This is a genomic window from Campylobacter devanensis (assembly GCF_002139915.1).
GTDB lineage: Bacteria > Campylobacterota > Campylobacteria > Campylobacterales > Campylobacteraceae > Campylobacter > Campylobacter devanensis.
Genome location: NZ_CP018788.1, coordinates 519,044 through 749,729 on the forward strand (window position 1 = coordinate 519,044; position 230,686 = coordinate 749,729).

Sequence of the window (230,686 nt, forward strand, 5' to 3'; positions counted from 1 at the left end):
AACAACTTCATAGATACCACCAAGTTTTAGACCAAATATTGCGCCTGTGCCAGTTGTCGAATCATTATCCATAACATATGTAAGACCATCTGTAGTGTATTCTGCTTGGCCTGAGAATTCACCCTTAACAATTGAGAGACCGGTATAAGCACCTAGAGCTAATTTAAAGCTATCTGTTAATGATGGAGTATAATCAGCTCCTACTAAAATATTGTGAGTTTGCCAGTTAAATTCACCATTTATAAAATCTGCGCCATCTTTCATATTATAATCTTCGCTGCCTTTAGTTCTATATGAGTAGCCACCCCAAACTCTAAAAGCATCAAAGTCATAACCACCTTTTAATCCAAGCTCAATCGAAGTATCTTTTGGGTCATCAAGTACTGATGGGTATATATCATCTAGTTTGACTTGACTTTGCAATAATGCACCTTCAACCCCTACAAATACGCCTTGTGCTGCTGCGCTGCTACTTAAAATAGCTGTAGCTGCTACAACTACAGCACCAAATTTAACTATGTTTGTCATAGAAAAGTCCTTGTATAATGAATTTGGATTACAAAAATCCATACAGCATTGTACCCCCCCTATAAAAGTAAGCTGAAATTCGCTAAAAACCAGATAAAAATTTAAATATATTACCCATAGCAATACTATGGAGTAATCATCTGGCTTGGACTACCATTTACACTATGATAGATTGTGGTTTTGTATTTATATGCTTTTAGTTTTAGTATTTTGGATTGTAAATTTGGCTGAGTAGATGGACTAAACCACGCATTATTGCTAATAGCTATCATAAATTTAGGATTATCCTTAAATAGCTCATCTTTGGTAGCTTCATAGCAGATAGCATTTCGTATCTTGATTCCATCAATCTCATAATCACTTACGCTATTAGCATGACTATAATCTACGGCTGAATCAAAGAATATCTCATTTATTAAATTTTTAATAAAATTTGGAAGTGGTATCTCTTCACCAAATGGCACTAATATTAGCTTGTCAAGTCTTTTTATTTCCCCTTTATCAAAAAGATAGGTTGAATTATATATCTTATTATTATTAGCTCCTAGAGCTCCAGCTACGATGGCGATTTGATATGATTTTTGTTTTAAAACACTAAGTAAAATTTCACTATGATCTAAAAATAGTGGAAATGAACTCTCAGGTAAAACTACAATTCTAGAGCCATCGCTTATAGCTTGATCAATCATATCAAGATTGCTTTTTACAATTTTATCTTTTGTAGAGCGTTCCCAGATTTTATCTTGACTAATATTTGTGCTAATAAGTGAGATATCAAAAGGAAGGCTTTTAGACTCAGTTTTATAGTTGTAATTAATCGCTAAAGAGCAAATAAGCAATGAGATACCAAAATATATATTAAATTTAATAGCTATAATTATAGATATAAGCACCAAAGCAAGAGTATAAATAGTAGGCTTAAAAAGCGTATCGACAAATATCAATTCAAAATTCAACCAATCAAAGCCAAAAGGTGCCACATAGCTAGCAAATAGCAAGAAAATAGCCTTGATATAGATACTCTCTAGCCAACTAACAGCTAAAAATATAAAACCATATATTAAACAAATTCCCAAAATTTCAATAGGTATAAGATAGCCAAAATTATAATAAACCAAACTAAAACTAATCCAATAAAACCAAAATAATCCGATAAAAAACCCACTCCAAAACCAAATTTTTCTATCGCTTTTTAAAAGGATATATAAACCTATAATCGCACTTAAAAGCCCTAAATTTGCTATGTATTTTAAATTTAGTAGATCCAAAAATATAAAAAGGGATAGCAAAATGGAGATCATAAAGCCTTTTATTATAAATTTTAATGTAAAATAGGCAACTAATTTTTTCTTAAAGGATTTACATGGCAGAAAATTCAATGCTAACTTCATTATTACCTCTTGTTGTATTGTTCGCAATATTCTATTTTTTGGTTATTAGACCACAGCAAAAGCAGCAGCGTGAGCATAAAAATATGCTAGCAAATCTCCAAAAAGGTGATAAAATCATCACAAATGGAGGCTTAGTATGCGAAGTGGTAAAACCAGACGATGATTTTATCAAAGTTAAGCTTAATGATGATGTAATTGTCCGCATTGATAGAAATTTTGTCGCCAAAAAATTGGACAAAATAGAGTCAAGTGATGAGAAGTAGGGTAACTTATAGGCTTATAGTTTTTATCCTTGCTTTAGTGTTTGGTATATTTTTTTCTATACCAAGCTTTACTGATAGTCAAAATGGTAAAAAGGTAAGCCTAGGGCTTGATTTACAAGGTGGTTTATATATGCTATTAAGCGTCCAAACAGACGCAGCCTTAATATCTAAAATCAAATCAATAGCTTCAGCTATCAAATATGATACTGATAAAAATGATATCTTAGTAGATAGATTAAAAGTCGATGAGAGCGGGATTAGTATAGCTCTTTTAGATAGTGATGATATCAAGAAATTAGATGGAATTTTATCTAAAATCAGTGGTATTGAAATTCAAAAAGATGAGCTAAATTACAGAATTTTACTCACCCCGCAAGAGAAGATCGACACAGCCAAATACGCAGTAGATCAAGCAGTAGAGACTATCAGAAATCGCTTAGATCAGTTTGGCTTGGCTGAGCCTACGGTGATTAAGCAAGGTGAGGATAAAATTTTAGTTGAACTTCCTGGTATTAAAAATGCAGCCGATGAGCAAAGAGCTATGGATTTGATAGCCAAATCAGCGCATTTACAGCTCATGGCAGTGGATGAAAAACGCCAAGATATGGCTCAAACTATGAACGAAGATGAGGCTGCAGCTTATGGAGATCTATTATTAAGCGATGCTAGAAATCCAAGATATAAGTATTTAGTTAATGAAATTCCCATCTTAGATGGTAGTATGCTAGTAGATGCTAAGGTGGCATTTGATAATCAAACAAATATGCCAATTATAAATTTTACTCTAAATGCTCAAGGTGCTAAGATATTTGGGGATTTTACTGGGGCAAATGTAGGTAAAAGACTTGCTATAGTATTAGATAATAGAGTATATTCAGCTCCATCTATTAATGAGAGAATCGGCGGTGGAAGCGGTCAGATAAGTGGTGGATTTAGTGTAGAAGAGGCTAGAGATGTGGCTATAGCTTTAAGAAGCGGGGCATTAATAGCTCCTGTGAATTTAGAAGAGAAAAGAAGCATAGGCCCAAGCCTAGGCCAGCAAAGTATCGATCAAAGTATGGTGGCTCTATCTGTGGGTGCTATTTTGGTTTTGATATTTATGGTTATGGTGTATGGTCTAGCTGGAGTTTTGGCTAATATCGCTTTGGTTGTTAATATAGTGCTACTTATAGCGGTTATGGCTCTATTTGGTGCGACGCTTACACTTCCTGGTATGGCTGGTATTTTGCTTACTATCGGTATGGCCGTGGATGCCAATGTGATTATAAATGAGCGTATTAGAGAGCTTTTAAAAGAGGGTCACAATATCCACACTTGTATCCAAAAGGGCTATCAAAACGCTATGAGCGCTATCGTGGATTCGAATTTAACCACGCTTATAACTTCAGCTGCTCTGTATGCTTATGGCACTGGGCCTGTAAAGGGCTTTGCTGTAACTATGAGTATAGGTATTGTAGCCTCTATGCTTACGGCGATTTTAGGTACCCATGGGATGTTTGAGTTTTTAAGTCGCAAGATAGAAAAGGGTAGTAGCGTGCTGTGGTTTGGTTATAGAATTAAAAGGGGCTAAAATGCAGATATTTGATAAGGGTAAAATATATAATTTTATGAGCATTAGATGGGTGATGTTTGCTCTTAGTGGTGTGCTGTTTTTTGGCTCTATTGCGCTTTTATTTACCAAGGGGTTAAATTATGGGATTGACTTTGCTGGTGGGACGCTAATTCAGGTTAAATATCATGATAAGGATGCGCCAATAGATTTGATTAGGCAGAAATTTGCTAGTAATGAAATTTTGAAAAATGCTACTATCACAGAGTTTGGTTCAGCTAGCGAAATCACCATTAGATATACCACAACTAGTGATAGTTTGGGCAATAATCCTGGGGATTTTGTGGCTGATATGCTTAAAGGTAGTGGGGAATTTGAGATTCGCCGAGTTGATGTAGTAGGGCCAAAAATCGGTAGTGAATTAAGGCAAAAAGGTATAATGGCTATTGCGGTTTCGCTTATTTTGATACTTGTTTATATTGGTATTAGGTTTGAGTGGAGATTTGCACTAGCAGCCATATTTAGCGAAATTCACGATGTAGTTATCGTGCTTGGGGCTATTAGTTTGCTTAGTATTGATGTGAATTTAGATACCTTAGCGGCGGTTTTAACTGTTTTAGGATATTCGCTAAATGATACTATTATTATATTTGATAGGATTAGAGAGAGGGTTAGAGAGAGTAAATTTATAGAGTTATTTGGGGTGATTAATGAGTCTGTATCGCTTACTCTTTCTAGGACTTTGATGACCTCTGTGACTACGCTTTTAGCCGTGATTACGCTATTTTTCTATGGTGGAGATATGATACATGGATTTTCTACTATTATGATAATTGGAATTTTAATCGGCACTCTAAGCTCGGTTTTTATAGCAGCACCTATGCTAAGTTGGTTTAGATTTAGTGTTGAGGGTTATAGAGCGTTGATTGCTGCTAAGGAGCTAAGAAAAAAAGAGAAAGAGAAAATTCGCGCTATGTATGAAAAAGGTAGATTATAAGGAGTTTATATGGATTGGGGTAAGGTTATATTTACATTTTTTGCGCTTATGAGCTTGACTACTACGGCTGGGTTTTTATTTGAAGATAGTGCTGTGGCTCTGTTTATCGCTGCTAGTATAAATTTGATCTCAACTCTATTAAAAGTAGGAGTGAGAAATTTGCTCGCAGCGGAGCTTTTTGCTAGTTCATTGGTGGCTGATTTACACCTAATTCCTGCTTTTGTATTGCTAATAACTGGCTATAGCCAAAGTATGGTATATACGCTAGTTATAGGTGCGATTTTGGCAAATATATTTTCTATTATTTTGATATTGATAGAAGCGTATAAAACTAGAGATGAATTTTAAGGATAGATAATGCAATATGTAGCTAAAGATATAGAGTATAAATGGCAAACTGCTTGGAGAGATAGCGGTTATAGCGAGCCAAAAGATGATTATAACTTACCTAAAAAATATATTTTATCTATGTTTCCATATCCGAGTGGTAGACTTCACATGGGGCATGTGCGAAACTACGCTATAGGTGATGCCTTGTCTAGGTATTATAGAAATATGGGGTTTAATGTCCTTCAACCAATGGGTTTTGATAGCTTTGGTATGCCAGCAGAAAATGCCGCTATAAAGCATAAAATTCATCCTAAAAAATGGACATATGAAAATATAGAATATATGATAAAAGAGCTTGATACATTAGGGTTAAGCTTTTCTAAAAATCGCTTATTAGCTACTAGTGATCCACTCTATACAAGATGGGAGCAAGAGTTTTTCATAAAAATGTATGAAAAAGGCTTAGTATATCGCAAATCCGCTGTGGTAAATTGGTGTGAAAATGACCAAACAGTTTTGGCAAATGAGCAAGTAGAAGATGGCAAATGTTGGAGATGCGGCCACGATGTAATCCAAAAAGAGATGCCAGGATATTATCTCAAAATTACAGATTATGCTAATGAGCTTTTGGAGTGTTTAAAAGATTTAGATGGCAAATGGCCAAATCAAGTTATCACTATGCAAGAGAATTGGATAGGTAAAAGTAGTGGGCTTGAGTTTGAATTTAAGCTTGATGATCGTAGCAAAGAGATTGCTAGTGAAAATGGATTTATGGTCTTTACTACTAGGGCTGATACTATTTATGGGGTTAGCTATTGTGCTTTAGCGCCAGAGCATAGCCTTACAAAAAAGATTTTAAATAGTGATAATACCCCAAAAGAGATAAAAGATAAGATCAAATTTATGCTAAATCAAAGTCCAAAAGAGCGCCAAATAGCCGATAAAGATGGGGTCTATCTAGGCATTAATGCTATCCATCCGATAACCAAAGAGCTAGTGCCGATATGGTGTGCGAATTTCGTCTTAGCTGAGTATGGTCATGGGGCTTTGATGGCTGTGCCTGCTCATGATGAGAGGGATTATGAGTTTGCTATTAAATTTAATCTACCTATTAAAAAGATAATAGAGTGCGATGAGTTGCCATATACTCAAAAGAGCGGCAAGCATATAAATTCAGATATGATAAATAATATGGATTATGATGAGGCTAGTAAAACTATCATAAAATACTTCGAAAATAGCAGTAGCGGTAAAGAGGTTACAAACTACAAATTAAGAGATTGGGGCATCTCTAGACAGAGATATTGGGGTGCGCCGATCCCTATAGTGCATTGTGATAAATGTGGAGTTGTGTGCGAGAGTATTGAGAATTTGCCTGTTTTATTGCCTGAAGATGTGAGTATCACAGGTGAGGGAAATCCGCTAGACAAGCATCCAAATTTCAAAAAATGTAAATGCCCTAAATGCGGTGGTGAAGCTAAAAGAGAAACCGATACTATGGATACATTTTTTGAAAGTAGCTGGTATTTTGCTAGATATGCAAGTGATGAGAAAACTTGGGAAAAAGTAGCCTTTGATAAAAAAAGTGTTGATTATTGGATGAGTGTGGATCAATATATCGGTGGGATAGAACACGCTATACTTCATCTTTTATACGCTAGATTTTTTCAAAAAGTTTTAAGAGATCTTGGCTATTTGCGTGATAGTGAGCCTTTTGCTAGTTTATTAACTCAAGGTATGGTCTTAAAAGATGGCGCTAAGATGAGTAAAAGCAAGGGAAATACGGTTGATCCAGATGAGATTATAAATAGATATGGTGCTGATACCGCAAGGCTATTTATACTTTTTGCAGCACCACCACAAAAGGAGCTTGAATGGAATGATAGCGCTGTTGAGGGTGCTTTTAAGTTTATAAATAGGCTTTATGATAGAAGTGTAAATGCCTATAAAACAGAGCAAATCCCATCTATAAATCACGCAAATTTAAACAAAGATGAGAAATACGCAAGGCTAAAAGTCTATGAAGCACTTAAAAAATCAAGCGAGGTTTTTGAGAGTAGCTTTACATTTAATACCTTAATCGCTGCTTGTATGGAGGCTCTAAATGCCCTAAATGCTCAACAAAACAAAGATATATGGACGGAGGGGTATTATATAATTTTAAGTTTGCTTGAGCCTATTATCCCGCATGTATCTTGGGAGCTTAGTAGCGAGTTATTTGGACTTAAAAATCTTAGAAAAATCGAGCTTAAAAGTGAAGTTTTTGAGAGTGATACTATAAATTTAGCTATCACTATAAATGGCAAAAGACGAGCCGAGATAGAGATAGATAAGAGTTTAAGCGATCAAGAGATCATAAATCAAGCCAAAATCGCTGTATCTAAGTGGATTGGCTCATCTGAGATTATAAAAGAAATTTATGTGCCAAATAAGCTTGTAAATATCGTCATAAAGGGATAGAGTGAGATTAATTGCCATTTTATTGCTAGCGTTTTTTATCGCAGGTTGTGGCTACAAACCATCTAGCGTGGCAGCTAGAGATGCTATAGGCAGCAGCGTTTGGGTTGATGTGATAATTAGTAAAACTGATCCTGAGAGTACTGTGGTTATCAAAGATGGTATAAAATCAGCAATGCTTAGACGCTTAGGTGTAAATTTAGTAGATAAAAATGAGGCTGATAGCATAATAATAGCTTCTATTAAATCGCTTACATTTTCAGCTATATCATATGATCAATTTGGATATGCTACAGCATATAAAGCAAATTTAGTAATGGAATATAGATTAAAGCAAAAAGATGGCTCAATAAAGAGTATTTTAACTAGCGGAGATTATGATTTTAGAGTTACAAAGCGACTAAATGATAGAAGATTTACCGATAGTGTTATTAGCGATAATGAGAGATTTGATGCTATTACAAATGCATCTTTGCAGTGTTTTGACGAGTTTGTAAGTAAGCTAGCTATGCAAGGTCTTTTAAATGGCAAGCCTAATCTCTGAGGTTATCAAAGATGTATTTAAGGAGGCGAGTGATAAGAATATTATTCTAACTCCAGATAACTATCATGAGTTATTTTGTGCGGCTGCAGCTAGGCGAGGGCTGAGTGCAAATGAGTGCAAGAGACTTGAAGGCTATATTGCTCGCTTAGATAAGAGTTATCAAGATGAGATAAAAAAGATAAATGTAAAAAGCATTGATGAGCTTTTTGCTTTTATCTGTTTTAGATTAAATCGTGCTAATCTAAATGATATAGCTAAAATCAGTCAAGCCCAGACAATGCTTTTAAAACGAGTGTTGCATGCTATAAATTTAATGCACAATAATAAGGCTAAAGAACTAGCTAATTCAAGCTATTCTATGCTAAATGGAACAATTAATGTTGAGAATTTAAATTTAATCAGAGACCGATGGTTTGAGTTTGTTAGCCATTTTGATACTAATTACATCAAGCGACTTGAAAAATATGGAATCAAACAAAGTGATGATATAGAAACCATAATTTCTAAAATTGAGAAATTTAAATATAAAACTAAAGAGAAAAATTTAGAATATCTATCTTACTGCGAGTTATTAATTGCTGCTCTTGTACCATCTATTGCGCCTGGTGCAGATGATGATATAGCTAGAGTAAGTGAGCATTTAAGATCTAATCCTGCTTTATTAACTAGTCAAGCTATGGAAGAAGATATTAAAAAATGTATTTTAAAGCGTGTAAGATTAGACCAAAATGAGATAAAACAAAAAATTAGCGCCTTAGATGAGATTTTAAACAATTTAAATAAACAAATTCAAGATTTTGCTAATACTCTTTTAGATAATGGCAGCAGTCTTGATGGTGCGATTTTTGAGATAAATAGCATAACTAGCTATGATGAATATAATGCTATTAGACAAAAACTACAAAATACATCAAATTCACTTCGTAGTGAAATTTCGGCTATGGGGTTAAAGCTTAGCGATGATAGCAAGATAATTAATGGATTAAAAGAGCGTATAAAAGAGCTTGAAGAGATGATGGAACAAAGTAAGACCGATGAGCTAACAGGAGTTAATAATAAAAATAGCTTTGAGATAGAACTTGCTAATATCGAAGAGGCTAGAGTAAAGTATGGTGTTGATTATAGCATTGTAGCTATTGGGATAAATTTACTAGATGAAATCAAGGCAAAATATGGAGCAAATGCCAAAGATGCAATTTTATCTACAATGGCTAAAATCGTACAAAATCGTTGTGTAAATGGAGAGTTTATAGCTAGAACAAATATGGATGAGTTTGTGATTTTGGTAGGTAATTTAGATAAAAATGCTACTAATAGCTTAGCTGAAATTATGATAAATGATATTAGTGGGTGTAAATTTAGATATAAAGATGAGCACATAATAGTAAGTGCAAGTTGTGGAATTGCTACACGCTCAGAGTGCAATAGTCAAAATGAGATGCTACAAAGGGTAAATTTAGGGTTGCAAACAGCTAAAAATGAGGGGATAAATTGTATACGAGCACTTTGATGGATTATGAGGTATTTTTAAATAAAAAGCCATTATATTATGATGAGATTGATTATACTAGATTTCCTAGGATATTTAATTTAGTTAAATTACACTTAAATTTACCACCTATAATCCATATAGTAGGCACAAATGGCAAGGGAAGTACAGGTAGATTTTTAGCTCAAATTTTAGCTGGAGCTGGTAAAAAAGTTGGACATTATACTAGTCCGCATATTTTTGATTTTAGTGAAAGATTTTATAGTAGTTTTGAAGAAATTGATAAATTTAGATTAAATTTAGCTCATAATAGACTTTTAGAGATTTTTAGTTTACTCAATAATACTAGTGAAATAGTAGAGAGTTTAAGCTACTTTGAGTGGGCAACATTGATGGCTGGGGTAATTTTTGAGGGGTATGATTTTTTAATTTTAGAGGCTGGAATGGGCGGAGAATATGATGCGACAAATGCCTTTGATAAGTCTCTTAGTATATTTACCCCTATTGGTCTAGATCACATTGATATGCTTGGTAGTACGATAGAAGAAATTGCTAAAACTAAACTTAATTCAATGCAAAATCAAGCATTAATTAGTAGCGAGTTTGCCTGTATGGAGTTAGCAAATCAAATCGCTAAGCAAAAAAGTGTAAGATTAATAAAGCAAAGTGAAATTTATGCTAAAGAGATTCAAAATTATGCTATTAAATTTAATTTACCAGAATTTTTAAGAGCAAATTTAAGTTTAGCAGTAAATGCAGCCAATATTTTAAATATAGAGAATTTAGCCCAAATCATATCCAATTTAGGCGCCTTAACTTTGCGTGGCAGATGTGAAAAAATAAAGCCAAATCTTATAATTGATGTTGGACATAACGCTCACGCTGCTAAGGCTATAGCCCAAAATTTGCAAAATATAGGTTGGAGAGAGGTAAATTTAATATATAATGCCTTTGATGATAAGGATATCTTTGGTGTTTTATTAAGCTTAAAGCCTTTTATTGGTAAAATCCATATCTATAATTATAAAAGCTATAGTAGAAAATTAGCTACACATAAGATAACTCAAATTGCCAAAGATCTTGGTATTACATGTTGCGAGTTTACAAATTTAGATGAAAATGAGAAATATTTAGTCTTTGGTTCATTTATGTTAGTAGAAAACTTCATTAAGGAAGAGATTGAAAGATAAGATTGTTGTTACTATAACTGATGTCAATGGCTCTAGAAATTATTTATTAAGCCAGGTTTTAAAGAGAATTTTTATATATGTTGTTGCGGTTTTATTGCTTATTTTTGTTCTTGGTGGGCTATATATGGGATATTTGCAAGATGAGACAAATGTTCTAAGAGAGACTAAAGAGGAGCTAATAAGTAGTAGTAAAAATTTAAATATAGAGTATGAAAATATAAAACAAAAGCTTTCAACCAAAGAAGAGGAGTTGATGGCTATAGAAGATAAAATTTCATTTTTAGAAGAGCAAATTGGGCTAAATGATGACTCAAATATTACTACAATTGATGATAGATTAGAGCAGATTAAGCTTACTGTTGAGCAACAAAATATAATATTTTCAATGATTCCAAATGGCAAGGTAATAGAAGATGGCGGTATTACAGCAGCATTTGGTTGGCGAACTCATCCAGTGTTAGGGCATAAGCATCTTCACCAAGGAATTGACCTTAGAGCACCAATTGGAACTCCAGTGTATGCTCCAGCAGATGGAGTGGTACAAGTGGCGGGATTTAATGTAGTTGGCGGATATGGATATTTAGTAGTTTTAGAGCATAATTTTGGCTTTAAGACTAGATTTGCCCATCTATCTAGAAAAGATGTGGTAAAAGAGGGACAGTTTGTTAAAAAGGGCGAGCTAATAGGCTATAGTGGAAATACTGGTATAAGTACAGGTCCGCATCTGCACTATGAGATAAGATTTGTACAGCGGCCACTTGACCCGATAAATTTTATCAATTGGAGTCGAAAAAACTATGAAGAAATATTTGAAAAGGAGAAGCGAGTAACATGGCAGTCTTTGGTAAAGGCAGTAGCAAATTTAACTCTGAAACAACCATAATATCAGAAGGCGCATATATAAAAGGCGAGTTAGCCTGCGGTTCAGTTTTATATATTGAAGGTCATGTAGATGGTATGATAAAATCAAATAACACAGTAGTAATTGGTAAAAATGGTAAGGTTACAGGAATAATATCAGCTAATAAAATTGTAGTAAATGGTATTTTTGAAGGCAATGTAGATGCGGATTCAGTGGAGATTTTAAGTGGTGGATTTGTGTTAGGTGATATTTGTTCAGGTAGCTTTAGCATAGAAAATGGTGGTAAATTTGATGGTAAAAGCTCTCTTAAAAAGTCAAATTCAATGCAATCGCTAGAGAATTTTGAGATAATTGACACAGAGGAAAGTGGTGCAAGCAAAGATATATGAGTTTTTTAAAGCTCATAGGGATAAATTTAAAATATTAATAGTAAGCGACGATAAGAGCGCTTCTAAGGCTTACGCAGCAGCGACTTATGCTGGGCGTGAGTGTTTTGTTTTGCCTGATTTTAGAGCTAAAAGAGGCGATGATTTACGGGCGTTTAATAGTGAGCTTTTAGATATTAGTAAAGCTTTAAGCAGCTTTTGGCAAAGTTCTAATTCAAATAAACTTTTAATAACTCCATTTCGAACAATCCTACATAAATTACCAAGTGCTAATCAATTAAGAGTAAAAAATATAAATTTTGCCGATACAATTGATTTAAATAGTTTTAAAAACGAAATGCTAGCTTATGGATATACTTTTGTTGATATTGTCGAAAGTAGGGGAGAGATTAGGATTAGCGGAGATATTATTGATATTTATAGCGTAGCTGATGAGTGGCCGTGTAGAATTTTGCTTGATATTAATCTAGTTGAGAGTATTCGTAGGTTTGACCCAGCTACGCAAAAAAGTATAAAAGATGAACAAAGCATAACTATTACTCCATATGTGGCTGCGCTTGATCAGACTGAATTTAAGAATGCATTAAATAGTGCTGAGCATATAGAGTCAAATTCTCTTACGCATGATCTAAATTCGTTTGGATTTTGGGTAATTGATGGATTTATAAATTATTTAGAACAGTTTGAGGCTGTACGTGATGGAGATATAGATTTTGATGAGTGCGAGATGGATATAAGTGCTCTTGAGGCGGTAACAATCTTGCCTTTAGCAAAATCATATAGGCCATTTGAAGGCAAGATAAATAATGAACTAATTAATTTTCACAAAGATAAAAAAATAGATATTTTAAGCTCTAATGAGAGTGCTTTTAGAGCATTGGGGCTTGATATTAATTTAAATTTAAATTTTATTCAAAGTGACTTAATACTAAATCTAATAAGCAAAGATGAGCTTATAATTAGCCTAAATCAGCCTATTTCACGTCAAAAAAGACGTAAGGCTAGTATTGTTTTAGATGAGTTAAAGATTGGAGATTTTGTCGTTCATAGCGAGTATGGAATTGGTAAATTTGCTGGTCTGGAGTTAATAAGAGTGCTTGGTAGTAGCAAAGAATTTGTTGTTTTAACTTATCAAAATGATGATAGATTGCTTTTACCAACAGAACATCTTGATATGATAGATAGATACATCGCTGGAAGTGGAGCAGTAGTTAACCTAGATAAGCTTGGCAAGGCTAGTTTTGCAAAGCTTAAGCAAAAAGTCAAAGAAAAACTCTTTATCATTGCTAACAAAATTATTGCTTTAGCAGCAAAGCGTGAGTTAATTGAAGGTGTTAAAATAGAAGCCAATACAGCTGAATTTGCTAAATTTCAAATGGAAGCAGGCTTTTGCTACACTAGTGACCAAGATAGAGCTATAAATAGCATTTTAAGCCATTTAAAAAGCGGTAAGGTTATGGATATGCTCTTAAGCGGCGATGTTGGTTTTGGTAAAACTGAAGTAGCGATGAATGCGATATTTGCCTGTGTTAAGAGTGGATTTCAAGCGCTATTTTTTGTGCCTACTACCTTACTTTGTGCTCAGCACTACAAAAGTTTACAAGAGAGACTAAGTAAATTTGATATTGATGTAAGACGACTAGATAGATTTAGTAGCACAAAAGATAAATCACGCTTGCAAGCTGATTTGCAAGATGGCAAACCACTTGTAGCAATTGGAACACATGCTTTGCTTAGTGTACAAAGTGCAAATTTAGGACTGATAATAATCGATGAAGAGCATAAATTTGGCGTAAAGCAAAAAGAGAAACTAAAGGAATTTAGTGAGCATTCTCACATATTATCTATGTCAGCAACCCCAATTCCAAGAAGCTTAAATATGGCACTTAGCTCTATTAAAAGCTATGCTACTCTTACCACGCCACCACTTGATAGGCTAGATGTTAGAACCTTTGTTAAAGAGTGGGATAGAGGATTAATTAAAGAGGCTATAATGCGTGAAATTCGCCGTGCTGGGCAAATTTTTTATCTTCATAATAAAATTGCTGATATGCCTAGTATTGAACGTGAGCTAAAGCAGATTGTGCCGACTTTAAAAATTTTAACTCTTCATAGTAAAATTGATGCTAAAACTAGCGAAGATGAGATGATTAAATTTGCTAATGGTGAGTATGACTTGCTTCTTTGTACTAGCATCGTAGAGAGCGGAATTCACTTGCCAAATGCAAATACTATAATAATAGATGAAGCTAATAAATTTGGTATTGCGGATTTGCATCAGCTACGTGGTAGAGTTGGTAGGGGTGCTAAGCAGGGATTTTGTTACTTTTTGGTTGAAGATAGGCAGAGTTTAAGCGATGAAGCGATTAAACGACTTGTAGCACTAGAATCAAATTCATTCTTAGGTAGTGGCGCCTTATTAGCTTATCATGATTTAGAAATTAGAGGCGGAGGAAATCTAATTGGTGAGGCGCAAAGTGGCCATATAGAAGCTATTGGTTACTCTTTATATCTTAAAATGCTTGAAGATGAGATAAATATACTTTTAAATAAAGATAATAAAAACGATACTCAAGTCGATATAAAACTAAGCGTAAATGCATTTTTAAATAGTGAATTAATTGCTGAAGATAGGCTACGACTTGAACTTTATAGACGGCTTAGTAAATGTACTGAGGTAAGCGAAGTTTATGAGATTGGTGGTGAGATTGAGGATAGATTTGGTAAGCTTGATGTTTATACTAAGCAATTTTTAGATATTATTGCTATTAAAATTATGGCCGCTAAACAAGAATTTAAACATATTAGTAACTATGAACAAAATATAACATTAACCAAAATTGCTGGAACAAAAGTTGCTTTGAAATCGCCAAGCAAAGATGATGACGATGTCTTGGCTGAAATTTTGAGCTATTTAAGGAAAAATAGATGATGGTTTCAAGTGTTTCATACTACCAGCCAAATTATATGGTAGATAATCAACAAGCTGATGCAAAAACAGGTGATCAAGAGAGCCATAAGCACAACAATCAAACTCAAGCAGAGTTAAAAAAAAGATATAAACATGAGCTAAGTCAAGAGCAAAAACTTCAAGTAATAGAACTTCAAAAGCGAGATATAGAGGTTCGCAATCATGAAGCTGCTCACATGTCAGCAGGAGCTGGACTAACTACTGGGGCTAGTTATAGCTACCAAAGAGGCCCAGATAATAAGATGTATGCTATAGGTGGCGAGGTTGGCATAGATACATCACCAGGCAAAACTCCAGAAGAGACATTAAAAAAGGCCGCCCAAATCAAAAGAGCAGCCCTAGCACCAGCCCAGCCAAGCTCAGCTGATCTTCAAGTAGCAGCAACAGCTACAAATATGGAGATTGATGCTAAGATTGAAATTCAAAATGAATTACTAAAAGAGCAAAAGCAAGATAAGCAAAATGATGATAAAACTCAAAGTAATAAGAATCAATCTGAGCAAAACGAGTCAAATTTAATTCAACATATTTATCAAAATAAAAATAATCCATATGCGCAATATGATTATAGCTCTAGAGTAATAGGATTATTTTAATGAAAATAAAATGGAGAAATACCTATGCAGCACTCGTGCGAGATGGCAAATTAAGACCGGTTAGAGATGTTGCTAAAATTGAACTTGATAGTTTTGTAAATTTGCAAAGTCAAATAGAACAGCTTGAGCTTAATACAATTAAATTTATTGAGCACGGAGTGATAAATCATGCGCTTTTGTGGGGCGAGAGAGGCTGTGGAAAGTCTAGTTTAGTGCGTGGAATATTTTGTAAATTTATGGATAAAAACCTGCGTTTAATCGAGATAAGTGCTAGAGAGTTAAAAAGTTTGCATAAAATTCTTGATAAAATAAGAGATAAGAAAAAGTATAAATTTATAATTTTTTGTGATGATTTTGGATTTGAAAATGGGGATAAAGCTCTAATTGAGCTTAAAAGCCTCTTAGAAGGCTCGATTGAATCTCCGCCAAGTAATGCAATATTTTATGCTACAAGCAATTTAAAGCACTTAGTAAGAAGCCGTCCAAATAGCGACAATTATATCGTCGAAAAAGAAAATAGTAGAGAAAATTTAAGCCTAGCTGATAGATTTGGATTGCACATTAGCTTTTATGAGCTTAGCGTAGATGAGTATATGGATATTGTTTATAATCTTTTTAAAGGGTGTGATATAGATAAAAATCGCCTAAAAACTCAAGCGCTTGCTTTTGCAGCTAGTAAGGGTGTAAGAAGCGCAAGAAATGCTAAGCAATTTTGGCAAAGTATAAAGGATGATATTGAGAAGTGTTGAGCTATTTTTGGCACTTGATGGGGTTTGTGAGTTTGACTTTGAGTTAAATAGACATTGGTGGCCAGATTATGGGAGCTTTTGGGTTATAGTTGGTGCTATTTTAACGCAAAATGCTAAGTGGTCAAGCGTGGAAAAATCTTTAGCGAATTTAAGAGATTATGGGGTTAAAGAGCTATCAGATATCGCAAATTTGGATATCGAAGTTTTAAGCGAACTTATTAAGCCAAGCGGATTTTATAATACCAAAGCCAAAAGGCTTAGTATGCTTTGTAATAAAATTATAGATAAATTTGGTAATTTTGATGAGTTTGCTAGTAGCGTTAGCTTTGAGTGGCTTATAGCACAAAATGGCTTAGGGCTTGAGAGTGTTTATTCTATTTTGTGCTTTGGTTGTGGGCGTGATGTGATGGTCGTAGATAGCTATACTAATAGGATTTTAAGTGCTTTAGGGTATGAATTTGAGAGCTATGAAGAGGCTAGGGAGTGGCTAGAGGGTATCGATAGAGATGAGGTTTATAAAGCAATTGGTGATATAAGTGATAATGAGCTTTTTTGTCGTTATCATGGGGTTATTGTGGAATTTTGTAAAAGCCATTTAAAAGGGGCTAAATTTGATGATTTTGCTTTGAGTTTATTTAGTGAGATTTCTATCTAAATAGCGTTTAAATCAATTTCTATCTTTATAATTAAAATTCACAATAGCTTAACAAATATCATATATAATTACGCTGTATTAATTATTAAAAGGAATTAAGATGAAAAAACTCAGTTTAATAGCTATTTTAGCTTTAGCAATTAGCGCAAACGCAGCAGGTTTTACAGGCGGTGCTAGTCAATCAAATACTTCAGGCTTTACAGGTGGTCAAGCACCGATGTATCAAGGTGGATTCTTAGGTCCTAGATATGGGGTAAATAGCGTCAAAGCGGCCCTTAGTGCGTGGGATGATACCTGGGTTGAGATAAAAGGCAAAATCATCTCTCAAGTAGGCCACGAAAAATATAAATTTAGCGATGGTAAAGATACTATTATCATAGAGATTGATGATGATGATTGGGGTGGAGTTAGTGTTGGGCCTGATGAGCTTATCACGATATATGGCGAAGTTGATGGCAACGCTCTTAAAGCAAATGAGATTGATGTAAAAAGAATTACTAAATAAGACTTTAAGTTAGTCTAAATTTAATAAAAAAACTTCAAAAACCGCCAAAGTTTGAGTATAAATCACTCACTTTTGGGCGGTTTAAATTTAAACTTAGTAAAATTTAGTTAAAATTCACTCCTAAATTATTAAAAAAGAAAAAATAATGCAAGATATCTTAAAATCTATGAAAAATATAGCGGTTGTAGGCTTTAGCCCTAATGATACTAAAGCTAGTAATCAAGTAGGTTGCTATCTTATAGATATGGGTTTTAATGTTTTTCCTATTTATCCAAAAAGTGGTGAGATAAAAGGTCGAAAAATATATCAAAGTATAGATGAAATTTCAGAAAAAATAGATACTATTGTGATGTTTAGAAAGGCCGAATTTGCCACTGAATTGGCTAAAAAAGCTATAAATTTAGGTGTAAAAAATCTATGGCTTCAGCTAGGAATTGTAAATGATGAGGCTAAGCAAATAGCACAAGATGCAGGATTAAATTTCATACAAGATGCCTGTATAATGATAGAGCATAAAAGGTTTAAAAATGATAAGTCTAAATAAAATTATTCAAGCTAAACGAAATATTGATGGATTTGTGGCTAAAACTCCATTTGGCTTTGCTCCAAAACTAAGCAAGATAGCTGGTGCTGATATATACCTAAAAAAAGAGAATCTTCAAATCACAGGAGCATATAAAGTAAGGGGTGCTTTTAACAAGATTGCAAATTTAGATGAAAATGCCAAAAAGTGTGGTGTAGTTGCTGCAAGTGCTGGTAATCACGCTCAAGGCGTAGCAATTAGCGCTAAGCATTTTGGAGTAAAAGCTATAATTATTATGCCAGAAGCCGCACCACTATCTAAAGTTGCTGGGACTAAGGCTCTTGGGGCTGAGGTGATATTAAAAGGGGATAATTTTGATGAGGCTTATGCATATGCCTTAGAATATGCTAAAGAGAATAATATGAGTTTTATCCACCCTTTTGATGATGAGTTAGTCCAAGCAGGTCAAGGGACAATAGCGCTTGAGATGCTTGATGAGGTTAGTAATTTAGATTATATTGTCGTGCCTGTAGGTGGTGGCGGTTTGATTAGTGGTGTGGCAAGTTGTGCTAAGCAGATTAATCCTGATATTAAGATTATTGGTGTTAGTGCAAAAGGTGCGCCGGCTATGTTTGAGAGTTTTAAAGATAAGTGCCAGCATAACTCAAAAAGCGTTCGAACTATAGCTGATGGAATTGCTGTAAGGGATGCAAGCCAGATTACTCTATCTCATATTTTAGAGTGCGTTGATGATATGGTACAAGTAGATGATGAAGAGATAGCAAATGCGATTTTGTATCTTTTAGAGCAGCAAAAGATTATGGTCGAAGGTGCTGGGGCTGTATCGGTAGCGGCGATTTTGGAGAGTAAATTTGAGTTTAAAAAGGGCTCTAAAATCGGCGCTATATTAAGTGGTGGCAATATAGATGTCCAAACTCTAAGTGTAATTATCGAAAAAGGGCTTTTAAAAAGCTATAGAAAGATGATAATTAATGTCACATTGATAGATAAACCAGGTGCCCTGATGGCGCTTGGAGATGTTTTAAGAATCGCTGGGGCAAATATTGTTAAGATTGATTATGATAGATTTTCAACCAAGCTAAGTTATGGCGATGCTAAGATTACAATAACTTTAGAGACTAAAGGCAAAGAGCATCAAGATACTATAGAAAAAGCATTAAAAGATGCTGGATACGAATATACTCAAGAGTTTTGATATATTTGGGCTAAATTTGAGAGAATTTAGCCTTTAATAATCTTTGTAGCTACGATTTTATTGGTTACTTTTTTAATCTCATCAAAACTTGCATTTTTAATATTTTCAAAGTTTCCAAAATAGTTAATTAATTTAATTATAGAACCTTTTGAAATACCTAAATTGGCTAATTGACTACTTTGTATATCGTTTTTTTGCCTAATTTTTTGATGAAAGCTAATGGCAAATCTATGTGCCTCATCACGCAAACGCTGAATAAATTGAAGTTTAATATCGCTTGAGTTTAGACTAAATTTGCCTATATTTGTGCAAATTTTATCATTTGCCTTGCCTTTAGCACGATGGGCTTTAGTATCAATTTTTTCTTTAGAAATTGCGATTATATCTACATTTGCACCGCTACTTTTAATAATATCATTAGCTAAATTTAGTAGCGCATCGCCTCCATCTATTACCCATAAATCTGGAGCTGATGATTTATCAAAGCTTTTGGCTCTATGAGTTAGCATCTGTTGCATCTGGTCATAATCATTTATATTTTGTAGATGCATATGGCGGTATTTTGCCTTATTAAACTCTCCATTTTCCCATACAACCATCGCACCCACAGGGGCTGCGCCAAATAGATGAGAGTTATCAAAAATCTCAATTTTTAATGGTAGATTATTTAGCTCAAATGCCTCTTGAATATCCCTTGCTAGGGTGTAGTCATTTGTTTTTATATGTTTTTTGATTAATTCAATAGCATTTTGATAAGCTATATTTACTAGCTCTTTTTTTTCACCTATTTTTGGCTGGATGATTTGAAATTTCTTATTGTGGCGAGAGTTTAAGATATTTTCTAAAATCTTAGCATCCTTAAGCTTTATATATGTATAAATTTTAGTTGCACCAACTGGTTGGTCTATGTTAAAAGTATCTAAAATCATTGTAGAATATAGAGCCTCTAGATCTGATTCTACCATATCTTTAGCCGGTTTTATAGTATGAGTAGATGCGCACACTCTACCATCGCGCACGCTAAACCTGACCCCGCAAACAAAGCTACTACTAATATTTACACTAATTACTTCAAAATCTTCTAATTTAGCTAAATCGATTTGAATTTTAATAGTTGTATCGTTGATTGCTTTTATCTGATCTCTAATCTTAGCAGCCTCTTCAAAATTTTCATTTTGAGCTAAGTTTAGCATTGTTTTTTCTAAATTTGGTATTAAAAGCTCTGGATTTTTAATCTTTTTTATAGCTTCATCTACGATTTTAGCATACTCTTCTTTATTTATTAATCCAAGGCAAGGTGCGTGACAGCGTCCAATTTGATAAAATAAACAGCCCTTTTTTTCTCTTAAACAAGATCTTTTTTGTACTAGTTTAAACTCCAAATACAAAGCTTCTAAAATTTCATTAGCACCCCTAAAAAATGGGCCAAAATATTTGATATTAGAGCCTTTTAAAACCTTTCTAGTGATTTCAAATCTAGGAAAATCTACACTTAAATCTACACAAATATATGGATATGTTTTATCATCTCTAAGTAAAATATTATATTTTGGATGAAGTTGCTTGATAAATGAATTTTCTAATATCAATGCGTCTTGTTCGCTTGAAGTTGTAATCCACTCTATATGTATAGCTTCACTTATCATTTTGGCTATTCTAGGGCTTAGTCTTGGGCTAGGTGAGGCATCAGCGTTGAAATAACTCTTTACTCGATTTTTTAAATTTTTAGCTTTGCCAACATATAAAAGTTTTGAGTTTTTATCAAAATATTGATAAACTCCAGGGGAATTGGGTAGGGATTTTAGTTCATCGATTAGCATTTACAGACTCTCTAAGCTTTTCAAAAAGTGCATGAATTTGCTCATCTTTTGCACTGTTTTTAAATAATCCATCACTTCTTTCTATAAATATAGGCTTTTGTTGCGGTGATACTTCTTGAAAATTTTTTAGTTTTGTAATAAAGATTACTACACTATTTATTGGTTGTAATGCACTATTTGGATTGTTGCTAATATAGGTGTTTAATAGGTTTTTTATTTGAAATTTGATACTATCATGATTTAGCTCAAATTTGGCGAGTGGATGTGTAACGGCTATGAATAAAATTCCATCTTTTTGATAGCTAAATTTAATAAGCTTACTCTTAGCTACACCTAATAAATTTAGTAAATTTCTTGCCTCTTTAGCAGCTTTTAAATTTTTATATTTAGGATCGTTGATAATATGATTAATAATCTCAAAACTTCGCATTTGGCTATTATAGCTGCTTTTTGCTTAATTTTTTTAGTAGGGTGTGGATATAAGTCTGATCCATTTTATACAGATTCGCAGCAAGTAAATGTGGCTAATTGATTTATCAGCCAAATTTAGATAGACTTGCACAAATTTAATTTTAGGATGAGTTATGAAAAATGCAGATATTTTGGTACTAGATTTTGGCTCGCAATATACTCAGCTAATTGCTAGAAGACTTAGAGAACAAGGAGTTTATACTGAGCTTGTACCTTTTAATGCTAGCATAGATACTATAAAAGCAAAAAATCCAAAAGGTATAATTCTAAGTGGGGGCCCAGCTAGTGTTTATGATGAAAATGCCTATTTTTGTGATGATGGGATTTTTGCTCTTGGACTTCCTATTCTTGGGATATGCTATGGTATGCAATTAATCGCTTACAAAAATGGCGCAAATGTCGCACCAGCTAGTCACAAAGAGTATGGCAAGGCTAATATCGAGATTATAAAAGAGTGTGAATTTATGAGTGGCGTGGTAGATAATAGCATTGTTTGGATGAGCCACTCTGATAAGGTAAATGAGCTACCAAAAGGCTTTGAAGTGATAGCTAAGAGCCAAAATAGCGAATTTTGTGTTTTTGGAGATTTTGAGCGTAAAATTTATGCTATGCAGTTTCATCCAGAGGTCGCTCATAGCGAGTTTGGGAGTGTGATGCTTAAGAATTTTGCCAAGATTTGCGGGTGCGATAGCACTTGGAATATGGGAAGTTTTGCTAAGACTCAAATTCAAGCTATTAGAGAAAAAGTAGGCAATGATAAGGTGCTTTGTGCTGTAAGTGGTGGTGTGGATAGCTCTGTTGTAGCAGCGCTTTTGGCTACTGCGGTGCCAGAAAATTTGATAGTTGTATTTGTAGATAATGGACTTCTTCGCACTAATGAAGCTAAGCAAGTTGAGGAGATGTTTAAGCTAAAACTTGGAGTGAATTTGATTAGCATTGATGCGAGTGAGTTATTTTTAAGTCGTTTAAAAGGTGTAAGAGACCCAGAGAAAAAGCGCAAAATCATCGGAGAGACATTTATAGAAGTTTTTGATAACGAGGCCAAAAAGCACACCAATGTGAAGTATCTAGCACAAGGGACGCTATACACTGATATTATAGAAAGTAGCGTTGTAGGGGCTTCTAAAACTATCAAAAGTCATCACAATGTAGGGGGGCTTCCTGAGTGGATGAAATTTGAGCTTATTGAGCCTTTAAGAGAGATTTTCAAAGATGAGGTTAGGGCGCTTGGCTTGGAGCTTGGGCTTAGTCGTGATGTGGTTTTCCGCCATCCATTTCCAGGACCTGGTCTAGCGATACGCATAATGGGTGAGGTAGATGAGCTTAGTCTTGAGCTACTTAGAAAAGCTGATGTGATACTTCAGCAAGAGCTTAAAAGTAGTGGTTGGTATGATAAGACTTGGCAAGCATTTTGTGTGCTTTTAAATGTAAGCTCAGTTGGTGTAATGGGTGATAATAGAACTTATGAAAATGCTGTTTGTATCAGAGTAGTGGATGCTAGCGATGGTATGACGGCGAGTTTTTCTAGATTGCCTTATGATCTATTAGAAAATTGTAGTCGTAGAATCATAAACGAAGTTAGCGGGATCAATCGTGTAGTTTATGATATCAGCTCTAAGCCACCAGCGACAATCGAGTGGGAGTAGAGCGGATTTGCTAGATTGATATGATATATTTAATCTCAAATACACCTTTTGATGATGAGAGTGTGGAGCAAATTTCGCTTTGCGATATTAAATTTAATAAATTTAATATCGATTTGAGTGAATTTGACGCTCTTATAGTTACTAGTAAAAATGGTATTAATTCGCTTAAATTTAACTCTATAACCTTAGCTGATATTTTGGTTTTTGCTATTGGCAAGGCTACGGCACTATCTTGCAAGGAATTTGGCTTTACTCAAATTTACGAAGCGCAAAATTCGCATGGAAGTGAGTTTGGGGCTGAAATTTTAGAGAAATTATATGGTAAAAAGGTTTTGTTTATTAAGGCCAAAGAGACAATTTCAAATTTAGATATATATTTTAATCAAAATGGCATTGATATAAGCGTGATTGATGGTTATGAGAATTTAATCTTAAAAAAAGATATATCTAGCAAGCCAAAATCTAACTCAATTTTGCTATTCACAAGCCCGATTAATGTGAGGGCTTTTATCCAAAATTTGGGTTGGGATGATAGCTACAAAGCAGTTGCTATCGGCAAAGCCACAGCCCAAGCATTAAAGCCATATACAGATCCCATAATCTCTAAATCTCAAACTATTAAAGATTGCGTAGAGTTAGCCAAATCTTTAAAGTGATAGCGACAAAAAGGCTAATCCTAAAACTATACGATAAACCCCAAAACTAATATAACTAAAATGCGCCACAAAACGCAAAAATAGCTTAATCACTATTAAAGCTACGATAAACGCCACAGCAGCGCCGGTTAAAAATATCCAAATTTGGTCTAAATTTGTAGCGAAAATCTCTCTATTTTTATAGCTATCATATATTGTAGCTGCTAACATAGTAGGGATAGCGAGCAAAAAGCTAAATCTAGCAGCCACTTCACGACTAAGCCCACAAAGCAAACCTGTGATAATAGTAGAGCCACTTCTAGAGGTCCCTGGTATCATAGCTAGGCATTGGCTAAGACCAATTATAAGGGCTTGATTATAGCTGACATTGTGTAGGTGAATTGTGCTAGGAGTGTAGCTAGGGCGTTTATGAAATAGCTCAACAATGATGAAAATAATACCGCCGATTATCAGCATATAGGCTACTATATTTGGATTAAATAGCTCTTTAATATATTTGTAAGCCAAAAATCCAATAATCGCAGTCGGTATAAATCCGATAATTAGCTTAATCCATAGTGAAATATCACTTGTCAAACGCTCTTTAAAGGCCCACACAACAGCCAAAATACTACCTAATTGAATAACTACTTCAAAACATTTTAAAATTTGAGTCTGCTCAAGACCCAAAAAGTGCGAAGTAAGTATCATATGGCCAGTTGAGCTAACTGGTAAAAACTCAGTAAGCCCCTCTACAATACCTAAGATTATAGCTGAGATTATATCCATTTTATCCCTTTAATATCGTGTTTAATTTGGCTAGATTTTGCGTGATTGACCCAGATGTATATAGTGCTGAAACAATGGCTATATAATCAATTTCAAGATCTTTAACGATATTTAAATTTGAGCTATTTATCCCGCCTATTACTGCGATTTTACTAGTTAGGTTATTTTTTGCTTCTTTTATTATATCAAGTGAGCAAATAGACGCATTTGGCTTAGTAGGACTAGCAAACAAAGCTCCAAAAGCTACATAATCAGCCCCATTTTTTACTGCATCTTTAGCACGCTCTAAGTCATTATAGCAACTCACTCCTATATATGCATTATAGCCTAAAATATCTCTAGCTTTTTGTAGGCTATCATCATCTTTGCCTATATGTACTCCACTAGCATCTACCATTTTAGCTAGTCGTACATCATCGTTAATTATAAATTTAGCACCACTATTTTTACAAATTTGGCTTATATCTTTTAGTAAAGCGATATCGTGATTTTGACTTTTGTTTCTATATTGGATTATTTTGACCCCACCGGCTAAAAGCTCATTTATTTGGGCTTTTAGAGTGTTTAGTGGGGTGAAGTGTTGATCGGTTAATGCGTAAATTTGATTCATTTAAGGTCATATTTGATTAAGAGTTTATCATAAGTACCGTTTTCTTTAACCTCTTTTAATCCTACATTAAATTTAGCCAAGAATTCGCTATCTTTACCTTTATCAAATGCAAATGCAAACCCATCACTACCATCTGATTCTTCTAAAAAGCTTATGATATCGCTATTTTTCTTAAGATATCCAAATCCTACTGAACTATCAACGATAACTACATCTACCTTGCCAGCTTTTAAATTCATAATTGAACCAGCAATACCTTCAGTTGGTATAACTTTAGCTCCTTTTATAGCGTGAGCTACACCTTCTTGAACCGTACCTAGCATTACACCAATTTTTAATTTACTAAGTTGTTCTTTATTAGTTATGCTATTATTTGTGGCTAATTTAAGATATAAATTTTTAGTAAAAAAGTATGGATCGCTAAAATCTACTGATTTTTTTCGTTCTGGTGTAGCGCTCATACTAGCTGCGATAGCGTCTATTTTACCAGCTTTTAAAGCAGGGATTAGAGCATCAAAGCCAATCTTTGTAAATTTATACTCAAATCCAGCAATTTTTGAAATTTCATCTATTAAATCGATATCAAATCCAGCAATTTTACCATTTTCGTCTATATAATCAAACGGAGGATATTCAGCATCAGAGCCTACTATAATTGTTTTAGCATTTAAGCTAACTGCAGTCAGTGCAATTACAAGAAGAAATTTGAATATATTTTTCATTATTTAACCTTATTTTAGATTATATTTAACTAAAAGCTTATCATATGTGCCATCGTTTTTTAATTCATCAATAGCTGAGTTGATTTTTGCTTGAAGTTCTTTGTGTTTGCCTTTATCAAATGCAAAGCTAAAGCCTTCGCTACCATCTGGAAGATGTAAAAATTCAACTAAATCTGGATTTTGTTTTAAATATCCATAGCCTATTGAGCTATCTACGATAAGAGCATCGGCTTTTGCGTTTTTGACTGCCATAACCGCACCAAATATCTCATCAATAGCCATAACCTTAGCTGATTTAATATCTTTAGCGGCTAGCTCTTGGACTGTGCCTAATTGGACGGATATCTTTTTGCCTTCAAGTTGCTCAAATTTAGTTAGCTCTTTATTATCAGCTCTTTTGATAAATAAATTCATAGTATGATAATATGGTTTGCTAAAATCAACGGCTTTTAATCTCTCAGGCGTAGCACTCATAGCAGCTGCGATTATGTCTATTTTACCAGCTTTTAGTGCAGGGATTAAAGAGTCAAATGAGATATTTACAATCTCAATTTTAAAGCCAACTTTTTTTGCAATTTCAGCCATTAAATCCATATCAAATCCAGTAATTTGATTTTGTTCATTGACAAATTCAAATGGTGGATAAGCGGCATTTGTGCCTACTTTGATTGTTTGAGCATTTGCTGCGACTATTAGCATAGCGATGCTAATTAAAAGTTTAAATAGTAGCTTCATTTTGTTCCTTTATTAGTGATTTAGTACTTTGTTTAAAAATTCATTTAATCTTGGGTGGGTAGTATCTTCAAATATTGCTTTAGGGCAGCCATCTACTGCAATTATACCTTTATCCATAAAAAATATTCTACTAGCTACATTTCTAGCAAATCCCATCTCATGAGTTACTACAACCATAGTTAGCCCTTCATTTGCAACCTCTTTCATAATAGATAAAACCTCGCCAATCATCTCAGGGTCTAAGGCGCTTGTAGGCTCATCAAATAGTATAACTTCAGGTTTTAAAGCTAAACTTCTAGCGATTGCAATTCTTTGTTTTTGGCCACCACTTAGTTTGTGCGGATATACATCGGCTTTGGATTCTAAGCCAACTTTTTTTAAAAGTTCAATAGCTCTATCTTTTGCTTCAGATTCACTACATAATTTGGCTTGAATTGGAGCTAATGTTAAATTTTGCATTACAGTTTTATTGGCAAATAGATTAAAATGCTGAAATACCATACTTACTTTTTGTCTAATTTTATTAATATTAACTTTTTTATCTAAGATATTTTGGCCATCTATTATTATCTCTCCATCTGTAGGCTCTTCTAATCTATTTAAACAGCGTAAAAATGTACTTTTACCGCCACCACTTGGGCCAATTACAGCTACTACCTCGCCTCTATTTATCTGCGTATTTATACCATTTAAAACGCATAAATCACCATAGTTTTTTGTTAAATTTATTGTCTTAATCATGTCTATTTAGCCTATTTTCTAATAATTTTGCTATAACGGAGAATAGTTTAACATTAGCATAATATACCACACCAGCAAATAAAATTGGCTCAGGAGTAAATAGTGTAGATTGCAAGCTTTTGCTCTGCATTGTTAAATCAAATATCCCTATTAATCCTACTACAGATGTCTCTTTAAATAAGCTTATAAATTCATTAGCAAGAGCTGGTAGAATATTTTTAATTGCTTGTGGGAATATTATTAAGCGCATTGATACACTGTAGCTTAATCCCATAGCACGAGCTGCTTCCATCTGACCACGATCGACACTATTGATACCACTGCGAACTATCTCAGCGACATACGCAGAACTATTAAGTCCTAGGGCAATCACAGCTGCATAGAAGTTATCGCTAAGTGTAGCAAGAATAACAAAAGCAAATATCATTAATTGTAAAAGTACAGGCGTACCACGAATAATATCTATATATTCATCTATAAAAAATGATAAAATTTTAATATTTAAGAATTTTAAAAAAGCTAATATAAAGCCCAAAACAATACCGATGCTAATCCCACCAAAAGTAAGCATAATAGTAGTAAAATATGCATTTGTGTAGGCTGATTTTTGTGCTGATGTAAGCTCACTAGGAAATGTAAGCCACACGCCAATAACAATTATACTAACAGAAAAGATGAATTTAAAAAATTTTTCATTGAGTAATTTAGTCAAATTTATAAACCTTATTTTGATTTTCAAAGTAACTTGCAATTATACATTAAAATTAATTTTTTATAGCTTAAGATTTTTATATGATTATCTTTTTTATTGTTGATTTATGATATTTTTAATATTAAATATTATAAAACATTAAGATATAATTTAATAGATATTATCAATAAGAGCTATAGAGTATTGCCAAATAGTGGCGAAGTAATAAAGCAGAGCAAAAACTCATCTATAATAGAGTTAGCTCAGCTTAGCAAAGATACAAATGATAGAATAAATAGAGCATTGCATAGCAGTATGCCTAAGGCTAAAATAAGTATTCTAAGTAAATATGATAATAGAATGCGATATGTGCGTGGGTGAGTAGCAATTTGTAATTATAACATATAGAAACTAAGGGGGTTCTTATAATTTAAATTCAAAATTGGAACACAACTTGCTTAAGGACTAGCAAATTAACGCAGGAGCGATTATGCAAAATGGATATTATCAAGCAACTGGCGCAATGGTGACTCAGTTTAACCGCTTAGATATCATTACTAATAACTTAGCTAATGTAAATACTAGCGGATATAAAAAAGATGATGTGGTGATAGCTGATTTTGAAAGAATATTTAAAGAGACAAAGGATGCTTTGCCGCTAGAAAATCACACTAAAGATTCAGCTAAATTTCTAAACCGCACATTAAATAGAGTGCCACATATCAATGAGGTTTATACTGATTTTGGCACTGGTGGGCTAAAGCATACTAATAATCCGCTAGATATATCACTTGGCAAAAATGATCTATTTTTACTAGTAGATAGTCCATCAGGTATAAGGCTGACTAAAAATGGCTCACTAAATTTAGATAGCGAAGGGTATTTAGTTACAAAAGAGGGTTATAGAGTACTGCCTAGCAACTATGCTGCTCAACAAGGACCAAATAGAGGTATTCAAATTCCGCAAGATACTCAAATGACAGTTGACAAAGATGGTAATATTTACGCAGGAGATGAGCCTGTGGGGAGATTTTATATCGCTCAGCCTAGAGAGCTTAGAGATTTACAAAAAGAGGGCGATAATCTCTATAAACTAGATAATATAGATGGCCTAACTGATAATATTGAAAGTGGATCAATCGCTCAAGGCTATGCACAAATCTCAAATGTAAATCCAGTTAAAGAGATGGTAAGTCTAATTGAAACACAAAGAATGGTAGATATGTACCAAAAAGTTATGACAACACATATGAGCGACCTTAACCAAGATGCAATAAATAAACTAGCTTCTATGAGAGCTAATTAAAGGATAAGATAATGATAAGATCACTATATACAGCAGCTACAGGTATGATAGCACAACAAACACAAATAGATACAACATCGCACAATATCTCAAATGTCAATACTATAGGTTTTAAGAAAAATAGAGCCGAATTTGCTGATTTGATGTATCAAACTATGCAATACGCAGGCACACCGACAAGTGCTACTACAATGAGCCCAACAGGTATGGAAGTAGGTCTTGGCGTGCGTCCAACTGCTATTACAAAGATGTTTGGGCAAGGATATTTCAAAGAGACAGGAAATGCGCTTGATATGACAATTGCCGGTAATGGATTTTTCCAAGTTCAGCTTCCAGATGGTACTACAGCATATACAAGAAATGGGGCATTTAAGCTAGATGGCGATGGAAATATAGTAAATAGCGATGGTTATAGACTACTTCCTGAGATGACTATCCCAGCTGACGCTACTGAAATTTCAATAGGAACTGATGGAACTATATCAGTACTTCAACCAGGCAATGAAGAGATGACACAGATCGGTCAAATAGAGTTAGCTAACTTTATAAACCCAGCCGGACTTCACGCTATGGGGGATAATCTATTTTTAGAAACCGCAGCGAGCGGAGCACCAAATATCGGTAATGGCGGTACTGATGGCTTTGGTCAGATCAAGCAACACTTTGTAGAGATGAGTAATGTCCAATTAGTAGAAGAGATGACTGATCTCATCACAGGCCAAAGAGCTTATGAAGCCAACTCAAAAGCTATCACAACAAGTGATGAAATGCTCCAAACCGTAAATCAGCTAAAACGATAATTTAAATAATTAAATTTGGTATAGCCCTGTTTACGGGCTATATTTTACTGCTTTATCTGCTCTATCTCTACATTTTCTAAAGCTTTGATAAATGGCTTTATATCATAGGATTTGATCTTTTGCTCCATTTTATCAAAGTATGATTTTGCGTTATCAAGGGTTAAAATATGTTTTTTGTCTTTAATAGCGCTAAGCTCTAAAGAGTTCATATCTTGTGCGTAATGAACCGTATCTCCGGCGTAATTAGCGATCTCATCAGGATAATCCAAATCATCAAAAGCGTAAATTGTAGCATTATCTAAATCCTTAATCTGCTCAAGTAGATATAATATCACCTTTTTACGCTCCATAAAAGCTTCTGGAAAAACTTTAAAATGAAATCTAGAATATGGTGGGAGTATTAGGTAAAATTTGGTTTGCGGATTATCTTTAATAAAAGGTATTGTGTATTTGGCGATAAACTGCTCTTGCTTTGTCGTATCAAATAATTTTTCATCAAATATTACGGGTTTAAGATTGAAAAGATCAAATTTTTTTAGCTCATCTGGATTGTATTTTATCCAATTAGCAAATCCGCCCAATCTTTGTTGTTGTTTTTCTTCTCTATACCATTGTAAAAGAGTTTCAATATCAGGCTTACCAATGCATTTCTCATTTTTACTAAGTGTTAAAATACAGATTAGAAATCTATCATTTAAGTATGCTTCTAAATCATTTAATTTGGAGTCATCATAAAGGAGTTTGAAATCTATCTTCCCTCGCATCTCATCACTAAATGCGTCTAAAGAGTAGATTATATTTTTAGGTTTTTTGTGCTTAAATAAAAAATTTAATATAATCGCTCTTTCTGCTATGCTGCTTGCTGCTGGAGATATATTGACAAAATTTCCGCCAATTTTTTGATTTGCTTCTTTTGCGGAGGTATTTTGTAGCATAGAGGTACCAAGAATATATGAATCATAATCATAATGCTCTATAATCCCCTTAGCTCCGATACGCATCTCTCCAAAAAATCGTGGCTTATCAAAAAAGCTCTTATGAAATATTTGAAGTGGATCATAGATATATATCAAGCTTAATAAAATAGCGCCAAGAGCTATAGGGGTGATGATGGTGGCTATTATAAATTTTTTCGCATTTTTATCTGACATGTTAAAACCTTAAAAATTAAAATATATAAATTCTACATATGGAGTTATACTAAGTGTGATGAGTGCTATATATAGCAACAATCCAGCGAAAATTGCGTTTTTTAAATTTGGCTTAAATGAATTTAGCATCTCAATGCTATTTTTGCGCATTAGAGTTATGATTAGTGCGATGATAAGATATATGATAGTATCATTTCTACCGCCAATTTGCTCTAAAATCAAAGGAAATCTAAGCTTTTGTGGCAATTCTATCCAGACAATCCCAAACATTCCTTTAAGCAAATTTAAAGCCCCATCTAAGTTTTGACTTCTGAAAAATATCCAAGTGATATTTAAAAAATTAAATGTTATAAACCAGCAAAAAATTTTATAGATTTTTGAATTTGCGTATCTTAATGAGATATCAAAATATAGATAAATTCGATGAATCGCCATAGCAACGCCATGAAGCGCACCCCAAATCACAAATCCCCATCCAGCACCATGCCAAATTCCACTTAAAAACGCTACAATAAAGAGATTTCTAAGGGTTAAAATCTTGCCAAATCTATTTCCGCCAAGTGGAATATATAGATAATCTTTTAAGAATCTACCTAAGGTTATGTGCCATCTACGCCAAAATTCGGTTATGCTTAATGATTTATATGGCGAGTTGAAATTTATAGGCAAGATGATACCAAACATCAGCCCAAGCCCAATAGCCATATCACAATACCCACTAAAATCAAAATATAGCTGAAAAGTATATGAAAGCGATGTTACCCATGACTCTATGATATTCATTACCCCGCCATTTTCTACATAGCTAAATCCAGCATTAGCCCACTTCGCAAAGCTATCTGCGATAAATACCTTTTTAAATAGTCCAATACTAAAGATAAATAGCCCTTTGGCTATGGATTGATATTGAGTAGGGATAGTCTCATTAGCTTTAAATTGTGGCATCATCTCTTTGTGATGGACTATTGGTCCGGCGATTAATTGCGGAAAGAAGCTGATAAACAAGCAATAATCTATAAAATCTATTTTTTTACCATGCTCCCTTAGGTCATTGATATCTACATTTTTATAGCAATCAGTTAAAAATGCGATCTGCTGAAAAGTGAAAAATGATATAGCCAAAGGCAAAACTATATGCGGCAAGGGGATATTGAAATTTAAATTTAAAATTTGATTAAAGAGATTGAAATTTTCTAAGAAAAAATCTGTATATTTAAAAAACCCAAGTAAGCTAAGATTAAGGATAATTCCAATGATTAAAAGGCTCTTACCCCCCCCCAATTTGGCTAATTTGATAGATAAAATTCTACTAGCGATAAGGTAATTTATCAAAATCGACCCAACCAAAATAGGCAGATACAAAACATTCCAAAAAGCATAGAAAAATAGACTTCCAAGGACTAAAAATATATTAGAAGCCCTATGATAATTAAGGTATTTTAATAGATAAAATCCAACTATCATAACAGGCAAAAAGCCAAATATAAAAGCATAAGAGCTAAAAACCATAAATCTCCTTTTGTAAAAATATCCCAAAATAATAGCAAAAAATTGCTAAATTTAATCTATAGTTTATTGGATTTTAAAATTTTTTTTGTTATTCTTTTGGGATTTAATTAAAGGTATGTTGATGTCAAATTTAGGTAAGATTAGAGCCTTTGGCGAGTGGGAAGACCAAGAGCTTTTGATGCTTAGCATTCCGCATATTAATAGCGATTGGGCTGAGTATTTAGATGAAATTTTAGATAGCTATGAAGAGTTAGTAAGGGTGGTTAGTAATTACCAAAAAGTGCTATTGATCGCCCCAAATTCAAGTGATTTTGTTAGGTTTAAGAAGTATAAAAATTGCGAATTTTTACAAATTGATACCGATGATACTTGGATTAGAGATTATGGTGCGATAGATGTGAATTTAGGTGATGAGATTATCAGCTATGATTTTAAATTCAACGCTTGGGGCGGTAAATTTAGCAGTAGCAAAGATGATGCAGTAAATAAGAAATTATTTGAGCATTTTGGAACTAAATTAGAAGAGATTAATTTGATTTTAGAAGGTGGTAGTATCGATTTTAATGGTGATGGAGTAATGCTTACAACCACTGAGTGCTTATTAAATGATAATAGAAATAGACTTAGTAAAGATGAGCTTGAGATAAGGCTAAAAGATCTGTTTGGGTTAAAAAAGATAGTTTGGTTAAATCATGGATTTATAAAAGGCGATGACACCGATAGTCATATAGACACTCTAGCTAGATTTATATCCCCAAATACCATAGCTTACGCAGCTTGTGATGATGAGAGTGATGAGCATTTTGTGGAGTTAAATTTGATGAAAAAAGAGCTAGAATCTAGTGGATTTGAGCTTATAGCACTCAATTTACCTAAGCCAGTTTATTACAATGATAGACGCCTTGGAGCTACATATTGTAACTTTATCTTTATAAATGGTGCTTTGATAGTGCCTACATATGGAGATAAAATCGCAGATCAAAGGGCTATAAACTCTCTTAAAAAGGCCTTGCCAAATAGAGATATAATAGGCGTAGATAGTAGAGTCTTTATCAGACAAAATGGTAGCCTACACTGCTCAAGCCAAAATAGATTTAAAAGGATAAAATAGTGAAAGTAGCATTAATCGCACATAGATATTATGGGGACAAAGATAGCACAATTAAGCATACTACACAGATGATTCAAAAAGCTGCTAAAGATGGAGCGCAGCTAGTCGTGCTTCAAGAGCTTCATCAAGGGGCGTATTTTTGTCAAGATGAGAGCGTGGGTAAATTTGATCTAGCAAATGATTATGAAAAAGATAAAATTTATTGGTCTAATGTAGCTAAGGATAATAAGGTAGTGCTAGTAACTTCGCTATTTGAGAAGAGAGCTGAGGGCTTATATCATAATACTTCAGTTGTATTTGATAGCGATGGAAAAGAAGCAGGCAAATATAGAAAGATGCATATCCCTGATGATCCAAATTTTTATGAGAAATTCTATTTTACGCCAGGTGATTTAGGTTTTAGGCCTATTGATACGAGTTTAGGTAGGCTTGGGGTTTTAGTTTGTTGGGATCAGTGGTATCCAGAAGCGGCTAGATTGATGGCTTTAAGCGGGGCTAAAATTTTGATATATCCAACGGCAATTGGATGGTTTGATGGAGACGATGAAGCGACTAAATCGGCTCAATTAGAAGCTTGGGTAGCAGTCCAAAGAGGGCATGCTGTAGCCAATAATCTACCTGTTATCGCTGTTAATCGTGTAGGATTTGAGAGCGATGAGTGCGGTGGTGGGATTAGATTTTGGGGGAATAGCTTTGTTTTTGATGCTCAAGGCGTGGAGCTATTTAGGTCAAATTCAACCGATGAGATCGTCCAAATAGTAGATATAGATATGAAAAAATGCGAAGAAGTTAGGCGATGGTGGCCGTTTTTAAGAGATAGAAGAGTTGAGTCTTACGGCGATATCACAAAAAGATTTATAGATTGAGCCTATCTTTAAAATCAGGCATTAAACTTAGAATAAAATCATAAAATTGCTTTTGGTGGTGCGGATAGATGAGGTGAGCTAATTCATGAAGCACCACATATTCTATAAATCTCTTATCTCTTTGGATTAGCTGGGTGCTGAAATTTAAATACCTTTTTTTACTATTGCAGCTCCCCCACCTTGTGTTCATCTTTTTGATTCTTATGGCATTTATAGGTCTATTTATTTTAAGATTATATATATTTATATACTGGTTTATTAGATCTTTTAATATGCTATTTGCGTAGTTTGTAAAAGTTTGAATATCTGGTGTAAATATTTGATTATCAATAATTTTAAAATCTGGTGAAATTTGAATTTGATAGCTTTTACCTAGAAATTTTATAGAGTTTGGGTCTGTTTTTGGGATTTTTGATAGGGTTCTTTCTATCCATTTAGTATGAGATGAGATAAAGCTTTCTATCTGAAATTTGCTTGCATTGAGTGGAGCTACTAGCTTAATATCGCCAGTTTTAGTAATCTTTAAGCGTAGATATTTTACCCGTTTTTTGCTATATTCTATTTTAAAACCCTCATACTCTATCAAGCTAATTCCTTAAGATTAAATTTCAAGATTTTATCTAAATTATTGCTATATTTATTAAAAAATATTCAAAATTTAAATTTTAAATTTAAATATTTTTTAAATAAATAGTATTTGATTTAGTATTTGATTTTATTATTAAACTCTATTTTAGTAATGCTTTTGTATAATACTAGATTTAATTTTTTAAACAAGGAATAAGATGGCTAGATCATTTAGTAGATCAGACATTAGAATTTTGGGGCTTTCATCTCTTGGTGGAATGCTTGAGTTTTATGATTTTATTATCTTTGTATTTTTTGCTTCTTATATATCATTGCTATTTTTTCCGGCTGATTTAGATCCATTTTGGGCTATTTTTAATACATATGGCACCTTTGCTGCTGGATATTTAGCTAGGCCGATTGGTGGGGTGATTATGGCACATTTTGGGGATAAAAATGGCCGTAAAAATATGTTTATGCTCTCTATTTTACTTATGGTTATTCCTACATTTTTATTAGGTATTATGCCAACATTTGAAAGTATTGGATATTTAGCACCAATTATTTTAGTTATTATTAGAATTTTACAAGGTATTGCAATTGGCGGAGAGCTTCCTGGAGCGTGGGTATTTGTTAGTGAGCATGCACCTCGTGGAAAGCTATATACTAGCATAAGCATTCTAACAGCAGCAGTTGTAGCTGGTATCTTGCTTGGTAGTTTTGTTACTATGATTGTTAAAGATATTTGGAGTGATAATGAGATTAGAGATGGGATGTGGAGATTGCCATTTATTTTAGGTGGTGTCTTTGGGATTATATCTATATATCTTAGAAGATATTTAAGTGAAACTCCGGTATTTAAAGAGATGCAAGAGAGAAATGAGCTTGATAAAATTCCTTTAAAATCCATATTTAAATTTCATAAAATTGATAGTATCGCATCTATGCTTATCACTTGGGTTTTAACTGGATGTATTGTTGTTCTTATACTTTTAATGCCAAATTTTATGCCTAAGGCATTTAACGCTGATGGAGTTGAGTTAGGGCGTCTTACAACTATATATATGCAGATGGGTGCTATAGTTCTTTTATGTTTTGGTTGTTTTATTTATGGTAGATTAAGTGATAAATATGGTATTGCTAAAACTACTTTAGTATTGGCTTTATTATTTTCAATTAGTGTTTATGCCTATTTTGATGCGCTTTATAGTGGGGTGAGTTTTGAGATGGTTCTAGGGCTTTATTTGCTTAGTGGCTTACTGGCTTGTGTTGGTCCATGTGGGGCGCCATTTTTGATGATTGCAATATTTCCTAATAAACTTAGATTTAGTGGGATTTCATTTGCTTATAATATTGCTTATGCTATAGCTGGTGGTGTTACTACTCCATTTGCTACTGCTATGGTATTTAAATTTGACCCTATGTATTTGGCGTATTATATGGTAGTTCTTGGCTTTATAGCTGCTGGTTGTAGTATATGGTTTATGCTTAGACGCAAAGATCTTAACATATAGGAATTGATATGGCTCTTATTGATCTTATAGAAGTTAGTAAAAAATTTGGCGATAAAATTATTTTAAATGAGACGAATTTCAGTGTAAATGAAAAAGAAAGAATCGCCATAATAGGTAAAAATGGTGGCGGTAAGAGTACATTAATGAAGATCTTGCGTGGAGAGTGCGAGATTGATAGCGGTAGAGTGATAAGGCAAAACTCAATAAGTATTGAGATGTTAGCTCAATCACCTAAATTTAATGATAATTTAAGCGTAAAAGATGCATTAAATTATGAATTAAAAGAGATATTTGATGCTAGAGATGAGTATGAGAAAGTCCTAGCTCAAATGAGCAATGAGCATGAAAATCCTGAATTGCTCCACCTCCAAGATGAGCTTGTTAAATTTATTGAGTCTAAAGATGGTTGGAATATAGAAAATAAAATTGAGAGAATTTTAGATAGTTTTGGCCTTAGAGAGTATGAAAATAGGCTTGTAAATAGCTTAAGCGGCGGGGAAATTCGCAGGGTTGCCTTGGGTGCTTTGATCCTTAAAAAGCCAGATGTTTTGTTGCTTGATGAGCCTACAAACCATCTTGATGTTTATATGGTGAGATTTCTTGAAGAGCTATTATTAGCATCTAATCAAACAATTGTATTTATTAGTCACGATAGGTATTTTATCGATAGACTTGCTACTCGTTCAGTTGAGATTGAAGATGGAGCATTAAGAAGTTTTGATGGAGGATATGCTAATTATCTAACCAAAAAAGAGGAAATTCTAAGAAGCTTAGCTAAATCTCACGAGACACTAATAAAAAATTTAAAAAGCGAAGAAGAGTGGTTAAGACGCGGTGTAAAAGCAAGGCTAAAACGCAATGAAGGTAGAAAACAAAGAATCTTAGCTATGCGTGAAGAGGCTAAGAAAAATCCAGGATTAATTAGAAGAGTTAAACTAGAGCTAGAAAGAGCTAGTAAGAGTTTTAATGGTGGTGGATTAAATCAAAATCGCAAAAAGATGCTATTTGAGTGTAAAAATTTATCTAAAACTATAGATAATAAGGTACTTTTTAGCGATTTTAACGCTAGGGTTTTACAAGGTGAGCGCATAGGAATAGTAGGTAGAAATGGTAGCGGTAAATCTACTATGCTAAAGATATTGCTAGGAGAGCTAAGCCCAGATAGTGGTGTAATCAATCGTGGCGATATCAAAATTGGCTATTTTGATCAAAGCAGAAAGAGTATTAGCGATGATAAGTCCTTAATTGAGCTATTTTGTCCCAATGGCGGCGATCATATAATGGTTCGTGGAAGAAATTATCATGTCTATGGATATTTAAAGAATTTTCTATTTCCAAAAGAGTTTTTAGATAAGCCAGTTGGGGTATTAAGCGGTGGAGAGAAGAATCGTTTGGCCTTAGCTTTGCTATTTACCAAAGAGTATGATTGCTTGATTTTAGATGAGCCTACAAATGACCTTGATATAGCTACTATCAATATTTTAGAGGAGTATCTGCTTAGCTTTGAAGGAGCGATATTAATAGTAAGCCATGATAGGTATTTTATAGATAAGATTACTAATAAGCTTTGGGCGTATGAAAATGGCAAAATCGAGCAAATTTATATGGAGTATAGTGAATACTTAGATATAGAAGAGGAGCTAAATCAGCTAAGTGATATAGAATCAGAGCTAGGTCAAAACATAGAAACTAAAGAGAAACAAAAAACATCTAAGGTTAAACTAACCTATAAGCAAAATCAAATTCTACAAAATCACCCAGCACTAATAGAAGCTTTAGAGAGCAGAATAAGTGAATTGAATCACGCTCTTTCAACCCCAGAAATTTACCAAAAAATAGGCTTACAAACTTTATTTGAAGAGCTTGAAGAGAAAAAGGGTGAATTGAATTTGCTAGAAAATGAGTATTTTGAGGTGCTTGAGCTTTCTCAAAATTAAGGGATATCAATGGTAGAAAATAGACAAACTTGGAGTTCTAGACTTACATATATTTTAGCTGTTGCGGGTGCTACTATCGGCTTTGGCGCTACTTGGCGTTTTCCATATTTAGTAGGCCAAAATGGCGGTGGTGCTTATGTTCTTATATTTTGTATAGCGATGATTGTTATTGGCATTCCAATGATTTTAGCTGAAAATGCCATAGGTAGAAGACTACATATCAACTCAGTAGATGCATTTGGTGGTTACGCAAATGGTAAAAAAGTAAATCCATTGTGGAAAATTGTCGGATGGATGGGGATTTGTGGCGCCTTTGGTATTATGGCGTATTATATGGTAATTGGCGGTTGGGTGTTAGATTATATATATAATATTATTGTTGGTGGATTTGATATTTCACAGCCAATTAGTGCTGCTGTAACAGCTGAATTTTATGAGACAAATATTATTAATTCGCCACTTGCTATTGGTATTATGACAGCTATTTTTGTGCTTATTAATTATATTATATTAGTAAAAGGTGCAGTAGATGGAATAGAAAAGGCCGCTAAATATCTAATGCCATTACTATTTATATTGATGCTAGCTATGGTTGCTAGGAATGTCACACTTGATGGAGCTATTGAAGGTATTAAATTCTATCTTACGCCTGATTTTAGTAAAATAACTATGAAGCTATTTATCGATGTTTTAGGTCAAGTTTTCTTTGCATTATCGCTTGGATTTGGGGTTATGATTACACTTTCTAGCTTTTTAAGAAAGGATGAAGATCTTATAAAAACCTCAGTAATTACTGGGGTTGTAAATACCGTAATTGCCGTAGTAGCTGGATTTATGATATTTCCATCTTTATTTACTTTTGGAATTTCTCCTGATAGTGGACCAAGTTTGGTATTTAAGAGTTTACCAATAGTATTTTCTAGTATGTTTGCTGGTCAGATTATGGCTATTGCATTTTTTGGGCTACTTATGATTGCGGCACTTACTACTTCGTTGCCAATTTATGAGGTTATTATTACTGTTTTAGAAGAAAAATTTAAAATTAAACGCCATAATGCTATTGTGTTAGTACTTAGTGTAATTTTTGTAGTTGGCAATATCCCTTCTTTGATGGCGACAAATATCCTATCAGATATTACAATTTTTGGTAAAAATATATTTGATGCTTATGATGCTATTAGTGCTACTATATTTTTTGTGCTGACTTCTTTGTTTTGTGCGCTTTTTGTTGGTTGGGTGCTAAAAGATGAGGCTAAAGCTGAGATAATGTATGGAACGAAAAGCTCAAAAACTATTGTAAATATGTGGTTTTATTATGTTAAATTTGTAATTCCATTTATAATCTTAGTTGTATTTATTAGTAGTTTTTATAATAATTTTTTAAAGTGAGTTTTTATGCTTGAAATTTTAATTACTTTGTATGCTTTATTTACAATTTATAGAGTGGTTTTAAGTATCTTACAGATAAATTACATTAAAAGATGTAAGGAGCCAGTAGTATTGCCTGAGGCAGAATTTCATAATGCCGCAATCGTAGCAATACAAAAGCAAAAATTTGAGATAATTCATAATATTTTTCTATTTATTACTGTAGCTATATGGAGCGTATGGGGCGCTAGTGCTTTGGCTTCTAGCCTTAGTGGTATAGAGATGGTTATAGTAAGAGATGCTTTGCTTGTTGCTTTATTTTTAGTCATTGGGGCAGTAATTAACCTACCTTTTGAGATATATAGTAAATTTGTAATGGATAAGAAATTTGGCTTTTGCAATAGCACAGTTGGGCTTTTTGCTATGGATTTTATTAAAACTATAATAATGATTTTTGTATTTGGGTTTGGAGTTTCATGGATTTTATTAAATTGCTATGAGTTTTTAGGGCAGAGCTGGTGGATATGGGCTTTTGCGATTAGTTTTGGATTAATTTTGTTAGTAAATTTGATATATCCGACAATTATTGCTCCAATATTTAATAAGATTACTCCATTGCAAAATGATGAGTTAAATTTAGCTATAAATAATCTATTAAACTCATGTGGATTTAAAAGTAGTGGTATATATAGTATGGATGCTAGTAAAAGAGATAATAGATTAAATGCTTATTTTGGTGGGCTTGGAGCGACTAAGAGAGTAGTATTATTTGATACATTAATAAACAAACTTGATAAAAATGAGATTATAGCAGTTCTTGGCCATGAGCTTGGCCACTTCAAACATAAAGATATAATTAAAAATATAGCCTTAATGGGTGCGGTTTTATTTGGTTTTTTTGCAATTTTTGGAAATATTCCAGTTAATATTTATACCGCACTTGGATTAGAACAAAGTGGTGGCGGATTGTTTATCTTTTTCTTGCTATACTCTTCACTTTTTATGGTGGTTGTAGAGCCTTTAATATCGACATTTTCTAGGTCGCATGAATTTGGCGCTGATGAATTTGGCGCTAATAAAACTAATAAAGAGTATATGATATCAGCTCTTAAAAAACTTGGTAAAGAAAATAAATCTTTTCCACTTTCTCATCCATTTTATAGTTTTGTATATCATTCACATCCAACCCTATTTGAGAGGCTAAAGCGTCTTGAGAATTTGTGATGGTTTGAACTTAGCCAAGGAATTTGGCAATCGTTTTGCGTACTTATTAATGGAGTTTCATTTAAAAAAAAGTAGAGAGTGGATATTTTTACATTTAAATGATGAGTTGGCTAAAAAAGATAAATTTATAGAATTATTAGATAGATATAAAAATGGAGAGCCATTAGAGTATATTTTTGGTTCTTGTGAGTTTATGGGAAGAGATTTTGAGGTAGGGCAGGGAGTTTTAATCCCAAGATTTGAGACTGAGATTTTGATAGAAAAAGCCCTAGAGATAGCTAGTAAATTTAATGCACCAAGGATTGCTGAGATTGGTGTTGGGAGTGGAATTATTAGTATATCTTTAGCCTTAGAGCTTAAAAATGCTAAAATAATTGCTACTGATATTAGCTTAGATGCACTCAAGTATGCTAAGATAAATAAAGAGAAATTTCAAGTCGATATAGAGCTAATAGAGTCAAATTATCTTGATAAAGTTAATGGTGATTTTGATATTATTATCTCTAATCCGCCATATATTGCAGCCAATTATCCGCTGGATAAATGGGTTTTAAGTGAGCCAAAAACAGCATTAATAGGTGGTCAAATTGGTGATGAGATATTAAAAGATATTATTAATCTAGCAAAATCTAGAGCTAAATATTTAATTTGCGAAATGGGCTATGATCAAAGAGAATCTATGAAAAATTATCTTGATAAGCTTGATTTTCAAAGTGAATTTTATACCGATTTAGCTGGATTAGATCGTGGGTTTGTAGCTTATAATAAAGGAAAATAATGGTTAAATTTAGAAGTTTTTATCTGCTTTTGCTTGGTATTTGTATTGGTGCTGAGCTTGCTATTGGGATATTTATGGCGCCTGTGATATTTTATCCATCGCAATATATTGGCGAAGGAGTTTTGAGCCACTATCAAAGCGGTCAATTAATGACTCAAGTATTTTTAAAATATAATGTGATGTTGATATTTATCTCATCGCTAATTTTTCTTTTTGAGATTATTAATTTGAAAAATAGTGAGAGTTTTAATTATAAAATTAGTGCGTTTTTCTTAGCACTTATTATAACTCTTTTGGCTATGTCGTTTGTATTTTATTTCACGCCATATATTCTTCAAGCTCAAAAAATCGGCGCTGAAGCGACTGCTACGGCTGAATTTGCTAGTATGCATAAAGCTAGTGAATTTGTGATGAAAGCAATGATCTTGGCTCAAGTGGCGCTATTTTTCATTAGGGTGCGTAAGGAGAGTTAATGGGATTAAAGGTTAGAATTTATTACGAAGATACAGATAGTGGTGGGATAGTATATCATAGCAATTATATTAAATTTTGTGAGCGTGCTAGAAGTGAGATAGTATTTGCTTCTGGAATTGAATTTAATGATAGTCGCCACTTTGTAGTTACAAAGCTTGAAGCACACTATTTAAAACCTGCTGTTTTAGGAGATATATTAGATGTTCAAACCAAGCTTGTCAAGGTTGGCAGTGTAAGTTTAACCCTAGCTCAAGATATATATAAAGTAGCAAACATTAAAGGAGAGTGTGAGCGTGAATTGATATTTCGTGCAAAGGTTATAGTAGGGTTTATTAGCGATGGAAAGCTCTCTAGACTTGAGCCAGAATTTGCTAGAGTTTTTGGCCAGTTAAATGAACATTAAAGCTAAGTAATAGGATTTACCTATTACTACTACTCATCAAAATAAAATCCATAATTTCCAGCACGCATAATATTTATATTGTATTGTATTTGATTATTTTGCATCTCTTCTTTAAAGATAGCTTTTGCGCTTTTGTTTATGTAATTTAGATATATAAAATCCATTCCAATCATTGTAGAGTAAGCTACCCAATCATAATCAAGCTTTTCTCCTAAAATAGCACTAAGTGTCTCTAGTTGGCTATCAGGAGTCATTATGGAGTTAGCAATATACATATTTTTACGATCACCACTTTGAGTAAGGCTGATTAAAGCGCTATTATAGTTAAGCTGAGTTGAGAGCAGTATGTGAGGTGTAAGTTCAAATACTCTAAATTGCGAACTAAGTAGTGCACTTTTAATTAATGGAGTATTTAAAAATATAGAGCTATTTTTAACCTTATAATTATTTTTTAAGAAATTTAGCTTTATATCACTACCTTCTATATTCTTAATATATGGTTCATTTGTGTTATTAGCAACTAGATTATTTAGCATATCTGAGACTCTACTACCATCGCCAAATGCGGTTATTTTATGGTTGGCTTTTGTTAATAGCTTTTGAATTTGTGCTTCATAATCAATGCCACCAAAGAATAAATTTGATCTTGGGTTTGAAATATTTTTGATATTGATTGTTGGAATGTAAAATATTAAATCATCATAATCATCGCTATTTACAATCTCTAAGCCGTTTGTTGTTAGTGGAGCAATAAGATATTTAAATCCAGCATTTTTTGCTCTGTTTATAGCTAAATTTAGATTTTCTGCACTCTCATTACCGCTATAAAATATCTCAATATGCGAACCAACATCACGTTTGAAAATATATGCAAAAACTGAATCACTTACTACTACAGAGTAGCTTTTTATTACATCTTGAGGAATTATTAGGGCAACTTTTATATCTTTGCGGCCAATCTCAATCTCTGGAATGGTTGCAAGCTTTTTAATACCAGCATAGTAGCTCTTAAAAGGTTCGCTCATAGTTAGCGGAGTGTAGATAAATTGGATAAAATCAACCCCACGAGATAACTCTTTTAAGCACTCTTTATCACATCTAGATTGCGAATTTGCCTGTATGACTGCTATAAAAATCATAAAAAATGAAATAATTAAATTTTTCATAAATATCCTTTTATTTTTTTTAAATCTGCTATAAACTCATTAGCTTTACTAGGATTTTTGTCTATCCAAGCGTTATCAAAAGTCGGCATATAAAGTGAATTTTTAAGTCTATAAATGCCACCTCTATGGCTCTCAAATGAGCCATTTTTAGCTAGTTCTTTAAAACAATTTAATCCAAAGCTTACAATAAACTTAGGTTTAATGATTGCAAGTTCTTGGTCAAAAAACTTTGTACAAATATCATTATAATACCAATTATTCTGCTTATTAATACATTTTAAAATATATGTAAAATATATCTCATTTGCGTTAAGTCCAGCTAAATTTAAATATCGCAAAAGCGAATCATCAGGAGTACAAAGACCATTTTTATCGCTTCTAACATTTGGACTATCAAACACAAAAACTACACCACTACTAATATTTCCACTACCAATGACTGCGTTAGTTCGGCTTTTGCATAGCTGGCAAAGATTACAGCTTTTTATTTGTGTATTTAATAGCTTTAAAGAGTTAAACTCAGATATTTTATGTGGTAAAATCTCATCAAAGCTAACAAATTTAAAACCCATTGCACGCAATGTCTCAAGCTTGTAAATGGTATAATTTTTGTCCATTATACTACCAAAAAGCTATTTAATCTTTAATAAAATTTGCTAAATTTTCCAACTCTTTACCATCGAGTCTAAGATGAAAAAACTCATCTCTATTTTTAGCACCAAGTTTATAATAAAACTCTAAGCTTGGTTCATTCCAAGTCAAACACTCCCACTCTAGTCGCCCCAATCCTTCATCAATGCATTTTTTAGCAAGAATGGCTAAAAATTGTTTACCAATACCATTACCACGAAATTTAGGCTGAACATATAAATCCTCTAAATATATCCCCGCACGCCCAAGAAAGCTAGAGAAGGTATAAAAATATATAGCATATCCTATGATTTTTTCGCTATGTTGGCAAACTAAAATGTGAGCGTATTTTTTTTCAAAAATAGAATTTTGAAATAATTCATCACTAAATTTTATCCTATCGCTCATCTTTTCATATTCAGCTAGTTCTTTAACAAGATTAATTATATCTTTGATATCATCTTTTTTAGCTGGTCTAATTTTATACATTTTCTACCTTAAATTTTAAAATTTATGCTAGATTATAGCAATTTGGAGCTGAATTTGAAAAAAATTTGATTTAAAATCCAATAAACTATCTAAAATTTAAGTCAAATTTGATATAATTTCCCTGCCTGGATGACTCGATAGCATTTTTATGAAGGTCCAACAAATTAGTATTAGCGAAGATGTGCAGAGTGGTGTGACGTGACTTTGCTTGATGCCTAACGGTTTAGAAGCTGCGACCTAAAGCTGCTGCCTATTTGCAAGATTGGCTTTATATTAGGGCCGATTCTACTATGCACCGACCATCTGGGTATTTTAAATTTATAGGAATTATATGAATATTCTCATTATTGGAAGTGGCGGTAGAGAGTACGCCATTGGACTTAGATTAACTCAAGATAACCAAACACATAATCTTTTTTTCTCGCCAGGTAATGGAGCAACTGCAAATTTGGGTCAAAATGTAGATATTAAAGATTTTAATGATCTTGCTAAATTCGCACTTGAAAATAAAATAGAACTTACTATAGTTGGTCCTGAAAATGCTTTAAGCGATGGTGTGGTTGATATCTTTAAAGCTAATAATTTAACTATTTTTGGTCCATCACGTGCTGCTGCAAGATTAGAGAGTTCAAAAGCATATATGAAGGAATTTTTAGCCAAAAATAGCATAAGAACAGCAAGATTTATAAATACTAATAATTATGACGAAGCGGCTGAATTTATTGATACCTTAGGCGATATAGTTGTAGTAAAAGCAGATGGGTTATGTGCTGGAAAGGGTGTAATAATTGCTAAGAGCAAAGATGAGGCTAAGACTGCTGTAAAAGATATGTTAAGCGGGGAAAGTTTTGGTGCAGCTGGTAAGAGAGTTGTAGTAGAAGAGTTTTTAGGTGGATTTGAGCTTAGTTTTTTTGCTATTTGTGATGGAAATAGCTTCGTCTCACTTCCAGTAGCACAAGATCATAAAAGATTGCTAAGCGGCGATGAAGGCCCAAATACTGGTGGAATGGGTGCTTATGCACCAAGCCCATTAGCCAATGAAGAGCTAATAAAAAGAGTAGAAAAAGAGGTAGTAGAACCAACACTTAAAGGAATGCAAGCTGAGAATGCGCCATTTTGCGGGGTATTATTTGTAGGATTAATGGTGGTAAATGATGTGCCATATGTGCTTGAATTTAATGTTAGATTTGGCGATCCAGAGTGTGAGGTTTTAATGCCATTAATTCGTGGTGAGCTAGGTGAGATTTTGCACGGTGCAGCACTTGGAAAATTAAGTAAATTTGAACTAGAAAATGAGATTGCTGTAGGCGTGGTGCTAGCTAGTAAAGATTATCCATATAAAAGCAGTCCAGCAGCTAAAATAAGCGTAGAAAATATTCCACAAAACTCGCATATAGCATATGCTGGAGTGTCGTTAGAAGGCGGTAAATTATATGCAACAGGTGGTAGAGTACTAGTAGCTGTAGGTAAAGGAACGAGTGTAAAAGAGGCTAGAGATAGAGCTTATGAACTAGCTAAAAATATTCAATTTGATGGTATGCAATACCGTGATGATATCGGATATCAGGCGCTTTAATGAGAGAGAGCTTAGAAGAGAAATTATATAGAGAAAATATTACTATTGCAAGCATAAATAAGAGAGCTCTAGCTTATGCTATCGATGATGTTATCATATCTGTGCTATTTATGTTAATTTATTGGGATTATATCGCTAGAGCCAGTGATATTGGCGTTGAGGCTACATTAGCTGCGATATCAAATTTATTTTGGCAAATTGCGCTTATGAAAGTGGCGTATCATACATTTTTTATCTGGTACTATGCTGCAACTCCTGGTAAAATGTTATGCAAGCTTGTTTGTATAGATACTGTAATGCTATCTAGACCTAGCCTTAGTAGTAGCTTTTTAAGAGCTTGTATGAGGCTTTTGAGCGAGACGCTATTTTATATTGGATTTTTGTGGGCGCTTGGCAATTCTCAGCGGCAAACATGGCAAGATAAATTAGCCAAGACTGTAGTTTGTAATGCGTATTAGATTACTAGCATTTGCTGGGCTTTTATGTGGCGAGCTTTTGGCCAATATAGAAAATGTCGAATTTTTAGCTAGTGATGTGCAAAAAGATGGCGATATAATCAGTGCTAGTGGTAATGTTTTGTTATATTCACAAAACTACTTAGCTAGTGCTGATAGTGCAAAGTATGACCAAAAAAGTAATATTATAGAGCTATTTGGTAACGTAAATTTAATGCGTGGTGAGTATGAAGCCAGCCGCTCAGAATATGCTAGAATCAATCTTACAACTAATGAAATGAGCTTTGATAGAAGCTTTGCAATTGACAAGAAAAAAGAGATTTGGCTCCAAAGTAATGAGAGTTGTAGTTCTGATGAGATGCTAAGTGTTAAAAATGCTATTGTATCTAGTTGTAATGTTAGCGATCCAGATTGGCATATAGGATTTAGTAGCGGTGAATTAAATAAACAAAGCAAATTTTTACATCTTTACAATCCTGTATTTTATGTTAAAAACACCCCTGTGATGTATCTACCATATTTTGGTTTTAGCACTGATAAGACTAGAAGAACTGGACTTTTAACTCCACAGTTGTCATATAGTGGAGATGAAGGACTGGTGTATTTACAGCCAATTTATGTGGCTGAGTATAATGAATGGGATTTAGAATTTGACCCGCAAATCCGTACAAATAGAGGGGTTGGGCTATATTCAACTTTTAGATTTGCTGATTCACCGTACTCTAATGGATATATTCGTTCCGGAATATTTAATGAGAGAAGTGAGTATAAAAATCGTGAGAATTTAAAAAATAAACAGCATCGTGGAATTGAGTTAGGCTATGATAGAGATAGATTAATTAGTTATTTAATTGATGGTGATTTTAAAGAGGGCTTGTGGCTTGAATTTGTAAATCTAAATGATATTGATTATTTAAATTTACGTGGTAGAGATGGATCTAGTCATGCCTCACTAGTAGAATCTAGATTAAATTATTTTATTGCTACAGATAATCACTATCTAGGTACATATGCTAAATACTATATTGATACGGCAAAAATCGGTACAAAATATGGTAATGATGATACGCTTCAAGAGCTACCAAAGGTGCAATATCATAGCTTTTTTAATACCTTTATAGTGCCAAATTTGACTTATTCATTTGATGTTAAATATCATAATTACACTAGAGAAATTGGTGCAAGTGCTAATCAATATGAGATTGATATTCCTTTGGGATTACAGTTTGGATTATTTGATGATTATGTAAATTTATATATTAGTGAGAATTTATACGCTTCACATGTTGATTATAACAGAGCAAAGTACTATGATGGCAATGATTTTTACAATAATCATTATGATGATATAATTAACCATTATCATAGAATCTTGTTAGAAAATGATATGTCAAGGGCATTTAGCAGCTTTTATCATACTATAAATTTTAAATTTGATTATATTAAACCAGGGTATAATAATGGTGATATCAACGAAAAGCTATTAAAGTATTATATGATAAAAGATGGCGCAACCTATGATCCAAATAATCTAGCACTATTTGAAGATAACTTTATCGATAGAGTTTCAAATAGCTTTACAACTGAGCGAATAACATTTGATGGAACTCAATTTTTTTACGATGTTAATGGCCAAAAAGTGCTAAGACACAGCGTAAAAGAGAGCTATGATTTTGATAGAGATGAGTTTGAGAGTTTTGAGAATCGAATAAATCTATATTATGGTAATTTTGATTTTGGTAATAAAATAGAATATTCGCATTTAGACCATGATATCGCAAAGATTCAAACCGGTATATCATATAGCGGAACTAAAATTGCTACTAGAATCTGGCATACATATGATAAAAACTTTTATGATGGCGATGCATATGATAAGGAGAGCTATCTAAGTGGCAATGCAAGTTTAAAACTTCCATATAATTATGAGATATTTGCAGGTGTGGATTATGATCTGCAAAGGGATTATACTAAAATGTGGCAAGGCGGTATCCACTATAAAAGAAAATGCTGGGATTATAGCTTAATTTATAAAGAAGATATCGAACCGAAAAATACTAGCGCTGGATTAGAGTCTAAAAAAAGCCAGGGCGTGTATCTATATTTTAGCTTCTATCCATTAGGGGATGTTGGATATGATTTTTCCATTGAACAAGATAATAAGGCCACAAATTGATAAGCCCAAATGATCTTAAATTTCAAGATGAACTAGATGCAGCAAGTAAATTGTTAGATGTATTGCCACATAATGAGTTAATATCTGGCGATTTTGTTGTAGTTTGTTCATCTTTAGATAGTGTTGTTTTGGCTAATGCTATTGCTAATGAGCTAGATCTTAGTTATGAGCTGTTTTTTAGTGAGAGACTTTATGCGCCAAATAATCCTGAGTGTGAAATTGCTATAGTTAGCGAGACTGAGGAGATTGTTTATAACAGTGAATTGGTTAATGCTTTTGATATAAGCTTAGATTTTATTTATGGTGAAGCACACCGTAAATATGAGGAAAAAATTTTAAAAAATGTTTATAAATATCGTAAAGGTAAGCTTTTAGAAAATCTTCAAGGTAGAAATATTTTATTAGTTGATTTAGGATGTCAAACGGGTATTACAGCACTTGTATGCATTAAATCGTTAATAAATTTAAATGTAAAATCTATAACATATGGCACTCCACTTATAGCAGCTGATATATTATCATACTTTAATACCTTGGTTGATAGTTTATATTATGCTAAAAAGATAAGCAATTTTGTGGATGTAGATTTTTATTACAATTCTAGAGTTGCAGTAGAGTCGGCTATGTCTATTTTAGAAGATAGTCCGCACTATTTACCACTACAAAAAATACAAAAATCAAAGGAGATATAAATGCAGTGCAGTATAGAAGTAAATAATCAAATTCAAATTTTTGATCTAAATAAAGTTGCTAAACAAGCTAGCGGAGCAGTGCTTTTAAGGGTAAAAAATACCGTAGTACTAGCTACAATAGCAAGAGAAGATACTCAAGTTGAAGAGGATTTTTTGCCTTTGACTGTTCAGTATTTAGAAAAACAATATGCAGCTGGTAGAATCCCTGGCGGATATGTAAAGCGTGAGACAAAGCCAGGAGAATTTGAGACTCTTACAAGTCGTATAATAGATAGAAGTCTTCGTCCATTATTTCCAAAAGGCTACGCATATCCTACGCAAATAGTAGTTATGGTATTAAGTGCTGATCCAGAGGTGGATTTACAAGTTGTAGGATTAAATGCTGCAAGTGTAGCTTTGTATTTAAGCGATATTCCAGTTGAGCATCCAGTGTGTGGAGTGAGAGTTGGGCATATTGATGGTGAGTTTGTCTTAAATCCTAGCAATTCAGAACTTAAAAAATCTACACTTGATCTATATGTAGCTGGGGTTAAAGATGAGCTTTTGATGATTGAGATGAGAAGCTTGCCGACATTAACTAATGATATAACCTCTATGATAGCGATGGATCCAGTAGTGGATATGGGTCTATGTAGTGAGTTTATTCAAAAGCAATCAATGAATGAATTTGATGAATCTAAGATGCTTGAAGCGATTAAATTTGCTAATGAAGCTATCATAAATGGCTCTAATGCCTATGAAGAGGCCTTTAAAGATTATAAAAAACCAGCAGCAAATTTAGAGTATAAAAGCGAGATAGAAAATAACGATATCGCAATTTATATAGATGAGTTTTATAAAACTGAAGTTAAAAACGCTATAAATCAGATGGCAAAAAGTGAAAGAGCAAGTGAATTAGTTAAAATAGCTAATCAAATTGCTCTTAGCGATACAGCTATAAGCGAAAGCTGGGATAAGAATTTAATACTAAATATATTAGGTAAATATAAGAAGAAAATCGTAAGAGAACAGATAATAAATGAATCAAAAAGAGCTGATGGTAGAGGGCTTAAAGATGTTCGTCCAATTAGTATCGAGACAAATATATTACCAAATGCACATGGTAGTTGTCTATTTACAAGAGGGCAAACACAAGCTTTAGTAGTAGCAACTTTAGGGACTGATAGTGACGCACAAATGAGCGAGATATTAACAGAAAAGGGCGTTGTAGCAGAGAAATTTATGTTTAATTATAATTTTCCAGGCTTTAGCGTAGGTGAGGCTAGTCCTATTAAGGCTCCAGGTCGTAGAGAACTAGGTCATGGTAATTTAGCCAAAAGAGCCTTGTATCCAAGCATAGATTTAGATAGTCCATATTCTATTAGATTAGTAAGCGAAATTTTAGAGAGCAACGGATCGAGTTCTATGGCTAGTGTATGCGGTGGTTCTTTAGCGCTTAGAGCCGCTGGAGTACAAAGTTGCAAGCTAGTAGCAGGTGTGGCTATGGGGCTTGTATTTGAAGGTGATAAGTATGCTGTATTAACTGATATTATGGGGTTAGAAGATCATGATGGCGATATGGACTTTAAGGTAGCAGGTAGCAAAGATGGTATTACGGCACTACAAATGGATATAAAACTTGGCGGCATTAGTCATGAAGTTTTAAAAGAGGCTTTATTGCAAGCCAAAGAGGCTAGAGAACATATCTTAGCCATTATGGAAAAAGCCAGTGATGATATAGTTATAAATGAAGAGATATTGCCAAAATTAGAGCTATTTAGCGTAGATCCATCAAAAATAGTTGATATCATCGGTCAAGCTGGAAAAACTATCAAAGAGATAATTGAGAAATTTGATGTAAGCATCGATTTAGATAGAGAAAAGGGCGAGGTTAAAGTAGCTGGTTCGCAAAAAGGCAAGGTTGAAGCAGCCAAAGAGTATATAATCCAAATCACACAAAAAGATCTAAAAATAAGAGGTGGTAAAAAAGAGGTTAAAAATATAGATAATTTTAAAATTGGAGAGGAATTTGATGGAGAGATTAAAAAGATAGCTACTTTTGGTGCTTTTGTCTCATTAAGAGATGGGGTAGATGGTCTTCTTCATATCTCAAAAATTAAATCACCTATTAAAGAAGGTGATCGCATTAAAGTAAAAGTAAGCGAGATAAAAGCTGGTAAAATCTCGCTAGATTTAATTTAAAAGGGGTGCTTATGAATATCAAAAAAATATTTTGTCCATTAGTTAATAATGATGAAATACAAAATCATATTTATGGTGGCTTGCTTATTGCTAAGGAATTTGGTGCTCATATAGATTTTTTATCTTCTCAGATAGATCTTGAGTTAATATCAAATTTAGATATGACAATTAGTAGAAGCAATATGTTTGAGTCTTTAAAAGGTGCTTTTGCTACTGAATTAAATGATCAAAAAAACAAAAATTACCAAATTTTTGAAAAAATTTGCGGTGAATTAGGCATCAGCATCGGCGATATCACAGGCACAGCAAGTGCGAAATTTGAGACACAAAATGGAATTCGAAGTCGCCTTTATGAGTATGAGGCGAAATTTTGTGATTTAGTTGTGGCAGCGACTCCATTAAAGGGCGAGGCGACATCTACATTTGATGCAACGGTAATAAATAGCGGCAAAAATGCTATTATTATACCAAATGAGATGAAAAAATTTAGTATGGATAATATATTAATTGGCTGGAATGGTACTACAAGTATCTCAAGAAGTTTAACAAATTCTATAAATATTTTAAAAAGAGCAAAAAATATTCATATTATCGTAACTAAAAAATATGATGATACAGCTTTAAATGCTAAATCAAAACTACTTGAATATCTAAAGTATCATAATATCAATGCTACATTTGAGGTGGTTACTACCACAAATATACCAGGAGAGGCTTTATTAGAAAATACACTAAAAGGCGAATTTGATATGGTTATAGCTAGTAGCTATGGAGAAAATGGGGTAAAAGAGATATTCTTAGGTGGTAGCACGAAGTATTTCTTAGAAAATACTCCAGTGCCGGTATTTATGTAGTTTAGAAGCTACTTTTTGGGTCGTGTTGGTGATTGTCAGTCCATTTAAGCATAGTGCCGCCTAACATATGGAAGTGTAGATGCATCACCTCTTGACCGCTATTTTCACCACAATTAGTCACTAAGCGATATCCGGTTTTATCCACACCAATTACTATTGCAACCTCTTGGATAAATTTAGTCATCTCACCCATTAAAGCTGGATCCATTTCTTGAAAATTTTCATAGTGCTTTTTAGGGATTATTAAGATATGAACAGGTGCTTTAGGATTTATATCGTGAAATGCTAAAAATTTATCATTTTCTAAAACCTTATTTGAAGGGATTTCTCCAGCTACAATCTTATCAAAAATGCAAGACATCTAAACTCCTATATATAAATTTGGCTATATTATATCAGATAATTTTATATAATTTTCTATAATGTTGAATATTTTTTGATTTTCACTAAAGTTGTTTAAATATTTTTTAATAGGCTTAAATTTGGCATCGTTGTGATTATAAATTTAAGCAATTAGTATCAATTTATTTTAATTAAATTTTAGATACAATAAAAATAAATTTAGTTAAGGAATATGGTTTGCAAGATATTATTAACAAGATCGACTCTGCTCTAAATTTAGATGAATTGGAGCAAATTCGGCTTGAGCTATTTGGTAAAAAGGGTAGCATTACGGCTGAATTTAATAGATTAAAAGATGTTGAGCCTGAAAATAAAAAGGCTTATGCCCAAAGCTTAAATATCAAAAGAGACACTCTAACAGCTAAGCTAAATGAGAAAAAACTTAGCCTAGAAAGTGAATATATTAAATCTAAGATGAAGAGTGAAGCTATCGATATATCGCTATTTAATGAGCCTTTATCTACTGGTGCCTTGCACCCTGTTATGGAGACTATGGATAGAATAATTGAGTATTTTGTAGCACAAAATTTTAGTATCGAGACTGGTCCATTAATAGAAGATGATTTTCATAATTTTGAGGCTTTAAACTTACCCAAATACCACCCAGCAAGAGATATGCAAGATACATTTTATCTAAAAGATTTTAGACTTCTTAGAACTCACACTAGCCCAGTCCAAGTCCGCACCATGCTAAATCAAAAGCCACCGATCCGTATGATTGCGCCGGGGTCAGTCTTTCGTAGGGATTTAGACCTTACTCACACTCCGATGTTTCATCAAGTAGAGGGCTTAGTCGTTGAAGATGGCACTAAGGTTAGCTTTGCGAATTTAAAATATATTTTAGAAGATTTTTTGAGATATATGTTTGGTGATGTTAAGGTTAGATTTCGCCCTAGCTTTTTCCCATTTACTGAGCCTAGCACAGAAGTGGATATTAGCTGTATTTTTTGTAGCGGGTGCGGATGTAGAGTCTGTAAGCAAACAGGTTGGCTAGAAGTCCTTGGTAGTGGCGTTGTAGATCCAAATGTATTTGAGGCTGTAGGGTATAAAAATGTGAGCGGATATGCTTTTGGGCTTGGAGTGGAGCGTTTTGCGATGTTGCTTCATAGAATTCCTGATCTTAGAAGCTTATTTGAAGGGGATATTAGACTATTGGAGCAGTTTAAATGATAATAAGCAAAAAGTGGTTAAATGAGATTATAGATCTTTCAAATTTTAGCACCGAGCAGATCTGTGCTAAGCTAAATTCAATCGGATTAGAAGTAGATAGTGTTACTAATATTAAAATTCCAGATAATATAGTTGTTGGCTATGTAAAAAGCTGTCTAAAGCATGAAAATAGCGACCATCTACATGTCTGTGAAGTTGATGTAGGAGATAGAGTTTTACAGATAGTTTGCGGTGCGAAAAATGCTAAGGCCGATATATATGTTGCTGTGGCTTTAGTAGGCGCTGTGATGCCAAATGGATTAGAGATAAAAGAGGCGAAATTACGAGGCGTCCAAAGTAGCGGAATGCTATGCTCATCAACTGAATTAGGCCTACCTAAGATCAATGATGGAATCATGATCTTAGATGATAGCATTGGAGAGTTAGTCTTAGGCAAGGCTTTGAATGAATTCGATATCTTTGATGATGATATTATAGAGATTGAACTAACGCCAAATCGTGGAGATTGCTTAAGTATTTATGGTATAGCTAGAGATCTTTCATGCGCTCTTGATCTTATTTTACGAGATGAAAAAGCAATAAATGAAGATGATAGACAGCTTGGAATTGGGCGTTTAGTTAGCGTACATTGTGAAGCTTTGATTAATGGTGCTTTTGCTTATAGGGCTATTGAGATAGGTGAAGGCTTTAAAGAAAGCTTAAAATTAGCATTAAGAGCCGCATTAATAGGATCGCAAAAGACTACGAATTTAGAGCGACTTTTAGAGTGCCTAACTCATTATACGGGAGTTATATTTAGGGCTTATGACCATGGTAAGTTAGCTAGTAGTAGTGATGAAAAGATAGCTTTAACTATAAAAAAGCTTGAAAATGGCGCATATGGAATTCACTGCGGAGATAGACTTTTAAGCATTGCAGGAATTAGTCAAAATGACGATGCAAGAGTGGATGAAAATAGTAAAATAGCTATTATAGAGGCTAGTTATATAGAGCCAAATTTAATCTCAGAGATTTTAGGCAACGATAAAGATATTAAAAAAGATGAGTTTGCTTATCGTTCAACTCGTGGTTCTGAACCAAATTTAAATTATGCGATGAATATTTTATTTAATATTTTTACAAAAAATAATAATATCACACCATATTCTGGTACTCAGCAAGTCCAGCTTAGTAGAGAGCCAATTGCTATTGGTTTTGGCTCATCTGAGATTAGCGCAATGATTGGAATGACAATTAGTAGCACAGATATTGCTAGAATTCTTAAAAAGCTTGGCTTTGAGATTAGCGCAACATCTGATAATGAACAAATTTATGCTAAAGTTCCGCTATGGCGTAAAGTTCCGCTATGGCGTCATGATATTGTAAATTCGCATGATATTTGCGAAGAGATTGTAAGAATAATCGGGATTGATAATATCCCATCAAAAGCCTTAGAATATAGTGAAAAAAATCGCACAAATGAGTCTTATGAGCGATATAAGCTTTCACATAATATTAGACAAAAAGCAGCAAATTTAGGATTTTTTGAGAGTGTGCATTATCTATTTGATAATCCAATTGAGCTTAAAGAGTTGGGTGTGGCGTGTTCGTCTGAAGTGCTATTAAATCCTATAAATAGCGAGTTAAGTGCGTTAAAGCCTACATTAATAAATCACTTGCTAAATGCAGCTAGCTTTAATATCAAAAACTCAAAAAGATCGGTTAAATTGTTTGAATTTGGTGATGTTATTAGCAAAGATGGGATTCAAAGAGCTAAATTTGGCTTTGTTTTTAGCGGACTTATAGGCGAGCCAACACTTCTAAATGGGGCTAAACCAGCGACGATTGATTTTATATATTTTGTTAATTTAATCCAAAATATTTTAGGTAAAATTGAGCTAAGAAAATCAAATGATATTGAATTCCTAAGCGAATTTGAACAAGCAAAAGTCTATCAAAATGGTGATTATATCGGCTATATTGGTAGAGTAAATGCTACAATAGAACAAAGCAGAGATCTATTTAAAACCTATGTTTGTGAGATAGATTTTGATAATTTAAAACCTGTGAAAAAACTAGCAAATCCATACTCTAAATTCCAAAGCTTAAGTAGAGATTTAAGCATCATAATGCCAAAAGATATGCCTTATATCCGCATTAAAGAGACAATTGAGAAGCTAGAAATTAAGAGCTTAAAAGAGTTTTTACCAGTTGATATCTATAGTGATGAGAGCTTAGGCAATAGCGTGAGTTTGAGTATTAAATTTACATTTCAAGATGATAGCAAAACCCTTGAAGATGAAGAGATTGTAGCTATTATGGATAGTATTTTAAGAGCATTAAAAGAGAATTTGGGTATTGGATTAAGATGAGAGTAGAGCCTTTAAAATCAAAATTTGATGTAGAGTTTGACCTAGTATCAACAGATAAATCCATTAGCCATAGGTGTGCGATATTTTCGCTTTTGAGTGATGGGGTGAGTGTAATTAGCGATTATCTTGAGGCTGAAGATACTTTAAATTCATTAGAAATTGCTAAAAAACTTGGTGCCAAAATCGAAAAAATTGATAATAAATACTATATCGCTCCACCAACCAAAATTAGCTCAGCTAAATCAGTTTTAGAGTGCGGCAACTCTGGAACTGCGATGAGAATATATATGGGGCTTTTAGCTGGTTGTGATGGATTTTATGTATTAAGTGGCGATGAGTATCTAAATGAACGCCCAATGAGGCGAATCGCTGAACCACTTATGAAAGTTGGTGCTACTATCGATGGTAGAGATAGTGCTAATAAAGCACCGATCGCTATTAGAGGTAGAAGCTTAGACTATTTTAGCTACGATTCTAAGATATCTTCAGCGCAGGTTAAAAGCGCCTTAATCTTAGCTGGACTTTGTGCGAAGGGTTGCGAATTTAGCGAACCAGAATTGAGCCGAGATCATAGTGAAAGAATGCTAAAAGGAATGGGCGCTGATATCAGCTATAAAAATGGTAAAATCATAGTCCAACCGCTAAATTCAAAAAAGCTAAAACCACTTATAATGAGTGTGCCAAATGACCCTAGCTCGTGCTTTTTTTATGCTGTAGCGGCAGCTATAACGCCTGGTGCTAGGGTGAAATTTAAAAATATCTTACTTAATAAAACTAGAATTGAAGCTTATAAAGTGTTAGAAAAAATGGGAGCAAAAATCAACTATACTCCTACTAGTTCCCAGTATGAAGATATCGGTGATATCGAGATTATCGGTGATGAGTTAAATGCTATTATCGTGGATAAAAATATCTCATGGCTCATCGATGAAGCCCCAGCTCTTGCTATTGCTTTTGCTTGTGCTAAGGGCAAAAGTGAGCTTAGAAATGCAGCTGAGCTTAGAGTAAAAGAGTGCGATAGAATTAGCGTAACTATCAACGCCCTAAAAGCTTGCGGGATAGAGGCCGGAGAGTATGAAGATGGATTTTGGGTTGTCGGTACTAAGCCAAATAGGGCATTAGTCGATAGCCACGGAGATCATAGGATCGCTATGAGTTTTGCGGTGCTTGGGCTAAAATGTGGTATGGATATATCAAAGAGCGAATTTATCGCTACATCTTTTCCTAAATTTAGCCATTTCTTACGAATGCTGGGGGCTAGAGTTGAAGATTGAACTTGCTAAAAATTATGGATTTTGCTTTGGTGTTAAAAGGGCGATTAAGATTGCTGAAAATTCAGCTGGATCACAAGAATCCACATCTGCTACAATCGGTGAGCTTATCCATAATAGCTTAGAGATTAATAGATTAAAGGATAATTTCAGGGTTAAAACCTTAAAAAATATAAGCGAATTAACCGATGAAAAAAGAGCAATTATCCGCACTCATGGCATCACAAAAGGGGATTTAGAAAAGCTCAAAACTACAGGAATTGAGATAGTAGATGCGACCTGTCCTTTTGTCACTAAACCTCAAAATATCGTTGAAAAGATGAGTAATGAAGGCTATGAAATAGTGATTTTTGGGGATATTAACCATCCTGAGGTTAGAGGTGTTATGAGCTACTCAAGCAAACCTGTCCATGTAGTCTTATCAATCGATGAGCTAAAAAATACAAAACTACCACAAAAAGTAGCCGTCATCTCTCAAACAACCAAAAAAATTGAAGAATTTATCTCAATTGTTACCTATCTAATGCAAAGGGTAAAAGAGGTTAGAGTCTTTAATACTATATGCAACGCAACATTAGAAAATCAAGAAGCCGTAAGAGAGCTAGCCTCCAAAGCCGATGTAATGGTAATCGTAGGTGGTAAAAACTCATCAAATACCAAGCAACTATATCTAATATCTAAAAATTTATGTAAAGATAGCTATCTAATAGAGAGCCAAAATGAGCTAAATTCAGAATGGTTTAAAAATAAAAAGATATGCGGAGTAAGTGCTGGAGCTAGTACGCCTGAGTGGGTTATTCAAAATGTTATAAAAGAGCTTGAAAATATCGATAAAATTTGCAATAGTTAATATAATATAAAGCTAAAAAAAGGTAAAATTTAATTTTAAATGCTGTAAAGCAAAGAAATCTATAGATAAAAGGATCAAGATGGCTGAGGCGAATAAATTCGTTCATAATGACATTGACAAAATCGACCTAGAAGAAGATTTTGCTACTATGTTTGAAGAGTCTTTAAAGAGTGAAGAAGCTACTGTGTGTGATGGTGTCATCGTAAATATAAAAGATGACGAAGTGTATGTAGATGTACACAAAAAATCTGAAGGCGTAATGCATATATCTGAGATTACCGATGAAAACGGAAATCTAGTACATAAAATCGGTGATGTTATCAAGGTAGCAGTAACAGGCTCTAGAAATGGCAGACCTAGCGTATCTCATAAAAAAGCTCTTAGAAAAGAGAAGGTAAAAGCTTTCATAGATAATTTTAATGAAGAGGCTGAAAATATATTTGATGTAAAAATCATCTCAAAAAATAAGGGTGGATTTGTCGCTGTTAATGATGATGGTATCGAGTTCTTCATGCCTAGATCACAAAGTGGATTTAAAGATCCAAATCAAGCTATGAACAAAAGCTTTAAAGTTAAAGTTATTAAAATCGATAAAGACGATCAAAGTATCATTGTATCACGTAAAAAACTAGTTGACGAAGATAGAAAAAAACGTAAAGAGATAGTGTCTGCAATTTTAGAAAATACTGATGTAATCGAAGGAACTATCAAAAAAATCACTACATATGGTATGTTTGTTGATGTAGGCGGTATAGATGGACTAGTTCATTATAGTGAAATTAGCTATAAAGGACCAGTAAATCCAAATACTATATATAAAGAGGGCGATAAAGTAGATGTGAAAATCATTAAATATGATAATGAGAAAAAACATCTATCTCTATCTATTAAAGCCGCTACTCCAGATCCGTGGGATGAAATTAAAGATGGCCTAGAAGTTGGCGATACTATTAAAGTAACTGTAAGCAATATCGAGCCTTATGGTGCTTTTGTTGATTTGGGTAATGATATTGAGGGATTTTTACATATTAGCGAAATTTCTTGGGATAAAAATATCAAAAATCCAAAAGAATTTATAAAAGAAAATGAAGAATTAGATGTAGAAGTTATTGAGATCAATCCAACTAGTCGCCGTCTAAGAGTGAGCCTAAAAAACCTACTTCCAAAACCATTTGATGAATTTAGTGCTAAATTTAAAGAAGGCGATATTGTAAAAGGTGTGATAACTACACTTACAAACTTTGGTGCATTTGTAAGAGTTGGTGGATTGGAAGGTTTATTACACAATGAAGACTCATCTTGGGATAGAAATGATAAATGTAAAGATATCTTTAAAGCCGGTGACGAGGTAGAGGTAAAAATCATTAAAATCGATCCAAAAGAGCAAAAAATCTCTCTAAGCCAAAAAGATTTAAAGGCTAGCCCAGCTATGGAATATGCTAAATCTCACTCTATAGGAGATATCGTAAATGGCACTATAAGAGATATTAAAGATTTTGGTCTATTTGTAAGCTTAGATGATAATGTAGATGCTTTAATTCGTAAAGAAGATATTGGCTCACTTAATATTGATTCTTTAAAAATTGGGGATAGAATCGAGGCTGCTATTGCTTTTATCGATGAGAAAAAAAATAGAATTCGCCTAAGCGTGAAAAGATTAGCTAAACAAAAAGAGCGTGAAGTTTTAAATGAAATCAATAATGATGATAAAATGACGCTTGGCGATATCATTAAAGAGCAACTAGCATAATTAAGCTATGAAAAAAAACAGCCTTTATCTAATTTTAGCTGTTATATTTGTAGTAGTTTTTGGTGGGTTTATATCTTTGTTTGCTTATTTAAATTCAGGGTTATCCTCACCATCTATTCATACTAGTAATAGTGGTGTAGATTTAGAATACAACTATCAAAAATCAGATAATTGGCTTGAGAAGATTGCGGAGTTTGAAAAAAAAGACTCCGTACTACCTACAAATTTGATGATAATCGAGATAGGCGAGAAGAGTAAATTTGAAAAATATATTTCAAGATACTATATGTTAATTATCGATAGATGTGATTTTTATTCTATGTTTTGTATAAATAGAGTTATTAAAGATTTTAATATAAATTTTACAATTGTAAAAGATGGCGATCAAGCTACCATTTATATAGATACAGATAATAAAGATATAGCCTTAAGTGTAGCTAATGAACTCAAAAAATATAATATTCATACAACTTTAAAGGAAATTAACCTATGAAAACAGTTATAGTATGCGATGCTATTCATCCAGTTGGATTTGAGATCTTAAATGCTCAAAATGATATAAAAGTTATCGATGCTGTAGATATGCCAAAAGATAAACTTTTAGAGATTTTAGGTGAAGCTGATGTGGCAATTACTCGTAGTTCAACTGATTGTGGCGAGAAATTTATAAATGCAGCTACTAAGCTAAAAGCCCTAGTTCGTGCTGGTGTTGGTGTTGATAATGTTGATATAGATGGCTTTTCAAAAAAGGGCATTATAGTTATGAATGTGCCAACTGCAAATACAATTGCAGCTGTTGAAATGACTATGTGTCACCTATTAAATAGTGCTAGAAATTATATCAATTCTGTAAATGATTTACAACAAGATCGTGTTTGGAAACGTGAAAAATGGTACGGAAATGAGCTTTATGGCAAAACCTTAGGAGTTATCGGTTTTGGTAATATTGGCTCTAGAGTAGCATATAGAAGTCTTGCTTTTGGTATGAAAGTTATAGCTTATGATCCATATATTGATCCTAGCAAAGCTACTGATATGGGAGCTACATATACTACTAATTTTGATGATATTTTAGGTTGTGATTTTATTACAATTCATACACCAAAAAATAAAGAGACTACAAATATGGTAGATGAAGAGCAAATTGCTAAAATGAAAGATGGCGTTAGACTTATTAACTGCGCTCGTGGTGGCTTATATAATGAAGATGCGCTTTATAAGAATTTAAAAAGCGGTAAGATCGCTTATGCTGGTATAGATGTATTTGTCAAAGAGCCAGGAAATGATCATCCATTGCTAGATTTAAATAATGTAAGCGCTACTCCACACCTAGGCGCTAATACTTATGAATCACAAAAAAATATCGCCATAGATGCCGCTGAACAAGCTATTAGTGCTGCAAGAGGTATTTGCTATCCAAATGCTCTGAATTTACCTGTGAAAGTAGAGGATTTACCGCCATTTGTAGCGCCTTATACAGAGCTTTTACCTAAGATGGCGTATTTTGCTTCTCAGCTTAGCGGTAAAAAACAGATTAAAGCTATTAGGTTAGAGCTTGAAGGTGAAGTATCTGACTATGCTGAACCGATGTTATCATTTGCCATAGCGGGTGCTTTAAAAGATGTTTTAGGTGATACTATAAATTATGAAAATGCCACATTAAAAGCAGCTGAAAAAGGTATTGAAGTATCTACGACTATAGTTCCAGCAAGCGGGTATAAAAGCAAATTAACAATCAAACTAATCACAGATGAAGACTCTGTAAGTGTTGGCGGAACGGTCTTTAGTGAGACAGAGCAGAGAATTGTAAGCGTAAATGGATTTAAAACAGATTTTAAACCAAAAGGCAGAATGATAGTATTTAAAAATCGTGATATACCAGGCGTTATAAGTGATATTAGCGGAATTTTAGCTAAATCTAAGATTAATATTGCTGATTTTAGATTGGGCAGGGATAATGATGGTTTTGCTTTGGCTGTTATATTAGTTGATGAAGATATCAAAAAAGATATTTTAGACCAGTTAAATGCACTTGATGCGTGTGTTTGGGCTAGATACGCAGTATTAATTTAAAAGGAGAAAATATGGCTACATACTCTATGGGCGATTTAAAAAAGGGCTTAAAAATTGAAATTGATGGTAAGCCTTATAAGATTGTTGAGTATCAACATGTCAAACCAGGTAAGGGTGCGGCATTTGTTCGTGTAAAGATTAAATCATTTCTTGATGGTAAAGTATTAGAAAAAACCTTCCACGCTGGTGATAAATGCGAAGCTCCAAATCTAGTAGAAAAAGAGATGCAATATCTATATGATGATGGTGAATATTCTCAATTTATGGATGTTGAATCATATGAGCAAGTGGCTATCGCTGATGATGATGTTGGTGAAGCTAAAAAGTGGATGATAGATGGTATGATGGTTCAAATTCTATTCCATAATGGCAAAGCAATTGGCGTAGAAGTACCACAAGTGGTGGAGTTAAAAATAGTTGAAACTCAACCAAATTTCAAAGGTGATACTCAAGGTAGTAATAAAAAACCAGCAACCCTAGAGAGTGGTGCTGTGGTACAGATACCATTTCATGTGCTTGAGGGTGAAGTTATCCGTGTCGATACTGTCCGTGGCGAGTATATCGAAAGAGCAAATAAATAGCCACTCTTCTCCTTGTAAATTTATCTTACAAGGAGTTTATTCTAATTATTACATAATCTTTGCTTGATTTTGGGGTGATTTATGAAAAGATTAATTTATGCTATTTTATTGATTATTTTAGCTTTTGGTGCTTATAATTTGGTTGATAATAGGCTTAAGATAGCCAAATATGATTTTGATGCTAATAGCACACTTGGAAATGTCAATATAACAAGCTTTAAAGATGAGTATAAAATATTATATTTTGGATATACATTTTGTCCTGATATCTGCCCATCGACTCTTACTATTTTGTCATCTGTGATTGATGAAATGAAGCTTAATAATGATATTAAAATACTATTTGTTACGCTTGATTTACAAAGAGATAAAGAAAAAGAGTGTGATGAATTTGCTAAATATTTTTACTCAAATTCAGTATGCTTAAAAATGAAAGACGATGAGTTAAAAAAAGTTGTAAAAAACTACAACGCTAAATACGCAATTGTAAATTTACAAAATTCAGCGATGGATTATAGTGTAGCTCATAGCTCTTCAGTTTATCTATTTAAAAGAAATGGAAAATTTTATAAAGAGATCTCAAATTTAACAAAAGATGAGATTAAAAAAGAGATTTTAGAGCTAACTAAAGATTAAAAATTAATCTTAACAAATCTATTGGTCTTGTCAAATCTAAAGGTCAATAGATTTTGTAAAATCCCAAATAGACACATAAAAGTAATAAAACTACTTCCACCATAACTATAAAAAGGCAGAGGGATTCCAACTACTGGCGCAAAACCTATTGTCATAAAGATATTTACACTAACATAAATAAAGATTAAAAGTGCTACAGCACTTACTGCAGCTTTGATAAAATACTCATCTTTAAGTTTGTAATTTAAGCTTAAAAGATGCATAATTAAAAATCCATATAGCATAATTAGTCCTGCACCACCAATAAATCCATATCTCTCAACCGTATAAGCAAAGATAAAATCGCTAGTGGCGATTGGTAGGAATTTAAATTTAGTTTGTGTAGCTTCATCAATACTTTTACCAGTTATACCGCCATTACCGATTGCGATAATACTTTGTCTGACTTGATAGCTTGGCTTTTCGCTTATAAAGTCAGCTATTCTTTGCTTTTGATAATCGTGTAAATTTTCGTACAAAATAGGTGAGCAAATTCCAATTAGCAAAGCAATACTAATCCAAATTTTGCGATTAACACCTACTATAAACAACACACCATAGCCAGTAATTAATAGCATAAGTGCCGTGCCTAGATCTGGCTCTTTTAAGATTAAAAAAAATGGTAGAAGGATATAAAAGCTAATTTTTAAAAATTGTTTAAAGTTATATCCATTTTCATCGGGGGGAGTTTTTTTGATGATATAGGCTAGCATCAAGACAAAAGCAGGCTTCATAATCTCGCTAGGTTGGATGGTGAAATTTATAAATGGTATCTCGATCCACCTTTGTGCTCCAAGCTTGCTAACACCGACAAATTCGACGCTCAAAAGCAAAATTATATTAATCCAATATATACTAGGAATCAACCATTCAAGCTTACGAATCGGTAATAAAAAAAATAGCATAAACGTCCCAAAGCCAATTATAAAATAGGCTATCATCTTGGCTGAGAGCATATCGCTAGCTTCGTTTATTAGGCTATATGAGAGAAATATAATCGGAAGTATAAGTGCTGGCTGAACATAATCAAAATGTGTTAAAATTCTCTTATCTAGTAGTATCAAAATTCAAACCTAAGCAAAAATTGGGTAAAATTCTAGCTAAAAAAGGGTTAAGATTGACTGAATTTATATCATCGCAGACTTTAAGGCTTGACCAAGAATTAGCTGCCAAGCTTCAAGTCTCACGAAATCAAGTAGTTAGTCTCATTAAAAACGGTAGCGTAAGTGTAAATGGTAAAATAGTTACAAAAGCTGGTTTTGCTCTAAATTTAGGCGATAAAATATCTCTTATAAAACCGCAAATTACTCCAATTCAAAGTGAATTTAAAGCTGAGTTTGATGTAGAAATTTTATATGAAGATAGCGATATTTTAGTCATCAATAAACCAATTGGTGTTACTGTTCATCCAGCACCAAGTGTAAAAGAGGCCACTCTTGTTGAGTGGTTAAAGCAAAAGGGTTATACACTTTCAAGTTTAGGTGGAACAGAGAGAGCTGGAATAGTACATAGGCTAGATAAAGGTACTAGCGGGGTAATGGTTGTAGCAAAAAATAATCAAGCACATACAGCACTAAGTCAACAGCTAAGTAGTAAAGATATGGGAAGAATTTATTTAGCACTTTGTGATTTACCACTTAAGGAAAATTGCGTTATAGACAGACCAATTAGCAGACATCCTCAAAATCGCCTAAAAAACGCAGTAGTAAGCAGTGGAAAGCCGGCAAAATCAGCCTTTGCTAATATCATTTCAAGTCAAAATCGTAGAGTAAATTTAATTTCAGCAAAACTTTTTACTGGACGTACACATCAGATTCGTGTTCATCTAGCTAGCATTAATAGGCACATTTTAGGTGATGATTTATATGGTTTTAAGAGCAATAGTGATAAAATAAGAAGAATTTTTTTACACGCTTATATTTTGAGATTGATTCACCCTAAAAGTAATCAAATTATGGAATTTAAAGCCCCTTTGCCTAGTGAGTTTTATGAACTAATTAGTAAGGAATTTAATAAGGAGATAGTAGATGAGAATATTAGCGTCTTGTGTGATATCTTTGGGGGTATTGCTCAGTGGATGCGTTACGACTAAGACAACGCAGATAAATCCAGATTTGCCTACAATGAGTGGATTAAAGACTATTAGCGATATGACTGAAATTGCATTTGAGTGGCCACTTATGGCTCAAAGCAATATTAGTGGATTTTACCTATATCGCTCAAATCCAAATGCAAATAATCAGCTAAATGCAATTGCCAAGCTTGAAGATAAATTTATTACTCACTATGTAGATAGTAATCTAGCTCCATCAACTGAGTATATTTACGAGCTTAGAACATATGATAATCAAGGTAATATATCAGCTGAAGGAGAAAGGATTAGCGTTACTACTATGCCGTTAATCGAGTCTGTATCATTTATCCAAGCACTTTATGGTTTGCCAAATAAGATAAAAGTTTTATGGCGCCCTCATCCAGATTTGCGAGTGGTTTCATATATATTAGAAAAAAGTGCTTTATCAAGCAACAACTGGCACGAAGTTGCTCGTATAAATGGTAGATTAAATGTCGAATATATAGATAATGATGTTGAGCCGGGACAGAATTATAGATATAGAATTTCAGTTAAAACTTATAACGGCATAATATCAGCACCAAGCAAGGTAGTAGATGCACAGACAAAAGCATTGCCAAATATGGTTATAAATTTAAGCGCTAGTGTGAATTTGCCTAAAAAAATTATCCTAACTTGGGAGCCAAATTCAAATGATGATTTTGACCATTATGCTATTTATAGAGCAACAAATGATATCTTTCCAATGACTAAGGTTGCAACAACGACAGCAACAGAATATGAGGACTTAATCAATGATAATGGGGTAAATTATCATTATAAAGTTACAGTAGTAGATAGAGATGGTCTAGAAAGCCCTCGTCAAAATGCTTCAGTAGTAGGCTCAACCTTGCCAGCACCTAAAGAACCGGTATTTAGTTATGCTAGATTTAATGGTTCATTAGTAGAGCTTAGTTGGAATCAAAGTAGTGACTCAAGGGCGCTTAAATATAAAATCACAAAAACAAGTAGCAATGGTGAGGATATCATTTATGATATCGATGGGTTAAGTTATAGCGATACTCAGGTTCAAAAAGGTGTAGAATATACATATAAGATTCAAGCCGTTGATGAATATGGCTTAGAGTCTAAATATAGTCAAAAAGCAGTGGTGATAACTAAATAATGCCAAATATTGTAGCAAAAAATTTAAAAAATGTAGAACTTCCGGTTAAATTTAATGAAGTTGAATTTATCTGGGAAGCTAAAAGTAATGATGAGAAATTAATATATACTAAAGCACTTGGGTGCGAGTTTTGCCTAGTAGTAAAAGATAGAGGCAATAGCTATGTAATAAAGTGCGATAAGCTTACTAGACCAGCTAAGCTTGAAGCTGTGCAAATGGCGCTGGAGGCTTATAAGCAGCTATTTGCTAGCGATGTAATAAGCCAAGCTACAGCAGTTAAGAAGCCTAAAAATTTAGAGAGCAAATATATAATAAATAGCGATGAATTGCTAAATAGACTTGAAGACTGTGAGTATAAGAGGATTTTCGTAGAGATTGGCTTTGGTAGTGGTAGGCACTTGCTTTATCAAGCAAAAGAAAATCCAGAAGCGCTTATAATCGGTATAGAAGTCTATAAGCCAGCATGTTTGCAAGTAGAAAATTTAGCTGGAATAAATAGGCTAAAAAATATCGTTTTATTAAATTTAGATGCTAGATTGGTGATGAGCTTGCTTAAATCAAATAGTATAGATAGGCTATTTTTGCACTTTCCAGTACCGTGGGGTAAGAGCAAAATGCGTCGAGTAGTTAGTCCGCAATTTGCCTTGGAGTGTCAGCGTACTTTAAAAGATGGTGGAACATTTGAGCTAAGAAGCGATGATAGGGATTATACAGATTTTACAATTGGTTGCTTTATGGATCTTAAAAATGCCAATATACAGATATTTAAAAACAGATTTTTAGAGATTTCAAGCAAGTATGAAGATAGGTGGATTAGACAAAATAAGGATATTTATGATGTAATTTGCGCTTTTTATGGTAGTAGTGATGAGTTAGATTTGGATTTTAAATTTGAGTTTAGTGGATTAGAATTAGAATATATAAAATCAAATTTTGCTAATAAAACTATAAAATATAGTGATCATTTTCTTCATTTAGAGCGAATTTATATTTTAGACAATGGTGATGCATTAGTTAGAGTAGCGTTTGGGTCTTTTTATAGACCAGAGCATAGATATTTATTAATTTCTAGACAAAATACTATCTATTTATTTAAAAAACCGTTACTAACACCAGAAAATATTAAGGCTCATAATAATTTAGAGGATATGCTAAAATGCGCCACATTGTAGAAGCTAGAGATCTGATTTTAGAGTATGATAAGAGTTTTAGAGTTATAAATAAGGCAAATTTTAGCATCAATGTCAACGATTTTGTCTTTATTACTGGCAAAAGCGGCAGTGGTAAATCTACTTTAATTCGCTCTATGTATGGCGATATGGCTATTAGTGATGGAAGTTTAAATGTCTGCTTAAATGAACTTAAAGGTATTAATCATTCTAGTTTAGCACTTCTTCGTCAAAGAGTTGGAATAATTTTCCAAGATTTTCGCCTAATAAATGAATGGAATGTAGAAAAAAATGTAATGCTTCCACTAATTATTAAAGGTTATAATCAAAGTGTGTGCAAAAAGCAAGCCGCAAAGCTTTTAAATCATGTAAATTTACTGCATAAATCTGATAGATTTCCGCTTGAATTAAGTGGTGGAGAGCAGCAAAGGGTTGCTATGGCTAGAGCTTTGGCTCATAATCCTCAGTTGCTATTATGTGATGAGCCAACTGGAAGTTTAGATGATTACTCAAGCGAAGTAATATGGATGTTGCTTCGTTCAGCAAGAGAAGCGCTTGGTACTTGCGTAGTGGTCGTAACGCATAAGATTCCAGCAGGTTTAAGAATGCATTATCGTCACTTTGAGCTATCAAATGGAGAGGTAAATGAGATCATTTAAGAGCCATATTAGCGTTATTTTTCCACTTTTAATTTTGCTTTTTGCGATTGAATTTAGCCTAATGCTGGGCAAATTTGTGAGTGATTATGAAATAAAAATGGCAAATGATTATAATATTATAATTGTCTCAGAAAACAATCTAAACCAAGAGTCATTAATTTCGCTTATTCCTACTTTTGCTTCTCTTACTAGTCTTGATCCAAAAAGTGTTTTAAATCGCCTTAAAAATGATATATCATCTAAGAATATATCTGTACTAATTAGTATTTTACCAAAATTCTACTCACTCAAACTGACTAAATTTCCATCAAAAGAGACAATGGAAGATATTAAAGAAAATTTGAGCAAAATTCAAGGTATAAAGCGAGTCGAGACATTTTCTAAAACGCACGACCAAGTCTATAATATGCTAGTTTTATCTAAAAATGTAGCTGAGTGTTTTGCGTTTATGGTTGGACTTTTAGGACTTGTTTTGGTGTTTAAACAGATGAGAATTTGGCTTTATGAGCACCGTAGGCGTGTTGAGATTATGACTCTTTTTGGGGCGCCGTATTGGCTAAAATCTGCTATGCTTTATAAGCTTGCTGTGGTTGATAGTATTATTGCTACTACGCTTGTCGTGGTATTTTATGCGATTTTTCCAGCACTTCCTAGTTTTCAAAGCGCAATTTTTTCTATTGGATTTGAACAGCCAAATTTAAATCTTTTTAGTGATGCTTTGATTTTATTTAGTGCTTCTATTAGTATATCTATTATCGCAGTTAGTCTTGTTATGCTATTTTCAAGGCGTTCGTAAATGATTAGATTTTTGTTTATTGGCTTGATTTTTTCTTCACTTTTTAGTGTAAATGTATCTGATAAAATTAAAGATCAAAAAAATAGTATTGATTCAGCCAAAAAGCTTGAAAGTCAGATAAATAAAAAACTTGAAGAGTTAGCTAATGATATAATTGCTGGCAATAAAGCTGTGCAAAATACTGCTAAGCAGATTGAAGAGCTAGCTAAGCAAGTTGAGGAATTAGAAGATAGTGCTCATAGTGCTAATCTTGAACTAGATAAGCTTACTAGCCAAAATGGTGAGCTAATTCGTAGTCAAAAAGATATGGAGCTTAGGCTAGTCAAAATTATAAGTGAAGATTTTGCCTACGATTTAGTAGCGCCAAATGATTATAGTGAGAGTCAAGATAGCATAATAGCAACTGAGATTTTAAAAAATTTAAATAGTGTAATGAATAGTGAATTTAAAAAATTAGCTCAAGATTATGAAGAGACTACAAATTTGATAAAATCACAATCAAAAAAGATTGAATCGATTAAATTTGATTTAAAAGAATTTCGCCAAAAGCAAAAAGCTTTAAAATCGCTCCAAACTAAGCAAAAGAAAAATTTAGAGATTTTAAACCAAGATAAGAGTATATATTCTAAAAAGTTAGCCGATATCAAAAAACAGCAAGATGAGATGCGAAAAACGCTTGAGAGCTTACAAATTTTAGCTATAAAACCAAAAAAACAACCAAAGCAGCAAACCCAAACTACAGCTAAAAACGATGATGTAAGAGTGATAGGTACAAGCTATCAAGCAGGTAATGTAAAGCGATATAGTGGCTCTAAAACTATTGCTCCTTTGGATAAATTTAGCGTAAAGCAAAAATTTGGCGATTATGTAGATCCTGTTTATAATATTAAAATTTTTAATGAATCTGTCGTACTTCGCTCAGCCACTACAGATGCTAGAGTGAAAAATGTTTTAGCTGGGACAATTGTATTTGCCAAAGAAACACCTGTATTAGATAAGGTGGTAATAGTAGAAAATGGCAATGGAATTCACACAATTTACGCTCATTTAGATAAGATTGCTCCTACTATCAAAGTAGGCCAAAAGGTGAAAAAAGGCTATGTTATAGGGCGAGTGAAACAAGATTTGACCTTTGAGGTTACGCAAAAAAACTATCATATAAATCCACTTGAATTGATCGCTATGAATTGATTGACTTGAATTTAATATTGATTAATGCGTTTTTTAATTTGTTTTGGATATAATTGCCAAATTTTATGGAGATGGTAATGAGTAAAAATAAGCGAATTTTAGTTAAATTTTCTGGTGAAGCACTTGCTGGCGGTAATGGATTTGGGATTGATTCTCATATTTTAAAGTATATTGCTGGTGAGATTAAGTCTTTGGTAAATAGCGATATTGAAGTAGGCATTGTAATTGGCGGTGGCAATATAATCCGTGGTGTAAGCGCAGCACAAGGCGGCATTATCAAAAGGACAAGTGGCGATCATATGGGGATGCTAGCTACTGTTATCAATGCTATTGCTATGCGTGAGGCGTTGGAACATTCAGGACTTGATGTAAGAGTCCAAAGTGCTATTAAGATGGAGGCTATATGTGAGACATTTATCACAGGTAGAGCCCAAAGACATTTAGAGAAAAAAAGAGTTGTGATATTTGCTGCTGGGACTGGAAATCCATTTTTTACTACTGATACGGCTGCTACTTTAAGGGCTATTGAGATAAATGCTGATATGATTATCAAAGCTACAAAGGTAAATGGCGTCTATGATAAAGATCCTATGAAATTTAACGATGCAAAGCTATTAAATGAGCTAAGCTATGAAAGAGCTATGGAAGATAATATAAAAGTTATGGATGATACCGCTATTGCTCTAGCTAAGGATAATGCTCTTCCGATTGTAGTTTGTAATATGTTTGAAGATGGAAATTTATTAAAAATCGCAAATGGTGATTATACTAACTGCTCAATAGTCAAAAATTTATAAGAAGGGAAGATAATGAGAATAGAAGAGATAGCTGCTAAGGCTTTAGAAGCTGTGGGTGATGATAGATATAAATTAGCGCTTTTGGTGGCTAAAAGGGCTGAAGCTATAGCAAATGGCGCACAAATTTTAGTAGATGTAAATGCTCAAAAGATGAAATATACAGATATAGCACTTTTAGAGATAGCTCAAGGTAAAGTATCTTTAGAGGGAATAATTGAATCAAATAGATAGCGAGCAGCTCTTAGAGCAGCTTATAGATGAAGTTGTCTGTGCTAAAAGCATAGAGTCGGCAAAGGATGTTTTATACTCTGTAGCTAAGCCAACGGGGATGCTTTTAAAGGCTGTTGATTATTGTATTAGATTACATGATGGGCAGTTTAGAAAGAGTGGTGAGCCATACTCTATTCATCCGATTTTGGTTTGTTCATTTGTAGCGCACATGGGTGGCGATGAGAGTATGCTTATTGCTGCTTTGCTCCATGATGTAGTAGAAGATACAGAATGCACTGAAGAGGAGCTACAATTTGAATTTGGCGAAGAGGTAGCGGTATTAGTGCGTGGGCTTACAAAGATTGTAGCTATTAGAGAAAATGAGCTTATAAGCTCTAGTTCTAATGAGAAGTTGGCAGCTTCGGCCTTGACATTTAGAAAGATGCTTTTGGTATCTATAGAAGATGTTAGGGTTTTAATTATCAAGCTTTGTGATAGATTACACAATATGCTAACTTTGGATGTATTAAGACCAGAGAAGCAAAAGCGAATTTCAGAAGAGACCTTGGTAGTGTATGCGCCAATTGCTCATAGACTCGGTATATCATCTATTAAGAATATATTAGAGGATTTGAGTTTTAAATATGTTATGCCTAAAGAGTATGCTGGGATAGAGTCATATATAAATGAGCATAAGCAACAACTTCAATTAAAGATAAATTCATTTAGCCAAAAGGTTAGCGAAAAGCTTTTGGCAAATGGCTTTTCTGAAGATAGCTTTGTTATGCAAAAGAGAATCAAACACTACTATTCAATATATTTAAAAATGCAAAGAAAAGGCATTAGCCTAGAAGAGGTTTTAGATCTTTTAGCAATCCGAATTTTGGTACATAATCCAAAAGATTGCTATTTGGCACTTGGGATTATACATATGAATTTTAACCCATTAATATCAAGATTTAAAGATTATATCGCCTTGCCAAAGCAAAATGGATATCAAACTATCCATACAACGATCTTTGATGATAAAACTATTATAGAAGCTCAAATTCGCTCATTTGACATGCATAAAACCGCAGAGTATGGGGTGGCGGCTCATTGGAAGTATAAAAGCGGCGGCTTGGTATCACCTAAGATTGATTGGCTAAGTGATATTAAAGCTCAAGAGAGCGATGATAAGAGCATTGAGGATCTATATGAGTATGCTAAGGATAGCTTATATGTAGAAGATATCGCTGTCTATTCTCCAAAAGGTGGGATTTTCACACTTCCTAGGGGTGCTACGGCTTTGGATTATGCGTATGAAATTCACTCCGAAGTTGGCCTACACGCTAAAGAAGCTTATATAAATAGGATAAAGGTTCCTTTATTAACTGAGTTAAAAAATGGAGATATAGTCCGTATTATCACAGGAGATGAGGCCAAATATCGTTGTAGTTGGCTTGATAGTGTTAAGACTGGGAAGGCTAGGGCGACTATTAGAAGTTTTTGTCGCCAAAAGTTGCGTGATATAAACTATCAAGTATCGATTGATATTTTATCGTCTATATTTAATGTCAATGAAGCTAAAATTTTGGAGTGGTTAGAAGAAGAGGGATTAAGCAAAAAAATCTCAAAAATAGCCACAGACTCTGTCTATCTACAAGAGGTAGTCCAAATTTTAGATACTCACTCTAAAAAAGATAAGCTATTTTCGCTTAAATTTAGCGATAAACACGAGGTTAAAAAGCAGAAATTTGACAATATAGTTGTATATTCAAATTTCACTATTAAGAGCGTGGATTTTGACTATTGTTGTAACCCAAAACGGGGCGATGATATCATAGGATTTAGAAATAATAGCAATGTTACAGTCCATCACAAACTATGTGAGAGAGCCGCAAAATTAATGAGTGATAAAGAGGAGATGATCTTTGTCAAATGGACTAGAAATGCTCCGCATAGATATAAGGTTATTTTAAGTATCGAAAACAAAAGAGGAAGTTTGGCTGAATTCTTAACATATTTAGCTAAACTCAATGTTGATTTAGTCACTATCACGCTTAGCGAGAGCGATGATTTGATAGCGGCTGATTATTTCGATGTTGTGATAGAACTTAGCGATAATCTAGATAGTTCTGTGATTAGAGATAGGTTAAAGGATCGCTATAAGATAGCTGAATTTAGCTCTCTAAGTGACGCATATAAAAATTAAGGAAGATGTATGATAGCTAAAATTATGAGTGAGATCAAGCGTGGAACCGCTGAGATAATTGATTATGAGAGAATTGAAAAATTGATTAAAGATTACTATGAAAATGGTAAAAATTTTTATATCAAAGCGGGATTTGATCCGACTGCCCCTGATCTTCACTTAGGTCATACAGTGGTGTTAAATAAGATGAGATTACTTCAAGATCATGGCGGTATCGTGCAGTTTTTGATAGGTGATTTCACTGCTAAAATCGGTGATCCAACTGGTAAAAGCGTTACTAGAAAGATTTTGAGTGATGATATCATAGCTCAAAATGCCAAAACCTATAAAGAGCAGGTCTTTAAAATTTTAGACGAAAGTAAAACTGAAGTAATGTTTAATTCTGCTTGGCTAAATAGCCTTGGTGCTGATGGATTAATAGCTCTTGCAAGTACATTTAATGTAGCTAGAATGCTTGAGCGTGATGACTTTACTAAGCGATATAAGGCTGAAACTCCTATAGCTATAAGTGAGTTTTTGTATCCGCTTTTACAAGGTTATGATAGCGTTGCGATGAAGTGCGATATAGAGATGGGTGGAACGGATCAGAAATTTAATCTTTTAATGGGTAGGACTCTTGGTCGCACATATAATATAGGAAAAGAACAAGCTATCATCATGATGCCACTTCTAGTTGGTCTTGATGGTGTCAATAAAATGAGTAAAAGCCTTGGTAACTATATCGGTGTTACTGAATCTGCTAAGGATATCTTCGCTAAAACTTTGAGTATTAGTGATGAGCTTATGTGGGTTTGGTATGAGCTATTAAGTAGTTTAAGTGGTGATGAGATTGAGAAGCTTAAAAATGATGTCAAAAGCGGAGCTTTGCATCCTAAGGTCGCTAAGGAGAATTTGGCTTTAGAGTTGGCTGCTAGATTTAATAGCATTGAAGAAGCTCAAGCTGCTAGAGATGAGTTTAATAGAGTTCATGCTAAGGGTGAATTGCCAAGTGATATGGCTAAATTTGAGATTAATGCTGATGATATTTGGATAGTTGAAGCGCTTAGTTTGTGTAAGTTAGTTGGGTCAAATTCAGATGCTCGTCGCCACATTAAGGCAAATGCTGTTAGTGTAAATCAGGCCAAAATTAGCGATGAGCAGCTTAGACTTTCTAAGGGTGAGTATGTATTGCAAGTTGGTAAAAAAGCTTATGCTAGATTAGAGGTAAAATAATGGAATTAAAAAGTTTAAAAATCGGAAAATATGTGATCAAATACCCTATTATCCAAGGTGGTATGGGGCTTGGTATAAGCTGGAATAAATTAGCTGGTAGTGTCAGTTTAAATGGCGGTTTAGGTGTTATCAGCTCTGTTGGTACTGGATATTATGAGCATAGAGCCCACATCACTAAAGAGCTAAACTCAAAACCATATGATAGTGTGAATTTCTACTCTAGAGAGGGATTTAAAGCTATCATCGATAATGCTCGTAAAATTTGTGGAGATAGACCGCTAGCTGCTAATATTATGTGTGCTAGTAATGATTATGCTAGAATAGTCAAAGATGCTTGCGAACACGGCATTAATATCATAATTTCAGGTGCTGGACTTCCTACGAATTTACCTGAGCTTACTAAGGGATTTGCCGATGTGGCTTTGGTGCCGATCATTAGCTCGGCTAAGGCTTTAAAGATAATTTGTAAAAGATGGTATGATAGATATAATAGACTACCAGATGCTGTGGTGCTAGAAGGGCCACTTAGTGGCGGACATCAGGGATTTACATATGAGCAGTGCTTGGATCCAAACTATCAGCTTGAGAAATTGATTCAGCCTGTTGTAGATGAGGCATCTAAATGGGCTGATATAGGCGGAAATCCTATCCCTGTGGTGGCAGCTGGTGGGATATGGGATCATGATGATATAGCTAAAGTTATTGGTCTTGGAGCAAGTGGCGTACAGATGGGAACTAGATTTATAGGAACTCATGAGTGTGATGCTTCTGATGGGTTTAAAGAGGTCTTACTAGCGGCTAAAAAAGAGGATATTAGACTTATCAAAAGCCCTGTTGGATATCCGGCTCGTGGGATTCAGACAAATTTACTTGATCTAGTAGATAAAAAGGCTGGGCCTAAAATTCAGTGTATTAGCAACTGTGTCGCTCCATGCCAAAGGGGCAAAGAGGCTAAGCAAGTTGGGTATTGTATCGCTGATAGGCTCTATGATGCTGTAAGTGGCAATAAAGAAACTGGGCTATTTTTCAGTGGTGCTAATGGATATAGGCTAAATGAGATAATTAGCGTTAAAGAGCTTATTAAAAAGTTGGTTTATGGGGAAAATAGTTAAGCTTTTATTGCCGTTTTTTCTTGCTATTTTTGCTTTTGGTGGTGGTGTTTTTGATGATTTTGATAATAAATTTACCAAGGCAAATAAGCAAGATAGAATCCAAATTTACCACGAATTAAAGGGTGTCTATCTTAGTTCTATTTTAAATAATAATGATAAATTAAAGCTAGAATGTCTTGAGAGATTAGTAAGTGGTGGTAAGAGCCTTGGGATTGATTATAGTGTTTATGCTAATGAGTTAGATTTACTTAGTTCAAAATTTAGCAAATTAAAGCCAAAAATAGTAGAAACTAAAGAGCCAGTTCAGTTAGCTAAAAATACAACCAGTAAGATAGTTCAAAAAATAGAGTATAAAATCCTATCTACTAGTAGTTCTAAAGATGAATTTATTATTAGACTAAATGAAAATAGCAGCAATATAAAAATCAAAAAATCTCAGCTCAACACAAATAAAAGCTATCGTCAAATTTTTGATTTTGATGGGGTTTTGACTACATCATATAAGAATAAAAAAAGCCAAATTTCAGATCAAATAAGGGTAGCACAATTTGATAAAAATAGCGTTAGAATTGTATTTACAAATGATACAAAGCAAGAGATTAATTACACTATTGATGGTGAAAATATAATTTTTAGCATAAAAAATGGTACTCAAAAAGCAACTACTAAAACTAAGAGCGCTAAAACAAACCAACAAGCAATTCAAAAAACAAAGACTAATGAACAAAAGCAAAGTCTAACAACAACTTCAGCTAAGTCTAGTATCAAAAATGATACACAACAAAATATTAGTAAAACTACAGCACAAAAGGCACAAGCAAGAGGTGCAAATAAAAATAGGATAATCGTATTAGATGCAGGGCATGGTGGCAAAGACGCAGGTGCTGTTGGAAAAAATAAATTATATGAGAAAAATATCGTTCTTAGCATTGCTTTAGAGACTGGCAAAATTCTAAAAAGTCGAGGATACAAGGTATATTTTACCAGAAGTAATGATAAATTTATAAATTTAAGAGATCGAACAAGCATAGCAAATGAGAAAAAAGCTGATATTTTTATTTCAATTCATGCAAATGCTGCCCCAAATGCTAAAAAAGCCAAAGAGATGCAAGGAATAGAGACATATTTTCTAAGCCCTACTAGAAGCGAGCGAAGTATGCAAGCTGCGAATTTGGAAAATAAAGCTGATACTGATGAGATGAATTATTTTACTAAAATTAGCTATCTAAATTTCTTAAATCGTGAAAAGATTATTGCTTCAAATAAGCTTGCAATAGATGTGCAAGCTAATTTATTAGGAGCGGTAAAATCTAAATTTAAAGTAATAGATGGTGGAGTAAGGGAAGCGCCATTTTGGGTTTTGGTAGGTGCGCAGATGCCTGCTGTTTTGATAGAAGCTGGATATATAACTCATACAAATGATCATAAACTACTATCAAACAAAAGCTACACAGATAAAATCGCTCTTGGTATAGCAGATGGAATTGATGATTATTTTGCGAAAAATCAATGATAAATTACCAAAATAACACACTTTATAACTCTAAATTTGATGATATATATTTTAACACTTATGAGCCTTTAACAGAGTGTGAATATACCTATAGTAGTGCCTTAGATGAGGTAGATAAAGATGAAATTGTGGTGGCTGAGGCTGGATTTGGTGCGGGGCTAAATCTCTATTGTACTCTTAAAAAGTTTAAAACTCTAAATAAAAAGAGCCTACACTATATCGCAGTTGAAAAGTATCCATTTACTAAAGATGAGTTAAATACTATCTATAATGATCTTGGGCTTGATGGTGCTATATATGGGGAGTTTTTGGATAGTTATTATATTATCCCAAATTCGCTTTTAAGAATTAATCTAAGCTCAAATATCACTATTGATATATATTTTGGTGATATTTTGGAGTTTTTAGATGAGTGTGATTTTAGGGCTGATATATGGTATTTAGATGGTTTTGCCCCTAGCAAAAATCCGCAAATGTGGAGCGAAGAGCTCATATCAAATTTAGCCGCTTATTCTAATAAAAATGCGATTATTAGGAGTTTTAGCACTGCTAGAGTTGTGCGTGATAGGCTTAGTCAAAATGGATTTGAGATATATAAATTAAAGGGCTATCATAAAAAGCGAGAGATGTTAAAAGCTATTTGCATAGAGCCAAAATCTAGGATAAAAAAGCAAATTTGGTTTGAGCCGCCAACTATCACAAAGCCTAATAGAGTTTTGGTAGTTGGTGCCGGTATAGCTGGATTATCCATAGCGACTATGCTTCAAAATGCTGGATTTGAAGTGATCGTAGCTGAGAGCAAAGACCAAGCCGCCGCCGGTGCTAGCTCAAATTTAGCCGGTATGTGTGTGCCACTCATTACTCAGCCTGGGGTGATTTTGGGTGATATGCATATGAGTAGTTTTTTGCTCTCTAGGCAATTTTATAAGCAATTTGGTGGTGAGTTTGTGGATTTTTGCGGATGTGATGAGTATTTGATAAATGATAAAATGCTTAGTAAATTCAATCACAAAAGCGAGTTTTTTACAATTAGTAGCGATAAATATCCTAAGGCAAATATAAGCTTAGCCATGCAAATTATGCCTAAAAATCTCTGCCAAAGCCTAGCTAAAGAGCTTGATATGCTCTATAATCACGAAGTAAAATCGCTTAAACGCCTTGGTAGTGGCTATGAGATTGGCTTTGATGGACTAAATGTGATTAAGGCGGATTTGGTGATTTTTGCTAATGGAAATAGGGCTAGGGAGCTTTTTATAAGTGAGTTTAATGATCCATATATGCAACTTAGCAGCGTTCGTGGGCAGACTACACTAGCAAGTGAGTTTGTAAATCTCAATAGACCACTTAGCGCTAGGGGATATATCACAAAGGCGATTGATAAAATTCAGCTAATAGGTGCTAGTTACGCTAGGGGTGATGAGTATGCCTTGCCTAGGGATAGTGATGATGAGTCAAATTTGGCTTTGGTCAGTGAGTTTATAGATGGTAAAAATATAGATATAATTGGCTCAAATGTTGGATTTAGGGGTTATAGCGGGGATAGATTTCCTATAATTGGCGGTATTCATAATGCTAGTGAGTATATGCGAATTTATAGCTCACTCTTATGGACAAAGGCTAAATCAACTCACCAAAATCCGATATACCATCCAAATATTTTGATATCAGCAGCTCACGGATCAAGGGGGCTTAGTACTGGAATTTTGGGGGCTAATATGCTATTAGATATGGTTTTGGGGCGTCAAATTTGCGTTAAAAAGAGCATAATCAATGCTCTAAATCCATCAAGATTTCTAATTAGAAAACTAAAAAAAGGCTTAGTAAAATCAAGTAGCTAAAATAATAAGCTAAGTCAATTATAAATTTAGTTAAAATTACCAAAAGCTTATAAAAGGATTAAAATGTATTGGCAAGATACGCAAATAGCAGTTGTGGAGTGCGATGGTAGGTTTTTTGCTTTAAATGGCTGGAATGATGAGTGCTTTGATAGATGTTGGGAGTGTTCTAGCAAGGATGGCAAGAGATTTGATAGCATTGTAGGCGATGAGACATATCGAATTTGGTGCGATGAAAATGGTGTTAGGTTGGAGCCAAACTGCTTTGGTGCTAAGGATAGTATAGAGTATATGTATAAGGTTTTGGTGCCGTATTCTGGGGCGGCAAATAGTGTAAATGGCGAGATTTTACGAGCTGTTTTAGCTATAGAAAATGGCGAGTCATATAGAAGTGGAGCTATAAAATTTATAAATTCACATATAGATGATAGTGAGATTTTAACTCTTTTAGGCTCTTTAAAAGATGGCGATATGAGTAAATTTAGCGAGTTTAAAAGTATGGTCGAGAGCCATATCTATGCTAAGTTTTTGGCAAATGAATTTATAGATAATTTTGTTGATTTTGAAGATTTGGCAGATTGACTCTGCCATCAAGACCAGCTAAAACTGCTAAGCTCATCAAGATCGCCTTTATATTTGGCTTTTAATGAGTTTATGTAGGTTTGGTTTTTACCCATTAATTGCTCTGTTTGGGCTTGGAGTGAGTTTATGAATTTGGTGATAAATGTGGAGTTACCAGTAAATTCACTCTCAAATTCATAGTAGCTTAACTCATTTAAGATTCTCTCATTTATCTCACTAAGTCTAGGATAATAGAGGCTAAAAGCAAGTGGGTCAGACTCATAATCTTTGCTACTTTTTTCACATTTTTGGGCGATGAAATTTACACTTAATCTAATTGCGTTTTGATAGTTAGCACTAACTTTGATAAATACTCTTTCAAAAAATAGCTCTAAATTTGAAAATTTAGCCAAAAATAGAGTTTCAATATCGCTTAAAAATAGAGAATAAACCTCACTTGAAAATTTACGAATATCAGCAAATATTAGATCTGAGTGGAGTGGGTCAGATTTTCTAAGGCTTTCATATTTGGCTTTATAGCGAAGTGTTAGCTCTTTTAACTCATCAAAAATAGCTTGTAAATCAGCTAGGATTTCGCTTTGAAATTCGCTTAAATCTCGCTTAAATTTTTTAAATATTTTGGTAAATTTCTCATCATTATAGATTAGTTTAGCCAAAATTTCATCTATATCTAAGCTAACTCTTTCATACTCTATCTTCTCAAAGCTATTTTTATTTAAAAAGCCGGTTTTTTCTTTATAATAGGCGGATTTTTGGTTTTTTAAAGCGGAGTTGATCTCATTTGCGATTAGGGCGGCATTTTGTTTAATAGCTTCAAAAAATATCTCAAATTTAGAGTTATAGCTCTCTTTTAGCTCGCTAAATTTGAGATTAGTTTTGTTTTGAAATTTAGTGAAAATATCTGAAATTTCATCTAAGATATTGATGAAATTTAAATTTTGATTTTGTGATGAGAGGAGTATCTCTTGCGAAGTTGCTTTGATAAAATCCTCTTTTGTGTTTGCTATTTTATCTAGGAATTTAAACACCGCTTCAAATCCGCTATCGCTGTTATTTTCTCTTTGGAGTTTGGCCGAGATAGCCTCAACAGAGCTAAAATAATTGCTATATGTGAGATTGGCGTGGGTTAAAACTCTAGTTATCTCATCGCTACTTAATTTATCTTTTTGGTTTAATAGGGCAATTGCGTTTTGTTTTAGGCTATTTGGGATGAGAGTTAGCTCATCTAGCTCGCTTTTTCTAGCGGCATTATCGATTAAGCTAATCCAAATTAAAGCTACGGCTTCTTTTAATATCATTTTAGTCTCATTGGTATCAGCGTCGCTTCTTGAATTTAGCCCAGGGGTATCGATGAAACTTATCTTTTTAAGTAGTTCATTTGGGGCGTAGATTGTGAGATTTTTGACATCTTTTAGGGCGTGGCGTTGATCTACAAAGGCGCTTAGCTCATCTATATTTTTATACTCATCTCTACCATCGTTGTGTAGAATTTTAAGCATATAATTTGGTGCGTATTTGATAAATGTAGGCTTAGCAGTTACTGGCACAACCCCAGTTGGTAATATATCAGCACCTAAAAGTGCGTTTAAAAAGCTTGATTTCCCGCTACTAAACTGCCCGACAATCGCTACAAGCGGCGGTTCGTGGCTTAGTAGGCTAAGGAAGTTTAATCTCTCGATTAGTTCCTTACTAGGGTGAAATTTAGGCTCACAAATAAAGGCACAAAATCTCTCAAATTCACCTAAAAATCCATCATCAAAGCTGATTTGATATACTCTTTTATACTCTTTTATAAACTCTTTTAGCATAGCTCTATCCTATTTTTGATCTCTTGGCATTGCGATATTTTGGTATCTATATCGGTTATTAATTGCTCTTTGTCTTTGATATTTTCAAAGGCTGATTTGGCTAGTTTGTTTATCTGTTCTTCTTTGGTTTGTAGATGCTCTCTCATAGCGTTTAACTCAAATTTAATACCATTTATATACTCGTTTGTACAAGCACTAGCTAGTTTGCTAAGTTGGTTTGGTAGATTTAAACTCACTATAAAATCATCAAAAATTTTGGTTAAATTAGCCCCTATAATCTCAATATTTTTATCACTTTTAATAGCTTTATTTACATCGCTATTTAAAATTTCGTAGTTGATTTTAGGTAGATTTTGGTCTATATAACCCCTAATATCTGGCAGATTCAAATTCGCATTTTTCGCCCCAAGTTTTAGCTCTAAAATTTTATTAGCAGAGTCAATATCCTTGCTGATTTGTTGCTTAAAATCTCTGAAAAAATCTATAAAAGAGTCATTAAAACCACTCTCTATAATCACCCCAAGTCTAGCGGTATCTAGCTTGATTTTTTTATTTGTGGCGTATTTGACATCGCTGATTACTCTATCTTTGATTTTAGCGCTTATGGCTTTTAGCGTTGCGTTGCTATTTTCGTTATCATAATTCAATCTTTTAAGTAGATTTTCAAGTTCGCTATTTATGCTATTTGTGGCACTGCTTATCTCATCTATCTCATTTTGGAGTGATTTGACAAGCTCTTTGGCTGTGGAGGTATCTGATGTTAGGGCTGTTTTTTGTGCTTTTAGATCATCTTCTATTAAATTTGCGACATTTAAAAGCTCTTTTTTGTAGTTATCGATAATTAGAGTTGCCTTTTTGGAATTTGAACCAAAAAAGCTCTCATAAATATAGCCTTTTAGTTCATCTATTCCGATATTTTTAATCGCTGAAATGGTAAAAAACTTCGTCTCATCAGCCAAGCTCTCATCAAACCCACACTCACTAAGCTCGGTTTTTATACTATTTTTGGTGTAGTTTAAAACCTCTTTTATATCATTTGGACTAATCTTATCAATGTGCGTAAGAGCGATGATTAGGCCTGCGCTTTTACCATTTTTTAGAGTATTTACTATAAATGCCATATCTTTTTTTGTTGCGCTTTGACTAGCGTTCATTAGATGAAGTGTAAAATCGCTTTGACTCATATAATTGGCTGTTAAAATCTCACGCAATACCACCGCATCATCAAGGCCAGGAGTATCAACTATATCAATTCCATCTTTTAAAATATCTAATTTAATCCCCAAAATCACCTCTTTAACCATCTTGCTAATCTCATTAGAAGCTGTTGTGTAGGACTTTAACTCATCTATTGGGATGATTTTGTCTTGTATCTCTTGTGGTTCTAAATCCATCGATTTTAGCTCTTCGGGCGACCAGAAGCATACTTTGGCAAATTCATCTTCGCTATATGTTAAGACACTTAAATTCGCCGTTTCAGGGATATTTGATGCGCCTAGAATTTTCTTATTCATTAAAGCGTTTAAAGTGCTACTTTTACCAGCGTTGATAACTCCAGTAACTGCTATTTTAAATTTAGAGTTATTGGCGCTATCATATGCATTGCTTAATCTTTTACTAACTTCGCTAAGTTTAAATTCGCTTAAGATTTGATGAATTTCATTTAATGCATGTAAATTTTTATGAAATGGCTGAGTTTCAGCACTATTTTGAATAGTATGGTTTAATTCAAGATTATTTATAAAATCACTTATAAGATTATATCCATTAAAATCTATAATCTCATTTTTGGCTAGTTCATTTAATCCATTTAATACTTTTTGATTATCTATTTTTATAGATTTTATAGCATTGATTATACCGATTTGACTTAATTGGACGCTATACTCATTTAGATTTAAATTTGCTTTTGAAAATATATCTTTTAAGCTTTGAAGTTTGATTAATCTATCATAATTTCGTGGATTTATACAAAGTATTATCGCCGCTTCATCGCTATTAAATTCACTTATGTGATTCTCATCTACATATAGGGTTTTAACTCCCCAAATTTGTTCTAATATTTTAACCATTTTTTTACCTTTTTAACTCTTGATATTAATAAAATTGCTCCTAAAATCAAAACTAAAATAAATATAGCAAAAGAGATTTGTGCCATATTAATTAGCTTTAAGTTTGGGATTAAATACCAGCCATTTTGATATAAATCTATCAAATAGGCTTGAAGTGGGTCAAATTTACTTCCAAGTGGCGGCATAGGCATATCAAGGCCACATTGACCAGTTGCTTTAAATAGTGATGGCATAATCTCATCCCATGCAATTTTTAGCTCAAAAATAGGCCTGTCAAGACAGCCTTTTACTCCAAATGGATTTGCATTGGCAATTGCTTGATGGATTGTATTTAGTTTCAAACTCTCTAAAAGACCACAAATCGCCCCATAACTAAAAACTAAAACCCCAAATATATAAAGTAAAATTTGCTTATAAAATATCGCTATAAAAATAGCTCCAAATCCTGCTATAATCATATAATATCGTATATAGATACACTGCACACATGGACGCATATATAGATAATTTTGAAATATAAAATGTGCCACGCCGACGCAAAAAAGCATAAAAACACCTATATAAATCCATAATCTTTTACTACTCATTTAATACCATTGTGTTGAATTTGGGCTTTATTATAACCAAAACTTGCTATAATTTTGTAAATTTAAAAGGTTAGAGTGATTTGGATACCTTAAAATATCTGCAATTTTATTTTGTTTTTGACCGGATTTTAGATGGTTATGATGATATTTTTGAGGCGATTGATGGCGAAATTTTGGCTAAATTTGATAGTTTTTGTAGCGAATTTAATTTCTATCATGATGAGGCGAAAATATTTCTAATGCGCCTTGCTAAGGGTGATAGAAAGAGATTTGTAGCAAGTAAATATCTACCTAGAGCGCTTAGCTTGGCTATAATTAGTGAGTTAAATACTAAGGGATTTATCAAATTTGAGTACTCAAAAGAGGTAAAACCGGTTAAAAATCGCCACCAAAAGTTAAAAAAAGAGCTTAGAAGATATCAAATTCAAGATAAAATTCACTTTACTAAGCGGTTTTATAGATTTTGGTTTAGATTTATTGAGCCAAATTTAGAGCTTTTAAAAGCTGGTGATAAAGAGTCTGTAATGGATAAGATAAAAGTAGAATTTGACCACTACTGCTCGCTTGAGTTTGAACTAGCAAGCATTGAGCTACTCTCAAAAAATTTAAATATTCCAAAAGAGCAAATCTCAAGCTATTGGGATAAGGAAAATGAGATTGATATCTACACTAGTTATGATGGTTTTACTCTAGTGGCCGAAGCTAAATATAAGGAGCGAAAAATCTGTAAAAATATACTAAATTTATTAATGCAAAAGTGTGAAAAATCTAAAATAAATTGGGATAAGATGGCGTTATTTTCAAAATCTGGCTTTAGCAATGAGCTTTTAGGGCTTAGAGATAATAGAGTGATTTTGTTTGGACTTGATGATTTTAAGGATTTATATGAATGAGAATATAAAAAGTATAGAAGAAGGGCTAAAAAGCCTAATAGAACAGACATATTTAATAGAAAAAGAGTATAAAGTATTAGGCGAGTCCTATGCAAATTTGCAAAAGTTTACCCAAGGGATTGTCGAGAGTTTAGGTGCATCACTATGGGCGATTAGTACTAGTGGCGAAGTAATGCTAAGTAATGATAAGGCCAAGCAAATTATGGATATCTTGCCTAGTATTAATATGCAAAAAAGTACTCAAGAGGTTGAATTTGATGGTAGGGTTTATGCTATTAAAATTACTCACAATATGCAAAATAAAATAATTTTAGCTACTGATATAACTGATGAAAAACGAAGCGCTAGACTAGTATCAATGGGTGCAGTAGCAGCACATCTTTCTCATGAGATTCGCAATCCAATAGGTTCAATTTCATTATTAACTAGTACGCTTTTAAAACGAATAGATGATAGAAATCGACCATTAATAGAAGAGATAAAAAAGGCTATTTATAGAGTTGAGGGGATTATAAAGGCAACATTGCTTTTTACCAAAGGTGTTCAAATAAGTGCAAATGAATTTAAGTTAAAAGATTTAGAGATTATGTGTGGCGAGGCGGTTGCACAATATGCATTTACTAAAGATATCGAGTTTAAATTTAGCGGTTTTGATGGGGTGATTTGTGGTGATATAAATTTGCTTGATTTGGTGTTTAGTAACTTTATATTTAATGCTATTGATGCGATTGAAGAGAGTAATGATGATGGCGGTGTAGTAAGCATAGAACATAAATTTAAAGATGGTATGCATAATTTTTATATCAGTGATAGTGGTGTGCAACTACCTAGTGGAACAATATTTGAGCCGTTTAAGACTACAAAGCTTAAAGGTAATGGTTTGGGTCTTGCGCTTAGCTTAGAGATTATAAATGCTCATAAAGGCTCAGTTGCAGTTCAAAATGAACCAAAACTATTTACAATAAGCCTGCCTTAAAAGTGCTTTTTAAGTAAATTTGGGGTAAATTTAGCAAATTTTTATACATTAAGGAGTTATAATGATACAAACTTGTCTTTTTCCTGCTGCTGGATATGGGACTAGATTTTTACCAGCGACAAAAAGCTTGCCAAAGGAGATGTTGCCAATCTTGACAAAACCGCTTATTCACTATGGTGTAGATGAGGCTAGAGAGGCTGGTATGAATAATATGGCTTTTGTTACTGGGCGTGGTAAAAGAGCGCTAGAAGATTACTTTGATATTAGCTATGAGCTAGAACATCAAATTGCTGGAACTAGCAAAGAATATCTATTAACTGATATTAGAGAGTTGATGGAGCATTGTTCATTTAGTTTTACTCGTCAAACTCATATGAGAGGTTTAGGTGATGCAATTTATAGTGGCAAGGGTCTTGTAGGAGATGAGGCATTTGGTGTAATTTTAGCTGATGATTTGTGCGTTAATGAAGATGGCGAAAATGTCCTAGCTCAAATGGTAAAAATTTATGAGAAATATCGCTGCAGCATAGTAGCTGTAATGGAGGTACCTAAAGAAACTATAAGTAGTTATGGTGTCATAGATGGCAAATTTATCGAAGATGATTTAATAATGGTAAATGATATGATAGAAAAACCAGACCCAAAAGATGCACCAACAAATTTAGCAATAATTGGCAGATACATTTTAACTCCAGATATATTTGAGATCATAGAACATACCAATCCAGGTAAAAATGGTGAGGTGCAAATCACCGATGCGTTACTTAAACAGGCTAAAAATGGTATGGTCTTAGCTTATAAATTTAAAGGCAGAAGGTTTGATTGTGGAAGTGTAGCTGGATATGTAGAAGCTACGAATTTTTTCTATGAGCATGAATATGGTAAAAAATAATCTTAAATTTAGCCCAAAAAATATCACAACAATCAATAGCTATGCTAGGCGAATGAATGATGAGATTAAAGGTGATGATATAGGGTATTATCATCTTCCTAGTTTAGGAATGGATATAGTTAGCAAGATAGAAGAGATAGCTAAATGTGATTTTGATAGTGTAGTGCTTGTAGGAGTAGGTGGTAGCTCTCTTGGAGTTAAAGCGCTATATGATATGTTAAATTTACAAAAAGAGCTAATATTTTTAGATAATCTTGATCCATACAGCATAGAGAAAAAGTGTGCTAAAATCGAGCCTAACAAAACGCTATTTATAATTTCAAGCAAGTCTGGAACTACCATTGAAACTATATCTATATATAAGTATATTTTAGCAAAATTTGTTATAAAAAGTTATGAGAATTTTATCTTTATTACTGATCCAGATAGTCCGCTTGAATCATATGCTAAAGAGATAGGTGCTATTATATTTAATATTCCAAAAAATGTCGGTGGAAGATTTAGCGTTCTTTCAGCTATCGGGCTTGTACCACTTGGACTATGCGGAGCTGATATAAGCGAGCTTTTAGCTGGAGCTAATAGTGCAAAAGAGCAATATTTAAGTAGAAATGATGATGGGGTATTGCAAAAGGCCTATCACTACGCCACACATAGTAGTGCTAAGATAAATGTATTATTTAGTTATAGTGATAGATTAACAAGCTTTAATGAGTGGTATGTACAGTTATGGGCTGAGAGTTTAGGAAAAAAGCGAGGGTATAAAAGAGTTGGTTTAACTCCTGTTGGTCTAGTAGGTAGCAAAGATCAACACTCATTTTTACAACTTATAATGGAGGGCGTAAAAGACAAGACAGTAACATTTATAACTATAAAAGATCACAACAGTACTATATCGGTGCCAAATTTAAAATTAAATTTTTTAGATGGATGCGATTTTGTAAATAGCAAAAGTATAGCTGAGATTTTTAATGCTCAAGCGCATTCTACTATGCAGGCTTTGGCTAGCGAGATGATTAGTATTGATGAGTTAGTTATTGATAGGCTTGATGAGTGGCATTGTGGTTGGTTAATATACTATTACGAGCTACTTACTAGTGCAACTGGATTAATGCTAGGTATCAATACTTACGACCAGCCGGGCGTAGAAGCTGGTAAGAGAATACTTAAAAAGCTATTAGAGAGTAAAGAGAGTTGAATTTAACTTAAATAGTAAAATATTCTAAATAATAAAAATTATTATTTACTTTATACTTTTTTAAGTTAATTCTGTGTATAATTACACAACTTAAATATAAAGGATAAAAAATGAAAAATGTAGTAACACAACTTAACCAACTTCAAGCTGATGCACATAGCTTGTTTGTAGCTTTCCATGATTATCACTGGAATGTAAAAGGTTTGCAATTCTTCTCAATTCATGAATATACTGAAAAAGAGTATAATGAACTTGCTGAGCTTTTTGATGAGATGGCTGAGCGTGCTATCCAAATAGGTGGCAAAGCAATTACAAAAACTGATGAGCTTTTAAAAGTTGCTAAAGCCCCAGTAGTTAGCAAAGATAGCTATACTCCAGTAGAAGTAATTGAAGCTTTAAAAGATGCTTTTGTTTATCTATTGGCTGAGTTTAAAAAACTTGAAGAGATTGCTGAGAGCGCAGGTGATAATACAACTGTAGCTATAGCGCAAGAAAATTATGCAAGTCTAGAGAAAAAAATCTGGATGCTTAAGGCTACTTTAGCATAATTTAATAAGAGTGGCTCATAAGCCACTCAAATTATTATTTTTTAACTGCTTCGATATCGATATTTATCTTAATTTTATCGCCAAGTGCAACTGTGCTAGACTCTGGAGCAAAGTTAAAATCACTTCTTTTAATTTCGCCTTCTAGGCTAAATCCTACGATTTCAACACCTTTTCTATTTTTACCTGTACCGCTAAATTCATAATTAAGCTCAACTGGTCTTGTTACATCTTTGATTGTTAGATCACCTTTGATTTTACCTTCTCCATCGCCTTCATTTTCAAAGCTTTTCATTGTGAATTTGATTTGTGGGAATTTTGCACTATCAAAGAAATCTGCCTTTTGAAGGTGAGCATCACGACCATCGTTGTTTGTATTGATTGAATTAACATCAATTGTAGCTGTAAGGCTAGATGGAATTTTGTTTGTGATATCTACTTCACCAGCAAATTTGCCAAATGAACCAGTTACATTGCTAACTTGTAGGTGTTTGATTTTAAAAGTTGTACTAGAATGTGCTGTATCAACGCTATAAACTGTGGCATTTGCCGCACCAAAAAGCAGACCTAAAGCTGCAACTGAAGTTAATATTTGTTTTTTCATATTTTCTCCTTTTGAGTTTATAAATTTGATTATATTTAGCTAAAAATAATATATCTTAAATAATCTAAAATTTAGCCAAAAAGCACCCTTAAACGATGGGCTAAAAAGCTAGAAAATTCATCTATTTTTATATCTCTTGATCTTGCTTCTCGCTGTTTTTTACCCCATAAAGACTCTGGAAAATACTCATCATCCTTAAATCTAGCTTGAATATGCATATGTACTCGTGGCATATAATTTGCAAAGCTTGCCCAATTAATCTTATCAGGGCTATAAAACTCAATCATAGCTTTTTCGCACTCAAGTGCTGCTTGAAATAGCCTATTTCTCGTATCAGTATCGCAATCGCTAAGTTCTTTAAATTCGCTTTGAGTAAATATTTTTACCCATGGAGAGGCGTTTGGTTCTATCTCGATATATATAAATTTATCGCTATAAATCATATTAATCCTTTCTAAAATTTATATAAATTATATCAAATTTATCGCTATTTTATAGGAGTTTTGATACTATTTCGCTATTAAAAAATAATAAGGTTAAAAGTGAAAAGTGCAATTATTGTCTATGATGGGGTAAATTTTCTTAGTTTTGCTAGAATTTATGATGTTTTTATGCGATGTGGAATTGATTTTGTCGTGATTGGATTTCGTGGAGATGCCCGCGATGAGATGGGATTAGCCCTACCTATGCATCTGAGTTCTGAGTCGCTTTATGGTTATGATATTGTAGCAATTCCTGGTGGTTCAGGTGCTGATGTCTGGGCTGATGATGGTATATTTTTAAGCTGGATGAATAGCAGCAGCCAATCAAGAGATATAATCTCACTAGATAATGGAGATTTAATACTTGATGGTGCAGGGCTAAATGGGCGTAAATTTAGCTATGAAGAGGCGCTTGTAGAGTGGATAAAGAACAGAGCATAATATCGAATTTTAAGCATAACTTAAATGGCGATGATGGTGCTATCATCGGTGATATGGTATATAGTAAGGATATGTTTGTAGAAGATATTCATTTTAAATCGCATTGGTTAAGTCCAAAACAGATTGGTAAAAAGGCTATGATAGTAAATCTAAGCGACGCAATTGCTATGAACGCTACGCCAAAATATGCACTTTTAGGTCTTGGACTACCTAAGAATTTAAGCAATAAATATATTAAAGAGTTAAGCATTGGACTAAAAGAGTGTGCAGCACGATATGGCACGCAAATTATCGGAGGAGATACTATCTTAAGCAATAAGCTTATAATTAGCTTAACTATAATCTCATATTTAAACTCAAAAAAACCCTTAATAAGAAATGGAGCCAAAATAGGTGATATAGTATGTTATACTGGGGTTTTAGGCGGTTCTATTAAGGGGCTTAGAACGCTTTTAAACGGTGGTAAAATTAGCTCAAATTCACGCTTTGTAACTCCAAATTTAAGGCAAGAGTTTATAAAACAAAGTGCTAAATGGATAAGATCAGGAATGGATATTAGCGATGGTTTAGCTAGTGATTTGCCAAAGATTACACAAAATAGAGCAGTTAAATTTAATAAAAAATTATCCAAATTTGAGTTTATTAGCGGGGAAGAGTATGAGATGTTAATTGTCGTACCGCCTAAAAATATAAAAAGAGTATTAAATCAAGCTAAAAAATGTAGAGTAAAATTAAATTTACTAGGTAAAATTATAAACGAAAGGGCAAAATTTCATGGAAAATTCACCCATTTTTAAGCCATTATTAACAACAACACATACACCAATCAATGCGCATTTTAGCAAAAATGCAAGTGATTTTGTGGTGCGTGAGATTCCATTATATGAGTTTAGTGGAAATGGCGAGCATTTAGTTATGCAAATTCAAAAAAAAGGCCTAAGCACATCTGAGGCATTGAGTATTTTAGCATCAGCTACTGGTGCTAAGGTTAGAGATTTTGGCTATGCTGGATTAAAGGATAAAGAGGGTATGACTACGCAATATATCTCAATTCCAGCTAAATTTCAGAGTGCTATAAGTAGTTTTTCTAATGAAAATATTAAAATTTTAAATGCTACACGCCATAATAATAAGCTAAGAATTGGGCATTTAAAAGCAAATCACTTCTTTATTCGTCTTAAAAAGGTATTGCCAAGTGAGGCTAAAAAGCTTCAAAATATTATAGAATTGATCAAAAATCGCGGTTTTGCCAACTATTTTGGCTATCAAAGGTTTGGTAGATTTGGTGATAATTATCAAAGCGCTAAAGAGTTATTAATAGCTATGGCAAATAATGATAAAAAGAGTCTTAAAAAATATAATCCAAAGCTTAGAGATTTTTTGATTTCTGCATATCAAAGTGAGTTATTTAATCGCTATCTTAGCAAAAGAGTAGAGATTAGTCGATTTTGCGAGAGTTTTAGCGCTAAGGAGTTAGCTGAAATTTATAAATTTGATAACGATACTATCAAAGATTTAAAAAGTCAAAAGCAGTTTTTTAGATTAATTCGTGGTGAAGTGATGGGACATTATCCATTTGGCAAGTTATTTTTATGCGAGAATTTAGAATCTGAGGTTGATAAATTTAATCAGCGTGATCGCACCAGCTGTGGTTTATTAGTTGGAGCTAAGGCTTATGAGGCTACTGGTGTGGCGCTTAGTCTTGAGCAAGAGATTATGGCCGAAGGGTTTGAGTTTGCTAAATTTGCTAATGGAGCAAGAAGATTTAACTGGGTATGGGCCGATGAGATGAAATATAACTATAATGAAGAGGAGGCACAATTTAGCCTAAGTTTTACATTACAAAAGGGATCTTATGCTACTGTGGTTTTGCGTGAGATTTTAGGTAGGGAAATTTTTGATATTTAAAGATTATTAAATTTGCCAAATGCTATGATTATTAGCAGCTTGTCAGCAATGTAGTTTGTGCTGACAAGTCTTATTATAAATATCTATTTAAAGCTAGTTAGCTTATCGTTTAGTTTTTTTGCGCTATTTAAAATTTCATTTGATACTATCTCAATTTGAGTAGCTAATTGAGTCAGATTAGTAGCTGCTCTACTTACCTTATCTATATTACTATTTAGCAGCGTTACACGCTCTTTGGCCATGATGGATTTTTCTTCTACGGTTTGAGTAGATTGAATTCCAGCGTTTAATTTATTTATTGAATTTGCTATATTATTTTTTAGATCAGCAGCTTTATTTGAGGTATTATTCATAGAGATATGGATATCATCCATTAGGGTTTTATTATAATTAACTTGTTGAACAATAGTTTGAACAGTTATATTTATCTCGCCTAACGATCTGCTAGTTTTATCAGCTAGCGCACGAACTTCATCAGCTACTACTGCAAAACCTCTACCATGTTCTCCTGCACGAGCAGCTTCTATAGCAGCATTTAACGCTAGTAGGTTTGTTTGGTCTGCGATATCTTTAATAGAGTTAGTCACGCTATAGATTGTATCGGCACTTTGGACGAGTTGATCCATATTAGCTACGATCTCATTTTCTTGTTGGCTACTAACTTCAATTAATTCAATCAACTCTAAAAGCGTATTTTCTACAGTATTCATTAATGTTTTTAAATCTTGCATATTTAGCGTTGCGTCATTAGCAAGTAGCTTATTTAGGTTAATTGTTTCATTTAATAAGATTGTAATCTTTTGAACACTAGCTACTTGTTCGTGCTGGTGAAGTGAGTTTTGTTTTAGTTTTTTAGCATTTTCTTGCAAGCTAATTGAGTTTTTATGACTTGTATTTGAACTATCAATAGCCTCTAAAACTGAATTTTGAACAATCTGAATAAATTTATTTATATATCCAGCACTAGTGGCTAGTTCACTTTTTGGGTCTATTTTTAATCGAGAGTTAAGATTTGCTTTGTTACTTGCTAAATTCGAGCTAAGTAATTCTAGATTTTTAGTTGGGATAACTACTTTAACAAGTGTCAAATATATAAATACCGCAAATATAAGCAAGGTTACACCAAATACTATAATTGAGATATATAGTTGGTTTTTGTTGTTTTCTTCTATTTGGTTTGCGATTATAGTTTCAAATTTGTTTAATTTTTTGTTTAGCTCTTGATTTAGGTATAGGGTAGAGTTATCTTGCATTACGCTGATTTGACTTAACATCATAGAGTAGTGCTTTTTAAATAAATTTAATAGCTCGCTATTATCTAATCTAGCTTGATCTACTTTTTTAACAAGCTCATTAAGCGTATCTAAAACATCTCTAGCCAATACATTTTGAGTTGATACAATGGCTAAGATTTGATCCATCGCCTCTAATAGAGCTAGGTTTTCTGGAGTTGGGTTTGCTACTACTAATTTATCTATATCGTGGCTTAGAGTAAATAGATATGCTTTTGAGTTTATAGCGATTGAATTTGCTGATTTAAATCTCTCTAATTGTATCTGTTTATCCTCAAATGATTTAGATATTGAGCTTAACATATTAGCATCTACATCTAAACTAGCTAAATATTGCAAGGTTTCTTTAAATTTATTGCTATAAACTACACTTGAGTCGTAGTTTATGAAATTAAATTTAGTTCTAAAAACTTGATCGATTTGTAGATCATAAATTTGTAGATGTTGCGTAGCCATCGTTATCTCTTCATTTTTTAGAGCGGATCTATAATTATTAAAGATAAATACCAAAAGAATAAAAATAAATACCAAAACAAGCACAGTAAGTGCGATAAACTGAGTTAAAAAACTGATTTTTCTAGAATTGTTCATTATATTCCCCTGTTAAGCTCTCTAAAAATGCGACTATATCTTCTACTGTTTGCTGATCTAGGAATTTGCCTAATTGATAATAAGCCATAAATTGCACGCACGCATCAAGAGTTGGAATACTTCCATCGTGATAATATGGAGCAGTTTTGGCTACATTTCTTAGACTTGGGACTTTAAAGACCATTTTATCAGATTCTACCTTTGTAATTTCATAGCGACCCAAATTCTCTTGATTTGGATATGGCTCAAAGATTCCAATTTTTTGATACATTGTCCCACCGATATTTTGCCCTTGATGACAAGCTACACAACCATTAGTTTTAAAGGCATTCCAGCCTCTTTTTGCTGCTTCACTAATGGCATTTTCATCGCCTTTTTGGTATCTATCAAATGGAGCATTTGGGGTGATTAATGTCTTTTCAAACTCAGCTATGGCATCGGTGATATTATCCATATTTATCTCACCATAAATTTTATTAAATTTAGCTTTATAATCAGGATTTTGCTCTATTATCTTTATAACTTCAGCTTCATCATTTAGTCCCATCTCTTGCGGATTAGTAAAAGGCGATCTAGCTTGATCAGCTAAATCTTTAGCTCGACCATTCCAAAATTGAACGAAATTAAATGCCGCATTAAATGTGGTTGGTGAGTTAAAAGGGGTATCCATAACTCCATTTATACCAGTTGAAAATACTTGATTATCCATACCAAAGGTCTTTGTATCGTGGCAGGTATTACATGAAACCTTCCCATCTGCTGATAGTGTAGTATCCATATATAGCTGCTTTCCTAGCATTGCTTTTTCTTTGTTATATGGGATACTATCAGGAATAGGCGTAATCATCTGATTTTGATTTATCTCAGTTTGAGCATTACAAATATTAAAGACAACTAAAGTCATAAATAAAGCTCTTTTTATCATCTATTATCCTTAAAAATTGCAAATTTAAAAAAATATAAAAAATTAAATTTAGTTAAATTTTACTAAAAAAGAGTTAATCAATTCTACATTAATTATAAATTTTAAGTTCGATTTTGATAAAATTACATTGGTGCGATGGATGGTCGCAAGGTTAAAGCCTTGAGGAAAGTCCGAGCTGCAATAAGACAGAGTTCCACCTAACGGGTGGCTGAGGTAACTCAAGGGATAGTGCAACAGAAAGTAAACTGCCGCTTTAGCGGTGATGGTGAAACGGTGGAGTAAGAGCCCACCAGTGCTAGTAGAGATACAAGCAGCTATGTAAACCCAACTCGCAGCAAGAAGGGATGGTTTGGAGTCTTATATTCAACCCTTCGCTTGAATTTGATCCAAAATCAAATCTAGATAAATGACCATCATAACAGAACTCGGCTTATAGTCGCACCTATTTTTTTATTTAAAAATTTACCTAAATTGATACTTATATAATTTATAAACTAGCTAAATCTTAAATTTAATAATCTAGCTAGTTTAGCAAGTCAAAAACTATTAAAAGTCATATTTTTTGGCTTTTTTAACCTTATTTAGCTCAGCTTCTAGCTCCTTTTGCTTAGTACGAAAAAGCTCAGCCGCACTCTTTAAAAGTGCAGCCGTACACTCTAGCTCATCTGGGGCTAGCTTTGGTGGATAGTTGTTTATAAGGTATTCTATCCTATCTAAATTCTCACTTACCAAAGCGGATTTAAAATCATCGAGCCAATTCATTTATCATCCTTTGTTACATCTCTCCACGCTTCTAAAAGCTCTCTTGTTACATGGACGACTTCATCTAATTTACTTTGGTCGTTTGTGATATTAGCCTCTGAGATTAGCTGAATTTGTCTGCTGTATAACCCTTGGAGATACTCACTGATTTGGCCTTGGCTCATATCAAGAGAGTTGATTAGTTCAAAAAATATAGCATTAGTTTTGTTTAAAAATAGCACCTTACTCTCTATATCACCAGAATCCATCGCTTTTTTGGCTCTATATATAAAGCGTAAAATTCCTTCATATAGCATAGTTACTAACTTTTGCGGGGAGTCAATCCCCATGTTATTTTGGCTATAAGCTGCGTAAGCGGCGTTAGATGATGGCATTGGTATTCCTTTATTTGTTAGCATTAGCTGCCGCCTCGATCATGCTATTTACAGTATTCATTTGAGATTCTAGCTTAGCAATGATAGTATCATATTGTGACCACTTTTCTGCCATTGTGGTGTATTTGGTATCTAGCTCTTTTTGTCTTTTCTCTTTGCTTTCGGTTAGAGATTTGTGTGAGCTTGTTAGACTCTCTTCATATTTTGTTAGGGTGCCATTTGTGCCGATTAAGCCATTTAGCGTATCATTTAAACCTTTGAAAAATCCACCCACAACTTCTGTTTTGCCCTCTAATTTCTGTTCTTTTAAGCCTAATTTTTCTAAAAATGCTGAATCACCTTTAATCTCGATATTTGTGCCACCTGAGCCTTTTAAGATTAGTTTTCCATCTTTGTCAAATGACGCTGATATATCACTTAGATTTTTTGCGTTGGTGATAGCTTTTAATAGGGCATTTTTCTTATCTTTTTCATTTCCAGTGCCACCAGTGCCACCAGCGGTATAATCTTTTGGGATATTGATATCTATCTCTACGCCATTGATGGTTAATTTACCTTTTATCTCATCGCCCCAATCTACTTTTTTATCCCCTCTTGCGGTTACATTTATAAATTTAGTCTCAGAGCTAAAGAAGCTTTTAAACTCATCAAATTTCGTAGTTATCATATCATTTAATTTAGTTGAGTCTTCTATGGTTAAAAGCCCATCTTTGGTAACTGTAATACCAAAACTAGCTAAGGATTTGCCATCTTTGCTTACGCCATTTACAATCTTATTTAGCTCGCTTGATATAGAAGTTATCTCTCTTACACCTTGAAATGTCCCAGCTAGGCCAGTTTCGCTATCATATTTGGTAGCTTCATTTACATTATTCATTAATGAGTTGAAAGAATCCACCATCGCTTTGATATCTTCTAGTATCCCTTCGGTACTTTGCTTGATAGATGAATTTGTGCTTTCACCAGCTTTATCTACTTTATTTAGAGTTAAGCTCACACCTAAGATTAGATCTTCAACTTTATTTGAGCTTCTAGTGATATCTATGCCGTTATATTTGAATTTCGCATCTTGTGCTTTGGAGATTTGAGAGCCGGCTTTTTGTTGTTGATCAGGCTGTAGAGTGCTAGGATCTTTTAGAGTTAATCTATTAATCTCATTGCCGTAGCTATCTTTTTCGGTTCCGGTGCTAGCTGATTTCTCAAAATAAAATCCCAAAGCTTCTAGAGTGCTATCAGAGCTTGTATTGCTACTACTTGAATTTGTAATACTATAAAAGCCAATTTTATTTGCCTCTCCAGTTTCGGCTGATTGGATAATCAATCTAAATGGCTCATCCCCACCGACATTTAAAATTTTAGCTTGGACTTTTTTATCCGTGGATTCATTGATCTTTTCAGCCAATTGCTCTAGCGTAGTAGTAGAGTCTGCATTAATCACATAATCCTTGCCACCGATACTAATCCCAAAGCTAACATCAGTGCTAAATACGCTATCAGTTCTTGAGCTAAATTTTTTTGATTGAAATGAGTCTTGACTGGCTAACTGCTCTACACTTAGATTTAACTCTTGCTCCGCTACACCAGAGCTTACTGATACTGAAACGCTACTGCTACCACTTGTAGTAGCTTCACGCTTTAGATATGTGCTATCACCAGTTAGATTAGATACATTTGATTTAAATGTGCTTAGTAGAGTGGTGATAGCGGTTAGATCCTTTTGTTTGGTTAGATTACTTTGTATCTCTGTCTCTAACGGCTTGATTAGAGCCTTTGTATCAGCCTCTTTTAGCTTATCTATTGTATCCCAGCTTAGGATATTTCCGCTACCTACGCCTAGTTGTGATTTTTCAGTATTTATTGCCATTTTTATTCCTTTTTATCAAATATCATACCCACGATGTCTCTAAAATGCTCAGTAAGCTTCATAACCTGATCAGTTGGGATTTTGCGGATTACTGTGCCAGTATCAGCTTCTAAAACATTGACAAACATACTATCGATCTTATCATTATAGCCAAATCTAATATTTGTATTTAGTAGGCTTAGATTATCGTTAGTTTGGGCTAAAATCTCTTGAATTTGCTCATTTGTTAGGTGCTCATTGGCTCCATTTTGCGCTGCAGAGTCTTGGCGGAGATTTGGATTTTCTATCTCTCTAGTTTGTGGATTAAACTGCTGCTTAAAACTGGCAGTATCTGCCATATCTAGTTGCTGCTGGGCTGCTGCTTTGAAAATTTCCATTTTGCATCCTTTTAGTAAATTGGTTATATGCTAAATCGGTCAAATTTTACCAAATTTTATAGCAAATTCATAGATTTATCTAGATTTTAAGCAAATTTTATACCAAATTTATAGATATTTTGATACTATTTAGGCTTTAAAGGAGTAGGGTAATGAGAGTTTGTATAGATTGTGAGTGTCTGCTTTTAGCTGAGACTTTAAGGCTATTTTTAGGTTCAAATGCAACCACAAAAAAAGATTGCGATTTTATAGTGAGTGATAGAGCATTGCAAAGCAGCAAGCCAGTCTTTATCATAAGCGATGATTCGCCATATCTTAGCGAGCCTTTTAGTAAAGATGTACTATTAAATACGCTAGGTGAGTTCTATTCAGCGATGCAAATAAGCGGCAAAATACAGTCAAACGAGCTAAGCAGCCTAGAGCGTAGAGTGGGTGATTTAGTCGATGCGTTCAAGGCTGAGCTAATTAAAATAATAAAAGATGAATATGAAAAATAATCTAACCACCACTATCACTAGTGGTAAATTTAAAGGCAAAAAGCTATCTTTGCCAAGCCTAAGCACAACTAGAAGTACTAAATCTATAGTAAAAGAGTCTGTATTTAATAGCCTGCAGGGTGAGATTTATGGTTCGGTATTTATAGAATTATTTGGTGGAAGTGGATTAATGGCTGCGACTGCGGTTAGTAATTACGCTAAAAAAGGCTATGCTATAGAGCTTGATAGAGCAGCATTTAATAGCTTAAGGGAAAATTTTAGTAGATTAAATGATGATGGAAATGAGATCTTAGTAGCATTGCATGGTGATACATTTGAGCTGACACCAAAGATTCTTGTTCAAAATATAGAGCAAAAAACTATTCTTTATGCTGATCCACCATTTGATATTAGAGATGGATTTAGTGGAATTTATGAAAAACTTTATAAAATGCTAGAAAAACTAGAGGCCAATATAGTGGTAATAGAGCATATCTCAAGCCATAAACCTTCACAAAACATAGGCAAATTTGCACTTTATAAAAGTCGTAAATTTGGCAATACAACTTTGAGTTATTATACAAAATGTATCTAGTAAAAAAGTGCTACAGCTACGAGCAAGATATCAAAAAATCAAGCTTTGCTAGTTATATATGTCCATTTAGCGAGTTTGAAGAGTTGCGTGCTAGGCTTAAAGCAGACAATCCAAAGGCTGCTCATATAGTATGGGCGTATAGGTATTACAATAAGTATTTTCAGATTGTAGAAAACTGTAGCGATGATGGCGAACCAAAAGGAAGCTCAGGACCACCGTGCCTAGATGCTTTGCGTGGAGCTGAGTTAATAGACACTGCGCTGTTAGTGGTGCGGTATTTTGGCGGTGTAAAGCTTGGTGTTGGCGGGTTAGTTAGAGCGTATGGAAGTAGTGCAAATTTAGCCATAAATGCCGCAGAGCTAGAACGCTATGAGATAAGAGATATTGTGAGCATATTTGTACCATTTGCATTGCTTTCTAGGTTTGATCATTATAGCCAGAGGCAAGGACTAGAGACTAGCAAGCGATATGGCGAGACTGGATGTATGTATGAATTTTATTTAACTGCTAAGGAGTTTAGAGAGTTTAGAGAGTTTGTGCGTGAATTTGAGATAGCTGGAGTGCAATACTATGCTTTGCCTCTTAGCGCACAAGAGTAGGGAATATTATAAACTTCTACCAAAACTTTGGAACACCATTTGCTTAGGGCTTTTATAACTTAATAATATTTCTATAAAAGGACTTATAATGGGTTTTAGAATAAATACAAACGTAGCAGCCTTAAATGCGCATGCTAACTCTGTAGTAAATGATAGAGCACTTACTGGCTCACTTGGTCGCCTTAGCTCAGGCCTTAGAATTCAAACAGCAGCTGATGATGCTTCTGGTATGGCTATTGCTGATAGTCTTCGCTCTCAAGCTAACTCCCTAGGTCAAGCCATATCTAATGGTAATGATGCTGTAGGTATCATCCAAACTGCAGATAAAGCTATGGATGAACAGATTAAAATACTTGATACTATTAAAACTAAAGCTATCCAAGCAGCTCAAGATGGTCAAAATGCTGATTCTAGAAGAGCTTTACAAAACGATATTTCAAGACTTCTTGAAGAACTAGATATGATAGCTACTACTACAAGCTTTAATGGCCAACAACTACTAAATGGAAATTTTTCAAACAAAAACTTCCAAATTGGTGCTTATAGTAATGAAACAGCTAAAGTAAGCATAGGTGCTACAAACTCAAATACAATTGGGCATACTAGGTTTGAGACACTAAAAAATGTGGTAGCTTCTAATATTTCTCAAATGGCAGATGCGGTTGTAAAACTTAGCGGAATCGATGGATATCCGGGTGGTTATGTATTTCAAACTATTAGCGCAAAAACATTACAAACAGATGGTTTAAAAGCTGTAGCTGAGATGATGAATGGTGTATCAGATAAAACTGGTATAAGAGCTGAAGTTAATAATACTCAAATTTTTGGCGTAGTTGCTGCTGGTACAATTAAAGATTTTATGATTAATGGCGTTAAAATCGGAAATGTTACTGTAAAAACTAATGATTCTGACAATGCTCTAATCGCTGCAATCAACGCTAAAAAAGATGAAACCGGAGTAGAAGCAAGCCTAGAAAATGGTAGATTAGTATTAGCTGCTAAAGATGGTAGAGCTATTAGACTTGGTTCAACATCTACTGGTGCTAATACCGTATTTAGCGCTAAAACGGGTGCTTCATTAGCTGGAGATGCGCATTCGGCTGGTACGGTTTATTTGGGTCAATTAACATTTATTCGCCAAGATGCTAGAGATATTAAAATTGGACTAGATGGTATATCCTTAGTATCTGGTTTTACCGCAGGCGATGCAATGATTACTGGTGTGGCTTCAAATGGCTATGCCCAGGCTTCTGTAAATTTAAAATATATGAATAGTGGAACAATCAGTGCAGCTATGGCAAAGGCTATGGGCTTCTTTGATGGTGGAGCTTCTGCGGCTGGTCTTGACTTTGGTGATAAAGCCGGTGGTGTAAATACATATGGTGGTGCTCAGGCTATGGTGGATGTAGCTGAAGCAGCTAGAAAAACTCTAGACAAGCTAAGAGCTGACCTAGGTTCAGTACAAAACCAATTAATAGCTACGCTAAATAACATTACAGTTACTCAAGTAAATGTAAAATCAGCTGAATCTCAAATAAGAGATGTAGACTTTGCTAGTGAGAGTGCAAACTTCTCTAAATATAACATACTAGCCCAAAGCGGAAGCTACGCTATGAGTCAAGCAAATGCTGTACAGCAAAATGTCTTAAAACTACTACAATAAGTTAGTTTTAGTACTACGCCTAAACACAAGGCGTAGTAATCTTTTATAAATAGCCTCATTGCCATAAATAGATTGGCAAAACCTCATTAAACCAAACATTTGTAACACATTATTTAAAATTTAAATTTATTTTTCTATTTTTAGCTAAAAAATATCCAAATTTAGCTACAATGAATGGAAAATTTTTTAAAGGTAATTCTATGATATATAAAATTTTGATTGCCAATCGTGGCGAAATAGCTGTTAGAATCGTTAGAGCGTGTAAAGATTTACATATCAAAAATGTAGCCATATACACTGAACCTGATAAAGAATCGCTTCATGTAAAAGTTGCTGATGAGGCATATGAGATAGGCAAAGACCCGATTAAAGGCTACCTAGATGCTGCTAGAATAGTAGAAGTAGCTAAGGCGTGTGGTGCTGATGCTATACATCCTGGATATGGATTTTTAAGTGAAAATTATGAATTTGCTAAGATGGTTGAAGATGCTGGTCTTACATTTATTGGGCCAAAATCTGAAGTAATACTAAAAATGGGTAATAAAAATATCGCTAGAAATCTAATGCATAAAAATGGTATTCCAGTTGTGCCAGGTACTGAAGCGTTAAATAAGGAAAGTATTGAAACTATAAAATTAGAAGCTGAAAAAATAGGCTATCCAGTAATCTTAAAAGCAAGCGGCGGCGGTGGCGGTCGTGGTATTAGAGAGGTATGGGATCCTAAAGATTTAGAAAGTAGCTATGAGAGTTGCAAAAGAGAGGCTAAGGCATTTTTTAATAACGATGAAGTCTTTATGGAGAAGTTAATTGTAAAACCTAGACATATTGAATTTCAAATTTTAGGTGATAATTATGGTAATTTAATTCACCTTTGTGAGCGTGATTGATCTATTCAAAGACGCCATCAAAAGGTGATTGAGATTGCGCCATGTCCTACTATTAGCGAAGATTTGCGTAAGAGAATGGGTGTGGCTGCAGTTGCAGCAGCTAAGGCTGTTGGATATACTAATGCGGGGACAATTGAGTTTTTATTAGATGATTATAATAACTTCTATTTTATGGAGATGAATACTAGAATTCAAGTAGAACATGGTGTAACTGAGGAGATAGTAGGAGTCGATCTAATCTCTAGACAAATTCGCATTGCTTCAGGGGAAATTCTAGATATAGATCAAACAGAAGTTAAACCTCAAGGTGTTGCTATAGAGGCTAGAATTACAGCTGAGAATGTATGGAAAAATTTTGCTCCAAGTCCTGGTAAAATCACAGGTTATTTCCCTGCTCTTGGTCCTGGTGTAAGGGTAGATAGTCATATGTATCAAGGATACTCTATACCGCCATTTTATGATTCACTTGTAGCTAAACTAATAGTAAAAGCTAGAAGTTATGATTTGGCTGTAAGTAAGCTTGAGCGTGCTTTAGATGAGTTTACAATCGAGGGTGTTAGAACCACACTGCCATTTCTTTTAGCTATATCTAAAAGAAGACACTTTAGAAGAGGATTTTTTGATACTAGCTATATTGAAGAGAGACTTCAAGATATCTTAGAAAATACTCACGATCATAATCAAGAGAACAAAGAAGAGGTCATTGCAGCTATTACAGCAGCGATTCAAAAAGTAAAATCTAGTAGAGAAAATAGGTAATTTATGGATTTTTTAGATAGTTTAAAAGAGATAAAAGGGCAGATGGTTAAAGAGCAAAAGGCTCAAACCCCAGTTTCAAAACCAAAACCAAATCCAAACCGAGATGAGTTTAAAGATATATTTTCTGAGCCAGAGGTAGTAGCTGATAAAGAGGCTAGACTAAGAGATGAATTTATGGAATTCATCAAATATTCGGATATAAAAAAGCTTGACTGAGATTGAATTTAGTACTTTAGATACGCCTTGTGCGTATCTAAAGGGTCGTTCTTCTAGAACTAGCTATAAATATATTTATGAAGCGTCATATGCTTATAATTCTGCTTTAGTAGAGCATGGTTATAGGAGATTTGGCAAGTATTTTTCCAAGCCAATTTGTAAAGATTGCAATGAGTGTCAAAGCTTAAGAATAGACGTTCAAAAATTTAAATTAACTAAAAGTTTAAGACGAGTAATCCGTAAAAATAAAGATGCTGGTATAGAGGTTGTAGTAACTCGCCCACATCTAAGCCAAGAACATATAAATCTATATGAAAAATATCATAAATTTATGCAAAATAAGCGAGGCTGGGAGTATCATCAAATGAGTTATGAACGCTATTTTAGTGTTTATGTAGATGGTGCTGGAGAGTTTGGCTTTGAGGTAGATTATTATGATAAAGATAGTCTAATCTGTGTAGATTTAATTGATATTACTAGCGATGGAATTAGCTCGATTTATTGCTTTTGGGATACAGATTATGCGTATTTAAGCCTTGGTAAATATTCGCTTTTAAACCAAATTTTATTAGCTAAAGCGCATAAACTTCCGTGGATTTATCTAGGATTTTATGTCAAAAATTGTGAAAGCTTAGAGTATAAAAGCGACTACAAACCATATCAAATTCTAAAAGAGTATTGTGAGTTAGATGAACCTACTATTTGGATAGATTCATAGTTTTAATGGAACGCAATTTGCTTTAAAAGCCTAAAATTAAAAAATAGGGCTTGAAATGGAGATTACACAGACATTAGAGTCAATTACTATAGTAACTGATGATTGCGATCTGTATCTAAATCTTATTTATAAAATTCGCCAAAGTTTTGCTAATGTGATTGGTACTCGTGATAGAATTATTATATTTTATAGCGAAAATGAGCTGATCCAGCGTAAATATTTGCTAAAATTTATAGCAAATTTATATAAAAAAACTGTCGGTAGCGGAGTAGAGTTTTGGCTAACTCATCATAAAAATATCAAGCTAGTCTATAAAAATCCGACCTCGCTTCAGGTGTTAATAGATATAGATATCAGATTTGAAGAGTTAAAAGTGCTATTTGATTTAAAAAATAGCGAGGAGTTATTTGCTAAATACCTAATGCGTGGTTTTAATGATGCAAATTGTGAATATTACCCACGACAAAATTGGCTGCTTTTTACTCCGCAAAGTCTAAGAGATATAGAGAGTCTCTCAAATATTATAAATAGCAGAGAGCATCTTAAATATGTAGTAAATTTCAACTACGATAAAGAGGAATTTGAGCGATTTAAACGCCGTTTTAATGTGCTAAATTCTAAAGAGTATAAACGAAGATTTAGTATGCTAGCTACTCTTTTAGAAGAGCATTTTCATACGCTTGGGTGTGAAGTTGGTGATGATTATGAGACGGTTCGAGCAAGTTATTTAAATTTAACTAAAGTTTATCATCCAGATCGTCACGCTACTAAATCAGATAAAATTCAAAAAGACTATACAGATAAATTTCAAAAAATTGGTCTAGCGTATGAAGCGTTAAAACCATATTTTAAAGAACAAAAAAACTATATAAACTCATAAGGATAAATATGAAACTAGGTGTAAATATCGATCATGTCGCTGTATTAAGAGAAGCTAGAAGGGTAAATGATCCAAATATTTTAAATGCAATGTTTACTGCTATTAATGCTGGCGCAGATCAGATCACAATACATTTGCGTGAAGACCGCAGACATATAGATGATACAGATACTATAAATATTATAAATCTTTGTACTATTCCAGTAAATTTAGAGTGCGCTACTGCTATTACTGATATTGTACTAGAGCTCTCTCCTCATCGTGCTACGATAGTTCCTGAGAGGCGTGAAGAGTTAACTACTGAGGGTGGATTAAATTTAGCTAGTCCAGAACTACCTAGTACCATAGCAGCTATGAATGAGACTGGAATTGATGTTTCACTTTTTATCGATCCAAACTCAGATGATATAATAGCAGCTAAAGAGTTAGGAGCTAATACTATTGAATTGCATACTGGAAGCTTTGCTAATGCCTATTTAATGGCGTATTCAAATATTCCAAAGACTAAATTTAGTATAAAATCATTAGAACATACAAATGCTAAAGAGGCGCTTGAATTTGAGCTAGATAGATTAAAAAAGGCTGCTAAATTTGCTAAAAATATAGGACTAAATGTCGCTGCAGGCCATGGACTAAACTACCAAAATGTAGGTTTAATAGCAAATATCCCAGAGATTTTTGAGCTAAATATCGGTCAAAGCATTATAGCTCGCTCAATCTTTACTGGATTAAGCCAAGCTATAAAAGATATGAAAGAGTTAATCAAATGAAACCCAAAATTGCAATTAGTGTAGGCGATATAAATGGCATTGGAATTGAGATTGCGTTAAAAGCTCATAAAGAGATTAGTAAAATTTGCCAACCAATATATTTTATAAACTCTAAGCTTTTAAACCAAGCAGCTAAAATCTTAAATATCAATATTCCAAAGAATTTTGAGATTTATGAGTGTGGTGATGATTTTGAGATAAAGCCAGGTAAAGTAAGCAAAAAAAGTGGCAAATTCTCATTTATTAGCTTTGAAAATGCACTAAATTTCACTACTAAAGGAAAGGCCAGCGCTCTTGTAACCTTGCCAATTAATAAAGAGAGCTGGAAAAAAGCTAAGATTCCATACAAAGGCCATACTGATGCCTTAAGTGATTATTTTAAAACTAGTGCTATTATGATGCTAGGCTGCGGGAAGCTTTATGTTGCACTATTTAGTGATCATACGCCACTTAAAGATGTTAGTAAAAAGATTAAATTTAATAAAGTTAAAAATTTCTTATTAGACTTTTATGCTTCAACTAAATTTAGCAAAGTAGGCGTTTTAGGCTTTAATCCTCATGCTAGTGATAATGGAACTATTGGAGGCAAAGAAGAATTAGAGATAAAAATGGCTATAAAAGCAGCCAATGCTACAATCGGTAAAGAAATTTTTATCGGTCCGCTTGTACCTGATGCTGCATTTACCCCAAATTCACTAAAATCTACTAATCGTCTAATAGCTATGTATCACGATGTAGGCTTAGCACCGCTTAAGGCGTTATATTTTGATCGCTCAATTAATATTAGTTTAAATTTGCCAATCATCCGTGCTAGTGTAGATCATGGAACTGCTTTTGATATTGCGTATCAATCTAAAGCAAGGGTTGAAAGTTATATAGAATCAGTAAAATATTGCATAAATTCAGTCAAAATTCAAGCCTAAAAAGCTAAAATAGAAGAAATTTTTTGGAGGTATTGCTTGGGTAGGGACAATTTATTTTTTACTTCAGTTTTTATTATTTCTTTAGTTGTCTTTTTTATATGGGGATATGGATATATATCAAGCCATCATTTAATCTTTTTTATTTTAGCTAGTGTTTTTGGCATATTTATGGCCTTTAATATTGGCGGTAATGATGTTGCTAATGCATTTGGTACAAGCGTGGGAGCTAAGACTCTTACTATTAAACAAGCGCTAATAATCGCAGCTGTATTTGAGTTAAGTGGCGCTATATTTGCTGGAGCTGAAGTTACAAATACTATTAGAAGTGGTATTGTTATACTACCAAATAACGGTGATATCAATCCTATGATTTTTGCTGCTGTTATGCTCTCAGCTCTTATGAGTTCTGGAATTTGGCTATTTGTAGCGACTAAAAAGGGCTTGCCAGTATCTACTACTCACTCTATCGTTGGTGGTATCGTAGGGTCTGGCCTTATGATGGGGTATTTATACTATGATAATGGCAATACCTTAGATATGGTTAAATGGAGTTCTATTGGTAGTATTGCTCTTAGCTGGGTTTTATCTCCGTTAATGGGTGGAGTTATTGCTTATATCGTTTATGGTTATATCAAAACTAAAATTATAACTCCAAGTATGGATCTACATACTCAGATTAAAGCGATAAAAGCACAAAAAAGAGCATTTAAAGAAAATTATATAAACGAGCTTTCTAGCAAGAGCCAGTCGCAACAAATTCAAGAGCTTAAAGCTATTGCCATGAGTTATGATGAAAAAATCATAGGCAGTGGTCCTTTTAGAGATAAGATTAGAGAGTTTAAAGGACAAGAAAAATTAATTGATACAATGAAATATATGAGACTTCATATCCCGATTTTAGCAGCAGTTGCAGCGATGATTATCTCATCTACATTGCTATTTAAAGGGTTAAAGCATATGAACTTAAACTTTAGCACAATTGAGACTATATGGATTTTATGTGTTATTGGTACAGTTGCATATTTGCTTAGTTTCTCGATTATTAATATGATGAAAAGAGATAATCCGCAAAAAGGGATTAATAGAATCTTTGGTTGGTTTCAGATATTTACTGCTTCGTCTTTTGCGTTTTCTCACGGTGCAAATGATATCGCTAATGCCGTTGGGCCATTTGCTGCGATTTTAGATGTGTTAAAAAGTGGCGCTATTAATAGCACTACAGTGATTCCTACAGTAGCTATGGTTACATTTGGCGTAGCACTTGTTGTGGGGTTATGGTTTTTAGGTAAAGAGGTGATAACTACTGTTGGGAGTAAGCTTACAGAGATTTTGCCTACGACTGGATTTAGTGCGGAGTTATCAGCAAGTATAGTTATATTAATCGCTACAAAAATGGGATTACCTATTAGCTCTACTCATGTTTTGATAGGAGCGGTACTTGGTATTGGATTATATAATCGCAATGCCAACTGGGGAATGTTAAAGCCAATTGGTCTAGCATGGGTAATTACTTTACCAATAGCAATGATAGGCTCTGCTATTGGATTTGTAATAGTAGTAAATGTACTAGGATTATGATAATTTAGCAGGGATTTCCTGCTAAATTTGCTGGTTTGGGAATGATATTTGCTTGTAAAATTCCTAAATTTTTAGGAGAGTGCAAATGCGTATAACCAACCAGCTTATGAATTTCAATAATGTCTATAACTACCAAAAGAACTCCAACTCACTATATAAGTCTCATCAGGCTTTTAGTACAGGGTTAAAAATCAATTACGCTTATGAAGGTAGCGGTATCTATGTCGATGCTGCTAGGCTGGAGTATGAGAGTAATCTACTCAAACAAGTAGAATCTACAACACTAAAGGCTACTGAATTTTCAAAAAATAGCGATAAGGCGTTAAATGATTTTGTGCTAAAGCTAACTGAATTTAAAACCAAACTAATCCAAGCAGCTAATGATATTCACGATGTAACTTCTCGTAATGCTATTGCTAATGACCTAGAAGGTATCAAGCAAAATCTAATCGATATAGCTAATACTACCATAAATGGCCAGTATCTATTCTCAGGAACTGCGCTAGATACTATGCCAATTGATGATTTAGGCAACTATAATGGTAATGCTGAGAGTATAAAAGCAGTAATTGGCACTAATCAAACTTCTAACTACAATATCAACGGTCAATCACTATTTCTAGGTTCGGATAATGATTATAAAAAGGTTATAACGACAAATGTGAATTTGGTTAATAATTATAATAAATTTGCTAATCCTGATGAGCCAATCAAATATGTTGGGCTTGGAGATGATTTAAGAGATTTAATAGGTACTAATTATCGTAGCGAAGAATTTAATAAAGCTAATCCGCCAAAAGAGGATGATTTTACAAAAGATGCAGTAAAAGATCAACCAACTACATTTTTCCTACAAGGTAGAAAACCAGATGGCTCTACATTTTCTACCAAGGTAACTATGACCCCAGACTCATCTATCCAAAGCCTACTAGATAATATCGGCTACGCTCTAGGCAATGATAAAGAAGGCAAAAATCCACTAGTTCAAGTAGCGTTAAATAATAGCGGCCAAATCGAAATAACTGATATTAGAAATGGTAATCAGATGATGGAGCTTCATCTATTTGGCCTTACTCCGCAACAATCAACTGAGAAGTATAAGGTTGGTGAATATGAGATTAATATTGACCCTCAAACATCTGGCAATTATAAAATAACAACTACAAAAGACGCTAATGGCAATATAACTGAAATTACAGCAGTAAACAATAATAACAATCAAACATATACAATTAATTTAAGTAATACTAACCAACTTCAAGTTAATAATCAAGTTGTACAAAATATCGGTAATCCACCATTTACACTAGATTTAAACGATCTTGGCAATAATGGTATAGATGCAACTGATTTTACTGCATTTAATCCAAATAATGCTGATCAAGTTCGTGAAATGTCTAGCACCAAAGTTCGTGATAAAGATGGTTCATGGGTTGATGTAAGTGACTTAACCGATTTAGAAACTATCGAAGAAAATGTCAAAAATGGCAAAGTATATTTAACTGAATTTATCAAAAGCGACTTTAAAGACACTCTAGGGGTTAAAAACGATGCTACTGACTATAACAAGCTACAGTTTGCCCAAAAAGATAATATCCTAACTGGTTCAGTCTCTCAAGTAGTCAAGGGTAAAAATACATTTGCTACTGATGCTACTAAGCTAAAAGATGTAGCTGGTGCTGGACTGCAAGATAACCCTGATAGCAATATGACTATGCATATCAAATCTAAAAATGGTAAATATTATCAAGTTAAGATAGATTTTAGCGATCCGCTCTCAGCTAGTGTTCCTAAAGCCACGCAACTCACCATCACTGAAACCAACGCAGATGGAACGCCGATAATTCCGCCAGGTGGATTCACACCAGTCCCAGTCTATCAAGGCAATATAATGTTAGGCAAGTATAATGAAGCTACTAAAACCACAGATGGGGTCGTAACTCAAGCTGATGATATAAGCTATAAACAGTTAAATGATATAGTAGCTATGGTAGCAGCGGGTAACTTACCAGATGATAGAGTGGGTAACACGGTAGCAAAAAATTTAAGTGATCAAAATTTATTCCCAAATGTGGCAATTAATAATGCTAATGATCTTAAAACAAGATTAAAAACCAATGTTAATGACCCTGCTACAGAAGCTATAATAGATCAAGCAGTAGATGCGGCTGGGCTTACTTTTCCAGTAACTAACAAACAAGAAGCCATAGGCAAGGTAAAAGATCTTATAATCAATAACGCAGATTACGCTACAGCTAGATTTGAAGCTTATAATAAAGCTGTAGATGGTGCTAATGCTAGTGTAAATGTAGAGCTAAATTATAGAGGCCAAATGCAAATCACAGACAAAAGCGCAACCGTATCAAATATAGAAATATCTATTTTTGAGACTTTTAGTGCTGATAAACCTGAATTTGGTAAAGAGGCTAACTCTACAGTCGCAGGGTCGCTATTTAATTTTAATGCTAATAATATGATTAGCATAGATGAGCCAAGTGTGGATATTTTTAAAGATTTAGATGCTATGATAGCAGCTGTAAGAGATGGTAGCTATAGAGGCAATCCAGATGGTACTAACGCTCGTACTACTGGAATCCAAGGCGCTCTAAAGAGAATTGACCATATCCAAGACCATGTAAATAAACTCCACACGCAGATTGGTTCATATACTAATGTATTAGAGAGTTCTAGCTCACGAGCTAGTATGTTATATGTTAATGTGGAGAGTATTAAAAATGATGTTATTGGCGCTGATTTGGGTGAGAGTATGCTAATTTATAAACAGTATCTAACACAGTTTGAAGCAATGCTACAAACTTCATCAATGATTAGTAAAATTAGCCTACTTAATTATATGTAATATAGCTATTATAAAGTATTTATAAAATTTAAAAATAGTCGCTATTTGCTAATTTTATTAGCTTAAAATGGCGGCTTAAATCGCTTTTTAATCAATACAAACTAAGCAATATATAACAAAATTTTTGATATAATCAGCGGATTTTTCAAGTTTTATTCAAGGATTTTACGATTTTGCGAGAGATTTTGCTGGTTGTAGCTATCTGTGTGCTTGTATATCTTGGTGTGGCAACTATCGTTCCGCATGCTTCATTTGTGGGGAGTTATGGTGGCGCTTTAGGCTGGTATAATGCAAGACTATTTGGCTATGCATCATATTTTTACCCATTTATTTTGTTATATCCTGCTTATAATTTATATAAATCTTATACGAAATTTAGCCTAAAAATAGCTGGAAATATCATTGGATCGCTGATGTTATTTTATGCTTTTTTATTGCTTTGTGCGATGTTTAATCCTATAGCTGGCGGCATAGTTGGTGGATTTAGCTATGAGGCGCTTGGGAGTGTGATTGGTAGTATTGGGACATTTATTTTTATTTTAATGATATTTTTTATTGGATTTGGGCTTAGCTTTGATGATAGGCTCGATGTAATGATAAAAAAGGCATTTGTAGTTAAATCTATACCTAAATTTAGCCCAAATTCAGCCTTAGAATCTAATATTAAAGATGACGAGATATCTCAGTTTCAAGAGGTAAAATTTAACAATAATAATCTAGAAGTAGCTAAATCACAAAGCGCTACACCTGAGCCTAAAGTATCAAAATCTAGAAAAAAATCCCAACAAAAAGAGCTTGATGAAGTAGATATAGATAATATAGATGAAGTTGATAGATTTAGCGAATTTAATATAGATGATGAGCAAAACCAAATTCCAAGCAAGATTACTCAAGATACTGATATATCTTTGTTAAAAGAGCCAAAATCAACATCAAGTGGCGCTATAATCCTTAATGAAGTAGCTGAAAATAAACAGCTTTTAAGCCAAATTGAGACTGGCAAAATAGAAAAGCCAAAGGATTTTATGTTGCCAAGTTTGGATTTTTTAAAGGATCCACCAAAGCGTAGTAAGGCTATAAATGAGGTTGAAATAGATCAAAAAATTGCTGATTTGCTAGATAAATTAAGGCGTTTTAAAATCGATGGCGATGTAGTAAGAACCTATTCTGGTCCAGTGGTTACGACATTTGAGTTTAAACCAGCAGCCCATGTAAAAGTAAGCAAAATCCTAACTCTTCAAGATGATTTAGCTATGGCGTTAAAGGCTCAAACTATTAGAATTCAAGCCCCAATCCCTGGTAAAGATGTAGTTGGGATAGAGATTCCAAATAAAAATATAGAGACTATATATCTAAAAGAGATATTACAAAGCGATATCTATAAAAATGCCAAAAGTGAGCTTACCTTAGCACTTGGCAAGGATATCGTAGGCGATCCATTTATAACTGACCTTAAGAAATTACCACACCTTTTAATCGCTGGAACCACAGGAAGTGGCAAAAGTGTCGGGATCAATGCAATGGTTTTGAGCCTTTTGTATCGTAATTCACCTAAAACTCTGCGCCTTATAATGATAGATCCTAAGATGCTTGAGTTTAGTATGTATAATGATATACCGCATTTGCTAACACCTGTGATAACTGAACCTAAAAAGGCCATAGCGGTCTTAGCGAATTTGGTTGCTGAAATGGAGCGTAGATATAGGATAATGAGCCAAACTCGCACAAAAAATATAGAGAGTTATAATGAAAAGATGAAAAAAGAAGGCGGTGAAACCTTGCCTTTTATAGTAGTTATCATAGATGAGTTAGCTGATCTTATGATGACAAGTGGCAAGGATGTGGAGTTTCATATAGGTCGCTTAGCTCAAATGGCTAGAGCTAGTGGAATTCATCTAATAGTAGCAACACAACGCCCAAGTGTAGATGTAGTAACTGGGCTTATAAAGGCGAATTTGCCAAGTCGCATAAGCTATAGAGTAGGGCAAAAAATCGATAGCAAGGTTATCTTAGATCAGATGGGAGCAGAGAGTTTGCTGGGGCGTGGAGATATGCTCTTTACACCACCTGGAAGCCCTGGAGTAGTCAGGCTACATGCGCCATTTGCTAGTGAAGAGGAGATTGATCATATAGCTGAGTTTTTAAAAGCTCAAGAGAGTGTTGTGTATCAAGAGAGCTTTTTAAAAGATGATAATGCTAGTAATAGCAGTATCGGAGAATTTAGCGGTGAAATAGATGAGCTTTATGATGAGGCTAAGGAGATAGTCTTAAGCGAAGAAAAAACATCTATAAGCTATTTACAAAGACGATTAAAAGTAGGCTATAATAGAGCTGCAAGCATAATAGAACAGCTTGAACAAAATGGCGTATTAACTCCGCCAAATTCAAAAGGTCAACGAGATATAATAAGATAGGAGAGTATAATGATATTTGATGATATTTTTGGTGGTCAGCCTAAGGATAAATTTTTTGATATTGTCTATAATGCTAATCGAAATATAGTAGAAAATGAGCTTGAAATTTTATTTAGTGAGCTTGTAGCATTAAGAGAGCTGGCTGAGAGTAGCGGTATTACACAAGTTCAATTAGATAGCTTTAAGGCGTTAAATCCAGATGCTATGGAGAGCGGACTAAATGATATATATATAGATATTACAGGGAAAATATTAACACAAAATGAGTAGATTAACTCTTTGGCTTTTGCCATTTTTTTGTTTTGGGTTGCTATATGGTGTAGCTCCAAAATGGACACATCAGAAGGAATTTATTCTTAAAAAAGATGAGAAGGCTAAGATTATATTTTTTGAAAGGCGCCATCAGATAAAAGATGAATTTGAGTTTTCGTGGACTCTTTATGATAATACAAATTTAGTAGTCCATACTAAATTTAGAAAATATCCACGCCAGATTGTCTTAAGTCTTAGGCGAGGATTAGAGATGTATCGTCAGCCGATTTTGGCATTTATTAAAAATCCACTTGTAGATAATGTGGATTTATATCTACTCTTTAAAGAGTATAGACATTATGATGGCAGTGTAGTATTTGACGCATTGATAATGGATCAAAGTGCTAGAGTTGAGATAGAGTATATACCAGATAGATAGGAAGTTTTATGGTTGATAAGATTTTATATGAGTTTGTCAAGGAGTGTGGTTATAACAGAGCTCTTGAGATGTTTAATAATATTAGTAGTGGCAAAAAGCTACGAAGCAAGCTAATTTTAAAAATAGCTGGTCAAAATGAGACTTCGCTTAGGCTATGTGCGGTAATAGAGCTTATACACTTAGCAAGTTTATTACACGATGATGTCATAGATGACTCTACTATTAGGCGTGGTAAGCCTAGTATAAATGCGCTTTTTGGTTCTAAAAACGCAATAATGCTAGGTGATATCTTATACTCTAAGGGCTTTTATGAGATTGTAAGCTTAAATCCGCAAATTGCCAAAATCATCTCAAAAGCGGTTTTAAATCTTAGTATTGGCGAGATGATGGATGTGGATCTTGGGAGTAAATTTAGCCCAAATTTAGATGAATATCTAAAAATGATAGAGCTTAAAACGGCAGTCTTGATAGAAGCAGCAGCAAGAAGTGCAGCTATAATAGCTGGTATAGATAGTGATTCATATGCAAATTACGGCAGAAATTTAGGCCTAGCATTTCAAATTGTAGATGATATACTTGATATTAGCGCTAATGTAGCTACACTTGGTAAGCCTGCATTTAGTGATTATAAAGAGGGCAAGACAACTCTTCCATATATCTTTTTATATAATGCCTTAAATTTAGATGATAAAGAGATTTTAAAAAGCCTATGGGGCAAAGAGCTTGATAAGGGTGAAATTAAATGGATTAAAGATAAATTTGATGAGTTTGATATCATTCAAAAATGCAAAGAATTTGCTAAAGATTTAGGTGCTAAAGCTATAGCCTCAGTAAGCGATGAAGAGCTAAAGGATATAGTCACAAGTATGATAGATAGGGAGTTTTAATGCATTATATAAGTATTAGCTTTACGCATAAAAATACAGATATTAGTATCAGAGAGAAGCTATCATTTGCTGATGAGAGTCGCAAAAAAGAGATATTAAGACTATTAAGCGCTAATGAAAAAATCATAGAATCCATGGTGCTAAGCACCTGTAATAGAGTAGAAGTTTTTGCGTATGTAGCTGATATAAAAGAGTGTGTTAGACATATTTTAAACTCAATATCTATTTTAACCCTTGTGCCATATGAGGCTTTGGAGCTTAGGGCTGATATATATGAAAATGATGGGGCTATCCACCATCTATTTGCCGTGGCTAGCTCACTTGATAGCCTTGTAATTGGCGAGACGCAGATAGCAGGTCAGTTAAAAGAAGCTTTTAAATTTGCTTATGATAATGGAAATTGCGGTGATAATATCAGCTATGCTATACATTTTGGGGCTAAATGTGCGTCTAAGATTAGGGCTGCTACTACAATTAGTAAAAATCCAGTATCAGTCTCAAGCGTAGCAGTAGCAAAAGCCAAAGAGATATATGGCAATCTAGGTGGAATGAGCGCTGTGGTAGTGGGTGCGGGTCAGATGAGTGCCTTGGCGTGTAAGCATCTTATTCACTCTAAGGTCAATGTAATTATCGTAAATAGAGATATAAATAGAGCTAAAAATTTAGCTAGTGAGCTAGGTGAGCTTGCTAGTGTGGCTGAATTTAGTAGATTAAAAGAGCTTATCAATAGATATCAACTCATATTTAGTGCCACAGGTGCCAATGAGCCTATAATAACTGATGAGATTATAGAGTCAGTTGAGTTTAATAGATATTTTTTCGATATCGCTGTGCCTAGGGATATTGATTTGAGTTATAGTGATAATATATCAGTTTATGCTGTTGATGACTTAGAAAGCATAGTAAAAAGCAATTTAAATTTGCGTGAGGAACAAGCTGGCGTAGCATATGCAATAGTAGGAGAGATGACGGCTGAGTTTTTTAAGTGGCGCTCATCACAAAATAGCACGCCAGCTATCAAAGCCCTTAGATTTAAAGCTAAGAATATAGCCGAATTAGAGATAGAAAAAGCGATTAAAAAAGGCTATATCAAACGCTGTGATGAAAATGAAGCTAGAAAGCTAGTTCATCAAGTTTTCAAGGCATTTTTACACACGCCAACTATGCGTTTAAAAGATAAAAATAGTGATGATATACTTGGTGTGCTTGAGTATCTATTTGATATTAAAATTGATAAAATAGAATTAAAAGAGGAAGAGTAGATGAAATTTACCAAATTATATATCCCAACACTAAAAGAGGCGCCAAAAGACGCAACCTTGCCTAGCCATCAGTTTTTGCTTAGGGCTGGATTTATCCAACAAACTGGTAGTGGGCTTTATAACTTCTTACCGCTTGGCAAAAGAGTGTTAAGAAAGATAGAAAATATCATTAGAGATGAGATGGATAGAGCCGGAGCAAATGAAGTATCTATGAGCTTTGTCGTGCCTAGTGAATTATGGAAGCAAAGTGGGAGATTTTTTAAATTTGGAAGTGAGCTTTTAAGATTAAATGATAGAAAAGGAAATGACTATATCCTAGGGCCAACTCATGAAGAGAGCGTGGTGGATATGGTGCGCGGAAGAGTAAATAGCTATAAGCAACTACCTTTGAATTTATATCAGATTGGATTAAAATTTAGAGATGAGGCTAGACCTAGATTTGGGCTTTTGAGATGTCGTGAGTTTATAATGAAAGATAGTTATAGTTTTCATTCTAGCTATGAAGATTTAAAGCGTGAGTTTGACTTGATGCAAGAGACCTATAGCAAGATTTTTACTAGACTTGGGCTAAATTTTAGATGTGTTGAAGCTGATAGTGGCGCAATTGGTGGAAGCGGAAGTAAAGAGTTTATGGTGCTTGCTGATAATGGTGAAGATGATATTTTAATCAGTGATAGTTCAGATTACGCTGCAAATATTGAAGCTGCTAAAAGGGCTAAACGCACTTGTAGTGCAGAACGCCCACAAAGCAATGGAATGCTTAAATTTCATACGCCTAATTGTAGTACTATCGCAAGTGTGAGTGAGTTTTTTAAAGTTGATCCATTTTATACTATTAAGGCTGTTATCAAAAAGGCTATATATGAAGATAGAAGCGAAGTTGTGATATTTTTCTTAAGGGGAGATGATGAACTTCAAGAGACTAAGGCCTTAAATGCTTGTGGAGCATTAGAGCTATTAGACGCTGATGAAAAGGATATTAGCGAAGCTAAATTAGTAGCTGGATATTGCGGGCCAATCGGGCTACCTGAGGGGATTAATTTCTATATTGATAGTGAGCTTGATGGCGAATATGAGATGATTTGTGGAGCAAATCAAAAAGATTATCACGCAATTGGTGTAAGCATTATAAATTTCAATAAAGATAGATTTAAAGATTTAGTAGCTGTAAAGGCTGGAGATAAAGCGCTTGATGGTGGTACTCTTAGTATGACTAAAGGTATAGAAGTCGGCCATATATTTCAATTAGGCGATAGGTATTCAGCGGCGATGGATGCTACATTTTTAGATGAAAATGGCAAGGCAAAGCCGTTTATAATGGGATGTTATGGTATCGGTGTGAGTAGGTTAGAAGCTGTGATTATAGAGTCTAGCCATGATGATAAGGGATGCGTATGGAAAAAAGAGTGCGCTCCATTTAGCGTCCATATCATAGTATCAAATTTCAAAGATGAAGCTCAGGCTAAATTTGCTTTAGAATTAGAAAGCAGACTTGAGAGCTTTGGAATTGAGGTGTTATTAGATGATAGAGATGAGAGGTTTGGTGTAAAGATGGCCGATTTTGAGCTGATTGGAAATCCATTTGGTGTAGTAGTAGGCAAAGGACTAGCTAATGCAGAAGTAGAATTGATAATCAGAGATGGTTTAATAAAAGAAAAAGTTGCTTCTAGCGAAATTTTAGGCAAATTAAAAGAGCTTGTATGATTAGAATTTCATTGCTACCATATATCTTTTTAGAGATAGTATTGGTTGTTTTATATGTATTAGAATTTGGATTTTTTAGTCTATTTAGTGAGATTTTTCTTAGTGCATTACTTGGCGTAATTTTAATACTAAATTATGGATTTGCTAATTTATTTCAAAATATAAACTACTTTAATATCAAAGATATTTTTGGTAGTTTGGGGCTTGCTATTGGTGGATTGGCCCTTATAATTCCTGGAATGTTAAGCGATATTTTTGGGGTAATTGTGATCGGAGTTGCTTTAGCTTTAAAAATTTATTCTAAATTTAGTACTCCTAGGTATCAAAATAATCAAAATAAATATCGTCAAACCAATCATAATGATGATATAATAGATGTAGAGATTATAGAGGAGAGATAGATGAATATTAAAATCGCAAGCAGAAATAGCGCATTAGCACTTTGGCAGACATATCATATTAGAGATCTTTTAGAGGCTCGTGGTCATAATATAGAGATTATTACTATGAAGACTAAAGGCGATGTTATTTTAGATACACCACTAGCTAAGATCGGTGGTAAGGGTTTATTTACCAAAGAGCTTGAGAATGCGATGCTTGATGGAAGGGCTGATATTGCTGTGCATAGTTTAAAAGATGTACCAACTACATTTCCAGATGGGTTAAAATTGGCCTGTGTTTGTAGTAGAGAAGATATAAATGATGCTATGCTAAGTATGAATTTTAAAAGCTTTGATGAGCTTCCAAATGGTGCAAGGGTTGGAACAACATCTTTGCGTAGAAGAATGCAACTTCTAGCTCTTAGACCTGATTTAGAGATTATCTCGCTTCGTGGAAATGTAAATTCTAGAATTGCTAAGCTTAGAGATGGCGAATTTGATGCTATTATACTTGCTATGGCTGGAATTAATCGTCTTGAACTCTATAAAGAGGTAAATTATGTATCTTTGCTTAATACTATTGCAGCAATGGGGCAAGGAGCTTTGGGTATTGAAGCAGTAGATAGGGCTGATATTTTAGAGGCGATTGAGTTTTTAAATGATGAAAAGAGCGTTATAGAAACTACTATTGAGAGAGCATTTGTGCATAAATTAAATGGCGGGTGTCAAGCCCCAATTGGAGTAAGCGCAAGATTAGATGGTGATAAAATTTTCGTTAGAGCAATTTTAGGTACTCCAGATGGTAAAGAAATATTAAAAGATGAAAGAGTCTTTAATAAGGCTAAATATAAAGAAGCTGGAGAAATTTTAGCTGATGAGTTTATAAATAAAGGAGCTAAGGAGATTTTGGCTAGGGCTGAAGAGATAGCAAGTCAAATTTGAGTAATAAAATAATTTTATTTTAAAAATGTTTATTTATATTCAATATAATCGCAAATTAATTTTTTTACTGAGGGCATTTATGGGTATTATTCATAAATTATTTTTTAGTATGGGCTCAGCCGTTGTATTTTTCTTGATTTTTGCGTTTGCTAGTGGTGCTGCGACAATTATTGAGAGTATTTATAATACACAAACTGCTTGGGCTTTGGTCTATGGTGCTGGATGGTTTGCGTTAATTCAGCTGATTTTGGGGGTGAATTTAGTTTATAATATCTATGAATATAAACTTTTTAAGCTTAAAAAACTCCCCGCTTTTATATTTCACTTAAGCTTTTTATTTATTTTAGTTGGTGCGGGTATCACGAGATATTTTGGTTTTGAAGGGCATATGAGTATCCGTGAAAATGATAGTAGCAACGAGATAAGAACAATGCAAAGCTATATCCAAATGATCTCAAGCGATGGTAATAATACCTACACAGTCTCTGAGCCAAAATATATATCTAGTACTATTGGAAATGATTTTAATCTAAGACTCAATATCCATGATAAATTGGCCACTTTGAAATATAAAGATTTTACCCCAAATGCTACGCCAGCTTGGATCGATAGCCCTAATGGTGAGGCGGTTTTGGAACTTATGTTTTCTGATGAGAGCAATAGCGAGTCAGTTACTATGAAACTTGGGGATAAATTCGAAGTTGGCGATATGAGCTTTAGCTTTGGTGCCAAACCTACAAAATCCAAATATATCCAAATTTATATTAAAGATAGTAAATTTTATATAAAAACCAATCAAGATATAAGCTATATGGTGATGAGCGATATGAGTAAAGGCCAATTGCCAAAAGATACAGAAGTTGAGTTTGCTGGGCTTAGACTATATAGCATTGGTGGTGTGAATTTCGCACCTAGAACGATGAAGGTAAGTGCTATAAAAGGTGTGAAAAAAGCTGGCGAAAATGTAGTTGGAGCAGATACTATCATAGCAACCCTAAGCTATAATAACGATAGCAAAGATGTTGCGATATTAAGCAATTACCCGCCTGAAGCAGTGGAGGTCGGCGGACAGAAATTCTATGTAGCGTGGTCACCGATGGCTATAACCTTGCCATTTAGTATCTATCTAAAAGATTTTGAGTTAGCTAGATATCCTGGGTCAAACTCACCAATGAGTTATAGCAGTGATGTAGTCGTAGAAGATGGGGATTTTAAGATGGATTATAGAATTTATATGAATAATGTGCTTGATTATAAGGGGTATAGATTTTTCCAAAGTAGCTATGATGCTGATGAAGGTGGTACTATCTTATCAGTCAATAGCGATCCGGGCAAATGGCCTACATATATTGGATATTTCTTGTTAACTTTGGGGCTTTTATTAAATGTTATGAATCCTCATTCAAGATTTAGAAAACTGGCTAAAGCCGTAAATGAGGCAAATACCAAGGCGCTTGGGCTGATTTTAATAGCTGGACTGGCAATATTTGGTGCTAAAAATAGCTATGCTCTAACAATGCCACAAATTCCACAAAGCCATATAGATAAGGTATCAACTCTAATTATACAAGGTTCAGATGGTAGAATGAAACCATTTGATACTATGGCACACGAGATTTTAAATAAAATTTACCGCAGTGATAAGTTTCAATCAATGGGTGCTAATGCTGTATTTTTATCAATGATGGCAAATTCAGAAAATTGGCGTTCCGTACCAATTATTAAAATTAGCGATGATGAGTTAAAAAAGGTATTAGGAATTCCAAAAAGTCAAAAATATGCTAGTTTTGATGATTTCTTTGGCCCTAATAAAGATGGTCAAATAGAGTATAAGCTAATTAAATTCACAGAACTTGCTAATCGCAAAGCACCGGCTACAAGGGGGCTTTTTGATAAAGATGTTATAAAAGCTGATGAGAAGCTAAATATTCTTTATATGGTATTTATAGGAGAGATGTTTAGAGTAATACCTAAAAAAGATGATTATAATAATACTTGGCTTAGTCCTGGTGGAGCACTTATGGAGCTTAGCGGTGAAGAGGCATCAAATGTAGCTATAATGCTACAAAGATATTTTACTGCAGTACTTGAAGCACAAGATAGTGGCGAGTGGAGTAAAGCCGATGAAGCTATAGAAGCGATTAAAAAATATCAGGCTGAATTTGGTGCAACCGTAATGCCAGCTAGTAATAGGGTAGATTTAGAATTAGCATTTAATAAATATAAGATATTTCAAAATTTAACTCCAGTATATCTTTTGGCCGGTTTTGCACTTTTAATAGTAGTGTTTGTTAAGATGTTACGCCCTAAAATTAAAATAAATTTAATTTTTAAAATTGTCTATTGGGTCAATATCTTAGCATTTATCGCTCACACTATTGGTATGGGACTTAGATGGTATATCGCAGAGCATGCGCCTTGGAGTGATGGATATGAGAGCTTGGTATTTATAGCTTGGTGTTTGGCATTTAGTGGGACAATGTTTGCTAGAAGTTCAGCTATATCACTAGCTTTGACATCTATTTTAGCTGGGGTTACTCTATTTGTAGCTCATCTTAGTTGGCTCGATCCGCAAATTACAAATTTAGTGCCGGTTTTAAAAAGTTATTGGCTTACAATCCATGTAAGCGTAATCACAGCTAGTTATGGATTTTTAGGGCTTTGTGCTCTTCTTGGGCTATTTACTTTAGTTTTATTTGCACTTCAAGGCAAAAATGAGAATAAAGAGCTTACTAGAAATATAATTGAAGCCACTAGAATCAACGAAATGGCGATGATTTTGGGTCTTAGCTTGCTTGTTGTAGGTAACTTCTTAGGCGGTGTCTGGGCTAATGAGAGTTGGGGAAGATACTGGGGCTGGGATAGCAAGGAGACTTGGGCTTTAGTTAGCATTTTAGTCTATGCGGCTGTAGTTCATATGAGATTTATACCAAAAGTCAATTCGCAATATGCCTTCGCTGTGGCGTCTATGTTTGCTTATAGTGCGATTATAATGACCTATTTTGGGGTGAATTTCTATTTAGTTGGTATGCATAGTTATGCAGCTGGTGATGCTGTACCAGTACCAAATTTTGTCTGGATAGCACTTGTGGTAATGGTAGTTATTAGCCTACTTGCTTATCGCAAAAGGTCATATAGCGCTAGACTGTAACTAAATTTAGGAGGTTTAAGTTGAACGAAAGTATTATATTTATTGCGATGGCTACAGTAGCTGTCGTTTTGGGTGTGATTGTCGTGGTTGTGATAAAATCGCTCAGCCGCGGCTCAAGCACACCAAAACAGACAACTCAGCAAAAAGAGGATGAGCCAAAGATCACTTTAGAAGATCTACTAATTATCGTATCTAATAAGGATTCAACCAAAGAAGAGATAGAAAGAGCATCATTGTATTTCATTCAAAAATTCCCAATTCCAGCAAAAAATCGTGGGCATGTACCTTCTAATGCAATTCCTTATCTTAAATTTATTTCATTAGTTTCAGGTCATAAAAAATCAGATGCTAAGCTAATCTCATATCTAACAAATGAGCTTGATAAACAGCATGCTGAGTATATTGCTGAGATCGAGCAGTATAAAAATATGGGACTTCGTGCTAGATTTTAACCATAGTAGGTAAATTTAGCTTTTTAAAGCAATCAAATAGCTATTAAATTTTTTGTCATAATTTGATAGCTATTTTTACATTTTCTCTAAATTTGAATTATAGAAAATTTAAAATATACTAAAATATAAAATCTAAGTTATTTTTTACTACTAAATTTTTATTTTTTTTGGTAGAATAATCAAAAATTTTTTTTAAAGGATGAAAATGGGCTTTTTTGAACAATACAATAGCGCTAAATATGAACGCGCAAAACTTGGTATTCCACCACTTCCGCTTACTAAAGAGCAGACAAAAGAGGTATGTGAATTACTTAAATCATCTGCTAGTGCTGAACTTGTTGATTTGTTAGCAAATCGTGTTAATCCAGGCGTTGATGACGCAGCTAAGGTTAAAGCTGAGTTTTTAAATGAGATTATAAATCACGGCTTAAATTGTAGTTTAATTAGCAAAATTGATGCTGTAAAAATGCTTGAGCCAATGCTTGGCGGATATAGCGTTATAGTGCTTGTGGCTACTCTTAGAAGTAGTGATGAGAGCGTAGCAAAAGCTGCAGCTGATGTATTAAAAAATACAATTTTTGTTCATGATTACTTCAATGATGTAGCGCACCTTGCTAAAGAGGGAAACAAATTTGCTGCTGAAGTTATCAAAAGCTGGGCAAATGCTGAGTGGTTTAAATCTAGAGATGATATCCCTGAAAAGATCGAGGCTATAGTATTTAAAGTCCCAGGCGAGACTAATACTGATGATCTAAGTCCAGCTAGTGAGGCATTTAGCCGCTCGGACATACCACTTCACGCCAATGCTATGTTAATGAAACGCCAACCAGGTAGTTTAGAAAAAATTGCCGAGCTTAAAAAAAGCGGTCGTGAAGTTGTCTATGTAGGTGATGTAGTTGGAACAGGTAGCTCAAGAAAGAGCGGTATCAACTCAATTCAATGGCATATAGGTCGTGAAATTCCAGGAATCCCAAACAAAAAAACAGGTGGTGTAATCCTAGGTAGCATTATCGCTCCAATATTCTTTAACACTGCTGAAGATAGCGGTGCTTTACCAATTATCGTAAATGTAGATGGCTTAGAAACCGGTGATGAGATTGAAATTTACCCACACAAAGGCGAGATAGTAAAAGATGGTACAGTGATAAAAACTTTCAAACTTGAGCCAAATACCCTAAAAGATGAAGTAAAAGCCGGTGGTAGAATCCCACTAATCATAGCTAGAAGCCTATGCGCTAAGGCTAGGGCTGAGTTGAATTTAGGCAGTGAAGATATCTTTATTAAACCAGCCCAACCTGCAAGTGATGATAGCGCAGGTTACACTCTAGCACAAAAAATGGTCGGCCGTGCGTGTGGCTTAGATGGTGTTCGCCCAGGTATGTATGTAGAGCCTATCACTCTAACAGTAGGTAGCCAAGATACAACAGGCCCAATGACAAGAGATGAGATCAAAGAGCTTGCAAGTCTTGGATTTTCAGCTGATTTTGTATTACAAAGCTTCTGTCACACAGCAGCTTATCCGAAACCAACAGACGCTTTAATGCATAAAACTTTACCAGATTTTATGATTAGTCGTGGTGGTGTGAGCTTAAAACCAGGTGATGGCGTTATTCACTCATGGTTAAATAGAATGGTTCTACCTGATTCAGTAGGAACAGGTGGGGACTCTCATACTCGTTTCCCTATCGGTATAAGCTTCCCAGCAGGTAGTGGTCTAGTGGCTTTTGCGGCGGTTTTAGGCTCAATGCCATTAAATATGCCAGAGTCAGTTTTGGTAAGATTTAGTGGTAAGATGCAACCAGGCATAACTCTAAGAGATCTAGTAAATGCTATCCCATATTACGCTATCAAAAAAGGTCTTTTAACAGTAGAGAAAAAAGGCAAAGTAAATGTATTTGCCGGTAAAGTGCTTGAGATTGAAGGCTTACCAGATCTTAAAGTAGAACAAGCATTTGAATTAAGCGACGCAAGTGCTGAAAGAAGTGCCGCAGCATGTGCTATCGCTCTAAATAAAGAGCCTGTAATAGAGTATCTAAAATCCAATATAACTCTAATTGACGCTATGATAGAAGCGGGATATGGCAGTGATAAAACTTTAGCTCGTCGTCGTGATAAGATGAAAAAATGGCTAGAAAATCCAGAGTTATTACAAGCTGATAAAAATGCGAAATACCACACTATAATTGAGATCAATATGGATGAGATCACTGAGCCGATTTTGGCGTGTCCAAATGACCCAGATGATGTGGCTACTCTAAGTGAAGTTCTAAATGATCCAAAACGCCCTAAAAATATAGATGAAGTTTTCGTAGGTAGCTGTATGACAAATATCGGCCATTATAGAGCTTTAAGCGAAGTCTTAAAAGGCGAAGGTCAAGTGCCTACTAGATTATGGGTTGTTCCACCTACAAAAATGGATGAAGCCCAATTAAGAGCCGAGGGTAGATACTCGCTATTTGGTGCAGCCGGTGCTAGGACAGAGGTGCCAGGATGCTCACTATGTATGGGTAACCAAGCTAGAGTAGCTGATAATGCTATAGTATTCTCAACCTCTACAAGAAACTTTGATAATCGTATGGGTATGGGCGCTCAAGTTTATCTAGGTTCTGCTGAGCTTGCAGCGGTGTGTGCTATGCTAGGAAGACTGCCAAGTGTAGAAGAGTATATGAAGATTGTTCCAGCTAAACTTGCTGGTAAAGAAGATGAGATCTATAAATATCTAAACTTCAACCTAATTGAAAACTACAAATTAGAAAACTAATTTATAAAACCCGCTTTATATAGCGGGTTTGTTTATTTTATCAAATTGGCTTATTTAATAAATCAAATTTAACTACTTCATCAATCCTAATCTCCAAGCTAACTGATAGTAACTAAACTCTTCATATAGCTTATGAAACTGAGCTTTTGATTCATCAAGCTCAAAGCTATCATTACTATTTTTTAATGTATTTGAGTTTTGATATCTATATCCTTTAGTGCTTGATATTGGATATATGCCATCATTATCAGCCCAGACATTTATATGCATAGCAAACTCAAATCTCTCATCACTAGGCTTAGAGAGCATATTTTTACCACCTATATTTAGGTATTTTGTCTCATTTAAACTAAGATTGTATAGAGTTGGAAATATATCTTTGTGCGAGCCGATTCTATCTTTGTCATAATAGATATTGTTTTGTAAATTTTGTGGTATATATAGATAAAATGGCACACTAATCCCAAAAGCTATCTCATTTTTATAATCAAATTTATACTCTCTATTTGCATGATCGCCAGTTGCTGCTACTATTATTTTATCTTTGAATTTGCTATTTTTGATCTTATTTAAATAATCTCCAAAGCTGTTATTTGCGTAGCTATATGCGTTTAATAGTGCTTTATAGTCAGTAGAATAACGACTAATCTCAGAGCTATTTAGATCTAAATTTAGCTCATTTTTACCTTTGTGTAAATATGGAGGATGGTTTGAAATACCAAGAGAGATAATTAGAGTTGGTTTGGTTGCATTATTAAAAATCTCATAAATCTTGTTATACATATACTCATCTTTTATCCCATATGGATGCTTAGACTCTTTGGCATTTGTATACTCTTGCATTAGTATAGTCTCATCTATAATCTCATCTACACCTTGAGCTTTTAAAAAGTAATTTATATTATACCAAGCAGAATTCCCCGCATAAGCAAAAACCACTCTATAACCAGCTTTTTTATAGATATCAATGACTGTGTAAGGTAGCTTTGTCTTTTGAAATTTGCTACTTGTGAGATTGATTATAGGGCTTTGAAATAGTATTCTATTTAGACTATCTATCGTGCCATTAGTAGAAGGTAAAAATCTTTTAAATACAAAATCGCTTTGAAAATGGCTATATAATGAGCCTAAAAGAAGCTTTTCTAATTTCTCATCCTCTTGTAATAACCCAAGCCCAAAACTCTCCATGAGATTAAAATGTATATGCATTTTAGCATGATTGGAGTTTTGTTTTGTAGTAGCAAACATATCAAACAATCTCTTTTGCAGCTCTTTGCCTCTATTTATATCCACATATGGGAAGTTGGCTTGATTTTTATACTCTTTACTAGCCCATGAAAGAGCCATAATAGGATTAGTAGATATCTCATTAAATGGCTTAAATGTGCTAAATTGATATGTAGAAGCACGAAGTGCATTATATACTGGATGAGCCCGCAGTGCCACAGTATATGCGTAAATTAATATAATATTACAAATAATTAAAATCCAAATCGGTTGGTTGGATTTTTTAAATTTAATTTTTAAAATTTTACTATTTAAATATCCACATAAAATAGCAAAAACCAAAGCGCATAATAGTATTAAAATTACTGGATAATCATTCCAGATAATCGATATTAAAGCAGCGGTATCATCATCTTTAAGCCCAAATATAAACATATCAATCTTATTTTGATAAATTTGATAATAGTAGTAGTTGATAAATGCAAAAATAACCACGATAAATGATACAATGGCTATATAAATGCTAGAGATAATTTGATAAAATTTGGCTAAATTTAATTTGATAAATCCGCCCAAATAGCTAAGAAATCCAGATAAAAATATAGGCAAAAATATAGCACTAAAAGTCCGCATATCATGCCCAAGCCCATGCCAAAATACCCCACCCCAATCATCAATATCATGCTCAATTAGGTTATATAGCATTACCGCTCTCATAAGAGCAAAGATAGCCATATATATGGCTGTAAAGATGAGAATTTGTGTTATGATTTTTCGCATTAATTTCCTTAAATTTACTGTTTTAAATTTACTATTTTACAATATTTTTATTAAATTTTAGATAGACTTATGGCTTTAAAATTTATTTGAGTGATGATAATGCAAAGATACAAAACAAGACAAATTCAAGTAGGCAGTGTAAAGATAGGCGGTGACGCGCCAATAAGCGTCCAATCAATGACATTTTCTAAAACAAGAGATGTCAAAGAGACCTTAGAGCAGATTAACCGCTTATATTTTGCGGGGTGCGATATAGTGCGGTGTGCTGTGTTTAATAAAGATGATATAGAAGGGCTTAGGCAGGTTAAAAAAGATAGCCCACTGCCGATCGTAGCTGATATACACTTTAACCATCTTTATGCCTTGGCTGTGGCTGAATTTGTAGATGCTATTAGGATAAATCCGGGTAATATCGGTGGTAAAGAGAAGATTAAAAAGGTGGTAAATGCGTGTAAAGAGCGAAATTTGCCTATAAGAATTGGTGTAAATAGCGGTAGCTTAGAAGAGCAGTTTGAGCAAAAATATGGCAGAAGCGTCAAAGCTATGGTAGAGAGTGCTTTGTATAATATTAAGCTTTTAGAAGATTTTGATTTTAGAGATATTGCTGTGAGTTTAAAAAGCAGCGATACGGCAAACACAATGGCAGCATATAGAGCGTTGCGTCCAATGGTGGATTATCCATTTCATTTAGGGGTTACAGAAGCTGGAACGACATTTCACGCTACGATAAAATCAGCTATAGCACTTGGTGGGCTTTTGATGGAGGGGATCGGCGATACTATGAGAGTTAGTATCACAGGAGAGCTTGAAGAGGAGATTAGAGTCGCTAAGGCAATTTTACAAGATAGCGGAGTCCAAAAAAGTGGATTAAATATCATCTCATGTCCTACATGTGGAAGGCTTCAAAGCGATTTAGTAAGTGCTATAAAGATAGTAGAAGAAAAGACCGCTCACATAACCGCACCATTAAATATAAGCGTAATGGGTTGTATAGTAAATGCCATCGGAGAGGCCAAAGGAGCCGATGTGGCTATCGCTTTTGGCAAGGGAAATGGGCTTATAATGCGTCATGGAGAAGTAGTAGCTAGATTGTCTGAGTCTGAACTAGTAGATAGATTTTTACAAGAGATAGATGATGAGCTAAAGGCTAGAAATGAATGAGATAAACTCAAATTTATATGACCTAGATATGGAGCGCTCGATATTGAGTGCGATACTATTTGAGCAAGATAATTTGGGTGAAATTTATGATATTATCAGCCCAAAAGATTTCTATTTAAAAGCTCATGAAGATATATTTGCAGCTATGCAAAGCTGTTTAAATAGTGACGATCCAGTAGATATAGCCTTTGTTAAAAAGCATTTAGGAGCTAAATTTGATGAAGAGGTTTTTAATAGCGTTTTAACTACAAATTCAATTTTAGATATTAAAAAATACGCCACAGAGCTTAAAGAATTTTCTATCAAAAGATCGCTAGTCAAAGTAGCAAATCAAATCCCAAGCAAGGTAAATGAGAATAAGCCTGGCCGTGATATGGTAGATGAGATTAGTAGCGAAATTTACTCTTTAGTAGATGGCGTAGGTAGTGGCGTGATAAAAAATGCTAAAGAGATTGTGGTTGATTTAATTGAAGAGTTAAATAAGCAAAAGCTTGCCAAAGATCATGATGTAGTAGGGCTTGATACTGGTTTTCGTGAATTAAATGAGCGGACAAAGGGATTTAAAGATGGTGATTTAGTCATTATCGCAGCTCGCCCTGGTATGGGAAAAACTACATTTGTGCTAAATTTGGTACAAAGGGTACTAGATCAAAACTTAGGTGTAGTATTTTTCTCTCTTGAAATGCCTGCAACTCAGCTTATGTTAAGGTTATTAAGCGCTAAAACATCGATAAATTTACAAAATCTTATGACATCAGATATGGATAATGATGAAATTGAACGCTTAAGTAATGCGTGTGATATGATGAGTCAAAAAAAGCTTTTTGTCTATGATAGCGGTAATGCTACTATTCATCAGGTTCGTACTCAAATGAGAAAATTAAAAAGCGCTCATCCAGAGATAAAACTATGCGTGATTGATTATATCGGCCTTATGACAAACTCATCAGCATATAGTGATCGCCATTTGCAAATTGCAGAGATTTCACGCGGATTAAAGCTTTTAGCCAGAGAGTTAAATTTGCCAGTTGTAGCTCTTTCGCAGTTAAATAGAAGTCTAGAATCAAGAGCTAATAAACGTCCTATGCTTAGTGATTTGCGTGAGTCTGGAGCAATCGAACAAGATGCTGATACGATTTTATTTGTTTATAGAAATGAGGTTTATTTAGAACAAGAGGAGAATGAGAAAATTCAAAAAGCAAAGCTCGAAGGTAAAGAATATACCCCTAAGTTTAGTAGAAATAAAGTAGAAGAAAGTGCTGAGATAATTATTGGTAAAAATAGAAATGGCCCAACTGGAACTATTGAGTTGGTATTTCAATCTATTTATACTCGTTTTGTGGAAAAAACACACAATCATCCTGCTGAGATGGTAACTTTTGAGGGGTGATGTGAATTTATGTGATTAAATTTGAGATTTATTCACATATTGATTTAAATTCACATTAATAGTTAAATTTATATAATTTAATCTGTGATTAAATAAGGTTTAAAGCTTGAATTAATGGGTATTTGACTAGATTTTCACATAGTGAAAAAACAGTGAATAACTTTTTTAAATTTGACTTTTTAAAGCAGTAATCTTATGATACTTAAGATAAAATTTAGTATAATGCTAAAAAGCACGAAGGAGATATATGCAAAATTATGACAAAGAGGCTGAAGCACAGGCATTTGAAGAGTTTCAGCGTGAATTAGAGGCTAGATTTAAAGCCGAGGGTACTCCATCAAATTTTATAAAAAATATTGTAGCACTTAGTGCTATAAATTTTAGATTAGCAAAGGCTGTGTATGATTTAAAAAGCAATACTAAATTTGATGTATTTGCTGGTAAGACAAATTTGGATATAAATATAATAAATACCGAGCTTAAAGAGCCAATTTATACTGAGTCTCCAGCAGCTCATACAAATGCGATGTTGGAAAAATTTAAAGATGAATATGCACTATATCCATCGCTATTTTTCTTTGGACTTGGAAATGGAAATTTTTATACCAAATTACTACAAAACCAAACCCATGAAAAGATTATAGTATTTGAACCAGAGATTGAGATTATATTTATAGCATTTAATCTTTGTGATTTTGGTGCTGATATATTTAATGAGAGATTTATCGTGGCTCATCCAGATTATTTTAGAAGTGGTCAAATGGAAGTTTTATGCCATTACCCAGCAGTTGTAGCAAATATTAGAAATTATGATTTTCATGTTTATAGTGATTATTATGCTAAAAATTATGGCCAAATAGCAGAAAAAATCAATAAAAAACTTATAGAATTATCATCTAAAATGATTCTAAATATGGGTAATGATGCTTACGATAATTTACTTGGTATCAAACATGTTGTGGCAAATATGCCTCATATTTATAGTGGAATTCAGTTAAAAGATATAATTGAATTAAATCAAGGCAAAAATAAGACAGCTATAATAGCCTCTACTGGTCCAAGTCTAAATAAACAGATTGAGCTTTTAAGAAAGGTCGCACCACACGCATTAATTTTAATTCCAGATGCTTCATATCATGTGCTTAAGATAAATGGTATTAAGCCTGATTTTATAACTACAATGGAGAGAGTAGAGAAGACTAGCGAGTTTTTCCAAAGCCAGCCAAGTCAGTTTGATGATAATATAATATTTATAGCAGCATCTCTTACGCATCCCCAAACTAGCAAAAATTTAGAAGGGCGAAATCGCACTTATGCTCATAGGCCAATTAGATTTGAGTTTATCTTAAAAGATGAGATTCCATTTATGTGTAAAGGGCCTAGCTCAGCACACTTTGCTCTTGATATGGCTCTTAGACTTAAATGCGAAAGAATTATATTTATCGGTCAAGACCTTGCCTTTGGTAAAGATGGAGCTAGCCATGCTAAGGGAAATATATTTGAAAATTATATAAAAGAAGATGGTACTATAACAATTAATCCAAATGCTAGACAAAGACCACAAACTGCCATAGCGTACGGTGGAGATGGTGAAGTAAAAACTACTGATGTTTGGAATTTCTTCCGTGGGTATTTTGAATCTATGATGGAGCCAACTCATTATGATTATGCATTTAAAGTCTATAACGCTACTGAAGGTGGAGCTAGAATTCATGGAATGATAGAAAAGCCATTTAGTGAATTAGTAGATGAAATATTGGCCGAAAATAGTATTAAAACAGTAATCAAGCCTGAGCCAATTAGTCTTGAAGAATCAAAAGCAGTAATAAAACATCAAAAGGCATTAGTAGAAAATCTGATCAAATATGGTCTAGAAAAGCAAAAGCTTTGTGAAGAGTTATTTAAAAAGATTAGCAAAGCTGTAGAAAATGCTAATCGTGATATCTCTCGTGGCAAAGAGCCTCATTATCCTAAATTTTATGAATTAAAAGAGAGAATTGATAGATTTAAAAATAACTTTAAGAACGATGAGGTTTTTGATACTGTTTATTACCATGTAGCAAGTAACTTTTGTATTCATCAAGAGATGGAATTTGGCGAATTAATGGTAAAACCTGAACGCACCAAAAATGATAAAGATAAAAAGATATTTGAGTATGTAAGGCAGCATGGATACTATTTCTTTAGTCTTGCTGGAATGATTGAAGCTGCTAGAGATACAATGAAAGAGTCACTGCAAAGCTGGGATGAAGAGAATAAATCCTAGCTTAGTAAAGCTAGTTTAGTAGCTAAATTTTAGCCTTGCAAATGTGATTTAAAAAGCACTCATTACACTTTGGTTTGAGTGCTTTGCATGTGTAGCGTCCATGTAGTACCATTGCTTGATGTAAAGTATTAAGCTCAGTTTTAAAAGCTTTAACCAAATCTATCTCAGTAGCTTCTGGCGTTTTAGCTTTGCTAAGCCCAAGTCTATGCGAGACACGAAAAACATGGGTATCAACTGCCATTAAATTTGCATTTTGATACTCAATAAGTACTACATGAGCTGTCTTTTGTCCTACGCCAGCAAGTTTTACTAAGCTTTTTTCATCTAATGGAATCTCTCCGCCAAATTCGCTAATAACTGAATTTGCCATTTTGATTAAATTTATAGCCTTATTGTTAAAAAAGCTACAACTATTTATTAGCAGTTTTAGACTTGATAAATTTGCTTTAGCAAGTGAATGTGCGTCTGGATAAGCCTCAAATAGTGCTGGTGTGATTAAATTTACTCTTTTATCAGTGCATTGGGCTGAGAGCATTACAGCTACTAAAAGCTCATATAGATTTTTAAAATTTAACTCAGTCTTTGCTCCGCTAAAATGCTCTAAAAATAGCGCTTTTATCTCATTTATATCTTTTTTACTTCTCATGTTTTAATTATAACAAAATATAAAAAACATAATCTAAATTCAATAAGATATAATCAAATTTATAGTATAATACTGGACTTATTTTAAAATTTAATACTGAAGGAAAACAGATGAAAAAAGGTCTATTTCTAGCTCTTAGCTTAGCTGCTACTATGAGTTTAAATGCAGCGGTTTTAGCAACTGTAAATGGTGAGGAGATTACTGATAAAGATTTAGCTCCACTACTTGGTGCGCATGGTGCAGATTTTGATAAAATTCCAGATCAAATGAAAAAACAATTAATAGATATGGCTATTAATGGTCAATTGATTTTAGAACAAGCTAAAAAAGATGGTGTTGAAAAAACAAAAGAGTATAAAGAAGCTCTTGAATTTAGCCAAGACAATGTTTTAAGAAATGTTTGGACACAAAATGAATATAAAAAAGTAAAAATCTCTGAAGCTGATGTAAAAGCATTTTATGATAAAAATAAAGATACAATTTTTGTCAGTCCAGCTCAAACAAAAGCAAAACATATCTTAGTGGGTACTCAAAAAGAGGCTGAAGATATAATCGCACAGCTAAAAGGTTTAAAAGGTGATGCACTAACAGCTAAATTTAGCGAACTAGCTAAAACTAAATCAATAGACAAAGGTAGTGCTATGAATGGTGGCGAGCTAGGTTGGTTTGATGAGTCTAGAATGGTTCCTTCATTTAGCAAGGCTGCATTTGCTCTAAAAAATGGAACAATCACTATAAAACCAGTTAAGAGTGAATTTGGATATCATGTAATCTTAAAAGAGGATTCAAAAGCTAAAACAACAGTATCATATGATAAAGTTAAAAAGAACATAGAAGAGCAATTAAGAAGTGAAAAATTTAGAACTGTAATGCAAGACAAAATGAACGAACTAAGACAAGGTGCAAAAATAGAATACAAATAATAGGGGTATGATATGGGAGTAACAAATATCGTTAAACCTGGCGTAGTCTGGGGTGAGGATCTTAGCAAGTTATATGAGTATGCTAAAAGTGAAGGCTTTGCAATTCCAGCAGTTAATGTCGTAGGAAGTCACTCTATAAATGCAGTAATGGAAGCAGCCAAAAAAGCAAATTCGCCTGTTATAGTACAATTTAGTAATGGCGGCGCAAGCTATTACGCTGGTAAGGCTTGCCCAAATGGTGATGTACTTGGTGCTATAGCTGGAGCTAAACAGGTTCATCTACTAGCTCAAGCATATGGAATTCCTGTGGTTTTACATACTGATCATGCTGCTAGAAAGCTTTTACCGTGGATTGATTCTCTTATAGAGGCTAGTCGCGAAAATATTAAAAGTTGCAAAGTTCCTTTATTTAGCTCACATATGCTAGATCTAAGCGAAGAGCCATTAGAAGAGAATTTGGCTACTTGTCAAGAGTATTTAAAAACTCTAAGCGACATTGGCATAGCACTTGAGATTGAACTTGGTGTAACTGGCGGTGAAGAAGATGGCGTAGATAATACAAATGTAGATAATGCGCTTTTATACACTCAGCCTGAAGATGTAGCCATAGCATACGAAAGACTTGGCAAGATTAGTGATAAATTTAGCATAGCTGCAAGTTTTGGTAATGTGCATGGTGTCTATAAACCAGGTAATGTTGTGCTTCGTCCAGAGATTCTTAAAAATTCTCAAGAGTATATTAAGAGTAAATTTAATACATCTAGCAATAAACCAGTAAATTTTGTATTTCATGGTGGCAGCGGTAGCGAGTTAGCTGATATTAAAGCAGCAGTAAGCTACGGTGTGATTAAGATGAATATCGATACTGATACTCAATGGGCTTTTTGGGATGGTGTGCGTGGATATGAGGCTAAAAATCATGACTATTTACAAGGTCAAATAGGAAACCCAGAAGGTAGCGATAAGCCAAATAAAAAATACTATGATCCTAGAAAATGGCTAAGAGAAGGCGAAGAAAGTATGGTAAAAAGACTTTTAGAAGCTTTTGAGGATTTAAACTGTATTAATAAAAATTAAATTATTTAGCCAAAGATATCTTTGGCTAAATTACTTTAAGCTTAGCTATCTTTGATGGTTAAACTTAGTGTAATTAAAAGGAAATTTAAATGGAAAAAGAGAGCGAACTTGGCGAGATATATCTGCCTGAAAGCGGAAATAGACAGAGTAAATTTGTATATTTTAAAATTGTATTAGTACCTATTTTGGTATATATAATGTGTATACTGTGCTATTTTGATATTATAAAATTTAAAGTTGGACTTGATATTGTTATTATTATGGGACTTATGCTTGTTGTAGCATTAGCTTTTGCTAGACATAGTGCTGAGCTTGGGTGTTGCCTATTTGAACAAAAAAAAGATATATTTAAAAAAGAGCTAAAAAATTATATCATTAAAACTCTACTTACAATTGGTAAGGAGAGAAAGTCAAATGGCAGCTTTGATGAATTTGCTTCTAGATACTCTAAAGATGTGCGAAATGACAACTTTGCAACTGTGGCGACTGGAGTTTTTCCTATGCTTGGAGTTTTTGGGACATTTGTGAGTATTGGGATATCTATGCCGGTTTTAAGCTCAGCTGATATGCTTAGTTTAGAGAGCGAGATTACTCAATTATTTGCAGGTATTGGGGCATCTTTTTATTTGTGTGCTTATGGGATATTTTTAGCGCTTTGGTGGATATTTTTTGAGCGATATGGCATTAGTAGATTTGAGAGACTAATTGCTAGACAAAAGAATGCTACGATGTCGTTTTTTTGGACTTCTGATGAGATTCAAAAAAGATATATGCAAGAGACATTAGGTAGCTTTGAGAAAATTGGAGTAATATTTGATTATGTTAGTAAACAAGAATTTTTCAAAGAGCTTGATAATGTTGTGCAGAAAAAATTTGATAATTTTACTAAGCTTTTACAGACTGAAGAGGAAGCTGTAAAAGTAAGTGGTGAGCATATTAAACAGACAATGGATATGCTAATAAGATCACAAAGAGATCAAAAAGATATGATTAAGATTCATGCTGAAATTATTAATGTTTTAAATTTATTCAATAGCAATATAAAAGAGTTACAAATTAGATGGAGCGAGAGTTATGCAAGGCTGCAAAGCATTAGCGATGAGAAAGTTGCAAAGCTTGATAAAACTGTTTATAATCTAGGTATGAATATCATCAAATTTGAAAGATCGCTAGAGGAGTTTAGTGTAAATATTCTTGAGAAGCAGCAGCTTGCTTTAGATGGGTTTAAGATTGCTATTGTCGATGGTATGCAAGCATTTAAAGATGCATTTGATGAGGAGAGCGTAGGTAAAGATAGTAGTACTGTTATTGTTGAAGAGCTTAAAAAAAGTATCCAAGAGATAGATAATGAAGCAAATATCGCCCTAGAGATGCTAGAAAAAACTGACTTTGAAACCATCTTAAAATCAGATGAAGAAGAATCAAAATCAAGTGATGAGAAGAAAGATTGATGAGAATTAATATATCAAATGATGAGAGATCAAGCTTTTGGCTTAGCTATATTGGACTTATAACAGGGTTATTTTTTATCTTTGTTTTAGTAGTTGGGGTAGTAGTTGTACGATACTCCATCTCTGCTTCAAATTTAGCATACCTCCAAAAGGATTTAAATGATAATATCGCTTCTTTAAATGCTGCAAATAAGGAGTTAAATAAAAAGCACGAGAGCATTAAAAGCTTTATTGAGCAACTAAAATCAAATCCTGATAGTAATAATATTGAGCAGCTTTATTTAAATTTAAATAAAGAACTAAGTAAAGCAACATCAACTATAAATAATAGCTTGGATGTGATTAGTTTAAAAAATGATGAACTAACAGCACATATTAATAAGCAAGAGGAGTTAATAAACGATCTAAATAATCAAATCAATCAGCGAGATATTCAAATAGATGCTATTGAAAACGACTTACAAAATTATAAAAGCAGCTTAGAAAACTATACAAAAATTAGAGAAAATATCGCTTTATCTCTTAAGTCCAAGCTAGTAAATATAGCGCAGATAGATCCTAAAACTGCTGAGATTACTATGGATGCAGCAAAGATTTTTAACATTAACTCATCAGTTATTAGGGATGATGCCAAATTTGACCTACGTCGAATTTTTAAGGTATATTTAGATCATATGCTAAGTTCTGAAGTAGTGCAAAATATCAATAAAATTATCATTGAATGTCATACAGATAGCGATGGTGGATATATGCATAATCTAGATTTATCCCAAAAACGAGCGTTAGAGATTATGAAATTTGCCTACGCAATTTATAAAAATGAAAGTTTAAGTAGATATTTGGTTGCTATTGGAAAAAGTAATAGTGAGCCAATATTAAAAGATGGTCTAGAAGACCCAGTAGCAAGCTTTAGGATAAAAATTAAATTTGATTTACAAGATCCTAAATATTTCATTGATAAGGTTTTAAATCAGCGTGTCAATTGAACCAATCTACTTTAGAGGGCGTAGATTTTGGGTTTTGCGAGATGATTTAATAGGTGGCGAGTTTAATGGTAATAAAGCTAGAAAGCTTGCCTTTTTGCTAAACTCAAATTTAAACCACATAAATCGCATAATTTCATATGGCTCAAGCCAGTCAAATGCTATGTATTCTATTAGTCTTTTGGCTAAAATGCGTGGAGTTAAATTTATATATTTTACCAATCATATTTGTGATTTTTTATTAAATAATCCATGTGGAAATTATGCTTACGCATTAAAAAATGGTATGGATATTAAAATAAGTGCTAACCCATCAAAATCAGCTCAAGATGAATGTAAATCAAGCACAGATCTTTTCATTCCTGAGGGTGTAGCAATGCGCGAAGCCGAGCTTGGATTTAAAGAACAAGCTAAGATAATTATGGATTTTGCCAAAAAAAATGGCATAAAATTTGATATATTTTTGCCTAGTGGGACAGGGTGTAGTGCGGCATTTTTAGCTAAAAATTTAAATGATATGTCTGTTTGGAGCGTGCCTTGTGTAGGCGATGCGAAGTATTTAAAAGAGCAAATTTCAACCCTTGATCCATTTAATAAGGTTAAGATATTAAATCCACCTAAAAAATATCATTTTGGTAAGTTGTATCTTGAAATTTATGAGATATATAAAGAGCTTTTAGATAGCAATATAGAGTTTGAATTACTGTATGATGGAGTAGGGTGGCTTACTTTGATGAATAATTTAGATAAATTTCAAAATGAAATTTTATACATTCATCAGGGTGGAATATTAGGAAATATTACGCTTTTAGATAGGTATAAACGAAAATTTAATTAATGAATTTATATTTAGTTATTATATTTTAGATATACTTTTTTAGCTAAATCGTATCATTTAGCTCTTAATTAAACAAGATAAAATAAGGAGGAATAAAGTAGTATAGTTGATATTATTTATCAATTATAATTTTATATAAATTTGAATTTAATCTTTTTATGGTGCTAAAAAAAGAGCTTTTAAAAATATTTTTGATAATTATAATCAAAATAAGCTAAAATTTATAATAGCTAGATTATAATAACAATTATCAAAAATACTACAAAGGCAAGAGATGTCAGTATTAGTAATAGGCGCAGATGAGATAGCACCGATTAGGGCAGTTTTACAAGGTTTAGGCGTTAGCAAGATAGAGCATTGGGATGCGAGAAACGAAAATAGAGTAAATCGCAAACCCATACCTCAAGAGGTAGAATGCGTTGTAATGCTAACTAGTTTTTTAAATCATAACACGATGAAAAAGATAAAAACTCAAGCCAAAAAACGCAATATCAAGCTAGTTTGCGCTAAAAGAAGCGTGAGTTGTGTATATTGCGAATATTGTAAAGTTTTTGGCTTAGATCGTGAATTTAAATGTGAAAGGTAAATATGACAGCAGTAATTTTTGGTAGTTCAATGGGAAACGCAGAAGAAGCAGCGAATAAAATCGCAGCAAATTTAGGTATCGATACAGTTTTGAATATATCTGAGACTTCAGCAGATGAGATTAATGAATTTGATAAATTAATAATCGGCTCATCAACTTGGGGTAGCGGTGATTTACAAGATGATATGGATGCTTTTGACTTTTCTGAGCTAAATTTAAGTGGCAAAACAGTTGCTCTATTTGGCGTTGGTGATAGCTCTAGCTATGATGATACATATTGCGATGCTTTGGGTATTTTGTTTGAAAAATGCACAGAATTAGGCGCAAATATCGTAGGTGCCACAGAGGCTCCAAAATATGATTTTACAGAGTCAAGAGCAGCTAGAGATGGCGGATTTGTGGGCTTAGCACTTGATTTTGACAACCATGGTGATGAAGTAGATTCTAGAATTTCAAATTGGTGCGACCAAATCAGAGCAAATTTCAGCTAATTTTTGATACAATTACGCAAAAATTATAAAGGAAAGAATATGCCATTACTTGATAGTTTTTGCGTAGATCATACTATTATGAACGCCCCAGGCGTTAGACTTGCTAAGGTGATGAAAACCCCAAAAGGCGATGATATTAGTGTTTTTGATTTAAGATTTTGTAAGCCAAATGTAGATATCTTGCCAGAGCGTGGAATTCACACACTAGAGCATCTTTTTGCGGGTTTTATGAGAGATCATCTAAATTCAAATAGTGTTGAAATCATAGATATATCGCCGATGGGTTGTAGGACGGGATTTTATATGAGTCTCATCGGAACGCCTAAAATAGATGATGTTATCGAGGCTTGGCGACTATCTATGCATGATATCCTATCTGTAAAAAGTCAAAGCGATATCCCAGAATTAAACAAATTTCAATGTGGAACATACAAAATGCACTCTCTAGATGAAGCCAAAGAGATAGCGCAAAATATCTTAAATTCAGGCATTAGCCGCATCGATAATGAAGCTATAAAATTAGATCTTAATAAAATTAAGTAATCTCTAATTTCACATTCATCTCCTTTTAGATATGGCATTTAAACGCAGATGAAGCTTAAATACAAAATCAAACTTAAAAGGAGTAAAAATGAAATTAAAAGATTTGTTGCCATTTTTGGCTGAAAATCAAAACGAGTTTAAAGTCCATTGTGCTATTGGCGGGCAAGGTAGAGATGCGCAATTGCCATTAAATGAATTTTTAGTGGGAAATTTAGTGATTACCAAAACCACCAAACTCAAAAGAACTTTGGTCGCAAATATATACTTTCATTATGCTATTTAAATAAAGATGAGTGGCTATTTGTAGGTATATATGAAAGTTTAGGTGTAGTTGGCACAGTAAAAGAAGCAGATAGAGAGCTTTATAAATATAACACAAGGCTAACCGATATCGGCGCTGAATTTATAGGCAAACTTGTAGTTGGCTTCAAAAAAGATTTCCGCCAAAGCTATCCAAATCTCGAAACTTGCCTAGATAATTTAGAGGTTTTAGAGCTCAAAAGAGAGGTGATAAAAGCAGAATTCTCAGGCTATGATAATGTAAATGTAAGTTGGAGAGAGCTTGAAAGCCTTATAGAAACACCTGCATGGAAAACAGCCTTAGAAAATCAAAAAGCTGTGTACCTAATAGTAGATACAAAAACTGGAAAAAAATATGTTGGCTCAGCGTATGGTGATAATATGTTGCTTGGGCGTTGGCGTAACTATATAGCAAATAGGCATGGCGGAAATAAGCTTTTAAAGCCATTAGATTTTGAGTATATAAAAGAAAACTTTAAATATTCAATTTTAGAGATTTTTAAATCTAGCATAGATGATGAAATAATAATAAATAGAGAAAGCTTTTGGAAAGAAGTTTTATTAACTCGCACAGACTTCGGCTATAACGGCAATTAACTGCTCTTAAGCTAGAATTTAAAATTATTTTAATTCTAGCCCCCCCCCATTTTCATACCAAAAACCTAAAATCAATCCAAAAATCCAAATTTCTTTGATATTTCAAATTTATAAAACCACAAAAATTTTAATAAAATTTATAACTCACAAATGAAATTCAAATTTATATTAACCCCAAAATCATTTTTATTAAAGCTCGAAGAGTTTTGATAAAAATGGTATAAATCTGCGCCCAGCACAGCAACTTTAAAAGGCTTTTCTAGGGGGTTGGGGGTTGTTAAGGAAGGAAGCCAAGGTTGTTGCTATCTTTCGTAGCGTCGCAAACGATGATTTACACCGTTTTTGCTATCACGCTACTCATCTGCCAAAAAGCGCACCTTTCCTACTTAAAAAAAAGAAATATTTTTAATATTTTAAATTCGCTAAACAGAAAAATAAATTTCTTTAAAATTTCAAATTTCTTAAAAAATAAATTTATTTGATACTTCATACCTATAAATCAAAAAAAATCTTATCAAAAAATAAATTTACTGAATATCAGTAAATTTATTAAAATACATATCTTAGAAGTCGCTACAGACAAAAAATCTAAAAATAAAGTTTTAATTTTATAGTAAGATTAGAATTTATTTGTGCAAAAGCTCCAAAAATTCATTAAAAGAATTTGCTATAAACTCTACACTAGCTGTTTCATGCAACCACAATACTATCTTATTATCTTGCAGGCAGATAAAATTACCAAACTCATCAATTGCGATAGGGAAACAATTTTTGTTTTCTTCTCCAATAATATTAGCAAAAGTGAAAATATTTTCTTTGTCTTCTTTATTGTAAGAAAGAAGTTTTTTTATTGTTCTATTCTTTGTTTTTTGTGTATCAAAAATATTATAACTAGGACGACCATTATTATAGCTTAAGATGCACTGCTTCAAATCTTCTGGCAATTTGATATTATATTGTTTTTCAACTTCCAAAATTCTATCAATAGTCGTATTTTTTACATATTTCCATTCCATTTTATCTCCTTTTATCTATTTTCAGAACCACCACCCCAAATAACTTTACCGCCGGTGTGTCCTGTTTTGGCATGTATTTCAGAATCCACTAACTGCATTTTACCTTTTTCTTCATTATGATGCCAAGTGTAGCCATCAGGTGTATCCCCATTTTTGACCTGCTCAAGCTGTTCATCAGTAAACTTACTGGCTAATTCTGGAACATTTTCTATAGCTTCTTGCAACTGCTTATTACACTCTTTAAATTGCTCGCTATCGCTAGCTTGTTCTAACTCATCAGGCAATTGAGCATCAAATACAGATTTAAATTCAGGGAAAACACCTTTTATTTCATTGCCATTTTCATCAGTAACTGTTTTTTCCTTAAAGGGTACACCAGTTTGAGGATGTTCTTGCCCAGCCAAATCTTCATTGCGACATTTTATACAGTTTTTTTCATTCGACTCCAACATTTTATCCGGATTAAAACTCTTTTTGTTACCTGTTTCATTAAAGTTTTTTGTTAATTCCTTATTTGAGTCTAATATTTTATCAGGATTAAAAGAGCTAGGGGTCTCAATGGTTTTAAGAGCAGCTTTGGCTATTTCCACCATCATATTCTACCTCCATCAAAACTCCATTTTTCAAGCTGAGATACTTCGCCTACATCATTACATATATAGTCAGTAATGATGCACTGTCTAATCTTTCTTCGTAGCTCATCAATCTCTATTGCTAAAGCATTATCTGTAGCTATAGACCATTGTTTTGTATCGGACACAAAAGCTTTATAAGATTCCATAAAAGCCCTTTTTGCTACTGGAAATAATTCTGACATAATTGGAGCAAGCCGTAAAACACTAACTTCTTTTGGTGGATTTTGTAGATATTTTAGAATTTCTACTCTAATGCTAGATTTTAGTTCTAATTTATCAAGGTCTTTTACTAATTCTTCTTTGCCAACTTTTATGCCTTTACACAAAAGATCTGCTATTTTAATTTTAATTCCACCAGTATCTGACTCATCTTTTGCTTTAGTTGTTCTATCGCACTTATAAGTACCGCTTTTACTCTCAGCTACACCAATTTTACACAGCACAGGTTCAATCCATTCATTTTGATACACAGCAGCCACGCCACAAGGTAGTTTGGCTAGTTCGGTGATTTGGTCATCATTGAGATTTGCTGCCTTGCCTACTAGCTCTCTATCATCTTGGTCTGGCAAGCGCATGATGATTTTTGTATTTGTATTGCGGATTACTGCCATATCTAAAAGTGCTGGTGCTTGATCTGCTATGATAAAGCCTTCGCCGTATGTTCTCATCTCAGCTATTGCATTTGTTAGCATTTCTACTGATTTACCTATTAGATTTGCACTTTCACTACTTTGCTCTGTGCTAGTGCGTTTTAGTAGGTTATGCGCTTCTTCTAGCACTGTGATATGTTTTAGCTCCGAGTTCATGCCATTAGCATTAGACATGCGGTATTCTTGTAGTTTTAGCACAAGAACACCCATAATAAGAGATTTAGTTTCAGCAGAGCCTACTCTACTGAGATCTACTATCACATTTTTATCAAAAAGTTCTTCGCTAGATATTTCATCACGGTTAAAAATTAACCCATTAAGCCCATTTGTTAGTGATTTTAATCTAGTAAGCAATGAGCCTTTATATGCACCTTTATTTTCAGCATCATACTCTGATGAGTCTATAATACTTTTAATATTTCTTGCTACATCTGAGAATTCTGGATATAGATTTTCACCATAAGCATTTGTGCTGTTTGTGAGATCCCAACCAGCGTCTTCATATGATTTTTCAACTGCGTCTTTTAGCACAGCTGGCATAGCTGCATACATAGGCCAACAAACATTAAATATTTCTATTAGTCTATCAATGTGTTCTAAAACATGTATTTCTTTTGGGAAAGAAAATGGATTTATTTTTAAAAGCTCAGTTAGACTAGGATTTGTGCCATATACTTTTGCTTTGCTGCCAAATACATTTTTATATTCACCCTTAGCTGGCTCTACTACTAGAAATTTTACTTCACTAGGTAGTTTATTAAGAATTCCATATACGGTATTTGACTTACCACTACCAGTGGAACCTGTGATAAATGTATGCGAACAAAGACTTTTTGCATTTAACTCGACTGGTATTTTTTCATCTTTTAACATATGAAATATATTACCAAGATTTATTTTTGATTCATTATTTTTAGGAATGTATGATGAAACCACACGACCAAACTCAGCACACTCTATAACTGGAACTCCGGCTATAGAATGATTTGGTAGTCCGGCATGAATAGCAAGTTCAGCACTATTTATTAAAGCGCCTGGGGTTACCTCAACATTATTAACATTTAAACGAGGATGCTGCATATGCTTTAGAGCCTCCATTATACCATAATTTTGATCTTGCTCCCAAAGAATCATAGCACTATTTTCTAATGATGAATTTTCTCCACGGATGACCGACCTATATATGCTAGCACATATCTGTGCTGTCGCTTTATCGCTTACACAATACATAGCACAGTTCCAAGCACCAAGATCAGCACATTTATTGTATCTTTCTAGTGTTTTATCAATGCGTTCTAGCATTTTCTTTATGGTATGATTTTCAAATTTAACTTGAATGCTCTGGCTAGTTCCAATATTTTGAGTAACTCCTTGCATCTGCGTCATGCCAGTAGCTGTTGATATATTTTGAGTATTAGTCATCCCAACTGTCTTAGATGAATTTTGCGAACTAGTGTTAGTTTGATTCGTACCATATTGATTGCTATAACTTTCAGAGCTAGTAGTACTATGACTTTCACTATGACTTTTTCCGCGATTCATCCCCGCAACACCAATGCCTACATTAACACTTGAGCTATTTGTATCACTATAGCCATCAGTTGTGCTGTGTGATTTTCCATCAGTATGTGAGTAAGACACTCCAAATGCTCTACTATAGCTCTTTCCGTTTGTGTGGCTTATGCTCTCTGAAATACCTTCACTTAAAGTCTCAGTCGTAGATTTCGATATAGAGGCATTTATGGATTCACTTTGATTCTCTCCAAAGCTGAATTCAGATTCGCTAAAAGGCACAAGACTAGAATAAACATTTTCGAGTGCTCGTCTACTCAAATTTAAATCACGCATACTAATAGGATCTGCGATTAAAAGCATTGAATATTCTTTTCCCTTTAATGCTTCTATTACCTTTTCTATGCCTTGCATAAATTGTCTATCTTTACTATCATTTTCTGAGCGCAAGCCGGCAATGTCTGTTACACTAACGACTCTTAAATTTGTATCAAAATTATGTACAACATTATTTAGCTCATCAGTCGATAAAAGTTTAAGAGTAGAGCCAGGAAAATTTCCCTCTAGGCTATTTTGTAATATTTCTTGTGCCAGTCCTTTATCGATATCTTCAAAATTTCTTCTAACACCTATTCTAATAGAAACTTTGTCTTTTTTGCCATCAATATGAAACAAAATAGAAGTTCCGACATTACCCACAGCATTAAAAACACTAACAAGCTTATCTCTCATGTTTTCATTTTTATTTAATACAATTTGTGTAATATCAAAAAAGCGAACATTTTCATTTAGATGATTTACAAATTGATCGCTAGTAGACTCAACAGGATAATTTATTTCTATAAGTTTTTGTTCTCTTATATTTGATAAATATCCTTTTTTAAGAATATTTTCGGCATTTAAAACAGATTGTGTTATTGCGGTTTGATTAATTACATCATTCATTTTTTACCTCTTATACTAAATTTATGCCAAAACAAATATAGCAGCTACCAAGGCAGCGGCTGCAGCCACAGCCAACAAAACACTGCCGGTAGAAACATCTTTTTTGTTTGCGCTAGCTGATTTGATTTGTCCTTGATGTGATCCTTGGCGTTGCACATTACCACTAGCCGGCCTTCTAGATATGATTCTAGCACCATCTTGATCATATTTAGCTGCATTTGATGAATTGTTTTTTGGTATCTCTCGCTCCACTCTAAATTTATTTGAGTTATTACTATTTTTTATAGAAGATTCGCCAAAATTGTTACTAGAACCTACAGTTTGAACTGTTATCTTTTTTTGTTTTTCAGGCCACACAGCTTGAGTGATTTCTAGTACTTTTTCTAGTCTTTGACGAGAAAAATTTGTCGAAAGCTGACCTATTAACTCTGCAAAATTATCCTTTGTAGCCTCTAGGTCTACTGAACGTCCATCGTGTTCTTGATACAAGTCTTCTAGTTCTATGCCTTTGGCTTTGCAATATCCTACAATCTCTGTAAAATTGCCAAAAACATTTTGATCAAATTGTAAACCAACACCAAGCGCCAAGCGAATAGCATTAAAATTTCTAGACTCTATTTTTGATTGTAAATCCTTTGAAATCATCTTTTATCCTTTATGATACTAATGCTTTCTTGATATCAGTCTCAAAATTATTCAACCAAACCAATTTCTTATTGCTTTCTTCAATAGCCTTTTCCAGCTCCTTTTCACTACCTAATTTAGCATCTAAATCATCCATTTTTTTCTGAATTGCTATATTGACAGCATCGAAAGCTTCTTTGAAATTATTTTTTAGTTTTCTTTCTTCTTCGATAGATTGTTCTAATGCTAACTTTTGAGCATGCTGCGTAACTTTTTCAAAATACTCTTGACCTTTATCCATTGCTAATCTTCCTAGATCTACATATTTGCGTTTTTCATAGTCTGTAACCTCTACATCATACTCTTCATTAACAGGGACTTCATACTCTTCATAATCCTCGTCATACCCCCAATCATCATTACCAAAAATAGAGCCAAACCCTCTCATGAGACCGCCAAAGAATCCACCTTGAGCTTTTTTTACTTTTTTAGTTTTGGTTTGATATACGGTTCTTGTTCTTGTTTCTATGTGGGTTCCCACCTCCTCTGTAATTGTTTCTTCATAATCAGAAGAATCAGCCTCAAAAGAAATAGTTACCAAACTTCCCAAAATGGCAGCCGGATTTACATCATGTTTAAATGCACTTCCAACTAAATCAACCACATATCTATTATACTCATCAACATACTTGCCTGCTTCATCACCTATTTTTGTATTTAACAACATTTCTATATCAATAGCAAATTTATTACCAAATTCTTCTATTTCATTTTTTAAAATTCCTATTTTTATTTTGGCTTCATTGGTAGGTAGGTTTCCTTTATATTTTCTAGTTAATATATCTAAAAACTCTCTAGTTTTCTTACCAGTTAGCTTTTCAAGGTCTCTTTTTACATCATCACTTACACTAAGAGCATCTATTCTAGCTTTTAACTCATCGCTTTTCTTACCGTTGCTAAGCTGAGCGTTGATTTCATTTATCGCTTTTCTGGTTTTTTCTATTTTACTCTTACTCGAGTTTAGCCTGCTCAGCTCTTTAGCTTCAATTTCTAGATTTTTTACAATCGTGCTAAATGAATGCAAAATCTCTGTAATTTTTTTAGGTAAAGCATATTTTTCCAAATGCTCACTAATAGCAGCCTCCACAGCTGGAATTCCTGTGTAGATCAAAGCTTCTTCTTTTTCGCTATTGTGCTCTTTTGCAGCTTTTAATTGTTCGTTTATTTTAGCTCTAGCCGAATCTGAGAGTGGAGCAAAGTCTGAAAAATGATAATTTGGTTCATCTACGAACAAAGCAACATCTCCGCGCAAACTTGACTTCTCTTTAGAAGAAAGTGTTTCACCATTTAAATCTTGTCTAATTAGTTTTGCCAACCTTGATGCACAGGGGAAAATTTTTGGATCTTTTATACCTTCTTTTTCTAGATATTTTTTTGTATCTTCTATTTTTTTAGCTATTGTTTCTCCCTTTTCTGGGTCAAATTCATCTGCCTTATTTAACACAAAAATAAACCTATCACTTCCTTCTCTACCACCACTTCTCATGGCTTCCGATATATCTTTTAGTAAATTGCGATCATCTTGTATTTCAAGCTGGGTAGCGTTTAATATATACAAAACCATAGGCTTATAATCAGCATCTTTTATCAATTTATAAGTATGTTTTTCGTGTTCTTTTGTTCTACTATTATTTGGCCCTGGAGTGTCTGAGAGTATGAGATTTAGACCATCGGTAGAAATTCCAGATATTTTGCCTTTTATATTTATATAAGCTGTATTTGGATTATTATTAAGGATATTCATATCATCTAGACCTAAAGGATCTTTGCTATCTAAAAGATTCATATCAGCGTCATAGCTTGTAGCGCTATAATGATCTATATTTGTATTATAAATCTTAGCTATGGTAGCAGTTGTCGCTTCATTTCTAGCTGGTAATAATTCTCTACCAAGCATTGCATTTATTAAAGTAGATTTTCCACTTGACATTGTAGCTACAACTGCAATTTCATATTCTTGATCTTGAGCCTTTTGAAAATTCCTATCTATATTGGCATTGTTTTTTAGCTCTTCAAACGGACAACTATCTTCTTTGACTCTGCTATAAATATCATTTAGCTTTTTAAGCTTTTGGCTTACGTTTGAGTTGGTTGCTATTGATTTTTGTATGTTTGCCTTAAAAGTGATTTTAAATCCATCACTGTTTTGCTCATTGTATGCTTCTACAGCATCTTCCATTGTTTCGCAGTCGCGCTCTAATGCGCTAAGTTCTACGCAAACATTAGAATTTTCATTTTTTACAACTTCTATTAAAAAGTCATTGCACCATTTATCTAAAGGGATTTTTCCAAATTTTGGTGCAAAAAAATCCTTCATGCTGCCATCAGCACAACTTGCCTCCATCCTATAAGCATCATAGCTTAACTTAATCTCTTTCATTTTGTTCCTCCTAGTAGCTTTTCTATTTCATTTTCTAAGACTGTTAGCCCAGAGTTATTTAAAGCCTTTTTAATATCGTTTTTAGAGAATACTTCTCTGCCTACAGTGATTTCTGTGTCATCATCGCAAGAACACTTAAATCCGGTCTTAGTTAGATCCGTATTTTCTATAAAATACTCAAAAAGAGAGCCAAAAGAAGCTCTTTCAGATGCGCTAAACTTATCTGCATCACCTTTTAAAGCCATTTTAAAAAGCCTAGCTGCCTTTGATGATATAGGAAAAATTTTAGAGTCTTTATTGTATCCTATATCTACAATTTGTTTTCTAAAATCTTCTATGATTTTTTTCATGCTTTCTTTTTCAGTATCTATGCTATCAGCCTTATTTAGCACAAAAATCGTAAATGGTGCTCCTAATTTTAATAGATCCTTTAAAAGCTTTTCTTCATCAGTCGTACCTAATTGCTCGGCATTTGCTACGTATATAATGGCATCCATTTTATTTTGACTTAAAAAATTCATAGTTATTTTTCTATGGTTGTCATTGCCACTATTATTTATACCAGGAGTGTCATGAACGGCTACAACTATATTATTATTGCTTATATTATCCAAATCTGACTCTAGAATCATATGATCGGCTTCTGAGTTCCACTTATTAATAGTTACTGTATCCATATTATCACCAATAGCATATATGTGATCATTTTTTACTGCTACACCAATCATATTTTTTGCGTTGTCATAGTCGTATACGCTAGTAATACAAGCAGTAGTAGCTTCGTTTCTAGCTGGCAAAAAATCATTTCCCAAAAGAGCATTTACAAAGGTAGATTTGCCGCAACTCATATTTGCACATATTCCAATGTGTTTAACTTTTGTTTGTTTATATTTATTGTGTGAGTCTTTAAAATTTACATGTTCCACAAAAGATTTCAATATTCTTTCATTTTTAATTCTACCATGATCTTTTGCATACTCTAAAGCAAGAGCAAAATTCTTTTTAGAAAAACACAGCTTTTTTGCAACAACACTTTTGTCTTCTTCTTTTAGTGTATTTATATTTAAAAGCTCTAAAGCGTGTAATAGCTGTGATACCAATACAAACCTATAATCAACCTTATTTCCAAGGATAAGCTTATTTTTTATCTTTTTAATAGACAATTTGATATCAGAATCTAAATCTATATTATGTCTTAGTTTTGCATACTGATGCAAACTACCACTATGTGTTTTTAGCATATCATTTAGCAAAACGCAATATGCATGGAAATAATATTTACTTAAATCTTTTTTCTTATAGGAAAATTTTTGCCCCAAGACAAACTCAGTGTAATTCATAAACTCAAAAATATTTTGAAATGAATCTTTTTTGCATTTGCATTTAACTAGCATTTATTAAAAAACTTTCTTTTTAAAGGGAAATATAAACTTGGTTATTATAAGAAAAAGTGCTAAAATAAAATTAAAAAATAGGGGGGGGGTAACGCTTTTCATAAATTTCCTTAAACCAAATTTTGAATCGAAAATTATAACAAAAATAGATAAAAATTTTCTTATTTTATAATAAAAATTGGGGATAATATAGATATTTTATTGAAATTTGGGGTGGTGGTTGGGCTGATAAAATTAGATTTTGTTTTAAAAGTTTACTTTGGAGATATCTAGAATTTTAATTCTTGGGGATTTGGGATTTAAAAGATATTAAAGAATTTAGAAGAGTTTTTTAAAAAAAGGTAAAGCTTTAAAATCTTTAAAAACTATCAAAGATTTTAAACCCCCAAAAGGTTTTTAAAGTTTAAAAAGCTTTAAAAAACCCATATAATATAAATAAGATTTCTAAAATTCAAATAATCTTTAAAAACCCAAAGGCTTTTAAAGATTAAAATATTTTAGAATTCAAATTGTAGATTAGAATTCAAATTTAAGATTTGCTATACCATTGATACCTTGTCTTTTGCCTAAGTGGCCAAATAGACCTACATCTACACTAAAGCCTCTATTAGCATCGATACTTAGACCAGCTTCTAGCAGCATAGCAGAAGCACCACTTAAAGTAGGTGAATCCACAGCCAATCCATATGAGTATACATCCGCATTACCTTTAAACTCATAATCCAAAGCCGCATCAGCATAAGGTGAGAGTTTTAAGTTGCTAGTAGGATATAGACTACTTTATATCTAGTACCAGTTATTAGTTTGTGAGATTCGACAGCTTTAAACTCATATGGTATATACATGATTTCTACTTCATTACCAGCTAGGTTATTATATCGATATTTAGCATATATATCAAGAGCTTGATTATATATCTTAAACTCATACCCAGCACCCACATGGATACCAAAGTAGTTTGTATCCATATCATATTTAGCGTGTTTTCCATTGCTAGTAATATTGGTATTTTCATATCTATTGTAGTTTTTACCAAATCTAGCAGAACCCTCTATATATGGTCTAGATGCCGTAGTGCTACCAAAGTCATATCTAGCTAGTAAACTAGCACCGATATATTTGCTATCACCATCACCTACATTGCTTGCTGCTATGCTGATGGTTTTAGCACCACTAGTATTACCTTCTAGGGTTACTGGGTTCTTGGTATTTATGTTTAGGGTATTCCACTATTACTAGTTTTATCACCTACTTGGATATTACCAGTTACTTTAGTCAGGTTACCTGATAGGGTTATTGTATTGTTGCTACCTTGGATCTTTTGTGTTGATTCATTATAACCACCATAGATATTACCATCTACATTGCCATTAGCAGTGATTTGGTTGCCACTAGTTTGGCCATTAGGATCTAAGATTTGACCACCTATAATATCACCTTGGGTGTCACCAGCTACGCTTATTATGTTATTGCTAGCTGAACCACTATCTGTTTTACCACCGATTACTGTGCCACCTACATTACCAGCTACTTTTATGTTGTTGTTTTCAGAGCTGATTTTACCTTCACCGCCAGTTACATTGCCAGTTACACTTCCGCCGATGATAATATTGTTTTTATTTGCGGTGCCTTGGGTGCTTTGACCACCGATTATTGCTCCAGCGCTATCTCCGCTGATTAATATATTATTATCACTAGCGTCAATTTGACCTATACCACCAGTTATACTAGTACCAGCACTCACACTACCAGCGATATTTAATTCGTTTTGGTTTGCGGTTCCTTGGGCGCTTGTACCGCCAATAATTTCTGAAATCTGTGGCTCCATCTTTAATTATTACATTATTGTCATTTACAGAACCATTGTCGTCATAAACCCGCCACCCATGACATATGTAGATTTTACATTTGTGCCTTCTCCAGAGATGATTATAGTATTTCTACTTGCACTTGAATTGACATTTCCATGTGCGCCAGTATATCCGGCACCTATATTGGCGGTGCTTGGTCTTTTGTCTGGTCTAGGTCCTCCTACTGATGATCCACCAGATATTCTATTTCATTTTCATCAGCTTTTCTAGAGCCTATAAAAGCGGCATAGAGACTGTAGCTGGTAACATTAGTTTTACTTCTTATAATTATGCTCTGTCCAGTTACCTCGGTAGTTTGATCTGTTTTAGGGAAAAGAATAATAGTATTTGTTGTGTTTTTTGTCGCTTATAATACATGTTTTGTTGTTGTTAGTCATTTGGCAATAAGACTTGCCATCAGAGAAACTAGCAGAGTATAGGACAACAATTGCGATTGATGATAGTAAGATTTTGGGATTGTTTAGTTTTTTAGAATGTGTGGGTAGTAGCGGAATTTGCTACTATAGTAGTCTTTAGTCCTTTCATTTTTTCTCCTTATTAGTAAAATTTAGGCGGGATTATAGCAAAAAATGAAAAAATTTACTTATTTTTATAATTAAATATAAAAATTTATTTTTTGATAAGGATTAAAAACAATTTTTTATATTTAAATTTAAAATCTTTTATTTGATTTTATGGGTGTTTAATGGGTGAGAGTAAATAAAATGAGATATGAAAATTTAAATTTAAAATATAGATTTGAATTTTTGTGATTGGAATTTTGTTTTTAATATTTTTTGTGAATATTTTAGCAATTTGTGAAAGTTTAAGAAAAGTATTAAAATGGGGTGATGGTGCCTGAGGTCGGACTCGAACCGACACAGGGTTGCCCCTACTAGATTTTGAGTCTAGCGCGTCTACCAGTTTCACCACTCAGGCTTAAAAAGAGTAAAATTATAGCTCAATTTAGATTAAAATATTATAAATTTAGCTACATCCATTCTAAAACTTGGGTTATTTCTTTGGCTACGAATGTTTTTATAGGGTAGGTTTCTAGTGGTTTGTTTGGAGTGATGGCGTTTTTGAATTTTTGAAATACGGCTTCTTTTAGTCTTGCATCAAGGTTAAAAATTTCTCTAATCTCTCCATTTAAACTAAGCTCACCGATAAATACGCTCTCTTTAGATATTGGGCGGTTGCGAAAGCTAGATATTATCGCAGCAACTACGGCTAAATCACAGGCTGGTTCGTTGATTTTTACTCCGCCTGTAACATTGATAAAAACATCATAATGACCAAGTGGAATCTCAAGCTTACGTTCTAAAAGTGCTAAAATCATATCTAAGCGATTTTTATCAAATCCAGTTGAGATTCTTTTTGGGTAGCTGCTTTCACATACTAAGGCTTGAATTTCTACTACTAACGCACGACTTCCTTCCATTGTTACAGTAATAGCTGAGCCACTAACGGCATTGCCACGAGTAAAAAATTTGCTACTGATATCTTTAGCGCTTACTAGCCCATTACTTCTCATCTCAAAGATACCAACCTCGCTAGTTGTTCCAAAGCGGTTTTTAATCCCTCTTAAAATTCTAAGCTCTTTGCTGCTATCGCCTTCAAAATATAATACTACATCTACCATATGCTCCAAAATTCTAGGCCCAGCTATAGAGCCTTCTTTGGTTATATGGCCAATGATAAATATAGCTATATCCTCTTTTTTGGCTAACCTCATTAGTTCAAATGTAATCTCTCTAACTTGCGATATAGAGCCTGGTGCGGAGCTAATCTTATCACTATATAAAGTCTGGATAGAGTCTATAACTATAGCTTTATACTCATTTTTAGCCACTTCAGCTAGTATAGATGAAAGATCAATCTCAGTAAGCAAAAATAGATTATCGCTATTAGCATTTAGGCGATCGGCTCTTAATTTGATCTGACTAGCACTCTCTTCGCCGCTGACATATAAGACTTTTTGATTATCATTAGCTAAATTTGAAGCAATTTTAAGCAGTAGAGTAGATTTGCCAATACCAGGGCTTCCGCCGATTAAAACTAGCGAACCACTTACTACTCCACCACCTAATACAAGGTCAAGCTCATTATCGCCGGTGGATTTGCGTTTTATCTGTTCTATTTGAATTTGAGATATTGGAGTTGCGTTATTTATAGTTTTAGTTAGTTTTGCTAATTCTTGGCTTGCTTTTATTTGCTCATTACTAAGCTCTATAAAACTCTCCCAAGCACCACATTGAGGACATTTTCCCATCCATTTACTCTGCTGATTTCCACACGCTTCACATTCAAATAGAGTTTTTAACTTTGCCATTTTTATTTTTAAAATATAGCATCGCAGATAGTATCTACGAACTCTTTTGGATTAAATTTAATTAAATCGTCTTTGCTCTCGCCAACACCAATGTATAAAATAGGCAATTCAAGCTCTCTAGCAATTCCAAATAATGCACCGCCTTTAGCAGTACCATCAAGCTTAGTGATTATTACTCCATCGACCTTTATAATCTCATTGAATGCCTTAGCCTGAGCAACTCCAGCACTTCCTTGTGTACCATCTAATATTAGAATTTTTTGATGTGGAGCGCCACTTAGGGCTTTATCGCTGATTCTTGAGATCTTTTCTAGCTCACTTGCTAGGTTTTTTTGATTTTGTAATCTTCCAGCTGTATCGATAATCGCATAATCCATCCCTTTAGCCACAGCAGAGCTAATGGTATCATAAGCCACAGCGGCCGGGTCGTGGCCTTGATTTGAAGCAATTATTGGCACTTCTAATCTGGTTGCCCATTGGCGTAGTTGTTCTATTGCACCAGCTCTAAATGTATCACTAGCACCCAAAATAACACTTTTTGAATTTGATTTAAATAAATTTGCTAATTTGGCTATTGTAGTTGTTTTGCCAGCACCATTTACGCCCAATATCATCATAACAAATGGCTTAGCTTCTATGCTTTTGCTATCATACATAAAGTATGTTTGCATAACTCTAGATAGATCAGCTTTATCAACTATTTCACGTGGTGGAAGGTAATATATAATCTCTTGTACTATTTCATATGGCACATCTGCTTCTAATAAAAGCTCTTCAAGAATATCTTTAGTAATTTTTTTATCTGCTGGTTTAGAACCAGTAAAGGCACTTATGGTCTTTTCAAGACCTTTTTTAAGGAAGCTAAACATTATTTAATCACCTTTTTAATATCATTTTCAAGCATTTCAATAGGCACCAATCCGCTATAAGATGTAGCAAATTTGCCATTTGGATAGTATAAAATGCTAAAGGGAATTCCAACTACACCGCCAAGCGATGAGATTAGATACTCATTTTCCTTGGTATAGGCAATTGGATAGTTGATATTGAACAACTCTTTAAATTCATTTGCTTGTTCTAGACTTATCTCATCAACTGATACTCCAATGACTTGAAGCTTATCTTTAAATTTATCTTGAAGCGATACAAGATATGGAATTTCTATTTTGCATGGAGGGCACCAAGTAGCAAAGAAATTTAAAAATACTGCCTTATCTTTAATATCAATATCATATCCATCATTACGCTTTTGTATATTAAGTTCTGTGCCATCGTTTAATGGGAGTTTAAATGGTTTTGAGTAGTCAGCTTGCATAACTGATGGCGTAGATGGTTCTTTGTCATTTTTATCATCGCAGCCAGTAAAAAATACTAGCAAGGCTGCTACTAAAAAGATTTTAAATTTCATCATATTTTCCTAATTTTTTGGTAAAATGTTGCAATTATACTAAATAAAGATTAATATTATGGTTAAATATGATAAACAAACTTATAGAAAAATGGCTAAAACCGCTCTAAAAAAAGAGTCCAAAAGAGTAGCTAATAGTTATAAAAATAGACTAAATTTTGATATTTTAAGGCTAATTAAGTTTTATAAAGTAAGAAATTTATTGATTTTTACTCCGATGCAAACAGAGCCAAATTTGATAATGCTTAGACGCAAGTTAGCAAAAAATTGTACAATATTTGTCCCATTTATGGTAGATAAAAGCTTAAAAATGGTAAAATTGCGTCTGCCCTTTTTTGTATCTAAATTTGGAATTAAAGAAGCAAGAGATTCAAATGCTTATAAAAAAAAGATAGATATGGCAATAGTGCCAGTAATTGCAGTAGATACAAATATGGCTAGAGTAGGGCATGGTGCTGGATTTTATGATAGATTTTTTGATAGTCTAGGATATAGACCAGTTATTGTGTTTGTGAGCATAAAAGATATGTATATTAATGATAAAATTTGTGATGCACATGATATTTGTGCGGACTTTTATATCACACCTACTACAAAATATATTAAAAAGGTATGTTATGATAGAGATGTCATTAGTGGGGTTAGGAGGCTTAATTTTCGGAGCCGGTGGTGGTTGGCTAATATCTAAAAAGATAAATGATGCTAATTATAGTATATTTTTAGAACAGGCTAAGGCTAAGGCTAAGGCTATTGAATTTGAAGCCGAAAGCGTACTTAAAGATGCCAAAGTCAAGGTAAGTGAGGCTGAATTTGAAGCTAAAAAAAGATATGAGGAAAAAGGCAGCAAGCTTCAAAAAGAGTATAACCAAAAATTTGATGAAATAAATAAAAAAGAGCAAAATTTATTATCTCAAAAAGAGAGCTTAAACAATCTAAAAAATGATCTAGAACAGAGTCAAAATAGAGCTAATGCTCTATATGAAGAGGGTTTGAATTTAAAAAATTCATATCAAGAAAAGATTGATGAAGTGTTAAAAACTATGGAGCGCATAGCCGGTCTTACTCAAGATGAAGCTAAAGAATTGGTACTTAAAAAAGTTGAAGAGAAAAGCCGTGCCGATATCGCTCATATCGTTAGAAAATACGAAGAAGAGGCAAAAAGAGAAGCTAAGAAAAAGGCAAATTATATCTTAGCTCAAGCCACTAGTAGATTTGCTGGGGAGTTTGCTGCTGAGAGATTGATTAATGTAGTAGATATCAAAAATGATGAGTTAAAAGGTCGCATTATCGGCAAAGAAGGGCGAAATATCAAAACTCTTGAAATGGTGCTTGGCGTGGATATCATAATCGATGATACGCCCCATGCTATCGTGCTTTCTAGCTTTAATCTCTATCGCCGAGCTATCGCTACAAGGGTTATTGAGCTTTTGGTTGAAGATGGGAGAATTCAACCTGCTAGAATAGAAGAAATCCATCAAAAAGTTTGCGAAGAATTTGAAGCTAGTATCTTAGAAGAGGGCGAAAATATCTTGATTGATTTAGGAATTACCAAGGTTCATCCTGAAATTGTCAAATTAATAGGCAAGATGAAATTTAGGGCTAGTTATGGTCAAAATGCCTTAGCTCATAGCCTAGAAGTCGCTCACTTAGCAGGTATTATCGCAGCTGAAACTGGCGGAGATGAGAAACTAGCTATTAGAGCTGGTATTTTACACGATATCGGCAAAGCCTTAACGCACGAATACCAAGGTAGCCATGTGGATTTAGGGGCTGAAATTTGCAAGCGATATAAGGAGCATCCGGTTGTAATCAATGCTATTTATGCTCATCACGGACACGAAGAAGCCTTAAGCGTAGAGTGTGCAGCAGTTTGTGCTGCTGATGCCTTATCTGCGGCACGCCCTGGAGCTAGAAGAGAGGTGCTTGAGAGTTTCTTAAAAAGAGTTGAAGAGATAGAAAATATCGCAAATTCAAAAGAAGGCATCAAAAATGCCTACGCTATAAATGCCGGTCGTGAGATTAGGGTTATTGCTAATGCTGAGTTGGTCAATGATGATGAAGCGGTGCTTTTGGCTAAAGAGATTGCTGAAGAGATAGAGAGCAAAATGCAATATCCAGGCGAGATTAAAGTAAATGTAATCCGGGAATTACGAGCCGTAGAGTATGCAAAATAGGGGCGCAAATGATAAGGGTTATCTGGTTGGTTCTATTTAGTTTAAGCTTATTATATGGTGGAAATGAGAGATTATTAGATAGTGCAAATGCCTATAATCATATTAATAGAATTAATAAAATCCCCCAGTCTATCGTTATAAATTCATCTGCGATTATTATTTTTCCTACTTTTGTTAAGGCTGGATTTATCCTTGGAGCGACCATAGGGCGTGGAGTTATGCTTGTGCGTGATGATGTAGATGAATTTTATAGCGATGATAACCTTACTCGCCATCTAAACAGCAACTGGAGCGCAGTTCCTGTGCGACTTGGTGGGGCAACTATTGGGTTGCAAGCTGGATATGAAAATAATTTTTTAGTAATGTATGTAATGAATCCGGCAGTAATTAAAGATATTTATGATAATAAGCTTACTCTTAATGCTAGTGCATCAGTGAGTTTTATGGATTATGGTACTAAAAATGAAATAGTTAGTGATATTGGCTTTAGTGATATTTATATTTATACAAATAATAGCGGCTTTTTTGCTGGGGCAAATCTTGGCGGATCGGTAATAACTGTTGATGATAAAATACGTTTTAATACAAATTCATACGGTTACAAACAATTAATGCATGCTATAACGGTGGTAAGATAATGCAAGATATACTTACAAATCTCTCAACTTATGGCTATTTAATTTTATTTTTATATAGTCTTGGCGGCGGTATGGTGGCTATTATTGGAGCAGGGCTTTTGAGTTTTGAAGGTAATATGAATTTGACATTATCTATTATTATTGCAGCAGTGGCAAATTTTATTGGCGATATGATTTTGGTATATATGGGTAGGTACAATAAAAGCTCAGTAATGCCATATTTTAAATCGCATAAAAGAAAATTAGCCCTAGCTCAAATTCTATTTAAAAAATATGGAGATAAGATTATTTTTATCAAAAAATATATCTATGGATTAAAAACTTTAGTTCCTTTAGCAATAGGGCTTACTAAGTATAGTTTAATTAAATTTACTATTATTAATGCTATTTGCTCAGTTATATGGGCTATTAGTCTTGGACTAGCTAGCTATTATGCTGGCGGATTTATTTTTAAATTTACTAGCTATTTTGGTGAACGTAGCTATTTAGTCCCACTATTTTTATTTATTTTATTGGGGTTGATTTGGCTATATTTTAGCTGGGCAACTAAAAAGAGATAACTATGAAAAAGTTTGCATATCTTATTGCAAGTCTACTTATTTTGATGGTTGGCTTGCATGGATATGCATATCTTTTTTCTAATTTTGTTTTAAGCTCAGCCATAAATAAACTTAAAAGTAGTAGCGAATTTGCTTTATCAAACATAAACCAAAATAACTCAATTTTTTCTACTAATCTAAATTTTACTCTAAAATATAAAGATTTCAATCTTAAATTTGATATTTTTAGTCATTATAGTGTTATTTCAATTTTTAATGGACTAGATATTGTAGGCGATATTTGTGATTTAGATCATCGATTAAAGATGGATTTGACACAAAATGAAAACTCAGTATTGGCTAAATTTAATCTAAATATTCCTATAAATGGAGGTATTAGTCAGCTAAAAGCACAGGTTTCCCCACTAAAAATAATCGAAAATCACAATCTTTTTACAATTTCTAGTATAGATATTAGCACAACATTTGATACAGAGCGCTTATATTTTCTAGGTGTACGTTTCGATAAAGCTGATTTTGAATTTGATGGCATTAGTAGTATTTTTAATGGAGTCGATATCGAAATTGATTATTTAGATGGACTTGAGTTTACTAGCTTTGACCTATTTAAATTTAATCCAAATGAGTTAAATATCAGCATTGAAAATTTAAGAGCAAATGTTCCACTTATTAATATAGTAAGCGATGAAATAAAATTTGACTCCAAAACCATTACTAATAATCTAGCAAATATTATAAGTAATATACATGCCAAAAATGTGGCAATAAATAATATTATGATTGATAATATAAATTCTAAAGTTCGTTTAGAAAATCTTATTATTGATAGTTATAAGATGATTTTTAACATTATGCTTGGGTCTAAAAGTATTGGATTAATAGATACATTTATTAGTTGCAATCCAGTTTTATATGTTGATAAAATTAGTATTAATGATCTTTTTGAGTTAAAATTTAACCTTAGAGGAGATAGTTTTGATATAACAGATATAAATTTAGATGGAGAATTTATAGCTTTACGCCCAATCTCTACAATAAAAGGGCTAGAATTTATATCTTTTTATGAAAATTTTTTAATAAGTAGTGGAATTTTAATAAAAAATGGTGAGGGTTATATATCTAAATTTAAATCTCAAAAAGAAAATGGCGAGTTAATTTTTAATAATTCTGTCAAATTTAGCGATATTTTAGTTGATTTTTAACCAAATTTGCAAATTTTTTTAAATTTTTTAGAATTTTCCCTAATATTTAATCTTTTTTTAAGCATATCTCTTATATAATTCCAGCTCACGAATTGAGAAACACCTTAACCTTCTGAAAAGCTTGGTTAAATCATTTCTCTATCGTTTTTGTTTTTTTAATTTTTATAATGTTAAACTATCTTTTATAGTCAATCTTTGAAATCTAAACAAGTGATCGATTGAGCCAGAATCTTATTATATTATAATAGATTCAATACTTATATAACAGATATAAAGTTTTTAGATTAAAACTTCATAATACTTAAGTAGTTTATCTACTTTAATTTTTTATGGAGAGTTTGATCCTGGCTCAGAGTGAACGCTGGCGGCGTGCCTAATACATGCAAGTCGAACGGACAAGTAAGAGCTTGCTCTTATGAGTTAGTGGCGCACGGGTGAGTAATGTATAGTTAATCTGCCCTATGCTGGAGGACAACAGTTAGAAATGACTGCTAATACTCCATACTCCTTCTTAACATAAGTTAAGTTGGGAAAGTTTTTTCGGCATAGGATGAGACTATATTGTATCAGCTAGTTGGTGAGGTAATGGCTCACCAAGGCTATGACGCATAACTGGTCTGAGAGGATGATCAGTCACACTGGAACTGAGACACGGTCCAGACTCCTACGGGAGGCAGCAGTAGGGAATATTGCTCAATGGGGGAAACCCTGAAGCAGCAACGCCGCGTGGAGGATGACACTTTTCGGAGCGTAAACTCCTTTTCTTAGGGAAGAAATTTGACGGTACCTAAGGAATAAGCACCGGCTAACTCCGTGCCAGCAGCCGCGGTAATACGGAGGGTGCAAGCGTTACTCGGAATCACTGGGCGTAAAGGACGCGTAGGCGGATTATCAAGTCTTTTGTGAAATCTAATGGCTTAACCATTAAACTGCTTGAGAAACTGATAATCTAGAGTGAGGGAGAGGCAGATGGAATTGGTGGTGTAGGGGTAAAATCCGTAGAGATCACCAAGAATACCCATTGCGAAGGCGATCTGCTAGAACTCAACTGACGCTAATGCGTGAAAGCGTGGGGAGCAAACAGGATTAGATACCCTGGTAGTCCACGCCCTAAACGATGTATACTAGTTGTTGCTCTGCTAGTCAGGGCAGTAATGCACCTAACGGATTAAGTATACCGCCTGGGGAGTACGGTCGCAAGATTAAAACTCAAAGGAATAGACGGGGACCCGCACAAGCGGTGGAGCATGTGGTTTAATTCGATGATACGCGAAGAACCTTACCTGGGCTTGATATCCTAAGAACCTCTTAGAGATAAGAGGGTGCTAGCTTGCTAGAACTTAGAGACAGGTGCTGCACGGCTGTCGTCAGCTCGTGTCGTGAGATGTTCGGTTAAGTCCGGCAACGAGCGCAACCCACGTATTTAGTTGCTAACAGTTTGGCTGAGCACTCTAAATATACTGCCTTCGTAAGGAGGAGGAAGGTGTGGACGACGTCAAGTCATCATGGCCCTTATGCCCAGGGCGACACACGTGCTACAATGGCATATACAATGAGACGCAATATCGTGAGATGGAGCAAATCTATAAAATATGTCCCAGTTCGGATTGTTCTCTGCAACTCGAGAGCATGAAGCCGGAATCGCTAGTAATCGTAGATCAGCCATGCTACGGTGAATACGTTCCCGGGTCTTGTACTCACCGCCCGTCACACCATGGGAGTTGATTTCACTCGAAGTCGGAATGCTAAACTAGCTACCGCCCACAGTGGAATCAGCGACTGGGGTGAAGTCGTAACAAGGTAACCGTAGGAGAACCTGCGGTTGGATCACCTCCTTTCTAGAGTACAAAGTGATAATCTCACAATTATCACTTCAATATATCTCAATCACACTTGTTTAGGTTTGAGAGATTGACAAGGGGAATTAGCTCAGCTGGGAGAGCGCCTGCTTTGCACGCAGGAGGTCAGCGGTTCGATCCCGCTATTCTCCACCATAGTTTAAATTTAAAAGATAGCAATAATATAAAATTTATTATCAAAGTCTAATCAGAGAGTTTAGTTTAAACTTTCTGATTAGACTTTAGTCTAAAGTTACTTAAATTACCATTGTTAAAAGTCACAATCAAGTTTTAATATTTAAAACAATTTTACAGGACTTGTTAGAGCTTTGAATTTAGTTTAATTTCAAATATTCTATATCAAACACTGTTATCCCAATAATATAAAAGATATAGTTTATAAATATTAACTTCACAATCTATTAAGCTTTAAAACTTACTTAATAGTAGTTAATACTTTCCGTCTTATTAAATTTAAATTCAAATACTATAAATCTAAACAGATTAACAAGAATTAAGTAATTAATTCTTAAATAATTAAATAGTTTATTTTTATATTTATATTTATCTATTTAATTTATATCTACTAGACTTTATCTTTAACAAGGAAGTGATGCGAATTAGAATATCAATAATCTAATTAAAAAAAGGTAAGCTACTAAGGGCAAATGGTGGATGCCTTGGCTAGTAGAGGCGATGAAAGACGTGCCAGGCTGCGATAAGTCTCGGGGAGCCGTCAAGGGGCTTTGATCCGGGAATTTCTGAATGGGGCAACCCAGTATATAGTGATATGTACTACCGCAATGCGGAGCGAACGTTGGGAATTGAAACATCTTAGTACCAATAGGAAAAGAAATCAAACGAGATTACGCTAGTAGCGGCGAGCGAAAGCGTAAGAGGGCAAACCACTAGCTTGCTAGTGGGGTTGTAGGACTGCAATATAGACTTAAACAATCTAATAGAATAAGTTGGAAAACTTAAGCATAGAGGGTGATACTCCCGTATATGAAAGTGCGTTTATACTTAGCAGTATCCTGAGTAGGGCGGGACACGTGTAATCCTGTCTGAAGCTGGGTAGACCACTATCCAACCCTAAATACTACTACTAGACCGATAGTGCACAAGTACCGTGAGGGAAAGGTGAAAAGAACTGAGGTGATCAGAGTGAAATAGAACCTGAAACCATTTGCTTACAATCATTCAGAGCCCTATGATTTATCAGGGTGATGGACTGCCTTTTGCATAATGAGCCTGCGAGTTGTGGTGTCTGGCGAGGTTAAGGAAACCCGGAGCCGTAGCGAAAGCGAGTCTTAATAGGGCGTATAGTCAGATGCTGCAGACCCGAAACGATGTGATCTATCCATGAGCAGGTTGAAACTGGTGTAAGAGCCAGTGGAGGACCGAACAGACGGCCGTTGAAAAGGCTCCTGATGACTTGTGGATAGGGGTGAAAGGCCAATCAAACATCGTGATAGCTGGTTCTCTCCGAAATATATTTAGGTATAGCGTTGTGTAGTAACTTTGTGAGGTAGAGCACTGAATGGGCTAGGGCATACACCAATGTACCAAACCCTATCAAACTCCGAATGCGCAAAGTGTAATCACAGCAGTCAGGCGGCGAGTGATAAAATCCGTCGTCGAGAGGGGAACAACCCAGACTAACAGCTAAGGTCCCTAAATCTCATTTAAGTGGAAAACGATGTGGAGTTACTGAAACAACCAGGAGGTTGGCTTAGAAGCAGCCATCCTTTAAAGAAAGCGTAATAGCTCACTGGTCTAGTGATTCTGCGCGGAAAATATAACGGGGCTAAAATGAGTACCGAAGCTTTAGACTTGCACTTAATTCTAATTATAAATTTGGCTATGAGCTTTTAAGTTATATTTCTTATAATTTAATTGCACTCATATAAATTAAATTATGAGAAAATAGTTTAGCTAAAATAATTAGAAGTAGTTAGAATTAAGTGCAAGTGGTAGGAGAGCGTTCTATTCAGCGTTGAAGGTATACCGGTAAGGAGTGCTGGAGCGGATAGAAGTGAGCATGCAGGCATGAGTAGCGATAAAAGGGGTGAGAATCCCTTTCGCCGTAAACCCAAGGTTTCCTACGCGATGCTCGTCATCGTAGGGTTAGTCGGGTCCTAAGCAAAGTCCGAAAGGGGTATGCGATGGAAAATTGGTTAATATTCCAATACCAATTATTATGTGCGATGGAAGGACGCTTAAAGTTAGTGGAGCTAGCGGATGGAAGTGCTAGTCTAAGGGTGTAGGTTGAGTTATAGGCAAATCCGTAACTCTCTATCCGAGACCTCAAAGGCTCTTGACGCTCTTCGGAGTAGATGGAGAATCCATGATACTATCGAGCCAAGAAAAGTTTCTAAGTTTAGTAATAATTGCCCGTACCGTAAACCGACACAGGTGGGTGGGATGAGTATTCTAAGGCGCGTGGAAGAACTCTCTTTAAGGAACTCTGCAAAATAGCACCGTATCTTCGGTATAAGGTGTGCCTAACTTTGTATTAAGATTTACTCCCAAAGCAAAGAAGGTTACAACAAAGAGTCCCTCCCGACTGTTTACCATAAACACAGCACTCTGCTAACTCGTAAGAGGATGTATAGGGTGTGACGCCTGCCCGGTGCTCGAAGGTTAATTGATGGGGTTAGCATTAGCGAAGCTCTTGATCGAAGCCCGAGTAAACGGCGGCCGTAACTATAACGGTCCTAAGGTAGCGAAATTCCTTGTCGGTTAAATACCGACCTGCATGAATGGCGTAACGAGATGGGAGCTGTCTCAAAGAGGGATCCAGTGAAATTGTAGTGGAGGTGAAAATTCCTCCTACCCGCGGCAAGACGGAAAGACCCCGTGGACCTTTACTACAGCTTGACACTGCTATTTGGATAAAGATGCGCAGGATAGGTGGGAGGCTTTGATCCATAGACTCTGGTTTATGGTGAGCCATTGTTGAGATACCACTCTTCTTTATTTGGGTAGCTAACTAGCCTAAGTTATCCTTAGGTAGGACAATGTCTGGTGGGTAGTTTGACTGGGGCGGTCGCCTCCCAAAGTGTAACGGAGGCTTACAAAGGTTGGCTCAGAACGGTTGGAAATCGTTCGTAGAGTATAAAGGCATAAGCCAGCTTAACTGCGAGACGTACATGTCAAGCAGAGACGAAAGTCGGTCTTAGTGATCCGGTGGTTCTGTGTGGAAGGGCCATCGCTCAAAGGATAAAAGGTACCCCGGGGATAACAGGCTGATCTCCCCCAAGAGCTCACATCGACGGGGAGGTTTGGCACCTCGATGTCGGCTCATCGCATCCTGGGGCTGGAGCAGGTCCCAAGGGTATGGCTGTTCGCCATTTAAAGCGGTACGCGAGCTGGGTTCAGAACGTCGTGAGACAGTTCGGTCCCTATCTGCCGTGGGCGTAAGAAGATTGAGGAGAGTTGACTCTAGTACGAGAGGACCGAGTCGAACTGGCCACTGGTGTATCAGTTGTTCTGCCAAGAGCATCGCTGAGTAGCTAAGCCGGGATGTGATAAGAGCTGAAAGCATCTAAGCTCGAAGCCAACTCCAAGATGAATCTTCTTTTAAGAGCTCTAGTAGACTACTAGTTTGATAGGCTGGGTGTGTAATGGATGAGAGTCCTTTAGCTGACCAGTACTAATAGCTCGTTTGCTTATCTTATAAGCATCACTTCCTTGTTAAGGATAAATATAATCCTTTTAGGTTTTTTAAAATATTTTTAGATATTAAACTTAGTGATTTTTAGCTTTAATACTCTAAGCAGTGTTAAATAAGATATTATCTTTATTGATATGATATTTTATTTAACACTGCTCGTGGCTATACATGATTAGGAAACGCCTTGCTCCATCTCGAACCAAGAAGCTAAGCTTTTCATGGCCGATGATACTCTCCCTTACTGGGATGCTGGAAAAGTAGGTTGCTGCGAGCTTTGTTTTTTATTCTTTGTATCTTATATTTATTAATCTATAGTTTTAGTATTTATTTGTTTTTACCTTAATAGATGAAATGGTATAAATCGCTTTTTATTTTTATATCTTTTAACTAATTTATTAATTCTTGGATATTTTATTATTATAAGTTGTTAAGCTTAGATGTTTTAGTGTTTTTATGGCTTATATTATTAATCCTTTAGATATTCTTGTTTTGGATGGAACTTTATTAGATACTAATTATACTAATCTTATATTATATAAAGATGTTTTAAGCAATAAGTTTGGAATGTCTCACTTAATAGAGTTACTATAAAAACTTTAAACAACTGTTTGGAAAATCCATTATCTGTAGTAGAATTACTTAAAATAAAAGAGTATAAAGATCAAATTTATTCTAAATATTTAAATTTAACAAAAGTAAATTATTTACTATTATTAGAATTGCATAATTATCTAAAAACAAATAGAATTATTTTATTGACTAATACTAATAAAAATAGAGCTGATGAGCTTATAAAATTTTTTATGATTTACAAAATTATTTTTCTTATATCTATTATAACTCTAGCAGAAATAAGTATTATAATTTGATTAATAATTTAAATTTAGTTCCTAATAATCTTATTGCTTATGATGATGAAACAATTTAAATTTAAAATGCAAGAATGCGTGAAGTAAAACTATATTATCAAATTTTTATATAGGATAAAATATGCAAAAATATAATATATTTGATTTTACAATTAGTAGAAATGATTTTTATCTAAACTATAAAAGCCTTTTATAGCTTAGATTATATTGGTAATTTACGTGTTGATTGTGAAAATTTAAAAAAGAATCCTGCTAGATTTATTTATACTATTAAAGATGATTTTTGCAAATCAAAAGATCAAGGTAAACTTGATAATACTTCAAATATATGTTTTAAATATATCTATACTTTTTTATCAAATATTGATTTGCTTAAATGGTCTTTTAAGTATTCATATTATGTTTGTTTGGTTTCTGATATAATACTAATAATGAAAAATGCGCTTTAGAGATAGCTAGATTTGCGTGAATAATTTAAAAGATCCTATAATAAAAGATGGTATTGATTTTTTCTTAGAGTTAAAGATGATGAGTGTTTGTATATATTGCTTCTAAATTTGTACAAAAATGGAGTCGTGATTGCAAGTGGATTAGCATTTAGATGTGATGGTATTGCTCATAGGGCTGCTTTTTAATTTAATATGCTAACAGTTACGATTTTACCAAGTAGGATAAAAGAGATTATCCCTAAACAAAATACTGATTTGGCAAACCAAATATCTATTAATGGTGAATTGATTATTAGTAGATATTATAAAGATGCTTTAAATTTTTAAAGAACAAATGAGTGGATGTGTGTAAAGGGATAGATTACAAGCGTTATTTAACGATATGATAATTTTAACTACTAGCTATAGCAAAAGTGATGCTAAAAAGAATAAAAAGTTAAATAGTTAGTGCTTCAAGACACGTTATAAAAAATCTAAAAATTATGGTATAAAATTTGCTGTTATATATGATGAGAAGCTTTATAATAGTAAGCAGTTTAATTTAAATATGGAATTTATAAACAAATATAAAAATTATCATGATACATCTGAGATAAATAAAAATATACGATAATTTAAGTTTATAAGCTCTAAAAATACTGAATTAAGCTATACTAAATTTAAGAGTATTTAAATTTGAAATTCTAAATTAATAATGGATTATATTAAATAAAGAAAAGATAATATAAATTTATCTTTATAAATAATTATTTGATTTAGTTTTATTTTTTCTTAAATTTAAAATAGTTAATATTCTCATTTTATAAGTTTTTATATTTTATTAACATAACAAAAAATATGTAAATAAAATATAAAATTGGTAGAAGATGGGAATTTGAGTATTTTTAAAGCTAAATTTAGCTATATTAATAATAAAAATTATTATTTGGATATATAGATGGAATTTGATTTTATGCAACTTTTTTATGCATTTTTGCTTACGCTTTTTGCTGGGTTTTCTACTTCAATTGGTGCAGTAATTGCATTTTTTAGTAAAAAGGATGATTATAGGCTTCTTAGTATTGGGCTTGGATTTAGTGCTGGAGTGATGATTTATATCTCATTTATGGAGATTTTGCCTAGTTCGATGGATGATTTTGCTAGAATTTTTGAAAGTAAAAATGCTGAGTTTATAGGACTTTTAGCATTTTTTAGCGGAATAGTTTTAACTGCTTTAATTGATAAATTTATTCCAAGCGATTTAAATCCCCATGAACCAAAAGATAGCCTTGATGAGCTTAAATTTTGCCCACTGCCAAAAAGTAATGAGCCACGTCCAACCTATCATCCAGGAATTAGTCAAAAGAGCTTAAAGAGCTTAAAACGAACCGGGATTATTACTGCTTTTGCTATTGCGATACATAATTTTCCTGAGGGATTTGCGACATTTATTAGTAGTGTTGAGTCGTTAAGTTTTGGGCTAGCAATTGCTGGGGCTGTAGCATTACATAATATTCCTGAGGGACTAGCAGTTTCATTGCCAATATATCATGCTACTGGAGATAAAAAGCGAGCTTTTGCCTATTCGTGTTTATCAGGACTTGCTGAGCCTATTGGCGCAATTGCTGGAGCATTGATTTTGATGCCTTTTATGAATGAGACAGTGATGGCTAGTGTTTTTGGTGTTGTTGCTGGAATTATGGTTTTTATTAGCTTTGATGAGCTTTTACCAGCAGCTAGGAGTTATGATAAGGCACATGATAGTTTATATGGTTTAGTTGCTGGTATGGTGGTGATGGCAGTGAGCTTGATTTTACTTGGGATCTAAATTTTGTATTAAATTTAGATCCATAATTTAGCTAATTTATTTTTTTATCTTAGTAGTACGGTATAAGAAACTAAATACTTCAGCGACAGCTTTGTATAAATTTGGTGGAATTTCTTGATTAATATCAACTTTGCTTAGAATCTCGACTAAGTCACTATCTTCTCTAATGGGAACTTTATAAATTTTGGCTGCTTCAATAATTTTATTAGCTACTTCACCTTTGCCGCTAGCTAAAACCATTGGAGCATTGTTTTTATCTTTATTATAACCTAGAGCAACTGCCTTTTTAATTTTTTTTGCCATCTTATGCCTTTTTGTTAAATCCAAAATCAAATGCCCTGTCAGCTTGATGATACGGGGCTTTTTTAGGTTTATGAACCAAAGTAAAGCTACTAACTATTAATCCCAATCCAGTGATTGCGCTTTTTAGTTCTTTACTAGCACTTAGGATTAGGTTTTTAAATTCAGCCGTACCAGTAGCAATACTAATATCTATATATTTGTTATCGCTTAAGGCAATTACGATATCAACATTACCAAAATGAGTAAAATTTAGATCAATTTTAGCGTAGAAACGTTTCTTTTTACCTTGTTTAAAAGCTACGCTACTACTCTCAAGCGCATCCCATGAGTATGGTAAGTATGTTTGAAGCGAATTTTGTGCATAACTAATTAGCTGGTGCATTTCGATTTGAGTTAAAAGTCTATTTATATTCTGATTTAACGCGGCCTGATTTGGTTGATTGGCTGTGGCTTCTTTTAGGGCTAAAAGTGTGGCTTTAACATCGTTTTGTAGTGTTTGAGCAGCTAGATTTTTATCATTTGGAGTGATATTTGCTATATCAGCTTTAGCTAAATTTGTAGCTTTTATCAATCCTTTTAGTTCAGCTAGATGGCTTTTAGCATCTTGGCTATTTTTATCAAAAAAGTTAATAATATTTGATAGTTTTCTAGCAGCCATAGAGAGTTTATCTTGTAGATTTAGATTATTAGCATCAGTGTTAATATGTTGTATGAAATTGCTTAAATTTGTGCTATTTTGAGATTGATTTAGACCGCTTATTAGACTTTCTAAATTTGGCGTAGATTGAGCGGTTTGCGCTATTGTAGCACTATTAATCTGGCTTAGCTGTGTAGATTCTAGCATAGCTGAGAGGCGATTAGCACTGGCTGCTATATTGTTTGATAGCTTAAATTCTTTTATATCAAGAGCGGGATTATTTATATTGGATTTTAGTGAATTTAACTCAGCTTTGATATCTAGAAGCATTTGGCCTAGCTGTGTACTTAGAGGTTTGACATTTTTTAAATTTGGGTGGTTAAAATTAATCTGTGATAGCGAAGTTTCTATATTTTTGATTATATTTTGACCTTGGTTTATAGCTCGTGATATATTTTGCTCTATTGAGAGTGGATTTTTGGGATTAGTTTGAATTTGATATGCGATTTTATCAAGGAATTTCGCCATATGTTCTAGCTTAGTATTTGCCTCTAAAAGTGGCTTAAAATTTGAGTTTTGTACAATTTGGTTATTTTTTAATTTATTTTTTTGTAAAATTTCTAAAAGCGCATTAAAGCTCTCTTGTGGACTACTTTCTTTGGTATTTGCAAGACCCATAAAGGCTAGCGTAAGATCTTTATTAGTAGTATTTTTCATCAGTGATAAAAGTTCTTTAATGCTTGATGGCAAAATTTCAGCCTTTAGAGTTTGGGCGAGTTTAGCCTCTAGCATTATGCCTGTATCTTTGATAGTTTGGGCAATGTTTGTTGTTTTAATATGCTCAACTGGCTTGATAAAACTTTCAAGCTTTGCACCAAGTTGACTTAGCTTCGGGTCTGATTTTATAGAATTTAAAAGAGAGGCTAGATCTTTGGCTAAATTTGGTGCTACTTGCGATGATTTTATCTGGGCTAAGGCATTTTGTTTATATGTTCCATCATCGATATTAGCCTTGAGTGCATTTAATAGTTTTGATGTGAATTTATTTAATTCTAAATCGAGTTTAGTCTGCTCAATTACAACACCTTGGGTTGGTTTTTTTAGTATGGTTTTGCCATCATTTAAGCTAGTTGTATTACTAGTCTCTTTAGATGATTTTTTATCATCTTTGGTTTGGGTTGGTTGTTGGGTTGGGGTATTATTTACTATTATCATCATTTAACTCATCAAAAATCACACTATGACCACCGTGGCGAGTAAATGCCACCTCTTGGTCTTTGGGTACATTTTTTTGAAATGTAGCAAAGATTATCAAAAATGCCAACAGTGTAATGTAGTAATATATAAAAGCTGTAGCGCCAAATTGGTTTATTAAAAATCCTATAATTATTGTAGATAAAAATGAACCTATTAAGTAGTTAAATAGTAAAGCTCTTACAACTTCGACATAAGTAGTTTTATCCGTTACAACATCGTTTGCCCTAGCTAATGCTAGTGCGTAAAGTACAAATATTCCAAAACCTAAAAAGAAAACAATAAGATACTGCAAAGCAATACCTGGGTTAATAAATATAAATATAAGGCACGCTAGAAGTGCTATGCTAGAGGCTAAAATAATAGCAAACTTTCTACCAAATTTATCAGAAATAGTTCCAAATATAGTATGTGCCATAAATCCGCCACTCATTCCAATAATTATAAAAATTCCAGCTTGTGCTGGGGTATAGCCTTGGGTTATTATAAATAGTGAAGCCATTGAGAAAAATCCATTCATTGTAAGACCAGCAATTATACTTGTAGCAAGCGCTAATGGGGCGATATTGTAAATTTTAGGCAAGCTAATACTCATTGCTTTTGGGATTTTAGGTGATTTGATTTTAAGAAAATTTAATGGAATTGAACCTAAAATGATTGCAATTGTGCCAATTAAAAATACCTTCGTAGTGCTTAAATCCATACTCATAATCACAGCGCCAATGGCAAAGGCGCTATAAAAGATAATTTCATAAAATCCAAGTACCCTTGAGCGAACAGAATTTGAAATCTTCTCATTTAACCAACTCTCTACAATTAATACAATACTATAATAGCAAAACCCTAGCATAAATCTTAAAATAGCCCAAAATATGAGATTTTCACTTATATCATGAAGTAGGGCTGAAATGGCAAAAAGCGCAGTAAATATAGTATAAGCTCTCATATGTCCTACATGTGAAATTAACCTATGCGATATAATTGTACAAGTAAGCGCTCCCATAAAAAAGCAAGAAGTAATAAGGCCAATTTGCGTATTTGAAGCTCCTAATTCATTTAGTAGAACTCCAGCAGAACTAACAACTAACCCACTAGCTATAAATATAAAGCTAACTCCTATAAATAAAGCACTAAGCGAGGTTATAGCTCTTTTACTTCCTGCCATAAAATACTCCAGCGCAAAATACACCAAGAGGCATTAAAGCAAGTCCGGCTAAAAATGCGATTGGTTCTAAAATTCCGTGCCTAAGCAAAACAAAAAAGGCAATAATTAAAATAAAATAGCTAAGCAGCCTAAGTGGTTTAAAAGCACCTAGAATATCTATTTTACGAAATTTAGCTAACTTTTTATCACTTTTGGTAGTAAAATTTTTCTCATTTAAATTTGTAATATCAACATTTAAATTGTCTGAATTATCATTGTTTTTAATCTGCTCATCTTCGCTATCTTCAAAAAGCTCAAGTTCTTGCTCGCTTAATTGATAATTAACACTTTTATTCTCAACTCTACTCTTATATCCAAAATAACTAGCAAATAAAATAAGCGTAGAACAAATAAAGGCTACTTGTGAATTTAAAAGTGCAACTGCCCCAAAAGCCGAAGTAATAGCTATCAACAATAGATCCAAGATTAGATAAAATATAGCTAAATTTTTAAATTTCATCTCTTTTCTTTAAACTCTTCATAGCTTTTAACTTGAGATTTATAGGCCTTATAGATATTATTTATCGCTGCACCAACGCCTATAAAGATTCCAATACCTAATCCCCAGTTTGAGCCTGTTAGCTCCTTTAATCCCCAGCCGATCCCAAAGCCTATAAGCACCGCAACTACGATTGAGATCCCAAGACTTAGGCTATCAGCGGCTTTTATTGCGGTGTTTATCTTTTTGCTTTTTTGGCTCATAGTGATTTAAAACTCTCTTTTATAGCTTGTGCGGTTTTGTCTAAGCTAGTTTGGCTTAGAGGCTTGCAAACAAAGCAAGTTTCAAACTGACTTGGTGCTAGATATACTCCACGCTTTAGCATTTGAGCGTGGAATTTGGCAAATAAATTTGTATCGCTTTGTAGAGCTTGAGTGTAGTTGGTAACTGGATTTTCATTGAAGAAAAATCCCCACATAGACCCACGCATAGTTGTTTGAAGTGGAATTCCCATCTCATTTGCGCTATCTTGCATAGTATCAATTATAAATTTACTCTTTTTACCAAGTTCATCATATAAATTTGGCATATTATAAATTTTATTTAACGCAGCTAGTCCCGCAGCCATAGCAACAGGATTACCGCTTAGCGTCCCAGCTTGATACACTCCACCAAGTGGGCTAATTAGCTCCATTATATCCTTTTTGCCAGCATAAGCAGCACAAGGCATACCGCCGCCAATAACCTTACCAAAGGTAACTATATCGGCTTCAATTTTATTTAATCCATAGCTACCAGTGGCACTAGCTCTAAATCCACTCATAACTTCATCAAAGATTAAAACCGCACCATTTTCATCGCAAATCTTTCTAAGCCCATGTAAAAACTCATCGCTACCAGGCACCAATCCCATATTTCCAGCGATTGGCTCAACGATAATAACACCGATATCACCATTTTTAAAGCACTCTTTGACGCTATTTAGATCATTATATTTGGCTAGATGAGTGTTTTTGACTATATCATTTGGGACGCCTAAGCTACTTGAATATCCAAAAGTGGTAGCTCCACTACCGGCTTTAACTAATAATCCATCGCTATGGCCGTGATAGCAACCTTCAAATTTTATTACTCCATCTTTTTTGCTATATCCACGAGCTAATCTAATAGCACTCATAGTAGCTTCAGTCCCGCTACTAACAAAGCGAATTTTATCTAAATGAGGGAATTTAGATAGTACTAATTGAGCAAGCTCAGTCTCTAACAAGCATGGCGCACCAAAGCTTAGGCCCTTTTTAGCCGTTGATATCACAGCATCTTCTATATCCTTATCACAATGCCCAAAGATGAGTGGCCCCCAGCTTAAAACATAATCAATATACTCATTATTTTCAATATCATAGATAAACTCACGCTCACCCCTATCTATCATCACAGGAGTAGAACCAACTGAACCAAAGGCACGAACAGGCGAATTTACACCACCTGGGATATATTTTTGTGCTTTTTGGAATTCATCTTTATTTCTCATCTTTTTTATCCTTATTAAATGAAGTTATGTATTCAAATAAATTTAAAATCTCATTTTGAGTAAGAAAATATGATGGCATAATGCCTTTTGAGTCTGTGACTGCAGATTTGAATTTATCAAATTCAAGATTATTTATGCGTGGTGCCATCAAAGACCTCTCCTCATATTTATTAGTTTTTTTATTAAATGCTTTGTATTTTACTATCAAAGCACCATCCCCTTTGCTTCCATGACACTTGTCACAGCCGATTCCACGAGGATTTTTATATAGCATTTTAGCATATTCGCTCTCAGTAATAAACTCTTCACTAAAAGCAAAAGTAATAAAAAGCAAAAAAAAGCCAATAAATTTCATAAATCTCACCTGAGTTTAATTTGAATTTAGGTATGATACAATTTTTGTAATTAAAAAATGCATAAAAGGATTAAAAATGCAAATAATTGATGGTAAAGAGATAAGTAACAGAGTAAAAGAGAGAGTAAAAGCTGAAGCTATAGCTTTAAAAGATATGGGAATTACTCCAACTTTAGCAGTTATTTTAGTAGGTGAAGATAAAGCTAGTCAAACTTATGTTGCAAGTAAAGAAAAATCTACAATAGCTTGCGAAATGGGTTCAGTAGCTCATAAATTACCTGAATCTACTACTCAAGACGAGCTTTTAGCTTTGATTGAGCTTTTAAATGCAGATGATAGTATAGATGGAATTTTAGTTCAACTGCCGCTTCCAAAACATATAGATAGTAATAAAATTTTAGAAGCTATTGATCCAAGCAAAGATGTGGATGGATTTCATCCTATAAATGTAGGTAAATTAAATAGTGGATTAGATGGATTTGTGCCTTGTACGCCACTTGGGATAATGGAGCTTTTAAAAGAGTATAACATTGAAGTTAGTGGTAAAAATGCCGTGGTAATAGGAAGAAGTAATATAGTAGGTAAGCCGATGGCAGCACTGCTACTAAATGCTGGGGCTACTGTGACTATAGCTCACTCTAAAACTAAAGATTTAGCAAAAGTTTGTCAAAATGCCCAAATTATAGTAGTTGCTGTAGGTAAACCAAATTTTTTAACTGCTGATATGGTAAATGATGGAGCAGTGGTAATAGATGTAGGTATAAATCGTTTAGATAATGGTAAGTTAGTAGGTGATTGTGATTATGATAATGTAGCTCCGAAGTGTTCTATGATAACTCCTGTTCCAGGAGGAGTAGGGCCAATGACAATTGCTATGCTGCTTAGCAATACGCTAAAATCAGCTAAAAATAGAAAATTAAAAGGCTAAACTTTGAGAAAAATTTTATCGAAATTCTATAATTTTTGTAGTAGTTGGACGGGGACAGTAATTATAGTTTTGTTTATAATATTTTTTATCGCTCAAGCATTTGTAATCCCTAGTGGCTCTATGAAAAATACTCTTTTAGTTGGAGATTATCTATTTGTAAAGAAATTTTCTTATGGAATTCCAACGCCACATATCCCTTTTGTAGAAATTCCAGTTTTACCTGATAGCGATGGTGATGGGCATTTGATAGCTAGTGATGGGCCAAAGCGTGGTGATATAGTAGTTTTTCGCTATCCAAAAGATCCTAAAATTCACTATGTAAAGCGTAATTTTGCTACTGGAAATGACGAGGTTATATTTGCTCCAAGTGCAATGTATCTAAGACCAAGCGGTGGTGATGATGAGATAAATAGTAAATTTAAAGATGCTGATATTGTAATATTAGGTGGTAAAAGATTTATAAAAGAGCCATATAAGATGGCTGGAATTCACTATGATAATAACACTGATAAAGATAATTATGGCGGATTAAAAGCTGATACATTTACTATTGCTGGTATGGTGGATTTTGCTATGAGTGAGGTAATGGTGCCAGAACTGCCTAAAATTAATGGATTAAATTTCAACGCATATTACTTTAAAGTGCCACAAAATGAGTATTTCATGGTAGGTGATAATAGAGAAAATAGCAGCGATAGTAGATTTTGGGGTTCTGTGCCTTATAAATATATAGTTGGCAAGCCGTGGTTTGTCTATCTAAGCTATGATGAAAATTACAAAATTCGCTGGGAGCGTATCGGACGCTTAGCAAGTAGCTTAGAAGAGATGGCAAAATAGATAGGTTGGCTAAGTTGATTAACTAAAAGCCAAATTTATATCATTTTATATGATATAATCAGATAATTTTAATTTAAAGTAGGTTTAGATGAATATTTCTAAGATTTATATAGCAAGTGATCACGCTGGATATGAGGCTAAGATGCAAGTTAAGAGTATTTTAGAAAATATGGGCGTATTGGTGATAGATTTAGGAACTGATAATGCTAAAAATAGCGTGGATTATCCTGATTTTGCTGCTTTAGTGGCTAACAGTATTAAAAGTAATGATGAATTTGGTGTGTTGATATGCGGTAGTGGGATTGGTATATCTATAGCGGCAAATAGATTTTCTCATATTAGGTGCGCTTTATGTCATAACTCCACACTAGCAAGGTTATCAAGAGAGCATAATGATGCAAATGTGCTGTGTTTTGGTGCTAGAGTAGTTGGTGCTGAGGTGATTAAGGATATGGTTGAAGTATTTTTTACTACTGAATTTAGTGGTGGTAGGCATCAAAAACGAGTTGAAAAATTGGGAGTATGTCAATGTTCTTAGATTGGATTTTTTATACATTTTTTATCTGCTGTAGCCTTTATTTGGTTGTTATGGTATTTTATTATAAAACTTTACTTAAAAAAGAGCGTGCTATGCGTGATTTTGTTAAGAACAATCTAGATGATACTGAAATAATAATTCGCAAATTGCAAGTTCAACTTCAAAGAAGTCTTGGGAATATAGATATTTTAACCGATGAATTAAATAAAATTAAAAGTGATGTAAGCAGCTTAAGAGCTAGAAATTCTCAATACAGAGTAGAAAACGACAAACTAAGAGCTAGAATAAAAGAGTTAGAGGGCAAAATCGAAGCGCTATTGTAAAATAAATTTATTTTTTATAGAAGGATTGTTGTGTGTAGTTTATCACAAGAACAAAAAGATTATTTAGATTCAACTATTAGGAAGATTGCTGATTTTCCAAAGCCTGGAGTGATATTTCGAGATATTACTACGCTTTTAGGCGATGGTAAGGCATTTAATCTTTTAATGTCTCATCTCTATGATAGATATAAAGATAAAGATATTGATTATGTAGTCGGGATCGAGAGCCGTGGCTTTATCTTTGGTGCGGCTTTGGCTGATAGGCTTGGGGTGGGATTTGTGCCTTTTAGAAAAAAGGGTAAATTACCAGGTGCTACTATCTGCGAAAAATACTCATTAGAGTATGGAGTAGATGAGATTGAAGCGCATATAGATGCCTTTAAACCTAGAGCAAATCTATTATTAATAGATGATCTTATAGCTACAGGTGGCACGGCTAAGGCGGCTTGTGAGCTTATTTTAAGACTTAATGGAAATTTGGTTGAAATCATCTCTATAATAGATATTGGAATTGGTGGGTTAAAAGAGCTTAAAAATTATGCGCCAATTTATGTGGTATTACAGGAGTAGGATATGGAAGAGTTTTTAAAGAATTTATTATATGAGTATAAAAATTGGGCCTATCTTATTATATTTTTATGGTGTATTGCCGAAGGAGAGTTAGCGCTTATTTTAGGTGGGATATTTGCTCATGAGGGGCATGTGGATTTGGGGCTTATAATATTTGTGGCTGGATTAGGTGGATTTGTGGGGGATCAAATTTATTTTTATATTGGTCGCTATAACAAAAAATATATCCAAAAAAAATTAGCCAAACAAAGACGCAAATTCGCCGTCGCTCACCTACTACTTCAAAAATTTGGCTGGCCGATTATCTTTATGCAGCGTTATATGTATGGATTTCGCACTATTATACCTATGAGTATAGGAATCACTAGATATAGCGCTAAAAAATTTGCTTTTATAAATTTAATTAGCGCTTGGGTATGGGCGGCTATTACGATACTTTTGGCTTGGCATTTTGGTCAGCTCATTTGGGCTGGGATAGAGTGGGCTGAGTCGCATTGGTATTTTGCGGTGCCGATTATCGGTGGATTTTTGGCTTCTTTATTTTTTGGTTTAAAATATATGGAAAAACGAATCTTAAATGAAAGGAAAAAGAGAAGAAATGAATGTTGAATTAATAGATAAAAAAATAGCCGATATTTTGGCTGATTATGAGATAATTTTTATTGTTGATAAGAATTTGAGTCATAGATTTGTAGATGATTTGGGTGAGTTTGATTTTTACTCTTATAAGGGCGATGGGGTTTTAAATTTGCCTAGTAAGAGACGGATTTATGTAGGGATTAAAAATCTTGATTTAAATTCTCTTAGATTGGCGAGTGCTACAGCTTTTAATGCTATTAAAGAGCTTAATATCAAAAGTGTCAAAATCGCTAGTTATAGCGGGGATTGCGTTAAGATGAGTTTTGAGGCTATTGTTGAGGGATTTTTGTTAGCTAGTTATAAATTTAATAAATACAAAAGCGAGAAAAAAGAGAATAAAATAGAAAAAATTCTAATCTCAACTGAGGATTATAATAGCAAAAAGATCGCCCTAGATGAAGCGCAAATCGGTATAGATCACGCTCATATCATAGCTGAAGCGACTAATTTTACAAGAGATATAGTAAATGAAATTCCAGAGATCTACACCCCACAAAAGATGGCTGAAGATGCAAAAAATTTAAGTCTAAGCTATGCTAATATAGAGTGCGCTATACATGATGAAAACTACCTAAAAAGCCAAAATATGAATGCCTTTTTAGCGGTTAATAAAGCCTCAATCCATCCGCCACGCCTAATACATTTAAAATACACCCCAAAACAGAGCATTAAAAGAGTTGTATTTGTAGGTAAGGGTCTTACATATGATAGTGGCGGACTAAGCTTAAAGCCAGCTGATTATATGCTAACTATGAAAAGCGATAAGAGTGGCGCGGCGGCTGCTATGGGAATCATAATGGGAGCGGCTAAGATGGAGTTGCCATTTGAAATTCACGCCGTTTTAGGTGCGACTGAAAATATGATAGGTGGAAATGCATATAAGCCTGATGATGTGCTAATTACTCGTAGTGGAGTTAGTGTAGAGGTTAAAAATACAGATGCTGAAGGTAGGCTTGTTTTGGCCGATTGTTTGGATTGGGCGCAAAGTGAGCTTGACCCAGAGCTTCTTATAGATATGGCGACACTTACAGGTGCTTGTGTTGTAGGGCTTGGTGAATATACTAGTGGAGTTATGGGAAATAGCTATGAGTTACAAAGTGAGTTTAAAAATTACGCTAGTAGAAGTGGAGAGTATCTAACTGTTTTGGAATTTAATGATCATCTAAAAGAGCTTATAAAAAGCGATATAGCCGATATCTCAAATATCTCTTCAAGTAGATATGGTGGGGCTATTACAGCTGGAATCTTTTTGGATAAATTTATAAAAGATGAGTATAAAGATAGGTGGTTACATCTTGATATCGCTGGGCCTGCTTATGTAAATAAAGCATGGGGATATAATCCAGCTGGGGCTAGTGGAGCTGGAGTTAGAGCGTGTTTATACTATCTACAAAAATTAGCTAGAAATCATCAAAAAGGTCAGAATTAATGGGATTATCAGTAGGTATTGTAGGTTTGCCAAATGTGGGTAAATCAACTACATTTAACGCACTAACAAAAGCTAGTAACGCCGAAGCGGCTAACTACCCATTTTGTACGATTGAACCAAATAAAGCTATAGTGCCAGTTCCAGATCCTAGGCTTGATGAACTCGCTAAAATCGTAAAACCAAACAAAATTCAACACTCTGTAATTGAATTTGTAGATATCGCAGGGCTTGTAAGAGGTGCTAGTAAGGGTGAAGGGCTTGGGAATAAATTTCTTTCTAATATTAGGGAAACCGAGGTGATCTTACACATGGTAAGGTGCTTTGAAGATTCTAATGTTACACATGTAGAAAATAGCGTAGATCCAATTAGAGATATCGAAATTATCGAAACTGAGCTTATACTAGCTGATATAGAGCAACTTGCTAAAAAGATTGAGAAATTAACCAAAGAGGCTAAAGCAAATGTAAAAGGTGCTAAAGAGAGCTTAGAGTGCGCTAAAGCCTTAGCAGATCATTTAGATAGTGGCAAGAGTGCGGCGTCGTTTAGTGAATTTGATAGTGATGTTTTTAACGCTTTAAATAAAGAGCTTAGACTTCTTTCAGCAAAAGAGGTTATATATGGTGCCAATGTCAATGAAGATGAAATTTCTATCGATAATGGGTATGTAAAAAAGGTAAAAGAATACGCCAAAGAGCGTGGGGCAGAGGTTATCAAGCTTTGTGCTAAGATAGAAGAGGAGCTAATAGGGCTAGATGATGCTGAGGCTAAAGAGATGTTAGAGAGCTTAGGAGCGAGTGAGAGTGGATTAGAGAGCATTATACGCACGGCATTTGCGAAGCTTGGGCTTATTAGTTATTTTACAGCTGGGGTTGTGGAAGTTAGGGCTTGGACTATACACAAAGGGTGGAAAGCCCCAAAGGCTGCGAGCGTGATACATAATGATTTTGAAAGAGGTTTTATCAGAGCTGAAGTTATCAGCTATGATGATTATATCGCTTGTGGCGGTGAAGCCAAGGCCAAAGAAGCTGGCAAGATGAGATTAGAAGGTAAGGATTATATCGTTAGTGATGGCGATGTGATGCATTTTAGATTTAATGTGTGATAATTCAATCCGAATTTAGAGAGATCTAAATTCGGATATATTCTATATATTAATTTTAATTTAAAAACTTATTTTTCAATTATTAAAAATTTATAAACTATTGTATAAATTGAGCTAAAGCACAAGATATGTTATTTATATATTTTTATAATTTTACTTAGTGTTTATGATAATAAATATCAAATATTTTGTAAATTTTAAATTACTAAAATTTATTATATATATCTTAAATACTGATTTTACCATATATTTTTTGATTTTAATAAAAATATAAAAAGAGTATTAAAGTCTAAATTTAATTAAAATATATTATATAAATAATTATATATCAAAAAAATTTAAGTAGTAAAATACAAATAAATGTATATAATAACACCAATTCTACATTATTTTAGAAAGGTTGAACATGGATAGACGAGATTTTATTAAAAGCTCAGCTGTTGCAGCTGCTTGTTCAGCAGCTGGTCTTACTGCGCCTAGCGCATTAAGTGCTGCTAACAAAGAGCAAGATTGGCGTTGGGATAAAGCAGTATGTAGATTTTGTGGTACTGGTTGTGGTATTGTCGTTGCTACTAAAGATGGTAAGATAGTTGCGGTAAAAGGCGATCCATTGGCTCCTGTAAATCGTGGTTTGAATTGTATTAAAGGCTATTTTAATGCTAAGATTATGTATGGTGAAGATAGAATTACTAAGCCACTTTTAAGGGTAAATTCTAAGGGTGAATTTGATAAAAATGGTAAATTCGTTGAAGTTAGCTGGAAAAGAGCATTTGACGAGATGGAAAAACAATTTAAAAGAGCTTATAATGAGCTTGGACCAACTGGTATTGGTGTATTTGGCTCTGGACAATATACTGTCCAAGAGGGATATTCGGCTGTTAAGCTAATCAAAGGCGGTTTCCGCTCAAACAATATTGACCCAAATGCTAGACACTGTATGGCTAGTGCGGTTGTGGGTTTTATGCAAACTTTTGGTATAGATGAACCCGCTGGTTGCTATGATGATATAGAACTGACTGACACAGTAGTATGCTGGGGTGCTAATATGGCAGAGATGCATCCAGTTTTATGGGCTAGGGTGAGCGATAGAAAACTTCAAAATCCAAATAATGTAAAAATTATAAATTTATCTACATTCTCAAATAGAACATCAAATATCGCTGATATGGAGATTATCTTTAGACCACAAACTGACTTAGCTATATGGAACTATATCGCTAGAGAGATTGTGTATAATCATCCAGAAGCTATAGATGAAAAATTCGTAAAAGAGCACTGTGTATTTACAACAGGCCCAGCTGATATCGGCTATGGTATGAGAGATAATATCAACCACCCTAAATATCTACCAAGCGAGCTTGATACTGCAGCCAAAGAGAGATCTAAAGTATTAACTGAAGCTGAAGGCGTAACACTAGCATATTTAGGAATGAAAGCTGGTGATACAATGGAAAATAAACACACAGCCGCTCCAGATGCTCATTGGCAAATTTCATTTGATGAATTTAAAAAGGCTTTAGCGCCATACACACTTGATTTTGTAGCGAAATTAGCTAAAGGTGATGCTAATGAAGATTTAGAAGAGTTTAAGAAAAAACTTCAAACTCTAGCAAATTATTATATAGACCAAAAACGCAAAGTTGTAAGCTTTTGGACTATGGGTATGAATCAACACACTCGTGGTACTTGGGTAAATGAACAAAGCTATATGGTGCATTTCTTGCTAGGCAAACAAGCTAAACCAGGCAATGGAGCATTCTCACTAACAGGTCAGCCAAGTGCCTGTGGTACCGCTAGAGAGGTTGGGACATTCTCACACCGCTTGCCAGCAGATATGGTCGTAGCCAATCCAAAACATAGAGAGATTACAGAGAAAATTTGGAAACTTCCAGCTAAAACTTTAAACCCAAAACCAGGTGCGCCATATATGAAAATTATGCGTGATCTTGAAGATGGTAAGATCAAATTTATTTGGGTACATGTAAATAACCCATGGCACAATACTGCAAATGCCAACCACTGGATTAAAGCAGCAAGAGAGATGGATAACTTCATAGTAGTGAGCGATCCATATCCAGGTATTAGTGCTAAGGTAGCTGACCTTATCTTGCCAACAGCTATGATATATGAAAAATGGGGAGCTTATGGTAATGCTGAGAGAAGAACTCAACATTGGAGACAACAAGTCCTTCCAGTAGGCGAGGCTATGAGTGATACATGGCAATATATGGAATTTAGCAAACGCTTTAAGCTAAAAGAGGTTTGGGGTGAGAAAAAAATCGATAACAAACTAACGCTCCCAAGTGTCTTAGATGAAGCAGCTAAATTAGGCTATACCCCAGAATCAACTCTATATGATGTCTTATTTGCTAATGCTGAGGCTAAATCATTTAGTGCCGATGATGCTATTATAAATGGATTTGATAATACTGAAGTATTCGGTGATAGCAGAAATGTAGTTGGTAGCGATGGTAATGTATTTAAAGGCTATGGATTCTTCGTCCAAAAATATCTTTGGGAAGAGTATAGAAAATTTGGCGTAGGCCACGGTCACGACTTGGCTGATTTTGATACATATCATAAGGTTAGAGGTCTTAGATGGCCAGTTGTAGATGGCAAAGAGACTCAATGGAGATTTAATACCAAATATGATGTATATGCGAAAAAAGCAGCTCCAGATAGCGATTTTGCTTTCTATGGTAACGCAGGTGGTGCTCTACCAAGTGGGGATTTAACCAAAGTTACTAACCCTGAAAAAACATCTATCAAAAATAGGGCAAAAATATTCTTTAGACCATTTATGGATGCACCAGAAACTCCAAGCAAAGAGTATCCACTATGGCTATGTACAGGTAGGGTGCTAGAGCACTGGCATAGTGGTACTATGACAATGCGTGTTCCTGAGCTATATCGTGCTGTTCCAGAAGCGCTTTGCTATATGAATGAAGAAGATGGCAAAAAAATTGGCGTAGCTCAAAATGATGTCGTATGGGTAGAGAGCCGCCGTGGTAAAGTAAAAGCTAGAGTGGATTTCCGTGGTAGAAATAAACCACCTGTAGGCTTGGTATATGTGCCTTGGTTTGATGAAAATGTATATATTAATAAAGTTTGTCTAGATGCTACTTGCCCATTATCTAAACAGACAGACTTTAAAAAATGTGCTGTAAAAGTCTATAAGGCCTAAAATGCAAAGGCGAGATGCTATCAAGACGGGTTTTAGTTTAGTTGGACTTTTAGCTGCTAGCTCATTTGTTTATAAAGAGTATGCAAATGCTAAGCCTGTGCTTAAACTGCGTCCGCCTGCAGCTTTGGATGAAGATGAGTTTTTGACTCGTTGTATTAGGTGCGGGCTATGCGTTGAGGCGTGTCCTTTTGATACGCTAAAACTCGCTGAATTTAAAGATAGTGGCGTAGGTATCGGAACTCCATTTTTTACCCCAAGGGATATTCCTTGCTTTATGTGCGAAGATATTCCTTGCGTAGTTGAGTGTCCAACAGAGGCGCTAGATCCTAAGCTAGTTACAAAAGATGGAGCTTTGGATATCAATATGGCTAAAATGGGTGTAGCAGTTGTTGATGAGAAGAGCTGTGTAGCCTATTTTGGAATTCAATGTGATGCGTGTTATCGTGCTTGTCCATTGATAGATAAGGCTTTATTGATAGATTATAAACGCAATGAAAGAACTGGCAAACATGCATTTTTATTGCCGATTGTAGATAGTGATTATTGTACTGGATGTGGTAAGTGTGAAATAGCATGTATCACAGATAAAGCCGCAATAACCGTGCTTCCAAGAGATATGGTTATGGGTAAGCTAGGTAATAACTATGTAAAAGGCTGGGTAGAAGGTGATGATGCTAAACTAAAAGATGCTGATACTAAAATGCATTTAGATAGCAAAAAGGGTATTAAGTATCTAAATGGAGATGAGCTATGAAATTTACAATTGCTAGAAGAGTAGTTCAATTAGCTATTTTAGGATTGTTTATAGCTGGGAATATATATGGCGTAAATATCTTAAAAGGAAATTTAAGTAGCTCAGAGCTCTTTGGTGTGATCGGACTTAGTGATCCGTATGCTTTGCTTCAGCTATTTTTGGCTGGATTTAGTGTGGGAAGTGCAAGTGTAATTGGAGCTTTGATTATGGTTGTCTTTTATGCTTTGATAGCGCCTAGAGCATTTTGTTCTTGGGTCTGTCCAGTAAATATTCTAACAGATCTTGGTGCATACATAAGAACAAAGCTAAAAATTGGCAAAAATCTAGTTAATATAAGCTCAAATTCAAGATACTATCTATTTGTGCTGAGCTTGGTGTTTAGCTTTGCTTTTAGCATAGCAGCTTTTGAGAGCGTAAGCTATATTGGTGCATTTACTAGAGGTGTTGTATATCTTAGTGGATCGGCTATTAGTATAGCTATCATAATTATTTGTATAGAGGCTTTTTTAGGTAAGCGATTAATATGTGGTCATTTATGTCCTTTGGGAGCATTTTGGGCATTAGTTAGTAGATTTAGCTTAATACGCATCTATCACAACAGTAAAAATTGCACTCATTGTAATAAGTGCAAAGTTGTTTGTCCAGAGATGCAAGTCTTGGATATAGTGGGTAAACAAAGTGGTAATATAAGAAGCGAGTGTATAAGTTGCGGACGTTGCGTAGAGGCTTGCGATGATGATGCACTTAATTTTAGTATATTAAAATTTAGGAGAGAAGAATGAAAAAGGGTTTGCAAAATATTTTACTTAGTGCGACTGCAGCACTAGTTTTAGCAGCTTGTAATTTGAGCACAGGACAAGGCTCAGCAGTAGAAGATACACAAATTGGCCTTAGAAGTGTGGAACTTAAAGATGAAGTTAATGTAAAAAATCCAGTAATTACTTGGAAAGGCGATCTGCCAGGTAACAATGAAGTATATGAAAGAAGCTATGAAAATGCTCCGCCATTAATTCCACATAGCTTGGAGGGTTTGTTGCCTATTACAATAGAGTCTAATATGTGTTTGACATGCCACACTCCAGAAACAGCTAAAGAAATGGGTACAATTCCAGCTCCACAAAGTCACTATATGTACCTATCAACTGGTAAAAAAACAAAAGAGCTAAATACAGAAAGATTTAACTGCGTTCAATGCCACGTACCGCAAGCAGATGCTGAACCGCTAGTTAAAAATAATTTTAAAGCTGATTTTAGAGATGGTGAGGGTAATAGATCATCTAATCTTATTGATGTTTTAAATCAAGGTATTAAATGATAGATAGGCGAAATCTCTTTGCTAAATTTAAGCAAAGAGAGCCTAGACTTATTGCACCACCATATTTTAGCGGAGAGTTTGATTGCATTAACTGCCATGCGCCTTGTGTGTCTAGTTGCCAAAGAGAACTTTTGGAGTTTGATGATGGTAGAATTAAATTTAACCAGTATAAGCTTGGTTGTAATTTTTGTAAAGAGTGCGCTATAGCGTGTGAATCTATAGGTAAGAGTGTGTTAAATTTGGCTTATCCGGCTAAAATAAATGCAAGCGTAGAGATAAATACGGCTACTTGCTTGGCTTGGAATGAGGTTATATGCTACAACTGCTTAGATATTTGTAAATTTAGAGCCATAGAGTATTTAGGAATGTTTAGGCCTACTGTTAATGATAGGTGCGTAGGGTGTAGTGAGTGCGTAAGCGTATGTGTAAATAACTCAGTAATTGTAAGGGGAAATTGATGAGATTTTTTGTAGTTTTATTTATGGCTATTACATTTTTATGGGGTAGTTTTGAGTTAAAATTACCTGCAAATGCTGTAAGTGTCAAGCTTGATAAGGATGAGCTATTAATAGGGCTTGATAATGGTGAGCTTTATAATTATAGCATAAAGACTCAAGAGCTAAATAAGATGATAGATCTACCAAAGTTCTCAAATTATTTTGATAATGATATAGCACCAAAGATTTTTAGTATTGACAAACTTGGCGAAGTGGTAGCTATTTTGTATGAGAGCGATAATGGAACCAAGTCGCTTGGTATTTTAGAAAATGGAAATTTAAAGAGCTTTAAAATGCATACTGATGGAGTTAAAAAGATATTTTTACTCGATAGTAATCATGTAATTTTTGTTACTTTAAGTAGTGAGGTTGAGTATTATAATTTTAGAGAAGGTAAGGTTGTTTTTGAAAATAAATTAACTACTTCAAGCACTGGGGATGCTGCTTTTGACAGAAAAAATGGTGTTATAGCTATTGGGATTGAAGGTGGTGTGATATTTTATTTTGATACTAAGCTTAAAAGAGTTGTAAAGCAGATAAATGCTCAAAAAGATACAATTTATAGCGTTGGTATTGATGACAAATTACTAATTAGTGGTTCTGCTGATAAAAAATCATACTTTAATAACGGCTCCAAAGAGTTTTATTATGAGGCTAAATTTTTAGTATATTGTGTTGGAATAAGTAGTGATAAGGGAGCATTTAGTACAGAAAATAGTATAAAAATTATTGATAAAAATGGTGAAATAATTAAAAATATAGAGTATGATGGAGCTTCATTAAATTATTTAATTTTTAATGATGAGTATCTAATTGGTTCAAGCTATGATAATAAAATATATTTTTGGAGTATGTAATGAATAATATATCAAGTGTGGTTATAACTCTAATGAATCCTAATCTTTGCGAAGAAGTAGCTACAAAAATAGATAAGATTTCAAACTGTGAAGTAGCTGCTAAAGAAAATGATAAAATAGTAGCTGTCATAGAGTCTGCAGATTTAGATGAAGAGTTGGCTACTTTTAGAATGTTAGAACAAATAGAAGGCGTAAGTACCGTAGCTATGATATATAGCTATCAAGATTTAGAAGGCGATATATCTAAAGCCAACTCAAATGATATAGGTAGTATAGTGCGCAAAATAGATGAAATGGATGTTAAAGATATAAAATATAATGGCAATCCAAATATTTGATTTGGATTAATTGTATATAAAACTTAGGTTTTTTAAGCTCCTGTATTGGAGCTTAAATTAGATTGAGTGATAGAATTTGCATATTTTATTAATTCTTCACGCAAAGAGTAGATATCATCTGGCGTTTGAATATCATATCTTTTGTCTTCACCATTTTGGACTATAATAAATTCTATATACATATTTTTTATCCTATTTTGTTATTATTTGATTATCTTCTGCCGTGTTTATGTTGTTTTCTTCTATTTTGGGATTGTTGCGAGTTATTGTGTGATTGATTTTGCCTAATTTGAGCTTGGATACTATCGATTTTTTCATTTGCAATGCTTGCAATTTTTTTGGATAAAAACATATAATCTAGTATTGCTTAAGTTTTAAAAAATACCTTTTTTAGATAGAGTCCATTTGGTGGAGCTGGCATTTTTGTTAGTGGCTTTTGAGCTTTGTGAAGCCCTATAAACTCCTCTAGCTTTTCATCGCTAGTTGCAGCTTTTATAGCGTTTGCGACCATTAGCCTAACTTGAGCTCTTAAAAAGCCATTGGCTCTAAATTTAATAATAGTTAAATTTGGTTTATCGCTATATCTATTTATGCTAAATGCAGATTTTTGAATTTGATACGCATAAGCTTTGTAAATCTCTCTAATAGTTGATTTTTCACCACTTCCAACTTTGTAATATGGTTTAAAATCTTGTTTACCAATAAAGCAAGCAAGTGCTAAATTTAATCTTTTTAAGTCTAAATTTCGATAAAAATATACAAAATCACTCAAAAATGGTGATTTATCACCATGATAGATTATATATCTATACTCTCTAGCAGTTGCGCTAAATCTAGGATGAAAATCTTTATCTACAATCCATATATCTTTAAGATTAATATATGGGCTAAGATGGCGGCTAATTTGATCTTTTAATCTATTTAAATTCCAAAAATCGCCACAATGCACGGTTGATATTTGGTTTAATGCATGAACGCCTTTATCGGTTCTAGAGCCTGATAGTATTGGTTCATAAATTCCTACATGATTTAATGCTTCATTTATAGCATCTTCTACGGCTAGCATATTTGGTTGTGTTTGAGAACCGCTAAATTTAGATCCATCATAGCTATATTTGAGAGCTATTTTCATTAGTATTTTTTTACCACTTTATTTATAAATGCTACTTGACTTAATAAAAATGTAACCACAAAAACAAGCGGAATTCCATAAAATGGATGTTTAGATAGTAGTAAAATTGCTGTAAAATATGCCGATAAAACAGCAAATATTCCAATATATACCATACCTTTTTCATATCTATATGTTACAATTCCAAAGCTTAGTGCAAATAGAGTACTAGCTAGAGGGAATAGGGCGATAAGGCAGTATATTGTAAGATTTTTAGCAACTTTTGGATCGCTACTGGTTTGTTTCCAGTATGCAGTTATACTAAAATTATCATTAGAACTATCTTGTATATTTGAACGAATCGTTAGTAAGTCATATTTTGAAACATTCCATTTGTTATCTTTAATATCATAAATATAGCCATCTTTTAAGATTAAATTTAGTCTTGCATTTTCATTTGTGATATCGCCACTGCTAGCAGTAATAAATCTTTCGTTATCTTTGTTGTGATTATATAATACAATATTTTCATATTTTGAGAGATTTTCATCTATATTTTGCTTATCTATAAATACCATCCACTCGCCAAATTTCTGCCCAAATTCGCTTGGTTTTATATTTAGGCTTAGTTTGGTTTTTTTATATGCTACAAAGTTATTATTTAAATTCATTGCAGTAGGCATTGCAACAAGAGCTATAAATAATAGCGTAATTGATAGTATAGTTGATATTTTTAGAAAAAATTTGGCTATATCTTTTGGATTGTATCCTAAGGTAAATATAACTATGCTCTCATTCTCTCTTGAAAGACGAAAAAAACTCATCGCTAAAGCAACAAAAAATCCAATAGGTATGGTAAAAAGTAGAATTTGCGGAAGCATAAATAGATATAATTTAAGAAGCTCAAAAAAACTAATATCTATATAGCTAGTAATTCTAGCAATTTGGATAAAAAATACAATTGAAACTATTAAAAATAGCGTAGCAAATAAAGAGGCAAAAGTCGATAAAAAGCTACTAAAAAGATATTGATTAACTCTATTCATATTAATCCTAAATTTATATTTGTAAAATTCTTAAGGCTTGCAGCAACGATAAATCCGCCAAAAAGTGCCGGAATAAATGCAATGGTTTTATCTTTTATAGATATGTGGATAAAAAGCTGAACTAATGCGCCTAAAAATAGAGCTATAAATCCCCACTCAAGCCCTAAAATCGCCACCATCGAAGCGATAAAAATACTATCAGCCTCACCCATTGGTTCTAAAATTTGATGGCGTGGGCGTAGCATTAGAGTGCTTTTTAGTATTACCATAATACCAATTATGATAAATGAGTCTAAAATATTGTTAATTTGAGTTATAGAAGCATATAATACAGCCAAAAAATATCCACTCATTAGAAGATAATTTGGAACAGCTTTTAGTCTAAAATCGATCGCCCCAAGGGCATAAAATATAGCAAAAATTAACGCTAAAAGCATAGCTAAGATTAAATTTGATTCTAAAAAAAAGGCAAAAATTGCCAAAAATCCTACTATTAGTTCAGATAACGGATAAAATGACGAAATTTTTGTTTTGCAGTTTTTACACTTTGCTTTAAGCATTACCCACGAAAGTAGAGGTATAAGCTCAGTAGCGCCAAGCTTTTTAGTGCAGCTTGGGCAGCGGCTACGACTAAAGACAAAATCCTCTCCAATAGGTATGCGAGTGATTAAAACTGTAGTAAATGAGCCAAGACATATCCCAAAAATAAAAAATATCAATAGCATTAAATTGCCCCAAATTTACGGTGAATGGATTTAAATTTAGCTATAATTTCTTCAAGTTCTTTGCTGTTAAAATCTGGCCAAAGAGTTGGCGTAAATGCTAGTTCTGCATAGCTAGACTGCCATAATAAAAAGTTGCTAAGCCTTTGTTCTCCACCAGTGCGAATAAGTAGATCTACATCTCCAAAGCTAGCACTATCTAGATGTTTGGCTATGCTTTGTTCTGTAATTTTATATCCATTTTCAAGAGCTAAATTTACAGCTCTTGTAATCTCATTTTGACTTCCATAATTTATTGCTAGGATTAAATTTAATCCATTATTGTTTTGGGTTTTGTTTTTTAGATTTGCTATGGCGTCTTTTAGTTTATTGCTAAATGGACTTAAATCACCTATAGTATGGAATCTAATATTGTTTTGTAAAAAAAGCTCCTCTTTGAGTTTGATAAATTTCAAAAGCAAATTTAGTAAAAAATCAACTTCGCTTTTTGGTCGTTTCCAGTTTTCTGTGCTAAAGGCATAAAGTGTTAAATTTTTTATATTATTTTTAGCACAATATATGGCAATATCATTGACCACATCGGCACCTTTTTTGTGGCCATTAGTCCGTACTAAAGAGCGATTTTTAGCCCACCTTCCATTGCCATCCATAATTATAGCTAGATGATTTAATATATTCATATTGTAGCCTTTATGACTGTTTTTTGCCATAGAGGTGATACTTGTTTAATTTCAAATTCGCATCCTAACTCATCAGCTAAGGCCTTGCTAAGACTAACATAAGGTGAGCTAACTAGGCGAATTTTTCCATCTTTTATAGAGATAATTATTGGTGCAAATAAAGAAAATATCAGATAAATTTTAGGATTTTTCCCAAGTAAAATTTGTATTAATGCAGAACGGTTATCATAATAAAATGGTATATGAAGTATGTTCTCATTTAATGCCATAATCATATCTGCATATATGCTAAATTCATCTTTTGAGATTGGATTTGCCATTTTGGATTTAATATATGGTATTAGCCATGAGAGATTTTGTGAGCTTGCTACCATCTCAATAAGAGCTACTCCATCATCTAAAACTGGCTTTATAATCTCTCTTTTAGTAAGAGAGTTTATACTTATCATACCGCCGCTTTGAGATCCAATATTAGCATAGTATTCGCTTCCTACTTCTAGATCTTTATAGCTTGTAGTGCTGATTGTTTTGGTGCCAAATTTAATATTATAACGATTAAATCTAGTTTGTTCTAATACTTTTATGATAACTGGCAAACTTGAGTTTATTATTGTTGGAATATTATTTGATATTTGAGCAGATTGAATTTTAGATAATTTATTTATCATATATTTTTTGCCAATTTAGTAATTTGTGATGCGATTATCTCTTTTTGTGCTAGGCTTGTTTGTATAACTGTCTCTTTGGTTATAAAGCTTATTTTGGTCTCATTGGAGCCAAATTTAATATCATCTCCTAAGATATTTAAACACACTGCATCAAGATTTTTATTCATTAGCATATTTTTAGCATTATGTAGAGCATTTTTAGCGTCCATTTCCATCTTAAAACCAATTTTTTTACACTTTAAATTTAGATTTTTTAATATATCGATATTTAATTTTAGCTCAATTTTATCTCCCATTTGATCTTTTTTGATCTTGCCATATTTGGGATTAGCACAGATAAAATCACTAACTGCTGCACACATTACTAATATATCATCTGGAGCGACTATTTGCTGATTTAATATGCTATTTAATTGGTCTGAGCTTTTAAATTTGATTATCTTATATGGGGTGTTAAAATCAATAGAGCTAATAAATACAACATCAGCCCCAGCATAGTAAAAGCTATCAGCTAAAGCTTTAGCCATTTTACCGCTTGAGTGATTGGTAATAGCTCTTGCGTCATCTATCTTTTCAGTTGTTGGACCACCAGTGATTATAACCTTTTTACCTTTGTAAAACTCATCTTGGTTTAATACTCTTTTGGCGGTTTCTACAATTAGCCATGGCTCATTTAATGCACCTTTTCCATAATCTCCACAAGCTAAAGTTTTAGTAATTGGCTCAATAATTGTAAAACCATCATTATTTAAAATCTTTAAATTTCGAATTGTGGCTGGATTATCTAGCATATTATTATTAGCAGCTGGAGCTATAATCTTAGGACAAGAGGCTGCTAGAATTGTTTGTAAAAATATATTATCAGCTATTCCATTTGCAATTTTATTGATACTATTAGCTGATGCTGGTGCGATGATAAGCAGATCATTTTTACTAAAGCTTATATGATCTAAACCATTTGTCCAGCTCTCATTAAGCGATGTTAAAACACCATCGCTAAGAGCTTCAAAGCCCACTGGAGTAGCAAATTTAAGAACCCCATCGCTTAGTAGCACTTTAACATTTGCACCATTTTTTTTAAGCAGACTTAAAATTTCATAAGCTTTATAAAAGCTAATACTCCCACAAACTGCTAAGAGAATATTTTTATTTTTCATCTTTTTTACCAAAAAATTTATAAAAGAATCCACTTTTATTATTTTGTTTGGCTCTAGCTATGATTAGGTCGCCTTTATGACTATCGTGTGTTACGCTTGAACCTGCTGCTATTAGAGTATCATCAGCGATATTTAGTGGTGCAATAAGCTGTGTATCGCTACCTATAAATACATTTTTGCCTATTATGGTTTTATGTTTGTTTTTACCATCGTAGTTGCAAGTGATTGTACCACATCCTACATTTGTTCCACTATCAATTTGGCAATCTCCCAAATAGCTTAAATGGCCAGCTTTTACACTATTTAAATTTGCATTTTTAAGCTCTACAAAATTGCCAATGTGAGTAGAGACTATGTGGCTTTTTGGTCTTAGGTGTGCCATCGGACCAATATCACTATCAATTACGGTGCTATACTCTATAACTGAACTGCTTTTAATTATAGAGTTTTTAATAAGACAATCGCCTTTAATCACACAGCCACTCTCTATCTCGCACTCTCCTTCAAATTTGGCTCTAATATCTATAAATACAGTTTGAGGAAGTCTAATGATAACGCCATTTTTCATCAAATTTGCTTTTATCTGCTCTTGCATTATATTTTCAGCTTTGCTTAGAGCTAGCTTGTCATTAATACCCATAAAGTTTTGCTCATTTACTAAGACAGAGCTTACGCTTTTGCCAGCTTTTAACGCTAGTTCTATGGCGTCTGTTAGATAGTATTCATTGCTTGCATTTTGGTTATTTATCTGTGGTAGGACTGAATTTAATAAAGCCGTATCAAAGCAGTAAGCCCCAGCGTTGCATAGATTTATTGCTTTTTCATCTTCGTTGGCATCTTTTTGTTCTACTATTTTGATAACTTGATCGCCATTTTTTACCACTCTACCATATCCAAAAGGATCTTTAGATTCAAAAGCAGCTATAGTTATATCAGAATTTGATTGAGTTAGTGATATTAGTTCGCTAGTTGCAACTAGTGGCATATCAGCGCATATTATTAGAGTTTTATCAAATTTAGGTTTTGCTGCCATTACAGCTCCAGCAGTTCCAGGAAAGTTGATAGTATCTTGAGCGACAATATTTATATTATTAAATTCTCTATTTATCTCTGAGCTTACTTCATCAAATTGATAGCCTAAAACTACTGTTATATCATCAGATATTTGGAGTGATTTTTCTACTACATGAGCAATCATTGATCTACCGCTTAGAGTGTGTAGAACTTTAGATTTAGGTGATTTCATACGAGTACCATTACCAGCTGCTAGTATAATTATTGATATATTTTTCATGATCTTTTCTTTTGGATTAAATTTGACAATATTGTAGCTAAATATGGTTAAAATTGATTAAATCTAAATTACAATCTTAACAATAAATTTACATAAATTTCATACAATGGCAATAAAAAATTCTAAGGAAAATAATGAAAATTTCAAAAAAATTATTAATTATTACCGGTCTTATAGCTGTTAGTGGAGCTATTTTATGGTGGGGATTAAAAGATGATGAGCCAAAAGATAAATATATCACAACAGTTGTTAAACGCGGAGATATCATACAAAGCGTAGATGCTGTGGGTGAAGTTTTTTCTCGTAATTTAGTTGCTGTGGGTGCTCAAGTAAGCGGTCAGATAAAAGAGCTATATGTAAAAGTAGGTGATAGAGTAAAAGCCGGAGATAAAATAGCTCAAATAGATAGCATAAAGCAGCAAAATACGCTCGATCAGCAACTTGCGGCTTTGGAGATTTTAGAAGCGAAGCTAAATTCGGCTAAAATTTCAGTTGATATCGCATTAAAGCAGTATGAAAGGGAGCAAAACCTAGCTAAACAAAACGCCACAAGCCAAGAGAGCTTAGAAAATGCTAAAGATACTTATAGTTTAAAATTAGCTAGTTTAAAAGAGATAGAAGCTCAAATCAAACAAACTGGAATTGAGATTAATACTGCTAGAACAAATTTGGGCTATACTGATATTAGGGCGCCATTTGATGGAGTTGTAGTATCTGTGCCTGTGGAGGTGGGTCAAACTATCAACGCTAATCAAACAACTCCAACCTTAGTAAATATCGCAGATTTAAGCAAAATGGAGATAAGATTGCAAGTTAGCGAAGGAGATATACCAAATATTAAGGTAGGAAATAAGGTAGAATACTCGATTCTTTCAAATAATACTAAAAAATTTACCGCATATATAAGCTCAATTGACCCAGGTTTGACTACTTTAAGTGATGGCAAATACTCCACTTCAAATTCAAATTCAAGCAGTACTAGCTCAAGCTCAGCTGTATATTATTATGCTAAGGTAAATGTAGATAATAGTGATGAGATTTTGCGTATAGGTATGACAACAGAAAATAAAATAATAATTGCTGAAAATAAAGATGTCTTATATCTACCTACAATGGCGATAAAATCAGGTAAAGATGGTAAATTTGTATATATTAAAAATGGTGATAAAATCGAACAAAGAGCTATAACTACAGGAATTACAAATGGTATAAATACACAAATTCTAAGCGGTCTTAGCGAAAATGAAGAGGTAATATATTTTCATCTAAACTCAGCTAGTATGCAAAATATGATGAATGGCTCTAAAAGACCGATGATGAGGTTGTAATGATTAGGCTAAGCAAAATCCGTAAATCCTTCAAAGTCGGTGATACTCAAACAGAGGTATTAAAAGGGATAAATTTAGAGATTAAAAAGGGTGAGTTTGTAGCTATTATAGGGCAATCAGGTAGCGGCAAGAGTACGCTTATGAATATATTGGGTTGTCTAGATACTCCAACAAGTGGTAAATATGAGCTTGATGGTAAAGATATAAGTAAATTTAATAAAGATGAACTCTCAAATTTAAGATTAAAAAAATTTGGCTTTATCTTTCAGCGTTATAATCTACTTAGTTCAAATGATGTCAAAAGCAATGTCGCCTTGCCTGGAATTTATGCTGGAATGAATAAAGATGATAGATTGAATAGATCTAAAGAGCTTCTAGCAAAACTTGGCTTAGAATCTAAAATAGATACTATGCCAAACTATCTAAGTGGCGGTCAGCAGCAGCGTGTAAGTATCGCTAGAGCGCTGATGAATGGCGGGGAGATTTTGCTATGTGATGAGCCTACTGGAGCGCTTGATAGTGCTAGTGGTGTGATGGTAATGCAGATCTTAAAAGAGCTTCACAAAGATGGCCATACAATTATAATAGTAACACATGATAAAGATATAGCTAGTTGGGCAAATCGTATCATAGAGATTAAAGATGGCAATATAATTAAAGATGATATAAAAAATAATCAATGTTACGAAAAAAGCTCTAAAAACATATCTATAGAATCAAATTTCAAAGCTTTAAAAGATCGTTTGTTAGAGAGCTTTATGATGAGTATTGGAGCGATTAAATCGCATAAGCTTAGATCATTTTTGACTATGCTTGGTATTATTATAGGTATTGCTTCTGTAATTTGTGTAGTTGCTTTAGCCAAAGGTAGTGAGCAAAAGATTTTAGCTAATATCAATAGTATGGGAACAAATACAATTACGTTGCATTTAGGTAAAAATTTTGGTGATAAAAATGCTAGAAAGTTAAAAGATTTTAGTATTGAGAGCTATAAGATGCTTGAGAGTCTTAGCTTTGTAGATTATGCTACGCCTAGGATTAATGCTACTGGATTACTCACATATGGCAATAAAAATATAGATGCAAGTCTAAGAAGCGGAAGTGAAAATTTGCTTAATGTCTCTGGGGTAACAATTACGCATGGTAGGGATTTTGAATTTGATGATTTAAGATTTTCAAGATCAAATATTATCATTGATAATTTAGCACAAAAAGAATTTTTTGAAGGTGTTGATCCTATTGGCAAAACAATTATATTTAATAAACAACCTTTTACAATTATAGGAGTAGGATATAAGGATTCAGGCTCATTTGGTGCTGATAATATTACTGTATATCTGCCATATACTACAGCAGTAAATAAATTAACAGGCCAACAAAACATTCGATCAATAATTGTAAAAATTAATGATGAGGTAAATGCTCAAGTAGCTGAGAGCGGGATAATAGAGGCTATGAGTTCTATGCGAGGGACAAAGGACTTTTTTACTATAAATTCAGATACTATTATGCAAACCGTTCAAAGCACTGTAAATTCAATGAGTCTTTTAATCTCTGGAGTGGCTTTTATCTCGCTGATGGTTGGCGGAATTGGAGTTATGAATATTATGCTTGTAAGTGTATTTGAGAGGACTAAAGAGATTGGTATTCGCATGGCAATTGGTGCTAAAAGTAGAGATATTTTACTTCAATTTTTAATAGAGGCGATATTGCTATGTGCTATTGGCGGGGTAATTGGAGTTGGACTAGCATATTTAGTTGGTACTATTATAAATGCTTTAGATACTGGATTTACGATGATATTTAGCACAGCTTCGATTATTATAGCTATTGGAGTTTCTAGTCTTATTGGGATAATTTTTGGTTATATTCCAGCTAAAAATGCATCTAAATTAAATCCAATTGATGCACTACTAAGGGATTAAAATGAGATATATAATTGTTATTTTTATAGCTATTATTTTTGGCGGATGTGCTGGCAAAAAGCTAGATTATGAGATTAAAGATGTTGAGTTTTATACTCCTAAGTGGCATAAAGATTTTAACCAAACTACCTTAAATGAGCTTATTAATTTGGCTCTTAAAAATAATGAAGATATTGGTGTAGCGGTGTTAAATTTAGAAGTAGCTATGTTAAATGCAGGTATAGCAAGTGATGGCTATATCCCATCAATGAGTGGCGAGATAGGAGCAAATAGCAGTAGAGATATAGGCAAAAGTGATGAGTTTAGCAGTAAGTTTAATTCTAAATTTAGCCTTAGCTATGAACTTGATATATTTGGTAAGATATATGATAATTATAAATCAAAAGAGTGGATAATGCACTCTAGTAGATTAACATTGGATAATTTAAGATTGACTATTATTAGTCAAGTAGCAAATAGTTATTTTAATATCTTATATCTTAATGACTCTTTGCGTAGTTTAAAGCAAAATTTAGATAATGCAAAGATGCTTGATGATATAGTTAAGGTTAAATTTGAAAATGGTAAAGAGGAGCTTTTAGCTATTAAGCAAAGTTCTCAAAATATATTAAAAATTCAAAATCAAATTCACTCTACACAAAGATCATTAGAATCTAACTATGAGAGTTTAAAAAATCTTACTAGAAGTGATAAAAGGTTTGATGAGCTTAGCTTAGATGGTGTCGAATTTATAGGAATTAGCCAGTTTGATGTTGGTGAGCTTTCAAATCGTCCAGATATTAATGAAGCAGTAGCAAAACTAAATTCGAGCTTTTATGAGTATCGTCTAAGTCAAAAAGAGCTTTTGCCTAGTCTTAGTCTTGGTGCAAATTTAAGCGATAGCGATAAAAAGTTTAAAAATAGCTTTGATTTTAATCAACTTGGTGGAGTTGTGAGTTTTAGTTTGCCATTTTTGGACTATTTTAAGCTTAAAAAACATATTAAAATTAGTGAGCTTGAGTTTAATAAACTTAAATTTAGCTATGAAAAAACGCTAAAAAATGCCATAAATGAGTCTTTAAAATATCTATTATTTTATCAAACTGATAAAGCAACATATGATAATTTAGCCATAATGGTAAGCGATCAAGCTAAGATTGTTGCAATTTATAAGAGTAAATATAATGAAGGAAGTGCTGAGTTAAAAGATCTATTAGAAGCGCAAAATAATCTAATCTCAGCCCAAATTTCACTCCTTAATCAAAAATTTGAGCTATTAAATGATGAGCTAAGCTACTATAAAGCCATTGCAAAGTAGATGAATTTATTTTCTAACTTTAGACAATTTGGAGTATTTATTGCTATTTGTATTGCGATTTTTACTCTAAATTTGTATTTAGAGTTTAGAAGTTATGAAGCTTTTAAAGCTAAGCCATATAGTTTTATTAAGGCTGATCTTTTATTTAGCGATAAAAGACAAGGAAAAAACTCCGAGTATTATGTTTTGCAGTTTAAAAGTGATAACTTTATATTTTATACTCGCTCTAAGAGCTTGCCAAAGTGCAGTAGTTGCGAAGTAGGGGTAATAACTAAAAATCTTAAATTTAAAGATTATATTGCTGGTAGATTTTTCTTGCCTAGTTTTAAGATTAGTAAGCTTGATATAAATGATAGCCTTGCTAATATTCTTAAAAATGCAATCATATCTCAACATCAAAATCCTAAGATGCAAGAATTATATAGTGCCTTATATTTAGCAACTCCAATGAGTAAAGAGTTGCGTCAAAATGTTACTCACTGGGGAATTGCGCATATTATTGCAATTAGCGGATTTCATCTTAGTGTAATATTTATTTTTGTATTTTTTGTAGCTAGATTTACTATTGCGCCGTTGCAAGATCGATATTTTCCATACTTAAATTTAAGATTTTATATTAGTTTGATTTTGTTTATTTTAATGGGATTTTATCTATATATTTTAGATTTTACTCCTAGTTTCTTGCGTTCATATATTATGGGTGTGGTTGGGTTTTTATTGCTTAGTCGTGGGCTTAAGGTTTTTAGCTTTGGAAATTTGATTTTAGCAATATTGATTGGATTAGCTTTTAGTCCGCAATTACTCTTTTCTATTGGGTTTTATTTTTCATGTCTTGGGGTCTATTTTATATTTTTATATATCTATCATTTTGGCAATAGAAGCGACCTTAGTAGTTTAAAGAGAATTTTGATGCATACTTTAATTCTTGAGATTTTTGTATTTTTAGCGATGAATGTTCCTGTTTATTACTTTTTTCCTATAGCTAGCTGGTATCAAATTAGTGTAATTCCACTATCTTATATTTTTATAATATTTTATCCAGTTAGTCTATTTTTGCATCTTTTTGGAATAGGCGGGCTTTTTGATGATTTTATGATTAGATTTATTGAATTTGCACCAGCTCAAGGCAAGGCTAATCTGGAGCTATGGCAGTTTATAGGGTATAATATTATTGCATTATTAGCAATATATAAAAAGTGGATAATGCTTTTATTGGCGTTACTTGGATTATTTGTCTATATTTTTGCCTTGATTTAAATTTATATCACTAAAGATAAAGTTATTTATTCCATTATTATATTTATATATTAGTTTTAATTTATGGGCTATTAAGATATTATGTACTATATATAGACCTAGACCAAAGCTTTTTTTGGCATTTGTTCCTTGTGTAAATGGTTCTATATAGTACTTTATATCATTTTCTAATGGCTGGCCTTTTGATGAAAATACTATCTCATTGTTTGTGATTGTAATTTTAACAAATTTGTCATCTGAATATTTTAGAGCATTATCAATTATATTTTTACATGCAATTGCTAAAAGTTTAAAATCTGCCTTTACAGTAGCATCATCTATGGCCTCAATTCCAACGCTAGACTCTTCAGCCATAGCAATATCTATAGCTTCATCTATTACATCTCTTACTTTACAAGGTTTTAATTCTCCTATTAATCTAGAAGTGGCACGCTCTACAGCTGCAAATTCATTTATTAAGCTCTCAAGTCGCTCAAATACATCGATTAAACGCTCTTGATTTTTATTTTTTTGAATCATCTCAGCAGTAATTCTACCTTTTGTAATTGGAGTTTTTAACTCATGCATGATATTGCGTAAAAAGAGCTGACGGCTATTATTTAAATTTTTAATCTGGCTAACAGCATCATAAAAAGCACTTGCTACCTGACTGATCTCATCATTTCCAGTGGCGACATTTTTGATCTCTAAATCCCCTTGAGCAAATTTATCAATCTGGCGTTTTAACTTTCCAAGTGGCATAATCTTACGAATAATAAATATATATGTAAGCAAGATAATTCCAGCTACAAAAGCAAAAATAATCTGAATAATTATATATCTATATGGCTGATATGCTGTATCTATAAGAAGTAGAGTATTGTCATCTTTGGTAACCTTTAAATAGTTTTTTTTCTCATAAAATAATATAGCGCTTGATCCTAATTCAGTAGTAATCTCTTCTAAGATTACAGCTTGATTTAGTATTTTTTCTTTTTTTTCTATATTATCTATTTGGGGCATATATAAATTTGAGACCTGTTCTTTATACTCATCTTCATTAATTAACTCATTTAAATGAAGTAAAGTAGCCCTAGCTACAATAGAATATTTGGTATTTAATTCTCTTGCGTAATTGGCTTTATCATACTCTATAAGCCATAAAAATGCTATTCCTATAGCCCCAATTCCAAGGGCGAAAATAAGCGTAATGGTGTAAAAAATTGATGAAAATCTCATTTTGCCCTTTTTGGTTTTAATTTATTGTTCTAGCTTGTAGCCTACGCCCCTAATAGCGTGGATATATTTTGGCTCTTTTGGATTTTCACCTATTTTGGTGCGAATACGACCTATGATAACATCTATACTTTTATTTGTGCTATCTTCATTTATGGAGTTGCAATTATAAATTAACTCTTCACGACTTATAGCGCCACCTTCTTTTTTAATTAAATATCTTAAGATATCATACTCAGCAACTGTAAGCTGAAGCGGCTCGCCTTTTAGAGTAATAATATGACGAAAATCATCACATACTAGATCTTTTGGAGCTGGAGATATCTCTTGCATTGTGATACTTTGGCGTCGTAAATGGCTTTTGATTCTAGCTAGAAGCTCTTGGGGATTATATGGTTTTGGCAAGTAATCATCTGCACCAAATTCAAATGCATTTATCTTATCGCTTATATCATGTCTAGCACTAGAGATAATGATGGGAATTGTATGTTTGGTGCGTATCTCTTTGCAAACCTCAAGCCCATCAATACCTGGCAAGGTAAGATCTAAAATAACTAGATCAAATTTATTTGTATTAAGAGTAGAAAGGCCAAGATATGGATCATCACATATCTTAACCTCTATTTCAAATTGCTCTAAATATTCGCTTAATATCTCTGCAAGTTCAAAATCATCTTCAATCATTAGAATCTTTATCATATATCTGCCTTATAAATTTGAGCTGATTATAGCCAAAAATAGCTATTATTTCAATACAAGCCCCATTAAAATTCCAGCTCTATTTATCCAGATTATTGGTTTTCTTTTTGATGCTTTTGACGCTTTTATCTCTTGGCTAAATTCATTAATATTATTTATAATTTTCTCATTTACTTGAATAATTATATCTCCACTTTCAAAGCCTGTATGTGCAGCATTTGAACCATCTTTGACATCTGTGATTAATATACCTTTTATCTCTTGAGGTATTTTGTATTTATATTTTATTTCTTCACTTAAATTTTGCACGCTTAAGCCATCAATGCTTAAATTTTCAGCTGTATTACCAGTAACATCTGTATCAGCTAGCTGGAGTTTAGTAGAGTAGATTTTTCCTGCTCTTTCATATTCTAAATTAATTTTTGTATTTGGCGAGTATGCACCAATTATATTTTTTAAATCATTTGCACTTTTTATGATTGTATTATCTACTTTGATGATAAGGTCGCCTCTTTGAAGGCCGGCTTTACTAGCTGGATAGTCTTTTTCTACATTAGTAATTAATGCGCCTTCTTTGTTTTTATATATCTCTTTTTGGTCTTTTGTTAAATTTGCAATCATAACACCAATGTAGCCACGAGTTATCTTTCCATCGCTAATTAGCTTTTGAGCTATTGTTTTTACCATATTTGATGGAATGGCAAATCCTATTCCATTATTGCCTCCACTTCGGCTAAGAATAGCTGAGTTTATACCAACTAAGGCACCACGACTATCTATTAAAGCACCGCCACTATTTCCAGGATTTATACTAGCATCTGTTTGGATAAAATCTTCATATTGATTTAATCCAATATTATCTTTATTTAATCCACTTATTATTCCGCTTGTGATACTTCCACCTACGCCAAAAGGATTACCAATAGCAAATACTACATCGCCTTCAAGAAGCTTAGAGCTATCAGCAAAATATGCTGGTTCTAGGTTTTTAGCATCTATTTTTATAATTGCTAAATCTGTTTTTGGGTCTGAGCCAATTATTTTAGCTTTATACTCTTTTGAATTATCTAACATTGATACTATAATCTCATCGCTATCTTCTATTACATGATAATTTGTAACTATATAGCCATCACTAGAGATGATTACACCTGAACCAAGAGATGAGCTTTTTTGGCTTCTTTGTTCTGGAATATTAAAACCAAAACCAAAAAATTCTTTAAAAAATGGATCATTCATTAGGCTATTTAGATTATTTTTTACCTTTATAGTTTTGGTTGTTGATATATTTACAACTGTCTGTTTTGCTTTTTGAATTGAACTATTATATGATAGGATTGAGTTTTGATCTATAGTTGGATTTATGCGGTTAAAATTTGGGTTTGCATCACTAAATTCTACATTAGCACCAAAAATTGTTGAGGCTGCTATAAGTGATATTAATGTTATTTTTTTCATATTATTCCCCTTTAAAAAGTTGCTTTGGATTATATTATGTAGGGATAAATATAAATTTAATATTTATACAAATGAATTTAAATAAGTTGATTGACATTAGCTCAACTTTTATGATATAATATATATAAAAAGATATAAGTGGAGAATTATAATGAGTAATAGTTTATATGAAACTTTGGGAATCTCTAAAGATGCTAGTAGCGATGAGATTAAAAAAGCCTATAGAAAGCTAGCTAGGCAGTATCATCCCGATATCAATAAAGACCCAGGGACTGAAGAGAAATTTAAAGAGATTAATGCTGCTTATGAAATTTTAAGCGATGAAACGAAGCGTAGGCAGTATGATCAATATGGCGATAGTATGTTTGGCGGACAGAGTTTCCATGATTTTAGTAGAGAAAATTTTGGCGGTAATGCTGATTTTAATGATATATTAAATCAACTTTTTGGCAATTTTGGCGGTGCAGGACGATCTAAGAGAGGATTTAGTTCAGCAGGTTTTGGTGGATTTGATGGTTTTGATCAAGGATTTGGGCAAAATTTAGATATTCAAGTTAGGATAAATATTTCATTTGAACTAGCTGTAAATGGCGGTGATTATGAGTTTAGTATAAATGGCGAAAAGATTAAAATCAAAATTCCAGCCGGATTAAATAGCGGTGAAAAGCTACGGGCTAGAAATAAAGGTAAAAGCGCTGGAAACCATAGAGGAGATCTAATTATTACTGTAAATATAGAAGAGGATAAGGAGTATAAAAGAGATGGCGATGATTTGTATAAAAATTTAGATTTAACTCTTAAAACTGCTCTTTTTGGTGATAAAATTGATGTAAAGACATTTAAAAAAGATGTATCAATCAAAATACCGCCTAATACTAAAAATGGTCAAAAAATTAGATTAAAAGGTTATGGTGTAAAAAATAGAAAAAGCAACATCTATGGCGATATGTATTTAGTTACTAATATAATTTTACCAGATATTGAGCAGATTGATCCGCAATTAAGAGATATGTTGCAAAGCAAACTATAAAGGAGATGGTATGAGAGATTATGAAGAGCCGGTCTATCTAATAAGCGTAGTAGCAAAGGTTTTAAGTATCCATCCCCAAACTCTAAGACAGTATGAAAGAGAGGGATTAGTAGAGCCTAGCAGAACTGAAGGCAAGATGAGACTCTATAGCGAAAAAGATCTTGATAGGATTAAGATGATTTTAAGACTTACTAGAGATTTAGGTGTAAATTTAGCAGGTGTTGATGTGATTTTACGCTTAAAACAAAGACTTGAAGAGTATGAAGCTGTAATAGAGGAGTTAAGGGCAAATATAAAAACACAAAATAAAGGTTCGCTAGTCAAGCGTGGTAGTAGTTTTGATTTAATATTTGTAAATGATAAAAAGTAGAGAAAATGGATAATATCATATATATATTTGTAATAACAGCTGGTTGTGCTGTTTTATTTAATCTTATATTTCGCAGATATGGAATCCCAACTATTATAGGTTATATTGCTACAGGAATCTTGATTTCACAGCTTTTTGGACTAAAAAATAATCATGATTTAAGTTTTGTAGCTGAATTTGGGATTGTATTTTTGATGTTTACTATTGGGCTTGAGTTTAGCATTAAGCATTTAATGTCAATGAAAAAATATGTATTTATATATGGTCCTATTCAAGTATTTGCTACTGGTTTTGCATGTAGCATTTTATCGGTTTATATATTTGATATAGATATTAAAAGCGCTATTATTATAGGCTTTGCATTATCTCTTAGTTCCACAGCAATAGTTTTAAAAACATTAAATGATAATGGGCATATATCAAAGCGTTATGGACGCAAGGTACTTGGAATATTATTATTTCAAGATATAGCAGTTATTCCTTTGCTTTTAATGATAGATATATTTAATGTAGAAGATGGCGCTGTAAGCTCTTTGATATTTACATCTATGGTTAGTGCTGTAATATTAATTGTAATATTATATTTTATTGGTAAGTATATATTAAGTCGTGTTTTATATTTAGTAGTGAGTGCAAATTCAAAAGAGATATTTATAACTACTATTTTATTTACGGTTATTGGCTCTAGCTTTTTAGCGCACTATTTTGGATTTAGTTATTCACTTGGAGCATTTATTGCTGGTATGCTAATAGCTGAAACGCAGTATAAACATCAGATTGAGACAGACCTTATACCTTTTAGAGATCTTCTTTTGGGTCTATTTTTTATAACAGTTGGTATGCAGATAAACTTTAATGTAATTGCTAATAATCTTTTTATAATTGCTTTAGTTTTGATTACTGTTTTAATAATTAAAGCTTTGATTATTTATCTATTCTTAATGATATTAACTAGAAAAAAAGTCGCATTAAAAGCAGCGCTAAGCTTAGCTCAAGTTGGAGAGTTTGCTTTAGCTATATTTACATTATTATCTGTAAAAGGTATGGCTGATGATAAAACATTGCAGATTTTAACTGCTGTAGTAGTTATATCTATGGTTCTTACTCCATTTATCTTAAAAAATGTGAGCAAAATCGCTGATAGCATGGAAGAGCAAGATGAGCTAATGCAGGAAGTTGTAACTACAAAAGAACAAGATGAGATAGAAGAGCTTGTAAATATAGATATTCCAGAGTATAAAAACCATTTTGTAGTATGTGGATATGGCAAGCTTGGTCGTGAAATAGTAAGGCAATTAAAGGCTAAAGGTTGTTCATATATAGCACTTGAAAATGATTTAAATTTAGTAGAGCGTGGTAAGAATAGTAGAGATAATGTATATTATGGAAATGCTATTCAAAAAACTACTTTAGAAAAAGCTCATATTAAAAATTGTATAGCTACAATAATTGCTGTTAGCAATGAACAAAAATCAGAGTTAATAGCAAACTCTATAAAAAATCTAGGATATGATGTAAATACTATTATAAGATTTGCTGATACTATTGAGAAGGGGCTTTATACTGATTTTGGAGATCATTTTTATTTGATTAAAGAGAGAGAAGCTGTGGCTAAAGCTATTATTAGTAAGGCTTTAAAGTGCAAAATAAATAATGACTTAAATCAAGGATAATTATGGATAATTCGTTGATTATATTTGGAGGATTATTTATCCTTAGTGTTTTATTTAGCAAAATATCTGATAAATATGGAGTTCCAGCACTGCTTATGTTTTTAGCAATTGGTATGCTAGCAGGTAGCGATGGGCTTATAGGGCTTGAATTTGATAATGCTAAAATAGCTGAAAATGTAGGAACTATAGCACTTATATATATACTGTTTTCTGGTGGATTTAATACCAACTATAAATCAATAAAACCTATTTTTAAAAGCGGTATAGTATTAGCAACTTTTGGGGTTGTTATCTCAGCTGTGATTACTGGAGTATTTGCTTATTATATAATTGGCTTTTCTATGCTTGAGTCGTTACTATTTGGTGCAATTATTAGCTCGACTGATGCAGCAGCAGTATTTTCTATTATGCGTTCAACTAAACTTAAAAATAATCTTGCTTCGCTACTTGAGTTTGAAAGTGGTAGTAATGATCCGATGGCTATCTTTTTAACTATTACTCTACTTGGACTTCTTACAGCTACTACAGTTATAGATCCATACACAATGAGTATCAAGCTTATACTTGAGTTTATCCTTGGTGGTACAATGGGTTATGTATTTGGTATTATAATCCCAAGCCTTATAAATAGAGTAAAGCTAGGCTCTTGGGGGTTATATCCAGTGCTTTTAATAGCTTTGGTTGCTGTGCTTTTTGGTTTGACAGAAAAGATTGGTGGTAATGGATATATTGCAGTATATGTAGCTGGAATTATCGCTAATAAAAAAGAGTTTTTGTATAAAAAGAATTTAACTGGTTTCTTTGATGGAATAGCTTGGATGATGCAGATATTTATCTTCCTTACACTTGGGCTTTTGGTCTTTCCTAGCGAACTACCTCATGTTGCTATGATTAGTATTTTAATGTCGCTTGTTGTTATGTTTATTTCAAGACCTATTAGTGTATTTATGTCTACTATATTTTCTAAATATAATTTAAAAGAGAAGTGCTTTATCTCATGGGTTGGCCTTAGAGGAGTTGTTCCTATTATTTTGGCTACATATCCTCTCTCAGCTGAACTAGAAAATGGTCAATTAATCTTTAATATAATATTTTTTATGGTATTAATATCTGTGCTTACTCAAGGCACTACGCTTAATAAAAGCGGAAAAATATTTGGAGTTATCGAACCATCTAAGGCTACAATTCCAAATATGCCTAGCAGTCCAATATCTTATTCGGACATAAAGCAGTATAAAATAGGGGAATCATCAAAGGTAATTGGTAAAAACTTAACGGAGCTTGGTTTGCCAGATGATTTTTTAATCGTTTTAGCAAAACGAAATGGCGAGCTTATAAAGGTTAGTGGTTCATTTGAATTTATGCAAAATGATATTTTGCTTATTTTGTGCAATAGCGAGTTAAGATATCAAAAGATTATTAGAATTTATGAGTTATAGGATTAAATTTGGAATTAGAAATTTGGATATTTATACTTCTATTTTTTGTAGCATTTTTTAGTGGATTTATAGATGCAATTGCTGGAGGTGGAGGGCTAATTACCATCCCAGCATTAATAGCAGTTGGTATCCCAGAGCATGTAGCATTAGCTACAAATAAACTACAAGCTACATTTGGTAGTTTTACAGCAGCAGCTAATTTCACTCATAAAAAAATGGTGGATTTTAACTCTCTTTGGCGCGGAATTATATGGACATTTGTAGGGGCAGTGTGTGGTACATGGTCAGTACTTTTAATCGATGCTGTGGTTATTAAATATCTAATTCCAATCTGTTTAGCAGCAATTTTAATCTACACTATTTTTACTCCAAACCTTGGTCAAATTGATAGAGAAAAGAGAATAAGTCAAAATTTATTTTACGCTATTTTTGGGTTAGGAATTGGATTTTATGATGGATTTATGGGGCCTGGTACTGGATCGTTTTGGATGTTTGCTTTTGCTAGTTTGCTTGGTTTAAATTTAAAAACCGCAGTAGCAAATACTAAAATCTTAAATTTTACTTCTAATATCGTATCTTTAGCTGTATTTATTGGAGGTGGGCAAATTCTATGGCTACTTGGAATAGTTATGGGTTTTGGCCAAATGATTGGAGCATATTTTGGATCGCATATGGTCATAAAAAAAGAGATTAAATTTATAAAAATTATCTTTTTAACTGTGGTAAGTTTAACTATTGTTAAGATTATTTATGATTTATTTATTAAATAAAATTTAGAATAAAATAACCAAAAATAGATATTTAAATTGATTTTTTAATTTGTGCTTAATCTAAATTAAGATATAATTACCGCAAATTTTTTTAAAAGGCGCTTTTCTATGAAAGATCTGTTTCTCTTTTCAAATTTGATCGTTAATGATCATAGCTTTACGTACCTTTTTCACATTATTTTAGTTGCGATTATAGTACTAATTGTTGCTAAAATGGCTACTAGCTCGATGCAGCTTGTACCTCGTGGTACTCAAAATTTACTTGAGGCATATTTAGAAGGTATTGTATCAATGGGTCGTGATGTAATGGGTAGTGATGAGCTTGCTAGAAAGTATCTACCGCTAGTAGCTACAATTGGTTTAATCGTATTGACAAGTAATGTAATTGGTATTATTCCTGGTTTTGAAGCTCCTAGTTCTAGCTTGAATCTAACTCTTTGTTTGGCTCTTTGTGTGTTTATATATTACAACTTTGAAGGTATTCGCACTCAAGGTGTGATTAAATATTTTGCCCATTTTATGGGACCAAATAAATTTCTTGCTCCTTTAATGTTTCCTATCGAGATTGTATCTCATTTATCTCGTATAGTTTCATTATCATTTAGGCTTTTTGGAAATATTAAAGGCGATGATCTATTTTTGATGGTTGTTCTTAGTCTTGCTCCGTGGGTTGCTCCACTTCCAGCATTTGCATTACTAACATTTATGGCATTGCTACAAACATTTATCTTTATGATTTTAACATATGTTTATTTAGCTGGTGCTGTGGTAGTTTCTGAAGAGCATTAATTTTTTGGTATATATTTTAAATTTTATTCTAGGTGCGTCGTGGGCAGTTGCTATTGTCGGCGCACTATTTTGTATCTATCATTTTTATTTTTTAGGACTTTTTCTTAGTGGTTTAATTGGGGCTAGTTTTGGTCTTATTTTAGCTTTGATATCATATCTGTTATTAAGGATTTTAAATAGTGATCAAGTATGCAATTAGCGATCCCAAATTTTATTCAAATTTGGATTATGCTTTTAATAATTTTATTAGATTAAAAGAGGCTAATATGCTACTTTTTAGAGATAAAAACTCTAATAACTATGATAAAACAGCTCAAGAATTTATTAAATTTAAATCTCATAATATAAAATTTTTACTTCAAAATGATATCGATTTGGCTTGCAAACTTGGCTTTGATGGTATTCATTTTAGTTCAAATTTTATTCATTTATTAAAGGAAACTCCGCCAAATTTAATCAAAATTGCTAGCACTCATAATATTAAAGAGATAGAATTGTCCAATCAATATGGAGCCGATTTTATTACATTTAGTCCAATTTTTGCAACTCCAAATAAGGGCAAACCAAAAGGCTTAGAAGGATTAAAAGAAGCTATAAAAATATCAAAATTTAAGGTTATTGCTCTTGGCGGGATAATAAGTGCTGAGCAAATTTGTGCTGTGATGAAGTGCGGTGTGGCTGGATTTGCATCAATTCGCTATTTTACGCTAGATTAACCTTATTAATATTTAATTTTTTTTGTGCTAAAATATATTATTTTATCAATATCAAAAGGCTAAATTTATGTTTGAAACAGTTATAGGATTAGAAGTACATTGTCAGTTAAATACAAAAACTAAGATATTTTGTGGATGTTCAACTAGTTTTGGAGAGGAGCCAAATACTCATGTTTGTCCAACATGCTTAGCTCTTCCTGGGGCATTGCCGGTGTTAAATTCTCAAGCAGTAAAAAAAGCAATTAGCTTTGGTAAAGCAATAAATGCAACTGTAAATAAAAAGAGTATTTTTGACCGCAAAAACTACTTCTATCCAGATCTACCTAAAGCCTATCAGATATCTCAATTTACTATTCCAATTGTAGAAAATGGTGAGCTAATTATTAAAGTTGGCGATAAAAATAAAAGAATTGGTATTACTAGAGCGCATTTAGAAGAAGATGCTGGCAAAAATAGCCATGAGAGTAAATCTAGTCTTGTAGATCTAAATCGTGCTGGAACTCCGCTTTTAGAGATCGTAAGCGAACCAGATATTAGAAGTAGTGATGAGGCAGTAGCGTATCTTAAAAAACTTCATAGTATTTTAAGATTTTTAAATATTAGCGATGCTAATATGCAAGAAGGCTCTTTTAGATGCGATGTAAATGTTAGCATTAGACCAAAAGGTGATGAAAAGCTATATACAAGAGTTGAAATTAAAAATTTAAATTCATTTAGATTTATTCAAAAAGCTATTGAGTATGAGGTAGAGCGTCAGTGTGAAGCTTGGGAGGATGGTAGATATGATAGTGAGGTTGTTCAAGAAACTAGACTATTTGATACGACAAAATTAATAACTAAACCAATGAGAAGTAAAGAAGATAGTGCAGAGTATCGCTATTTTCCAGATCCTGATTTATTACCAGTTATTATTCCTGATGAGCTTATGGAAGAAGCTAGTATTTTACCTGAGTTACCAGATGAAAAAAGAGCTAGATATATAAGTGAATTTGGAATAAAAGAGAGCGATGCTGATGTGATAATTAGCAGCTATGAGATGGCAAAATATTTTGAAGATCTAATAGCTGGCACAAACTCACCAAAACTATGTGTGACTTGGCTTACTGTAGAGCTTTTAGGTAGATTAAAAAATGGTGTAACTATAGAGACAAGTCCAGTTAATAGTGCAAAACTCTCAACTCTATTAAACAGAATAGAAGATGGTACTATCTCACAAAAAGCCGCTAAAGATGTCTTAGATGTAATAATAGAAAGTGATGAAGATATAGATAGCGTGATTGATCGTCTAGGCCTAAAACAAGTAAGTGATGATTCAGCTATATTATCTATTATTGATACAGTATTAGCTGCAAATGAAGATAAAGTAGCTGAGTATAAGAGCGGTAAAGATAAATTATTTGGTTTCTTTGTTGGTCAAGTTATGAAAGAGGGCAAGGGTGCATTTAATCCAGCCAAAGTAAATGAGTTATTAAAAACGAAATTAGGGTAGCATTATTGGTTTATTAGCAATTTTCATAAGATTAAATTTATTAAGATATAGCAAGATTTTTATTTATAAAATTATGTTTTTTATTTTGCAAAATTAAATTTAATCTTATAGAGATTTTGTTAGTAAGTATTAGTAGCGATATAAAACTATGGATAGCAAGATATGAAAATAGCAGTAATCGGTGCTGGAAAATGGGGGCAGGCTTTATACTCAGCACTTAAAATAAATAATGATTGCATTATCTCATCTCGAACAAAGCGTGATATTGAAGGTTTTGTAGAGTTGGATAAGGCGCTAGAGTGCGACTATTTGCTCTTTAGTATATCAACTCAAAAAACACATGAGTTTTTACGCTCAAATTTTAAAGCAAAGAATCAAAAAATATTAGTAGCTTCTAAAGGTATAGATACGGTTAGTGGAGAGTTTTTGCATGAGATTTATTCTAAATTTGCTCCAAGCGAAAATTTGGCATTTTTAAGCGGTCCTAGCTTTGCAAGTGAGGTTATACAAGGATTGCCGTGTGCTTTAGTGATAAGCAGCAAAAATGATGAGTTAGCTCAAATTTGGGCTAGCACTTTTCCAAGTTTTATTAAGCCATATATTAGCTACGATGTTATAGGAGCTGAGATTTGTGGCGCATATAAGAATGTGATCGCTATAGCTGGCGGTGTATGTGCTGGTCTTGGTCTTGGGCAAAATGCTAGAGCTAGTTTGATATCTAGAGGATTAGTAGAGATGGCTAGATTTGGTGAGCATTTTGGTGCTAAAGATGAAACATTTTTAGGTCTTAGTGGAGCAGGGGATCTATTTTTAACTGCAAGTAGTGAATTATCTAGAAATTATAGAGTTGGTCTTGGATTAGCTAGTGGATTTAGTCTTGATGAGATTTTAGCTCAAATTGGAGAGGTGGCTGAAGGTGTAGCTACAGCATATGCAATTACTAAAATTGCTCAGCAAAAAGCGATTTATACTCCAATTGCTAGTCAAGTAGTTGATATGCTAGGTGGCAAAGACGCCAAAGAGGCATTAAAGGATTTATTAAAACGACGATGAAAAAGATTATTTTGCTATTTATTTTTACTATTTCACTCTTTGGCGCACCAAGTGATAAAGAGTTAAGAAATATGATTGGTCAGATGGTGATGGTGGGATTTACTGGAGACAGTTCTAGTGATGAGTGGGTTAAGCAGCTTCATCTTGATATTAAAAATGGTAGAATCGGTGGAGTAATGATACTAGCTAGAAATATTAGCAGCAAACAGGGGTTAAAAAATTTAACCAAATATTTAAATTCCGCCAGTTCTAAATATCCTCTTTTTATAGCTATCGATGAAGAAGGCGGGCAAATTAGTAGATTTAATAAATTTAGCGATTTTGAGCATTTTCCATCAGCTTATAAGGTTGGTAGTGAGTTAGATTTAAATAGTGCTAATAAGCTATATACCAATATGGCAACTCAGCTTAAAAATCTTGGAATAAATATGAATTTTGCTCCAGTAGTTGATCTTCATAATGATATATCACCTATAATTGGTCAAAGACAAAGAGCATTTAGCAAGGATGCAGGTGAAGTAACTGCATATGCTAGTGAGTTTATATCAGCTTTTGATAATGTAGGCGTTGCTAGTGTGTTAAAGCATTTTCCAGGTCATGGCAATGCCTCATCTGATACGCATAAGATTAGCACTATAGTAGATAGTTTTGATTTTGATGAGATTAGGCCGTATTATGAATTAATTAAGCGTAAAAAGGCTAAATTTATAATGGTTGGCCATATGATAATCCCGACAATCGATGATGTAAATCCAGCTACGCTCTCACGCCAAATAGTTACAAATTTACTAAAAGATAGCTTAAATTATGAAGGCGTTGTAATAAGCGATGATATGTTAATGAAAGCACTTGGAGGAACACTTGAGCAAAATGCTATAAAGGCAGTAAATGCTGGAGTAGATATATTGCTAGTAAGTGAGTATTTTTATAATAAAACCAACTCTATAAAAGCTTTAAATGATGCAATTTTTAACTCTGTTAAAAGTGGTAAAATAGAGATTGCTAGAATTATTGATGCGTATAATCGTATAATTGCTCAGAAGGCTAGATTCTAATCTCTATCTAGCCCAAGTCTGTTAAACTCATCTCTTAAATTCTCTTTAATGCTTCTAGCAAGCTGTTCCCCGTTTATAAAATTAGACTCTACAAAACTATCAAGTCTGCTAAGAAGAGCAAAAAGTTTACTTTGCCATTGGGTGCTATCTTTTGAATTTAAAGACTCAATAAATACAAGTTCTTTACTAAAATCGCTTAAAGCCTCTAGTATTTCATCTTTTTTATTAGGTTCTAATATCATATCTTCTTGGGTATTTTGACGCAATATATCTATTTGATTGTCTATCGCATCGCAAAATCTAGAATAGACTAAATTTGGATTTTCATCATCATTTGTGATATTTTGTGTTACTTTATTTATCTGTTTATAGAGTATTACTCCTACAATTAATACAGCAACTGCCATTATAATTAAATCATTTTGTGCCATTTTTTCTCCTTAAATTTGAAATTGTAGCAATTGCAAGACTAATCCATATGAGTGCAAAGCTAATAATTTTATAAAAATCTAAAGTCTCATTATATATAAAAACTGCAATAATCATACTTAAAGTTGGGCTTATGTATTGCAAAAATCCAATTGTAGATAGTTTAAGATATTTGGTGCTAGCATTAAATGTAAGTAGTGGTAGTATAGTTACAAATCCGCTTAAAAATAGCATAATTCCATTAAAATTTATCCCAAATTCACTGCTATTATTTATAGCTAGATATAGCAAATAAAGTAGAGCAAAAGGTGTTAAAATGATAGTTTCTATAAATAACCCCTCAAAAGTTCTAACCCCAAGTCTTTTGCGTAAAAGTCCATATAACGCAAATGATAATGGCAGTATAATAGATATTAGCGGTAGATTGCCAATGGCATAAATTTGAACTCCAATAGCAATAAATACGATAAAAATTGAGAGTTTTAAAGCAGGACTTAACTCTTCTTTTAATATGATCGCACCAAGAAGTATGGAAAAAAGAGGATTTATAAAGTATCCAAGGCTGGTGGCTAAAATTTCATTTTGGTTGATTGCATAGATAAATACTCCCCAATTACTAGCAATTAATGCACCTGTAATGGCTAAGGTTAGAGTAACTTTTTTTATTTTTGCTATTCTTTTGACGCTGTTTAATCTTTTTGTAATTATAAGTATAGCTAGCAAAATTAAAGCTGACCATATAATCCTATGAGCTAAAACCTCAGTAGCTGCAATTCCTTCAATGAATTTAAAAAATATCGGGAATACACCCCACATAATAAATGTAGCTAAAGCTAAGATAAATCCTTTTTGTGTTGCTTGCATTAGTAATTTAGATCACCTATAAATTTGAGAATTCTTGGATTGTTTTGCGAACTAAAAAACTCTTTTGGGGATTCAATAGTAACTATTTTGCCATCTTCTAAAAATATAATCTTATCAGCGATATCCTTGGCAAATTTAAGCTCATGAGTGACTAAGATCATAGTTTGGTGTTCATTTGCTAGCATTTTAAGCGTGGATAAAACTTCGCTTACTAGTTCTTTATCAAGTGCGCTTGTAGGCTCATCAAGCAATAAAATATTTGGTTTTAAAGCAACAGCTCTAGCAATTGCTACACGCTGTTGTTGTCCTCCGCTTAAAGAGCTAGGATAGGCATTGGCTCTATCTTTGAGGCCAAATTTATTTAGTAAATTTAAAGCAATCTCAATGGCTTTTTCTTTTGGCATTTTTTGGACACTGATTAACCCTTGGGTGATATTTTGCGTAGCATTTAGATGGGCAAAAAGATTATAAGATTGAAAGACCATTCCCATTTTGCGTCTTAAATTTAAAATTTCTTGCTTATTTGGATGCTGTTTAAAATCAATTTTTAAACTCCCATCGCTAAATTCCAAAATCCCGCTATCTGGTATCTCTAGATAGTTTAATGAACGAAGAAGTGTAGTCTTGCCACTTCCGCTTGGCCCGATAATTGCAATTATCTCACCTTTTTTAATATCAAAACTAATATTTGATAATATGGTGTGAGAGCCGATTTTTTTATTTATATCTCTTATTTGTAGCATATTTTCCTCTTATAGATGCTTGCTAAATTTTGCCTCAAGGTGAGTTTGTAAATATCCAAGACCTATACAAATAATCCAGTATATAAGAGCAGCTTGCGAATAGACTCTTAGAAATTCATAATTTTGAGAGGCGATAGTTTGAGCTTGACGAAATAGTTCAGCTACTAATACTACTGATGCTAGTGATGTATCTTTAACTAACGCAATAAATGTATTTGATAGGGTTGGTAGAGCAATTTTAAGTGCTTGTGGAGCAATAATTTTAATAAAAGTATCGCTATTAGTTAGTCCAATGCTCCAGCCAGCCTCCCATTGTCCCTTTGGCACTGCTAATATACTAGCTCTGATAGTTTCACTGCTATATGCGCCAATACTAAGACTAAAAGCAATAATTGCGCTAATGAATGGATCTAGCGTTATGCCAATATTTGGCAAGCCATAAAATATTATAAAAAGCTGTACAAGTAGAGGTGTTCCACGAATTATAGAGATGTAGAACTGACAAATAGCCTTAGCTAAATTTGATAGTGGATTTTTGCTGTGATTGATACGGATAAGTGCTACAATAACACCTATTGTAATACCACAAATAAAAGATATAATACTAAGGGGGATTGTATATAAAATAGCCCCCTTAATCATAGGCAAAAATGCCTCAATATAATTACTCACTAACATCTATTCCAAAATATTTTTCTGAAATTTGCTTTAGCGTTCCATCTTTTTTCATAGATTCAAGAGCTTTATTGATTCTATCTCTTTGTTCGGTTAGCTCTTTTTTAAACAAAAAGACACTTCTAGTGCCATCGCCTGTATCAAATGCGATTTTAATATTTTTATCGCCAGTTGTTTTGATATAGTTTAATATAGCAAGTTTATCATTCATAGTAGCATCTGCTCTACCTTGACTGACTGCTTTAATAGCTGGCGCTAATCCATCAACTAAAACAATATTTGCCCCATTTTCTATGGCAATCTCATAGTAGTTACTACCCATTGCTTGAGCAATATTTTTGCCTTTAATATCGCTTAGTGAGTTGATGCTATTATCATTAGCTCTTACAGCAACGGCAGCTGAAGTTACAATATATGGATCACTAAAAGTATAAAGCTCGGCTCTTTTTGGGTCCGCATCGCTTATTTGATTTGCTATCATATCAAAGCGATTTGAGTTTAATCCAGAAAATATCGCATCCCAATTTGTTTCATGAAATTCAATCTCAAATCCAGCTCTTTTGGCTGCTTCAGTGATTACTTCTACATCATAGCCTACTAATTTACCACTTTCATCATGATATGAAAATGGATTATATGTACCTTCTGTTGCGACTCTCAATTTATCTTTTGTATTTTTATCGCCAGAACAACCGATAAAAACAAAAGTAGCAAATAAAATAGCAAGGATATTTCTCATCTATCTCTCCAAAATTTAAATTTTTCTTATATGTTTTATATATGCGTGTATATATTCATAACCAGAATATAGCGTGATAGCTACAGCAAACCATAACAAAATTTCACCACCCCACCATTGCATAGATAAAAATCCAATAGCAACCATCTGCATTATTGTTTTAATCTTGCCAGCTATGGATGCACTTATATCTATATTTTCACTAGCCATTACAACTCGAAATCCAGTAATGAAAAACTCTCTAACAAGAATTATATATACTGCCCATGCATCAGCTCTATCTATTATCATTAAACCTAAAAATGCTGCTAAAATCAACATTTTATCGGCAAGTGGATCTAAGATTGCACCTAGTTTTGTCTTTTGATTCCAGCTTCTAGCTATATATCCATCAAAAAAATCAGTAATGCTAGCTACTACAAATGTTAAAGCACAAAAGTAATTAAGCCAACTAATCTCTATAGCGTCTCCATTGCCCTTAATGCATAAAAGCAAAAAAAACATAAGTGGAGCTAAGAGTATACGAAATATAGCTAGAGAATTTGGTAAATTTATCATTTAAAAGTAGTGCCACCATCTATTATAAATGTATGGCCTGTTACCCAGCTAGCTTTTGAGCTGCATAGAAATAAACAAGCACCTGCAAGATCAGTTGGTTGTCCCATGCGACCTAAAGGACTTAATGATGCTGTAGCATCTCTTACTTCTTCATAATTTGTAAATGCTCTTAAAGCATCAGTTTCTATTGGCCCACCACTTACTACATTTACTCTGATGTTTTTCTCGCCAAGCTCAGTAGCTGCGTATCTTGCCATAGCCTCCACTGCAGCTTTTGCTGTACCGTGACCGCTATAGTGTTCTATATAGACTAGATTTCCAGTTGAGCTTAAGCTAACTATGCTACCACCGCCTATTTTTTCCATTCTTTTAGCAGCTTCTTGAGAGCCTACTACAAATGCATTTACGGTGGCTGTAAAGATATTGTTTATTCCACGAGGTTTTAACTTCATAAATTTAGTATAACCACCAGCTACTGCGCGTCCTGAAATAATTGCATTTGATACAAAAAAATCGACTCTATCAAAATCTTTATCTATCTCTAAAAATAGCTCTTTATAAGTTTCAGGTTCAAGAATATTTAAAGGATATGCTCTAGCTTTGATGCCAAATTCTTTTTCTAATTCTAATGCTTGATTTTTAGCCATCTCTTCATTAGAGTTATAGGTAAATGCAATATTTGCACCATATTTTGCAAATTCAAGTACAATTGCTCTACCAATTCCTCTTGTACCACCACTAATAACTAGGGTTTTGCCTTTAAATTCTTCATGATAACAGTTCATTAAAATCCTTTTATATCGTAAGTTTTCATTATTGATTCTATCTTTTTGAGATTCTCACTACTTGGAGTTACAAGTGGTAATCTATATTCTAAGCTATCTATTAAGCCAGCAATATACATAGCTGCTTTAATAGGTATTGGATTTGACTCGCAAAATAGAACTTTATTTATATTATATAGTTTATCATTAATCTCTTTTGCTTTTAAAAACTCATTTTGCATAGCATAGTGAGTAAGAGCTGAAGTTTGATCTGGTAAGAGATTTGATGTAACTGATATAACGCCTTTTCCTCCATTGCTTAAAACTGGATAGTTAATAGCATCATCACCGCTTAATAAATATATCTTTGGTTCATGAGCTAAAATATCAACACATCTTTCTATATTGCCACTTGCTTCTTTAACTCCATAGATATTATCGCAATCATTAAATAATCTTATAATAGTCTCTGGCAATATATCACATCCCGTTCTAGATGGGACATTGTATAGCAAGATAGGTATATCTACTGATTTGGATATAGCTTTGTAGTGTTGATATAATCCTTCTTGAGTTGGTTTATTATAGTATGGTGCTACTGATAAGATTCCGTCTGCGCCACAATTTTGAGCAAATTCAGCCAAACCTATAGCCTCGTGAGTAGCATTACTTCCAGCACCCGCTAATACTTTTACATCGCTATTTTTACACGCATTTACAGCTATCTCAATACAAATTCTGTGTTCATCATGTGTCAAAGTAGCACTCTCTCCAGTAGTACCTACAGGTACAACTGCATCAATTCCATTTTTTATCTGTCTTTTAATAAGTTTTTCATAACCATCTTCATCTATTTTACCATTTTTAAAAGGTGTTACTAGAGCTGTCATCGCTCCATAAATACTTTTTTTCATTTGATTCCTTTTAATATAATTGTAGTGGATTTATCTTTGTTAAAATACCTATTAGCACACTCTTTGATATCTTGTGTTGTAAGTGCATTTGTTCTATCTGAGAGTTGCCAAAGTGGCTCTATATCGCCTCTTGCTATATAGCTTCCATATAGACTTGCAAGCTTGCTTGCGCTACTTAATGAGTAGATAAAATTGCTCTTTAGGCAATTTTTAATTTTAGTTAGCTCATCAGTATCTATATCGCTATTTTTTAGTTTTTTTATCAGCTTTAAGATCTCTTTTTTAACTAGTTTGGCTTTTATACCTGGATTGCAAATAGCGATTATTATAAATAAATTTTCATCAATGCTTTCCATAGGATAAGCATAAATTTGATTTACTAAATTTAATTTATCTATTAAAACTCTTTCAAATAATGAGCTTTTACCGCTGCTAAGATATTCGCCAATTGCACTTAATGCAGTCTGGTCTGGATGATTAAATGGCGGTATTTTATAAGCGATAGCTATCATCTCTACATCACTTTGTTTGTGAATTATTAAAGACTTTTCTCCGTTTTGTTCAGGCTCTATGCAGTGCATAGTAGGTATTTCGCAGCGGTTTGCTATACCTTCAAAGTGTTTTTTGCCAAGTTCAAATGCAGTATTCTCGTCAATATCTCCAGTAATCATTAAAAATGCATTTTTTGGTTGATAAAATTTAGACCAAAACTCTTTAATATCAGCAATATTCCAATTTTCAATATCTTTAATAAATCCAATTGGCGTCCAGTGATAAGGATGATATATAAAAGCGTGATTAAATAGTCTAAAATATAGTATTCCAGTTGGATTATTGTCCGTTCTCCATCTGCGTTCTTCTAAAACAACATCTCGCTCAGGTAAAAATTCATCTTCTTCAAGGCTTAAATTTGCCATTATATCAGCATAAAGTTCTAGCGATGTATCTAAATTTTGACTCGAACATTTGATAAAATAGTGCGTAAAATCAAAGCCAGTACTAGCATTATTTACTCCGCCAAAACCCTTTACAATGGAGTCAAACTCACCAGCTTTTCTATTGTCTGTACTTTTAAAATTTAGATGTTCTAACATATGAGCGATTCCGCTCTTACCCATTGTTTCGTTTCTAGAACCAACTTTATAATAAAGATCTATGCTAATAACATTTGAACCTAAATTTAAAGGAGTATGATAGATCTCAAACCCATTTTCAAGGGTAATTTTGCTAAATTTTGGTAGCATTTATCTCCTTAGATTAGCGCCAACTGCTTGAGAAATATTTTCATATCCCTCGCTTAAGGCTAAATTTAATATTTGATTATTAATATTTTTGCAAATACTTGGACCTTCATAGATAAAACTAGTATATATTTGCACTAAGCTTGCACCCATTTTGATACGCTCATATGCATCTTGACCATTATCTATTCCGCCACAGCTAATTAATACTGCTTTACCATAAAGCTCTTTAGCAACCTCTTTAAATAGCTCTTTGCTCTTGTTTTTAATAAGTTGGCCGCTGATACCGCCAAAATCTTTTGCCTTTGGTGTAAGAGAGTAATCCACGCTAGTATTATTGATAATTAACCCTTTAAATCCGGCATTTGCAGCTGTAGAACAAAGAGATATAGCTGAGTCTATACTCATATCTGGAGCTATTTTTAAAATTAGAGGTTTTTTGGTTAAGCTACTTAAAGCAGCAAATAGTTCATTTATAAAAGACTCGCTTTGTAAATCTCTCAAATTTGGAGTATTTGGTGAGCTGATGTTGATTACAAATGCATCACAGCAACTATCAAGCCCTTTAACTAAAATTTCATAATCTTTAATAGCCATATCATTTGGCGTAATCTTATTTTTGCCAATATTAGCAATAATAGGGATACTAAAAGGATATACCTTTGAGGCTCTAGCTTTAATCTTATCTAAGCCATCGTTATTAAATCCCATGGCATTTTGTAGACTTTTTTCTTCTATTAAGCGAAATAGCCTTGGTTTTGGATTTCCACCTTGAGGTTTTGGTGTAAGAGTGCCATACTCTAAAAATCCAAACCCCATCGCAGATAGCGGTGTAATCATTGTAGCATTTTTATCAAATCCACCGGCAAGTCCAACTGGATTTAAAAAATTAATTCCAAAAATATTTTGTGATAGCTTAGTGTCAATAAAGCAGAAATTATTCACCAAATAATCGCTAACAAATGGAATTTTTACAGATAATTTCATTCCAAATTCAGCTATTTTATGGGCATTTTCTGGATTTAGTTTAAAAAAAATTTTTTTAATATCACTATAGTTCATAACATTCCTTTAAACCTGCTATTTTAGCTAAAATTTGCTTAAATTTGCTTATAATTAATAAGAAATTTAATGATATTTTGGGCAATTTATAGATATAATATTTTATAAATTTAAGGAGTAAAAGTGGCATATCAAGAGAAAAAATGGCAAAATTTTTATGAAAATGCTTGGGCTATAAGGGCGGAGTTCATGAGTCAATTTATAAATAGGGGGGGGTATAACGCTCTTCAAGTGATTGGCGAATTAGAGAAAAAGGAGCGGTATTATCATTTAGCGATTAATGATGATGGGAATTATGAGTGGCAAAGAAAAAGGATCGAGAGTGAGAAATTTAACTTCGCAGATATTCCGCATAATAAAATTACTTCACTAAATGGATTAAATATTTTGGTTCCATTTTATACTAATACATCTATTGTAAATATGATTATTGATGCGCTAGCGCTAGAACAGTATGATAGCGTTATTGAGCTAGGCTGTGGATATGGACAAAATCTTTTTAAGATATTTTATAATGGTGGCGGAGTGAATTTGAGATATTTTGGTGGCGAATTTACTAGTAGTGGTGTAGAAATGGCAAAAAAATTAGCTAGTATTGAACCAAATATGAGAGCTGAGTTTTTTCATTTTAACCATTTAAAGCCTAAATTTGATAAAAAATTAGATTTTGGCAAAAAAGTTTTGGTCTTTACTTGCCATACGATTGAGCAAGTTAAAGAAATTCCCGATAATTGGTTTAAGGTTGTAGCTAGTATCGCTCCATTTGTCAGGTGTATTCACGCTGAGCCATTTGGGTTTCAAATTCGCAATCTAGGTGAAGCTAGTAAAAATCACAAAGATTATTTTATACAAAATGGCTGGAATTTAAATTTCGCTTCAACACTTAAAAAAGCTAATCAAAATGGTGATATAATTATTGAAGATGCTATGCTAGAGTATAGCTGTGGAACTGATCCATTTAATCCAACTTCAATTGCTGTGTGGAGAACGGTTTAGAGTTTAATATTGTTAGATTTTAGTGGAATTGAGCCATAATGAATAGTAAATTGGCCTTGATTTAATCTATTTTGCAAGGCCATAATCTTTTCTTTGCTTAAGTGTGCGATCTCCTTGCGTACTTGTGCATCTAGGGATTTTGATACTACGATATAAATGGCGATATTTTTTGGGCTAAATTTATAGGCAATTGTGATTTTGCCTTTGAATTCTTGTAGTGTAGTTTTGATTAGTGCTACAGCCTGCATTTGAGGGTTTTTGTCTGTTGATACTGATTGTGCAGTTTTATTTGATGTAGTTGGAGTTTGAATTTCAGATTTTGTTTTTTGTATTTGATTTGTTGTCTGATTAGTTAAAGATGATAAATTTTGACTTGGATTTATCTGTTGATTTGGTGTATTTATAAGCAAATTTAACGCTAAATTATTATTAGGATTTATCGTAGTTGTTGGATTATGGTTATGTTTTTCATACTCTATTATATCTTTAAAATTAGCATCGATAAATTTTATTAGAGGCTTTATAAATACGGTATATATGAGCTTTTTAATAAATTTAGATAAGATAAATTTATTTTTTATTGTTATTATTAGCTGCTCTTTTTGGGAGTATCGTTTAGAAATTTTAAGCGATATAATGGCGCAATCATCAACATAACATATTCCTTTTAGCGCATCAAGCGTGTATTTTAAAATATTATCAATGTCGGCTGGTAAGTGCTGTTTCCATAGTATTTCGACAGCCAAATCTCCATTCATAATAAATGCATTTTGTTCTAAAGCAGCTTTTTTTAACCCCTTTTGATAAATTGCTTTAATAGCATCATTTTTATTATTTATGCTTGTTGGTCTGTCGTTATATACTATTTTTTGTAGCATTAGTGGATTGCTCCTAGTTTTAGTTTTTGATAAATTTCACATTCTGCTTCAAGCTCTTTATCTGTACCAAATCCTACGATTTTACCATGACCTATAACAGCAATTTTATCAGCATTTTTGATAGTTGATAGACGGTGAGCAATAACAAATATAATCTTATCTTTGCTTAAATTTTCAATAGCTTTTGTTATTTCTTGTTCGCTTTCATTATCTAGTGCGCTAGTGGCTTCATCAAATATTAGAATTTGTGGATTATGATAAAGAGCTCTAGCTATGGCTATTCTTTGTCTTTGGCCACCGCTTAAATTTGCGCCATATTCATCTAAAGTTGTATAGATTCCATTATCTAAATTTTGAACAAAACTATAAGCATTTGCCATCTTAAGTGCCATTATAACTTTAGCCTCATTTAGTGGAGCAGCATACGCTACATTAGCTGCTATTGTATCGTTAAAGATATATACACGCTGAGTAACTAAACCAATATTTTGCCTTAGGCTATCTAGTTTAAATTCGCTTAAATCATTATCATTGATTAAAATCATTCCAGAATTTGGGTCATAAAATCTCATTAATAGATTAATAAGTGTGCTTTTGCCGCCACCACTACTACCTACTAAAGCTATCATTTGACCCTTATAGACTTTAAGATTTATACCATTTAGTGCAGTTTTATCACCGTAGCTAAATTTTAAATCTTGGATTGTGATTGAATTTACCTTAGCTGGGAAATTTATATTTCCATCAACAATACTTGGCTGCATATCAAGTAACTCAAATGTTCTTTGGCTAGCTACTACTGCATCTTGCATTTGATTATATATATTTGTTATACGTTTTATAGGCGTATAGAGCATAAATAGCGCTGTAAGAAAGCTAAAAAAGCTACCTACTGTAATTTCTCCATTTATTACCTGTTGTCCGCCAATGATAATAGTAATAGCAATACCAACTGAGCCTAATGTTTCCATCATTGGACTAACTAAAGCATTTACCTTAACGCTTTTTAAATTTAAATGAAATATTTTAGTATTGTGATTATCAAATTTGCTTAGCTCTTTTTCTTGAGCACTACTAGCTTTAACTATTTCGATATTTGAGAAAATTTCATTTAACACCGATGTGATATCGCTAGAAGTTTCTTGCGATGTTCGGCTAAGTTTTCGCATTCTTTTAGCTAAGCGTGAAAGCGGATAAAAGGCTGCTGGTAACACAATAAGTGAAAATAGTGCTAAAGTAGGGCTTTGATAAATTACAACACAAAGTAATCCAATAATAGTTACAAACTCACGCACTAGTTCAGGAATGAGCGATGAGACGATATTGCGAATACGCTCAATATCACCCATAATCCTACTCATTAGCTCGCCAGTGCGATATTTATGGAAAAAACTCATATCTAATCCAAGTAGATTATCAAGTAGTTTGTATCTAAAACGCCTTATCATATCTTGTCCGATATAAGCGGTAAAATATACCTGTAGATATACTCCAAGGCTTTTTATAAAATATATTGCAATAATCGCATATGGAAGCAAATATAAAAGTGTTTCATTTTTTTCAACAAAGATATAATCAAGCACAGGTTTAACTAGCCATGCAGATACTGCTGTGCCAATGCTAGCCATAATCATTCCTAAAATTGCAATAGCAAACTGCCACACATACTCTTTATAATAGGATTTAAACCGTCTAAAGACTTCTGTTATTCCGTCCATATTTTCTCCCATTTTACTCCATTTGGCGTATCCATTATCGCTACACCAAGGGCGGTTAATTTATCTCTTATAGCATCAGCTTTAGCATAGTCTTTAGCAGCCTTAGCGCTATTTCTAGATTCTATTAAATTTGCAATTTGCTCTTTTTGTTCTAAGCTAAATCCATATTGAAACCACTCAAACTCATCTATATAAAGAATTCCTAAAATCTCTTTTATAAATTCTAAATTTGCCATTATATCAGCTTTTAGTGCTTTGTTTTTAGGCTCTTTATCTAGATTTGTATTTGCTATATTTACCATTTCATCAATTTTTGCTAAGGCTTCTGAAATATTTAAATCATCGCTTAGGGTTTCTATAATCGCATTTTTAAACTCTAAATTTATCTCTCCAGGAGTTACGCCACTTAAGCGTTTTTTAAGTCTATAAATTTTATCGAGCCGTTTTTTACTAGAGAGTAAATCTCCTATATCGTAGTTGAAATTTGCCCTATAATGACTACTCATCAGATAATATCTTACCGCTTCACCCGGAGCAATAGCTAAAGCATCTTTAACAAAAAATGAATTGCCAAGGCTTTTACTCATTTTTTCGTTATTTACTTGAATAAATCCATTATGTAGCCAATGTTTAGCTAGCTCTTTATGATTGGCACATCGGCATTGTGCAGCTTCGTTTTCATGGTGGGGAAAGAGTAGATCAGCTCCACCAGCGTGAATATCAATGGTTCCATTAAAGATCTCTTCAATCATTGCTACACACTCGGTATGCCAACCAGGACGCCCCTTGCCAAACGGACTATCATACCATTGTTCATCAAATTTCCATAGCACAAAATCTTTTTCATCTTTTTTAGCCCCATTGCTAGTAACTCTTGCGATTAGATTTTCGTCTTTTCTGCCGCTTAGACTTAGATATTTTTGATCTTTGCTAGTATCAAAATAAATTCCATCATCTAGCCTATACGTAGCGCCATTTTGTTCTAGTTTTTGAATATAATTTATGATCGCATCAAGCGACTCTGTGGCTTTAGGTTCTATATCGGCATTTAGGACATTTAAAGCGTTCATATCTTTTTTATATCTATCTATATAGTATGTCGTTATCTGCTCTAAGCTTTGATTGCTAGATTTCATTTTAGCTAGAATTTTATCATCTATATCAGTAAAGTTTTTGACAAACTTAACCTTATACCCAAGAGCTATTAAAACTCGCCTAAGCAGATCAAAGCTAATACTAGATTTTGCATGTCCTAGATGAGCATCATCATAAACAGTTGGTCCGCAGACATAGATATTTATATCATTGCCATTAAGTGGAACAAGTTTAACTTTTTGTTTTAAAACTGTATCATAAATTTGCATATATTATACCCCTTAATTCTATTAATAAATAGCCAAAAATTACTGCTAAGATTATAGTTATTAGATTTATCCTATTAAAGATTATATCCAAAAATTGCCTAATTCCAAATACAAAAATTGCATATCCTAGTAAAAATAGTCCGCTAATACTCCCAGCAAGTGCTAGTCCGCTTGCTCCTAAAGGTTTAAAAAGAAGCAAGCATAAAGCAGTATTTATAAAAAGTGAATATATAGCTATTTTAGCAGCGATTTTTTGTTGCATTTTAGCATATAGCCAGAGCGAAAAGAGCTTATAAAGCCCAAAAGGTAAAAGTCCTAACATATACATTTGCAAGACCTTAGCTGATTCTATAGTATTATTAGTGTTAAATTCACCCCTTTGAAATAGCAGCCAAATAATCTCATTAGCTAAAACAAATCCGCCAATAGTAGAAAATAGTAGTAAAAAAAATAGTAAACTAAAGCTTTTTTTTAGCAAATTTATGGCGTTTGTATCGTTTTTAGATTTTATTGCTTTGGCAATTTTAGGAAATATTGCCGTAGAAAGTGCGATAGCAAAAAGTGCTAAAGGTAATTGAAAGATTCTATTTGCGTAGTATAGATAGCTAATTGCCCCAGTAGCTAGAAAGCTAGCAATAAAAGTGGAGATAAAGTCACTTAGTTGATTGGCGCTACTACCAATAATTCCATGGCCAAAGTTTTGCCAAAAACCTTTAGCTTTAGCTCTTTTGCCTTTGGCAAATTTGGCTATACCAAGAGTTAATAAACGGAGTAAATTTAATCTTTTAAGTGCGATAATATGAGATAAAACCTGCAACATTCCTCCAGCTACAACCCCCCAGCTAAGATACATTGCAGCACTTTTTTGGTCTAAATTTAATGCTAAAAGCAAAGCAGTTATCATCGATATATTTAGCAAAGCTGTACTAAAAGCTGTAGTGGCAAAGTGGTTTTTATATTGAAGAAGTGCTGAGAGTAGTGTAACAATAAAAATTGCCAAAAGATACCAAAAATTTATTCTTACTAGTGGAACAGCTAGAGCAATTGTCTCAGGACTAAATCCAAATGCAAGCGCCTTAGTAACTAAAGGAGCAAAGAGCATCACAATAAGACTAAGACCAAGCATCGCAAGGCTAAGTTTGATTAAAATTTCAGCGCAAAATAACCCTTTTTGACTAACTTTTACTAAATTTGGCATAAAGGCTTGAGAAAATGCACCCTCTCCAAAGAGTCTACGAAATAGATTAGGCAGCTTAAACGCTACAAAAAATATATCACTCCAAATACTTGCACCAAGAGCATTTGCCGTCATTAAATCTCTAATAAATCCAAGCACTCTAGAACATAAAATCCCGATACTATTTGTAAAGAAATGTCGCAGCAACTATCAAATCCCAAATTTAAAAACTATGTATTATACTTAAAATTAATTTGATTTTTATAAAATGTCTCAAACTTACTCTGTAAAAATAGGGCTAAAACAATCAAAAATCCACCGATTGTCATCTTATAAATATCAAAATCTACTCCCCAAAAAATTGCATTTACCAAAATTGCTATTGGAATTATAGCATTATTCATAATTGCTAAAGTGCCACTATCGACCATAAGCGAGCCACTACTCCACAAATAATAGCCAAACCCAGAAGCTACTACACCAAGGTAGAGTAAAACTACCCAGCTTTGCAAATTTTGTGGAAGCATTGTAAAATTCCCAAAGAGAATAAAGCTAACCCCTGAAACCAAAACCGCCCCAAGATAAAAATATCCAAAATTTGATCTATTATCTTTTAAATTTTTACAAGTAAGCTTATAAAATGCTTGTGCTGCCCCAAAGCAGATATTTGCCATCTGCACGAGTATAAATCCATATAAAGAACTAAGGCTCCAACTTTCAAATTTAATAATAAAAGCACCAATTATACATAAAGTAATGCTAATTAAGTATAGTTTTTTAAATTTGCACGATATAAGATCATAGATTAGGCTTAGATAAAATGGTGTAAATATAGTAAAAAGAGCAACTTCGCTTACGCTAAGATATAAAAATGAATGGTAGTAAAATATACTCATAAGACCAATTTGTAGGCCGCCAATAGTGATTAATTTTA

At 33.5% G+C, this 230,686-nt stretch carries 218 protein-coding genes, 2 tRNA genes, 3 rRNA genes, 1 other RNA gene and 1 pseudogene (2 of these 225 cut by a window edge); 147 read left to right on the top strand and 78 right to left on the bottom strand.

Translation table 11 applies throughout. The features are described 5' to 3' along the window. Window positions 1-528, bottom strand: the 5' portion of a protein-coding gene (locus tag CIGN_RS02615) for an outer membrane beta-barrel protein (RefSeq protein ID WP_086302136.1). It extends 114 nt beyond the left edge of the window; the window shows 528 of its 642 coding nt (coding positions 1-528); it begins with the start codon at window positions 526-528; its stop codon lies off the left edge, out of view. Between the two features lie 125 nt (window positions 529-653). Further along, a complete protein-coding gene (locus tag CIGN_RS02620; protein WP_086302137.1) occupies window positions 654-1,919 on the bottom strand; it encodes an apolipoprotein N-acyltransferase in 1,266 nt (421 codons plus the stop codon). On the opposite strand from CIGN_RS02620, the gene yajC reads away from it, so the two are divergent. The 17 genes from yajC to ilvA all read left to right on the top strand — a co-directional run bounded on the left by yajC (window position 1,892) and on the right by ilvA (window position 19,201). Beyond that, window positions 1,892-2,182, top strand: coding sequence for a preprotein translocase subunit YajC (yajC, locus tag CIGN_RS02625; RefSeq protein ID WP_086234673.1), 291 nt, complete (start codon window positions 1,892-1,894; stop codon window positions 2,180-2,182). The two genes, CIGN_RS02620 and yajC, sit on opposite strands and share 28 nt — an antisense overlap. Beyond that, complete coding sequence (secD, locus tag CIGN_RS02630; protein WP_086302138.1) at window positions 2,169-3,752, top strand: protein translocase subunit SecD; 1,584 nt, start codon at window positions 2,169-2,171, stop codon at window positions 3,750-3,752. Before yajC ends, secD begins: the two co-directional genes overlap by 14 nt. A 1-nt stretch (window position 3,753) precedes the next feature. Next, window positions 3,754-4,728, top strand: a complete 975-nt coding sequence (gene secF, locus CIGN_RS02635) for a protein translocase subunit SecF (RefSeq protein WP_086302139.1) — start codon at window positions 3,754-3,756, stop codon at window positions 4,726-4,728. 9 nt (window positions 4,729-4,737) lie between these two features. Beyond that, a complete protein-coding gene (locus tag CIGN_RS02640; RefSeq protein ID WP_086226273.1) occupies window positions 4,738-5,076 on the top strand; it encodes a DUF6394 family protein in 339 nt (112 codons plus the stop codon). 9 nt (window positions 5,077-5,085) lie between these two features. After that, complete coding sequence (leuS, locus tag CIGN_RS02645) at window positions 5,086-7,518, top strand: leucine--tRNA ligase (RefSeq protein WP_086302140.1); 2,433 nt, start codon at window positions 5,086-5,088, stop codon at window positions 7,516-7,518. Window position 7,519: 1 nt separating this feature from the next. Beyond that, on the top strand, window positions 7,520-8,059 hold the full coding sequence (gene lptE, locus CIGN_RS02650) for an LPS assembly lipoprotein LptE (RefSeq protein WP_086244194.1): 540 nt from the start codon (window positions 7,520-7,522) through the stop codon (window positions 8,057-8,059). Next, window positions 8,040-9,569 carry a diguanylate cyclase domain-containing protein gene (locus tag CIGN_RS02655; protein WP_086302141.1) on the top strand — a complete coding sequence of 510 codons (1,530 nt, stop codon included), beginning with the start codon at window positions 8,040-8,042 and terminating at the stop codon, window positions 9,567-9,569. The genes lptE and CIGN_RS02655 overlap by 20 nt, the downstream gene beginning before the upstream one ends. Then, window positions 9,569-10,738 carry a Mur ligase family protein gene (locus CIGN_RS02660; RefSeq protein ID WP_086242724.1) on the top strand — a complete coding sequence of 390 codons (1,170 nt, stop codon included), beginning with the start codon at window positions 9,569-9,571 and terminating at the stop codon, window positions 10,736-10,738. Before CIGN_RS02655 ends, CIGN_RS02660 begins: the two co-directional genes overlap by 1 nt. Beyond that, window positions 10,728-11,621, top strand: coding sequence for a M23 family metallopeptidase (locus CIGN_RS02665; protein WP_086302142.1), 894 nt, complete (start codon window positions 10,728-10,730; stop codon window positions 11,619-11,621). Before CIGN_RS02660 ends, CIGN_RS02665 begins: the two co-directional genes overlap by 11 nt. Beyond that, entirely contained in the window at window positions 11,570-11,989 is a 420-nt protein-coding gene (locus CIGN_RS02670; protein WP_086224802.1) for a bactofilin family protein, read from the top strand. The genes CIGN_RS02665 and CIGN_RS02670 overlap by 52 nt, the downstream gene beginning before the upstream one ends. Continuing rightward, window positions 11,970-14,918, top strand: a complete 2,949-nt coding sequence (mfd, locus tag CIGN_RS02675; protein WP_086302143.1) for a transcription-repair coupling factor — start codon at window positions 11,970-11,972, stop codon at window positions 14,916-14,918. Before CIGN_RS02670 ends, mfd begins: the two co-directional genes overlap by 20 nt. Continuing rightward, a complete protein-coding gene (locus CIGN_RS02680; RefSeq protein ID WP_086229207.1) occupies window positions 14,915-15,553 on the top strand; it encodes a putative metalloprotease CJM1_0395 family protein in 639 nt (212 codons plus the stop codon). Before mfd ends, CIGN_RS02680 begins: the two co-directional genes overlap by 4 nt. Continuing rightward, entirely contained in the window at window positions 15,553-16,302 is a 750-nt protein-coding gene (locus CIGN_RS02685; protein ID WP_086302144.1) for a DUF815 domain-containing protein, read from the top strand. Before CIGN_RS02680 ends, CIGN_RS02685 begins: the two co-directional genes overlap by 1 nt. Then, entirely contained in the window at window positions 16,289-16,957 is a 669-nt protein-coding gene (locus CIGN_RS02690; RefSeq protein ID WP_236844783.1) for a 3-methyladenine DNA glycosylase, read from the top strand. The genes CIGN_RS02685 and CIGN_RS02690 overlap by 14 nt, the downstream gene beginning before the upstream one ends. Window positions 16,958-17,057: 100 nt before the next feature. After that, the gene (locus CIGN_RS02695) at window positions 17,058-17,462 is read left to right on the top strand and encodes a YgiW/YdeI family stress tolerance OB fold protein (protein WP_086242729.1); all 405 of its coding nucleotides are present in this window, start codon (window positions 17,058-17,060) and stop codon (window positions 17,460-17,462) included. Between the two features lie 145 nt (window positions 17,463-17,607). Beyond that, window positions 17,608-18,006, top strand: coding sequence for a CoA-binding protein (locus CIGN_RS02700; protein WP_086224796.1), 399 nt, complete (start codon window positions 17,608-17,610; stop codon window positions 18,004-18,006). Beyond that, window positions 17,990-19,201 (top strand): threonine ammonia-lyase, encoded by a 1,212-nt coding sequence (ilvA, locus tag CIGN_RS02705; RefSeq protein ID WP_086302146.1) that lies wholly within the window; start codon window positions 17,990-17,992, stop codon window positions 19,199-19,201. The genes CIGN_RS02700 and ilvA overlap by 17 nt, the downstream gene beginning before the upstream one ends. 26 nt (window positions 19,202-19,227) lie before the next feature. Here the strand turns inward: ilvA and uvrC are convergent, their stop codons facing one another. After that, entirely contained in the window at window positions 19,228-21,021 is a 1,794-nt protein-coding gene (gene uvrC, locus CIGN_RS02710; RefSeq protein ID WP_086302147.1) for an excinuclease ABC subunit UvrC, read from the bottom strand. Beyond that, entirely contained in the window at window positions 21,008-21,451 is a 444-nt protein-coding gene (locus tag CIGN_RS02715; protein ID WP_086302148.1) for a hypothetical protein, read from the bottom strand. The genes uvrC and CIGN_RS02715 overlap by 14 nt, the downstream gene beginning before the upstream one ends. 154 nt (window positions 21,452-21,605) lie before the next feature. Between CIGN_RS02715 and guaA the strand changes: the two genes are divergently transcribed. Continuing rightward, window positions 21,606-23,138, top strand: a complete 1,533-nt coding sequence (gene guaA, locus CIGN_RS02720; protein ID WP_086302149.1) for a glutamine-hydrolyzing GMP synthase — start codon at window positions 21,606-21,608, stop codon at window positions 23,136-23,138. Window positions 23,139-23,158: 20 nt separating this feature from the next. Next, on the top strand, window positions 23,159-23,794 hold the full coding sequence (locus CIGN_RS02725) for a uroporphyrinogen-III synthase (protein WP_086302150.1): 636 nt from the start codon (window positions 23,159-23,161) through the stop codon (window positions 23,792-23,794). Here CIGN_RS02725 and CIGN_RS02730 read toward each other — a convergent pair. Genes CIGN_RS02730 through CIGN_RS02755 form a run of 6 tightly spaced genes read right to left on the bottom strand, consistent with a single transcriptional unit; the run spans window position 23,786 to window position 28,082 of the window. After that, entirely contained in the window at window positions 23,786-24,562 is a 777-nt protein-coding gene (locus tag CIGN_RS02730; RefSeq protein WP_086302151.1) for an undecaprenyl-diphosphate phosphatase, read from the bottom strand. The genes CIGN_RS02725 and CIGN_RS02730 overlap by 9 nt on opposite strands. A 1-nt stretch (window position 24,563) precedes the next feature. Further along, on the bottom strand, window positions 24,564-25,172 hold the full coding sequence (thiE, locus tag CIGN_RS02735) for a thiamine phosphate synthase (RefSeq protein ID WP_086234658.1): 609 nt from the start codon (window positions 25,170-25,172) through the stop codon (window positions 24,564-24,566). Beyond that, window positions 25,169-25,894, bottom strand: a complete 726-nt coding sequence (locus tag CIGN_RS02740; protein WP_086302152.1) for a transporter substrate-binding domain-containing protein — start codon at window positions 25,892-25,894, stop codon at window positions 25,169-25,171. The genes thiE and CIGN_RS02740 overlap by 4 nt, the downstream gene beginning before the upstream one ends. A gap of 9 nt (window positions 25,895-25,903) precedes the next feature. Further along, window positions 25,904-26,629, bottom strand: a complete 726-nt coding sequence (locus CIGN_RS02745; protein WP_086224786.1) for a basic amino acid ABC transporter substrate-binding protein — start codon at window positions 26,627-26,629, stop codon at window positions 25,904-25,906. 12 nt (window positions 26,630-26,641) lie between these two features. Beyond that, on the bottom strand, window positions 26,642-27,370 hold the full coding sequence (locus tag CIGN_RS02750) for an amino acid ABC transporter ATP-binding protein (RefSeq protein ID WP_086228173.1): 729 nt from the start codon (window positions 27,368-27,370) through the stop codon (window positions 26,642-26,644). After that, window positions 27,363-28,082, bottom strand: a complete 720-nt coding sequence (locus tag CIGN_RS02755; protein ID WP_086224784.1) for an amino acid ABC transporter permease — start codon at window positions 28,080-28,082, stop codon at window positions 27,363-27,365. Before CIGN_RS02755 ends, CIGN_RS02750 begins: the two co-directional genes overlap by 8 nt. Window positions 28,083-28,181: 99 nt before the next feature. Between CIGN_RS02755 and CIGN_RS02760 the strand changes: the two genes are divergently transcribed. The 3 genes from CIGN_RS02760 (at window position 28,182) to flgG (ending at window position 30,167) form a co-directional block, all read left to right on the top strand. Next, window positions 28,182-28,442 carry a hypothetical protein gene (locus CIGN_RS02760; RefSeq protein WP_086302153.1) on the top strand — a complete coding sequence of 87 codons (261 nt, stop codon included), beginning with the start codon at window positions 28,182-28,184 and terminating at the stop codon, window positions 28,440-28,442. A gap of 109 nt (window positions 28,443-28,551) precedes the next feature. Then, window positions 28,552-29,367 (top strand): flagellar hook-basal body protein, encoded by an 816-nt coding sequence (locus tag CIGN_RS02765; protein ID WP_086224782.1) that lies wholly within the window; start codon window positions 28,552-28,554, stop codon window positions 29,365-29,367. An 11-nt stretch (window positions 29,368-29,378) separates the two neighbouring features. Next, window positions 29,379-30,167, top strand: a complete 789-nt coding sequence (flgG, locus tag CIGN_RS02770; RefSeq protein ID WP_086224781.1) for a flagellar basal-body rod protein FlgG — start codon at window positions 29,379-29,381, stop codon at window positions 30,165-30,167. Between the two features lie 44 nt (window positions 30,168-30,211). Here flgG and CIGN_RS02775 read toward each other — a convergent pair whose 3' ends face one another. Continuing rightward, window positions 30,212-31,318, bottom strand: a complete 1,107-nt coding sequence (locus CIGN_RS02775) for a hypothetical protein (RefSeq protein WP_086302154.1) — start codon at window positions 31,316-31,318, stop codon at window positions 30,212-30,214. Between the two features lie 9 nt (window positions 31,319-31,327). Next, entirely contained in the window at window positions 31,328-32,827 is a 1,500-nt protein-coding gene (locus CIGN_RS02780; protein ID WP_086302155.1) for an MBOAT family O-acyltransferase, read from the bottom strand. 139 nt (window positions 32,828-32,966) lie between these two features. Between CIGN_RS02780 and CIGN_RS02785 the strand changes: the two genes are divergently transcribed. Then, the gene (locus tag CIGN_RS02785) at window positions 32,967-33,938 is read left to right on the top strand and encodes an agmatine deiminase family protein (RefSeq protein ID WP_181892544.1); all 972 of its coding nucleotides are present in this window, start codon (window positions 32,967-32,969) and stop codon (window positions 33,936-33,938) included. Continuing rightward, window positions 33,938-34,804, top strand: a complete 867-nt coding sequence (locus tag CIGN_RS02790) for a carbon-nitrogen hydrolase (RefSeq protein ID WP_086233695.1) — start codon at window positions 33,938-33,940, stop codon at window positions 34,802-34,804. Before CIGN_RS02785 ends, CIGN_RS02790 begins: the two co-directional genes overlap by 1 nt. Here the strand turns inward: CIGN_RS02790 and CIGN_RS02795 are convergent. Continuing rightward, complete coding sequence (locus CIGN_RS02795; RefSeq protein ID WP_181892520.1) at window positions 34,794-35,390, bottom strand: M48 family metallopeptidase; 597 nt, start codon at window positions 35,388-35,390, stop codon at window positions 34,794-34,796. The two genes, CIGN_RS02790 and CIGN_RS02795, sit on opposite strands and share 11 nt — an antisense overlap. Before the next feature lie 199 nt (window positions 35,391-35,589). Between CIGN_RS02795 and CIGN_RS02800 the strand changes: the two genes are divergently transcribed. The 7 genes from CIGN_RS02800 to CIGN_RS02830 are packed head-to-tail and all read left to right on the top strand — an operon-like array spanning window position 35,590 to window position 43,069. Then, window positions 35,590-36,885, top strand: coding sequence for an MFS transporter (locus CIGN_RS02800; protein WP_086302158.1), 1,296 nt, complete (start codon window positions 35,590-35,592; stop codon window positions 36,883-36,885). Between the two features lie 8 nt (window positions 36,886-36,893). Beyond that, entirely contained in the window at window positions 36,894-38,822 is a 1,929-nt protein-coding gene (gene abc-f, locus CIGN_RS02805) for a ribosomal protection-like ABC-F family protein (protein WP_086238689.1), read from the top strand. 9 nt (window positions 38,823-38,831) lie between these two features. Then, a complete protein-coding gene (locus CIGN_RS02810; RefSeq protein ID WP_086302159.1) occupies window positions 38,832-40,211 on the top strand; it encodes a sodium-dependent transporter in 1,380 nt (459 codons plus the stop codon). 6 nt (window positions 40,212-40,217) lie between these two features. Further along, window positions 40,218-41,414, top strand: a complete 1,197-nt coding sequence (locus CIGN_RS02815; RefSeq protein ID WP_086302160.1) for a M48 family metallopeptidase — start codon at window positions 40,218-40,220, stop codon at window positions 41,412-41,414. Window positions 41,415-41,418: 4 nt separating this feature from the next. Continuing rightward, complete coding sequence (gene prmC / locus CIGN_RS02820) at window positions 41,419-42,192, top strand: peptide chain release factor N(5)-glutamine methyltransferase (RefSeq protein ID WP_257789256.1); 774 nt, start codon at window positions 41,419-41,421, stop codon at window positions 42,190-42,192. Continuing rightward, window positions 42,192-42,665 carry a DUF4149 domain-containing protein gene (locus CIGN_RS02825; RefSeq protein ID WP_086302162.1) on the top strand — a complete coding sequence of 158 codons (474 nt, stop codon included), beginning with the start codon at window positions 42,192-42,194 and terminating at the stop codon, window positions 42,663-42,665. Before prmC ends, CIGN_RS02825 begins: the two co-directional genes overlap by 1 nt. Continuing rightward, complete coding sequence (locus tag CIGN_RS02830; protein WP_086233687.1) at window positions 42,665-43,069, top strand: YbgC/FadM family acyl-CoA thioesterase; 405 nt, start codon at window positions 42,665-42,667, stop codon at window positions 43,067-43,069. The genes CIGN_RS02825 and CIGN_RS02830 overlap by 1 nt, the downstream gene beginning before the upstream one ends. A gap of 29 nt (window positions 43,070-43,098) precedes the next feature. Here the strand turns inward: CIGN_RS02830 and CIGN_RS02835 are convergent, their stop codons facing one another. From CIGN_RS02835 to CIGN_RS02845, 3 genes are read right to left on the bottom strand one after another with little or no spacing between them, the layout of a single operon-like run. Continuing rightward, on the bottom strand, window positions 43,099-44,235 hold the full coding sequence (locus CIGN_RS02835; protein WP_086302163.1) for a hypothetical protein: 1,137 nt from the start codon (window positions 44,233-44,235) through the stop codon (window positions 43,099-43,101). Continuing rightward, window positions 44,232-44,852: a uracil-DNA glycosylase family protein gene (locus CIGN_RS02840; RefSeq protein WP_086302164.1), complete on the bottom strand. Its 621-nt coding sequence runs from the start codon at window positions 44,850-44,852 to the stop codon at window positions 44,232-44,234. The genes CIGN_RS02835 and CIGN_RS02840 overlap by 4 nt, the downstream gene beginning before the upstream one ends. Before the next feature lie 19 nt (window positions 44,853-44,871). Further along, window positions 44,872-45,354 (bottom strand): GNAT family N-acetyltransferase, encoded by a 483-nt coding sequence (locus CIGN_RS02845; protein WP_086228189.1) that lies wholly within the window; start codon window positions 45,352-45,354, stop codon window positions 44,872-44,874. A gap of 331 nt (window positions 45,355-45,685) precedes the next feature. Here CIGN_RS02845 and purD point away from each other — a divergent pair, with 331 nt between their 5' ends. From purD to CIGN_RS02875, 6 genes are read left to right on the top strand one after another with little or no spacing between them, the layout of a single operon-like run. Further along, window positions 45,686-46,930, top strand: coding sequence for a phosphoribosylamine--glycine ligase (gene purD / locus CIGN_RS02850; protein WP_086302165.1), 1,245 nt, complete (start codon window positions 45,686-45,688; stop codon window positions 46,928-46,930). Then, complete coding sequence (locus CIGN_RS02855; protein ID WP_086224764.1) at window positions 46,930-47,388, top strand: RDD family protein; 459 nt, start codon at window positions 46,930-46,932, stop codon at window positions 47,386-47,388. Before purD ends, CIGN_RS02855 begins: the two co-directional genes overlap by 1 nt. Continuing rightward, a complete protein-coding gene (locus tag CIGN_RS02860; protein ID WP_086302166.1) occupies window positions 47,378-49,561 on the top strand; it encodes an LPS-assembly protein LptD in 2,184 nt (727 codons plus the stop codon). Before CIGN_RS02855 ends, CIGN_RS02860 begins: the two co-directional genes overlap by 11 nt. Then, on the top strand, window positions 49,558-50,253 hold the full coding sequence (locus CIGN_RS02865; RefSeq protein ID WP_086224762.1) for a phosphoribosyltransferase family protein: 696 nt from the start codon (window positions 49,558-49,560) through the stop codon (window positions 50,251-50,253). Before CIGN_RS02860 ends, CIGN_RS02865 begins: the two co-directional genes overlap by 4 nt. After that, window positions 50,254-52,434 carry a polyribonucleotide nucleotidyltransferase gene (locus CIGN_RS02870; protein WP_086302167.1) on the top strand — a complete coding sequence of 727 codons (2,181 nt, stop codon included), beginning with the start codon at window positions 50,254-50,256 and terminating at the stop codon, window positions 52,432-52,434. It abuts the gene before it with no gap. Window positions 52,435-52,445: 11 nt separating this feature from the next. Next, window positions 52,446-53,288 (top strand): universal stress protein, encoded by an 843-nt coding sequence (locus CIGN_RS02875; protein WP_086226228.1) that lies wholly within the window; start codon window positions 52,446-52,448, stop codon window positions 53,286-53,288. Between the two features lies 1 nt (window position 53,289). Here the strand turns inward: CIGN_RS02875 and CIGN_RS02880 are convergent, their stop codons facing one another. Beyond that, on the bottom strand, window positions 53,290-53,649 hold the full coding sequence (locus CIGN_RS02880) for a histidine triad nucleotide-binding protein (protein WP_086224759.1): 360 nt from the start codon (window positions 53,647-53,649) through the stop codon (window positions 53,290-53,292). A 218-nt stretch (window positions 53,650-53,867) separates the two neighbouring features. Between CIGN_RS02880 and pheS the strand changes: the two genes are divergently transcribed. From pheS to CIGN_RS02925, 9 genes are all read left to right on the top strand, one after another. Next, a complete protein-coding gene (pheS, locus tag CIGN_RS02885) occupies window positions 53,868-54,860 on the top strand; it encodes a phenylalanine--tRNA ligase subunit alpha (RefSeq protein ID WP_086224758.1) in 993 nt (330 codons plus the stop codon). Continuing rightward, window positions 54,857-57,211: a phenylalanine--tRNA ligase subunit beta gene (gene pheT / locus CIGN_RS02890; protein ID WP_086302168.1), complete on the top strand. Its 2,355-nt coding sequence runs from the start codon at window positions 54,857-54,859 to the stop codon at window positions 57,209-57,211. Before pheS ends, pheT begins: the two co-directional genes overlap by 4 nt. After that, window positions 57,208-58,485 (top strand): 3-phosphoshikimate 1-carboxyvinyltransferase, encoded by a 1,278-nt coding sequence (gene aroA, locus CIGN_RS02895; protein WP_086302169.1) that lies wholly within the window; start codon window positions 57,208-57,210, stop codon window positions 58,483-58,485. The genes pheT and aroA overlap by 4 nt, the downstream gene beginning before the upstream one ends. Next, the gene (locus CIGN_RS02900) at window positions 58,475-59,332 is read left to right on the top strand and encodes a 4-hydroxy-3-methylbut-2-enyl diphosphate reductase (RefSeq protein ID WP_086240644.1); all 858 of its coding nucleotides are present in this window, start codon (window positions 58,475-58,477) and stop codon (window positions 59,330-59,332) included. Before aroA ends, CIGN_RS02900 begins: the two co-directional genes overlap by 11 nt. Window positions 59,333-59,411: 79 nt before the next feature. Then, window positions 59,412-61,082, top strand: a complete 1,671-nt coding sequence (locus tag CIGN_RS02905; RefSeq protein WP_086302170.1) for a 30S ribosomal protein S1 — start codon at window positions 59,412-59,414, stop codon at window positions 61,080-61,082. 7 nt (window positions 61,083-61,089) lie between these two features. Beyond that, on the top strand, window positions 61,090-61,575 hold the full coding sequence (locus CIGN_RS02910) for a hypothetical protein (RefSeq protein ID WP_086224753.1): 486 nt from the start codon (window positions 61,090-61,092) through the stop codon (window positions 61,573-61,575). Further along, window positions 61,572-63,155: a phosphoglycerate dehydrogenase gene (serA, locus tag CIGN_RS02915; RefSeq protein ID WP_086224752.1), complete on the top strand. Its 1,584-nt coding sequence runs from the start codon at window positions 61,572-61,574 to the stop codon at window positions 63,153-63,155. Before CIGN_RS02910 ends, serA begins: the two co-directional genes overlap by 4 nt. Window positions 63,156-63,166: 11 nt before the next feature. Then, window positions 63,167-63,736 (top strand): elongation factor P, encoded by a 570-nt coding sequence (gene efp / locus CIGN_RS02920; protein ID WP_086224751.1) that lies wholly within the window; start codon window positions 63,167-63,169, stop codon window positions 63,734-63,736. A gap of 81 nt (window positions 63,737-63,817) precedes the next feature. After that, a complete protein-coding gene (locus CIGN_RS02925) occupies window positions 63,818-64,372 on the top strand; it encodes an SCO family protein (RefSeq protein WP_086302171.1) in 555 nt (184 codons plus the stop codon). Here the strand turns inward: CIGN_RS02925 and CIGN_RS02930 are convergent. Further along, a complete protein-coding gene (locus CIGN_RS02930) occupies window positions 64,369-65,475 on the bottom strand; it encodes an FtsW/RodA/SpoVE family cell cycle protein (RefSeq protein WP_086302172.1) in 1,107 nt (368 codons plus the stop codon). The genes CIGN_RS02925 and CIGN_RS02930 overlap by 4 nt on opposite strands. A gap of 53 nt (window positions 65,476-65,528) precedes the next feature. Here CIGN_RS02930 and CIGN_RS02935 point away from each other — a divergent pair, with 53 nt between their 5' ends. From CIGN_RS02935 to CIGN_RS03000, 14 genes are all read left to right on the top strand, one after another. Then, window positions 65,529-66,503 carry an RluA family pseudouridine synthase gene (locus CIGN_RS02935; RefSeq protein WP_086226218.1) on the top strand — a complete coding sequence of 325 codons (975 nt, stop codon included), beginning with the start codon at window positions 65,529-65,531 and terminating at the stop codon, window positions 66,501-66,503. Further along, the gene (locus tag CIGN_RS02940) at window positions 66,439-67,650 is read left to right on the top strand and encodes a fibronectin type III domain-containing protein (RefSeq protein ID WP_086234629.1); all 1,212 of its coding nucleotides are present in this window, start codon (window positions 66,439-66,441) and stop codon (window positions 67,648-67,650) included. The genes CIGN_RS02935 and CIGN_RS02940 overlap by 65 nt, the downstream gene beginning before the upstream one ends. Continuing rightward, window positions 67,650-68,822, top strand: coding sequence for a tRNA (guanosine(46)-N7)-methyltransferase TrmB (gene trmB, locus CIGN_RS02945; protein WP_086302173.1), 1,173 nt, complete (start codon window positions 67,650-67,652; stop codon window positions 68,820-68,822). The genes CIGN_RS02940 and trmB overlap by 1 nt, the downstream gene beginning before the upstream one ends. Continuing rightward, the gene (locus CIGN_RS02950) at window positions 68,807-69,478 is read left to right on the top strand and encodes a cell division ATP-binding protein FtsE (RefSeq protein ID WP_086224745.1); all 672 of its coding nucleotides are present in this window, start codon (window positions 68,807-68,809) and stop codon (window positions 69,476-69,478) included. Before trmB ends, CIGN_RS02950 begins: the two co-directional genes overlap by 16 nt. Continuing rightward, the gene (locus CIGN_RS02955) at window positions 69,465-70,274 is read left to right on the top strand and encodes an FtsX-like permease family protein (protein WP_179186983.1); all 810 of its coding nucleotides are present in this window, start codon (window positions 69,465-69,467) and stop codon (window positions 70,272-70,274) included. The genes CIGN_RS02950 and CIGN_RS02955 overlap by 14 nt, the downstream gene beginning before the upstream one ends. Continuing rightward, window positions 70,275-71,465: a murein hydrolase activator EnvC family protein gene (locus tag CIGN_RS02960; RefSeq protein ID WP_086302174.1), complete on the top strand. Its 1,191-nt coding sequence runs from the start codon at window positions 70,275-70,277 to the stop codon at window positions 71,463-71,465. 77 nt (window positions 71,466-71,542) lie between these two features. After that, complete coding sequence (gene pyrH, locus CIGN_RS02965; protein WP_086226215.1) at window positions 71,543-72,262, top strand: UMP kinase; 720 nt, start codon at window positions 71,543-71,545, stop codon at window positions 72,260-72,262. A gap of 12 nt (window positions 72,263-72,274) precedes the next feature. Continuing rightward, complete coding sequence (locus CIGN_RS02970; RefSeq protein ID WP_086226214.1) at window positions 72,275-72,493, top strand: DNA-directed RNA polymerase subunit omega; 219 nt, start codon at window positions 72,275-72,277, stop codon at window positions 72,491-72,493. Continuing rightward, complete coding sequence (locus CIGN_RS02975; RefSeq protein ID WP_086302175.1) at window positions 72,477-74,666, top strand: RelA/SpoT family protein; 2,190 nt, start codon at window positions 72,477-72,479, stop codon at window positions 74,664-74,666. The genes CIGN_RS02970 and CIGN_RS02975 overlap by 17 nt, the downstream gene beginning before the upstream one ends. A 9-nt stretch (window positions 74,667-74,675) precedes the next feature. Continuing rightward, on the top strand, window positions 74,676-75,878 hold the full coding sequence (gene tyrS, locus CIGN_RS02980; RefSeq protein ID WP_086302176.1) for a tyrosine--tRNA ligase: 1,203 nt from the start codon (window positions 74,676-74,678) through the stop codon (window positions 75,876-75,878). Next, complete coding sequence (locus tag CIGN_RS02985) at window positions 75,878-76,990, top strand: nitronate monooxygenase (RefSeq protein WP_086232780.1); 1,113 nt, start codon at window positions 75,878-75,880, stop codon at window positions 76,988-76,990. Before tyrS ends, CIGN_RS02985 begins: the two co-directional genes overlap by 1 nt. After that, on the top strand, window positions 76,974-78,503 hold the full coding sequence (locus CIGN_RS02990) for an N-acetylmuramoyl-L-alanine amidase family protein (protein ID WP_086302177.1): 1,530 nt from the start codon (window positions 76,974-76,976) through the stop codon (window positions 78,501-78,503). Before CIGN_RS02985 ends, CIGN_RS02990 begins: the two co-directional genes overlap by 17 nt. Continuing rightward, window positions 78,500-80,341 (top strand): bifunctional tRNA (5-methylaminomethyl-2-thiouridine)(34)-methyltransferase MnmC2/FAD-dependent 5-carboxymethylaminomethyl-2-thiouridine(34) oxidoreductase MnmC1, encoded by a 1,842-nt coding sequence (gene mnmC / locus CIGN_RS02995; protein WP_086302178.1) that lies wholly within the window; start codon window positions 78,500-78,502, stop codon window positions 80,339-80,341. Before CIGN_RS02990 ends, mnmC begins: the two co-directional genes overlap by 4 nt. A gap of 63 nt (window positions 80,342-80,404) precedes the next feature. After that, complete coding sequence (locus CIGN_RS03000; RefSeq protein ID WP_086244149.1) at window positions 80,405-80,920, top strand: hypothetical protein; 516 nt, start codon at window positions 80,405-80,407, stop codon at window positions 80,918-80,920. 8 nt (window positions 80,921-80,928) lie between these two features. On the opposite strand, the gene CIGN_RS03005 is transcribed toward CIGN_RS03000, so the two are convergent. From CIGN_RS03005 to CIGN_RS03015, 3 genes are read right to left on the bottom strand one after another with little or no spacing between them, the layout of a single operon-like run. Beyond that, window positions 80,929-82,728, bottom strand: coding sequence for a dynamin family protein (locus tag CIGN_RS03005; protein WP_086302179.1), 1,800 nt, complete (start codon window positions 82,726-82,728; stop codon window positions 80,929-80,931). Continuing rightward, on the bottom strand, window positions 82,722-84,800 hold the full coding sequence (locus CIGN_RS03010) for a dynamin family protein (RefSeq protein WP_086302180.1): 2,079 nt from the start codon (window positions 84,798-84,800) through the stop codon (window positions 82,722-82,724). The genes CIGN_RS03005 and CIGN_RS03010 overlap by 7 nt, the downstream gene beginning before the upstream one ends. Beyond that, on the bottom strand, window positions 84,785-85,387 hold the full coding sequence (locus tag CIGN_RS03015; RefSeq protein ID WP_086302181.1) for a disulfide bond formation protein B: 603 nt from the start codon (window positions 85,385-85,387) through the stop codon (window positions 84,785-84,787). Before CIGN_RS03015 ends, CIGN_RS03010 begins: the two co-directional genes overlap by 16 nt. 80 nt (window positions 85,388-85,467) lie before the next feature. Here CIGN_RS03015 and CIGN_RS03020 point away from each other — a divergent pair, with 80 nt between their 5' ends. The 5 genes from CIGN_RS03020 to CIGN_RS03040 all read left to right on the top strand — a co-directional run bounded on the left by CIGN_RS03020 (window position 85,468) and on the right by CIGN_RS03040 (window position 89,891). Next, complete coding sequence (locus CIGN_RS03020; protein WP_086242772.1) at window positions 85,468-86,280, top strand: DUF234 domain-containing protein; 813 nt, start codon at window positions 85,468-85,470, stop codon at window positions 86,278-86,280. Then, entirely contained in the window at window positions 86,273-87,256 is a 984-nt protein-coding gene (locus CIGN_RS03025) for a sensor histidine kinase (RefSeq protein WP_086302182.1), read from the top strand. Before CIGN_RS03020 ends, CIGN_RS03025 begins: the two co-directional genes overlap by 8 nt. 61 nt (window positions 87,257-87,317) lie before the next feature. Then, window positions 87,318-88,148, top strand: a complete 831-nt coding sequence (galU, locus tag CIGN_RS03030) for a UTP--glucose-1-phosphate uridylyltransferase GalU (protein WP_086224731.1) — start codon at window positions 87,318-87,320, stop codon at window positions 88,146-88,148. Further along, window positions 88,135-89,343 carry a glucose-6-phosphate isomerase gene (locus tag CIGN_RS03035; protein ID WP_086303204.1) on the top strand — a complete coding sequence of 403 codons (1,209 nt, stop codon included), beginning with the start codon at window positions 88,135-88,137 and terminating at the stop codon, window positions 89,341-89,343. Before galU ends, CIGN_RS03035 begins: the two co-directional genes overlap by 14 nt. 110 nt (window positions 89,344-89,453) lie before the next feature. Further along, on the top strand, window positions 89,454-89,891 hold the full coding sequence (locus tag CIGN_RS03040; protein WP_086234615.1) for a Dps family protein: 438 nt from the start codon (window positions 89,454-89,456) through the stop codon (window positions 89,889-89,891). Window positions 89,892-89,925: 34 nt separating this feature from the next. Here the strand turns inward: CIGN_RS03040 and CIGN_RS03045 are convergent, their stop codons facing one another. Both CIGN_RS03045 and CIGN_RS03050 read right to left on the bottom strand, forming a co-directional pair. Beyond that, window positions 89,926-90,492, bottom strand: coding sequence for a YceI family protein (locus CIGN_RS03045; RefSeq protein ID WP_086226200.1), 567 nt, complete (start codon window positions 90,490-90,492; stop codon window positions 89,926-89,928). 71 nt (window positions 90,493-90,563) lie between these two features. Further along, complete coding sequence (locus CIGN_RS03050; protein ID WP_086229266.1) at window positions 90,564-90,935, bottom strand: HIT family protein; 372 nt, start codon at window positions 90,933-90,935, stop codon at window positions 90,564-90,566. Between the two features lie 99 nt (window positions 90,936-91,034). Between CIGN_RS03050 and CIGN_RS03055 the strand changes: the two genes are divergently transcribed. The 3 genes from CIGN_RS03055 to truD are packed head-to-tail and all read left to right on the top strand — an operon-like array spanning window position 91,035 to window position 93,323. Then, window positions 91,035-91,415: a helix-turn-helix domain-containing protein gene (locus tag CIGN_RS03055; RefSeq protein ID WP_086226198.1), complete on the top strand. Its 381-nt coding sequence runs from the start codon at window positions 91,035-91,037 to the stop codon at window positions 91,413-91,415. Beyond that, a complete protein-coding gene (locus tag CIGN_RS03060) occupies window positions 91,394-92,212 on the top strand; it encodes a thiamine-phosphate kinase (RefSeq protein ID WP_086302183.1) in 819 nt (272 codons plus the stop codon). The genes CIGN_RS03055 and CIGN_RS03060 overlap by 22 nt, the downstream gene beginning before the upstream one ends. Further along, complete coding sequence (truD, locus tag CIGN_RS03065) at window positions 92,190-93,323, top strand: tRNA pseudouridine(13) synthase TruD (RefSeq protein WP_086302184.1); 1,134 nt, start codon at window positions 92,190-92,192, stop codon at window positions 93,321-93,323. The genes CIGN_RS03060 and truD overlap by 23 nt, the downstream gene beginning before the upstream one ends. Before the next feature lie 83 nt (window positions 93,324-93,406). Here truD and CIGN_RS03070 read toward each other — a convergent pair whose 3' ends face one another. Next, window positions 93,407-95,206: a methyl-accepting chemotaxis protein gene (locus CIGN_RS03070; protein WP_086302185.1), complete on the bottom strand. Its 1,800-nt coding sequence runs from the start codon at window positions 95,204-95,206 to the stop codon at window positions 93,407-93,409. Beyond that, the gene (locus CIGN_RS03075; RefSeq protein WP_086289595.1) at window positions 95,193-96,110 is read right to left on the bottom strand and encodes a cytochrome-c peroxidase; all 918 of its coding nucleotides are present in this window, start codon (window positions 96,108-96,110) and stop codon (window positions 95,193-95,195) included. Before CIGN_RS03075 ends, CIGN_RS03070 begins: the two co-directional genes overlap by 14 nt. Window positions 96,111-96,258: 148 nt before the next feature. On the opposite strand from CIGN_RS03075, the gene rnpB reads away from it, so the two are divergent. After that, window positions 96,259-96,580, top strand: an RNA gene (gene rnpB, locus CIGN_RS03080) — RNase P RNA component class A. A 97-nt stretch (window positions 96,581-96,677) separates the two neighbouring features. On the opposite strand, the gene CIGN_RS03085 is transcribed toward rnpB, so the two are convergent. Genes CIGN_RS03085 through CIGN_RS03100 form a run of 4 tightly spaced genes read right to left on the bottom strand, consistent with a single transcriptional unit; the run spans window position 96,678 to window position 99,508 of the window. Next, complete coding sequence (locus CIGN_RS03085; RefSeq protein WP_086302186.1) at window positions 96,678-96,893, bottom strand: hypothetical protein; 216 nt, start codon at window positions 96,891-96,893, stop codon at window positions 96,678-96,680. Further along, window positions 96,890-97,291 (bottom strand): flagellar export chaperone FliS, encoded by a 402-nt coding sequence (fliS, locus tag CIGN_RS03090; protein ID WP_236844785.1) that lies wholly within the window; start codon window positions 97,289-97,291, stop codon window positions 96,890-96,892. The genes CIGN_RS03085 and fliS overlap by 4 nt, the downstream gene beginning before the upstream one ends. Continuing rightward, complete coding sequence (gene fliD, locus CIGN_RS03095) at window positions 97,278-99,131, bottom strand: flagellar filament capping protein FliD (RefSeq protein WP_086302187.1); 1,854 nt, start codon at window positions 99,129-99,131, stop codon at window positions 97,278-97,280. The genes fliS and fliD overlap by 14 nt, the downstream gene beginning before the upstream one ends. 2 nt (window positions 99,132-99,133) lie before the next feature. After that, entirely contained in the window at window positions 99,134-99,508 is a 375-nt protein-coding gene (locus CIGN_RS03100; RefSeq protein ID WP_086302188.1) for a flagellar protein FlaG, read from the bottom strand. Window positions 99,509-99,660: 152 nt separating this feature from the next. Between CIGN_RS03100 and CIGN_RS03105 the strand changes: the two genes are divergently transcribed. From CIGN_RS03105 to CIGN_RS03215, 23 genes and pseudogenes are all read left to right on the top strand, one after another. Then, window positions 99,661-100,005, top strand: a complete 345-nt coding sequence (locus CIGN_RS03105; RefSeq protein WP_086245057.1) for an ornithine carbamoyltransferase — start codon at window positions 99,661-99,663, stop codon at window positions 100,003-100,005. Continuing rightward, on the top strand, window positions 99,995-100,579 hold the full coding sequence (gene rsmD, locus CIGN_RS03110; RefSeq protein WP_086229272.1) for a 16S rRNA (guanine(966)-N(2))-methyltransferase RsmD: 585 nt from the start codon (window positions 99,995-99,997) through the stop codon (window positions 100,577-100,579). Before CIGN_RS03105 ends, rsmD begins: the two co-directional genes overlap by 11 nt. Continuing rightward, window positions 100,570-101,178: a YigZ family protein gene (locus CIGN_RS03115; protein WP_086226192.1), complete on the top strand. Its 609-nt coding sequence runs from the start codon at window positions 100,570-100,572 to the stop codon at window positions 101,176-101,178. The genes rsmD and CIGN_RS03115 overlap by 10 nt, the downstream gene beginning before the upstream one ends. An 88-nt stretch (window positions 101,179-101,266) precedes the next feature. Then, on the top strand, window positions 101,267-102,841 hold the full coding sequence (locus CIGN_RS03120; protein ID WP_086302190.1) for a flagellin B: 1,575 nt from the start codon (window positions 101,267-101,269) through the stop codon (window positions 102,839-102,841). A gap of 170 nt (window positions 102,842-103,011) precedes the next feature. Continuing rightward, window positions 103,012-104,487: pseudogene (locus CIGN_RS03125) on the top strand (acetyl-CoA carboxylase subunit A). Window positions 104,488-104,490: 3 nt separating this feature from the next. Continuing rightward, the gene (locus CIGN_RS03130; RefSeq protein WP_086228222.1) at window positions 104,491-104,703 is read left to right on the top strand and encodes a hypothetical protein; all 213 of its coding nucleotides are present in this window, start codon (window positions 104,491-104,493) and stop codon (window positions 104,701-104,703) included. Beyond that, window positions 104,696-105,421 (top strand): arginyltransferase, encoded by a 726-nt coding sequence (locus CIGN_RS03135; RefSeq protein WP_086302191.1) that lies wholly within the window; start codon window positions 104,696-104,698, stop codon window positions 105,419-105,421. Before CIGN_RS03130 ends, CIGN_RS03135 begins: the two co-directional genes overlap by 8 nt. Window positions 105,422-105,476: 55 nt before the next feature. Further along, a complete protein-coding gene (locus CIGN_RS03140; RefSeq protein WP_086302192.1) occupies window positions 105,477-106,301 on the top strand; it encodes an adenylosuccinate lyase in 825 nt (274 codons plus the stop codon). An 8-nt stretch (window positions 106,302-106,309) separates the two neighbouring features. After that, window positions 106,310-107,071: a pyridoxine 5'-phosphate synthase gene (locus CIGN_RS03145; RefSeq protein ID WP_086224710.1), complete on the top strand. Its 762-nt coding sequence runs from the start codon at window positions 106,310-106,312 to the stop codon at window positions 107,069-107,071. Then, on the top strand, window positions 107,068-107,994 hold the full coding sequence (gene pdxA / locus CIGN_RS03150) for a 4-hydroxythreonine-4-phosphate dehydrogenase (RefSeq protein ID WP_086302193.1): 927 nt from the start codon (window positions 107,068-107,070) through the stop codon (window positions 107,992-107,994). Before CIGN_RS03145 ends, pdxA begins: the two co-directional genes overlap by 4 nt. A 36-nt stretch (window positions 107,995-108,030) precedes the next feature. Then, on the top strand, window positions 108,031-109,572 hold the full coding sequence (locus tag CIGN_RS03155) for an inorganic phosphate transporter (RefSeq protein ID WP_086241808.1): 1,542 nt from the start codon (window positions 108,031-108,033) through the stop codon (window positions 109,570-109,572). An 85-nt stretch (window positions 109,573-109,657) separates the two neighbouring features. Beyond that, complete coding sequence (locus CIGN_RS03160; RefSeq protein WP_086302194.1) at window positions 109,658-112,432, top strand: flagellin N-terminal helical domain-containing protein; 2,775 nt, start codon at window positions 109,658-109,660, stop codon at window positions 112,430-112,432. 173 nt (window positions 112,433-112,605) lie between these two features. Beyond that, window positions 112,606-114,846, top strand: coding sequence for an FtsK/SpoIIIE family DNA translocase (locus CIGN_RS03165; protein ID WP_236844786.1), 2,241 nt, complete (start codon window positions 112,606-112,608; stop codon window positions 114,844-114,846). 9 nt (window positions 114,847-114,855) lie between these two features. Beyond that, window positions 114,856-115,116: a DUF2018 family protein gene (locus CIGN_RS03170; protein ID WP_086234088.1), complete on the top strand. Its 261-nt coding sequence runs from the start codon at window positions 114,856-114,858 to the stop codon at window positions 115,114-115,116. Further along, window positions 115,109-115,537, top strand: a complete 429-nt coding sequence (locus CIGN_RS03175; RefSeq protein ID WP_086226181.1) for a hypothetical protein — start codon at window positions 115,109-115,111, stop codon at window positions 115,535-115,537. The genes CIGN_RS03170 and CIGN_RS03175 overlap by 8 nt, the downstream gene beginning before the upstream one ends. A gap of 8 nt (window positions 115,538-115,545) precedes the next feature. Then, window positions 115,546-116,424, top strand: coding sequence for a polyprenyl synthetase family protein (locus CIGN_RS03180; RefSeq protein ID WP_086302195.1), 879 nt, complete (start codon window positions 115,546-115,548; stop codon window positions 116,422-116,424). Beyond that, complete coding sequence (hemA, locus tag CIGN_RS03185; protein ID WP_086302196.1) at window positions 116,424-117,686, top strand: glutamyl-tRNA reductase; 1,263 nt, start codon at window positions 116,424-116,426, stop codon at window positions 117,684-117,686. Before CIGN_RS03180 ends, hemA begins: the two co-directional genes overlap by 1 nt. Then, window positions 117,687-119,390, top strand: a complete 1,704-nt coding sequence (locus tag CIGN_RS03190; protein ID WP_086302197.1) for a proline--tRNA ligase — start codon at window positions 117,687-117,689, stop codon at window positions 119,388-119,390. Continuing rightward, window positions 119,387-119,791 (top strand): FxsA family protein, encoded by a 405-nt coding sequence (locus tag CIGN_RS03195; RefSeq protein WP_086224701.1) that lies wholly within the window; start codon window positions 119,387-119,389, stop codon window positions 119,789-119,791. Before CIGN_RS03190 ends, CIGN_RS03195 begins: the two co-directional genes overlap by 4 nt. Further along, window positions 119,792-120,712, top strand: a complete 921-nt coding sequence (gene hemC / locus CIGN_RS03200; RefSeq protein WP_086302198.1) for a hydroxymethylbilane synthase — start codon at window positions 119,792-119,794, stop codon at window positions 120,710-120,712. Between the two features lie 79 nt (window positions 120,713-120,791). Next, window positions 120,792-123,863: a cytochrome c biogenesis protein gene (locus CIGN_RS03205; protein WP_086302199.1), complete on the top strand. Its 3,072-nt coding sequence runs from the start codon at window positions 120,792-120,794 to the stop codon at window positions 123,861-123,863. A gap of 20 nt (window positions 123,864-123,883) precedes the next feature. Continuing rightward, the gene (locus tag CIGN_RS03210; protein ID WP_086302200.1) at window positions 123,884-124,315 is read left to right on the top strand and encodes a hypothetical protein; all 432 of its coding nucleotides are present in this window, start codon (window positions 123,884-123,886) and stop codon (window positions 124,313-124,315) included. A 205-nt stretch (window positions 124,316-124,520) separates the two neighbouring features. Next, window positions 124,521-127,076 (top strand): bifunctional aconitate hydratase 2/2-methylisocitrate dehydratase, encoded by a 2,556-nt coding sequence (locus CIGN_RS03215; RefSeq protein WP_086302201.1) that lies wholly within the window; start codon window positions 124,521-124,523, stop codon window positions 127,074-127,076. 72 nt (window positions 127,077-127,148) lie between these two features. Here the strand turns inward: CIGN_RS03215 and CIGN_RS03220 are convergent, their stop codons facing one another. After that, window positions 127,149-129,083, bottom strand: a complete 1,935-nt coding sequence (locus tag CIGN_RS03220; protein WP_086302202.1) for an LTA synthase family protein — start codon at window positions 129,081-129,083, stop codon at window positions 127,149-127,151. Window positions 129,084-129,182: 99 nt separating this feature from the next. On the opposite strand from CIGN_RS03220, the gene ispG reads away from it, so the two are divergent. The 3 genes from ispG (at window position 129,183) to CIGN_RS03235 (ending at window position 133,900) form a co-directional block, all read left to right on the top strand. Continuing rightward, a complete protein-coding gene (gene ispG / locus CIGN_RS03225) occupies window positions 129,183-130,244 on the top strand; it encodes a flavodoxin-dependent (E)-4-hydroxy-3-methylbut-2-enyl-diphosphate synthase (protein WP_086232933.1) in 1,062 nt (353 codons plus the stop codon). Next, complete coding sequence (locus CIGN_RS03230; RefSeq protein ID WP_086251676.1) at window positions 130,237-131,634, top strand: replicative DNA helicase; 1,398 nt, start codon at window positions 130,237-130,239, stop codon at window positions 131,632-131,634. The genes ispG and CIGN_RS03230 overlap by 8 nt, the downstream gene beginning before the upstream one ends. Before the next feature lie 247 nt (window positions 131,635-131,881). Beyond that, entirely contained in the window at window positions 131,882-133,900 is a 2,019-nt protein-coding gene (locus tag CIGN_RS03235) for a motility associated factor glycosyltransferase family protein (protein WP_086302203.1), read from the top strand. A 22-nt stretch (window positions 133,901-133,922) separates the two neighbouring features. On the opposite strand, the gene nth is transcribed toward CIGN_RS03235, so the two are convergent. Continuing rightward, window positions 133,923-134,546, bottom strand: a complete 624-nt coding sequence (gene nth / locus CIGN_RS03240) for an endonuclease III (RefSeq protein ID WP_086228243.1) — start codon at window positions 134,544-134,546, stop codon at window positions 133,923-133,925. A gap of 110 nt (window positions 134,547-134,656) precedes the next feature. On the opposite strand from nth, the gene CIGN_RS03245 reads away from it, so the two are divergent. The 10 genes from CIGN_RS03245 to CIGN_RS08175 all read left to right on the top strand — a co-directional run bounded on the left by CIGN_RS03245 (window position 134,657) and on the right by CIGN_RS08175 (window position 142,335). Next, entirely contained in the window at window positions 134,657-135,469 is an 813-nt protein-coding gene (locus tag CIGN_RS03245) for a peptidylprolyl isomerase (RefSeq protein ID WP_086302204.1), read from the top strand. A 12-nt stretch (window positions 135,470-135,481) separates the two neighbouring features. Then, window positions 135,482-136,546: a class II fructose-bisphosphate aldolase gene (gene fbaA / locus CIGN_RS03250; protein ID WP_086302205.1), complete on the top strand. Its 1,065-nt coding sequence runs from the start codon at window positions 135,482-135,484 to the stop codon at window positions 136,544-136,546. 89 nt (window positions 136,547-136,635) lie between these two features. Next, window positions 136,636-137,997 carry a MotA/TolQ/ExbB proton channel family protein gene (locus CIGN_RS03255; protein ID WP_086224690.1) on the top strand — a complete coding sequence of 454 codons (1,362 nt, stop codon included), beginning with the start codon at window positions 136,636-136,638 and terminating at the stop codon, window positions 137,995-137,997. After that, window positions 137,997-138,983, top strand: a complete 987-nt coding sequence (locus CIGN_RS03260; RefSeq protein ID WP_086302206.1) for an OmpA family protein — start codon at window positions 137,997-137,999, stop codon at window positions 138,981-138,983. Before CIGN_RS03255 ends, CIGN_RS03260 begins: the two co-directional genes overlap by 1 nt. After that, window positions 138,973-139,818: a 1-aminocyclopropane-1-carboxylate deaminase gene (locus CIGN_RS03265; RefSeq protein WP_086302207.1), complete on the top strand. Its 846-nt coding sequence runs from the start codon at window positions 138,973-138,975 to the stop codon at window positions 139,816-139,818. The genes CIGN_RS03260 and CIGN_RS03265 overlap by 11 nt, the downstream gene beginning before the upstream one ends. Before the next feature lie 274 nt (window positions 139,819-140,092). Continuing rightward, the gene (locus CIGN_RS03270) at window positions 140,093-140,404 is read left to right on the top strand and encodes a DUF2325 domain-containing protein (protein WP_086226164.1); all 312 of its coding nucleotides are present in this window, start codon (window positions 140,093-140,095) and stop codon (window positions 140,402-140,404) included. A gap of 2 nt (window positions 140,405-140,406) precedes the next feature. Then, window positions 140,407-140,895 (top strand): flavodoxin FldA, encoded by a 489-nt coding sequence (fldA, locus tag CIGN_RS03275; protein WP_086302208.1) that lies wholly within the window; start codon window positions 140,407-140,409, stop codon window positions 140,893-140,895. 39 nt (window positions 140,896-140,934) lie between these two features. Next, the gene (gene luxS / locus CIGN_RS03280; RefSeq protein ID WP_086302209.1) at window positions 140,935-141,438 is read left to right on the top strand and encodes an S-ribosylhomocysteine lyase; all 504 of its coding nucleotides are present in this window, start codon (window positions 140,935-140,937) and stop codon (window positions 141,436-141,438) included. Window positions 141,439-141,526: 88 nt separating this feature from the next. Continuing rightward, window positions 141,527-141,721 carry a hypothetical protein gene (locus CIGN_RS03285; protein WP_086302210.1) on the top strand — a complete coding sequence of 65 codons (195 nt, stop codon included), beginning with the start codon at window positions 141,527-141,529 and terminating at the stop codon, window positions 141,719-141,721. 224 nt (window positions 141,722-141,945) lie between these two features. Then, complete coding sequence (locus CIGN_RS08175) at window positions 141,946-142,335, top strand: GIY-YIG nuclease family protein (RefSeq protein ID WP_181892522.1); 390 nt, start codon at window positions 141,946-141,948, stop codon at window positions 142,333-142,335. A 626-nt stretch (window positions 142,336-142,961) separates the two neighbouring features. Here the strand turns inward: CIGN_RS08175 and CIGN_RS03295 are convergent. From CIGN_RS03295 to CIGN_RS03330, 9 genes are all read right to left on the bottom strand, one after another. Further along, window positions 142,962-143,351: an SMI1/KNR4 family protein gene (locus CIGN_RS03295; RefSeq protein ID WP_086234586.1), complete on the bottom strand. Its 390-nt coding sequence runs from the start codon at window positions 143,349-143,351 to the stop codon at window positions 142,962-142,964. 11 nt (window positions 143,352-143,362) lie between these two features. Further along, a complete protein-coding gene (locus tag CIGN_RS03300; protein WP_086302212.1) occupies window positions 143,363-143,947 on the bottom strand; it encodes an HNH endonuclease in 585 nt (194 codons plus the stop codon). Continuing rightward, window positions 143,944-147,093: an ATP-binding protein gene (locus tag CIGN_RS03305; RefSeq protein WP_086302213.1), complete on the bottom strand. Its 3,150-nt coding sequence runs from the start codon at window positions 147,091-147,093 to the stop codon at window positions 143,944-143,946. Before CIGN_RS03305 ends, CIGN_RS03300 begins: the two co-directional genes overlap by 4 nt. Before the next feature lie 21 nt (window positions 147,094-147,114). Further along, on the bottom strand, window positions 147,115-147,738 hold the full coding sequence (locus CIGN_RS03310; RefSeq protein WP_086302214.1) for a glycoside hydrolase family protein: 624 nt from the start codon (window positions 147,736-147,738) through the stop codon (window positions 147,115-147,117). 10 nt (window positions 147,739-147,748) lie between these two features. Further along, window positions 147,749-150,157, bottom strand: a complete 2,409-nt coding sequence (locus CIGN_RS03315) for a dynamin family protein (protein WP_086302215.1) — start codon at window positions 150,155-150,157, stop codon at window positions 147,749-147,751. Further along, entirely contained in the window at window positions 150,154-151,551 is a 1,398-nt protein-coding gene (locus CIGN_RS03320; protein WP_086302216.1) for a dynamin family protein, read from the bottom strand. The genes CIGN_RS03315 and CIGN_RS03320 overlap by 4 nt, the downstream gene beginning before the upstream one ends. A gap of 516 nt (window positions 151,552-152,067) precedes the next feature. Beyond that, window positions 152,068-152,277, bottom strand: coding sequence for a hypothetical protein (locus tag CIGN_RS08120; protein ID WP_143297683.1), 210 nt, complete (start codon window positions 152,275-152,277; stop codon window positions 152,068-152,070). A 26-nt stretch (window positions 152,278-152,303) separates the two neighbouring features. Continuing rightward, window positions 152,304-152,519 carry a hypothetical protein gene (locus CIGN_RS08465; protein ID WP_309543864.1) on the bottom strand — a complete coding sequence of 72 codons (216 nt, stop codon included), beginning with the start codon at window positions 152,517-152,519 and terminating at the stop codon, window positions 152,304-152,306. 248 nt (window positions 152,520-152,767) lie between these two features. Further along, a complete protein-coding gene (locus CIGN_RS03330) occupies window positions 152,768-153,379 on the bottom strand; it encodes a hypothetical protein (RefSeq protein ID WP_086302218.1) in 612 nt (203 codons plus the stop codon). An 82-nt stretch (window positions 153,380-153,461) separates the two neighbouring features. On the opposite strand from CIGN_RS03330, the gene CIGN_RS08180 reads away from it, so the two are divergent. Next, a complete protein-coding gene (locus tag CIGN_RS08180) occupies window positions 153,462-153,632 on the top strand; it encodes a hypothetical protein (RefSeq protein WP_187692246.1) in 171 nt (56 codons plus the stop codon). A gap of 621 nt (window positions 153,633-154,253) precedes the next feature. On the opposite strand, the gene CIGN_RS03335 is transcribed toward CIGN_RS08180, so the two are convergent. The 4 genes from CIGN_RS03335 to CIGN_RS03350 all read right to left on the bottom strand — a co-directional run bounded on the left by CIGN_RS03335 (window position 154,254) and on the right by CIGN_RS03350 (window position 157,141). Beyond that, window positions 154,254-154,340, bottom strand: a tRNA-Leu gene (locus tag CIGN_RS03335). Window positions 154,341-154,392: 52 nt separating this feature from the next. Further along, window positions 154,393-155,733 (bottom strand): DNA repair protein RadA, encoded by a 1,341-nt coding sequence (radA, locus tag CIGN_RS03340; RefSeq protein WP_086302219.1) that lies wholly within the window; start codon window positions 155,731-155,733, stop codon window positions 154,393-154,395. 8 nt (window positions 155,734-155,741) lie between these two features. Continuing rightward, window positions 155,742-156,602 (bottom strand): signal recognition particle-docking protein FtsY, encoded by an 861-nt coding sequence (ftsY, locus tag CIGN_RS03345; protein ID WP_086229295.1) that lies wholly within the window; start codon window positions 156,600-156,602, stop codon window positions 155,742-155,744. Next, window positions 156,602-157,141 carry a TlpA family protein disulfide reductase gene (locus CIGN_RS03350; RefSeq protein WP_086302220.1) on the bottom strand — a complete coding sequence of 180 codons (540 nt, stop codon included), beginning with the start codon at window positions 157,139-157,141 and terminating at the stop codon, window positions 156,602-156,604. Before CIGN_RS03350 ends, ftsY begins: the two co-directional genes overlap by 1 nt. 58 nt (window positions 157,142-157,199) lie before the next feature. On the opposite strand from CIGN_RS03350, the gene CIGN_RS03355 reads away from it, so the two are divergent. The 11 genes from CIGN_RS03355 to zupT all read left to right on the top strand — a co-directional run bounded on the left by CIGN_RS03355 (window position 157,200) and on the right by zupT (window position 170,354). After that, window positions 157,200-157,829 carry a 5-formyltetrahydrofolate cyclo-ligase gene (locus CIGN_RS03355; protein WP_086240907.1) on the top strand — a complete coding sequence of 210 codons (630 nt, stop codon included), beginning with the start codon at window positions 157,200-157,202 and terminating at the stop codon, window positions 157,827-157,829. Continuing rightward, window positions 157,759-159,315 carry a ribonuclease Y gene (rny, locus tag CIGN_RS03360; protein WP_086226155.1) on the top strand — a complete coding sequence of 519 codons (1,557 nt, stop codon included), beginning with the start codon at window positions 157,759-157,761 and terminating at the stop codon, window positions 159,313-159,315. Before CIGN_RS03355 ends, rny begins: the two co-directional genes overlap by 71 nt. A gap of 8 nt (window positions 159,316-159,323) precedes the next feature. Next, window positions 159,324-159,953: a lipid-binding SYLF domain-containing protein gene (locus CIGN_RS03365; RefSeq protein WP_086225695.1), complete on the top strand. Its 630-nt coding sequence runs from the start codon at window positions 159,324-159,326 to the stop codon at window positions 159,951-159,953. Next, a complete protein-coding gene (locus tag CIGN_RS03370; RefSeq protein WP_086245239.1) occupies window positions 159,953-160,513 on the top strand; it encodes a DedA family protein in 561 nt (186 codons plus the stop codon). Before CIGN_RS03365 ends, CIGN_RS03370 begins: the two co-directional genes overlap by 1 nt. Window positions 160,514-160,515: 2 nt before the next feature. Next, a complete protein-coding gene (locus CIGN_RS03375; protein WP_086302221.1) occupies window positions 160,516-161,715 on the top strand; it encodes a hypothetical protein in 1,200 nt (399 codons plus the stop codon). 326 nt (window positions 161,716-162,041) lie between these two features. Beyond that, window positions 162,042-163,553: ribosomal RNA gene (locus tag CIGN_RS03380) — 16S ribosomal RNA — on the top strand. Window positions 163,554-163,633: 80 nt separating this feature from the next. Beyond that, window positions 163,634-163,709, top strand: a tRNA-Ala gene (locus tag CIGN_RS03385). Between the two features lie 492 nt (window positions 163,710-164,201). Continuing rightward, window positions 164,202-167,232: ribosomal RNA gene (locus CIGN_RS03390) — 23S ribosomal RNA — on the top strand. 151 nt (window positions 167,233-167,383) lie between these two features. After that, window positions 167,384-167,503 (top strand): 5S ribosomal RNA (gene rrf, locus CIGN_RS03395). The 16S, 23S and 5S rRNA genes sit together here with 1 tRNA gene alongside, the layout of an rRNA operon. Before the next feature lie 1,236 nt (window positions 167,504-168,739). Then, window positions 168,740-168,874, top strand: coding sequence for a hypothetical protein (locus CIGN_RS08405; RefSeq protein WP_257789255.1), 135 nt, complete (start codon window positions 168,740-168,742; stop codon window positions 168,872-168,874). Between the two features lie 610 nt (window positions 168,875-169,484). Further along, window positions 169,485-170,354, top strand: coding sequence for a zinc transporter ZupT (gene zupT, locus CIGN_RS03405; RefSeq protein ID WP_086302222.1), 870 nt, complete (start codon window positions 169,485-169,487; stop codon window positions 170,352-170,354). A 36-nt stretch (window positions 170,355-170,390) separates the two neighbouring features. On the opposite strand, the gene CIGN_RS03410 is transcribed toward zupT, so the two are convergent. The 7 genes from CIGN_RS03410 to CIGN_RS03440 are packed head-to-tail and all read right to left on the bottom strand — an operon-like array spanning window position 170,391 to window position 176,077. Continuing rightward, entirely contained in the window at window positions 170,391-170,657 is a 267-nt protein-coding gene (locus CIGN_RS03410) for a FlhB-like flagellar biosynthesis protein (protein WP_086224645.1), read from the bottom strand. A gap of 1 nt (window position 170,658) precedes the next feature. Then, window positions 170,659-172,509, bottom strand: a complete 1,851-nt coding sequence (gene fliK / locus CIGN_RS03415) for a flagellar hook-length control protein FliK (RefSeq protein WP_187692247.1) — start codon at window positions 172,507-172,509, stop codon at window positions 170,659-170,661. Next, the gene (locus CIGN_RS03420; protein WP_086302224.1) at window positions 172,493-173,713 is read right to left on the bottom strand and encodes an MFS transporter; all 1,221 of its coding nucleotides are present in this window, start codon (window positions 173,711-173,713) and stop codon (window positions 172,493-172,495) included. The genes fliK and CIGN_RS03420 overlap by 17 nt, the downstream gene beginning before the upstream one ends. Then, window positions 173,700-174,212 carry a hypothetical protein gene (locus CIGN_RS03425; RefSeq protein WP_086228926.1) on the bottom strand — a complete coding sequence of 171 codons (513 nt, stop codon included), beginning with the start codon at window positions 174,210-174,212 and terminating at the stop codon, window positions 173,700-173,702. The genes CIGN_RS03420 and CIGN_RS03425 overlap by 14 nt, the downstream gene beginning before the upstream one ends. Beyond that, window positions 174,209-174,454: an AtpZ/AtpI family protein gene (locus CIGN_RS03430; protein WP_086226917.1), complete on the bottom strand. Its 246-nt coding sequence runs from the start codon at window positions 174,452-174,454 to the stop codon at window positions 174,209-174,211. The genes CIGN_RS03425 and CIGN_RS03430 overlap by 4 nt, the downstream gene beginning before the upstream one ends. Beyond that, window positions 174,451-175,722: a glutamate-1-semialdehyde 2,1-aminomutase gene (gene hemL / locus CIGN_RS03435; protein WP_086302225.1), complete on the bottom strand. Its 1,272-nt coding sequence runs from the start codon at window positions 175,720-175,722 to the stop codon at window positions 174,451-174,453. Before hemL ends, CIGN_RS03430 begins: the two co-directional genes overlap by 4 nt. Then, window positions 175,712-176,077 (bottom strand): c-type cytochrome, encoded by a 366-nt coding sequence (locus CIGN_RS03440; RefSeq protein WP_086224639.1) that lies wholly within the window; start codon window positions 176,075-176,077, stop codon window positions 175,712-175,714. Before CIGN_RS03440 ends, hemL begins: the two co-directional genes overlap by 11 nt. A gap of 76 nt (window positions 176,078-176,153) precedes the next feature. Here CIGN_RS03440 and folD point away from each other — a divergent pair, with 76 nt between their 5' ends. The 15 genes from folD (at window position 176,154) to CIGN_RS03515 (ending at window position 189,389) form a co-directional block, all read left to right on the top strand. Continuing rightward, complete coding sequence (folD, locus tag CIGN_RS03445; RefSeq protein ID WP_086238418.1) at window positions 176,154-177,005, top strand: bifunctional methylenetetrahydrofolate dehydrogenase/methenyltetrahydrofolate cyclohydrolase FolD; 852 nt, start codon at window positions 176,154-176,156, stop codon at window positions 177,003-177,005. Between the two features lie 3 nt (window positions 177,006-177,008). Continuing rightward, the gene (gene lepB, locus CIGN_RS03450) at window positions 177,009-177,842 is read left to right on the top strand and encodes a signal peptidase I (RefSeq protein ID WP_086232171.1); all 834 of its coding nucleotides are present in this window, start codon (window positions 177,009-177,011) and stop codon (window positions 177,840-177,842) included. 88 nt (window positions 177,843-177,930) lie between these two features. Then, window positions 177,931-178,380: a ribose 5-phosphate isomerase B gene (gene rpiB / locus CIGN_RS03455; protein WP_086232170.1), complete on the top strand. Its 450-nt coding sequence runs from the start codon at window positions 177,931-177,933 to the stop codon at window positions 178,378-178,380. Continuing rightward, complete coding sequence (locus CIGN_RS03460) at window positions 178,371-178,703, top strand: hypothetical protein (protein ID WP_086224635.1); 333 nt, start codon at window positions 178,371-178,373, stop codon at window positions 178,701-178,703. The genes rpiB and CIGN_RS03460 overlap by 10 nt, the downstream gene beginning before the upstream one ends. Window positions 178,704-178,733: 30 nt before the next feature. Beyond that, on the top strand, window positions 178,734-179,273 hold the full coding sequence (locus tag CIGN_RS03465; RefSeq protein WP_086302226.1) for an adenine phosphoribosyltransferase: 540 nt from the start codon (window positions 178,734-178,736) through the stop codon (window positions 179,271-179,273). A 3-nt stretch (window positions 179,274-179,276) separates the two neighbouring features. Then, window positions 179,277-179,882: a DedA family protein gene (locus tag CIGN_RS03470; protein ID WP_086302227.1), complete on the top strand. Its 606-nt coding sequence runs from the start codon at window positions 179,277-179,279 to the stop codon at window positions 179,880-179,882. Then, complete coding sequence (locus CIGN_RS03475) at window positions 179,872-181,341, top strand: leucyl aminopeptidase (protein WP_086302228.1); 1,470 nt, start codon at window positions 179,872-179,874, stop codon at window positions 181,339-181,341. Before CIGN_RS03470 ends, CIGN_RS03475 begins: the two co-directional genes overlap by 11 nt. Continuing rightward, entirely contained in the window at window positions 181,341-182,444 is a 1,104-nt protein-coding gene (gene ychF, locus CIGN_RS03480) for a redox-regulated ATPase YchF (RefSeq protein WP_086302229.1), read from the top strand. Before CIGN_RS03475 ends, ychF begins: the two co-directional genes overlap by 1 nt. A gap of 406 nt (window positions 182,445-182,850) precedes the next feature. Continuing rightward, complete coding sequence (gene napA, locus CIGN_RS03485; RefSeq protein ID WP_086302230.1) at window positions 182,851-185,628, top strand: periplasmic nitrate reductase subunit alpha; 2,778 nt, start codon at window positions 182,851-182,853, stop codon at window positions 185,626-185,628. 1 nt (window position 185,629) lies between these two features. Next, a complete protein-coding gene (gene napG / locus CIGN_RS03490; protein WP_086224629.1) occupies window positions 185,630-186,382 on the top strand; it encodes a ferredoxin-type protein NapG in 753 nt (250 codons plus the stop codon). Next, window positions 186,379-187,164 carry a quinol dehydrogenase ferredoxin subunit NapH gene (gene napH, locus CIGN_RS03495; RefSeq protein WP_086302231.1) on the top strand — a complete coding sequence of 262 codons (786 nt, stop codon included), beginning with the start codon at window positions 186,379-186,381 and terminating at the stop codon, window positions 187,162-187,164. The genes napG and napH overlap by 4 nt, the downstream gene beginning before the upstream one ends. Beyond that, window positions 187,161-187,697 (top strand): nitrate reductase cytochrome c-type subunit, encoded by a 537-nt coding sequence (locus CIGN_RS03500; protein WP_236844787.1) that lies wholly within the window; start codon window positions 187,161-187,163, stop codon window positions 187,695-187,697. Before napH ends, CIGN_RS03500 begins: the two co-directional genes overlap by 4 nt. Then, window positions 187,694-188,155 (top strand): 4Fe-4S dicluster domain-containing protein, encoded by a 462-nt coding sequence (locus CIGN_RS03505; protein WP_086224627.1) that lies wholly within the window; start codon window positions 187,694-187,696, stop codon window positions 188,153-188,155. The genes CIGN_RS03500 and CIGN_RS03505 overlap by 4 nt, the downstream gene beginning before the upstream one ends. Beyond that, window positions 188,155-189,051, top strand: a complete 897-nt coding sequence (locus CIGN_RS03510; RefSeq protein ID WP_086224626.1) for a WD40 repeat domain-containing protein — start codon at window positions 188,155-188,157, stop codon at window positions 189,049-189,051. The genes CIGN_RS03505 and CIGN_RS03510 overlap by 1 nt, the downstream gene beginning before the upstream one ends. Further along, the gene (locus CIGN_RS03515) at window positions 189,051-189,389 is read left to right on the top strand and encodes a chaperone NapD (protein ID WP_086224625.1); all 339 of its coding nucleotides are present in this window, start codon (window positions 189,051-189,053) and stop codon (window positions 189,387-189,389) included. Before CIGN_RS03510 ends, CIGN_RS03515 begins: the two co-directional genes overlap by 1 nt. Window positions 189,390-189,421: 32 nt before the next feature. Here the strand turns inward: CIGN_RS03515 and CIGN_RS08185 are convergent, their stop codons facing one another. The 9 genes from CIGN_RS08185 to glmU are packed head-to-tail and all read right to left on the bottom strand — an operon-like array spanning window position 189,422 to window position 196,070. Further along, a complete protein-coding gene (locus tag CIGN_RS08185; protein WP_180379739.1) occupies window positions 189,422-189,571 on the bottom strand; it encodes a hypothetical protein in 150 nt (49 codons plus the stop codon). Between the two features lie 29 nt (window positions 189,572-189,600). Then, on the bottom strand, window positions 189,601-189,741 hold the full coding sequence (locus tag CIGN_RS08190; RefSeq protein WP_181892523.1) for a hypothetical protein: 141 nt from the start codon (window positions 189,739-189,741) through the stop codon (window positions 189,601-189,603). Between the two features lie 15 nt (window positions 189,742-189,756). Beyond that, complete coding sequence (gene truA / locus CIGN_RS03520) at window positions 189,757-190,521, bottom strand: tRNA pseudouridine(38-40) synthase TruA (RefSeq protein WP_086302232.1); 765 nt, start codon at window positions 190,519-190,521, stop codon at window positions 189,757-189,759. Further along, the gene (locus tag CIGN_RS03525) at window positions 190,521-191,546 is read right to left on the bottom strand and encodes an LptF/LptG family permease (RefSeq protein WP_086302233.1); all 1,026 of its coding nucleotides are present in this window, start codon (window positions 191,544-191,546) and stop codon (window positions 190,521-190,523) included. The genes truA and CIGN_RS03525 overlap by 1 nt, the downstream gene beginning before the upstream one ends. After that, complete coding sequence (locus CIGN_RS03530; protein WP_086228936.1) at window positions 191,543-192,271, bottom strand: prepilin peptidase; 729 nt, start codon at window positions 192,269-192,271, stop codon at window positions 191,543-191,545. The genes CIGN_RS03525 and CIGN_RS03530 overlap by 4 nt, the downstream gene beginning before the upstream one ends. Further along, window positions 192,271-192,948, bottom strand: a complete 678-nt coding sequence (gene uppS, locus CIGN_RS03535) for a polyprenyl diphosphate synthase (RefSeq protein WP_086232157.1) — start codon at window positions 192,946-192,948, stop codon at window positions 192,271-192,273. Before uppS ends, CIGN_RS03530 begins: the two co-directional genes overlap by 1 nt. Beyond that, the gene (locus tag CIGN_RS03540; protein WP_086224620.1) at window positions 192,945-193,616 is read right to left on the bottom strand and encodes a hypothetical protein; all 672 of its coding nucleotides are present in this window, start codon (window positions 193,614-193,616) and stop codon (window positions 192,945-192,947) included. The genes uppS and CIGN_RS03540 overlap by 4 nt, the downstream gene beginning before the upstream one ends. Beyond that, entirely contained in the window at window positions 193,613-194,773 is a 1,161-nt protein-coding gene (coaBC, locus tag CIGN_RS03545; RefSeq protein ID WP_086302234.1) for a bifunctional phosphopantothenoylcysteine decarboxylase/phosphopantothenate--cysteine ligase CoaBC, read from the bottom strand. The genes CIGN_RS03540 and coaBC overlap by 4 nt, the downstream gene beginning before the upstream one ends. Next, window positions 194,763-196,070, bottom strand: coding sequence for a bifunctional UDP-N-acetylglucosamine diphosphorylase/glucosamine-1-phosphate N-acetyltransferase GlmU (gene glmU / locus CIGN_RS03550; protein WP_181892545.1), 1,308 nt, complete (start codon window positions 196,068-196,070; stop codon window positions 194,763-194,765). Before glmU ends, coaBC begins: the two co-directional genes overlap by 11 nt. A gap of 131 nt (window positions 196,071-196,201) precedes the next feature. On the opposite strand from glmU, the gene CIGN_RS03555 reads away from it, so the two are divergent. The 4 genes from CIGN_RS03555 to CIGN_RS03570 are packed head-to-tail and all read left to right on the top strand — an operon-like array spanning window position 196,202 to window position 201,874. Then, the gene (locus CIGN_RS03555; protein ID WP_086302236.1) at window positions 196,202-197,395 is read left to right on the top strand and encodes an efflux RND transporter periplasmic adaptor subunit; all 1,194 of its coding nucleotides are present in this window, start codon (window positions 196,202-196,204) and stop codon (window positions 197,393-197,395) included. Further along, entirely contained in the window at window positions 197,395-199,320 is a 1,926-nt protein-coding gene (locus tag CIGN_RS03560) for a MacB family efflux pump subunit (protein ID WP_086226938.1), read from the top strand. The genes CIGN_RS03555 and CIGN_RS03560 overlap by 1 nt, the downstream gene beginning before the upstream one ends. A gap of 1 nt (window position 199,321) precedes the next feature. Next, a complete protein-coding gene (locus CIGN_RS03565) occupies window positions 199,322-200,617 on the top strand; it encodes a TolC family protein (RefSeq protein WP_086302237.1) in 1,296 nt (431 codons plus the stop codon). Beyond that, window positions 200,618-201,874 carry a ComEC/Rec2 family competence protein gene (locus CIGN_RS03570; RefSeq protein ID WP_086302238.1) on the top strand — a complete coding sequence of 419 codons (1,257 nt, stop codon included), beginning with the start codon at window positions 200,618-200,620 and terminating at the stop codon, window positions 201,872-201,874. It begins immediately after the preceding gene. Here CIGN_RS03570 and CIGN_RS03575 read toward each other — a convergent pair. From CIGN_RS03575 to CIGN_RS03585, 3 genes are read right to left on the bottom strand one after another with little or no spacing between them, the layout of a single operon-like run. Continuing rightward, entirely contained in the window at window positions 201,845-203,092 is a 1,248-nt protein-coding gene (locus tag CIGN_RS03575) for an ArsS family sensor histidine kinase (protein ID WP_086224613.1), read from the bottom strand. The genes CIGN_RS03570 and CIGN_RS03575 overlap by 30 nt on opposite strands. A 21-nt stretch (window positions 203,093-203,113) precedes the next feature. After that, entirely contained in the window at window positions 203,114-203,788 is a 675-nt protein-coding gene (locus CIGN_RS03580) for a response regulator transcription factor (RefSeq protein ID WP_086224612.1), read from the bottom strand. 45 nt (window positions 203,789-203,833) lie between these two features. Continuing rightward, window positions 203,834-205,246 (bottom strand): Do family serine endopeptidase, encoded by a 1,413-nt coding sequence (locus CIGN_RS03585; RefSeq protein ID WP_086286755.1) that lies wholly within the window; start codon window positions 205,244-205,246, stop codon window positions 203,834-203,836. 151 nt (window positions 205,247-205,397) lie between these two features. Here CIGN_RS03585 and CIGN_RS03590 point away from each other — a divergent pair, with 151 nt between their 5' ends. The 10 genes from CIGN_RS03590 to CIGN_RS03640 all read left to right on the top strand — a co-directional run bounded on the left by CIGN_RS03590 (window position 205,398) and on the right by CIGN_RS03640 (window position 215,630). Continuing rightward, window positions 205,398-206,276, top strand: coding sequence for a DnaJ C-terminal domain-containing protein (locus CIGN_RS03590; RefSeq protein WP_086302239.1), 879 nt, complete (start codon window positions 205,398-205,400; stop codon window positions 206,274-206,276). A gap of 10 nt (window positions 206,277-206,286) precedes the next feature. After that, entirely contained in the window at window positions 206,287-206,646 is a 360-nt protein-coding gene (locus tag CIGN_RS03595; RefSeq protein ID WP_086224609.1) for a heat shock protein transcriptional repressor HspR, read from the top strand. Window positions 206,647-206,651: 5 nt separating this feature from the next. After that, the gene (locus CIGN_RS03600; RefSeq protein ID WP_086302240.1) at window positions 206,652-208,319 is read left to right on the top strand and encodes a cation:proton antiporter; all 1,668 of its coding nucleotides are present in this window, start codon (window positions 206,652-206,654) and stop codon (window positions 208,317-208,319) included. 2 nt (window positions 208,320-208,321) lie between these two features. Then, window positions 208,322-209,758 carry a potassium/proton antiporter gene (locus CIGN_RS03605; protein ID WP_086302241.1) on the top strand — a complete coding sequence of 479 codons (1,437 nt, stop codon included), beginning with the start codon at window positions 208,322-208,324 and terminating at the stop codon, window positions 209,756-209,758. A gap of 8 nt (window positions 209,759-209,766) precedes the next feature. Next, window positions 209,767-210,528 (top strand): TSUP family transporter, encoded by a 762-nt coding sequence (locus CIGN_RS03610; RefSeq protein ID WP_086226945.1) that lies wholly within the window; start codon window positions 209,767-209,769, stop codon window positions 210,526-210,528. A gap of 108 nt (window positions 210,529-210,636) precedes the next feature. Continuing rightward, complete coding sequence (locus CIGN_RS03615) at window positions 210,637-211,317, top strand: F0F1 ATP synthase subunit A (RefSeq protein ID WP_086224605.1); 681 nt, start codon at window positions 210,637-210,639, stop codon at window positions 211,315-211,317. Between the two features lie 179 nt (window positions 211,318-211,496). Further along, window positions 211,497-212,033 (top strand): thiamine phosphate synthase, encoded by a 537-nt coding sequence (locus CIGN_RS03625; protein ID WP_086300674.1) that lies wholly within the window; start codon window positions 211,497-211,499, stop codon window positions 212,031-212,033. A 67-nt stretch (window positions 212,034-212,100) separates the two neighbouring features. Then, on the top strand, window positions 212,101-213,522 hold the full coding sequence (gene gatB, locus CIGN_RS03630; RefSeq protein WP_086302242.1) for an Asp-tRNA(Asn)/Glu-tRNA(Gln) amidotransferase subunit GatB: 1,422 nt from the start codon (window positions 212,101-212,103) through the stop codon (window positions 213,520-213,522). Window positions 213,523-213,684: 162 nt separating this feature from the next. Then, the gene (locus tag CIGN_RS03635) at window positions 213,685-214,575 is read left to right on the top strand and encodes an NAD(P)H-dependent glycerol-3-phosphate dehydrogenase (RefSeq protein WP_086302243.1); all 891 of its coding nucleotides are present in this window, start codon (window positions 213,685-213,687) and stop codon (window positions 214,573-214,575) included. Further along, complete coding sequence (locus tag CIGN_RS03640; RefSeq protein WP_086302244.1) at window positions 214,572-215,630, top strand: glycoside hydrolase family 3 N-terminal domain-containing protein; 1,059 nt, start codon at window positions 214,572-214,574, stop codon at window positions 215,628-215,630. Before CIGN_RS03635 ends, CIGN_RS03640 begins: the two co-directional genes overlap by 4 nt. On the opposite strand, the gene CIGN_RS03645 is transcribed toward CIGN_RS03640, so the two are convergent. The 10 genes from CIGN_RS03645 to CIGN_RS03690 are packed head-to-tail and all read right to left on the bottom strand — an operon-like array spanning window position 215,627 to window position 223,619. Then, window positions 215,627-216,061 (bottom strand): hypothetical protein, encoded by a 435-nt coding sequence (locus CIGN_RS03645; protein WP_086235391.1) that lies wholly within the window; start codon window positions 216,059-216,061, stop codon window positions 215,627-215,629. The genes CIGN_RS03640 and CIGN_RS03645 overlap by 4 nt on opposite strands. After that, window positions 216,048-216,923, bottom strand: coding sequence for an EamA family transporter RarD (gene rarD, locus CIGN_RS03650; protein ID WP_086224598.1), 876 nt, complete (start codon window positions 216,921-216,923; stop codon window positions 216,048-216,050). Before rarD ends, CIGN_RS03645 begins: the two co-directional genes overlap by 14 nt. After that, entirely contained in the window at window positions 216,923-217,666 is a 744-nt protein-coding gene (locus CIGN_RS03655; RefSeq protein WP_086224597.1) for an amino acid ABC transporter ATP-binding protein, read from the bottom strand. The genes rarD and CIGN_RS03655 overlap by 1 nt, the downstream gene beginning before the upstream one ends. Window positions 217,667-217,675: 9 nt before the next feature. Beyond that, entirely contained in the window at window positions 217,676-218,338 is a 663-nt protein-coding gene (locus CIGN_RS03660) for an amino acid ABC transporter permease (RefSeq protein WP_309543865.1), read from the bottom strand. After that, window positions 218,331-219,080 carry a transporter substrate-binding domain-containing protein gene (locus tag CIGN_RS03665; protein ID WP_086302245.1) on the bottom strand — a complete coding sequence of 250 codons (750 nt, stop codon included), beginning with the start codon at window positions 219,078-219,080 and terminating at the stop codon, window positions 218,331-218,333. The genes CIGN_RS03660 and CIGN_RS03665 overlap by 8 nt, the downstream gene beginning before the upstream one ends. Window positions 219,081-219,095: 15 nt before the next feature. After that, the gene (gene pgsA / locus CIGN_RS03670; protein ID WP_236844795.1) at window positions 219,096-219,635 is read right to left on the bottom strand and encodes a CDP-diacylglycerol--glycerol-3-phosphate 3-phosphatidyltransferase; all 540 of its coding nucleotides are present in this window, start codon (window positions 219,633-219,635) and stop codon (window positions 219,096-219,098) included. Next, entirely contained in the window at window positions 219,635-220,423 is a 789-nt protein-coding gene (locus CIGN_RS03675; RefSeq protein ID WP_086226956.1) for an enoyl-ACP reductase, read from the bottom strand. The genes pgsA and CIGN_RS03675 overlap by 1 nt, the downstream gene beginning before the upstream one ends. Beyond that, the gene (gene dapA, locus CIGN_RS03680; RefSeq protein WP_086226957.1) at window positions 220,423-221,316 is read right to left on the bottom strand and encodes a 4-hydroxy-tetrahydrodipicolinate synthase; all 894 of its coding nucleotides are present in this window, start codon (window positions 221,314-221,316) and stop codon (window positions 220,423-220,425) included. Before dapA ends, CIGN_RS03675 begins: the two co-directional genes overlap by 1 nt. Next, complete coding sequence (locus tag CIGN_RS03685; protein WP_086302246.1) at window positions 221,313-222,560, bottom strand: M16 family metallopeptidase; 1,248 nt, start codon at window positions 222,558-222,560, stop codon at window positions 221,313-221,315. The genes dapA and CIGN_RS03685 overlap by 4 nt, the downstream gene beginning before the upstream one ends. Continuing rightward, the gene (locus CIGN_RS03690) at window positions 222,561-223,619 is read right to left on the bottom strand and encodes a quinone-dependent dihydroorotate dehydrogenase (protein WP_086302247.1); all 1,059 of its coding nucleotides are present in this window, start codon (window positions 223,617-223,619) and stop codon (window positions 222,561-222,563) included. A gap of 123 nt (window positions 223,620-223,742) precedes the next feature. Here CIGN_RS03690 and CIGN_RS03695 point away from each other — a divergent pair, with 123 nt between their 5' ends. Beyond that, window positions 223,743-224,615 (top strand): hypothetical protein, encoded by an 873-nt coding sequence (locus tag CIGN_RS03695; RefSeq protein WP_086302248.1) that lies wholly within the window; start codon window positions 223,743-223,745, stop codon window positions 224,613-224,615. On the opposite strand, the gene CIGN_RS03700 is transcribed toward CIGN_RS03695, so the two are convergent. The 5 genes in view from CIGN_RS03700 to CIGN_RS03720 are tightly spaced (at most 23 nt apart) and all read right to left on the bottom strand, a layout consistent with a single transcriptional unit that may run on beyond the window. Further along, window positions 224,612-225,493, bottom strand: a complete 882-nt coding sequence (locus tag CIGN_RS03700; protein WP_086302249.1) for a RusA family crossover junction endodeoxyribonuclease — start codon at window positions 225,491-225,493, stop codon at window positions 224,612-224,614. The two genes, CIGN_RS03695 and CIGN_RS03700, sit on opposite strands and share 4 nt — an antisense overlap. Continuing rightward, the gene (locus CIGN_RS03705; RefSeq protein WP_086303207.1) at window positions 225,493-227,211 is read right to left on the bottom strand and encodes an ABC transporter ATP-binding protein; all 1,719 of its coding nucleotides are present in this window, start codon (window positions 227,209-227,211) and stop codon (window positions 225,493-225,495) included. Before CIGN_RS03705 ends, CIGN_RS03700 begins: the two co-directional genes overlap by 1 nt. Next, window positions 227,199-228,575: a cysteine--tRNA ligase gene (cysS, locus tag CIGN_RS03710; RefSeq protein ID WP_086302250.1), complete on the bottom strand. Its 1,377-nt coding sequence runs from the start codon at window positions 228,573-228,575 to the stop codon at window positions 227,199-227,201. The genes CIGN_RS03705 and cysS overlap by 13 nt, the downstream gene beginning before the upstream one ends. Next, on the bottom strand, window positions 228,562-229,959 hold the full coding sequence (gene murJ / locus CIGN_RS03715) for a murein biosynthesis integral membrane protein MurJ (RefSeq protein ID WP_086302251.1): 1,398 nt from the start codon (window positions 229,957-229,959) through the stop codon (window positions 228,562-228,564). Before murJ ends, cysS begins: the two co-directional genes overlap by 14 nt. A 23-nt stretch (window positions 229,960-229,982) precedes the next feature. After that, window positions 229,983-230,686, bottom strand: the 3' portion of a protein-coding gene (locus CIGN_RS03720) for an EamA family transporter (RefSeq protein ID WP_086302252.1). Its footprint extends 169 nt past the window's final position; the window shows 704 of its 873 coding nt (coding positions 170-873); its start codon lies beyond the right edge, outside the window — the gene reads right to left on this strand; it ends in the stop codon at window positions 229,983-229,985.

What these genes read in the sequence shown, in the direction of transcription:
- yajC (WP_086234673.1), top strand. Translation starts at nt 1,892, where the DNA reads ATGGCAGAAAATTCAATGCTAACTTCATTATTACCTCTTGTTGTATTG.
- CIGN_RS02620 (WP_086302137.1), bottom strand. Translation starts at nt 1,919, where the DNA reads ATGAAGTTAGCATTGAATTTTCTGCCATGTAAATCCTTTAAGAAAAAA.
- secF (WP_086302139.1), top strand. Translation starts at nt 3,754, where the DNA reads ATGCAGATATTTGATAAGGGTAAAATATATAATTTTATGAGCATTAGA.
- CIGN_RS02640 (WP_086226273.1), top strand. Translation starts at nt 4,738, where the DNA reads ATGGATTGGGGTAAGGTTATATTTACATTTTTTGCGCTTATGAGCTTG.
- leuS (WP_086302140.1), top strand. Translation starts at nt 5,086, where the DNA reads ATGCAATATGTAGCTAAAGATATAGAGTATAAATGGCAAACTGCTTGG.
- CIGN_RS02655 (WP_086302141.1), top strand. Translation starts at nt 8,040, where the DNA reads ATGGCAAGCCTAATCTCTGAGGTTATCAAAGATGTATTTAAGGAGGCG.
- CIGN_RS02660 (WP_086242724.1), top strand. Translation starts at nt 9,569, where the DNA reads ATGGATTATGAGGTATTTTTAAATAAAAAGCCATTATATTATGATGAG.
- CIGN_RS02670 (WP_086224802.1), top strand. Translation starts at nt 11,570, where the DNA reads ATGGCAGTCTTTGGTAAAGGCAGTAGCAAATTTAACTCTGAAACAACC.
- CIGN_RS02680 (WP_086229207.1), top strand. Translation starts at nt 14,915, where the DNA reads ATGATGGTTTCAAGTGTTTCATACTACCAGCCAAATTATATGGTAGAT.
- CIGN_RS02685 (WP_086302144.1), top strand. Translation starts at nt 15,553, where the DNA reads ATGAAAATAAAATGGAGAAATACCTATGCAGCACTCGTGCGAGATGGC.
- CIGN_RS02695 (WP_086242729.1), top strand. Translation starts at nt 17,058, where the DNA reads ATGAAAAAACTCAGTTTAATAGCTATTTTAGCTTTAGCAATTAGCGCA.
- CIGN_RS02700 (WP_086224796.1), top strand. Translation starts at nt 17,608, where the DNA reads ATGCAAGATATCTTAAAATCTATGAAAAATATAGCGGTTGTAGGCTTT.
- ilvA (WP_086302146.1), top strand. Translation starts at nt 17,990, where the DNA reads ATGATAAGTCTAAATAAAATTATTCAAGCTAAACGAAATATTGATGGA.
- uvrC (WP_086302147.1), bottom strand. Translation starts at nt 21,021, where the DNA reads ATGCTAATCGATGAACTAAAATCCCTACCCAATTCCCCTGGAGTTTAT.
- CIGN_RS02715 (WP_086302148.1), bottom strand. Translation starts at nt 21,451, where the DNA reads ATGCGAAGTTTTGAGATTATTAATCATATTATCAACGATCCTAAATAT.
- guaA (WP_086302149.1), top strand. Translation starts at nt 21,606, where the DNA reads ATGAAAAATGCAGATATTTTGGTACTAGATTTTGGCTCGCAATATACT.
- CIGN_RS02725 (WP_086302150.1), top strand. Translation starts at nt 23,159, where the DNA reads ATGATATATTTAATCTCAAATACACCTTTTGATGATGAGAGTGTGGAG.
- CIGN_RS02730 (WP_086302151.1), bottom strand. Translation starts at nt 24,562, where the DNA reads ATGGATATAATCTCAGCTATAATCTTAGGTATTGTAGAGGGGCTTACT.
- thiE (WP_086234658.1), bottom strand. Translation starts at nt 25,172, where the DNA reads ATGAATCAAATTTACGCATTAACCGATCAACACTTCACCCCACTAAAC.
- CIGN_RS02740 (WP_086302152.1), bottom strand. Translation starts at nt 25,894, where the DNA reads ATGAAAAATATATTCAAATTTCTTCTTGTAATTGCACTGACTGCAGTT.
- CIGN_RS02745 (WP_086224786.1), bottom strand. Translation starts at nt 26,629, where the DNA reads ATGAAGCTACTATTTAAACTTTTAATTAGCATCGCTATGCTAATAGTC.
- CIGN_RS02750 (WP_086228173.1), bottom strand. Translation starts at nt 27,370, where the DNA reads ATGATTAAGACAATAAATTTAACAAAAAACTATGGTGATTTATGCGTT.
- CIGN_RS02765 (WP_086224782.1), top strand. Translation starts at nt 28,552, where the DNA reads ATGCAAAATGGATATTATCAAGCAACTGGCGCAATGGTGACTCAGTTT.
- flgG (WP_086224781.1), top strand. Translation starts at nt 29,379, where the DNA reads ATGATAAGATCACTATATACAGCAGCTACAGGTATGATAGCACAACAA.
- CIGN_RS02775 (WP_086302154.1), bottom strand. Translation starts at nt 31,318, where the DNA reads ATGTCAGATAAAAATGCGAAAAAATTTATAATAGCCACCATCATCACC.
- CIGN_RS02780 (WP_086302155.1), bottom strand. Translation starts at nt 32,827, where the DNA reads ATGGTTTTTAGCTCTTATGCTTTTATATTTGGCTTTTTGCCTGTTATG.
- CIGN_RS02800 (WP_086302158.1), top strand. Translation starts at nt 35,590, where the DNA reads ATGGCTAGATCATTTAGTAGATCAGACATTAGAATTTTGGGGCTTTCA.
- abc-f (WP_086238689.1), top strand. Translation starts at nt 36,894, where the DNA reads ATGGCTCTTATTGATCTTATAGAAGTTAGTAAAAAATTTGGCGATAAA.
- CIGN_RS02810 (WP_086302159.1), top strand. Translation starts at nt 38,832, where the DNA reads ATGGTAGAAAATAGACAAACTTGGAGTTCTAGACTTACATATATTTTA.
- CIGN_RS02815 (WP_086302160.1), top strand. Translation starts at nt 40,218, where the DNA reads ATGCTTGAAATTTTAATTACTTTGTATGCTTTATTTACAATTTATAGA.
- CIGN_RS02825 (WP_086302162.1), top strand. Translation starts at nt 42,192, where the DNA reads ATGGTTAAATTTAGAAGTTTTTATCTGCTTTTGCTTGGTATTTGTATT.
- CIGN_RS02830 (WP_086233687.1), top strand. Translation starts at nt 42,665, where the DNA reads ATGGGATTAAAGGTTAGAATTTATTACGAAGATACAGATAGTGGTGGG.
- CIGN_RS02835 (WP_086302163.1), bottom strand. Translation starts at nt 44,235, where the DNA reads ATGAAAAATTTAATTATTTCATTTTTTATGATTTTTATAGCAGTCATA.
- CIGN_RS02840 (WP_086302164.1), bottom strand. Translation starts at nt 44,852, where the DNA reads ATGGACAAAAATTATACCATTTACAAGCTTGAGACATTGCGTGCAATG.
- CIGN_RS02845 (WP_086228189.1), bottom strand. Translation starts at nt 45,354, where the DNA reads ATGTATAAAATTAGACCAGCTAAAAAAGATGATATCAAAGATATAATT.
- purD (WP_086302165.1), top strand. Translation starts at nt 45,686, where the DNA reads ATGAATATTCTCATTATTGGAAGTGGCGGTAGAGAGTACGCCATTGGA.
- CIGN_RS02855 (WP_086224764.1), top strand. Translation starts at nt 46,930, where the DNA reads ATGAGAGAGAGCTTAGAAGAGAAATTATATAGAGAAAATATTACTATT.
- CIGN_RS02860 (WP_086302166.1), top strand. Translation starts at nt 47,378, where the DNA reads ATGCGTATTAGATTACTAGCATTTGCTGGGCTTTTATGTGGCGAGCTT.
- CIGN_RS02870 (WP_086302167.1), top strand. Translation starts at nt 50,254, where the DNA reads ATGCAGTGCAGTATAGAAGTAAATAATCAAATTCAAATTTTTGATCTA.
- CIGN_RS02875 (WP_086226228.1), top strand. Translation starts at nt 52,446, where the DNA reads ATGAATATCAAAAAAATATTTTGTCCATTAGTTAATAATGATGAAATA.
- CIGN_RS02880 (WP_086224759.1), bottom strand. Translation starts at nt 53,649, where the DNA reads ATGTCTTGCATTTTTGATAAGATTGTAGCTGGAGAAATCCCTTCAAAT.
- pheT (WP_086302168.1), top strand. Translation starts at nt 54,857, where the DNA reads ATGATAATAAGCAAAAAGTGGTTAAATGAGATTATAGATCTTTCAAAT.
- aroA (WP_086302169.1), top strand. Translation starts at nt 57,208, where the DNA reads ATGAGAGTAGAGCCTTTAAAATCAAAATTTGATGTAGAGTTTGACCTA.
- CIGN_RS02905 (WP_086302170.1), top strand. Translation starts at nt 59,412, where the DNA reads ATGGCTGAGGCGAATAAATTCGTTCATAATGACATTGACAAAATCGAC.
- CIGN_RS02910 (WP_086224753.1), top strand. Translation starts at nt 61,090, where the DNA reads ATGAAAAAAAACAGCCTTTATCTAATTTTAGCTGTTATATTTGTAGTA.
- serA (WP_086224752.1), top strand. Translation starts at nt 61,572, where the DNA reads ATGAAAACAGTTATAGTATGCGATGCTATTCATCCAGTTGGATTTGAG.
- efp (WP_086224751.1), top strand. Translation starts at nt 63,167, where the DNA reads ATGGCTACATACTCTATGGGCGATTTAAAAAAGGGCTTAAAAATTGAA.
- CIGN_RS02925 (WP_086302171.1), top strand. Translation starts at nt 63,818, where the DNA reads ATGAAAAGATTAATTTATGCTATTTTATTGATTATTTTAGCTTTTGGT.
- CIGN_RS02940 (WP_086234629.1), top strand. Translation starts at nt 66,439, where the DNA reads ATGAGAATATTAGCGTCTTGTGTGATATCTTTGGGGGTATTGCTCAGT.
- trmB (WP_086302173.1), top strand. Translation starts at nt 67,650, where the DNA reads ATGCCAAATATTGTAGCAAAAAATTTAAAAAATGTAGAACTTCCGGTT.
- CIGN_RS02950 (WP_086224745.1), top strand. Translation starts at nt 68,807, where the DNA reads ATGCGCCACATTGTAGAAGCTAGAGATCTGATTTTAGAGTATGATAAG.
- CIGN_RS02955 (WP_179186983.1), top strand. Translation starts at nt 69,465, where the DNA reads ATGAGATCATTTAAGAGCCATATTAGCGTTATTTTTCCACTTTTAATT.
- CIGN_RS02960 (WP_086302174.1), top strand. Translation starts at nt 70,275, where the DNA reads ATGATTAGATTTTTGTTTATTGGCTTGATTTTTTCTTCACTTTTTAGT.
- pyrH (WP_086226215.1), top strand. Translation starts at nt 71,543, where the DNA reads ATGAGTAAAAATAAGCGAATTTTAGTTAAATTTTCTGGTGAAGCACTT.
- CIGN_RS02970 (WP_086226214.1), top strand. Translation starts at nt 72,275, where the DNA reads ATGAGAATAGAAGAGATAGCTGCTAAGGCTTTAGAAGCTGTGGGTGAT.
- tyrS (WP_086302176.1), top strand. Translation starts at nt 74,676, where the DNA reads ATGATAGCTAAAATTATGAGTGAGATCAAGCGTGGAACCGCTGAGATA.
- CIGN_RS02985 (WP_086232780.1), top strand. Translation starts at nt 75,878, where the DNA reads ATGGAATTAAAAAGTTTAAAAATCGGAAAATATGTGATCAAATACCCT.
- CIGN_RS02990 (WP_086302177.1), top strand. Translation starts at nt 76,974, where the DNA reads ATGGGGAAAATAGTTAAGCTTTTATTGCCGTTTTTTCTTGCTATTTTT.
- mnmC (WP_086302178.1), top strand. Translation starts at nt 78,500, where the DNA reads ATGATAAATTACCAAAATAACACACTTTATAACTCTAAATTTGATGAT.
- CIGN_RS03000 (WP_086244149.1), top strand. Translation starts at nt 80,405, where the DNA reads ATGTATTGGCAAGATACGCAAATAGCAGTTGTGGAGTGCGATGGTAGG.
- CIGN_RS03005 (WP_086302179.1), bottom strand. Translation starts at nt 82,728, where the DNA reads ATGCTAAAAGAGTTTATAAAAGAGTATAAAAGAGTATATCAAATCAGC.
- CIGN_RS03010 (WP_086302180.1), bottom strand. Translation starts at nt 84,800, where the DNA reads ATGGTTAAAATATTAGAACAAATTTGGGGAGTTAAAACCCTATATGTA.
- CIGN_RS03015 (WP_086302181.1), bottom strand. Translation starts at nt 85,387, where the DNA reads ATGAGTAGTAAAAGATTATGGATTTATATAGGTGTTTTTATGCTTTTT.
- CIGN_RS03025 (WP_086302182.1), top strand. Translation starts at nt 86,273, where the DNA reads ATGAATGAGAATATAAAAAGTATAGAAGAAGGGCTAAAAAGCCTAATA.
- galU (WP_086224731.1), top strand. Translation starts at nt 87,318, where the DNA reads ATGATACAAACTTGTCTTTTTCCTGCTGCTGGATATGGGACTAGATTT.
- CIGN_RS03035 (WP_086303204.1), top strand. Translation starts at nt 88,135, where the DNA reads ATGGTAAAAAATAATCTTAAATTTAGCCCAAAAAATATCACAACAATC.
- CIGN_RS03040 (WP_086234615.1), top strand. Translation starts at nt 89,454, where the DNA reads ATGAAAAATGTAGTAACACAACTTAACCAACTTCAAGCTGATGCACAT.
- CIGN_RS03045 (WP_086226200.1), bottom strand. Translation starts at nt 90,492, where the DNA reads ATGAAAAAACAAATATTAACTTCAGTTGCAGCTTTAGGTCTGCTTTTT.
- CIGN_RS03050 (WP_086229266.1), bottom strand. Translation starts at nt 90,935, where the DNA reads ATGATTTATAGCGATAAATTTATATATATCGAGATAGAACCAAACGCC.
- truD (WP_086302184.1), top strand. Translation starts at nt 92,190, where the DNA reads ATGGAAAATTCACCCATTTTTAAGCCATTATTAACAACAACACATACA.
- CIGN_RS03070 (WP_086302185.1), bottom strand. Translation starts at nt 95,206, where the DNA reads ATGAACAATTCTAGAAAAATCAGTTTTTTAACTCAGTTTATCGCACTT.
- CIGN_RS03075 (WP_086289595.1), bottom strand. Translation starts at nt 96,110, where the DNA reads ATGACTTTAGTTGTCTTTAATATTTGTAATGCTCAAACTGAGATAAAT.
- CIGN_RS03085 (WP_086302186.1), bottom strand. Translation starts at nt 96,893, where the DNA reads ATGAATTGGCTCGATGATTTTAAATCCGCTTTGGTAAGTGAGAATTTA.
- fliS (WP_236844785.1), bottom strand. Translation starts at nt 97,291, where the DNA reads ATGCTAACAAATAAAGGAATACCAATGCCATCATCTAACGCCGCTTAC.
- fliD (WP_086302187.1), bottom strand. Translation starts at nt 99,131, where the DNA reads ATGGCAATAAATACTGAAAAATCACAACTAGGCGTAGGTAGCGGAAAT.
- CIGN_RS03100 (WP_086302188.1), bottom strand. Translation starts at nt 99,508, where the DNA reads ATGGAAATTTTCAAAGCAGCAGCCCAGCAGCAACTAGATATGGCAGAT.
- CIGN_RS03105 (WP_086245057.1), top strand. Translation starts at nt 99,661, where the DNA reads ATGAGAGTTTGTATAGATTGTGAGTGTCTGCTTTTAGCTGAGACTTTA.
- rsmD (WP_086229272.1), top strand. Translation starts at nt 99,995, where the DNA reads ATGAAAAATAATCTAACCACCACTATCACTAGTGGTAAATTTAAAGGC.
- CIGN_RS03115 (WP_086226192.1), top strand. Translation starts at nt 100,570, where the DNA reads ATGTATCTAGTAAAAAAGTGCTACAGCTACGAGCAAGATATCAAAAAA.
- CIGN_RS03120 (WP_086302190.1), top strand. Translation starts at nt 101,267, where the DNA reads ATGGGTTTTAGAATAAATACAAACGTAGCAGCCTTAAATGCGCATGCT.
- CIGN_RS03130 (WP_086228222.1), top strand. Translation starts at nt 104,491, where the DNA reads ATGGATTTTTTAGATAGTTTAAAAGAGATAAAAGGGCAGATGGTTAAA.
- CIGN_RS03140 (WP_086302192.1), top strand. Translation starts at nt 105,477, where the DNA reads ATGGAGATTACACAGACATTAGAGTCAATTACTATAGTAACTGATGAT.
- CIGN_RS03145 (WP_086224710.1), top strand. Translation starts at nt 106,310, where the DNA reads ATGAAACTAGGTGTAAATATCGATCATGTCGCTGTATTAAGAGAAGCT.
- pdxA (WP_086302193.1), top strand. Translation starts at nt 107,068, where the DNA reads ATGAAACCCAAAATTGCAATTAGTGTAGGCGATATAAATGGCATTGGA.
- CIGN_RS03160 (WP_086302194.1), top strand. Translation starts at nt 109,658, where the DNA reads ATGCGTATAACCAACCAGCTTATGAATTTCAATAATGTCTATAACTAC.
- CIGN_RS03170 (WP_086234088.1), top strand. Translation starts at nt 114,856, where the DNA reads ATGATATTTGATGATATTTTTGGTGGTCAGCCTAAGGATAAATTTTTT.
- CIGN_RS03175 (WP_086226181.1), top strand. Translation starts at nt 115,109, where the DNA reads ATGAGTAGATTAACTCTTTGGCTTTTGCCATTTTTTTGTTTTGGGTTG.
- CIGN_RS03180 (WP_086302195.1), top strand. Translation starts at nt 115,546, where the DNA reads ATGGTTGATAAGATTTTATATGAGTTTGTCAAGGAGTGTGGTTATAAC.
- hemA (WP_086302196.1), top strand. Translation starts at nt 116,424, where the DNA reads ATGCATTATATAAGTATTAGCTTTACGCATAAAAATACAGATATTAGT.
- CIGN_RS03190 (WP_086302197.1), top strand. Translation starts at nt 117,687, where the DNA reads ATGAAATTTACCAAATTATATATCCCAACACTAAAAGAGGCGCCAAAA.
- CIGN_RS03195 (WP_086224701.1), top strand. Translation starts at nt 119,387, where the DNA reads ATGATTAGAATTTCATTGCTACCATATATCTTTTTAGAGATAGTATTG.
- hemC (WP_086302198.1), top strand. Translation starts at nt 119,792, where the DNA reads ATGAATATTAAAATCGCAAGCAGAAATAGCGCATTAGCACTTTGGCAG.
- CIGN_RS03205 (WP_086302199.1), top strand. Translation starts at nt 120,792, where the DNA reads ATGGGTATTATTCATAAATTATTTTTTAGTATGGGCTCAGCCGTTGTA.
- CIGN_RS03215 (WP_086302201.1), top strand. Translation starts at nt 124,521, where the DNA reads ATGGGCTTTTTTGAACAATACAATAGCGCTAAATATGAACGCGCAAAA.
- CIGN_RS03220 (WP_086302202.1), bottom strand. Translation starts at nt 129,083, where the DNA reads ATGCGAAAAATCATAACACAAATTCTCATCTTTACAGCCATATATATG.
- ispG (WP_086232933.1), top strand. Translation starts at nt 129,183, where the DNA reads ATGCAAAGATACAAAACAAGACAAATTCAAGTAGGCAGTGTAAAGATA.
- CIGN_RS03230 (WP_086251676.1), top strand. Translation starts at nt 130,237, where the DNA reads ATGAATGAGATAAACTCAAATTTATATGACCTAGATATGGAGCGCTCG.
- CIGN_RS03235 (WP_086302203.1), top strand. Translation starts at nt 131,882, where the DNA reads ATGCAAAATTATGACAAAGAGGCTGAAGCACAGGCATTTGAAGAGTTT.
- nth (WP_086228243.1), bottom strand. Translation starts at nt 134,546, where the DNA reads ATGAGAAGTAAAAAAGATATAAATGAGATAAAAGCGCTATTTTTAGAG.
- CIGN_RS03245 (WP_086302204.1), top strand. Translation starts at nt 134,657, where the DNA reads ATGAAAAAAGGTCTATTTCTAGCTCTTAGCTTAGCTGCTACTATGAGT.
- fbaA (WP_086302205.1), top strand. Translation starts at nt 135,482, where the DNA reads ATGGGAGTAACAAATATCGTTAAACCTGGCGTAGTCTGGGGTGAGGAT.
- CIGN_RS03255 (WP_086224690.1), top strand. Translation starts at nt 136,636, where the DNA reads ATGGAAAAAGAGAGCGAACTTGGCGAGATATATCTGCCTGAAAGCGGA.
- CIGN_RS03260 (WP_086302206.1), top strand. Translation starts at nt 137,997, where the DNA reads ATGAGAATTAATATATCAAATGATGAGAGATCAAGCTTTTGGCTTAGC.
- CIGN_RS03270 (WP_086226164.1), top strand. Translation starts at nt 140,093, where the DNA reads ATGTCAGTATTAGTAATAGGCGCAGATGAGATAGCACCGATTAGGGCA.
- fldA (WP_086302208.1), top strand. Translation starts at nt 140,407, where the DNA reads ATGACAGCAGTAATTTTTGGTAGTTCAATGGGAAACGCAGAAGAAGCA.
- luxS (WP_086302209.1), top strand. Translation starts at nt 140,935, where the DNA reads ATGCCATTACTTGATAGTTTTTGCGTAGATCATACTATTATGAACGCC.
- CIGN_RS03285 (WP_086302210.1), top strand. Translation starts at nt 141,527, where the DNA reads ATGAAATTAAAAGATTTGTTGCCATTTTTGGCTGAAAATCAAAACGAG.
- CIGN_RS03295 (WP_086234586.1), bottom strand. Translation starts at nt 143,351, where the DNA reads ATGGAATGGAAATATGTAAAAAATACGACTATTGATAGAATTTTGGAA.
- CIGN_RS03300 (WP_086302212.1), bottom strand. Translation starts at nt 143,947, where the DNA reads ATGATGGTGGAAATAGCCAAAGCTGCTCTTAAAACCATTGAGACCCCT.
- CIGN_RS03305 (WP_086302213.1), bottom strand. Translation starts at nt 147,093, where the DNA reads ATGAATGATGTAATTAATCAAACCGCAATAACACAATCTGTTTTAAAT.
- CIGN_RS03310 (WP_086302214.1), bottom strand. Translation starts at nt 147,738, where the DNA reads ATGATTTCAAAGGATTTACAATCAAAAATAGAGTCTAGAAATTTTAAT.
- CIGN_RS03315 (WP_086302215.1), bottom strand. Translation starts at nt 150,157, where the DNA reads ATGAAAGAGATTAAGTTAAGCTATGATGCTTATAGGATGGAGGCAAGT.
- CIGN_RS03320 (WP_086302216.1), bottom strand. Translation starts at nt 151,551, where the DNA reads ATGCTAGTTAAATGCAAATGCAAAAAAGATTCATTTCAAAATATTTTT.
- CIGN_RS08465 (WP_309543864.1), bottom strand. Translation starts at nt 152,519, where the DNA reads ATGGATACAAACTACTTTGGTATCCATGTGGGTGCTGGGTATGAGTTT.
- CIGN_RS03330 (WP_086302218.1), bottom strand. Translation starts at nt 153,379, where the DNA reads ATGGAGCCACAGATTTCAGAAATTATTGGCGGTACAAGCGCCCAAGGA.
- radA (WP_086302219.1), bottom strand. Translation starts at nt 155,733, where the DNA reads ATGGCAAAGTTAAAAACTCTATTTGAATGTGAAGCGTGTGGAAATCAG.
- ftsY (WP_086229295.1), bottom strand. Translation starts at nt 156,602, where the DNA reads ATGTTTAGCTTCCTTAAAAAAGGTCTTGAAAAGACCATAAGTGCCTTT.
- CIGN_RS03350 (WP_086302220.1), bottom strand. Translation starts at nt 157,141, where the DNA reads ATGAAATTTAAAATCTTTTTAGTAGCAGCCTTGCTAGTATTTTTTACT.
- CIGN_RS03355 (WP_086240907.1), top strand. Translation starts at nt 157,200, where the DNA reads ATGGTTAAATATGATAAACAAACTTATAGAAAAATGGCTAAAACCGCT.
- rny (WP_086226155.1), top strand. Translation starts at nt 157,759, where the DNA reads ATGATAGAGATGTCATTAGTGGGGTTAGGAGGCTTAATTTTCGGAGCC.
- CIGN_RS03365 (WP_086225695.1), top strand. Translation starts at nt 159,324, where the DNA reads ATGATAAGGGTTATCTGGTTGGTTCTATTTAGTTTAAGCTTATTATAT.
- CIGN_RS03370 (WP_086245239.1), top strand. Translation starts at nt 159,953, where the DNA reads ATGCAAGATATACTTACAAATCTCTCAACTTATGGCTATTTAATTTTA.
- CIGN_RS03375 (WP_086302221.1), top strand. Translation starts at nt 160,516, where the DNA reads ATGAAAAAGTTTGCATATCTTATTGCAAGTCTACTTATTTTGATGGTT.
- CIGN_RS08405 (WP_257789255.1), top strand. Translation starts at nt 168,740, where the DNA reads ATGCTAACAGTTACGATTTTACCAAGTAGGATAAAAGAGATTATCCCT.
- zupT (WP_086302222.1), top strand. Translation starts at nt 169,485, where the DNA reads ATGGAATTTGATTTTATGCAACTTTTTTATGCATTTTTGCTTACGCTT.
- CIGN_RS03410 (WP_086224645.1), bottom strand. Translation starts at nt 170,657, where the DNA reads ATGGCAAAAAAAATTAAAAAGGCAGTTGCTCTAGGTTATAATAAAGAT.
- fliK (WP_187692247.1), bottom strand. Translation starts at nt 172,509, where the DNA reads ATGATAATAGTAAATAATACCCCAACCCAACAACCAACCCAAACCAAA.
- CIGN_RS03420 (WP_086302224.1), bottom strand. Translation starts at nt 173,713, where the DNA reads ATGGCAGGAAGTAAAAGAGCTATAACCTCGCTTAGTGCTTTATTTATA.
- CIGN_RS03425 (WP_086228926.1), bottom strand. Translation starts at nt 174,212, where the DNA reads ATGAAATTTAAAAATTTAGCTATATTTTATCTAATCTTGGATCTATTG.
- CIGN_RS03430 (WP_086226917.1), bottom strand. Translation starts at nt 174,454, where the DNA reads ATGAGCCAAAAAAGCAAAAAGATAAACACCGCAATAAAAGCCGCTGAT.
- hemL (WP_086302225.1), bottom strand. Translation starts at nt 175,722, where the DNA reads ATGAGAAATAAAGATGAATTCCAAAAAGCACAAAAATATATCCCAGGT.
- CIGN_RS03440 (WP_086224639.1), bottom strand. Translation starts at nt 176,077, where the DNA reads ATGAAATTTATTGGCTTTTTTTTGCTTTTTATTACTTTTGCTTTTAGT.
- folD (WP_086238418.1), top strand. Translation starts at nt 176,154, where the DNA reads ATGCAAATAATTGATGGTAAAGAGATAAGTAACAGAGTAAAAGAGAGA.
- rpiB (WP_086232170.1), top strand. Translation starts at nt 177,931, where the DNA reads ATGAATATTTCTAAGATTTATATAGCAAGTGATCACGCTGGATATGAG.
- CIGN_RS03460 (WP_086224635.1), top strand. Translation starts at nt 178,371, where the DNA reads ATGTTCTTAGATTGGATTTTTTATACATTTTTTATCTGCTGTAGCCTT.
- CIGN_RS03470 (WP_086302227.1), top strand. Translation starts at nt 179,277, where the DNA reads ATGGAAGAGTTTTTAAAGAATTTATTATATGAGTATAAAAATTGGGCC.
- CIGN_RS03475 (WP_086302228.1), top strand. Translation starts at nt 179,872, where the DNA reads ATGAATGTTGAATTAATAGATAAAAAAATAGCCGATATTTTGGCTGAT.
- ychF (WP_086302229.1), top strand. Translation starts at nt 181,341, where the DNA reads ATGGGATTATCAGTAGGTATTGTAGGTTTGCCAAATGTGGGTAAATCA.
- napA (WP_086302230.1), top strand. Translation starts at nt 182,851, where the DNA reads ATGGATAGACGAGATTTTATTAAAAGCTCAGCTGTTGCAGCTGCTTGT.
- napG (WP_086224629.1), top strand. Translation starts at nt 185,630, where the DNA reads ATGCAAAGGCGAGATGCTATCAAGACGGGTTTTAGTTTAGTTGGACTT.
- napH (WP_086302231.1), top strand. Translation starts at nt 186,379, where the DNA reads ATGAAATTTACAATTGCTAGAAGAGTAGTTCAATTAGCTATTTTAGGA.
- CIGN_RS03500 (WP_236844787.1), top strand. Translation starts at nt 187,161, where the DNA reads ATGAAAAAGGGTTTGCAAAATATTTTACTTAGTGCGACTGCAGCACTA.
- CIGN_RS03505 (WP_086224627.1), top strand. Translation starts at nt 187,694, where the DNA reads ATGATAGATAGGCGAAATCTCTTTGCTAAATTTAAGCAAAGAGAGCCT.
- CIGN_RS03510 (WP_086224626.1), top strand. Translation starts at nt 188,155, where the DNA reads ATGAGATTTTTTGTAGTTTTATTTATGGCTATTACATTTTTATGGGGT.
- CIGN_RS03515 (WP_086224625.1), top strand. Translation starts at nt 189,051, where the DNA reads ATGAATAATATATCAAGTGTGGTTATAACTCTAATGAATCCTAATCTT.
- CIGN_RS08185 (WP_180379739.1), bottom strand. Translation starts at nt 189,571, where the DNA reads ATGTATATAGAATTTATTATAGTCCAAAATGGTGAAGACAAAAGATAT.
- CIGN_RS08190 (WP_181892523.1), bottom strand. Translation starts at nt 189,741, where the DNA reads ATGTTTTTATCCAAAAAAATTGCAAGCATTGCAAATGAAAAAATCGAT.
- truA (WP_086302232.1), bottom strand. Translation starts at nt 190,521, where the DNA reads ATGAAAATAGCTCTCAAATATAGCTATGATGGATCTAAATTTAGCGGT.
- CIGN_RS03525 (WP_086302233.1), bottom strand. Translation starts at nt 191,546, where the DNA reads ATGAATAGAGTTAATCAATATCTTTTTAGTAGCTTTTTATCGACTTTT.
- CIGN_RS03530 (WP_086228936.1), bottom strand. Translation starts at nt 192,271, where the DNA reads ATGCTATTGATATTTTTTATTTTTGGGATATGTCTTGGCTCATTTACT.
- uppS (WP_086232157.1), bottom strand. Translation starts at nt 192,948, where the DNA reads ATGAATATATTAAATCATCTAGCTATAATTATGGATGGCAATGGAAGG.
- CIGN_RS03540 (WP_086224620.1), bottom strand. Translation starts at nt 193,616, where the DNA reads ATGATAAATAAATTATCTAAAATTCAATCTGCTCAAATATCAAATAAT.
- coaBC (WP_086302234.1), bottom strand. Translation starts at nt 194,773, where the DNA reads ATGAAAAATAAAAATATTCTCTTAGCAGTTTGTGGGAGTATTAGCTTT.
- CIGN_RS03555 (WP_086302236.1), top strand. Translation starts at nt 196,202, where the DNA reads ATGAAAATTTCAAAAAAATTATTAATTATTACCGGTCTTATAGCTGTT.
- CIGN_RS03560 (WP_086226938.1), top strand. Translation starts at nt 197,395, where the DNA reads ATGATTAGGCTAAGCAAAATCCGTAAATCCTTCAAAGTCGGTGATACT.
- CIGN_RS03565 (WP_086302237.1), top strand. Translation starts at nt 199,322, where the DNA reads ATGAGATATATAATTGTTATTTTTATAGCTATTATTTTTGGCGGATGT.
- CIGN_RS03570 (WP_086302238.1), top strand. Translation starts at nt 200,618, where the DNA reads ATGAATTTATTTTCTAACTTTAGACAATTTGGAGTATTTATTGCTATT.
- CIGN_RS03575 (WP_086224613.1), bottom strand. Translation starts at nt 203,092, where the DNA reads ATGAGATTTTCATCAATTTTTTACACCATTACGCTTATTTTCGCCCTT.
- CIGN_RS03580 (WP_086224612.1), bottom strand. Translation starts at nt 203,788, where the DNA reads ATGATAAAGATTCTAATGATTGAAGATGATTTTGAACTTGCAGAGATA.
- CIGN_RS03585 (WP_086286755.1), bottom strand. Translation starts at nt 205,246, where the DNA reads ATGAAAAAAATAACATTAATATCACTTATAGCAGCCTCAACAATTTTT.
- CIGN_RS03590 (WP_086302239.1), top strand. Translation starts at nt 205,398, where the DNA reads ATGAGTAATAGTTTATATGAAACTTTGGGAATCTCTAAAGATGCTAGT.
- CIGN_RS03595 (WP_086224609.1), top strand. Translation starts at nt 206,287, where the DNA reads ATGAGAGATTATGAAGAGCCGGTCTATCTAATAAGCGTAGTAGCAAAG.
- CIGN_RS03600 (WP_086302240.1), top strand. Translation starts at nt 206,652, where the DNA reads ATGGATAATATCATATATATATTTGTAATAACAGCTGGTTGTGCTGTT.
- CIGN_RS03605 (WP_086302241.1), top strand. Translation starts at nt 208,322, where the DNA reads ATGGATAATTCGTTGATTATATTTGGAGGATTATTTATCCTTAGTGTT.
- CIGN_RS03615 (WP_086224605.1), top strand. Translation starts at nt 210,637, where the DNA reads ATGAAAGATCTGTTTCTCTTTTCAAATTTGATCGTTAATGATCATAGC.
- gatB (WP_086302242.1), top strand. Translation starts at nt 212,101, where the DNA reads ATGTTTGAAACAGTTATAGGATTAGAAGTACATTGTCAGTTAAATACA.
- CIGN_RS03635 (WP_086302243.1), top strand. Translation starts at nt 213,685, where the DNA reads ATGAAAATAGCAGTAATCGGTGCTGGAAAATGGGGGCAGGCTTTATAC.
- CIGN_RS03640 (WP_086302244.1), top strand. Translation starts at nt 214,572, where the DNA reads ATGAAAAAGATTATTTTGCTATTTATTTTTACTATTTCACTCTTTGGC.
- CIGN_RS03645 (WP_086235391.1), bottom strand. Translation starts at nt 216,061, where the DNA reads ATGGCACAAAATGATTTAATTATAATGGCAGTTGCTGTATTAATTGTA.
- rarD (WP_086224598.1), bottom strand. Translation starts at nt 216,923, where the DNA reads ATGCAAGCAACACAAAAAGGATTTATCTTAGCTTTAGCTACATTTATT.
- CIGN_RS03655 (WP_086224597.1), bottom strand. Translation starts at nt 217,666, where the DNA reads ATGCTACAAATAAGAGATATAAATAAAAAAATCGGCTCTCACACCATA.
- CIGN_RS03665 (WP_086302245.1), bottom strand. Translation starts at nt 219,080, where the DNA reads ATGAGAAATATCCTTGCTATTTTATTTGCTACTTTTGTTTTTATCGGT.
- CIGN_RS03675 (WP_086226956.1), bottom strand. Translation starts at nt 220,423, where the DNA reads ATGAACTGTTATCATGAAGAATTTAAAGGCAAAACCCTAGTTATTAGT.
- dapA (WP_086226957.1), bottom strand. Translation starts at nt 221,316, where the DNA reads ATGAAAAAAAGTATTTATGGAGCGATGACAGCTCTAGTAACACCTTTT.
- CIGN_RS03685 (WP_086302246.1), bottom strand. Translation starts at nt 222,560, where the DNA reads ATGCTACCAAAATTTAGCAAAATTACCCTTGAAAATGGGTTTGAGATC.
- CIGN_RS03690 (WP_086302247.1), bottom strand. Translation starts at nt 223,619, where the DNA reads ATGAACTATAGTGATATTAAAAAAATTTTTTTTAAACTAAATCCAGAA.
- CIGN_RS03700 (WP_086302249.1), bottom strand. Translation starts at nt 225,493, where the DNA reads ATGCTACAAAAAATAGTATATAACGACAGACCAACAAGCATAAATAAT.
- CIGN_RS03705 (WP_086303207.1), bottom strand. Translation starts at nt 227,211, where the DNA reads ATGGACGGAATAACAGAAGTCTTTAGACGGTTTAAATCCTATTATAAA.
- cysS (WP_086302250.1), bottom strand. Translation starts at nt 228,575, where the DNA reads ATGCAAATTTATGATACAGTTTTAAAACAAAAAGTTAAACTTGTTCCA.